At 57.7% G+C, this 230,686-nt stretch carries 177 protein-coding genes, 2 tRNA genes, 1 other RNA gene and 1 pseudogene (2 of these 181 cut by a window edge); 86 read left to right on the top strand and 95 right to left on the bottom strand.

Annotated elements, in window-relative coordinates; all coding sequences use genetic code 11:
* Positions 1 to 669 carry the 3' end of an endo-beta-N-acetylglucosaminidase gene (locus NG895_RS10985; protein ID WP_252852532.1) on the top strand. The gene continues 1,635 nt to the left of window position 1, outside the view, so 669 of the gene's 2,304 nt are visible here — the last part of the coding sequence; its start codon lies off the left edge, out of view; it ends in the stop codon at positions 667 to 669.
* Positions 670 to 723: 54 nt separating this feature from the next.
* Here the strand turns inward: NG895_RS10985 and NG895_RS10980 are convergent, their stop codons facing one another.
* The 10 genes from NG895_RS10980 to NG895_RS10935 all read right to left on the bottom strand — a co-directional run bounded on the left by NG895_RS10980 (position 724) and on the right by NG895_RS10935 (position 7,905).
* Entirely contained in the window at positions 724 to 918 is a 195-nt protein-coding gene (locus tag NG895_RS10980; RefSeq protein ID WP_252852531.1) for a hypothetical protein, read from the bottom strand.
* A 43-nt stretch (positions 919 to 961) separates the two neighbouring features.
* A complete protein-coding gene (locus tag NG895_RS10975; protein WP_252852530.1) occupies positions 962 to 1,210 on the bottom strand; it encodes a hypothetical protein in 249 nt (82 codons plus the stop codon).
* Positions 1,211 to 1,345: 135 nt separating this feature from the next.
* Positions 1,346 to 1,621, bottom strand: coding sequence for a hypothetical protein (locus tag NG895_RS10970; RefSeq protein ID WP_252852529.1), 276 nt, complete (start codon positions 1,619 to 1,621; stop codon positions 1,346 to 1,348).
* A 109-nt stretch (positions 1,622 to 1,730) separates the two neighbouring features.
* Positions 1,731 to 2,903, bottom strand: a complete 1,173-nt coding sequence (locus tag NG895_RS10965) for a WD40 repeat domain-containing protein (protein WP_252852528.1) — start codon at positions 2,901 to 2,903, stop codon at positions 1,731 to 1,733.
* Between the two features lie 171 nt (positions 2,904 to 3,074).
* Complete coding sequence (locus NG895_RS10960) at positions 3,075 to 3,527, bottom strand: YdeI/OmpD-associated family protein (RefSeq protein ID WP_252852527.1); 453 nt, start codon at positions 3,525 to 3,527, stop codon at positions 3,075 to 3,077.
* Between the two features lie 122 nt (positions 3,528 to 3,649).
* Positions 3,650 to 4,597, bottom strand: a complete 948-nt coding sequence (locus tag NG895_RS10955; RefSeq protein WP_252852526.1) for a hypothetical protein — start codon at positions 4,595 to 4,597, stop codon at positions 3,650 to 3,652.
* A gap of 151 nt (positions 4,598 to 4,748) precedes the next feature.
* Positions 4,749 to 5,576 carry a hypothetical protein gene (locus tag NG895_RS10950; RefSeq protein WP_252852525.1) on the bottom strand — a complete coding sequence of 276 codons (828 nt, stop codon included), beginning with the start codon at positions 5,574 to 5,576 and terminating at the stop codon, positions 4,749 to 4,751.
* Positions 5,577 to 5,696: 120 nt separating this feature from the next.
* Positions 5,697 to 6,071 carry a hypothetical protein gene (locus tag NG895_RS10945; RefSeq protein WP_252852524.1) on the bottom strand — a complete coding sequence of 125 codons (375 nt, stop codon included), beginning with the start codon at positions 6,069 to 6,071 and terminating at the stop codon, positions 5,697 to 5,699.
* Between the two features lie 352 nt (positions 6,072 to 6,423).
* Positions 6,424 to 7,233 carry an SMI1/KNR4 family protein gene (locus NG895_RS10940; RefSeq protein WP_252852523.1) on the bottom strand — a complete coding sequence of 270 codons (810 nt, stop codon included), beginning with the start codon at positions 7,231 to 7,233 and terminating at the stop codon, positions 6,424 to 6,426.
* Between the two features lie 111 nt (positions 7,234 to 7,344).
* Positions 7,345 to 7,905: a hypothetical protein gene (locus tag NG895_RS10935; RefSeq protein WP_252852522.1), complete on the bottom strand. Its 561-nt coding sequence runs from the start codon at positions 7,903 to 7,905 to the stop codon at positions 7,345 to 7,347.
* A 985-nt stretch (positions 7,906 to 8,890) separates the two neighbouring features.
* Between NG895_RS10935 and rnpB the strand changes: the two genes are divergently transcribed.
* An RNA gene (gene rnpB, locus NG895_RS10930) (RNase P RNA component class A) lies at positions 8,891 to 9,372 on the top strand.
* Between the two features lie 100 nt (positions 9,373 to 9,472).
* Here the strand turns inward: rnpB and NG895_RS10925 are convergent.
* Both NG895_RS10925 and NG895_RS10920 read right to left on the bottom strand, forming a co-directional pair.
* Positions 9,473 to 10,027 (bottom strand): hypothetical protein, encoded by a 555-nt coding sequence (locus tag NG895_RS10925; protein ID WP_252852521.1) that lies wholly within the window; start codon positions 10,025 to 10,027, stop codon positions 9,473 to 9,475.
* A gap of 443 nt (positions 10,028 to 10,470) precedes the next feature.
* The gene (locus tag NG895_RS10920) at positions 10,471 to 11,406 is read right to left on the bottom strand and encodes a sugar phosphate isomerase/epimerase family protein (RefSeq protein WP_252852520.1); all 936 of its coding nucleotides are present in this window, start codon (positions 11,404 to 11,406) and stop codon (positions 10,471 to 10,473) included.
* Positions 11,407 to 11,713: 307 nt separating this feature from the next.
* Between NG895_RS10920 and icd the strand changes: the two genes are divergently transcribed.
* Both icd and NG895_RS10910 read left to right on the top strand, forming a co-directional pair.
* Positions 11,714 to 12,949, top strand: coding sequence for an NADP-dependent isocitrate dehydrogenase (gene icd / locus NG895_RS10915; RefSeq protein WP_252852519.1), 1,236 nt, complete (start codon positions 11,714 to 11,716; stop codon positions 12,947 to 12,949).
* 111 nt (positions 12,950 to 13,060) lie between these two features.
* Complete coding sequence (locus NG895_RS10910) at positions 13,061 to 13,504, top strand: hypothetical protein (protein WP_252852518.1); 444 nt, start codon at positions 13,061 to 13,063, stop codon at positions 13,502 to 13,504.
* A 191-nt stretch (positions 13,505 to 13,695) separates the two neighbouring features.
* On the opposite strand, the gene NG895_RS10905 is transcribed toward NG895_RS10910, so the two are convergent.
* Entirely contained in the window at positions 13,696 to 15,450 is a 1,755-nt protein-coding gene (locus NG895_RS10905; protein ID WP_252852517.1) for a cation:proton antiporter domain-containing protein, read from the bottom strand.
* Positions 15,451 to 15,519: 69 nt separating this feature from the next.
* Positions 15,520 to 16,560, bottom strand: a complete 1,041-nt coding sequence (locus NG895_RS10900; RefSeq protein ID WP_252852516.1) for a Gfo/Idh/MocA family protein — start codon at positions 16,558 to 16,560, stop codon at positions 15,520 to 15,522.
* 105 nt (positions 16,561 to 16,665) lie between these two features.
* Between NG895_RS10900 and NG895_RS10895 the strand changes: the two genes are divergently transcribed.
* From NG895_RS10895 to NG895_RS10835, 13 genes are all read left to right on the top strand, one after another.
* Positions 16,666 to 18,810 (top strand): pre-peptidase C-terminal domain-containing protein, encoded by a 2,145-nt coding sequence (locus NG895_RS10895; protein ID WP_252852515.1) that lies wholly within the window; start codon positions 16,666 to 16,668, stop codon positions 18,808 to 18,810.
* Positions 18,811 to 19,089: 279 nt separating this feature from the next.
* Entirely contained in the window at positions 19,090 to 19,911 is an 822-nt protein-coding gene (locus tag NG895_RS10890; protein ID WP_252852514.1) for a DeoR/GlpR family DNA-binding transcription regulator, read from the top strand.
* Positions 19,912 to 19,924: 13 nt separating this feature from the next.
* Entirely contained in the window at positions 19,925 to 20,632 is a 708-nt protein-coding gene (gene pduL, locus NG895_RS10885) for a phosphate propanoyltransferase (RefSeq protein WP_252852513.1), read from the top strand.
* Between the two features lie 94 nt (positions 20,633 to 20,726).
* Positions 20,727 to 21,020 (top strand): BMC domain-containing protein, encoded by a 294-nt coding sequence (locus NG895_RS10880; protein ID WP_252852512.1) that lies wholly within the window; start codon positions 20,727 to 20,729, stop codon positions 21,018 to 21,020.
* A gap of 43 nt (positions 21,021 to 21,063) precedes the next feature.
* Positions 21,064 to 21,333 carry a BMC domain-containing protein gene (locus NG895_RS10875; protein ID WP_252852511.1) on the top strand — a complete coding sequence of 90 codons (270 nt, stop codon included), beginning with the start codon at positions 21,064 to 21,066 and terminating at the stop codon, positions 21,331 to 21,333.
* 39 nt (positions 21,334 to 21,372) lie between these two features.
* Complete coding sequence (locus tag NG895_RS10870) at positions 21,373 to 22,560, top strand: acetate/propionate family kinase (RefSeq protein ID WP_252852510.1); 1,188 nt, start codon at positions 21,373 to 21,375, stop codon at positions 22,558 to 22,560.
* A 27-nt stretch (positions 22,561 to 22,587) separates the two neighbouring features.
* A complete protein-coding gene (locus tag NG895_RS10865; protein WP_252852509.1) occupies positions 22,588 to 22,896 on the top strand; it encodes a EutN/CcmL family microcompartment protein in 309 nt (102 codons plus the stop codon).
* A gap of 97 nt (positions 22,897 to 22,993) precedes the next feature.
* Positions 22,994 to 24,430, top strand: a complete 1,437-nt coding sequence (locus NG895_RS10860; protein ID WP_252852508.1) for an aldehyde dehydrogenase family protein — start codon at positions 22,994 to 22,996, stop codon at positions 24,428 to 24,430.
* Positions 24,431 to 24,442: 12 nt separating this feature from the next.
* Entirely contained in the window at positions 24,443 to 24,706 is a 264-nt protein-coding gene (locus NG895_RS10855; RefSeq protein ID WP_252852507.1) for a EutN/CcmL family microcompartment protein, read from the top strand.
* Positions 24,694 to 24,957, top strand: a complete 264-nt coding sequence (locus NG895_RS10850) for a hypothetical protein (RefSeq protein ID WP_252852506.1) — start codon at positions 24,694 to 24,696, stop codon at positions 24,955 to 24,957. Before NG895_RS10855 ends, NG895_RS10850 begins: the two co-directional genes overlap by 13 nt.
* Positions 24,958 to 25,027: 70 nt before the next feature.
* Complete coding sequence (locus NG895_RS10845) at positions 25,028 to 25,306, top strand: EutN/CcmL family microcompartment protein (protein ID WP_252852505.1); 279 nt, start codon at positions 25,028 to 25,030, stop codon at positions 25,304 to 25,306.
* Positions 25,307 to 25,431: 125 nt separating this feature from the next.
* A complete protein-coding gene (locus tag NG895_RS10840) occupies positions 25,432 to 26,304 on the top strand; it encodes a class II aldolase/adducin family protein (protein ID WP_252852504.1) in 873 nt (290 codons plus the stop codon).
* Positions 26,305 to 26,390: 86 nt separating this feature from the next.
* Complete coding sequence (locus NG895_RS10835) at positions 26,391 to 27,332, top strand: lactate/malate dehydrogenase family protein (protein ID WP_252852503.1); 942 nt, start codon at positions 26,391 to 26,393, stop codon at positions 27,330 to 27,332.
* 11 nt (positions 27,333 to 27,343) lie between these two features.
* On the opposite strand, the gene NG895_RS10830 is transcribed toward NG895_RS10835, so the two are convergent.
* Positions 27,344 to 28,735: a sulfatase gene (locus NG895_RS10830; protein ID WP_252852502.1), complete on the bottom strand. Its 1,392-nt coding sequence runs from the start codon at positions 28,733 to 28,735 to the stop codon at positions 27,344 to 27,346.
* A 108-nt stretch (positions 28,736 to 28,843) separates the two neighbouring features.
* Positions 28,844 to 29,953, bottom strand: a complete 1,110-nt coding sequence (locus tag NG895_RS10825) for an HD domain-containing protein (RefSeq protein WP_252852501.1) — start codon at positions 29,951 to 29,953, stop codon at positions 28,844 to 28,846.
* 190 nt (positions 29,954 to 30,143) lie between these two features.
* On the opposite strand from NG895_RS10825, the gene NG895_RS10820 reads away from it, so the two are divergent.
* The 3 genes from NG895_RS10820 (at position 30,144) to NG895_RS10810 (ending at position 31,539) form a co-directional block, all read left to right on the top strand.
* Positions 30,144 to 30,428 (top strand): hypothetical protein, encoded by a 285-nt coding sequence (locus NG895_RS10820; RefSeq protein ID WP_252852500.1) that lies wholly within the window; start codon positions 30,144 to 30,146, stop codon positions 30,426 to 30,428.
* A 37-nt stretch (positions 30,429 to 30,465) separates the two neighbouring features.
* Positions 30,466 to 30,951 carry a hypothetical protein gene (locus NG895_RS10815; protein ID WP_252852499.1) on the top strand — a complete coding sequence of 162 codons (486 nt, stop codon included), beginning with the start codon at positions 30,466 to 30,468 and terminating at the stop codon, positions 30,949 to 30,951.
* 93 nt (positions 30,952 to 31,044) lie between these two features.
* Positions 31,045 to 31,539, top strand: coding sequence for a GNAT family N-acetyltransferase (locus tag NG895_RS10810; RefSeq protein ID WP_252852498.1), 495 nt, complete (start codon positions 31,045 to 31,047; stop codon positions 31,537 to 31,539).
* A 50-nt stretch (positions 31,540 to 31,589) separates the two neighbouring features.
* On the opposite strand, the gene NG895_RS10805 is transcribed toward NG895_RS10810, so the two are convergent.
* Both NG895_RS10805 and NG895_RS10800 read right to left on the bottom strand, forming a co-directional pair.
* The gene (locus NG895_RS10805) at positions 31,590 to 32,039 is read right to left on the bottom strand and encodes an SET domain-containing protein (protein ID WP_252852497.1); all 450 of its coding nucleotides are present in this window, start codon (positions 32,037 to 32,039) and stop codon (positions 31,590 to 31,592) included.
* Entirely contained in the window at positions 32,039 to 32,428 is a 390-nt protein-coding gene (locus NG895_RS10800) for an S-adenosylmethionine decarboxylase (RefSeq protein ID WP_252852496.1), read from the bottom strand. The genes NG895_RS10805 and NG895_RS10800 overlap by 1 nt, the downstream gene beginning before the upstream one ends.
* Positions 32,429 to 32,903: 475 nt before the next feature.
* Here NG895_RS10800 and NG895_RS10795 point away from each other — a divergent pair, with 475 nt between their 5' ends.
* Positions 32,904 to 33,470, top strand: a complete 567-nt coding sequence (locus NG895_RS10795) for a hypothetical protein (RefSeq protein ID WP_252852495.1) — start codon at positions 32,904 to 32,906, stop codon at positions 33,468 to 33,470.
* Between the two features lie 32 nt (positions 33,471 to 33,502).
* On the opposite strand, the gene NG895_RS10790 is transcribed toward NG895_RS10795, so the two are convergent.
* Complete coding sequence (locus NG895_RS10790; RefSeq protein WP_252852494.1) at positions 33,503 to 34,114, bottom strand: MarC family protein; 612 nt, start codon at positions 34,112 to 34,114, stop codon at positions 33,503 to 33,505.
* Between the two features lie 275 nt (positions 34,115 to 34,389).
* Between NG895_RS10790 and NG895_RS10785 the strand changes: the two genes are divergently transcribed.
* Together NG895_RS10785 and NG895_RS10780 are read left to right on the top strand one after the other, a co-directional pair.
* On the top strand, positions 34,390 to 35,046 hold the full coding sequence (locus NG895_RS10785; protein WP_252852493.1) for a helix-turn-helix domain-containing protein: 657 nt from the start codon (positions 34,390 to 34,392) through the stop codon (positions 35,044 to 35,046).
* Positions 34,980 to 36,050, top strand: coding sequence for a DUF1559 family PulG-like putative transporter (locus NG895_RS10780; protein WP_252852492.1), 1,071 nt, complete (start codon positions 34,980 to 34,982; stop codon positions 36,048 to 36,050). Before NG895_RS10785 ends, NG895_RS10780 begins: the two co-directional genes overlap by 67 nt.
* 844 nt (positions 36,051 to 36,894) lie before the next feature.
* Here the strand turns inward: NG895_RS10780 and rsgA are convergent.
* Together rsgA and NG895_RS10770 are read right to left on the bottom strand one after the other, a co-directional pair.
* Positions 36,895 to 38,022 carry a ribosome small subunit-dependent GTPase A gene (gene rsgA / locus NG895_RS10775; RefSeq protein WP_252852491.1) on the bottom strand — a complete coding sequence of 376 codons (1,128 nt, stop codon included), beginning with the start codon at positions 38,020 to 38,022 and terminating at the stop codon, positions 36,895 to 36,897.
* Positions 38,023 to 38,104: 82 nt separating this feature from the next.
* Positions 38,105 to 38,590, bottom strand: coding sequence for an FHA domain-containing protein (locus tag NG895_RS10770; RefSeq protein WP_252852490.1), 486 nt, complete (start codon positions 38,588 to 38,590; stop codon positions 38,105 to 38,107).
* A 193-nt stretch (positions 38,591 to 38,783) separates the two neighbouring features.
* On the opposite strand from NG895_RS10770, the gene mnmL reads away from it, so the two are divergent.
* From mnmL to NG895_RS10750, 4 genes are all read left to right on the top strand, one after another.
* The gene (mnmL, locus tag NG895_RS10765) at positions 38,784 to 39,800 is read left to right on the top strand and encodes a tRNA modification radical SAM protein MnmL/YtqA (protein WP_252852489.1); all 1,017 of its coding nucleotides are present in this window, start codon (positions 38,784 to 38,786) and stop codon (positions 39,798 to 39,800) included.
* Positions 39,797 to 40,312: a DUF1572 family protein gene (locus NG895_RS10760; RefSeq protein ID WP_252852488.1), complete on the top strand. Its 516-nt coding sequence runs from the start codon at positions 39,797 to 39,799 to the stop codon at positions 40,310 to 40,312. The genes mnmL and NG895_RS10760 overlap by 4 nt, the downstream gene beginning before the upstream one ends.
* A gap of 86 nt (positions 40,313 to 40,398) precedes the next feature.
* Positions 40,399 to 41,469: a DinB family protein gene (locus NG895_RS10755; protein WP_252852487.1), complete on the top strand. Its 1,071-nt coding sequence runs from the start codon at positions 40,399 to 40,401 to the stop codon at positions 41,467 to 41,469.
* A gap of 105 nt (positions 41,470 to 41,574) precedes the next feature.
* Positions 41,575 to 42,126 carry a hypothetical protein gene (locus NG895_RS10750; protein WP_252852486.1) on the top strand — a complete coding sequence of 184 codons (552 nt, stop codon included), beginning with the start codon at positions 41,575 to 41,577 and terminating at the stop codon, positions 42,124 to 42,126.
* 21 nt (positions 42,127 to 42,147) lie between these two features.
* Here NG895_RS10750 and NG895_RS10745 read toward each other — a convergent pair whose 3' ends face one another.
* Positions 42,148 to 43,977: an OPT family oligopeptide transporter gene (locus NG895_RS10745; protein WP_252852485.1), complete on the bottom strand. Its 1,830-nt coding sequence runs from the start codon at positions 43,975 to 43,977 to the stop codon at positions 42,148 to 42,150.
* Positions 43,978 to 44,225: 248 nt separating this feature from the next.
* On the opposite strand from NG895_RS10745, the gene NG895_RS10740 reads away from it, so the two are divergent.
* Positions 44,226 to 44,299, top strand: a tRNA-Arg gene (locus tag NG895_RS10740).
* 301 nt (positions 44,300 to 44,600) lie between these two features.
* Here NG895_RS10740 and NG895_RS10735 read toward each other — a convergent pair.
* The 15 genes from NG895_RS10735 to NG895_RS10665 all read right to left on the bottom strand — a co-directional run bounded on the left by NG895_RS10735 (position 44,601) and on the right by NG895_RS10665 (position 63,607).
* Positions 44,601 to 44,999 carry a site-specific integrase gene (locus NG895_RS10735; protein ID WP_252852484.1) on the bottom strand — a complete coding sequence of 133 codons (399 nt, stop codon included), beginning with the start codon at positions 44,997 to 44,999 and terminating at the stop codon, positions 44,601 to 44,603.
* 144 nt (positions 45,000 to 45,143) lie between these two features.
* A complete protein-coding gene (locus tag NG895_RS10730; RefSeq protein WP_252852483.1) occupies positions 45,144 to 49,763 on the bottom strand; it encodes a lamin tail domain-containing protein in 4,620 nt (1,539 codons plus the stop codon).
* 281 nt (positions 49,764 to 50,044) lie between these two features.
* Positions 50,045 to 50,650, bottom strand: coding sequence for an IS3 family transposase (locus tag NG895_RS10725; protein WP_341871447.1), 606 nt, complete (start codon positions 50,648 to 50,650; stop codon positions 50,045 to 50,047).
* A 24-nt stretch (positions 50,651 to 50,674) separates the two neighbouring features.
* Complete coding sequence (locus NG895_RS10720; RefSeq protein ID WP_252852481.1) at positions 50,675 to 50,902, bottom strand: hypothetical protein; 228 nt, start codon at positions 50,900 to 50,902, stop codon at positions 50,675 to 50,677.
* Positions 50,899 to 51,087, bottom strand: coding sequence for a hypothetical protein (locus NG895_RS10715; protein WP_252852480.1), 189 nt, complete (start codon positions 51,085 to 51,087; stop codon positions 50,899 to 50,901). Before NG895_RS10715 ends, NG895_RS10720 begins: the two co-directional genes overlap by 4 nt.
* 1,507 nt (positions 51,088 to 52,594) lie before the next feature.
* Positions 52,595 to 54,046: a glycoside hydrolase family 130 protein gene (locus tag NG895_RS10710; RefSeq protein WP_252852479.1), complete on the bottom strand. Its 1,452-nt coding sequence runs from the start codon at positions 54,044 to 54,046 to the stop codon at positions 52,595 to 52,597.
* A complete protein-coding gene (locus NG895_RS10705; protein WP_252852478.1) occupies positions 54,036 to 56,423 on the bottom strand; it encodes a glycosyltransferase family 4 protein in 2,388 nt (795 codons plus the stop codon). Before NG895_RS10705 ends, NG895_RS10710 begins: the two co-directional genes overlap by 11 nt.
* Positions 56,424 to 56,464: 41 nt before the next feature.
* The gene (locus NG895_RS10700; RefSeq protein WP_252852477.1) at positions 56,465 to 57,490 is read right to left on the bottom strand and encodes a glycoside hydrolase family 130 protein; all 1,026 of its coding nucleotides are present in this window, start codon (positions 57,488 to 57,490) and stop codon (positions 56,465 to 56,467) included.
* A 330-nt stretch (positions 57,491 to 57,820) separates the two neighbouring features.
* The gene (gene ptsP / locus NG895_RS10695; protein ID WP_252852476.1) at positions 57,821 to 59,605 is read right to left on the bottom strand and encodes a phosphoenolpyruvate--protein phosphotransferase; all 1,785 of its coding nucleotides are present in this window, start codon (positions 59,603 to 59,605) and stop codon (positions 57,821 to 57,823) included.
* 10 nt (positions 59,606 to 59,615) lie between these two features.
* On the bottom strand, positions 59,616 to 60,419 hold the full coding sequence (locus tag NG895_RS10690; protein ID WP_252852475.1) for a S1 family peptidase: 804 nt from the start codon (positions 60,417 to 60,419) through the stop codon (positions 59,616 to 59,618).
* A gap of 719 nt (positions 60,420 to 61,138) precedes the next feature.
* Positions 61,139 to 61,348: a carbon storage regulator gene (locus tag NG895_RS10685; RefSeq protein WP_252852474.1), complete on the bottom strand. Its 210-nt coding sequence runs from the start codon at positions 61,346 to 61,348 to the stop codon at positions 61,139 to 61,141.
* Positions 61,349 to 61,500: 152 nt separating this feature from the next.
* Complete coding sequence (locus tag NG895_RS10680) at positions 61,501 to 61,965, bottom strand: Na-translocating system protein MpsC family protein (RefSeq protein ID WP_252852473.1); 465 nt, start codon at positions 61,963 to 61,965, stop codon at positions 61,501 to 61,503.
* 398 nt (positions 61,966 to 62,363) lie between these two features.
* Positions 62,364 to 62,531: a hypothetical protein gene (locus NG895_RS10675; RefSeq protein ID WP_425267224.1), complete on the bottom strand. Its 168-nt coding sequence runs from the start codon at positions 62,529 to 62,531 to the stop codon at positions 62,364 to 62,366.
* Between the two features lie 53 nt (positions 62,532 to 62,584).
* Positions 62,585 to 62,917: a hypothetical protein gene (locus tag NG895_RS10670; protein WP_252852472.1), complete on the bottom strand. Its 333-nt coding sequence runs from the start codon at positions 62,915 to 62,917 to the stop codon at positions 62,585 to 62,587.
* A gap of 333 nt (positions 62,918 to 63,250) precedes the next feature.
* Positions 63,251 to 63,607, bottom strand: coding sequence for a hypothetical protein (locus tag NG895_RS10665; protein WP_252852471.1), 357 nt, complete (start codon positions 63,605 to 63,607; stop codon positions 63,251 to 63,253).
* A gap of 606 nt (positions 63,608 to 64,213) precedes the next feature.
* Here NG895_RS10665 and NG895_RS10660 point away from each other — a divergent pair.
* Both NG895_RS10660 and mobB read left to right on the top strand, forming a co-directional pair.
* Positions 64,214 to 64,594: a Na-translocating system protein MpsC family protein gene (locus NG895_RS10660; protein WP_252852470.1), complete on the top strand. Its 381-nt coding sequence runs from the start codon at positions 64,214 to 64,216 to the stop codon at positions 64,592 to 64,594.
* Positions 64,595 to 65,232: 638 nt separating this feature from the next.
* Positions 65,233 to 65,730 carry a molybdopterin-guanine dinucleotide biosynthesis protein B gene (gene mobB, locus NG895_RS10655; RefSeq protein WP_252852469.1) on the top strand — a complete coding sequence of 166 codons (498 nt, stop codon included), beginning with the start codon at positions 65,233 to 65,235 and terminating at the stop codon, positions 65,728 to 65,730.
* 31 nt (positions 65,731 to 65,761) lie between these two features.
* On the opposite strand, the gene NG895_RS10650 is transcribed toward mobB, so the two are convergent.
* Genes NG895_RS10650 through NG895_RS10630 form a run of 5 tightly spaced genes read right to left on the bottom strand, consistent with a single transcriptional unit; the run spans position 65,762 to position 69,398 of the window.
* Entirely contained in the window at positions 65,762 to 66,205 is a 444-nt protein-coding gene (locus tag NG895_RS10650; protein WP_261360753.1) for an RrF2 family transcriptional regulator, read from the bottom strand.
* On the bottom strand, positions 66,202 to 67,467 hold the full coding sequence (gene dsrP, locus NG895_RS10645; RefSeq protein ID WP_252852467.1) for a sulfate reduction electron transfer complex DsrMKJOP subunit DsrP: 1,266 nt from the start codon (positions 67,465 to 67,467) through the stop codon (positions 66,202 to 66,204). Before dsrP ends, NG895_RS10650 begins: the two co-directional genes overlap by 4 nt.
* The gene (locus NG895_RS10640) at positions 67,464 to 67,808 is read right to left on the bottom strand and encodes a cupin domain-containing protein (protein ID WP_252852466.1); all 345 of its coding nucleotides are present in this window, start codon (positions 67,806 to 67,808) and stop codon (positions 67,464 to 67,466) included. The genes dsrP and NG895_RS10640 overlap by 4 nt, the downstream gene beginning before the upstream one ends.
* Positions 67,809 to 67,821: 13 nt before the next feature.
* Positions 67,822 to 68,760 (bottom strand): 4Fe-4S dicluster domain-containing protein, encoded by a 939-nt coding sequence (locus NG895_RS10635; RefSeq protein WP_252852465.1) that lies wholly within the window; start codon positions 68,758 to 68,760, stop codon positions 67,822 to 67,824.
* Positions 68,757 to 69,398: a hypothetical protein gene (locus NG895_RS10630; RefSeq protein WP_252852464.1), complete on the bottom strand. Its 642-nt coding sequence runs from the start codon at positions 69,396 to 69,398 to the stop codon at positions 68,757 to 68,759. Before NG895_RS10630 ends, NG895_RS10635 begins: the two co-directional genes overlap by 4 nt.
* Positions 69,399 to 69,566: 168 nt before the next feature.
* Here NG895_RS10630 and NG895_RS10625 point away from each other — a divergent pair, with 168 nt between their 5' ends.
* From NG895_RS10625 to NG895_RS30870, 6 genes and pseudogenes are all read left to right on the top strand, one after another.
* A complete protein-coding gene (locus NG895_RS10625) occupies positions 69,567 to 69,884 on the top strand; it encodes a hypothetical protein (RefSeq protein ID WP_252852463.1) in 318 nt (105 codons plus the stop codon).
* Between the two features lie 3 nt (positions 69,885 to 69,887).
* The gene (locus tag NG895_RS10620) at positions 69,888 to 72,386 is read left to right on the top strand and encodes a molybdopterin-dependent oxidoreductase (RefSeq protein WP_252852462.1); all 2,499 of its coding nucleotides are present in this window, start codon (positions 69,888 to 69,890) and stop codon (positions 72,384 to 72,386) included.
* Entirely contained in the window at positions 72,383 to 73,216 is an 834-nt protein-coding gene (locus NG895_RS10615) for a nitrate reductase cytochrome c-type subunit (RefSeq protein ID WP_252852461.1), read from the top strand. Before NG895_RS10620 ends, NG895_RS10615 begins: the two co-directional genes overlap by 4 nt.
* Positions 73,213 to 73,542, top strand: coding sequence for a 4Fe-4S dicluster domain-containing protein (locus NG895_RS10610; protein WP_252852460.1), 330 nt, complete (start codon positions 73,213 to 73,215; stop codon positions 73,540 to 73,542). Before NG895_RS10615 ends, NG895_RS10610 begins: the two co-directional genes overlap by 4 nt.
* Positions 73,539 to 73,844: a hypothetical protein gene (locus tag NG895_RS10605; RefSeq protein ID WP_252852459.1), complete on the top strand. Its 306-nt coding sequence runs from the start codon at positions 73,539 to 73,541 to the stop codon at positions 73,842 to 73,844. The genes NG895_RS10610 and NG895_RS10605 overlap by 4 nt, the downstream gene beginning before the upstream one ends.
* Positions 73,837 to 73,956 (top strand): annotated as a pseudogene (locus NG895_RS30870) (hypothetical protein); the annotation flags it as partial. The gene NG895_RS10605 and the pseudogene NG895_RS30870, both read left to right, overlap by 8 nt.
* Positions 73,957 to 74,096: 140 nt before the next feature.
* Here NG895_RS30870 and NG895_RS10595 read toward each other — a convergent pair.
* The 5 genes from NG895_RS10595 to NG895_RS10575 all read right to left on the bottom strand — a co-directional run bounded on the left by NG895_RS10595 (position 74,097) and on the right by NG895_RS10575 (position 79,455).
* On the bottom strand, positions 74,097 to 74,528 hold the full coding sequence (locus NG895_RS10595; protein WP_252852457.1) for an RrF2 family transcriptional regulator: 432 nt from the start codon (positions 74,526 to 74,528) through the stop codon (positions 74,097 to 74,099).
* 150 nt (positions 74,529 to 74,678) lie between these two features.
* Positions 74,679 to 75,032 (bottom strand): putative zinc-binding protein, encoded by a 354-nt coding sequence (locus NG895_RS10590; RefSeq protein WP_252852456.1) that lies wholly within the window; start codon positions 75,030 to 75,032, stop codon positions 74,679 to 74,681.
* A gap of 58 nt (positions 75,033 to 75,090) precedes the next feature.
* Complete coding sequence (gene ric / locus NG895_RS10585; protein ID WP_252852455.1) at positions 75,091 to 75,804, bottom strand: iron-sulfur cluster repair di-iron protein; 714 nt, start codon at positions 75,802 to 75,804, stop codon at positions 75,091 to 75,093.
* Between the two features lie 35 nt (positions 75,805 to 75,839).
* On the bottom strand, positions 75,840 to 78,140 hold the full coding sequence (locus NG895_RS10580; RefSeq protein WP_252852454.1) for a nitric-oxide reductase large subunit: 2,301 nt from the start codon (positions 78,138 to 78,140) through the stop codon (positions 75,840 to 75,842).
* 616 nt (positions 78,141 to 78,756) lie between these two features.
* Positions 78,757 to 79,455: a helix-turn-helix domain-containing protein gene (locus NG895_RS10575; RefSeq protein ID WP_252852453.1), complete on the bottom strand. Its 699-nt coding sequence runs from the start codon at positions 79,453 to 79,455 to the stop codon at positions 78,757 to 78,759.
* Between the two features lie 799 nt (positions 79,456 to 80,254).
* On the opposite strand from NG895_RS10575, the gene NG895_RS10570 reads away from it, so the two are divergent.
* From NG895_RS10570 to NG895_RS10520, 11 genes are all read left to right on the top strand, one after another.
* Positions 80,255 to 81,592: a hypothetical protein gene (locus tag NG895_RS10570; protein WP_252852452.1), complete on the top strand. Its 1,338-nt coding sequence runs from the start codon at positions 80,255 to 80,257 to the stop codon at positions 81,590 to 81,592.
* Positions 81,593 to 81,774: 182 nt separating this feature from the next.
* The gene (locus tag NG895_RS10565; protein ID WP_252852451.1) at positions 81,775 to 83,025 is read left to right on the top strand and encodes a hypothetical protein; all 1,251 of its coding nucleotides are present in this window, start codon (positions 81,775 to 81,777) and stop codon (positions 83,023 to 83,025) included.
* A gap of 129 nt (positions 83,026 to 83,154) precedes the next feature.
* Positions 83,155 to 85,095: a hypothetical protein gene (locus NG895_RS10560; protein ID WP_252852450.1), complete on the top strand. Its 1,941-nt coding sequence runs from the start codon at positions 83,155 to 83,157 to the stop codon at positions 85,093 to 85,095.
* Positions 85,096 to 85,154: 59 nt separating this feature from the next.
* The gene (locus NG895_RS10555; protein ID WP_252852449.1) at positions 85,155 to 86,780 is read left to right on the top strand and encodes a PQQ-dependent sugar dehydrogenase; all 1,626 of its coding nucleotides are present in this window, start codon (positions 85,155 to 85,157) and stop codon (positions 86,778 to 86,780) included.
* A 90-nt stretch (positions 86,781 to 86,870) separates the two neighbouring features.
* Positions 86,871 to 88,175, top strand: a complete 1,305-nt coding sequence (locus tag NG895_RS10550; RefSeq protein ID WP_252852448.1) for a PEP-CTERM sorting domain-containing protein — start codon at positions 86,871 to 86,873, stop codon at positions 88,173 to 88,175.
* Between the two features lie 80 nt (positions 88,176 to 88,255).
* Entirely contained in the window at positions 88,256 to 89,293 is a 1,038-nt protein-coding gene (locus NG895_RS10545; protein ID WP_252852447.1) for a DUF1559 family PulG-like putative transporter, read from the top strand.
* 85 nt (positions 89,294 to 89,378) lie between these two features.
* Complete coding sequence (locus tag NG895_RS10540) at positions 89,379 to 89,765, top strand: hypothetical protein (RefSeq protein WP_252852446.1); 387 nt, start codon at positions 89,379 to 89,381, stop codon at positions 89,763 to 89,765.
* A 241-nt stretch (positions 89,766 to 90,006) separates the two neighbouring features.
* Positions 90,007 to 94,233 (top strand): HEAT repeat domain-containing protein, encoded by a 4,227-nt coding sequence (locus tag NG895_RS10535; RefSeq protein WP_252852445.1) that lies wholly within the window; start codon positions 90,007 to 90,009, stop codon positions 94,231 to 94,233.
* An 839-nt stretch (positions 94,234 to 95,072) separates the two neighbouring features.
* A complete protein-coding gene (locus tag NG895_RS10530) occupies positions 95,073 to 96,437 on the top strand; it encodes a Gfo/Idh/MocA family protein (protein WP_252852444.1) in 1,365 nt (454 codons plus the stop codon).
* A gap of 133 nt (positions 96,438 to 96,570) precedes the next feature.
* On the top strand, positions 96,571 to 98,607 hold the full coding sequence (locus NG895_RS10525; RefSeq protein WP_252852443.1) for a right-handed parallel beta-helix repeat-containing protein: 2,037 nt from the start codon (positions 96,571 to 96,573) through the stop codon (positions 98,605 to 98,607).
* 719 nt (positions 98,608 to 99,326) lie between these two features.
* Entirely contained in the window at positions 99,327 to 100,079 is a 753-nt protein-coding gene (locus NG895_RS10520) for a hypothetical protein (protein WP_252852442.1), read from the top strand.
* A gap of 137 nt (positions 100,080 to 100,216) precedes the next feature.
* Here NG895_RS10520 and NG895_RS10515 read toward each other — a convergent pair whose 3' ends face one another.
* The 4 genes from NG895_RS10515 to NG895_RS10495 form a co-directional block, all read right to left on the bottom strand.
* The gene (locus NG895_RS10515) at positions 100,217 to 102,088 is read right to left on the bottom strand and encodes a BCCT family transporter (protein ID WP_252852441.1); all 1,872 of its coding nucleotides are present in this window, start codon (positions 102,086 to 102,088) and stop codon (positions 100,217 to 100,219) included.
* Between the two features lie 43 nt (positions 102,089 to 102,131).
* Positions 102,132 to 102,965 (bottom strand): SAM-dependent methyltransferase, encoded by an 834-nt coding sequence (locus tag NG895_RS10510; protein ID WP_252852440.1) that lies wholly within the window; start codon positions 102,963 to 102,965, stop codon positions 102,132 to 102,134.
* Complete coding sequence (locus NG895_RS10505) at positions 102,962 to 103,816, bottom strand: glycine/sarcosine N-methyltransferase (RefSeq protein ID WP_482758165.1); 855 nt, start codon at positions 103,814 to 103,816, stop codon at positions 102,962 to 102,964. Before NG895_RS10505 ends, NG895_RS10510 begins: the two co-directional genes overlap by 4 nt.
* 857 nt (positions 103,817 to 104,673) lie before the next feature.
* Positions 104,674 to 106,071 (bottom strand): sulfatase-like hydrolase/transferase, encoded by a 1,398-nt coding sequence (locus tag NG895_RS10495; protein WP_252852438.1) that lies wholly within the window; start codon positions 106,069 to 106,071, stop codon positions 104,674 to 104,676.
* A gap of 665 nt (positions 106,072 to 106,736) precedes the next feature.
* Here NG895_RS10495 and NG895_RS10490 point away from each other — a divergent pair.
* A complete protein-coding gene (locus NG895_RS10490) occupies positions 106,737 to 107,483 on the top strand; it encodes a hypothetical protein (protein WP_252852437.1) in 747 nt (248 codons plus the stop codon).
* Between the two features lie 14 nt (positions 107,484 to 107,497).
* Here the strand turns inward: NG895_RS10490 and NG895_RS10485 are convergent, their stop codons facing one another.
* The 5 genes from NG895_RS10485 to NG895_RS10465 form a co-directional block, all read right to left on the bottom strand.
* Positions 107,498 to 110,665 carry a DNRLRE domain-containing protein gene (locus NG895_RS10485; RefSeq protein WP_252852436.1) on the bottom strand — a complete coding sequence of 1,056 codons (3,168 nt, stop codon included), beginning with the start codon at positions 110,663 to 110,665 and terminating at the stop codon, positions 107,498 to 107,500.
* Positions 110,666 to 110,832: 167 nt separating this feature from the next.
* Positions 110,833 to 111,855, bottom strand: coding sequence for a DUF1559 domain-containing protein (locus NG895_RS10480; RefSeq protein WP_252852435.1), 1,023 nt, complete (start codon positions 111,853 to 111,855; stop codon positions 110,833 to 110,835).
* A gap of 54 nt (positions 111,856 to 111,909) precedes the next feature.
* Positions 111,910 to 114,687 carry a PEP-CTERM sorting domain-containing protein gene (locus tag NG895_RS10475; RefSeq protein ID WP_252852434.1) on the bottom strand — a complete coding sequence of 926 codons (2,778 nt, stop codon included), beginning with the start codon at positions 114,685 to 114,687 and terminating at the stop codon, positions 111,910 to 111,912.
* Between the two features lie 101 nt (positions 114,688 to 114,788).
* Complete coding sequence (locus NG895_RS10470; RefSeq protein WP_252852433.1) at positions 114,789 to 115,673, bottom strand: PEP-CTERM sorting domain-containing protein; 885 nt, start codon at positions 115,671 to 115,673, stop codon at positions 114,789 to 114,791.
* 889 nt (positions 115,674 to 116,562) lie between these two features.
* The gene (locus tag NG895_RS10465) at positions 116,563 to 117,612 is read right to left on the bottom strand and encodes a glycoside hydrolase family protein (protein WP_252852432.1); all 1,050 of its coding nucleotides are present in this window, start codon (positions 117,610 to 117,612) and stop codon (positions 116,563 to 116,565) included.
* Positions 117,613 to 118,630: 1,018 nt separating this feature from the next.
* Between NG895_RS10465 and coxB the strand changes: the two genes are divergently transcribed.
* From coxB to NG895_RS10430, 7 genes are read left to right on the top strand one after another with little or no spacing between them, the layout of a single operon-like run.
* Complete coding sequence (gene coxB / locus NG895_RS10460; RefSeq protein ID WP_252852431.1) at positions 118,631 to 119,578, top strand: cytochrome c oxidase subunit II; 948 nt, start codon at positions 118,631 to 118,633, stop codon at positions 119,576 to 119,578.
* Positions 119,575 to 121,803, top strand: coding sequence for a cytochrome c oxidase subunit I (gene ctaD / locus NG895_RS10455; RefSeq protein ID WP_252852430.1), 2,229 nt, complete (start codon positions 119,575 to 119,577; stop codon positions 121,801 to 121,803). The genes coxB and ctaD overlap by 4 nt, the downstream gene beginning before the upstream one ends.
* Entirely contained in the window at positions 121,800 to 122,630 is an 831-nt protein-coding gene (locus NG895_RS10450) for a cytochrome c oxidase assembly protein (protein WP_252852429.1), read from the top strand. The genes ctaD and NG895_RS10450 overlap by 4 nt, the downstream gene beginning before the upstream one ends.
* Positions 122,631 to 122,640: 10 nt before the next feature.
* Positions 122,641 to 122,856 carry a hypothetical protein gene (locus tag NG895_RS10445; protein ID WP_252852428.1) on the top strand — a complete coding sequence of 72 codons (216 nt, stop codon included), beginning with the start codon at positions 122,641 to 122,643 and terminating at the stop codon, positions 122,854 to 122,856.
* Positions 122,846 to 123,379, top strand: coding sequence for a QcrA and Rieske domain-containing protein (locus NG895_RS10440; RefSeq protein ID WP_252852427.1), 534 nt, complete (start codon positions 122,846 to 122,848; stop codon positions 123,377 to 123,379). Before NG895_RS10445 ends, NG895_RS10440 begins: the two co-directional genes overlap by 11 nt.
* 54 nt (positions 123,380 to 123,433) lie before the next feature.
* A complete protein-coding gene (locus NG895_RS10435) occupies positions 123,434 to 124,873 on the top strand; it encodes a cytochrome b N-terminal domain-containing protein (RefSeq protein ID WP_252852426.1) in 1,440 nt (479 codons plus the stop codon).
* A 36-nt stretch (positions 124,874 to 124,909) separates the two neighbouring features.
* Positions 124,910 to 126,502: an FMN-binding glutamate synthase family protein gene (locus NG895_RS10430; RefSeq protein WP_252852425.1), complete on the top strand. Its 1,593-nt coding sequence runs from the start codon at positions 124,910 to 124,912 to the stop codon at positions 126,500 to 126,502.
* 281 nt (positions 126,503 to 126,783) lie between these two features.
* Here the strand turns inward: NG895_RS10430 and NG895_RS10425 are convergent, their stop codons facing one another.
* From NG895_RS10425 to NG895_RS10415, 3 genes are all read right to left on the bottom strand, one after another.
* Complete coding sequence (locus NG895_RS10425) at positions 126,784 to 127,395, bottom strand: EF-hand domain-containing protein (RefSeq protein WP_252852424.1); 612 nt, start codon at positions 127,393 to 127,395, stop codon at positions 126,784 to 126,786.
* A gap of 41 nt (positions 127,396 to 127,436) precedes the next feature.
* Positions 127,437 to 128,486 (bottom strand): DUF1559 domain-containing protein, encoded by a 1,050-nt coding sequence (locus NG895_RS10420; RefSeq protein WP_252852423.1) that lies wholly within the window; start codon positions 128,484 to 128,486, stop codon positions 127,437 to 127,439.
* Positions 128,487 to 128,692: 206 nt separating this feature from the next.
* Positions 128,693 to 132,883 (bottom strand): PEP-CTERM sorting domain-containing protein, encoded by a 4,191-nt coding sequence (locus NG895_RS10415; protein ID WP_252852422.1) that lies wholly within the window; start codon positions 132,881 to 132,883, stop codon positions 128,693 to 128,695.
* Positions 132,884 to 133,358: 475 nt separating this feature from the next.
* Here NG895_RS10415 and NG895_RS10410 point away from each other — a divergent pair, with 475 nt between their 5' ends.
* Positions 133,359 to 134,417 (top strand): AraC family transcriptional regulator, encoded by a 1,059-nt coding sequence (locus NG895_RS10410; protein WP_252852421.1) that lies wholly within the window; start codon positions 133,359 to 133,361, stop codon positions 134,415 to 134,417.
* A gap of 193 nt (positions 134,418 to 134,610) precedes the next feature.
* Here NG895_RS10410 and NG895_RS10405 read toward each other — a convergent pair whose 3' ends face one another.
* On the bottom strand, positions 134,611 to 136,473 hold the full coding sequence (locus NG895_RS10405; protein WP_252852420.1) for a leucine-rich repeat domain-containing protein: 1,863 nt from the start codon (positions 136,471 to 136,473) through the stop codon (positions 134,611 to 134,613).
* 169 nt (positions 136,474 to 136,642) lie between these two features.
* On the opposite strand from NG895_RS10405, the gene NG895_RS10400 reads away from it, so the two are divergent.
* Both NG895_RS10400 and NG895_RS10395 read left to right on the top strand, forming a co-directional pair.
* Entirely contained in the window at positions 136,643 to 137,881 is a 1,239-nt protein-coding gene (locus NG895_RS10400; RefSeq protein WP_252852419.1) for a phage tail tape measure protein, read from the top strand.
* Positions 137,878 to 138,192 (top strand): hypothetical protein, encoded by a 315-nt coding sequence (locus NG895_RS10395; protein ID WP_252852418.1) that lies wholly within the window; start codon positions 137,878 to 137,880, stop codon positions 138,190 to 138,192. The genes NG895_RS10400 and NG895_RS10395 overlap by 4 nt, the downstream gene beginning before the upstream one ends.
* A gap of 106 nt (positions 138,193 to 138,298) precedes the next feature.
* Here the strand turns inward: NG895_RS10395 and NG895_RS10390 are convergent, their stop codons facing one another.
* The gene (locus tag NG895_RS10390; protein WP_252852417.1) at positions 138,299 to 138,844 is read right to left on the bottom strand and encodes a hypothetical protein; all 546 of its coding nucleotides are present in this window, start codon (positions 138,842 to 138,844) and stop codon (positions 138,299 to 138,301) included.
* Between the two features lie 286 nt (positions 138,845 to 139,130).
* On the opposite strand from NG895_RS10390, the gene NG895_RS10385 reads away from it, so the two are divergent.
* The 3 genes from NG895_RS10385 to NG895_RS10375 all read left to right on the top strand — a co-directional run bounded on the left by NG895_RS10385 (position 139,131) and on the right by NG895_RS10375 (position 141,170).
* Positions 139,131 to 139,580, top strand: coding sequence for a hypothetical protein (locus NG895_RS10385; protein WP_252852416.1), 450 nt, complete (start codon positions 139,131 to 139,133; stop codon positions 139,578 to 139,580).
* 67 nt (positions 139,581 to 139,647) lie between these two features.
* A complete protein-coding gene (locus NG895_RS10380; RefSeq protein WP_252852415.1) occupies positions 139,648 to 139,875 on the top strand; it encodes a helix-turn-helix transcriptional regulator in 228 nt (75 codons plus the stop codon).
* 125 nt (positions 139,876 to 140,000) lie between these two features.
* Complete coding sequence (locus NG895_RS10375) at positions 140,001 to 141,170, top strand: tyrosine-type recombinase/integrase (protein WP_252852414.1); 1,170 nt, start codon at positions 140,001 to 140,003, stop codon at positions 141,168 to 141,170.
* Here NG895_RS10375 and NG895_RS10370 read toward each other — a convergent pair.
* From NG895_RS10370 to glgX, 3 genes are all read right to left on the bottom strand, one after another.
* Positions 141,168 to 141,253: transfer RNA gene (locus tag NG895_RS10370), tRNA-Leu, on the bottom strand. The two genes, NG895_RS10375 and NG895_RS10370, sit on opposite strands and share 3 nt — an antisense overlap.
* 66 nt (positions 141,254 to 141,319) lie before the next feature.
* A complete protein-coding gene (gene cbiE / locus NG895_RS10365; protein ID WP_252852413.1) occupies positions 141,320 to 142,555 on the bottom strand; it encodes a precorrin-6y C5,15-methyltransferase (decarboxylating) subunit CbiE in 1,236 nt (411 codons plus the stop codon).
* A 76-nt stretch (positions 142,556 to 142,631) separates the two neighbouring features.
* Positions 142,632 to 144,704: a glycogen debranching protein GlgX gene (gene glgX / locus NG895_RS10360; protein WP_252852754.1), complete on the bottom strand. Its 2,073-nt coding sequence runs from the start codon at positions 144,702 to 144,704 to the stop codon at positions 142,632 to 142,634.
* Positions 144,705 to 145,250: 546 nt separating this feature from the next.
* On the opposite strand from glgX, the gene purM reads away from it, so the two are divergent.
* The 6 genes from purM to NG895_RS10330 all read left to right on the top strand — a co-directional run bounded on the left by purM (position 145,251) and on the right by NG895_RS10330 (position 151,511).
* On the top strand, positions 145,251 to 146,291 hold the full coding sequence (purM, locus tag NG895_RS10355; protein WP_252852412.1) for a phosphoribosylformylglycinamidine cyclo-ligase: 1,041 nt from the start codon (positions 145,251 to 145,253) through the stop codon (positions 146,289 to 146,291).
* Between the two features lie 223 nt (positions 146,292 to 146,514).
* Complete coding sequence (locus NG895_RS10350) at positions 146,515 to 146,778, top strand: response regulator transcription factor (RefSeq protein WP_252852411.1); 264 nt, start codon at positions 146,515 to 146,517, stop codon at positions 146,776 to 146,778.
* Positions 146,779 to 147,597: 819 nt separating this feature from the next.
* Entirely contained in the window at positions 147,598 to 148,710 is a 1,113-nt protein-coding gene (locus NG895_RS10345; protein WP_252852410.1) for an ABC transporter substrate-binding protein, read from the top strand.
* 104 nt (positions 148,711 to 148,814) lie between these two features.
* On the top strand, positions 148,815 to 149,969 hold the full coding sequence (locus NG895_RS10340) for an aminotransferase class I/II-fold pyridoxal phosphate-dependent enzyme (RefSeq protein WP_252852409.1): 1,155 nt from the start codon (positions 148,815 to 148,817) through the stop codon (positions 149,967 to 149,969).
* Entirely contained in the window at positions 149,966 to 150,739 is a 774-nt protein-coding gene (locus NG895_RS10335; RefSeq protein WP_252852408.1) for an alpha/beta fold hydrolase, read from the top strand. The genes NG895_RS10340 and NG895_RS10335 overlap by 4 nt, the downstream gene beginning before the upstream one ends.
* Entirely contained in the window at positions 150,717 to 151,511 is a 795-nt protein-coding gene (locus tag NG895_RS10330; RefSeq protein WP_252852407.1) for a methyltransferase domain-containing protein, read from the top strand. The genes NG895_RS10335 and NG895_RS10330 overlap by 23 nt, the downstream gene beginning before the upstream one ends.
* Positions 151,512 to 151,530: 19 nt before the next feature.
* Here NG895_RS10330 and NG895_RS10325 read toward each other — a convergent pair whose 3' ends face one another.
* On the bottom strand, positions 151,531 to 152,382 hold the full coding sequence (locus tag NG895_RS10325; RefSeq protein ID WP_252852406.1) for a pyruvate, water dikinase regulatory protein: 852 nt from the start codon (positions 152,380 to 152,382) through the stop codon (positions 151,531 to 151,533).
* A gap of 395 nt (positions 152,383 to 152,777) precedes the next feature.
* Here NG895_RS10325 and NG895_RS10320 point away from each other — a divergent pair, with 395 nt between their 5' ends.
* Positions 152,778 to 153,446 carry a hypothetical protein gene (locus tag NG895_RS10320; protein ID WP_252852405.1) on the top strand — a complete coding sequence of 223 codons (669 nt, stop codon included), beginning with the start codon at positions 152,778 to 152,780 and terminating at the stop codon, positions 153,444 to 153,446.
* A gap of 164 nt (positions 153,447 to 153,610) precedes the next feature.
* Here NG895_RS10320 and NG895_RS10315 read toward each other — a convergent pair whose 3' ends face one another.
* From NG895_RS10315 to NG895_RS10300, 4 genes are all read right to left on the bottom strand, one after another.
* Positions 153,611 to 155,497: a DUF5060 domain-containing protein gene (locus tag NG895_RS10315; RefSeq protein WP_252852404.1), complete on the bottom strand. Its 1,887-nt coding sequence runs from the start codon at positions 155,495 to 155,497 to the stop codon at positions 153,611 to 153,613.
* A gap of 314 nt (positions 155,498 to 155,811) precedes the next feature.
* Positions 155,812 to 157,380, bottom strand: a complete 1,569-nt coding sequence (locus tag NG895_RS10310) for a hypothetical protein (protein ID WP_252852403.1) — start codon at positions 157,378 to 157,380, stop codon at positions 155,812 to 155,814.
* Between the two features lie 297 nt (positions 157,381 to 157,677).
* Positions 157,678 to 158,055 carry a carboxypeptidase-like regulatory domain-containing protein gene (locus NG895_RS10305; RefSeq protein ID WP_252852402.1) on the bottom strand — a complete coding sequence of 126 codons (378 nt, stop codon included), beginning with the start codon at positions 158,053 to 158,055 and terminating at the stop codon, positions 157,678 to 157,680.
* Between the two features lie 109 nt (positions 158,056 to 158,164).
* Positions 158,165 to 159,229, bottom strand: coding sequence for a DUF1559 family PulG-like putative transporter (locus NG895_RS10300; protein WP_425267221.1), 1,065 nt, complete (start codon positions 159,227 to 159,229; stop codon positions 158,165 to 158,167).
* Positions 159,230 to 159,819: 590 nt separating this feature from the next.
* Between NG895_RS10300 and NG895_RS10295 the strand changes: the two genes are divergently transcribed.
* The 3 genes from NG895_RS10295 (at position 159,820) to NG895_RS10285 (ending at position 166,170) form a co-directional block, all read left to right on the top strand.
* Positions 159,820 to 160,560: a DNRLRE domain-containing protein gene (locus NG895_RS10295; RefSeq protein WP_252852400.1), complete on the top strand. Its 741-nt coding sequence runs from the start codon at positions 159,820 to 159,822 to the stop codon at positions 160,558 to 160,560.
* 128 nt (positions 160,561 to 160,688) lie between these two features.
* Positions 160,689 to 162,251 carry a pectate lyase family protein gene (locus NG895_RS10290; RefSeq protein ID WP_252852399.1) on the top strand — a complete coding sequence of 521 codons (1,563 nt, stop codon included), beginning with the start codon at positions 160,689 to 160,691 and terminating at the stop codon, positions 162,249 to 162,251.
* A 10-nt stretch (positions 162,252 to 162,261) separates the two neighbouring features.
* On the top strand, positions 162,262 to 166,170 hold the full coding sequence (locus NG895_RS10285) for a right-handed parallel beta-helix repeat-containing protein (RefSeq protein WP_252852398.1): 3,909 nt from the start codon (positions 162,262 to 162,264) through the stop codon (positions 166,168 to 166,170).
* Between the two features lie 54 nt (positions 166,171 to 166,224).
* On the opposite strand, the gene NG895_RS10280 is transcribed toward NG895_RS10285, so the two are convergent.
* Entirely contained in the window at positions 166,225 to 167,811 is a 1,587-nt protein-coding gene (locus NG895_RS10280) for an efflux transporter outer membrane subunit (RefSeq protein WP_252852397.1), read from the bottom strand.
* Between the two features lie 375 nt (positions 167,812 to 168,186).
* On the opposite strand from NG895_RS10280, the gene NG895_RS10275 reads away from it, so the two are divergent.
* Positions 168,187 to 169,446, top strand: a complete 1,260-nt coding sequence (locus NG895_RS10275) for an efflux RND transporter periplasmic adaptor subunit (protein ID WP_252852396.1) — start codon at positions 168,187 to 168,189, stop codon at positions 169,444 to 169,446.
* Between the two features lie 8 nt (positions 169,447 to 169,454).
* Positions 169,455 to 172,634 carry an efflux RND transporter permease subunit gene (locus NG895_RS10270; RefSeq protein WP_252852395.1) on the top strand — a complete coding sequence of 1,060 codons (3,180 nt, stop codon included), beginning with the start codon at positions 169,455 to 169,457 and terminating at the stop codon, positions 172,632 to 172,634.
* 131 nt (positions 172,635 to 172,765) lie between these two features.
* Here the strand turns inward: NG895_RS10270 and NG895_RS10265 are convergent, their stop codons facing one another.
* Positions 172,766 to 174,310 carry a class I adenylate-forming enzyme family protein gene (locus NG895_RS10265; RefSeq protein WP_252852394.1) on the bottom strand — a complete coding sequence of 515 codons (1,545 nt, stop codon included), beginning with the start codon at positions 174,308 to 174,310 and terminating at the stop codon, positions 172,766 to 172,768.
* A 490-nt stretch (positions 174,311 to 174,800) separates the two neighbouring features.
* Between NG895_RS10265 and NG895_RS10260 the strand changes: the two genes are divergently transcribed.
* From NG895_RS10260 to NG895_RS10245, 4 genes are all read left to right on the top strand, one after another.
* Positions 174,801 to 176,048 (top strand): hypothetical protein, encoded by a 1,248-nt coding sequence (locus NG895_RS10260; protein WP_279676119.1) that lies wholly within the window; start codon positions 174,801 to 174,803, stop codon positions 176,046 to 176,048.
* A 106-nt stretch (positions 176,049 to 176,154) separates the two neighbouring features.
* Positions 176,155 to 176,325, top strand: a complete 171-nt coding sequence (locus NG895_RS10255; RefSeq protein ID WP_252852393.1) for a hypothetical protein — start codon at positions 176,155 to 176,157, stop codon at positions 176,323 to 176,325.
* Positions 176,326 to 176,491: 166 nt separating this feature from the next.
* Entirely contained in the window at positions 176,492 to 178,141 is a 1,650-nt protein-coding gene (locus tag NG895_RS10250) for an NAD-dependent malic enzyme (protein WP_252852392.1), read from the top strand.
* Positions 178,142 to 178,186: 45 nt separating this feature from the next.
* Positions 178,187 to 179,878: a thiamine pyrophosphate-binding protein gene (locus NG895_RS10245; RefSeq protein ID WP_252852391.1), complete on the top strand. Its 1,692-nt coding sequence runs from the start codon at positions 178,187 to 178,189 to the stop codon at positions 179,876 to 179,878.
* 6 nt (positions 179,879 to 179,884) lie between these two features.
* Here NG895_RS10245 and NG895_RS10240 read toward each other — a convergent pair whose 3' ends face one another.
* Positions 179,885 to 181,153 (bottom strand): NAD(P)/FAD-dependent oxidoreductase, encoded by a 1,269-nt coding sequence (locus tag NG895_RS10240; RefSeq protein ID WP_252852390.1) that lies wholly within the window; start codon positions 181,151 to 181,153, stop codon positions 179,885 to 179,887.
* A 352-nt stretch (positions 181,154 to 181,505) separates the two neighbouring features.
* On the opposite strand from NG895_RS10240, the gene NG895_RS10235 reads away from it, so the two are divergent.
* A complete protein-coding gene (locus NG895_RS10235) occupies positions 181,506 to 183,149 on the top strand; it encodes a sialidase family protein (RefSeq protein WP_252852389.1) in 1,644 nt (547 codons plus the stop codon).
* A gap of 83 nt (positions 183,150 to 183,232) precedes the next feature.
* Here the strand turns inward: NG895_RS10235 and NG895_RS10230 are convergent, their stop codons facing one another.
* The 3 genes from NG895_RS10230 to NG895_RS10220 form a co-directional block, all read right to left on the bottom strand.
* Positions 183,233 to 185,053: a sialidase family protein gene (locus tag NG895_RS10230; protein ID WP_252852388.1), complete on the bottom strand. Its 1,821-nt coding sequence runs from the start codon at positions 185,051 to 185,053 to the stop codon at positions 183,233 to 183,235.
* Between the two features lie 118 nt (positions 185,054 to 185,171).
* Positions 185,172 to 186,680: a sulfatase gene (locus tag NG895_RS10225; protein WP_252852387.1), complete on the bottom strand. Its 1,509-nt coding sequence runs from the start codon at positions 186,678 to 186,680 to the stop codon at positions 185,172 to 185,174.
* Positions 186,681 to 187,021: 341 nt separating this feature from the next.
* On the bottom strand, positions 187,022 to 188,068 hold the full coding sequence (locus NG895_RS10220) for a dihydrodipicolinate synthase family protein (protein ID WP_341871446.1): 1,047 nt from the start codon (positions 188,066 to 188,068) through the stop codon (positions 187,022 to 187,024).
* Between the two features lie 212 nt (positions 188,069 to 188,280).
* On the opposite strand from NG895_RS10220, the gene NG895_RS10215 reads away from it, so the two are divergent.
* From NG895_RS10215 to NG895_RS10195, 5 genes are all read left to right on the top strand, one after another.
* Positions 188,281 to 189,363: a GntR family transcriptional regulator gene (locus tag NG895_RS10215; protein WP_252852385.1), complete on the top strand. Its 1,083-nt coding sequence runs from the start codon at positions 188,281 to 188,283 to the stop codon at positions 189,361 to 189,363.
* A 252-nt stretch (positions 189,364 to 189,615) separates the two neighbouring features.
* Positions 189,616 to 190,983 carry a sulfatase gene (locus tag NG895_RS10210; protein WP_252852384.1) on the top strand — a complete coding sequence of 456 codons (1,368 nt, stop codon included), beginning with the start codon at positions 189,616 to 189,618 and terminating at the stop codon, positions 190,981 to 190,983.
* Between the two features lie 70 nt (positions 190,984 to 191,053).
* Complete coding sequence (locus NG895_RS10205; RefSeq protein ID WP_252852383.1) at positions 191,054 to 192,307, top strand: exo-alpha-sialidase; 1,254 nt, start codon at positions 191,054 to 191,056, stop codon at positions 192,305 to 192,307.
* Positions 192,308 to 192,472: 165 nt separating this feature from the next.
* Complete coding sequence (locus tag NG895_RS10200) at positions 192,473 to 193,816, top strand: BNR-4 repeat-containing protein (protein ID WP_252852382.1); 1,344 nt, start codon at positions 192,473 to 192,475, stop codon at positions 193,814 to 193,816.
* A gap of 52 nt (positions 193,817 to 193,868) precedes the next feature.
* Complete coding sequence (locus tag NG895_RS10195) at positions 193,869 to 194,660, top strand: 3-keto-disaccharide hydrolase (protein ID WP_252852381.1); 792 nt, start codon at positions 193,869 to 193,871, stop codon at positions 194,658 to 194,660.
* An 83-nt stretch (positions 194,661 to 194,743) separates the two neighbouring features.
* Here NG895_RS10195 and NG895_RS10190 read toward each other — a convergent pair whose 3' ends face one another.
* The 4 genes from NG895_RS10190 to NG895_RS10175 all read right to left on the bottom strand — a co-directional run bounded on the left by NG895_RS10190 (position 194,744) and on the right by NG895_RS10175 (position 201,226).
* Positions 194,744 to 195,955: a sialidase family protein gene (locus NG895_RS10190; RefSeq protein WP_252852380.1), complete on the bottom strand. Its 1,212-nt coding sequence runs from the start codon at positions 195,953 to 195,955 to the stop codon at positions 194,744 to 194,746.
* A gap of 48 nt (positions 195,956 to 196,003) precedes the next feature.
* Positions 196,004 to 197,488, bottom strand: coding sequence for a sulfatase (locus NG895_RS10185; protein WP_252852379.1), 1,485 nt, complete (start codon positions 197,486 to 197,488; stop codon positions 196,004 to 196,006).
* Entirely contained in the window at positions 197,488 to 200,124 is a 2,637-nt protein-coding gene (locus NG895_RS10180; protein WP_341871445.1) for a sodium:solute symporter family protein, read from the bottom strand. The genes NG895_RS10185 and NG895_RS10180 overlap by 1 nt, the downstream gene beginning before the upstream one ends.
* 85 nt (positions 200,125 to 200,209) lie before the next feature.
* A complete protein-coding gene (locus tag NG895_RS10175) occupies positions 200,210 to 201,226 on the bottom strand; it encodes a dihydrodipicolinate synthase family protein (RefSeq protein ID WP_252852378.1) in 1,017 nt (338 codons plus the stop codon).
* Between the two features lie 721 nt (positions 201,227 to 201,947).
* On the opposite strand from NG895_RS10175, the gene NG895_RS10170 reads away from it, so the two are divergent.
* The 3 genes from NG895_RS10170 to NG895_RS10160 all read left to right on the top strand — a co-directional run bounded on the left by NG895_RS10170 (position 201,948) and on the right by NG895_RS10160 (position 205,332).
* A complete protein-coding gene (locus NG895_RS10170) occupies positions 201,948 to 203,015 on the top strand; it encodes a GntR family transcriptional regulator (protein ID WP_252852377.1) in 1,068 nt (355 codons plus the stop codon).
* Positions 203,016 to 203,170: 155 nt separating this feature from the next.
* Positions 203,171 to 204,373 (top strand): mandelate racemase/muconate lactonizing enzyme family protein, encoded by a 1,203-nt coding sequence (locus tag NG895_RS10165; protein WP_252852376.1) that lies wholly within the window; start codon positions 203,171 to 203,173, stop codon positions 204,371 to 204,373.
* Entirely contained in the window at positions 204,370 to 205,332 is a 963-nt protein-coding gene (locus NG895_RS10160) for a dihydrodipicolinate synthase family protein (RefSeq protein ID WP_252852375.1), read from the top strand. Before NG895_RS10165 ends, NG895_RS10160 begins: the two co-directional genes overlap by 4 nt.
* A 73-nt stretch (positions 205,333 to 205,405) precedes the next feature.
* Here NG895_RS10160 and NG895_RS10155 read toward each other — a convergent pair whose 3' ends face one another.
* The 16 genes from NG895_RS10155 to NG895_RS10080 all read right to left on the bottom strand — a co-directional run.
* Positions 205,406 to 205,849, bottom strand: coding sequence for a hypothetical protein (locus NG895_RS10155; RefSeq protein ID WP_252852374.1), 444 nt, complete (start codon positions 205,847 to 205,849; stop codon positions 205,406 to 205,408).
* Positions 205,850 to 206,014: 165 nt separating this feature from the next.
* A complete protein-coding gene (locus tag NG895_RS10150; protein ID WP_252852373.1) occupies positions 206,015 to 207,067 on the bottom strand; it encodes a DUF1559 family PulG-like putative transporter in 1,053 nt (350 codons plus the stop codon).
* 36 nt (positions 207,068 to 207,103) lie between these two features.
* Complete coding sequence (locus NG895_RS10145) at positions 207,104 to 211,570, bottom strand: LamG-like jellyroll fold domain-containing protein (RefSeq protein WP_252852372.1); 4,467 nt, start codon at positions 211,568 to 211,570, stop codon at positions 207,104 to 207,106.
* Positions 211,571 to 211,653: 83 nt separating this feature from the next.
* Complete coding sequence (locus NG895_RS10140) at positions 211,654 to 213,153, bottom strand: exo-alpha-sialidase (protein WP_252852371.1); 1,500 nt, start codon at positions 213,151 to 213,153, stop codon at positions 211,654 to 211,656.
* 118 nt (positions 213,154 to 213,271) lie between these two features.
* Complete coding sequence (locus NG895_RS10135) at positions 213,272 to 214,807, bottom strand: LamG domain-containing protein (protein WP_252852370.1); 1,536 nt, start codon at positions 214,805 to 214,807, stop codon at positions 213,272 to 213,274.
* Between the two features lie 51 nt (positions 214,808 to 214,858).
* Complete coding sequence (locus NG895_RS10130; RefSeq protein WP_252852369.1) at positions 214,859 to 215,947, bottom strand: GntR family transcriptional regulator; 1,089 nt, start codon at positions 215,945 to 215,947, stop codon at positions 214,859 to 214,861.
* A gap of 408 nt (positions 215,948 to 216,355) precedes the next feature.
* The gene (locus NG895_RS10125) at positions 216,356 to 217,828 is read right to left on the bottom strand and encodes a sulfatase (RefSeq protein WP_252852368.1); all 1,473 of its coding nucleotides are present in this window, start codon (positions 217,826 to 217,828) and stop codon (positions 216,356 to 216,358) included.
* A 107-nt stretch (positions 217,829 to 217,935) separates the two neighbouring features.
* On the bottom strand, positions 217,936 to 219,099 hold the full coding sequence (locus tag NG895_RS10120) for a sialidase family protein (RefSeq protein ID WP_252852367.1): 1,164 nt from the start codon (positions 219,097 to 219,099) through the stop codon (positions 217,936 to 217,938).
* 133 nt (positions 219,100 to 219,232) lie between these two features.
* Positions 219,233 to 220,585 carry a family 10 glycosylhydrolase gene (locus tag NG895_RS10115; protein ID WP_252852366.1) on the bottom strand — a complete coding sequence of 451 codons (1,353 nt, stop codon included), beginning with the start codon at positions 220,583 to 220,585 and terminating at the stop codon, positions 219,233 to 219,235.
* Between the two features lie 436 nt (positions 220,586 to 221,021).
* On the bottom strand, positions 221,022 to 222,749 hold the full coding sequence (locus tag NG895_RS10110) for an IlvD/Edd family dehydratase (RefSeq protein WP_252852365.1): 1,728 nt from the start codon (positions 222,747 to 222,749) through the stop codon (positions 221,022 to 221,024).
* A gap of 128 nt (positions 222,750 to 222,877) precedes the next feature.
* Positions 222,878 to 223,828 carry a D-2-hydroxyacid dehydrogenase gene (locus NG895_RS10105; RefSeq protein ID WP_252852364.1) on the bottom strand — a complete coding sequence of 317 codons (951 nt, stop codon included), beginning with the start codon at positions 223,826 to 223,828 and terminating at the stop codon, positions 222,878 to 222,880.
* A 446-nt stretch (positions 223,829 to 224,274) separates the two neighbouring features.
* Positions 224,275 to 225,849: a BNR-4 repeat-containing protein gene (locus NG895_RS10100; protein ID WP_252852363.1), complete on the bottom strand. Its 1,575-nt coding sequence runs from the start codon at positions 225,847 to 225,849 to the stop codon at positions 224,275 to 224,277.
* Between the two features lie 16 nt (positions 225,850 to 225,865).
* Positions 225,866 to 228,331 (bottom strand): BNR-4 repeat-containing protein, encoded by a 2,466-nt coding sequence (locus NG895_RS10095; protein WP_252852362.1) that lies wholly within the window; start codon positions 228,329 to 228,331, stop codon positions 225,866 to 225,868.
* A 103-nt stretch (positions 228,332 to 228,434) separates the two neighbouring features.
* Positions 228,435 to 228,836 carry a hypothetical protein gene (locus tag NG895_RS10090; RefSeq protein WP_252852361.1) on the bottom strand — a complete coding sequence of 134 codons (402 nt, stop codon included), beginning with the start codon at positions 228,834 to 228,836 and terminating at the stop codon, positions 228,435 to 228,437.
* Between the two features lie 25 nt (positions 228,837 to 228,861).
* Positions 228,862 to 229,827 (bottom strand): DUF1559 domain-containing protein, encoded by a 966-nt coding sequence (locus tag NG895_RS10085; protein ID WP_252852360.1) that lies wholly within the window; start codon positions 229,825 to 229,827, stop codon positions 228,862 to 228,864.
* A 74-nt stretch (positions 229,828 to 229,901) separates the two neighbouring features.
* Positions 229,902 to 230,686, bottom strand: partial view of a PEP-CTERM sorting domain-containing protein gene (locus NG895_RS10080; RefSeq protein ID WP_252852359.1) — the final stretch only. Its footprint extends 979 nt past the window's final position; the window shows 785 of its 1,764 coding nt (coding positions 980-1,764); the start codon falls outside the window, past its right edge; it ends in the stop codon at positions 229,902 to 229,904.

Genomic DNA, 230,686 nt, shown 5'->3' with positions numbered 1-230,686 from the left:
CGTTTCGATGGCAGCGACTCCAACTACGACATCAACATCGGCCGCCTGGGCGTGATCGAGGGCCAGGCGGATGCCCCCGTGGCGCCTACGAACCTCGTGCTGCTGGACTACGCGCAGGTCGACAGCACGCGGTACACCATGCGTCTCGAGTGGGAGCACTCGGCCGACTACGCCGGGGACGGAACGAACGAGGTGTACTACTACAACTTGTACAAGGTCACGCCCGGCGGCGTCCGCACCTTCCTGGGCGGGACACTGAACAACTCGTTCTTCGTCCGCGACCTGCCACGCTCCGCGCGGGAAGCCTCCACCACCATCGAGGTAGAAGCGGTGAGCAACGAGTTCGGCGTGTCCGATGTCTCGTCCTTCACACTCAACTGGCGAAACCTGCCGACCGGTCTGGCAGGCGACTACAACAACGACGGCATCGTCGACCTGGCCGACTACACCGTGTGGCGCAACAACCTGGGCGGCCAGGCCAGCTCGCTATTCAACAACCCGTACGCCACGAACGTTGGCAGCCAGCAGTACACCATCTGGAAGGCCAACTACGGCGCGGTGGCCGCGTCGTCGAGCCAGAACGCCGTACCGGAGCCAAGCAACTTGGCGCTGGTGAGCTTGGCCATGCTGAGTACGATCGCATATCGTTGGCGCAAGCTTTCTGGTTGATGCCGGCAAGCGTGTCTGCCCGGCCACTGGGGTTCTTCCGCGTTGCGCTAGTATCTAAAGGGCGTAAAACATAGCATCAGCAGCATCCTCCAGTTTCGCTAAAGCGAGTACGCCCTGCGTGTCACCACGGTCGTAGGCCGACTGATAGGCGGCGATGAGTTCCGCTGGGGTTGTCGGGGCCGGCGGAGGATTGCTGCATCCACCCATGACCACGACAGACAGCAGCACGAGGATTCCTCGAAGCATCATCCAACCGAGTCCTGAAGACCCGTTCCTCGACCGATTGGTCATCTCAAACGGCAGCGCGGCTTCGGCGGCGATCCACCGAGGCGATGCAGGCGATGTACGCGAAGAAACTCAGCGGCCAGTAGGCCACCGCCACGGCCACAGCAAGGCACACAGCGCAGAGCCGGCTGCCGGTGCGCGGGCGGGCATCCACGTACACGTACAGGCACGTTGCCACCAGAAACGCCATCGCCAACGCAGCGAACGGCACGCGAAACATCACAGTGAGCCACTCGTAAAGGTCGGCCGGCGACATGGAAGTTCTTTCTGCGGTATTGGTGAATACAGGAGCAGTGCTCCACTGCTGCGATGAGTATACCAAATGGCGTGCCCTAGGGCCAAACAGCCCGCACCGCCCTGCCCTGGCGGCTACCGCCGTAGTATTGCTCCACTATCTCCTTCCCGAGCACTCGCTGATGCTCAGTGTCGGAATGCCGTCTTCGGTGTCGGAATAGATCAGATTCAAGCCGTCTTCCCACTTGGGGCCGAAGTGGAACTCGACATTGTCGTACTTGAGGATCTCTGGCCGCTGCGCTTTGCGAGAACACTTGGCCGTGTCGTTTGCGGCGCCGAATAGTCCCACAAGCTCGTCGCGCGACATACCGAGCCGCACCGGCCCGATCCAACCGGACTCTCTTAACTGCCGTAGCCAGTCGTTGAAGTTCATGGGGTGCTCAGTTCATGGGATGCACAGTTCACGGGGCGGGCGCGTTTTACTATCAACTCAAAACCGACGTCGCCGCCCGCTTGCGTGCAACCCTTGGTTCGGCCTCTGCTCAATTGGTGGTGGGCGTCACCCAGATCCGAACAGTTCCGTCCCTGCTGCCCGCCGCCAGGAATTTGCCGTCCGGGCTGAACGAGACCGCTTCGACCCGGTCGGGGCTCGTCAGCGCAGCGAGTTGCTTCCCTGTCTCCACGTCCCACAACCGCACGACCTTGTCGCCGCCGGCCGTTGCTAGTTGCATGCCGTGGGGACTGAACACAATTCCTTGGACTGCCATTTTGAGGCCCTTGACCGGCTCTGTATCCTTGCCGGTTTCCAACTCCCTGACTCGTACGGCCGCGCCGGTGTCCTCAATAACAATACCCGCCGGGGCTCCGCGACTGCCGGCCGTTACTGGAACTGCCACGTGCTTTCCGTCGGGACTGATCGCAACGTCGGCGGCCGACGCCCACTCGCCGTATTTCGTCTCGGGCTTGACCGAGAAGTGATGCAAGGGTTTGCGTGTTTCAGCATCCCATATCCATACTTCGCCCGCCTCTTGCAGCTCCCCGCCTGCCCCGCTGGTTCCTGCAACCAACAACTTGCCATCCCTGCTCCATGTCACAGAACTGGCGGCCGTCGAAAGCTGGTTTGACTGGTGGACGATTTCTCCGCTCTCGGTGTCCCAGACGATTACAATGCCGCCAGGCAACCCATGCCGTCCGCCCACCGCGGCGGTCGATCCTCCCGTGGCGAGCCGCTTCCCATCCGGGCTAAATGCCATTGCGAAGACGTCCGGCCGGAATGCGGACTTCTGCCCGCGATCGAGGATCGGGTCGATCCTGGCCAGTAGCCTGTTGTCGGGTAATGTGCGGATCGTGATCTCCCCCCAATAGTTGACGGCCACGAGCTTCAGATCGGTGGTAAAGACGACGACCGGACTGCCATAGCCTGCGCGGGTGATCTCCGGCACGTCCGCTAGTTGTTTACCGGTTGCCGAATCCCAGACCCGAATCGACCTGTCGTCACTTGCAGTTGCCAACGACTTCCCATCGTCGGCCCAAGCCACAGTTAATACCCGCGACGTGTGTCCTTTGAGTACCACCGGTTCCTGCGAATAGGCTGCTTTCGCGAGAACATTTGCCATCGCTAAAACAACAGCCAGCGTCACCGTAATTAACGTTTTCATTTTCAGTCCTTCCGCACAGGGGGTTTTCAGTCGACTTCCAGGCTGAACATGGAGCATGAGCTGCAAGCAAAAGTGGCGCAGCCTTTGTGCATGCAAAGGGTGTGACGCTTTTGATTGTCAGCTCCGTGCATTTGTTAGGCGGCGCCTCGTTGACTGCGATGAAACGAGGTTCAATCACCTGTCAGCACCTCGTAGCGAAGCTATCGGTTCCACTGACTTAGCGCCCCGCTAGTCAGTATTTCTGCCCGCCAGCGATTCGACAATTTTGGCGATGCGCCGCTCACGCGTTTCAGCTTTCTTCGCCCCAAGAACCGACTCGACAGACTCGCGCTGATTCGTGTAGCTGAGCTCACGCCAGCAGTTCCAGAGTCCCGGCGTTATCTTGATTGCCTTGGCCAAATCTGGCGGCACTTCGACCGTTCTCTCATCGGAATCGGCTGTGATCCGCACCTTTACGCGTTCGCCACCTGAAACAGCCGCAGCCTCCCGATGACTCTTTCTAAGCGGTATGAATGTCTGCCCATTCATGCGTGCGATCGTGCTGCGAAAAGTGTAGCCGTTTACAGTGACCTTTACCGGTGCACGTACTTTTCCGAATTCTTCTTTTGGGTCGAAGGGCACTGGAATGGCACACATGCCGCCATCGCTCAGTATTGAGACTTCTATGGTCTTCGATTTCACGAGTATTTCTCCTGGCCGCCTAACGTCGCCCGTAACCGGGCACGAACGGAAGATGTTGATTTCAGTTGCCGCGTGATTGAGTGCTCCGGTTCACGGCTTTGTTAGCATGTGTCGTATTGAGGTTACCCCCAAAAGACGATGGGCAATTTATGTTCGAGGCTCTTGGCCGAAAATTCCCTGAGCGTTTCGAATCCAGCTGTAATCAGTTCGCGTGTGGATTCCGAAATGCTGGAGTCTTTGTCTGACGGGATGTGCGGTTCAATTGTACGAAGCTGATCGGCGAGCGCGTATGACGATCCGAAGCTGTGGTAGAACGTGAATTTGCCAAACGATTGAAACGGTTCAACAAATACGACGCGATCAAAGCGGCACGGCACGTAGTAGCCGCTGTGGCAACTGTGGTCGATGATATGGGAGAACCGGAAGTTTCGGGGCTCGCCATCCCATACCGTGGCCGGATGCTTGTAAAAATTATCTTCGGGTGGGTCGTCAAACGTGGGGAGATGATCTTGCAGGTCAAGCCATTTTGCGTATGCGCGTAACGCTTCAAAGCCCCACGATGCCTGTTGCGAATGCACCACGTCACCTTCGTCTTGCCACTCGATGGTCGTTTTCAGCTCCTTTTCGGCCTCCGCGACGATCTGTCGGACTTGCTGCTTGGCCTTTCGGCGGGCGAAGAGGCTCTTAATACGCTGGGGGCTGAAAATGCCTTGCGGTGTAATTACCTTTGATTGGCCACCAAGCAACTGCTGCACGGCTGATTCAACATCGCCCGCTTTGAATTGCCACATCGGCATTACATAGACGTCGAGCGACATGATGTTCCGTATTCTCGCAAGCGAACGGGTTGGCGGATGAGCTGCCAAGCATGGATGCTTGTCCTCGATCCACGCGGTGTGCTTGGTCAGTTCCATCCGCCTTGTTCGGCGCGCATCCATGCGGGCCAAATCCAGACGTTCTCCGCGCGGGAAAACGTCCGCCGAGGTAAGTGCGACTTGGGCCTCCAAGACCCAAGGTCGTAGTTGCGCGGCGGTGCGCCGCACCAGCAAGGTCAGCGGCTCATCCGCCAACCCGTTCAATGAGCATGGATGCTCGGTGAACGTTTGAGGTAACGGGGCGGGCCGAAGCAAACCACCTTGAACAACGAATTACTGTAAACGAAGGCGTTGAGTCTGAACAACCGGAAACCTGCCCGCTCCCGTTCACCGATTTGTTATCCCTTCAATATGGGGCTTCGATTGCTTCAAAGTCCATTGGGTTGAAGTCAAACAGTTCAGTTTCATTGACCAAGCCACTTGATTCTACAACCCCTGCAAACAACTTGCCACGAGATGCCCAAACAAGACGTTCGCGGTCGAGTTCGGCCCATTCCCAATCAGCGCAATCGACTTCGGTGCGGGATTCCGTGTGTACCAGTTGATGTTCGTCCCAATAGCATCCTTTGCCATCGGGTGAATCGATTTCAGCGTGTGCAATCTTGCGAAGACGCCAGCCACGATCGAGATCTTTTTCAAATACGTCTTTATCTTTCCATTTTGAGACGTTAACGCGTTCCATCAGTTGCCAACCATCGCGGAGTAGACGCGGGTAGTAGACGCCAAGGCATTCGCCACCATAGTATTCCGATGGTTCGAATCGTTTGTCGCGGCGCACTTCCTTTGTGTCACGTAGGACGGAGTGGCCATAACCGTCGTTGACCCAATAGTCGTTTTTGTTCGTCCATAAGCCACCGCCGTGCCAGCAGTCGCCTTTGGGAAAGATTGCTAACGCCTTCAAGTACGGAGCTCGTGAAATCGCGGTCCAAGAGCCCTTGGCCTCGGAATCCCATTTGCCGTTCATTGCAAAGTAGATGAGGTGCTTGCCGTCGGGCGAGAGGTCACTGCGTCTTTCATAGATTCGGCCCTTGAGCCATTGGCCAAGTTGGAATTCGTCGCGGCGGCGATTCCACAGGATGGTGGCAACGTGCTTGGACGGGCCGCGGCGGATCACGAGACCGAGCGGTGCATGACTTGCGAGTAGTACATGAAGTCGGGCTGGAAACTCGGCCATGGTTCTGAAGGGATAACGGTCAGCCGTAACCGAGCGGCGACGAAAGGTATTCCATTTCAAGACCGCCCGACTTCGCCGCTTCGGTTCACGGCATTGTTCTGCGGAATTCTACGGTTGATTCTACCATTCGAGGAATTCATCACCAGCATCCGAAGTAATCAGCGCGTTGAAATGGTGTGCAATCTGGGCAACTTTCTGACGCACGAGATTTGAAACGTCTTCCATGTCAGGATGGTAGCGCATCGACAGTTCACCGCGAGACAATGCGAGGAATGGTATCCGCGTTCCGTCGTTCAGAGCCATTTCGGATTGTCCGGGTGGAACCGACATTCGGATTACGCCGCCATCGGGAGCAGTCGCTTCGAACGGTTCCGTACGTAATGCAAGCGCCGAGTCAGATTCAATGAACGCAATCCAATCAGCGTCGGAGATGGAGTCACCGGTTTCGTTGTAATCGCGATCAATGGATTTCGTGACGATCAGCGATACGCTCATTTACTTATCCGCAGAACGGGTTGGCGGATGAGCTGCCAAGCATGGATGCTTGTCCTCGATCCACGTGGTGCGCTTGGTCAGTTCCATCCGCCTTGTTCGGCGCGCATCCATGCGGGCCAAATCCAGACGTTCTCCGCGCGGGAAAACGTCCGCCGAGGTAAGTGCGACTTGGGCCTCCAAGACCCCAGGTCGTAGTTGCGCGGCGGTGCGCCGCACCAGCAAGGTCAGCGGCTCATCCACCAACCCGTTCAACGAGCATGGATGCTCGCTGAACGTCTAAAATCACCCGGTCGCGACGAGAGATTCTCAATTGTCAAAACGCCCGACTTCGCGACTCGGGTGCATTTTTTTGTTATGTCGCGTTTGCGGCAGTGTGAACGTCGACCAACGCCAGACCGGAGTCCTGAAGTCGCGTTCCGTATTGGTCAAGATACTCATCGGGAGCCTCAAAAATAACCGTATCTGCAGGAAGCTCTGGGAACAGGAGTGCGTCGCCTTCAAATTCCATTGTTTCGGGATCGTCACCGGAATATCCCGCAGCGACCCTGTTGGATGAAATCCAGAAACATTCATCCCACTTTTTGCCGGTTTGAAGCTTCAAGTACGGTACGCCTATGTTTGAGAGCTTCCGTTCGAATGCCAAACCAAACAGTGCTTCGAGGCGCCGTTGAGCATCATGAATGTTCTCAACATTCTGAAGCACGCGTTCATTTTCAACGTCAAGTTCCATGAGTTGCAAGAAATCGGAGAATGAATCGGCAATTCTGCCTTGGCTGTTGCATTCAACGTCGATATACGAAACCGCCGGCTCCGCTGAGCCCTCGCGATAGTCCAAACAGTGATACCAATGCCCATCGCCGTCAAATGGGATGAGGCCATCTAGTGGGTAGTCAACGTATTCTTGATGATCGCGAAATGTGTCATCAGTGATCGAGGGATACGAAGGTCCAATTCCAGCAATCTGGTCACCAACCGAATCTGGGATCGAAAACCGAATCGGCCCACCATTCTGCACGCGGAGAATATCTAAGAAGAGCTGCGGAAGAGTGTGGCCCAATTGGGACTCTGTCTGCCGGATCAGTGCCTCAGTCAATGGAGTTTGGACGTACGGCAAGTAGGCTGGTCGCGTCCAAATCGTTTCTGGTGTTGGTTTGATGTTCATTCAAGCGACATAACGACTAAAATCACCGGGTTGCCGCCAGTGACGTTGACTTCAAATTCGACCCGGCCGGCAACTCCGGTGCATTTTTTTGTTCTGCCACGATAGACGCTATCAGTGGAAGCCAGGAAGGTTACCGCGAAACCAATCGACGATCCGGGCGATTCGACGCTCGTTGATCTGTTCGGCGACGGTGTCATTGTATAGTTCATTTGCCAATGCACAAAGTTTTCCAGGAACCGAATCGGTGGGCGGGGACCAAGTCTTTCCACTCATGTAGTCAAATGAGAAGTGATACGTGACGCCATCGAGCCCGATACGCGATGTTTCGGAATGCCGGGTGCCCAACAACGCGAATCGAAAAACAACATGCAATGTCGTGCCAATCGCATCGGAAAGTCCAGCCTGGTGTTTCGTCGCGGTAATCGTTTTCGTTTCTTGGATCGGCCAAATCGGTTGGTCCGCAGTGTTGGCGTACGACGTGTAGTGCCCGCTCCGCGAGCATTCGAGGCAAAGCATCCATTCCGATTCAAATGAGGGTAGGCATGTTATCGTCGCAACAGCTTTCGCTTTGCGATCAGTTTTTGGTTTCAAGGATGCCGCGACAGCATGCATGTACGCAGTGATGACCGGAGGTGAATCGAACGGGGAATCATTTGGTTCAAGGTGGTCCATCGATGCGGCGTCAACAGCATGATTGTGTGGCAGAACTTGTTATTCGACACCAAAAATGTGGATAAGTCCGGGCAGGACTGCTTATCCACAAAAAGTGTGAATAAGCTGTCCCTCGATTGTAGCAAAACCGCACGCCTTTTGTGCCCCCGAAACTCCCCGCGGGGGTCATCACGTACCGCAATCTAGTGGGCGTCTACGCCGCTGAGGATGTCACAACCTCTATCAGTTTCGGAAATTCCGAACGCGCATCGGGCAGCTCACCTCAGCATGTTTAGAGACGTCAAGAACTACCTCGGCCACATCGTCCGACGCTGTTTCCGTTCGAAGCACCCTGGCGATACTATTCTTCTGTTCGCGACCGTTCGTGCGAAATCGCGGGGCGTTGGCCTCGGGATACAAGGGATAGTTCCCTGCCAGCCAGCGGCTAGTCGCTTCGACTCTGCCCTCTCAACGAACTCCCACTTTCTCTCGCGCCGCTGTAGTTTTCTTACACGGGGTGGGGTAGTGTGAATGGGTTTCGCGATGGTGTTGAGCGGTGGCCGCTGGCGGCTACTGGCCCGTGAACGCATGCCTGAGATAGGACGGAGGCCCGCTCGATGGCGGAGCGATTGGCCACGAGTGGTGTTTTGGGCCAACGAGTTTTGGGCCAACTGGCTGAGTATTGGGCCAACTCGCGGTACATGCGGAGAACAACGCACGGGGTTTTGGGCCCATGCCACGCGGTACGCCTCAGAAAAACAAGGAGCTTTTGAAAGCGAGGGGGACAAAACTCCTGGGGTTTTGGGCCCATGGATGAGTTAGTCCAGTGTTGGCCCAAAACTCGAGTTGGCCCAAAACTCGATGGGATAAAGAGTGACCGGCTGGCAGCTTGGTGACGCCGCCCCGACGGCGTGCCGGTTTGCGGAGATAGGCTCCCAACGGAATGAACTCCGTTCTACACGAACAACTGACAACCGAGGCCTGTCTACTTACAATGACAGCAGCCAGAGACGACCGGATGGTCGCCGGCTCGGGTCCACTGGACCTGGGCGGGAGGAAAGTCCGGGCGCCACAGAGCGGGGTGGTGGATAACGTCCACCGGTCGCAAGACTAGGGAAAGTGCCACAGAAAAGATACCGCCTGGGGGGCTGTCGGCCGTCGGCTCTCGGCCGTCGCGCGAGAATCGAGGGATCTAAACACCCTCGTTCTGGCCGATAGCTGACAGCCAATAGCCGATAGCCCTTCAGGTAAGGGTGAAATGGTGCGGTAAGAGCGCACCGCGGGCGAGGTGACTCGCCTGGCAGGGTAAACCCCACCCGGCGCAAGGCCAAACAGAGGGCAGAGCCGGCTCGGCTCGTTACGACTCTCGGGTAGGCCGCTAGAGGTGTGAGGCAACTCACTCCGTAGAGGAATGGCCATCCGTGGCCACGGTTCTCCAAGCGGGAATCGCAGCCACGACAGAACCCGGCTTACAGGTCGTCTCTGGCTACTTTTTAATTGTTCAGTGGAGGGGCTTTCAGCGATCAGCTCTCAGCAGACAGCTTTGCGGGCTGACTGCTGATCGCTGACCGCTGATCGCACGCGACCGTTACCAGTTGGTCTTCAGTGGCGAAATGCCATTGGAGCTCGAGGTGAACGGGCTGTTATTGCTAGCACTCGAGGGAGTGTGCGTCGACTGGGGGGGAGTCGAGCTGATCGAGGGCTGCTGCACGGGCTGGGGAGCCGGAGCCGTGCGGCGGCGAGCCGGGGCCGACTTCTCGGCCGGAATCATGTCCTGCTCGACCACCTGCAGCAACTTCGAGATGCAGAGCTTGTTCATGCTGGTCCGCAGGTCGTGAGCCTCGGTACGCAGGTACTCGTGCATGCTCTTGGGCAGGCGAACGGTGATGACTCGGGTCGGCTCGCTGTCGGAGTCGTTGGTACCCTTCTTCTCACGCAGCTTGACCAGGATGTGCTGAATGGCGTCGTATTCGTCCGACTTCTCGAATTCGGTCAAATCCTCAAAGGTGGGGAAGGCCTTGCGGACAACCCCTTCGATGCCCAGCACCTCGCGGAAGAAGGTAACCCAATCGAGGTCACGTTCGGCGAGTTGGCGGGCGGTGGCGAGGACTTGTTGGTAGCGTTCCTGTTTTTCAGTGGTCACGGCACTTGTCTCCTTACGGTGTGCTTGGGAGCGATAGCGGTCACGGGCCCACGCAGGCCCGCCAGTTGTGGACATCTTCGTATGCTGTCAAGCCAATGCATGCATCCCGTTGCAATGCTTGCACTTACGACCACAGGCCGGCGGTGCCTATTCCGGTGCACGGCGTGCCCAATCGCTGGGCACGCCTGCGTGCACAAAAAGCGTGCAGCGGTTCTCTGTCCCATCAGCCGAGTGTCCAGTCCGGCAGGGGGCGTCGTAAGTATCAAGAAAATGCTATCAAAACAAGGTCAATCTGCGACTTGAGACTTTTTTGGACAGTTTCTGGGGCTTTCGCTCAAGGCAAACAAAAAGCCGACCGAGCCCCGCAGGACTCGGTCGGCTTTGGTGGTGTACAGGTGAAGTACGCCGTCTGCCGATTTGGCAGATACTCAGCTCAGCTCGTTTCAGCTCAACTCGTCGCGGACTTTCAACAGCAGGTCGCGAGTCAGGCGGATCCCTTCCTTCTCGCCGGGCTCGCCACCTTCCCACTCGATGCCGACATAGCCGTGGTAGTTCGCGTCGAGCACGATCTTCATCATCCGGCGGTAGTCGATCTCCGCTTCGTCGCCCTGCTTATTGAACTTGTGACTCTTGGCACTCACGGCCTTGGCGTACGGCATCAACTCCTCGACGCCCTGGTAGCGGTCGTAATCATAGAAGTTGCCGAAGTCGGGCAGCGTGCCGACATTGGGCCGGCCCACCTGCTTCATGACGGCCGCCAGCCACGCCCCGTCGGAGGACAGGCCACCGTGGTTCTCGACCAGGACATTGATGCCGTACTGATCGGCAAAGTCGCCCAACTGCGACAGGCCATCGGCGGCCCGGTCACGCTGCTCCTCGCGGGTACCCGCGGAAGCCGCATTCACGCGAATCGAGTGACAGCCGAGGAATTTGGCCGCCTCGACCCAGCGGAAGTGGTTCTCCACGGCCTTTCGGCGGGCCTTCTCCTTGGGATCGCCCAGGTTGCCTTCGCCGTCGCACATGATGAGCAGGCTGCGGACCTGGAGGTCGTCGCAGCGATTCTTCAGCTCGGCCAGGTATTCCTTATCCTTGGCCTTGTCCTTGAAGAACTGGTTGACGTACTCCACACCGTCGATGTCGAATTCCTTCTTGGCGACACCGGGGAAGTCGAGATTCGTCATCTCTCCACTATTAAGCGTGCGGTGCAGCGACCATTCGGCCAGCGACAGCCGGTACAGAGGCTCCTTCTTGTCCTTTTTGTCTTTCTTGGTGTCCTCGGCCCAAGCCAGATGGCCAAGCCCAAGGCTGCCCGTCACAAGACCGGCGGAGGCCAGGGCCGCGGATTTCAGCATGTCGCGGCGGGATACGGAGGTAGGCATATCAATGCACTCCAATGAGGGTGAAAAAACGGAAGTGCGGCAGTGAGCCCTGATTGTGACTGGCCCCCAAGCGGGATGCAACAGGACCGGCCACGGCAGAAATCGGCCCACCAAGCCCCTGAGCCCATTGACCCGTCCGCTGGTGCTGCCGAGAATCGGCGGTTCGAGGTGGGGTTAGTAGGTGAGTCAGTGAGTAGGTGCCATGGATTCACCTACTCACTTACCTACCTATTCACCGGCCCCGAGCTGGCCCCCGCTATCATCAATCAACCAAGAAACACCCCCCTCCCCCAAAGGACCCCTTATCATGAGTGGCAGCGCCATCACCATGCAGGACGGCCAGCTGAACGTCCCTGCCGAACCGATCATTCCGTTCATCGAGGGCGATGGCACTGGGCCGGACATCTGGGCTGCCAGCGTGCGGGTGTTCGACGCGGCCGTGGAGAAGGCCTACGGCAGTGAGCGGAAAATCGCCTGGAAGGAAGTACTGGCTGGCGAGAAATCGTTCAACGCCAATGGCAACTGGCTGCCCGACGAGACGCTCGACGCATTCCGCACCTACCTGGTTGGTATCAAAGGTCCGCTCACCACGCCGGTTGGCGGCGGCATCCGTTCGCTGAACGTCGCGCTGCGGCAGATCCTCGACCTATATACCTGCTTGCGGCCCGTGCGGTGGTTCGAGGGTGTTCCCTCGCCCGTAAAGCGTCCCGACCTGACCGACATGGTCATCTTCCGCGAGAACAGCGAAGACATCTACGCTGGCATCGAATTCGAGAACGGTACCGAGGACTGCGAGAAGTTCAAGTCGATGTTCGCCGAGGCGTTCCCCGAACGCTTCAAGAAGATCCGCTTCCCGGACACCGCTGGCATTGGTATCAAGCCGGTGTCGAAGGAAGGCACCTGGCGCATCGCGAAGGCTGCCATCCAGTACGCCATCGATAACGGCCGCGACTCGGTTACGTTGGTGCACAAAGGTAACATCATGAAGTTCACCGAAGGTGGCTTCCGCGACTGGGGTTACCAGTGTGCCAAGGAAGAGTTCGGCGCCACCGAACTCGATGGCGGCCCGTGGTGCACGTTCAAGTCGCCCAAGGATGGCAGCACCATCACCGTGAAGGACGTGATCGCCGACGCCATGCTGCAGCAGATCCTCACCCGTCCCGCCGAGTACAGCGTGATCGCCACGCTGAACCTCAACGGCGACTACATCAGCGACGCCCTGGCCGCCTGCGTCGGCGGTATCGGCATCGCCCCGGGTGGCAACATCAACTACGACACCGGCCACGCCATCTTCGAAGCCACCCACGGCACCGCGCCGAAGTACGCCGGCAAGGACCAGGTGAACCCAGGCAGCGTAATCCTGTCGGGCGAGATGATGCTCCGCCACCTGGGCTGGACCGAAGCCGCTGACAACATCATCACCGGCGTGAACGGCGCCATCGGCGCGAAGACCGTCACGTACGACTTCGAACGCCAAATGGAAGGCGCCAAGCTGCTGAAGTGCAGCGAGTTCGGCTCGGCGATTATTGAGCACATGGGGTAACGAAGCAGGCAGAAGGCGGTGAGCAGTGAGCGGTACCGCAAGCTCTCACCGCCCATAGCCGACGAGCTACGCCTCGTCGGTTGTAATGGGGATTTATCGGCTGGCGAAACGATGAAGTACATTGAGCTTCTAAGTAAGCAACTGCAAAGCGATGCAATCATTGAGTTGTTGGAGTTCTGGGACGCGGACGTCGTGTACGACTTTGACAGGCTTCGCGAGGGCACAGCGGATAGCTACACGGTAAGCTGCCATGAGCATGGCATTGAGTTGCGATTTGACTCAGGCCAGTCGTTGCAAACTATTTTCCTTCACGTCACTCCACGTAACGGTTTTTCAGCTGCCGAACTTACGAATTCCGACGTTGAGGTTTTCGATAGCCGCTCAGATGTCGCAGCTCATGCCACGACAAAGGGATGGCAAACGCTTGCTGGAGAAGCGACGTTTCTTGGTATCGAAAACAAATGGATCAGAATGGAATGCGAAGTCTGTTCTGTACATTACCAGTTTCGTGATGGTCTGCTGGATATGATCACGATTATGGGAACGCCTCCATAGGCTCCAGTAGCTTAACAAGCTGTTGAAGTGCAGCGAGTTCGGCTCGGCGATCATCGAGCACACGGGGTAACGAAGTGGAACGCTAATCTACGCTAATAATCACTAATAGTATTAGCGTAGATTAGTGGTTATTAGTGTTCCGAAAAACTCCGTGACCTCTGTGTTCTCCGTGGTTGATCCTTGCCGCCCGTTCACGCGTGCCGCTCCATGGCATCTTCCAGGAAGTAATTAATATCCTCCGCTGCCTCGGCGTGGAGTACGTCGTAGGCGTGGGCCGCGCTGCGGGCGTGGTAGAGTTGTTCGCGGAGGTTGATGTCGCGGGTTATCGCGCGGGCGAAGGCGGCCAAGACTTCCAGGTGGCGGTTGCGGTCGGACTCGGGCGTGGCCAGCAGCAGCACGGCATGCACGGGGTGACCGTCCGGCGCACCGAGGTCGAGCCCCTCAGAGCTAATGCCCAGGATGCCGGTGATCTCCTGACCGCTATCCAGAATAGCGTGCGGCACCATCAATCCTTGCGACAGGCAGGTGGAGGCTAGCGCTTCGCGTTCGAACACCTTCTGCACAAACTCGTCCTGCGGAATCGTAGGTCGGTCCTGCGTGTTGTAAAGCTGTGCGGAGAGCGTGCGGATCACGTCGTCCTTGCTCTTACCGGAAACATCGACGGTAATGTGGTGCTCGTCCAGGAAATCCAACAGCCGTGGGTGATCCTTGCCGGCCTCTCCCGCCTTGAACAAGGCGAACCGCGCACCGCTGGGCCCAACCAACTGGTTGATCGCCAAAGCAGCCAGCCCCACGGTGGTGACTAATTGTGCTGAGTCGCTCAAGCGGGGATCGCTTTGCACGATCAGGATCAAACCAACCGCCACGCCACCGTGCGGCACCAGCGCGAGTCCCAGGTAGTTGCGCACTCTTGGCGGCACGTCCGCCAGCGACATCGCGGTGAACGCGCCCACGTACTTCCCCAGGAATCGAGCCAAGAAGTACAGCACTACTAGACCGGCTGCATTCATCACCAGCGAGAAGTCGAGGTTCATGCCCGCAAAGGTATAGAACGCCGCAAACAGCACCCCGCCGATGGAATGCAAATAGGCCTCGGCCGAGCGAACCACATCGTGTCGCAGGTTCGACACCACGATGCCGGCAAACGTGCAGGCCAAAATACCGGAAACATTCAGACCAGATGCACCGCCCCAGGAGCCAAGAATCACCGCCACCATGGTGGGACCGAGGAACGCAGGACTGACCAGCGTGCGACTGAGCACCAACGCAATGCCGGCGCTGAGCGCACCCACACAGAAGGCGAGCCCAAACTCACGGCCGACCGACACCACGGCCGTCGACCAGGTGCTGTGCCAGGCTTCGCCTCCGGCACCTCCTTCAGCCAGATACGACGAGACAAACGCGAATGCCCCGACGGCCACCATATCGATCAGCGCCACCGCAGCGACCAACGTTCGTGTGAGGATACCTCGCGCGCGGGCCTCCTGCACCACCAGGATGGTAGTCCCGGGAGCACCCGCGATGGCAATGGCGGCCAACAGAATGCCAGCTCTCATGGTCATTTCATCGGGCGCGATCATCCTACCGACGAAGATCATCAGAAACGTGACCACCGCAGGCGTGAACACGGCTTCACCAAGGAGCAGCATCCCGAGCCTACGACCCGAGTTGCGCAGGCTGGCAAAGTGCAGCGCCGCCCCCACCGTGAAGGCGATGTACCCAAGGACGAAACTCATGTAGGGCGCAAAGTCCTGCACCGAGTGAGAGGTCAACCCGGTGATCGCAGTATGGTGCCCGGTTGTGGCGCGAATCAGGATACCCGTCGCAATCCAACCAGTGACTTTGGGCAACCGCAGCTGGCCAAATATCTCGCCACCGATGATGCCCGCCACCAGCACGAGGGCTAGCTGGTAAAGGACGTGGTCGGGGGAAAAGTCGATAGCCATGAACAGTTTCGCCCGATCAGGCAGGTTTTTCGATTCGTGCAGGGCTCGATGGGGAAGGTGGCAGCCCCACTATAGTCTGACTGCACGCCCGCTGGCCAGACTCTTTGACTGTGCGTGGCACATTTCTACCGCATCCAGCGCAAGGTCGGCCCCCAGAATGTCGCTCGGCTCACCGGACGAAAAGCACCGCGTCACTTCTTTCAGCTCCGCAGCAAACGCGTCCATGGGGTCACCGCCACTGAGCTTGGCCTCTTTAGCCCGACCTGTGCTGGTAAGCAGCGTGGGAGGACATAGATAGCGCCCAGTATCGCCCAGCACGGCAAACTCAAACACCAAGGTTGCATCTTCCAAATGGATCTCGAAGCCATGATCGAAGGATCGGCCCTGCTGATCGATGGTGCCACTGGTCGCTTCTACCGTAACTCCCGATTCGAACTGAAACTGCGTGTGCCAGAATTCCGGCAGTCCTTCATGCATTCGACCAATCGACGATAGCGAACTTGGCTTGCCGAACACGAGTCGGATGAAGTGCGCATCGTGAACATGAAGATCCAACATCGGTCCGCCCACCTGATCCGCGGTCCAATAGTTCTTCAGCCAGGTGGGATCGGAAATGACTCGTCGGAACGAACCGCCAAGCACCTGGCCGTACTTGCCACTGCGGATGGCCTTCAGCGCCCAGGCATACTCCGGAAAGAACGGCAGCACATGGCCCACCAGCAGCGGGCAGCCAGCTTTAGTGGCCGCTTTCACGATCTTCTTGCCGTCGGAAGTGGTCATCGCGATCGGCTTCTCGCAGAAAACCTGCTTGCCCGCCTCCAGCGCCCGGATGGCCGCCGACATATGCAGCGAGGGGGGCAAAGTGATGTCGACCGCATCGATGTCGGCGTTGTCGATCATTTCGTCCACCGTGGCGAACGTTTCGACGCCCGAAAGGTCCATCCGCTCGCCTGGAGGGCCAAAATTGCCCTTAATTTTCCGCCAATCGCCCGCCCGCCGTTCGGGTTCTGGCGTGGCGATGGCCGCCACTTTGACGCCCCGGACGCGTTGGTAATTCAAATAGTGGACCATGCCCATGAATCCCAGGCCGGCGATCCCAATCCGTAGCATACTGCTCGCTCCTTAGTGGATGTTTTCCAGGTGCCCAATTCCAGTGAGGATTTGCAGCTTCTAGTTATACTAAAGACTTCCCTTCGTTGTTATCCGCCGCCCCGCATGAATCGCCCCGCCCTTCCATCGCCCCGTTGCCACCGCCTGCTTGCGACATGCCCTATCGTGGTATTCGCCATGCTGGGTGGGCACTGGTCATGCGCGGCGAACTTCCAGGATATTTATCGCTGGGCGGCCACAGCAGCCGATGGCTCGCCACTTTCGCAAGGCGACGCCACCACGCTGCGATGGAGCATTGTCGACGACGGCCTGCACGTTGACGACACGCAGAGCAACTTGGTCGCCTACCTGGACGGCCTCTACGGGGCAGCAGCCGGCAACGACTATACGCAACGACCTTGGTTCGGAATTCTCGAGACGCAATTCGACACCATCGCCGCGAAGACAGGCCTTGAATTCGACTATATCTCCGACAACGGCGGCGCGTGGGGCACGGATGCAGCCGGCGCCGGGGAGGCCGATATTCGCGTAGCTGGTTTCGATCTCCTGCAATCTGGTCAACTCGGCGAAGCGCAACGCCCCTCTCTTGGGGGCGACGTCCTGCTTGACACTAACAACACGACATTCGACAACCCAACACTACTGGGGAGCGTCTTTCAACACGAACTTGGACACTCGCTCGGACTGCTGCACGTGTCGGTGGCGGGCTCCACACCGCTGATGACCACTACCAGCTATCCGCTGCAGGGGCCACAGCTCGACGACCTGTACGCGCTCACACGTTTGTATGGCGATAAGTTCGAGAAGTTCGGCGGAAACGACCTGCCTGCAAACGCAACGACCCTGGGAACACTGCATTCCAGCGAGGCGATTATCGTTGGAGGCGATGCGGACGATTTGCACATCGCCACAGAACAATCCGACTTCGTTACCATCGATGGGGCAAGCGACGTTGACTATTACCGCTTTGAAATTCCACTGGCCAGCGAGGTGACCACTTCGCTTACGCCCCGCGGGCCGACCTATAATTACACGCCCGAAGGACTTTCGCAGCAGTCGCTCGAAGCCGCCGCGATGAGCGACCTTCGGTTTCGATTACTGGCAAGCGACGCACAGACCCCGCTGGCGACCGTCGACTCTGCCGGCATCGGAGCCGCGGAGCGGATTGGGGGCTTTAACCTGCCTTCGCCAGGGACCTACTACGTCGAAGTTCGTGGGGCACAGAACTTCAATCAGTTCTACGAACTCAACCTACAAGCCAATCAGATAACTCCCCCCTCAACACCAATGGTGTTCCGCGATTCGTTTAACAGCGATGGCAATTTGAACGCCGATGTCGACTCCCCTGAACGCCAGGGCGGCGGACAAGTCGACACACATTACCAGTACGACGCTGGCCTTACTCCGGCCGGCACTCCGACCGTAGAGATCGCCAACGGAACTCTAACGCTTCGTGGCGTGCAAGGAACCACCGACGCCGATTCGCCGAGCGCCCTCGCTCTGCGCAACTTCGGCCCCCAGGTCAGTGGTGAGCGATGGCTCCTATCGCTCAACGTGCATCTGGGCGCGAGCACCTCGAGCTTCGACGCCGCCTTTGCGCTAACGTTGAGCGATGCCTGGCCGACCGGCGAACCTCTCTCCGACGACGCCGACCTGACTCTGCTGGCTACCAGCAACAACTTCTATCGCATCGTCGAGGGGGGAGGAAACTCCAGTGGCGAAGTTGTCCGCCAGGGCATCGCCGCGGGCCCGGACTACTTCATTCAAGTGCTGGTGGACGAAACGCGGGCCGTGCCTGAGATGACCGTTGCCATCAACGGCGACACCCTGCTCTTGAACGAACGCGTCACGCTTTCGCAACTCGAGCGATACCTCGGTCTGCACGTGCTGACCGGCAGCGGCCTGGCTCCCATGGCCTCGGTTACGGCCGAAGTCGACAACCTGAGCATTGCCGTCGTCACCGATAGCGTGGCGGGCGACTTCAACTTGGATGGCGTCGTCGACCTGGCCGACTACACTCTGTGGAGGAATCAACTCGGCCGACAGGTACTGGCCGGCACTCAGGCCGACGGCAACGCCAATGGCCAGGTAGATGCGGCGGACTACGCCATCTGGAGATCGCACTTCGGCACCACTTCCGCCACGACCGCCGTCCCCGCCGCGGTGCCGGAGCCAACCGCCCTGCTACTCGCAGTGCTCGGAGTGACCATCCACGCCTTGCGGAACGCGGCATACCGCACCTTGGACTGAGCCGCCCAACTGGCCTTCCAGCATGTGGAAGATTTCTTTCACATTCTTCACAAACCGCGCACAGTCATCGGTCGATTCTGGACACAAAATCTGGCTGATCCACCGCTATATACCCCCTATACGCCGCTTTTCATCGCCTCCTGCTCTCAAATCCACCACTCAACGCCACATTACCCACACTACACTGACAATTTTCTTCCACCGAGACGCTTGATATCTTTCACAAATGGCGCATAATGGTGGCGTTTGATAGTCAGGTTGAGCCGCCCGGACGGATAGATGGTCAGCGAACGCAGGAAACGTCTACTCGAAATCGTTCGCCGGCAAGGGTTTGCGTCTCTGCCCGACCTCGCCGAGACGCTCAACGTCTCGGAGTCGACTGTCCGTCGCGACTTGGCCCACCTGGAGCGTTCCGGGATGGCCCGCCGCACCCATGGCGGAGCATTTTACGCGGGACCTTCACCGCACTTGTCCCACTTCAAGAACCGCCAAGAGGCGGAGTGGAGCAAGAAGCGGGCGATCGCTCGCGTAGCGGCCAACCTGGTAACGAACATCGATACTTTGCTGCTCGATGGCGGCAGCACCACTTATGAACTAGCCCGACTGATTGCTGGGCGTGCCATGCACGTAGTGACCAACTCGCTGCCGGTAGCCAACCTGTTCAGTTCACGTTCGGAGATCGACGTCATGCTGGTGGGCGGCAACCTTCAAAGCTCGGCAGGCGTGTTGGTCGGAACCTATGCCGAACAGATGCTGGGCTCACTGCGAGTTCGCACCGCGGTGATTAGCGCCGCAGGGGTGAACGAAACAGGGCTGTACAACAGCAACCACATGATCGCCAGCACCCAACAAGCCATGATCCGCGCTGCAGATCGGGTAGTCCTGGTTGCCGACAGCACAAAGTTTGGCCACCAGAGCATCGCGAAGGTTTGCGATTTGAACGATATCCACCACGTCGTGGTCGACAGTCAGCTCGACAAGACGTGGCAAGAGGTAGTAGTCAAGGCTGGCCTCGAATTGTCGCTGGCCGACGAATTGCCCGCCGACCAGCATGGCCAACCGGGCGATGTCGCCACGTCGCTTAGTGAATCTCCCCTTTGAAGATGAAACGTCGATGACCGCAGCAACTTTGAATCGTAGCGACGTCGAACGCATCGTTCGCGAGATTGTCCAACGACAATTCTCGTTCCCGAGCAACAATCGACAATCGGCACTGTCCGTCGAGCCAAAGCTCGTGGTGAGCGTATCGGCCCGGCACGTTCACCTGACGGACGAACATGTTGAAACGTTGTTTGGCCCCGGCCACACGCTGACCCCCGCCAAAGATCTGTATCAGGACGGATTCTATGCCGCGGAAGAGACCGTGATGGCGGTAGGTCCCCGGCGACGAATGCTGCCGAGCGTCCGAGTGCTGGGCCCCACTCGTTCGTTCAGCCAGGTGGAGTTGGCCTTTACCGACGGTATATCGCTAGGCATCGATCTGCCCGTTCGTCCCAGTGGCAAGATCGAAGGCACGCCAGGTTGCGTTCTAGTAGGCCCCGCCGGCGTGGTTGAACTGCCCGAGGGGGTCATTCGTGCCGAGCGGCACGTTCACATGAATAATCGCGACGCCGAGTTCTACGGCGTGAAGAATGGCGACCGCATGAATCTGCGGATCGAGTCGAGCTGCTCGATGGTGCTCGAAAACCTGCTGGTACGTGCCGACGACACCAGCAAGCTCGAGGTACACATCGACACCGACGAAGGCAACGCTGCCAACCTCGACAAGGCGGCCAGCGTTGTGCTGGAGAAACAAGAGCCGTGCCAGTGCAAGTCGCATTGATCGGCCCTGTGATGAATAGCGCCGACCAGTGTAGGGTCGGCGAATGGTGATGGAGCAAACGTAGTTTTCTGTTTTACAACGAGGACAACAAACGATGGCAAAGACAGTGGAAGCACTCGGCATGATCGAGACCAAAGGCTTCGTGCCGCTGGTCGAGGCAACCGATGCAATGCTCAAGGCAGCGAACGTAACGTTCCAATCGTGGGACAAGGTCGGCGCAGGCCTGGCCGCCGTTTTTGTGACGGGCGATGTGGCTGCCGTGAAGGCAGCAACCGATGCCGGCGCAACGGCCGCAGGTCGCGTGGGCGAAGTGGTCAGCGTGCAAGTGATTCCCCGCCCGCACGAAGACGTCGAGACGGTCATGAAAAAGGCCGCCCCCAAGAGCTAGAGCCAACTTTAGAATCCAACACAACTGATTGAAAGGTCTTACGATGCAACAAGCAATCGGACTTATTGAAACAAAGGGCCTGGTGCCGTTGGTGGAAGCAACCGACGCGATGGCCAAGGCGGCCAACGTCAAGGTGGAAAAACGCGTCGACCTGGGCGGTGGCCTGGTGACCACCGTGGTGAGCGGCGATGTCGGTAGCGTTCGCGCCGCCGTCGAAGCCGGTGCTGCTGCAGCCAGCCAGGTTGGCGAGCTGCTGTCCAGCCACATCATCGCGCGTCCGTCGGATGGTGTTATCTCTGCTTACTTCAAGTAAGAGGGAACCAGCCTACTCGTAACTGAAGGCGCGAGAACCATGAAGGTACTCATTGCGAACTTGGGCTCCACCAGCTTCAAGTACCGCTTGTTCGACATGGACGGCGAGCGCCAACTGGCTCGTGGCGGTGTGGAACGCATCGGCGCGGAGCAGAGTTCGGCCTTCGTAGAAATCGGCGACTCGCGACGCGAAATCACCATCGAGGCTCCCAATCATGCCGCGGCGGTCGAGCAGTGCCTCGCACAGCTCACCGACCCGAGTGAAGGGTGCCTGGCCTCGGCCGACGAAGTGAGTGCCATTGGCTTCAAGGCGGTACATGGCGGCCGTGCCCGAGGTGTCCGCCGTGTGGACTCGGACGTGCTGGCGGCCATGGAAGAAATGGCCACGGTGGCGCCGGCTCACAACCCGCCCTACACCGCGGCGATGCGGCAACTGCAAGAAGCACTGCCTCACATTCCGTTGGTGGCGGCGTTCGAGACGGGTTTCCACGAAACGATACCGCCGCGGCTGAAGCATTACGCGATACCGACCGAGTGGGCCGAAGAGTTCGGCATCAAGCGGTGGGGCTTTCACGGGGCGAGCCATCGCTACGTGGCAGGTCGCACGGCCGAGCTGACTGGCAACACGGAGCAGCGCGTTATCTCGTGCCACCTTGGTGGTTCGAGCAGCGTGTGTGCCATCCGCAATGGAGAAAGTGTGGCAACCTCGATGGGCATGAGCCCGCAGTCGGGGCCGCCGCAAAACAACCGGGCGGGCGACTTCGATCCGTTCGCGTTGCCACTATTGATGGAGCGAACCGGTACGACGCTCGAAGGAGCCTTGGGGTTGCTGGCCAGCCAGTGCGGTCTGAAAGGCCTCTCGGGCACCAGTGGCGACGTTCGCGACCTGGCGACAGCGGCCGACGCGGGCGACGAGCGAGCGAAACTCGCCCTGGACGTGTTCACTACCAGCGTGCGGCACTACCTCGGTGCGTACCTGGTGGAGCTGGGCGGTGTGGACGTGCTGGCCTTTGCCGGTGGCATTGGCGAGAACGGCACCCGGATTCGCAGTGCCATTTGCAGTGGACTGAGTGAACTAGGCATCGTGCTGGACGAAGAAAAGAACGCGGCGGCAACAGGCGAAGGAGCGATCCACGCCGCCGAGAGCAAGACGCAAATTTGGATTGTGCCGACCAACGAGGAACTAGTGGTGGCACGCCAGACCCGCGACCTGCTCGAGCAATCGTAAGTAACTAATCCACTAGAGGCGACGAAGATGTTTCTCGCAAAGGTCATTGGATCGCTAGTGTCGACGCAGAAAGTCGACACGTTGCGAGGCCACAAATTGCTGATGGTCGAGCCATACCGCGTCGACGCCAAGAAGCGAACCGAACTGGTAAGCGCCGGCCGCACGTTCGTGGCGGTCGACACCCTGGGCGTCGGCGAAGGCGACATGGTGCTCATCACGCAAGGCTCCAGCGCCCGGCTCACGCCCGAGACGAAGAACCTGCCAATCGACACGGTGGTGATTGGCATCGTCGACCGCGTGGTCGTCGAGCAGTCGACTGTCTTCGACCAGAGTTAGATGGTGACGAGTGGCGAGAGGCCGCAAGCCATGGTTTGCGTTTCAGCCGACACGCTCCCTGACCCCCGAATCCTGACTCCTGACCCTTCTAAATATCATGCAGCTTGACGAACAGACATTGCGAAACGTGGTCGCCCAAGTGCTGGCCGAGGTGGGCAACATTCCGGCTGCCACGAGCACGAACGGCTACTTTGGCCGCCACGGCGTGTTCACTTGCGTGGACGAAGCGGTGGCTGCGGCCAGCGAGGCGTTCGACCAACTGAGCCGGCGGACCATCGAAGACCGCAAACGCGTGATCGATCACATTCGCCGCATCTCGATCGACCAATGTGTCGAACTCGGCACGATGGAGATGAACGAGACGGGCGTGGGTCGACTCGATCACAAGATTGAAAAGCTCAAGACGCTGGGCGAGAAAACACCAGGCGTCGAGTTCCTGAAGTCAGACGTTTACAGCGGTGACTACGGCCTGGCGGTGATCGAACGTGCCCCGTTCGGTGTGATTGGCGCCATCACGCCGGTCACGCACTCGCTGCCGACCATTACGGGCAACGCCGTGAGCATGATTGCCGGTGGCAATACACTGGTGGTGAATCCGCATCCCAGCGGTAAGAAGGTCGCGGCCGAAGGCGTGCGTCGCTTCAACGAAGCGATCGCCGCCGACGTGGGTATCGACAACCTGATCTGCGTGATCGCCGAGCCAACGCTCGAGACGGCTGACGCCATTTTCCATCATCGCGACATCGCCTGCATTTGCGTCACTGGCGGTCCGATGGTCGCCAGGGCGGCGCTGAACAGTGGCAAGCGAGCCATCGTGGCCGGCCCAGGCAATCCGCCGGTAGTGGTGGACGAGACGGCCGACTACGACCGTGCGGCGAAGGCCATCATTCAAGGTGCTGCGTACGACAACAACCTGCTGTGTATCGCCGAAAAAGAGGTCTTCTGCACCGCCGCGGCCATGGATCCGATGATGGATGCCATGGAACGTGCCGGCGCCGTTCGACTAACACCCGCGGAGATCGATCGGCTGACCGCCGTGGCGATTACTTCGGTGGGCGAAGGCGAGCACAAGCACGATGTAGCGGCCAAGGAGTTCATCGGCAAAGACGCCGCCGTGCTGGCCAAGGCAGCCGGCCGCGACGTGCCCGCGGGCACTGAACTATTGTTCGGCGAGACCAGCGAGACGAACCCCTTCGTGCCGGTAGAGCAGATGATGCCTTTCGTGCCGTTCGTCCGCTGCCGCGACATCGAAGAGTGCATCGCCAAAGCGAAGTACTACGAGCATGGCTTCCGCCACACAGCAATCATCCATACCAACAATGTGCGGCACATGACCATGATGGGTCGGGCGCTCGACACCACGCTGTTCGTGAAGAACGGCCCCTGCATGGCGTCGCTCGGCCTGGGGGGCGAAGGGTACTTGTCGTTCTCCATCGCCACACCCACCGGCGAAGGCGTGACCACCCCGCTTACCTTTACCCGCGAGCGACGTTGCTCGCTGATCGACGACCTGCACATTTTGGGTCGCCGGTAGGAACAAACACCAATGCTCAAGGCCTCCGTTGTTGGAACTGCTACTTCCACCGTGAAGCATTCGTCGCTTGCTGGCGCACGAATGCTGGTGGTGCAGCCGTACGGTCCCGACGGCACCACTCCCGACGGCCATCCTCTGCTGGCCATCGACACGTGCTGCGGTGCTGGCACGGGTGACGAGATCATGATCACCAGCGACGGCCGCAATGCCCGCGAAGCTTTGAACTGCGATACGACACCGGTCCGTTGGACCGTGATTGGAATATGCGACAAGTGACACTCACCGACGAACAACTTGAATGGATCGTAAGCGAGGTCGTCCGTCGACTTCGCGCGTCAGGAGCAGTTCCAGCACCCACAGCCTCCACGGCGGGAACACTCACCCTGCCGGAACGTCTAGTAACGCTGGAGACGCTCAAAGGAAAACTCGGCGGCGTCGGACGGGTCGAAGTCGGCTGTCGGGCGATTGTGACTCCAGCGGTCGTTGACGAACTCAAAGAGAAGAAGATCGAACTGGTGAGAGGGTAACCAGGACTGGCAAGAAATTCTCTCATCACTTACTCACCCAATTACTTACTCACCTACTAACCTCAGCAACATGCGAATCGCGAAAGTCATAGGCAACGTGGTACTCAGTCGCAGCCATCCGAGCTTCACCGGTGGTTCGTTGCGGCTGGCGGTGCCGATGACGCTCGAGGAACTGACCACCGGTGCCGAGCCGGCTGGTGAAGAACTGGTGGTGTGGGACGAGCATGGAGCGGGACTCGGCTCGCTGATGGCCATCAGCGAAAGCGGTGAGGCGGCGCAGCCATTTCGCCCCGAAATGAAGCCCGTGGACGCCTATAATTCGGCCCTTTTGGATGAGCTAAAGTTTTGATGAGGTGAGTTGGTGAGTAAGTGAGTAAGCAGGACACCTACTCACGTACTAACCATCCCATCGCGGCTCCCTAAACCACACCAAGCAAGTCAGAAGAACCAGACACCCCCTACTAAGGCAAGACCATGATGAACATCCATCGGATGAAGCAGGAAATCTGCGAGATCGGAGATCGCATCTACAAGAAGGGCTTCGCCGCCGCGAACGATGGCAACATCACCTACCGCGTCAGCGAGAACGAGGTGCTGTGCACGCCCACCATGCATTCGAAGGGGTTCCTCAAGCCGGACGACATCTGCCTGATCGACATGCAGGGCAACCAGATCGCTGGCAGCAAGAAACGTTCGAGCGAGGCCCTGCTGCACATCGAAATCATGAAGGCCCGGCCCGACGTGAAGAGCGTGGTGCACTGCCACCCGCCCCACGCCACGGCGTTCGCCGTGGCCCGCGAACCGATTCCGCAATGCATTCTGCCCGAGGTCGAGGTGTTCTTAGGCGACGTGCCCATTACCAAGTACGAGACCCCCGGCGGCCAGGCATTCGCCGAGACGATCCTACCGTTCGTGCAGCAGACCAATGTCATCCTACTGGCCAACCATGGCACCGTGAGCTATGGCGAAAACGTGGAACGGGCTTACTGGTGGACTGAGATTCTCGACGCTTACTGCCGCATTTTGATCCTGGCCAAGCAGGTGGGTAACGTTTCGTATCTTACGCAGGAGAAGTCGCAGGAGTTGTTGGACCTGAAGCAGAAATGGGGCTTCGACGATCCAAGGCTGCACAAGGAGTTCGAAAATTGCGACATCTGCGCCAACGACATCTTCCGCGAAAGCTGGGAAGGTGCCGGCGTCGAGCGGCGTGGCTTTCCCGCGCCGCCAGCGATGGCTGCCGCTCCAGCCGCAGCGATCCCCCCTGCCCCACCGGCAGCCAGTGGCGATCAGGAAGCGCTGGTGCAACTGATTACCAATCGCGTGCTTGAAGCGTTGCAAAAGAGCTAAGGCTGCTAATTTGGCACAGAGGACCTTTCACCCCTTACACAACTAGCCAGGGGCCTGACGGCCCCCGCTCGCAGAAAAGTGGAACCATGAAAGTAAGCATCATTGGCGGCGGCGGACTGGTAGGATCGTGTGCCGGGTTTGCGCTGCAAACCGGTGGCATCGTCCGCGAGATCAGTCTGCTGGACGTGAACGCCGACCTGGCGGCGGGGCAGGCGCTCGATCTGCTACACGGCGGGCCGAGCACTGCCGATCAAGTGATCAACTCAGGCGGCTACGAACACATCCCCTCGAGCGACGTGATCTGCATCACCGCGGGGCTGCGTCGCAAGCCGGACGAAAGCCGTCTGGACCTGATCAACCGTAACGTCGACTTGTTCGTCACGATTCTCGACGCCGTGAAGCAGGCCGGCCCCAAGCCAGACGCGATTGTCGTGGTGGTCTCAAACCCTGTGGACGTGCTCACGTACCTGGCGGCCGATCGACTCGGGCTGCCGGCCACGCAGGTGATCGGTCTCGGCACGCAGCTCGACACGATTCGCTTCCGCAGCCTGATCGCTCAAGAGCTCAAGGCCCCCCCCACGCAAGTGAAGGCCCTGATACTTGGTGAGCATGGCGACAGCATGGTGCCGATCTGGTCGAGCGCTACGATCGCGGGCCTGTCGATCGACAAGTACCCCGGCTGGAATCCGAACCTGGCGAATCAACTCTTCACTCGTACCAAGGGTAGCGGTGCCGAGGTAATCCGCGGCAAGGGCGGCGCTGGCTTCGCCGTGGGCATCGCCATTCAGGACGTGATCGAGGCCATCGCGCTGGACAGTCGCCAGGTGCTGCCGGTCTCCAGCGTACAAAACGGTTGCTACAACATCCGCAACGTGGCTCTCTCGGTACCAACGGTGGTTGGCCGATGCGGCGTGGTTGACCGGTTCGAGGTCGAACTGTGGCCTAAGGAAATGCAGGGGCTGCGCAACAGCGGCAACGTGCTTCGTCAGACCGTCGAGACGGTACTGGCCCGCGTGGGTCGCGGTTAGAGTCAGTCTCCCTAACCACGAAAACGCTTCGGCGCGGGCAATGCATCGAGCAACGCCTTGAGTTCCGCCACCACGGCCGGGCGTTCGGCCGCCAGGTTCACGGTTTCGTCGGGATCCTCCTGGTAATCGTATAGTTCGTACTCGGCCGAACCGTTCGGAAGCTTCCACTCCACCAGTCGGTACCGCGCAGTGCGGACGGTTTGGCCGATTCGCTTACCGCGAGGATAAACCTGCACGGCCGACTCTCGCACCACGGTACTCGGATCCTCCAGCACCGACTTGAAGCTCTTGCCATCAAGCCCCTCGGGCGCCGGCAGCCCGGCCAGTTCGCAGATGGTGGGATAGATGTCCACTGTCTCCACCAACGAGTCGGCCGCCACGCCGTTCGCGACTCCTGGCCCCGCAACGATCAGCGGTATGCGGGTGGCCTGCTCGTAATTCGTATGCTTGCACCACATGCCATGGTCGCCCAGGTGCCAACCGTGGTCGCCCCACAGAATGATGATCGTGTCGTCGGCCAAATCGGTCTCTTGTAGCGTGTCGAGAATCCGACCAACCTGCGCATCCACGTAGCTCACCGCGGCGTAATAGCCGTGAATCAACTCTAGCTGCAGTTCATCGGACATCGGACCTTGCTTGGGAATGTTGCCGTATTTGCGAAGCTCGCCCCAAGTCGTCCGAGCGTATGGCGGCGCTCCATCGGGCGGAGTACGACGTGCGGGCAAGGAAAACTGCTCGCGATCGTACAGGTCCCAGTATTTTTGGGGACTGTTGAATGGCAAATGTGGCCGGCGGAACCCAACCGCCAGGAAAAAGGGTTGGTCTCGCTCGGTACTCAGTTTCTGCAACCTATCAACGGCCAGGTCGCCAAGCTGCCCGGCGGTGTAATCGGAGTCGGGCACGTCGGCTGATTCAAATGCCGGACCGCGTCGGCCGTCCGGCGACGTAGCTGAAGAGACCTTGTAGATCATCCCCGGCGTATTGGCAAATGGTTCGCTCCACGACCGCTTGTCGTTCTTGTTGCCATGGCCGAGATGGTAGATCTTGCCCATGCCCGCAGTCCGGTAACCGTGCTGCTTGAAGAACTGGGGAAACGTCACCGCATCGGGTGCGGACTTGCGAAAGAAGGTGCCCAAGTCGTAGATGCCAAGCGTCTGCGGCCTCAAGCCCGTGAGCAACGAGTTCCGCGACGGCGCACAGACCGCTTGGTTGCAGTACGCCCGCTTGAAGAGCACGCCGCCAGCCGCCAGCCGATCCATATTGGGTGTCTGCGCCAACTCGTCGTCATAGCAACCAAGGGTCGGCTTCAAATCGTCGACGCAAATCAACAAAACATTGGGAGCCGCGGCGGCACCGGAGCTGATAAGCACAAGCCCGAGGCAAAAGAGCAGTGGGTATCGCATAGCAGGTCTCAGCGAGGGGGATGGGGGTCGGGTCCATCGTACCACATCCGCCTGGTTGGGCTACAAAACCGAAGAGGTGGGACACGGATTTTACAGCTGCTCAATCCACTAATCCGGATCGAACATGCCCCCGAGGTCGCGAAGATAGTCGAGTGCCTCGTCCAGTTCGGGAGCCTCGACGCCTCGTTGGCGGCCGGCGCGATCGCACTCGCCCAGCAGAATCAGCTCCTCGTACCACTCGCACGCTCGCAGCCGCCGGTGCGCCCTGGCGCCGAGCGAACCATCGATGATCAGGTGGCAATGCATGTGATGCTCGATGAGCCAGGCAGTCCGCTCGGTAATGAATCCCTCAAGCGCCTCGATACCGGCATTCACGTGGTCTCGCGGGTCGATGCCTTTGCCGACGTCGTGCAACAGCGCGGCTGTGAGAAACTCCTCGTCGTAGGGCATCTCGTCTCGGGCGTGATCGAACACCTGCAGGCTGTGGTACAACACGTCGCCCTCGGGGTGATACCGCGCGTGTTGCTTCACGTCCTCCAGTGGCAGCAGCAGCGACTCGAACAGCCGGTAACAGTCAACGCCATCGTTAACCTCGGATAGCGCCGCCTCGATATCGAGGTCCGGGTACTCGACCGCGAGGAACTGCTCAAGCTGCGCGATGCTCGCCCTCTCGATTGCTTTGCCGGTAATCGAACTCTTGAACACGTAGCTGTGCTGCTCGGGAGCGTACATGGTAAGTTCGAACGAGAAGTCGCTCCGCACGTGGATATGCGTAAAGACCTGCTCCTCCCCAGCCTTGCGGACTTGCTTACGTTCGACCTGATAGCTCAGACCATCGCTGTCCAGCAGGTGGGTGATCGCCTCGGCCGAATCGCTGAACACGTGCAGGTCGATGTCCGATCCCTGGCGAATATGGCCCGTGAGTACGCTGCCGATGAGCCGCGGCCGGAAGGCCGAGAGCCGCCGCATCATTCGCAGGGCTGCCAGGCGCATCGCCTGTAGGTTCTCGGTGCGGGAGTCGCCCTCCAAGAGTCGCGCAAATGACTGGATGGCGTCGCGAATCTCGGCATTCGAGGGCAGGTCCGCCGGTTTCACCCAGCCTTTGCAGATGCGGCTGGCGGCCTTTTGCTTGGCTCGGTAGTACTCGGTTTCCTGCCGATCGTACATCAGCCGGGCGGCTTCGAAAGCGATTTGCCGCCGCAATTTCGAGTTTTTCACAGCTTGGTGCGTCGTAAGCCCAAGAACCGACGCGAGTGGGCGTATGCGAGAAAGAACTTTAGGTTGCTCTGGAGGACTATTATAGACTCAATCGCGATGGCGAAAAGCCCGATTTGTTGACGGTGGATGATCGGGAGGGTTACGATGCACTCACTATTTCACTTTCAGGTCGTAAACGGGGGCGTTTATCATGACCGACGAGAAAGTCCAACCGTCGAGCCAGGTCTACCTTCCGCCAGTCGATTGCCAATCGATTGCGACCGCGACCATTTCGGCCCGAATGCGTCTTGCGGTGCTGTCCGTGCCATCCGTGCACATGCTTAGTCACTTGCTGCGGTTCGAACAATCCACCGCACGTTCTAAACATCCGCTCTATCAGGTGCTCGGCATGTCGACCGTGTGTGGGTGGGCATCGACAGGAATTGGCTTGTTCTACGGAATACTTCAAGCGATAGCGCCGCGAGCTGAACTGTAAGGGAGATTACAGCAGAACCAAGCGAGAAAGTAGAGTTATGCCTACTTACCAAACCAATCAACATGGCCAGATTCCCTACCTGATATCGAGTCGTCGCCGCGAGTATAACGTGCGATGGTCGCTTCGGCTGCTATTGATCGTACTGCTGGCGGCCGGTCCCATCTGCGGGTGGCTGGCATGCATCGATTGGCAACACATCGTCTGGTTGGATTTGGCGCAGTTGGGTGTGATCGTTGGCTCGAGCGTGCTGCCTTGCGTGCTGGTAGCATCGATCCTGCAACAACTCGAAGGGCGGGCTCTGGTATCCACGGCTTTGGTTGTGGGAATTGTCGCAGTTATTTTCGCCATCTCCGCCGGTGCCACGCTTAGTGCAGTCCTCGAGCAGGATGAATTATATCGTAGTGGAAGAGTGAGTGGCGGGGTCCCCCCGCTCGAATTAGCGATGGCCGTTTCGTTTCTTTGCATGGGCCTTTCTGCGATACTTGGCACTCTGCTGGGGGCCTCAATGGGCGCTGCACGGTGAAGGAAGTGGTAGCAGGATACAGCAATCTGCTCCAGAAAAATGATGACGCGACCGGCAACCACCTGGCCGAAGCTACACCGACTTCCAATCACCATGGACCGTCTGACCATCCATACTGAAAGACTCCGGCTCACTCTCGAGTCGCTCGCAGCCACTCGGCAGCGAGTGCTGGCACTTCCTCCAGGTGTCCGCGAGCAAGTATCGGCCGACTATCTGAAGCTGTTGGACACCGCCAGCGATGGAGACTTCTGGGTACTCGGGTTCAATGTATCGGACCGCAAGACCGGTGCGACCGTCGGCCAGTGTGGGTTCAAAGGTCCACCATCCGCCGCTGGCATGGTCGAGATTGCCTACGCAATTGAGCCAGAGTTCCAGAACCAAGGTTTCGCTACCGAGGCAGCCGCGGCACTCACGCGGTTTGCACTCCAGCAGCCCGAGGTGCAAACTGTTCGGGCGCATTCGCTGCCCGAGGCCAACGCTTCAACGCGGGTGCTCACAAAATGTGGCTTTCGGCAGCTGGGCGAGGTACAGGACCCCGAAGACGGGCTGGTATGGCGTTGGGAGATCGGCGCAACAAAAAACGGCTAAGCCGCGAGCAGCCGCCCGCGGCTTAGCCGCCAGATTTCAATCAACGCTCGTTAGGCGACATTCGCCGCCACTTGGTCAACTTTACGACCCGCGATGTAGCCACGACAATTGTCGGCGCCACATGAGCATTCGAACGCGCGGTACAGCACGTCTTCGGTCACGTCGTAGTCCATGGTGAGCAAATCGCCCGGCTCGATATCCTTCACCGCGGTGTAGAGCCGCGTCTTCGGATCGAGTTCGGAGTTGGGGTCGCAGCAGTGCAACACCCGACCGGCAAAGTCGGGGTCGTCCAGGTGCCACCGCTCATCCATTTGCAGGCTGTACTGCGTCATTTCCGCGGTCAGGACGCCGTTCATCCGAAACAGCACGTCGCCGGCCTTGAATGCGCGCAGCACCAGCACACCCAAGCCGCGTTTATCGTCGACTTGGACCACCCGAAAATCCTCGGCCGATGGTTCGTCCGGGATGACGGGGAGGGATTCGGGATAGATTCTGGTCATTACTTTCTGTAGATCAGCTCCGTCTGAATGTTCGTGGGGGCAAGGAATTCGTCGAGCACACGACGCACCGTCGACTCCTCGAACGTCTTGCAGCTGAAGACATCGAGGTACATGTCGCGGTGAGCGTCGTTGGTATGGAACATGATCGCGCTCGTCTCGATCAGTTGCACACCCGACAGTCCAGTTTCGATCCCGCCACCAAAGCGGGCGACAATCGGTGGTCCGTAGCGAACCATGTCGATCTCGTCAGCCATGGTCTGCAAAAAGTGGTACATGCTCTCGATGGAGAGGATGTTTTCGTTGCAGCCCAGGGCCGTCACCAGCAGGTGCTGCCCGTAGTGGGCCTCGCCCTGATGTTGAATTCGGCGGTATTCAGTTAATACCTGCATCGTGCGTAACAGCTCCGAAACACGAGAAATGCAAAACCGGCGTCCCCTAACGCAACGTGCGCAGAACCTTCCGGCAACAGAGAGATAAAACCGTTGTTTGCCTATAATGGCCGCTTCTTCGGCCAGGCAGGTGGGGAAAAACATTGCAAAGAACGGTCCACGGACAGAGCCGTGTGATTGCGCAAATGTTATCGCCCACACCCCCCGTAGTCTATAGGGATAGCGGTAAGATTTCCCCAATTTCTCCCGGGGTGGGAGCTAGCAGTCGGGGGACGGGTGGCCAGGGGGATGAACGTGGCGCGGGCAGGATACCCTCAGGTTCCGTTCGAGGACAGCAAGAGCCATACTTTTGGCACCCCTACCAGTCACACCAAATGACCGAAACAGCATGGGCGTCGAGTATCAACACTATTTCATCGTTCGGGATCTAACCTGGATTGGCTCTGTGGAGATTGCCAGGAAAGTGGACCGACTGTTGGCCGAGTGGGAACTCAAGGCGGGAGCACCTCGGGTGTTCAACCTCGCTGACGGTTTGCCGACAGATTCGGCTTTGCTGGAGGAACTTCCAGGGAACGCAAACAACTTCCTCGTCCGCTATACAGGACTCGAGGGTGCGGTGGCTATCGAGCAGATTCTGGGGCCGTCGGTTTACCCCGAGATACCAGCCGGTGATCGCTATCTGCAGAGCATCGATCTGGTCATTGGAACTCAGTTACGGATTCATCCAAGCAATGAATATTTCTACATCGATGCTTCCGACTGTGAGACTCTAGCTGAGCCGTTTGGCGGATTGGCACCATTCTACGCCACAATGGCCAAAGCGGATGAACACAGTTACGCGAACTTGCGACTTGAACGTGAAGGAAAGCTCCCCTTCCCAGATGGTTTTGTGGGAGCCTGGCGTGCGGCGCTCGTCCTGGACTGCGGAAAGGACCTACCGAAGATTTTTGAGAAGTCCAACTCCGTTCCCGGTAAGCAATTCGTCTCCGGACTAGAGGCCACACTCGGAACATCCGTCGTGCAGATTGGACACATCTATTAGTCAGGCATCAATCGAACTAGTGTTCAATTACGCTACGACCCAAAGTACTCCTTGGCCCCCTCCAGCACGTTGGCGGCCGCCACCGAGGCGAGGATCAAGCCCATCACTCGACTGATGATGCTCGCCCCCCCAGTGCCGATAATGCGCGAAATAAATCCGGCACCCAGCATCAGACAGCACGCAATGGCCAGTACGACGAGCATCACGATCGAGGTCGTCACCTGGTCCGCGATGGTGCTCACGTCGTTCTTGGTGAGCAGTACCGCCGCCATCATGGCCCCGGGCGAAGCGATCGAAGGGGTGGCCAGCGGATAGATGGCCGTCTCGTGCACACTGGGGAGCAGTTTGGTTTCGCTTTCCGGCTTGCCTTCGCCAAAAATCATAGTCAGGGCAAACAGAAATAGCACGATACCGCCGGAAATCTGAAATGCCACCAGCGGCACTCCCATGGCCGCCAGCACAGCTTCGCCCGCTGCGATGAAAAACAGCAGTATCAGCGCGGCAGCTGCCGTGGCAATGAGGGCAATGTGCCGGCGTTCCTTCGGCGTCCGCTCTGCCGTGGCCGAGATGAAAACCGGTATAGTCCCGATGGGATCGATCACCGCCCACAGAAGCACAAACTTGCTGACGATATCTTCGGACATGTCCACTTGTTACCTACTCAAACGTGGAAGGATTGCCTTACGGAACAAAGTAGGGCGTATTGTAGCGAAATGTCGGCTCGCGGGGAGACATCACACGGACCACCGAAAGAGCCTCGACTTGCGAGTTCCCCTCACTTCGAGTGGTCCATCGGCCCTGGAAGTTTCGATGTAGCTACGCACCAGTGCCTTCGCAGTAGTAGGCAGCGGAAGACTACGCTATACTCGCGTACAATTGCAGACGGGCGCAGTATTTTCCAACAGCAGTCGGGGATGCCATGACTTGGAAAGATCCACCGCCGCGCACATCGCTCCCCGTTCTGGGGGACGACATTCGCAAACTGCGAAACGACAGAGGGTGGACGCAGCAACGCTTGGCCGAAGAGTCGGGATTCACCTCGCGGCTCATTCGCAAGGCGGAATCTGGCACTCCCCTCCACCCAGACACCATCGATATTCTAGCCGAGACGCTATCCACTCCCGAACAGCATCTGGCCCCCGAAGACCTGGTGTTCTCCGATGCCCTGGTGATCTCAACGTTCTACTTGGCACTAAGCGACTACGGTGCCGACGTTGGCTACAAGATGAGCCACCTGTTCGACGACGAACTGATGGTCTGGATCGCGGGCGAGGAAACGGGACTGCCGTTTGCGGGCGTATGGCGGGGGCTCGATGGCTTGCACGAGTACTTCAGTATCCTGCTGAAGTGTTTCACGTATCATGGAGGAGACAAAGAACCGGAGATTCTGCGAACCGGCGAAGATGTCTTTGTGATTGGTTCCACCTATTGGACGAGTGAGCACTCGAGCACGCCAGTCGGGGTGTGGCAGGTGAATCGATATAAGCTCAGGCGGGGGAGGATTCTTGAGTGGAAGAACTTTTACGATACAGCAGCTGCCGTTCGACTGGCCGACGGGCATCCCAAGTCCGAGTAAGCTCTGCTGACCAACCGCAACCCGGCGGCTTCACGCTCATCGAACTGCTGGTGGTAATTGCCATCATTGGTGTGCTGGTGGCACTGCTGTTGCCCGCGGTGCAAGCAGCACGCGAGTCGGCGCGGCGTACCAGTTGCGGCAACAACCTGCGGCAGTTCGGACTGGCCCTGTTGAACTACGAGGCGGCGCTAGAAATGCTGCCGCCAGGCGTAAAGGCCCAACCACCGTTCGGCCCTGCAGACATCACGGCCAACGCCAATGCATTGCTGTTGCCCTATTTCGAACAAGCGGGCCTCGCCAACCTCTACGATCTCAACCAGCCGTACTGGCTCCAGGGCAACGACGTGGTGCAGGCTCAGGTGTCCCTATTTCACTGCCCGTCCAATGGCGCCCAACTGTTTGTGAGTAGTGTTTTCGAGGATTTGGGACTGCCGATTGGCGACACCTTCGCCACGGTCGACTACGCCTACTCGCACGGCGTGACGGATGCCTGGTGCATCTCGGGCCAATACCCTGAGCAGTACCGTGGAGTCTTCGACATCGGCTACCCAAAGAAACTCCGCCAGATCTCGGACGGGCTGAGCCACACAATTGCCATGGGCGAGGCTGCCGGTGGCGAACGGTGGCCAGTGTGTGTGGGATTCGGCTGTTCGATGCCCGATGCCAGTGGCGCGTTGGCCGATTATCCCTGGGTAGTGGGCAACCTTCCGGCCGATTTCATGCTGCCCAACTTCGTGGGCAGTTCGATATTCGCCTCGACAACCGAATCGCTCAACAAGTGGCCCGTAACCCACACGATTCTCAACACGGCCGCAGCAACCGATTGCCGTGCGTCGTTTGAAGGCGGTTCGCATGCCACGAGCAACTTCCGCAGCGACCACCTAACCGGCGGCTGGTTTCTCCACTGCGATGGCTCGGCGCATTTTCTCGCTGGTGAAATAGAACCTGCTATTTATCGTGGCTTTTCCACTTATGCCGGCGGCGAACTCAACCCGAGTCCCTAAAAGGACTTGGCGACTGCGTTCCGGTGCGTTCCGCCTTTAATCGGTTGTCCCTACTCGGAGATGTGGTTAGCTTCATCAACAGAGCTGGTGGAACGCGCAGTCGCCATGTCGCCAATGAGATGGCCCGCATCCGCCTCTTCCCCTCCTTCCGTCCTTCCACTCGATGAGCCGGTCCCATTTGGCCATACTCCTCACCTCGCTATCTCCCGCCAGAATTGCTCAACTCGCGTTTCGTCGCGACACTCCTACATAACTTGCCTCAAGCCCCGGACCACCCATCTCTTTTAAGGGGGGCGGTGGGTGCGTTCCGGTGGCATGAGGCTAACACAAGTAGCAATGCCAAGGGTGGAAGATCTGCCAAATGCGTCGGTCGGAGCAGTCACTCCACACGCCATCTCACCACCTCAACGCTGCAACCTCGCGGAAGCCGACGATCGTCCGTCCGCTGAAGAATTCGGCGTAGGAGAACCGGGGGCACGAGCAATGGACGTCCAGCAGAGTGTGCGGTGGACGCACGCGGTGTGTCAAAAAATCGCGGTAGATTCCGCCCGACGAATGGTTCTAATAGTGGTTGCCGGGTGGTAGGGTCAGGAAGCCGGCACCAGCAGAATTGAGGAGCGGTGGAGACCAGGTTTATGCGATTCTTGGAGCCTTGCCGCGTCAGCCGGCAGGGTTTTGTCGCACCTGCGACAAAACGCGCGCAACAATTCGTGCGTTCGCGAGCCCCTCGATCGACATAACATTTGGAAGTACAAGGACTTGCGAGTATTGTCGCAGTGGGTGATCGAGCGAGTTTTGTCGCAGTGAATCGTTTTGCCGCGCTACTGCGACATTACCTGCGACATTAAGCCTCGTCGCCCGCGGCGATCTGCGTAAAGCTTTCGTACCGCCGGGTGTCGATGCGGCCGTCGGCCACGGCGTCCTTGACCGCGCAGAAATCCTCGTGCGTGTGGGTGCAGTCGGGGTAGCGGCACCTGGAGACGTACGGCCGCAGTTCGCGGAAGAAACCGGGCACTTCCTCGGGGATGACGTCCCACAATTGGAACTGGCGGATGCCAGGCGTGTCGATCACGTGGCCGCCAGATGCCAACGGAAACAACTCGGCGGTGGTGGTGGTATGGCGACCTTTTTGCGATTCGGTGCTCACGGTCTGTACGCGAAGGCCAAGCCCAGGTTCGATGACGTTCAGCAACGACGACTTTCCAACGCCCGATTGCCCGCTGAGCACCGTATCGCGACCGGCGAGCAACTCTCGCAGCTGGTCGATGTTCTGGCCCGTCGTGGCAGAGACCAGCAGCACCTGGTACCCGAGCTGGCTGTAAACGCCCACCAACGGCATCAGGTCGGCTGGCTCCACCAGGTCGACCTTGTTGATACAGACGACCGGTCGGATCTCGGTTTTCTCGGCCGTCAGCAGGAAGCGGTCAATCAGATTTGGCTTGATGCGGGGCTCGGCCGCGCTGGCCACTACGACAATTTGATCAACATTGGCTACCAACACGTGACGGCGGCCGCGACTGGTGCGGGAGAGCAACCCCCGTCGGGGCTCGACGCGTTCGATGATGCCTTCGCCATCGCCCTCGGGCCGGAACCAAACGTGGTCGCCGGCCGCAACGACATGCCGCTGATCGGTAGCCAGCGTCTTCAACAGCCGCCGTGTGGCACAGGAAAAGAGCTCGCCGTGGTCATCGCGAACGATGCTCACCAATCCTTGTACGCGAAGCACGCGTCCCGGTCGGCACACCGAGGTGTCGACATCAGGAAGGATGTACTCGCCGGCTTCGTCCTCGATAAGTTCGCCACCGACAACGGTCCGCTTGCGCGTGAGGTCCCCCTTGCCGCTGATGCGCTCGCCCTGCAGGTGATCCTCGGCCGCTTCGTCGCCATAGGAACGAGTGAGATCGTTCTCGCGCGTCCGCACCTCACGGTTCTTACGGAACGTCGCCCGTACCTTGTTTTTCTTACGGGCCATGGGCTAGATGCTGGGGCGCCAAGAAGCAAAGAGTCTGCGAAGTATCGAATGCAACATTTGACATTCCGACTTCGGCCTCTGCCTAGACTGGTTTATCCGGTAGGTCAATCTGGCCTGCACTGTGGTTCGTGGGGTCGTACCGCCTGCCGGCCTTTTCTGCCTCGGCCTTGGCTTTGGCCTCGAGTCCGGCGCGGGACAACAACGACTCGCCCAAGATCTCGCGAGTCAGATTGTCATCGGGCGGAGGACCGACGGCACCCAAATCGGCGGGCGAGTAGGTTACTTCGTAGCGGTGCTTGGCCACATGCAGGATGTCGCCTGGGTCGAGCCGCTTCTCCTGCACACGCACATTGTTGACTTTGATGCCGTTGCGGCTGCCCAGGTCGCGGGCGTACCAATACCCGCTATCGAGGGTCAACTGACAATGATGGGCCGACACATTGGCAAAGCGGAGGACGATGTCGCAGCTTTCGCGTCGGCCAACGAGCAACTGCTGCTTCTTGAGGGGAATGGTATCGCCTCCGCCCATGGGGATCAGTTCCCCAAATTCGGCGTCGAAGCCTTGCATGGTTGACCTCACTGGAAGAACACAAGAATATAACTGTTAATCACGCACGAAGGTCATAGAGGCCCTCAGGCCTGCATCGCTCGGCCGGTCTTGCCCCGTCCGGTCGCGCGATGATCGGGCCCCTCCTCATTTGGAGGAATAATGGCCCGCAACAAAGTCCTTCGCCAACCCCCTAATTTATTCGTCGCCCCAATTGCCGTCAACCAAACCACTTACGTCGACCGATAATTTTCCTGACTGGCGACAGTCAGGACTTCGCTACTACAGCTACCGATTCCGGCTGCGCGAACTTTTCGGCCATCGGGTGCAGAAAGTAAGCCTCGACGCAGGATTCACCTGCCCCAACGTCGATGGCACGGTTGCCAAGGGGGGATGCACGTTCTGCGACAACCGCAGCTTCAGTCCCAGCCGCCGGTTGCCACGGGCCGATATCCGGGGACAAATCGACCAGAGCCTGGCTCGCATGAAGGTTCGGTATGCCGATTGCGAGCATTTTCTCGCTTATTTTCAGCCGGCCACAAATACCTACGCCCCCGTCGACCGGCTTCGCGACTTGTACGAGCAGGCCCTCGAACACCCACAAGTCGTCGGTCTGGCGATCGGCACCCGCCCCGACTGCGTGCCAGAAGAGGTAATTGCACTACTGAACGAGTTTGGTGAGCGCAGCTACGTTTCGGTTGAATACGGCATGCAGACTATACACGACCGCTCGCTCGACTGGATGAACCGTGGTTGCCACCACGATGCGATGCTCGACGCGATGCGGCGCAGCCAGGATCGAAGGTTCGAAATTTCCGCCCACGCCATCCTGGGCCTACCGGGTGAATCGCACGACGACATGCTGGCCACGGCCCGCGAACTGGCCAGGCTCAACGTCGACGGGGTGAAGCTGCACAACCTGTACTGCGTGAAGAACACCAAGCTGGCCGACCAGTTGGCAACCGGCGAAGTAACCCTGATGGGCCAGGACGACTATGTGCGAACGGTGGTCGATTTCATGGAACTGTTGCCCCCCACGATGGTCATCGAACGCATCAGCGGCGACGCCCCACCCGACTATTTCATCGGCCCGGAGTGGTGCCTGAACAAAGGAGCGGTGAAGCGAGAGATCGATGCGGAGTTCGAGCGACGAGATACCTGGCAAGGGAAGTTTTGCAGCTCGACTCTGCGGGCGGAAGACAGTGCAAGTAGAGAACAAGAGACATCATGAGCGTAAGTGACCAACTAAGCCTGGGCATGCGGCAGGGAGCTTGTCGTTCGCTCGATGGTTCGATGCGGAAGATCGGGCATTGCCTTGATCAATTGACCGAAGACCAATTGTGGTGGCGGCCGGCCGAAGGATTGAACTCCGTCGGCAACCTGATGCTGCACCTCGCCGGCAACCTGCGGCAATGGGTCGTCGCCGGTGTGGGCGGAGCCGTCGACAACCGCGATCGCCCCAGCGAATTCTCGGCCGACCGCACACTGGAGAAAGAACAGCTCTGGACGATACTCCAAACGGCCGTCGAAGAAGCCAAACAGGCGATTCTCGCCACCAGCGACGCCGACCTGATCCGCCAAAGATTGGTCCAAAACTTTGAAGTCTCCGGCGTCGAGGCCATTTTCGACAGCGTCCCTCACTTCCAGGGCCATGCGCAGGAGATTATCTGCCTCACAAGGATGCAGTTGGGGGATGGTTACGAGTTCGCCTGGGTGCCGAGGACGCCGGAAGAAGGGCTGTAGCGATATCGCATACATCGCTGATGCTCCCGGACTCGGCCCCCATCGACCTCGTGCAATCGAGTGCTTTATTTGCATCAAGGACACCCATGCAATACACCACCATCCTTCAAGACATGTTCGCCCACAACGACTGGGCGAACGCCAAGCTGTACGACTTGTCGTCCGATCTCACCGACACGCAACTCGATGAGCCGCGAGAAATGGGGTTTGGGTCGCTGCGTAATACGCTGTTCCACATGCTCGAAGCGGAACGCGTGTGGCTCGGGCGGTGGCGTGGCGAGCCGGCTCCGCCGCTCGCGCGGGACGCCGAGGGCCTCTCGATCAGCGAGATTCGTGCGCGGGCCGCCAGTGTCGCCTCAGATCGAAACGAGTTAGTCGCCAGCGAGGCGACCGATAACTTCACGCGGCAAGTCACTTTCAAGGATGGCCAGCAGAACGAGTGGACCTTTACGTTGGGCGACCTGATGAACCACGTGGTCAACCATGGAATGCATCATCGGGCGCAAGCGCTCAGCTACTTGAAATCGTTCGGCCGCAAGGTGCCGGGTGGGTTGGATTACCTCTTCTATAAGATCGCCTATCCCTCGTGCGAGGTGCCCGAAGCAAGTTTGCAACCGCTGCGATCCTATGGACTGGAGGTCGCCACTGCCGAGGGTAGAATCCCACATTTCGACCGCTCGCGGATCGAGTTCTACTTTGCCTACAGCGAGTGGGCTATGGACCGGGTGTTTGCCGGCGCCGCGGAACTCGCCGAACCGCAGTTGGATCAGGCGTTCGACATGGGCACCGGCTCGCTCCGTAATAACCTGCAACACATGATCGACGCCGAGCGATGGTGGCTGGGCAACTGGGCCGCCGATCGTTCGGCATTCCCCCGCGGCGAGGAACCTCGGTCGCTGTCTTCCATGCGTGAACAGTACGCCATGGTGTGCGGCCAGAGAAACCAGTTTATCGAGAGCCTCGATGACAAATCTGCCGACCGCATCGTCTATGTTGCGATCGGCGGCCCCGAGAACTGCTACCGAGTAACCGAGTCGCTGGTGCAACTCTGTGGTCACGGCACGCACCATCGAGCCCAATGCGCCAACATGCTACGTCAATTGGGCATCGCTGTTGGCTGGCTCGACATTGTGCAATGGCTACGGGAAGAGAAGTGATTTGGCACCCAGCAGAATCGCTGGCAATGCTGAACTATGCTTTAAATGCGAGCGTCCCCAGCGAGCCATCCCGCAGCCAATGATCTGAGTCGGAGTCCAAGCCCCATGCTTCAGGGCATTGCCATCGTCGTACTATCGATCCTCGCCGCGGTCACCTACGGTGTGGTACACGACCAGTTCACCGCGCGGATTTGCATCGAATATTTCACCATTGGCCACCCGCCCATCTTCACGGTGCCAGTTACGTCCCCGACGATCGTGGGCCTGGCCTGGGGCGTGCTCGCCACATGGTGGGTCGGTGCCGGACTTGGCGTGCCCCTGGCCATCGTCGCTCGCGCCGGAAAGCGGCCAACGCGGGATGTTGGATCGCTCGTCAGGCCGATGGCCATCTTGATGCTCACCATCGGAGCACTGGCAGCGTTGGCTGGTGTCGCAGGCTACTTCGTCGCTCGCAGTGGCGCGGTGTTCCTGCCGGAACCAATGGCGTCACGCATACCGGCCGACAAACATGTCGCGTTCCTCACCGACTGGTTCATCCATATGGCCAGTTACCTGTTCGGCGCAATTGGCGGGCTGGTGCTCATCGTGATGACGTGGCGGTCGCGGGCAAAGCTTGCCGCAAGCGAAGAGAATTCGCCGAGTGACTTCGAACCTTAGTGACGAACGGCACCGCGGCCATCAAGCCCCGAAAAGCAACTCGCTTAATGTCGGAACACCGAGAATCGTAAGCACGGCGTTCACGATTCCCATTAACCCCTCGCCGGCGATCAGGCCCGAGGCGATCGCAAAGTCGAAGTTGCGGCACGACTGCGGCGACAGCCACTTCCAGATGAGCCAAATCACCAGGCCGTAGACCATCACCAGGGAATAGTAGGGCGGCACGATGAACGCAATGCCAAGCGCCAAGCCGCTGGGTACGTAGGGCCCGATCGATTGAAAACGCCGCAACACGGCGAGCACCACGCCCACCACCGCGGCGGCCATCACAATGTGCGGACTGTAAGGTGGCAATGCCCCAAAGCCCTCGGCAAGCAATTCGGCCATGGCCTTCCAAGCGAACGCTGCCGGGGCAGGCAACCCATCTTCACCGCCAATGGTGTAGGCCTTCGTAAACAGCATGTAGGCCGGCACTACAAACACGATACCCGCCAGAATGCCGATGATCTGGGCAATAAACTGCTTGCGAGGCGAAGCCCCTAGCAGGTGGCCGGTTTTCAGGTCCTGCATCATATCGGCCGCCTGCGATGCCCCGGCACCGGTGATCGCCGCACACATCAGATTGGTGGAGATCTGCCCCGGAGCGAAGCCACCAAACACCAACTGGGTGACTTTGCCCATCCCGCCAACCGGATTGATGTCGGTTTCGCCCGTTGATCTAACGGCCACAACCGACAGCACCGACGACAGTGCGATAGCGAGCAGCGAAAAATACCAGGCAATCCCGAACACCAGCTGCGCGATAACCATCGTAAGGAGCGAGCCAATCGCCAGCCCGATGATCCACCACATGTTCGGAATCGACTCGGCGCTATCATCCGAGCCACCTTCGGCAGCGGCCGCTACTCCCTGTAGGGCGCGAATAAACGTCCGCCAACTGAATGCCACACTGGCCAGCGCTTCGCTAACCATCAGCGCCACACCGGGCCAGAGAATCCAGCCCCGCGGGCCATCGCTATAGCTGTTCACCTCGCCAGGAGCCCAGCCTTGCGACTGGGCGAACGGTCCGAGGATGCCCCAACCGATAATCGCCCCGCCCAGCAGCGAGAGCACCACGCGTGGCCCGATCAGAAAGCCGGCCCCCAACAACGCGGGGCCAAGGTACACTTTGAAACCCCAGGCCGACATGGTCGCCAGCACCGCCACTCCCGTCCATTCCGCGATCGGGGGCTGTTCGAGTTCAGGGACGAAGTAGTAGGCCAGGGTAAACAGGCCGGCGAACAAACCCGCGAACAGCAGCACCCGCGCCTTGGCGATGGCAACCGACGCCTCGCTGTACATGGCGGTGATGGTTTCGGCCGTGGCGGTGCCGGTGGGGAACTTCAGTTGGTCTACCAGTACCATCTGTCGCCGCAGCGGCACCGCGAAGAACACTCCCAGGAAGGCCACGGCCAGCGACCACAGCATCAGTTCCCACCAGGTGATCTGGTAACCCATCAACTGCATCGCCGGTATTGCCGCAACCAGACCTGCTGCCGATGCCATCGAGCCGGCCGCCGATCCAGACGTCTGGGCGATATTGGTCTCCATCACGGAAAGCCGATCGTTGATCACGGCAAAGAAAGAGAAGCCCAGCACCGCCGAAATAATCGAAGCGCCAAAAGTCCAGCCAATCTTCAGGCCGATGTAGATGTTGGTGCAAGCAATGATGCTACCAACCAGGCATCCTGTGACAATCGCCCGGAACGTAAGCTGCGGGCCGTCCGCCCACTGCTGGCGTTCATCCTGAACGGGTTCTTCGGGAAGTTCCGGTTGGCTCTGCGGCGATGCAAAGGGCGACTGTTCGTCCATAGCGGATAGACACTCACGATGCGTGTGGCAATTGGGCGCGGCCAGACAATCGGCACCGCCGAAATTCGCGCCCGGCAACAAAATCTGCCCTAGAGAATAGCCAAATTGTAGCACCCGCCGCCCGACTCCACGACGCCCCGCCCCGCGCCCACGGCGAACCTTGACCGGGTGTCAGGCCTCTCTTGCAGAACCGAGGAGATTCGGGCATGATATGGGTTTCGCCCACAGGCTCCGGCCCCAAGCGGTATGCACCCCTAGCTCAACTGGATAGAGCATCGGACTACGAATCCGAAGGTTGCAGGTTCGAATCCTGCGGGGTGTGCTCAGAAGCCTCTAAGGAAACTACGGCTTTTTGGGTTCTGCGATTCCCGCTGCTCTGGCTCCTTGCGTAACTCCTTGTCCAATACCCTCCAGAGGTCGCTTGCAGCCGTTCGGGCGGACTGTTGCACGTAGTACGTCATTGTAGTTTGGATGTCGGCGTGTCGTATTAGCTGCTTTAACTGGGCGGGCATAACCCGCGTGGACCAGCGGGAGCCAAACGCCCGCCGCAAGTCGTGGGCGGTGGCAGTTTTGCCGTTCGCCGGATCCACAACCACGCCGGCTGCGGAGCCGATGCGGGCTATCTACTTGCCGACGAAGTTCGTCACGTAGTTGCGTTTGGCTGTTGCCCTGTTGATTACGGTGCAATCTGGGCGAATCGGAGTGAACACCCAGCCGGATGCCCGCTCGAGCGGTTCCAGCAGTTGCACAGCCTCGGGAGCCAGTGGAGTTTGCTCCACGCTTCCGGACTTCTGCGATTCCGCATCGAACGCCAGAACGCTGTGCTTGCCATCCAACACGACGTGGACCCCATCGGGTTGATAGTCCCAGCGGAGGGCGAGAGCTTCGCTTGGGCGGAGCCCTGTTGCCCACAAGCCGCGAAGTAGCAACTTCCACGAGTCCGCAGCCTCCGGGCGAACTGCTTTGTCCACAGCAGCCAACAGCCGTTCGAACTCCTCAGTCGTGATCGGGCGCCCCTTCACTCGCAACAGACTTAATTCGATTGGGGGTTGGCCTGGACGCAGGGGAAATAGAAGTAGAAAGTTGGGGAAGCCGCTGGCATCGGGTGTTGTAGCTCCTCGTTTAATCCAGCGTTGGGGTATTTGGCACTTTCGCGGATCCTGACTTCACGCAAGTTTTAGAGCCAGTATGTCGAACTCGAAGGCGAGGTTGGTCGCCACTTCGTCTTCATGATCTGGGTCGAATCTGTTTTCATCCGAGTCGTCGGGAGACCAGTCTTCCGTGGTGAGCGACCCTTTCGCGGGCCGCTCAGACTCGTCAAGTAACAACAAGGCCTGATCCGTGGTGCTTGGTGTCAGATCGGCGCTGACGGCGGCCGCGTAGTCTAGTGTGGTTCGAGTCGCGGGCGATACCCACGTGGCGAGGGCTACATCGACGAGGGCCGCTTGCGACATCGGGCTATCGGCCGTCTCGCCGGTGATATCCTCATCGAGCCGCAGCGCGATGCGGCCTAGCTCCGTGTCGCCGTACACCAGCGCGGCTACAGGACGCGTCGCCCCCAGATTGTTCCGCCAGACTACGTAGTCTGCCAGGTCGACCGAACCGTTGCCGTTGCCATCGGCTCCGCTGCCGGGTGACGTGGGCATCTGGCCGAATTGATCTTTCCACACTTGGTAGTCCAACTGATCGACGGTACCACTATCGTCGTAGTCGCCTGCGAGTTGTACCACGGATTCGCCACTCCAGCCGGGGGAACCTCCGTCCACGGCGCTGGCCCGCCAGTTTGTCGGATCATTCGGACTGCCTAGCGGGTCGATGATCTCCAGCGAAGGTCCGTCGCCGTCGGCCGCAGCGGGCCACGGGTCGGAGTCGCCGTAGGTGAACGAGAGAATCTCGGCCCCACTGGCTGCTAGGAGGGTCAGTGTCTCGCCGCCGTTGCTCAGGTTAGCATCGCCATATCCGATAGGAGCGAGATTGATACCGGTTCCGTAGATCGATTCGAACACCGAAGTATTACGGGCAATCACCAGGTACTCACCAGGTGCCAGAGACATGCCATCAGCAAACACATACGGATTCGAAGCAAAGTCTGCCAGCTTTATGCCCGCCAGGTTGACCGTTTGTGTGCCTGTGTTATAGATCTCGAAGAATTCCTGATCCGATTCGTCCACCAGACCGGGGTTGTTGGGATGGTAATGCAGTTCCGTGATGGCTAGCGTGGGGACGTCGATCGGCGGGGTAGTCACAAACTCCACGGGATCCGACCAGTGACTCCAGCGACCTTGGTCATCCTGCATCCGCACTCGCGCACGATAAGTATGACCTGCTTCGAGGCCACTGACGGTCAGGTCCAGAGTGTCGTCGAACGTCGTCAGCTCCTCACTTTCCCAAATCGAATCGATCTCGTAAATCCACGGCTCGGCGGGATCGAAGCCGGGGGTATCGGGATTCGATACCTCGGCGAGGCGCCACTCCATGGCGTTGAATCCCGCTTGTGTGCTGAAAAACGGGCTAGTGGTGAACTCAAGTCCGCCAATGGGATAGCCAGCGTCACCCGAATAAGTAAGGGTCGGAGTTTGGGGGACCAGCCAGTCGTCAGTCAGGATATTGCTGTCGATCCATGCGCCTCGCGTACTGGCGTAGTCGACGAGTAACTGCATCATTCCGGCGTAGCTACCAAAGCTGAGAATGCCGCCACCCCCGGCATAATAGCGCCCGACGTTCGCTTTGTTCAAATTCACGTACGACGACGTCATGATGGGGTTGTAGTCCCACATCGCCCGATCAGCATCTACCAGCGAAGGTTGTCCAGCGGTATAGACGAACGACGCCGTCTCTTCCACCAGCAAGCGCACTTGGTCGGCATTGAACAGCAGATCGCGAATCTCGCGCATACGATTGCGGTACTCGGCGTTGTACTCTGGAATTCGGAGCACCCGATTCCGGAACGGCTCATTGCCGTCGCCATACATGTTGTTGGCCCAGGTCAGGTCGAGATCCCAAGGAACGGTCTCCCACTTATCGGTGTCGGGATTGTGATAGAAGAAGTAGTTCTTGCCAGCCCCGATGTCATAGTGGTGAATGCCATCGACAATCGAACGATAGCTGTAGTACTGTTCGAGATCGAGATTATCGTCCCACCACTGGGCGGTTTGCGTACTGTTTTCGTAGGCGGTCTTGAACGCTATCAGATCGGACGAATCGTTCGGCTGAGGGTAGTCTCCCTGGTTGTTTAGTTCGCCACCGATGCCATTGACGCCGGTGCCATTTTCCATTTTGTACAGATTGCCATCGCCCAAGTCGTGATCGTCCAAGAAGTTGTCGTTCAGCTGTTCGATCGCCAGGTACAGGCCCTGGAAGTCGCTGCCAAACTGACTGCTGCCGTTTTCGTCGGCGTCTTCGATAATACGAAAGCTGACGTAGTTGGTATTCGACGCCGGCACTCCCGCCAGGTTGAACAACTTGTAGCCAACCGATTCGAACAGGCCTTGTTCGCCGCGGTGCCAGAAGTCGCCCTGCTGGACAATTGCACTCAGGTTCAGTTTGCTCCAAGGCACTTTGTACGTGTTGCCGTAATCGTCGCGGGCTTGGAAGTCGTGACCTCGGTTGAAGTCAAACTTCCACATGTTCTTGCCCATCGAGTAGCGCCACACGCCGCCGCGAGCACGAAACCGGATGTGGTCGTATACGATGCCGTCGTACACCAGGGCACCATGCCACAGGTACTCGCTGCCGCCGTACGCGGGGGTATTCGAATCGGGAATGTGCTGCGAATCTTCGTGGGCTTGGCGGGTGGTGATCAAATGATACGTGGCCACCGAGTCCAGCAAGTCGCCTGAATACGTTATGTCGGGCGTGACACCCGGCCGGGCGGCGGCGGTCCAATCGGGTGTATCACCGTAAACAAAGTAAGCAAAGTTCGGTTGTGAGTCGTCCTCGTACGGCACGGTGACACTCGCCCCCAGGGTGTCCTCGACGGTCACGCGGTACCGCACCAGCCGCCGATGCGTTTGCAGGCTACCGGGCAAGATGGCGGTGTAAATATCGTCGCCGGCGGTGACGTCGCCATTCGTCCCATCGTCCACCATGGCGAGGGTGGTCCAGCTGGTCAGGTAACGAGGATCGTCTATGGCAATGTAATCGCCCGGGTTCACCAACTGGTACTCTAACTGCACCGCGCCGATGCCATCCGGGTCGGTCGCCTTCACCGTTACGGTAATGTCTTCGCTCGGCTGCGGCTGAATCGGGTAGTGGTCGACCTTGCGAGTCTGCGGCGGCGCGTTGATGGCAAACCCGGCGTTCGATGCCCCCGGCGTCACGGGTGCCGATCGCCAGCTCCCGCCGAGATCGTTCTCGAGCGTCGGGTTGATGAGTTGGATCGACTCGCCTGGCACGTCGCCGACCGTGGGCCAGGGGTACCCCAATTGGTAATCGACTTCGTCCTGCAGATCACCATTGGCGTCTCGCAGCCGGAGCACTTCGCCCTCGTTGCTCAGGCGACCATCAAACGGCCCCACGGCAGGCACACCAAACTGGCTGGTGAATTGGCCCACATGCTGGGCGATCACCAGGTACTCGCCCGATTGCAGAACGGTGCCATGGGGCAGCGTGAACTGAACGCCACTGTCGAGCTGCCAGCCCGACAGGTCTACTGCCGAACTGCCGGCGTTGTACAGTTCGACGAACTCCAGCGGCTCGGAGTCGTCTCCCACGTCGTAGCCAATCTCGTTAATCAGCACCCCTTCGCCAACCAGCAGGGCAAAGCTGCCGCTGAAGGCGACCAGCGGTTCGCCCGAGTCGCTGCCTCGCATGGCTCCTTCGGCCAGGCTGACATGATGCACCCCGTTGCCAGCGATCGCTGGCAAAGTGAAGCGGACGGTATCGGCGTCGAGCAACTCGAACGCCGTGGCCGGCTGTCCATCGACCAGCAGGTCGCTGGCGTCTATCGTGGCCGGATTGACGGGTTCGCTGAAGTCGACGGTGTAGGTGGTGGGCAGCAAAGTCAGAAGTTGGCCATCGGCAGGGTCGGTCGCTTGCACGCGGAGTCCGCTGGCGTACTCGACCAGGCGAACCCCGGTCAGGGCGTAACCTTTCGAGCCAAATAACGCGCTGCCCGACCCGACACCCGGAGTCGAGCCACGATATTGCTCGGACACGATCTCAAACTCGCCATCCTGTCCCGGATCGATGGACTGCCACTGGGCGACGAAACCTTGACTGGACTGGTGGTTTTCGCCGGTCCAGATCGCCACCTGATTGGCAGGCAAGCCGGCGGTGACCACACCAAGGCCTGTGCTGTGAGCTGGTGTAAATGACTCGGCCCCCACCAGCGTCACCAGCGTCCAGCGATTGGTGTAACCGGTGTTACCGCGGATGGTGGTACCGGCAAAGTCGTAGTCGGCATCGGGGTCCAGGCCCGAAAAGTTGTGCCGATACCAATCGTTGCCGCTCAGCGCGAGGCTGCTCCCGAACGACGAGCTGAAATCGACGTAGCCATCAAATAAATTGCTCGCATCCGTCCCCGCGGCCGGCACGCCGGTGGTGGTTTCGTACGACACGCCTTGGGAAGTGGTCGTCAGCGTGATCGAGGTGGGAGCGCCCGTTTGGCTGTCGAGCAAGAAACCCGAATTGTCGCCATTGGTGGCGTAGCTTGTGACGTATTGCCCGGTAGCGGGACCAGCAACGTGATCGTTGTAGGCAATAACATCGCCCGCCAACATCATGCGTGCTTCGAGCATTTCGAATCGTCGCACCCGCCGCTGCATCCCTTTGAGTTGTGCAGGCACCCAACCGCCCCTCCGCCCCAGATACTTCATTCGATTGATCGCTCCCTATCAACTGCTCAATTCTAGCGGTGCACGCCACGCGACTCGAGGCAAGCTGCCCGGATGTCGGCAACTCTGCCCCAAGGGACAAGAGAATCTGGCGGGAAGACCACCAAAAGATCAACTTGTATAGTAAATCGTCGCGGCCCCCAAAGCAAGGAACTTGCCAGCGATGCAAGACCAATCCGGAGCCTAGATGCCACGGATCTGCCTCTGAACGGCGTTTGGCTAACCGCGCGGACTCAGGCGGGATTCACACGATGTCCACCCATCGAAACACTGGAGACGGGACTCTCCCCCATCCCTGTGCGAGCGCTGGTGCCTGACTCTGTGGGATGTGCACGTGTGTGTCGGCATTGACAGTGCTTCGTCCACACGTGCTTCAGACTCCAGAAGAACCGCTCGGCCACGGCGTTGTCGTAGCAGTTGCCCCGGCGGCTCATCGAACACTCGATGCCAAGCGTCTGCAAGGTCCGTTGATAGCTCTCACTCGTGTACTGACAACCGCGATCACTGTGATGCAGCAGTTCGCCACGCTGGGGGCGGCGCGACTCGATGGCTTGACGTAACGCATCGCTCACCAGCGGGGTGGCCAGCGAGCGACTCATCGACCAACCTACCACCTCGCGGCTGAACAGATCGACGACGACCGCCACGTACACCCAACCAGCCAGCGTCGGCAAGTACGTGATGTCGGTCACCCATTTCTGGTTCGGACGCTCCGCATCGAAGTCCCGATCCAAGACGTTCGGCGCTGGCCGTTTGGACGGATCCGCCTTGGTCGTCGTCGGCGTGAACCGCTTACGGACTCGGCTTTTCAGGCCCATTTCTTGCATCGCTCGGGCCACGGTGTTGCGACAGGCCGTTTCCAGTTACTCTCGCTGCGCGAGTTCCTGGGCGACCTTGGCTGGGCCGTACACCGTGTGTCGCTCGTCGAATACTTGCCGAATCGACTGGTGAATCTTGGCCGTTCGTTCGGCACGCCTGCTCGGCGGACGATCGACCGAGGCGTAGTAACCCGAGCGGCTGACCTGGAGGAGCTGGCACATCAGGGCCACCGGAAAGGAGTCGCGATGTTCGGTGATCCAGGCATACTTCATGTCGACTCCTTCGCGAAGTACGCCGTGGCTTTTTTTAGGATTTCAAGTTCCAGTTCGGTCCGTTTGAGTTGTTTGCGGAGCCGAGCAATCTCGGCTCGCATCTCCTCGACCGTGGCGTCGTCACCACACGGCTCGGGCGGCGGAGCCAGCTTGCGATGCCAATCACGCAGAGTCGCATCGCACACCCCCACCGCAGCACAGCTGACTTGAACGAATAACCTTCTTCAACCACCAGCCGCACCGCGTCTCGCTTGAACTCATCGCTATACATCGGCCGCTGCCGCTTCGCTTGCGCGTCCATGTTTCCGACCTCCTAAGGGAACCATTATTTCGGCTCCCGCCACTGTCCGAAAGTCTTGGGCTATCGCAGCCGGGAGTGCCTTCCTATCTCTTAATTCCTCCAATCATTGACTTGGCAGTCGAACTAACCTATACTTCAGGCGTTCAGAAAGCATGGGCGGCGCGTTTATCGTCGCTGGCAGGTCTTAATCGAGTCGATGCACGGGTCCCGTTGCTGATCCACTTCGAATCGAGCCTGAAGCTGGGCCTCGCAGTTGAATCTGCCTTCTACCCCCGCTTGATTCGAGCCTCGGATTTTATTCCTTGGAATTGCTCCTTCTGACTATCGCTGTTCCAATGGGAACGACGCGGAGAAGCCCGCTCCTGGAGCACAACGATGCGGCTCTTCGTTTTGAGTTTAATTGGATAGTGCTAGCAAACATCAGTAGTGTGACAAAACTGTTTCTTACGGGATTCGCCCTCGCCACGAATAAGAGCGAGCTGGAACGCTTAAGAAATCGCAAACGTTTATTCATAAAGAAAACATGGAGAAAATCATGAGACCAAATGAAGAATTGGAGTATTTCAACGCGCAGTTGAAGCGGGTTCGAAACGAGCACTCCGAGGCACCGACGATACTTCGCCTTTCGAATGACTGCCTGCGTAGATTGTCAAAATGGACATGGGAACAACACGGATGGCCGATTGACGAAGGGCAAGCCTGTGGAATCAGAAATGGGAACGAGGATGCGCGACGGACTGGCTTGATGTCCGTCCTGAAAGGGCACATCCAGGACATCGAGTTCGTACCTGGCTTGGGAACGCTAGAGGTGGTGCCGGGTGAGCCAGCTTCGGCTCAACCCTAGAGCGGAGTGCTTAGACAGACTCGGCCAGCCTCTGCAAACGAGAGATCTGTCGCCATCTCGCTGAGGTGTGCACCTGGCTAGGGAACTCCGGCTGCAAGTTATCTACATGTCACAGCTACAAATGCCGAACGCATTTTAAGCATGACCAGTGGTATCATCTTTCTGACACACTTCTGTTCGATGGTGTGAAGCGACGGACGACCTCAACGCTGCGAGTTGCCGGACAATCCAGAATGCAGCGCGCAATACAATCGACGCTCCAATGCCCCCCTTCAGCCTGCGCAGGGGGGCGATCGGTTTAGACTTCGATGAGAGAGGTGTCGGGCCAAGATGCCTGCAACTATACGCTTATCAAGGACTGCGTACAGAGTTGACGACCTGATGCCTCAGCGTCGCCGAGCGACTCTACTTGGCCCTCTTTTCCCTCTGCTTCTGTCGCTTTTCTTTCGGCGTGAGCTGGGCCTTCTTTTGTTGCTCCCGCTTACCCTTGTCTTTGCTTCCTTTATCACCCATTTTTGCTTCTCCTAGAACTGAAGAGAGAAAGTAATTATCCCCGTTCCATAGCGGAAATCAACTCATCGAGGGGGATAGTCCCAAATGTCGTGGCGTAGTCGGCCATGGCGTAGGGAATGATCAAATTGCCATCGTGAACAACGGCCCCACAACTATACACCACGTTGGGAACATATCCATCGCGTTCATCCTCATTCGGTGTCAGCAAGGGATGCTGCAAGCGGCCAATGACGCGGGACGGGTCTTCGTGATCGACAAGAAACGCTCCGATGGAGTATTTCCGCATGGGTCCGACGCCATGACTGAGGATCAGCCAACCGGCATCCGTCTCAATAGGTGAGCCGCAGTTACCGACCTGCACGAACTCCCAGGAGAAGGTAGGCCGCAAGAGTGCCTCTTTAGAGTACCAAAAATGGAGCATGTCGGAGTACATTATATATAGACTCTCGCCGTCTTGCCGCGACAGCATGGCATAGTGCCCATTGATTTTCCTGGGAAAGAGCGCCATGCCTTTGTCGGCGATTGCTGGGCCGTTGAGTGTGTGCATCTTGAACGTCAGAAAATCATCCGTCTCCAATAACTGCGGAAGCACAAATCGACCATCATAGGCACTATACGTGGCATAGTAGTGAACCGTTCCATCCTCTTCTCGAAACTCTACAAACCGCGCATCTTCAATGCCGTTGGATTCGGTGGGACCAAGCGGGAAGATTAATCGCTCAGACAGGTTGTGCTCTGGACGATACCTTATTTCGTAATTCGACTTGGCGAGTGTAACGATGGATTTGACCAGTGCGTCTAACGTCTCTGCCTGCTCGTCGTTTTCTTGCACCGCGAGTCGAAGCGCGTTTTCGAGTTCCTCCAACGAGAACTTGGCTCCCAATTGCGCGATAACGCCTTCGGCAAAAGGAGTGCCCAAGCACAACTCCACGAGTTTGCGACGAAACAGTGTCTTTTCGAACTTAGAGTCTGTAACGACGTCGGGAGTCGTCACAAATCGTGTTGGTTCATCGACCGAAATCTTGCCTTGGGCGTCCACCACACCTGAGCGAAAAGTTATGGACGAAATGTGTCCTTCCCCTGTCGCTCGAAGACTAAGCACAAACCGTCGTGATCCAGGCTCGAGTCCAGTTTGATCTGGATGCCAAACGATTGATGGGTTAAAAAGCGCCGCGGACTCCAGTGCATATTCCTGCGTAAAGTACGCGCCGATCAACAGCCGTCGATTTTCAGTTAGGACCGCGTCGGTCAATACATGGCGGCGCACCGCCTCAAAACGTTGCAGGAAGAACTCACGTGGTTTTTGGTGTCGCCCATGGAATTCATCCAAAACCTCTTGCAGAAGCTGGTCCACCTCTCCTTCCGATAGCGTTGACAGACGGGCGATGATGTTTAGCTTGCGCTGATCATTGGTAGGTTCAAAACCCCGCAGCACGACGTGCCGACTGTTCGGCTTAAGGACTATCCCTGTTCGCTTAAGTTGCATGTTCCATGCTCGACCGGTTGGCGGACGCTCCCAGTGGACTATGTGGCACGGCCGAGGAAGGCTCAAAGGTTGCCAACGAACTTTCTAGTAATTCTATCTCGGCCAAAGAAAGCAAGAACGCCAGCGTCGACTCGGCACCTTGGTTCTCATTCAGTCGGTTTTCCTGGAGTCCGTCGTGACAGCCTCCTGTGCCGGTGTCATATAAGGATTGCCCAAGATCATTGCGACCCAGGAACCAATCGAAGGCAAAGTGAGCCTGATCGCGCCAAAAGAGTTCGTTGTCGGCGTAACATGCCTCGATGGAAGCCGAGACCATGGCATGCGCTTCGATGGGCTGCTGGTCGTACTCTGCGGCTTGCTCCCCTCGGCGGTGGAAGCCATTGCATCCGATCGGTCGAAATCGTCCCCTTGGCGACAACTGCTTGGATGCCAGCCAACGCAACGACCGAAGTCCGATCTGCAGAGCGCGGTCATTCCCGGCCCATCGTCCGCTCAAAATCAGCGCCTGTGAAAGGCGTGCATTGTTGTAAGACGCTACGTCCTCAAACCAGGGCCACTCCTCCGTCGCCGAAGATTCGTACAATCCAACCAGTTTATTGGTCAGTGTCTCTCGGACTTGGTTCACGAGTCGGTCGCCGCTGAGTCGGCGGAAGTATTCGTGAATTCCAATTAGGGCCAGCGCCCAAGTGCGAGGTGAAGTGGTTTCCGCGCAGGCAGGCAGCGCCTGCTCGAACAATTGGGCGGCCCAGGATTGCAGGCTACGCCGCTGCGACCGGCCAATGCAGCTGCCAAGCGCCCATATTGCACGCCCCTGTGAGTCGTCGGACCCGTCCCGTTCCAGCCACTGCCGGTCGTAACTCATGAAATTGCGAAAGCGTCCAGACTCCCGATCAAACGCGTAGTTTAAGAAAGCGGCGTAGGTCGACGCTGCTTGATGCACTTCACGAGAATCCCTCCCCAGCTCTTCGAGGAGAACTGTTAGAATCAGCGCCCTCGCATTGTCGTCCGTACAGTATCCTTCCTGGAAATTGGGAAGTGAATAGGTCGCGTGCTGGAAGATGCCTGTCGAATCGGTCATTCGCATCAAGTGGTCAAGGTTCACACGAGGCATGACGAGTGGCTGCTCTTCCAGAGTTCGTACAGCCAATGGTTTAGGAGCACGACTGCGATTGCGGCGAGCCTCCTGGAATGAACTGAGGTACAAACCAGCGACGTGGCCCCAGACCATGGCGCGCCCGATCAGATACGCTCGCTTCCGCATCGCGTGCCGGCGTTGATCGTCGTTTAAGAGTTCAATTATCTCCCGCGCGAGCGCCGACGAATCAGCAAATGGGACGAGAACTCCGAGGTCATCGGCGAGCAATTCTTCAGCGTGCCAGTACGGTGTGGAGATTACGGCTTGCCCGCATCCAAAAGCGTAGGCGAGAGTTCCCGAGACGGCCTGGGCGGGTTGAAGGTAAGGTGTGATGTATAGGTCGGCGGCGCCGATGAACTCCGTCAATTCTCTCAATTCGACAAAGCGATTGTAGAAACTGACATGATTCTGAATACCCAGCTCTTTGGCCATCCTCTCCAGACTGATGCGATAGGTTTCCCCTTCGGATCGGACGAGGCTCGGGTGGGTAGCTCCCAGGATGATGTACACAAAATTTGGCACCTCCCGAATCACCTCAGGAATGGCTTGCAAGACGGTTTCGATACCTTTGTTAGGCGAGAGCAGCCCAAAGGTAAGTCCGACGCTCTTGCCCTCGACACCAAATTGGTCTTTATAGAAGTTTGGGTCGGCGAAGGGACAATCCGGAATGCCGTGCACTATAAGGTCGATCTTCTGCTGGGGAACCTTGTAGACCTGGTGAAGCATGGTGCGGCTGCGTTCGGTCATGACGACAAGCCGTGTCGACAGCTCCACCAATTGATCCATTACCCGCCGCTGAGCTACGCTCGGTTCTGGCAATACCGTATGCAATGTGGTCACGACCGGCCGCCGTAAGTCGCGCATGAAAGCCAGAATGTGACTTCCCGCGGGACCGCCGTAGATTCCAAACTCATGCTGCAGTGACACCACGTCGACGTCACTGAAATTGAGGAAGTCCGCGGCACGACGGTAAGAGTCCAGGTCTTGTTCGTCAATTTGGAAACGCACTTCGGGAGGGTATTCGTAACCACCCTGTATGTCATCTACCGGTACGACAATGCATTCTGATTGGGTATGCTGGGACACTGCGCTACGCAAGTCGTGAGTAAACGTCGCAATGCCACACTGCCGTGGCGGGTAGTCGCCAATAAAAGCGATCTTGTGTAGTTCGGGAAAGGCCATCTGGGACTCCTTATCTGGAAGTGTGAGCAGCGGCCACTCTTCGTCGGAACGCACTATCATGATTTGTATTTGGCACTGGATGGAATTGAACAAATGACCGATTACTGGAGGGCTTCCAGTAATTCATGCCGTGAGAACTGCACAACTCCGACGCATGTGTCTGCGGCCCCGTAGTAGAGGTGCAACAAATCACCAGCGTCGATCAGAGCCGTGGGAAACACCACACTTGGCACAAAGCCTTGCTTCTCGAAGTCCGCGGAAGGCTGCATGATCACCCCTCGAGATCGCCTGAGTAGGCAAGTTGGATCATTTCGATCGAGGAGCAGTGCACCTGCGGAATAGGCCCCCACTTCACCGGCTCGTGTCGCTTGGCGACTGCCGTGATAGATTTCTAGCCAGCCTTCGTCGATCGCAATGGGAGGCGCACCCGCACCAACTCGGTCACTTTCCCAGCCCTCACTGCCCGCATAGATCGGTTCGTGATTGCCCCAGTGCATCAAATCTGCCGAGTATGCTAGCCAGATCTGTGGGCGACTGAAGCGTGAGCTCGGACTCGGGCGATGGAGCGAAACATATTTCCCCTGAACCTTGTGCGGGAAGAGTACCACGTCTTTGTTATCGGGGTAGAAGATCAAGCCGTGACGCTCGAAAGTCACAAAATCTACTGTTGAAGCCAGTGCGGTGGCGGCTCCAAAACGCGAAACGGCGACGTAGGTGATCCAGTACTTGCCATCAAGCCGAGTAATTCGTGGGTCTTCGACGCCGTACTCTTCGTAGGACGACTGCGGTAAGAATTTCGGGCCAACAGTGAAATGCTCCGGCTTTCCATCGTGGCTACGAAACACCCTTAGATGTGAAATGGACGTTAGCCGTTGGAGACCATCATCCTTGCGCCGTACCACCCGAGAATCTGAACGGTCCAGATTGTCATTTGCTAGCCAATCAACGACAACCGCACCATCGCTCCCCAGGCGGGGCAAACCGGTGACATCTGGACGATGTTCGCTTGGCTGCTCTGACACTCTGGCGAGCAACACAATCTCATTGCCAAGCCTGACAGCACCTGGGTTAAAAACTCCAATCACCTTGAAGTTAGCGGTTGAGGGCTGCACATCCTCTGGCTTCAAGACCAGTCGTTCGCTTCTACGTGGGAGCATGTCCTACTTCGCACCCTTTAACACCGTGCGATTGGGCGACTTTATCAAGGCCAATGCAATCTTTGCCTTCCTTTCCGCTGCCAATCTCATGCGAAGTGGTTCATCTTCCCTTGCGACGGCACATTGGGGATGGATGCCCGTTGAAGAATAGGACGCATGTCCACAAACGGGGCAAACACTGGGCGTCGACGAGACGAAGAGCGGATCGGGTTTTTTGTTACCATGCATGTATCGGACCTGTTTTCGTGTTGTGAGTTTAGCGTCGATTCTTGGGAAGTAAGCGAGAGTCCATTGCCTCAATCATGGACCAAGGTCGTGATGCGTGTGCTTGGCTTCGGATGCTCCAGTCAAGTGTGGAGCGGATTCGGCTGTACTGGGATACAGATCTCTGAGTAGTGCCCGCACTTGTTGCGGGGTGTGACAACAAAGGGCTTGGCTCGCAGTTTCGACTGCATCTCGTTGCTTGATGCCCCTCAGTGCTTGGCGAACCATACCCGCCCGTCCTGGGCTGAGGCTCACTTCCCGTATACCCAACCCAATCAATAGACACGCAAACTCTGCATCTCCCGCCTCTTCGCCGCAGATACAGACGGGACATTGATGTTTCTCCGAGACGTCGACCACTTGCTTAATCGCTCGCAGAACGGCCGGATACAATGCGGTGCAATCGTCTTGTCCTTCAGCTAAGTCTCGATCCGTCGCGAGCATGTACTGCGTTAAGTCATTGGTGCCCAGTGCCAAGAAGTCTGCGAGATCAAGTATGTCAGCTAGGGAATACAGCGCCGCAGGAGTCTCGATCATTGCTCCAATGGGAGGGGTTCGCAGATAGCCACACTTCTTGGCAATTCGGTTGATCGTTGCAATGGCTTGCTCCAAGTCGTCACGGCCAATCACCATGGGAAGTAGGATGCGTACGTCCCATGTTTGCGCCACTCTTAAAATGGCGTGCAGCTGCTCGTCCAGAAGATCACGCTCAGCAAGTGAGAATCGTAATCCCCTCAGATGAAGACTGCCCTGTGCATCAGACTGTTCCTCCAGCAGAAACGGCGGCAGTTTGTCGCCGCCAAGATCGAACGTCCGAATTACCAATGGCCGACCGTTCAGGTCACTTGCCATCTTGTCATATACTTCAAATTGCTTTTGCGCACTGGGGCGTTCGTGTGATTCGAGAAAGAGGAACTCGGTACGAAATAGTCCTACTCCGTCCAGATTGTATTCTTCGACGGTTTCAATCTCGTCAGGAAGGCCGATATTCGCCAGCAAAGATACCGCGATGCCATCCTCGGTGGCGCAGGGCAGATGTCCACAAGCCTTCATTGTGAGGACGCGATTCTCGTATTCCTCTTTCAGCTTCGCAAAAGAGTTCTCTTCGGACTCTGTGGGAGCGACAACGATGTTGCCCCTTTGTCCATCGACAAGCAGTCGCATGCCCGGATGTATGTGCGAAGAAGCTCTATTTATCCCCGTGATCGCTGGAACACCTAACGAACGAGCGACTATCGCTGTGTGGCTATATTTTCCTCCGTGTTCGCACACTATCGCTACTACACCGCAGTTAATCAGTTCGATGGCTTCCGAAGGCATGAGCTCACGGGCTACGACAATCGACCCAGGTGGCAAGGGACCTTTACTCCAGGGAAGAGAGCCAGTGAGGTACCGGGTCACCCGACGCCCCACATCTCGTACGTCTTGCTCGCGCTGGCGTAGGTACTCACTGTCGAGCCGCTGCAGCCGCTCGACCCAATCACAGATAACTGAATCGAGAGCTTCTTCTACGTTAACTAGCTCTCGGCCAACATGTTGCTTTACTAGATCAGCAATTTCATGCGTCATCGCCGAATGGGCTGACAGAACCGCCAGGGATTTGCTCAGGTCCGGCCTGCCAATGGCCGATTGCTCGAGAAGTTGTAAGTCCTGGCGAGACCGGTGCAATGCGTCGTCAAGTCGCTTCCATTCGGATTCAACCTCCGCACTTGTCACATTGGAGGTTGTCACCTCAATCCTCCGCCCGACGTCAAAGTCATACACAACCGCCATCCCACTTGCGCAGCCAGGAGAAATGGGAGTTCCTTTCAAGTATTTCATCTGCACTCCTTTAGCGACTTGTGGCATTCCAATTAACACGTTCGTGCCCCACCTGAATATTGTCGGGGATCATCTCGGGCAAAAGTGATGCATACCATGTCGTGTTCAAGGCAAGTTTTTCATCTTGCTCGGGATCTCGATCCGAAACATCCAAAGCGGAGGAATGGATGCCGAGCAGACGCCATTTTGTCGTCTGCTGCAACTCATCGTCCTGCTTGCATGTCAACTGGGTGATTACGGGAGAGCCACTCATCCCTCGATGCAGGCGGGCATCCGTTAGAAAATACGGTTCACCTTTGAACGGATGAGAATAAGAACTAGCGACCGTGGCGTTGCGCACGATGGGCAAATTGTGCACCGTATCGTGAAACCCCAGCGGAAACCCGAGGATGTGCACTTGCTGCCCCAACGGGAGTACACTCTTGGTATCCACGATGTCTTGGCGAGAAAAGGTGGCCAGATCGTGATCTCTAGACACATTAGGATCGTTCACTGCGACAGCAACAACATCGGCGGAACTGGTGTGAACGGGATGTTGGTACCACTGCGGCAATCCATCTTTGTACAATGGGATCGACAACTCGGCCCTTTGTCGCAGGTCGTGCTGGTTAGAATGCAGCGACAACTGTAAACGATCAGGACGGTGCTCTTCGAGTTCGTTCAGAACAACATGCCGTGATGTCACCAGGTACAGAAACGCCTGGTGCATGTAAAAGAAGCCCGTGGCGTTAGTCAAAGGCAACTCGCCGTCGAAGGTCCGTATCTTTGCTACTCGAAAGTAGATGTCGTCAACTGTCTGAATTGCTGTGGTCATTCGATTTCGTTGGCGTTGCTCGGCGCAGTGTTCGATACGGTTCTTTAGTCTGTAGGCAAGTAGTACTTGCTACCTATCGATGCCAGAACTTTCCTTGCGATCGAACTGGAGCGCGTCGCAGACCGCTTAGCCTCTCAATCAGCTTCTCGACGATGCTATCCAAGGCTTGCGATATCTGACTATCAAGGAGCCTCCAGCCATTAACATTCTTAGTCCATTTCATCTACTTGATCCTTTGTGTGTGGCTGATCTCCCAACGGAGAATTCGTGTTCAAATGTGCCGTCATCTTCTCATGACTCTTGGGGCTCGGCTTCTTGCATTCTGTATGCTTTCGTTGACGGCTCGAGGACTAGCCGGTAGTTCGCGGGCACGTGCGTTGCCTTGCTTTCTTGTGCAGCTAATACGGCTTGCATCGTTGCCGCTTGCAAAAGCGGCTCACCAGGACCCGCTGCGTCAAGTACCACCAGCGCGATTTCATCGCCTGCTGACTCGAGTTGATTTCGTAAGTACCCTCGCACCAAAGGATATGGAGTCAAAGGCAGCGTGCTTGCCGAAATGAAGCGATCATAGCGAGCTTTATCTGAAAAGCCATGAATTGCCGAGCACGTGTGCCCCCCAGGCAATGGCACCAGGTGAGGGCCTATGCGGCCATCGCCGTCCATGAGTACGTACATGGGAGTGTTAAGACTCTCGGTACTCAATGTCATGACGCTCTCTCTTATGGCTTGATAAAGTCGATGGCACGAGCGATGGACGCCTGTAACGGTACAGCCAACGGACTCTTCTGCAATTCTGAGCGCAAGATTGGCATCTCTTTCGGAGCATCGATCCCAATGCGCACTTTGTTGCGCTGTATGCCGAGTACCGTCACCATGATACAGTCGCCAATACGTAGGCTCTGTTGTTGCTTTCGGCTCAGAATCAACATGCTTCCCTCCTTGGGAGTAATCTTTGTGCCGCGATAACTTCCATTCATCCCTCATACATATACAGCATCAGCCCGAACAGCCGGTTTCACCTTTCGCATTGTTCCAGAACACCGTGACAGTTGCGTTAGCACATCAGAGTTGCCTCTTTGTCCTACTCGGAAGACTGTCTTTCATCCGCCGGGTGACGTCCATCCTCATCCGCGCTCTCAAGCGAAACGCGGTCGGTGCCTGTGTACGCTGCGTTTGTTGGGGTTAGCAGGAACACTTGCACCATCGCACCGGTCGTGAATGCATGCACGACCGCACCCATCGTTGTTTCGATCTCCGCCGTAGTTTCGCGCACTTCTCTGCCAGTAATCCTCTTAATCGCCTTCCGCATTGACTCGGAGTCGCTAGAAAACAGCTGACGATGAAACTCCTGTACTTGGGCGGCGCCTTGCGGTGTGCGCACTAGAACCTGCTCAGCCGGAGTCAGGGCTTCGTGCAAAGTTAGGGTCAACGTGTCTTCGCAGAAGCTCACGGTGACTGCTTTGGGTGCGAGGCCTGTTCTTTGTCGTTGCGACGAACTAGCCATCTGGGCAAGCTCTTGCGTGATCTGCGAATGTGCATCGGTCATTGTCGCCGTTCCTTCTCAACCGCTCAGACGAGCCACATAGCTCTTTACCTAAAATGCGAACTGCGCACAAAAAAAACCGATGTGGCGGAACATCCAGTGTTCCGCCACATCGGTTTACTTATTAACCAGCCTCCTGGCGTTGCCAAGCTGCTATTTATTCAGTCATCCGAAGCGATGAACAAGCAGACCTTTGTGTCACTTGTCTCTACCTATGTCATTGTACGTTACGGGATTAGCAATACAAGGGTCCGATGTTGGAATTGCCGTTTGCGAAGGAAAACAGAAAGAGCTTAATCACGGTTCATCCTCTCGTGCGACGGCACATTGGGGATGGATGCCCGTTGAAGAATAGGACGCATGTCCACAAACGGGGCAAACACTGTGGCCTGCCCCTAAAGTTAGTACCACTCGTTATGAGAGTACGGGTTGGGGAACTTCGCCTCGCTGATCTCCAGCGACTGCAGCACCGATGCTACGTCCTTACCAGCATTCAGCATCGCATCCGCATCACGCAGCTTCCTCACGATCTGCTCCGGCGAATGACGCTTCTTTCGCTTCTCTGACATCCTGAGTCTCCTTCTGACCCTCTCGGGCGGTTGAGACTCTCATAACATATGGATCAGCTCTTGGGGAGCAGGCCACATCGCATCAGGGGTCCGGCTAAATCGATCCGCTCAGAGATGGTCGCGTCTCTAAACGGCTCCAAGTTCATGAAAGCATGTAGACGAGGTAGCAAAAGCGAGTAGATGTAATCAACGGCACCAGTGAACTTCAGAAGTCGGCGTTCGCGCTCTTTGAATACTTTGGCCGCCTCTTCACGGAGAGTGCGCACACGCTCATTGGCAGCTGCCACTTCCGTGGAAAGCCGTTGGATCAAACTGTCTGAAGGCAACGACTCCGATTCAAGCTGTCGACGTGAAAACTCGGGGAGGTCGATTGAGGTATTAGCCATTCGCGTTGTCACCATCCTTTCACGATTCAACCTTACTGGAAGTTCCAAGAGAGGGGGACACGCTACAAGTCAAGGATCTAGCCGCTCTGCGAAGTCATTGACCGCGCTTGCGGCGATTGCTTTGTCGTACCCATATCGATCTTGGAGCAACCGGACGAACTGATCCCGCTGTCCTGCAATCGTAGCAAGATCGTCCTCGGACAATTTTCCCCAAGTGAGCTTGATTTTGTCACTTACCGCGCTCCAGTTCAGCTTGATTTGGTCCCAAGTCACGACGGTGAGTCCTTCAACAGAGAATGTTTTGGCAGTCAGCGTTCAGACTACCTTGTTTAGTTACCCTTCTCCCCCAATGTCCAACTCGAATGAGCTTGTTGGATCAAGGTGATCTATCAAGTCCTCCATGTCGTGACCAGCCACACCATGCGCTCGTTTGGCTTCGTCGAACATCGTTTTCAATCCGTCTAGATTGAGCATTCGATTCGCCACCATAGCGCTTTGAACGAATCCAATCCAACGGTGCAATTTTGTAGCCGGGCCGCCCTCCGCGTGTTCTTCAATCTTATTGCACATCCACAACAGGTGTTTCGGCCGCAGTGCCAATGGCAGATCGGGTACAGATTTGTTCCAATTCTCAATCACACTTTTGCAATGTTTGGCCATCGCAACTATTAGAAGGCTGGCGTCATCCATCTTGTTACTCTTTCAGGCAGCGAATGCCTCACTTTTCAGTTTGCGGCGAATCGGCTATCGCGATCCGACACAACACCGATTGGTCCCGCTAGACTAGCGCATGAAAAAACCGATGAGGCGAAGCACTAGCTAGTGCTTCGCCTCATCGGTTTACTCGGTAACGAGCCCCTTGGTGTCGCCAAGTTGCTGTTTATCTAGTCATCCGAACTTTGGCGAGGAAGTATGAACTGGTCACTCTCTCGTGCATTCATTCTACGGCTTACGTCTGGAAAGGCAAGTGCATGCCGCCGTATCAGCGGCGTTGCATGCAACCTGGAGCGATGGTGAGCCTGACGAAGTTGCTTGCCCTTCCAGCGACTTCAACAACTATCAGTTTCTACACACATGGTGGTCAGGACAAGTTAGTCGTGGCCCGTAGTTACTTGTCGCCGAAACACCCATTGTCTGTTGCATTCGCCATTTATGGGAGTTTCACCCAGTAGCAGTACTCCAATGAAGCAACTTCGGCTATATCTCGTAGCCCGTCTTGAGTTAGAATTGCAAAGGTAGCTCAGGTGCCCTAAGTGCCTCTTTGTCGGCATTCTCTCCACAAATCTGGGGTGTTTTATGAAGACACAAGGCGAAATTGAAGATGCCATTTGCAAGGGGATGTCGAATTTTGAGCTGGAATTCATGGGGCGCGGCCCAAAGGATATCCGTGCACATTTAATTGGCGACTTGCTGATGATTCGCTTGCAGGGTGTCTTGACTGCCGCAGAGCAACACCTGGTGACGGTGCTTCCAGTAGAAAAAGGGCGCGACCTGCTTAAACAAGTTCGATCGCAGCTCATTGAAGTGGCACGGCCAAAGCTGGACGCTCTGGTTGCGGACATTACTGGCAGTAAACCCGTCAGCATGCACCACGACATTAGCACTCTCACCGGGGAAGAGATCGTAGTTTTCACGCTTGCGGAGGCCCCATGTTATCGTGGAGGCAAGAACAAGTAGCGGAGCTTTCACCCAAAGATGATCTTGGCTGCCCCCATCTGTAATGACAGCGCCATGCGGGGTCAACTTGTGAGTAATGGCCTGCCTAAGTCCAAAGCTAGCAAGACGGAAGATGCCTTGACCGCGCTAACTTGGCGAAGTACTGATCTTACCGAAGTTGGCCCCACCGACTGCTGGAGGAGATCACGGCTAACTGCGGAGATGTCTTTCTTACAGAGACACCGCTGTCAGATTCAGAGGTTGTACTCCGCTGAAGGGCTATGGCCCCGCAATTCCAGTCGGTGATCTTCTCCGTCGCGTGTTGCAACCGAGATCCGGAATGAACCGGTGATCGCCAGTGCGACTCGGCGTGTACCGTCCTTGCGCTTCAGGTTGCACACGTAGCCAATCGGTCGTTGGTGCGGCTCCAACAGCTCCACCGCTTCCGGTGCCAGTGCACCGTGTCGCCCAATTTAGTCTCAAGCTGGCATCGGAATTGGGCGCTGGACACGATCCACACCTTCAGAGCCGATCGTTGCCTGAGGTGTTCCTTGCTCACGGCATTGGGGGACGGAAGTATGTGAAGAGCTTTTTTGTTGGAATTGAGATATGATTGCATGAGCTTGGAAGGGGGCATCACAAAGCGTCCAGGAACCAAAATGAAGCGATTGCATATCATCGGACGAAAGAACAACGGTAAGACGACCCTTGTTGTTGATTTGCTTCGGGAGCTCGCGACGCGAGGGCTCCGCGTGGGCTCTATCAAACATACGCACCATGACCATCAATTGGATGTGCCCGGCAAGGACTCCCACAGGCATCAGCAGGCCGGCGCTGCGGTGGTGGGAGTGTTATCGCGGTCGATGAGTGCTCTATTTATACCCACGCATGACGAGATGGGTGCTAGCGACCGTTATGAGATCCTCGCGCCCGCCTATCGGGAGTGCGATTTGGTGCTGGTTGAAGGTGACGTTGAGACGCCTGCTCCCAAGATTGAAGTTTGGAGAGCCGCAATGGGATCACCGCCAATCGCCGGTCAAGTGGACGGCGTGTTGGCGCTAGTGACCGACGATCAAAGCTCGCTCGACTTGCCATCGCTACCGCGAAGCGATATTGCAGGTTTGGCCGACTGGATTCTGCGGTATCTCATTTCGTGAGGCGTCCGGCTATCCGAGGCCGAAGGCGATATCACTTGGCCTTCCTCTTCCGCGTCGGCCGCTCCTTACTGCTTGTTGTGAATACAGCGAGGGTGGTTGAACTTAACCAGTTATTGAACCTGTCAGTAAAGGCCACATAATCTTCGTGGAGCGGACAAGGTTCGTTCGAGCCGCACCAGTTGGGGCCGAAAGGGCAGACCATGTTGCCATCTTGACGTTCAAACACGTTCACAATGTCGAGCAGACTAATCTCCTGCGGAGGCCTTGCCAGCGAATAACCACCACCCGGCCCACGTGATCCAGCCACCAGTTCTGCCTGCGAAAGAGTCGTCAGCAGCTTTGCTACCAGTGTTTGGGCGATTTCGCGGTCGCGCGCGACGTCGTGAGACGAGAGCTGCTGGCCCGACTCGTAAGCTTCTGCCAGTCGGCTCATGGCGGCAATAGCCGTTTGAGTGGTTTTCCCGTAGCGTATCAAGCTCGGCGCCCTCGTGAGAGATAGAGAGATTCTTGGTCAGTCAGAATTGGAATGGAAACTCGAAGTGCCAGTGTAAACACCATCAGCCCCAAAGCCCAGATTCCGACTGTGATCTTCCATTCCGACAGGCTTGGTAGGTACTCGACGATCTCGTGCAACGTGGACGGTACGAACGCCGGAATGATGAGTCCCATTCCTTTCTCGATCCACACGCCGACGAACGCCAGGCAGCAGGCCGCGACCAGTAGCGGTTTGTTATCATAGACTCGAGGCTTTAGGAGGAGAATGGCAGCGAGGGTCATCATGCCGATAGAAGTCCACACCCACGGGACAAGGGCGTAGTGACCGTGCAATCCGAAGTAAAGATATTCGGCCGACGCGATGTGGCTCCCGCCCGTGTAGAACTCCGTAAACACCTCGGAGACTACCATCAGCAGGCTGATCAGGATGGTGACCCGCATGATGCCGGTGAGCGTGCGGATGGGCGCCTCGCCGATTGGAATGCCACCGACGCGCCGCACGATTAGCATGGCGACGACGATAAACGCGGGACCTGAGACGAACGCCGACGCCAGAAACCGCGGTGCCAGCAGCGCGGTATTCCAGAAAGGCCGGCCACCTAATCCGCAATACAGAAAAGCCGTAACTGTGTGAATGGAGATTGCCCAGGCGATCGAAAGGTAAACGAACGGAAGGTACCATTTCTTGTCGGGCTTCTCGCCACGGAATCGTTTGTAAAGCAGGTATCCCGTGATGTGCAGGTTCAGCAGCAGGTAGCCATTGAGCACAATAACGTCCCAGGTCAGCATCGAGATTGGCCAGTTGAACCTCCCGATGCCGGGGATCAGGTGCCAGAACCGATCGGGGCGGCCCAGATCGACCATCACAAAGCCCAGGCACATCACGATCGCCGCGATGGCCAGCAATTCTCCCAGTATGACCACTTCGTGCATTTCGTCGTCATGATACAGGTAGGCGGGGATCACCATCATCACGCCACCGGCGGCCAGGCCGACCATGAACGTGAAATTGGCAATGTACAGGCCCCACGACACGTGGTCGGTCATATTGGTCACGGCCATGCCGTCGCGCACTTGCACCGCCCAGGCATGTACGCCTACCAGGAAAAGCGCTGTTAGGAGCGTCATCCAGGCATAGAAAAACCACGGGCCATCGGTCGATAGCTTGACCGCCCTCCACAGGAATCGCGGATAGGTCACCGCGTGGCTTGAAGTAGTGCCTGCCGTATTCGCTTGGCTCATGCCGTGGGCTCCTTCACGAGTGTTAGCAGGAACCGAGAGGGCTTGGTGGCTTCGACCGCGTGAATGGCGCCCGGTTGCATTGCAACCCACCCTCCGGGACCGAGCGGATGCGCCTCACCTTCCAGGCTGAATACAATCTCTCCATCGAGCATTTGTACGAATGCCGGCTTCGAGGCGCTGTGGTCCGTGAGTTTCTGCCCTGCGTCCATGGCGAACAGCACCAACCTGAGGGCCGAGTTTTCGATCAGAGCCTTGGTCACGGTAGCGTCCGGCTCAACGCCGATGAGTGACAGCAGGTCACCGACCGAATTCTGAGAGGAGTCGAACAAAGTAGCAGACATAAGGTGTTCCAGGTCAAGTATCAAAGAAATAGAAGAACTGCGGCTGAGTCCCAAGTTCTTCTTTGAGGACAAATACGCGTTTCGTGCGCAATACGTACGAGATCTCGGAATTGGGGTCGAGCAAGTTGCCAAATACTCGGGCGCCGGTGGGGCACGCTTCGAGACAGGCCGGGAGACGCCCTTCTCGGGTTCGGTGTAGACAGTACGTGCACTTCTCGATCACGCCCTGTGGACGGATGCGATTGCTCAAGTACCCTTGGTTGGGGTTGATCTCCTCGGCGGGCACTTCGGGCTTGGTCCAATTGAAACGCCGGGCATGATAGGGGCATGCTGCCTCGCAGTAGCGGCAACCGATGCACCAGTTGTAATCAACGACTACAACGCCATCGTCTTCTTTCCAGGTTGCTTCGACGGGGCAGACGTTGACGCAAGGCGGGTGGTCGCACTGCTGACACTGCACCGGCATGTAGAACTTATCCGGCTGAGGTACCGGATGATCGTAGTCCGCGTTGCCACTTTCGAGATCGAGACTCCCTTTGTCCATCTCCAGTACGCGAATGTACGAGTTGCCTGAGGACCGATCGTGGTTGTTCTCTTTGTGGCAGGCCTCGGCGCACTTCCGGCAACCAATGCAAATCGAGAGATTCAGCGCGTACCCGAATTTCACCCCCTTCTGGGGGCGGGTATCCGAAATGCTCACCTCGGCGCCGTACTCCTCTTTGGTTTCCTCCTCCAGTCGATGCATCACCTGGGTGAGCTCATTATCCGACAGTTCCTTGAAGTGCTTCTGCAGAAACTCGGAAGCGGACGTATCCTGTGAGGCCCACTCGACAATGGGCGCTACTGCCTTGGCGAACGCTGCTGCGCCCAGTGTCGCGCCGGCAGCCTTCAGGGCTGTGCGACGGTCGACCTGACCGATAACCGGCAGTTGGATGGATCTCGATTCGCTCACGGGTGTTTCTCCCGATGGGGTACGTCGGGCAGGTCACGAGGGTGGAATACAGGCATGACTGGCTGGTACTTCGGAGCATGGGAGTCATGACACACCAGGCAGTGGTTGCGGGTCCGAGCTCCCTGCGAAAGATCCCAGTGCCCGGTCATGCCCCCATGCGCACCCTGCAGATAGTCGCGATATTGTGTCCCATGGCACTGCGCGCACAGCCGGATCGAGTCGGTAAATTCAATTGACTCTCCGCTAGCGAGGCGAAGTTGAGAGTAGTCGCCCGGATTGTGGCATGACACACACTGCAGGCTTCCGTGCTGGGTAGTGAGTCCCTGATGGAACTCCTTCAGCTGATTGCCGTCACTGGTCGCGAGGTTTGCTTCCCGGGTTGCGTGGCAGGTCGTGCAGTTTGCCAGCACAGGTTTGCCGAGGACATCGAGTTCGCCGGTGGGGAGGCCGGGGGCCTCGCTCGCCCCCACAATCGTGGTGGAAAACTTCGCCGGAGGATTGGTTAGGCCGTTCTCGACACTTCCCTGCGTGGGATCGCTCCGGGTGTTGGCCGATAAGACGACCGCGGCCGCCATGCCGGTCAGCACGGCCAGCACTAGACCTCCCCACGAGATCGCAGCGTGGCGGCTTTGTTTCATCTTAGAGGAGTCCTGCAGGAGGAAAGGAGTGATGCCACTTAAGTTATCGTGACTCGCCGCCGAAATCAAGAATAAAAGAACTTTGTTTCTTGATTTATCCTGGGTCTCCCGCTAAACTCACGATTAATTCACTTTTCAGCCGTATTTGCTGCGCAACAAAGTAACGCCATGCCAACCAGCGGCCTCGTCATTTCGACCAATCCTGACGCCGACCTGCAAAGCCTTCTGGCGGCCTTGGGCAGCCGTGACGGCGTTGCCCATGGGGAGCCTGTCCAGGGGCGAGTGCCCATTGTGACGGACACGGCAAGCAAGGCGGAAGATAAAACGCTGTGGGAGTGGCTTTGGACGTTGCCGGGCGTGGCGTCGGTGGACGTCGCCTTCATCTATCTGGGGGCCGATGTCGGTCCAGCGTCTACTGGCGATAGTAGGACGCAGCCAACACGTGGAACGTTGGCCCCGTCAATGGAAATAAGCCAAGGGAGCTAAGTCATGAGTTTGGATCGGCGCGAAGCAATGAAGGTCGCGGCGATGTCCGCCGCATGTGGGCTTGCCGGGTCGCTGGCGTCCCGCGGATCCGCCGCTCCACAGCCTCCGTTGCCCGAAAGGCCTGAAGTGCCGGGCGTCGAATGGGACAAAGCTCCTTGCCGCTTTTGCGGTACCGGCTGCCACGTGCAAGTAGGTGTGCAGGATGGCAAGGTCGTAGCGATTGCTGGGGACCAACAGGCGGAGGTTAACCGTGGTCTCCTGTGCGTTAAGGGCTATCACGTCGGTGGAATTCTCTACGGAGCCGACCGACTGACCAAGCCCATGTTACGCGTAGACGGTGAACTGCAGCCCATCGAGTGGGACGAAGCTATTGACATCGTCGCTCGTCGAATCATGGAGGCGGGGCCGAAGTTTGGCATGTACCTTTCGGGGCAGTCGACCATCCCCGAAGGCTATGCCGGCAACAAACTGATGCGTGCAGGCCTGTCGAACAACCACCTCGACGCCAATGCGCGGCTGTGCATGGCTTCGGCAGTGACGGGATTCCTTAGCACCTACGGCGTCGACGAGCCGGCCGCCTGTTACGATGACCTCGACAACTGCGATGCACTAATTCTGTGGGGAAACAACCCTGCAGAAATGCACCCCGTGCTCTTCAGCCGGGTGGTGGACCGCCGTATCCGGGGCGACGAGATCGAAATCTATGACATCGGCACCCGCTGGACCCGCACCACCGAGCGGGCTGACCATCATCTGCTGATGAAGCCGCACGGCGACCTGGCAATCGCCAATTGCGTCGCCCAGCAATTGATCGAGTGGGGCGCCGTCGATGAAGACTTTGTGGCCAAGCACTGTAACTTCCGCGCCGACCGCACTCCCGAAACGACCTGCAAGCATGACGACTACCTCGCGATGGTAGCCGAAAAAGGCTCTGCAGGGTTATTCGGCGAGCCGATCGACTACGCACAGTACAAGGAACTGGTATCGTTTTACACGCCGGAGAAAGCCTCCGAACTCTCAGGCGTACCTGCCGAACAGCTGGTGATGCTCGCCAAGCTGTTTGCCAACAAGAAGCGGCGAATCGTCTCTCTGTGGTGTATGGGTATGAACCAGCACACCGCAGGCACCGCGATTAACAATCTGGTGCACGGCATTCACCTGCTTTCTGGCCATTGGGGCAAGCCGGGGGACGGTCCTCAATCGCTCACCGGTCAGCCATCGGCCTGCGGCACCGTCCGCGAGGTCGGCACCCTAAGTCACGCGCTGCCGGGCGGAAGGTTGGTCGTTAATCCGGAGCATCGAGCAGAGCTTGAGCAGCGATGGAATCTGCCCGAGGGGCGGATGAATCCGGAGATCGGCTTTCACACGGTCAAGATGTTCGAGGAATTCTGCAAGCCAACTGCCGAAGGTGGTGCGATCAATACCATCTGGGTGCAAGTCACCAACCCCGGTCAGTCGCTGCCGAACACCAAGAAGCTGTTCAAGGCTAAAGAAGGGCAGCCCGACAAGTTTCTCATTGTTTCGGAAGTCTATCCCACGGCGACTACTGAACTGGCCGACCTGGTCCTGCCTTCGGCGATGTGGGTTGAAAAGAACGGTGTGTACGGCAATAGCGAGCGCCGCACCCAACAGTGGTTCAAAATGGTCGATCCTCCCGGAGAGGCTCGCGACGATTGTTGGCAGATCATCGCCGTCGCGCGTCGGCTATTGGAACTTGGCCACGAAGGTCTTAAAGACAAAGACGGCGAGTGGCTCTTCACGATCCGCGACGACAATGGCCAAGAGGTGCCCATCTGGGAATGGGAAAACTACTACGGCAGCGTAAACGTCGATAGGGCACTGTTCGATGAGTACCGGCAGTTTACCTTTCTTAAGCACAAGAACGTTGCCCCGTACGACCAACTGGTTACCCACCGAGGAATGCGGTGGCCAGTCATCGAGACCGCCAACGGTGGGTTCAAGGAGACACGCTGGCGATTTGTCGAAGGCTCGGATGTCTACGTCGAACCTGGTAAGGAGCTGCAATTCTACCATTCGGTTACCAAGGACGACCGAGCGTTGATTTGGTTTCGACCTCACCAGGATCCTGCAGAAACTTGCAGCGGGGCATATCCCTTTATGTTGACGACCGGCCGGGTGCTCGAGCACTGGCACACGGGCACCATGACCCGCCGTGTGAAGCAGCTTTCCAACGCCATGCCCAAGGCCTACCTGGAGATGAACGCCGACGACGCCCGAGAGATGGGAATCGCCAACGGCGAGGAGGTGGAAGTTCGGACTGCCCGGGGCAAGATGCGTCTGCCGGTATGGCTCAACGGCCGGGCCCGTCCGCCGCGTGGGACGCTGTTCGTCCCTTTCTTCGACGAGACCGCCTCAATTAACGATCTAACGCTCGACGCGATCGATCCTTTCTCCAAGCAACCCGACTACAAGAAGAGCGCCGCCCGGGTGACCAAGACTGCTGACCTCGACCCCCACAGTAGTGACGAGGTGCAGCCGTGAGCGATCGAAGTGAGAACAACTCGATGCTGGGAAAACGTCTTGGCCACATGGCGCTGGCAGTGACGATCGGCATCTCGGTTACTGGATTCTTGCTTGGCGTGCGCGACCGGCAGGATGACAAGCGTGCGTCCATCGATTCAACTGCCGCCGTTGAGCGCCCCGCCCATCTACCACCTGAAGTGCTCGACTACCTGAAGATGAACGGAGTGAGGCGTGGACCCAATGCGGCCTGGCAACAGTCGCTTCCGAGCCACCAGGACGACCCGACCCGGTTTTACGGCGACAAGTCGGCCACCGACCAGCAACGTGCCACCGCAGTGGCGGTCCGGAGCGAACGTAGGGCCTTCAGTGGCGCCCCGCCGGTCGTACCGCATGCGATCGACGAGAGAAATGCCCAGGCGTGCATGGCCTGCCATGGGGAAGGTTTCCAAGTCGGACAGGTAATCGCCCCCAAGATGAGCCACCACTACCTGGCGAACTGCATCCAGTGCCATGTGGAAGGCACCCAAAACGCTCCCTGGGCCCTGGCATCTGCCAAGACGCCTGAGTCGCATTTTGTCGGAATGACGGAACCCGGTCGAGGCGAACGTATTGGTCCCGGAGCCCCGCCGACGATTCCTCATGCGGTCTGGATGCGATCGGACTGCGCGACTTGCCATGGCTCGCTCGGCAAAGAAGGCCTTCGCACCAGTCATCCCTGGCGAGTCAACTGTACCCAGTGTCACGCTCCGAGTCGTGGTTTCGACTGGTCACCACTCGATGTGCCTCCCCCCCCTCCGAAAGAGGAGCACAAACCATTGGACACACTCGCCGGGAATCCGTCGACATGAATCAGGCTGCTCCCTACATCAGCCGGCGGCAGTTGCTTGCTGGCATTTGGCGACCCAACAAGGACCTAACTGCCGAAGGTGCGAGCCGCGATTCCACGCCCCGTGTGGCCGTGATCCAGGGGCGTCACTGTCTTGCCTATCGCAGCCTTTTTTGCTCGTCGTGCGTCGAAAGGTGCCCAATCGACGGAGCCATCGAGGTGCGTGATGGAGTTCCACAGGTTGTCGCCTCCATCTGCACGGGCTGCGGTGATTGTCAGGCAATCTGCCCCGCTCCGGTGAACGCCGTGATGCTGATTGACTCATCCCTGACTTCAGTTGGCAAATGACGAATCTTCCTGACCTACACATGGCGACGCTCGACGAAGGTACGCTCGAAGTCCTCTTTAGCGATATCGATGCACTTGGGCAAGACATTGAAGTCGTTCCGAAGCGGAGCTCGCGACAGAGGGTTGAGAATTGCTGCATGACACTTGCTGAGGCGGAAATGGCGATACGAGCCCATTCACTGCGAGCTGTTCAGGTCCGCTACACCTACGAGGGCGTACGCTGGTGCGACACACTGTTGCCGAATGGCGCAGGATGGTCGCTGACACGAATCAATCTAACCGAGGCAAGCACGGCTGAGTGAGCTGCTCGACTACCGCGCCCACCGCCTATGCACGCTGAAACTCGTTGTCAAAAAATTCCACTCTGGAAACGCACCCGAACAAGTCGGTGCGCATGTCCAACGGCTCGTTCGGGAGTGCGATGCGGGTGAGATCGCGCAGGTGAAGCAGGAGTTGATTGCCGAGGGACTCCACACCTTGCGTTCGCCGCCACACATCGTCCATGACGAGCTCGCCAGCGCCCAGGATTGGCACCGCGATGGCATGCGTTCCAGTCACTTCGATGCTTTGACTTCACACAGCGGTTTAATTGGGCTGGATGATTCAACCAACTGTTTGATAGTCACGCCAGCGAACGCTGCTTCGGTGGCGGCAAAGGCTTTGTCGAGCTCTGCGTGGAGGGGACAGAGTGCTTTGTGTGACTTCAGCCCCAGAGGACACTTCTTGATTCGCTCGATGGGATCGACCATGTTGACGACATCGAGGATCGTCAGCTTATCGGTGCGTGGTATCAGCTCGTAGCCACCCCCCGGACCGGGGCGGGACTGAACCAAGCCAGCTGCGCATAGATCCTGCAAGACTCTGGTTAAATACCGGCGTGGCACCTTGGTTTGCTTCGCCAGTACGTCGGCCGAAAAGGCGATACTGGTGTCGGACGCCAAATAGGCCACAGCCCGAAGTGCGTACTCAGCGGTCATCGAAAGCATCGTGTTTCACTCAGCAGAGACTCGAAAGCGGCGTGCGCGTGGGCATCCCGCTTGCCGTACTGCACCTTCATGTGTATTTCTACTGTAGTATTGCCGTCACCCGTGGCAATTGCGAAGCGCCTGAAGCAGTCGGATCAATGAGGCGCGGTCTCAGCCGCCGGATCGAGCTTGGTCCAACACGGCAATCATCAATTCGTCGAATTCTTCACCCTCGGGGTGGTCCGCATTCCTCTGAACGCCCAGCTTATCCAGACGGATGTGGAGGTCGGCCTGCTGGTGAACCTGCCGCAGTACGCCGAGGCTGCAATCGATGGGGCACCCGTCAATGATCCACACCTGTCGACCACGCAGTTTCTTCAAGAATAGGGGTTTGGCGGCCCCGATGCCCGCCAGGCATGACATCTCTGCGATGCCACGGCGATCCAGTTCCAGGGCGACTCGGTTGGCGAGTTGTCCCGCCCTGGAACAGCCCGAACAAGCAAGGACTATGGGGATTTGCTTCATCGTGCAATTCATCGCCACGGTGCGAACCGTACATCAATCGGGTGTGGCGACGAGCCCTCTACTTGGCCCGCTCCATTTCCAGGGTTTTCGGGAAGAGCACATTGTTCTCTTTGTGAATGTGCTGATGCATGTCTGCCTCCAGCACTTCGAGAGAAGCCAGCATGGCTCGGTAGGTGTTGCACGCCCAGTCTGGGGGAGTGTAGTCGTCCGTCGACTGACGCAAGATCGTGAGCGCATTACCGGCTTGGTCGTGTTCGTGCTCCATCTGGCGAATCGGATTCGCGATACTGCCGCAGTGAAAGTCCGGCAGCTCTTTCGACGACTCCAATTCGCGCACCAGAGGAAACAAAATCCGTTCCTCCTTCATCATGTGGGGTTCAAGTTCCGCCTTCAGGGCCAGAAATGCGTCACGCACGACACTGAGCCGCGAATCCTTCTCGCCGTGTACCCGCGCGACTTTCTCGGTCATCCAGTCCAATCGCGGCAGTTCCTTTCGAAGATAGGCGTGGTGCGTCGCCTCGATGTGGTCGGCCAATTCGGTAAGCGATAGCGCGTCCGGGTCTATCGACACCGTGTGCTCCGCAGCTGCGTCACACTGATTGATCTGCTCGAGCACTGCTTCCACGTCGATCCCGCCCTTTTCGCAGGCTTCTGCCAGCGGAACTTTGCCTCCACAGCAATAGTCAATCTTCAATTCCTCAAAAATGCGCGCATACAGGGGACGCTGGCGGACTAGTTCTCCCACTGTCTGGTTGGTATCAATCGTGATCATAATACTGTCTCCATAGGTTAGCGTAGAATCTGCTGCTAGGTGTCTTCGCCTGGATTCGGTTCCGGCAGAGTGTCGAATCCATCGTCGTCGCCGGCGAACGAGTGACCTGTCTTGAGGCCAAGGATGAACCACACCAACGCCACTGCACCGAGGAAAAAGATCGTGTCGCCGGGCACGCGCATCCAACGCAATGTCTGCATCAAGTCGGTCTGCATGAACTCGCTGCTGCGAGCATACCAGTAGCCATTCTGGACGGAGGCGTTGGTCTGCAGCAGGCCGACTGGCAATAGGCTCAGCACGCACATCGCCATCAATCCAATGTTCATGCCCCAGAATCCCAATCGCAGCATTCCATCCTTCCAAGGTCGCGCCGGAATGAGCACCCGCAAACACATCAGCATCAAGCCAATACCCAGCATGCCGTAGACACCGAACAACGCCGCGTGTCCGTGTAGTGGGGTAGTATTGAGTCCTTGCATGTAGTAGAGGGCGATCGGCGGATTGATCATAAAGCCAAACAAGCCGGCACCCACCATGTTCCAGAACGCCACGGCCACGAAGAAGTAGATGGGCCACTTGTAGCGTTGCACCCAAGGCGACGCCTTACTGCGCCGCAGGTCTTCGGTGGCGTCGAAGCCGATTAACGTAAGCGGGACGACTTCTAGAGCACTGAAGACCGACCCCCAAGCTAGAGCCACCGTCGGTGTGCCGGAAAAATAGAGGTGGTGACAGGTGCCAATGATACCGCCGGCGAGAAAAATGGTCGCCGACAGCAGGGCGGCGGCCGCCGCCAGACCAGGCCTCACCAGGTTTAGTCGCATGAACACGAATGCGATCACCGTGGTCGCAAAGACCTCGAAGAAGCCTTCTACCCAAAGGTGGACCACCCACCAACGCCAGTACTCCACCATCGTCAGGTGGGAATGCTGACCCCAGGTCAGGCCGGCGCCGTAGAACAGGGCAATCGCGCCCGTCGCGACCGCCAGCAGCGTGACCAACTGCCGCTGAGAATTGGCTTCCCCCAGACTCTGCTCTGGTTCATTCAAGCCCCGCAGGGCTGGCCAGAGCACGCGTAGCATCAGGACGAGCCAAAGCGCAAGTCCAACCATTAACAAAATCTGCCAAAACCGCCCTAGGTCGACGTATTCGTACCCCTGATGCCCGAAGAAAAAGGAGACTCGGTCCGTCATGAAGTTCTTGATGCTCAACCATTCGCCGGCCAGCGAACCAACCACGACCAGCAGCAATGCTGCGAACAATACATTGACACCGAGTCGCTGAAACTTGGGCTCGAAGTTGCTTACCAAGGGACCGATAAACAATCCTGCAGCCAGCCATGCTGTGGCAATCCAAAACAGCCCGATCTGCACGTGCCAGGTTCTTGATACGCTATAGGGCAGGTACTCCGCGAGCGGAAATCCATAGAATCCTTCGCCCTCCACACCGTAATGAGCGGTGATGATCCCCAGCCCCATCTGGGCAAAGATTAGCGCGGCGACCGTCCAAAAATATTTGATCGTGGCCTTCTGGGATGGTGTTGCTTGCCACCGTGCGAGGGGATCAGAAGCAGCTATTTCGGTTGGCTTTTCCTCGTCCTCACGACGCGAGGCGTACCACCAGGCCATTCCCGAGATGCCTGCCAGCAACATGATCACGCTTACCCCGGTCCAGACGACGTTGTCGCCAGTAGGGCGGTTGCCGACTAGAGGTTCATGCGGCCAATTGTTGGTGTAGCTGGCAATATCGCCAGGACGAGTTGTGCTCGCGGCCCAAGAGGTCCAAAAGACGAACGCGGAGAACTTACGAAGCCGCTCCTCGCTCGAGATGGCTCCCGCGGGGATGGCGTAGTCCGCGTTGCCATCGATGAAGACTGTTCCCAGGTGCTTCACATTGGCTTCGAATGCCTCTGCGCGGACCGGATCGATCGTCACTACGCCGCTACTGGCGTCAAAAGTGTTCTCTCGCATCAAGCCCTCGAGCCGGCCAGTGAGTTGAGCCTGGTACTCTTCATCGAGCGAGTCGAACGATTGGCCGAAGTCTTCCTCCGCCCATTTCTCCAGGATGAATCGTGCTTCACGGTGTAGCCAGTCTGCCGTCCAGTCAGGTGCAACATAGCTGCCGTGCCCCCAGATAGAGCCGACCTGCATGCCGCCGAGTGACTGCCAGACATTTTGTCCCTCGCCGACCTCACCACTGTCGATCAACGTGACGCCTTCGGTCGTGATGAACTTATCAGGAATGGGGGGCATTTCTTGATAGATCCGGGTGCCGATCCATCCCAGGATCAAGAACGACACGGTCAACACCGCCGCGAAACCGAGCCACAAGCGTCGCATGACTAAGAACCCTCCACGAAGTCGGAAACAAAAGGGCATACACGAGGTATCGGCTCGACACCGAATCAAACCTACACCAAATGGTGCAGATTTAAGCGGGGCTGTCAACCCGGCCTTTTCTCCCGGCACAGGAGAGCCTGCTACGCTGAGCGTTGGAGGGGGCTAATACTAGCTCGCCCCATTCCGAAGAAGTAACCTTCTCGACACCACGATGTTAGTGGAGGATCCTAATCTAATCGGCAACTGGCGCTCTGATTCTCAGCTGCCATTTACAGACTTTACGGCAGAGTTGCGTGCCCCTTCGTCTTTTTCAATTGGACAAGATAGCATCCAGATGAGCATGCTGAGGATGGCCCAGGGCCGGTCACTTGAGTTCCTCTCAACTCTATTGTCGCACCGGGACCGTTGGTGTACTAACGGCTGGGTGGGAGAGGACTGTTGGGAAAGCAAGGTTCCAGATACCGACGACATGGAACAGATGGATACGATTCTGGCTCAGCCATGAATAGTGCGTGCGAGTTCCCTACGCTAATAAGTTGTCGCTGAAAGCAGCCAGCTCCGACTTGCTTCCGTGTGTAGCTGAACGACTAGTGTCCCTACCGAAGACTCGCCGTACCTATCCGTTGGTTCGAAAGTCTCGGGGAGAGCTTCCAAACCGCTTCTTGAAGACCTTCGAAAAGTAAAACTGGTCTGCATACCCAACCACACCAGCGATTTCGGCGATCGACATCGACTGACTCAAAAGAAGCTCTGCAGCGTAGTTGAGTTTGTGCCGCGATAAACACTGAATTGGCGTTTCTTTTCCGAACCGCTTGAATACTCGACAAATGTAGTTTGCGTCCACGCCAACCTTGGCGCCGAGTTCGTCTAACGAAGTTATATCGCAAAAGCCAGTCTCGATACACAAGAGCGCTCGCTCGAAGACATCGCGACCTTTGCCTTCGCTGCGTCGAGGAATCCTGTCGTCCGGCAAGGCTTCGGCAGCCTTGAGCAGAATCAAATTCAGATAAGCCGCGGTAATGTGCTGGTGCAGATCGCCGTCCTGCTGCCCCTCTCGAATCAACTCGTCGAAGAGAACCCGCATGGTAGAAAGATCTCGCGTCCAACGTATGTCCTTTGAAATGTTGAAGTCTGCAATCGTATCCAGCGAGTTGTGTAATTCAAAAGCCGCGAAGTACTTGGTCATTGGATTCTCGACAGATGCCCACATCTCGTGTGGAGAATCCATGCCGTAGCAAAACACGACTCCAGGAAATATTTCGTGACTCTTGCCCTGGATACGGATGGTGCCTTGCCCCTCGACAACCAATTCCATCAGGTTGCATTGGAACTCCGTTCGCTCGACGTGATAGCCCGGCAGGCATTTCTCCCACCCGGCGCACAACAGCCGAACGCCTTTGGTATTGCTGCTCGTTTCTTTCGAAGAGGGGAAACAGTACCGCGACTCCCCAACAGCGCGAGCAATGGGAAAAGACTGCCCAGCGGAAATGGTGCGCCCATCTTTCATAAAGGTAAAATATTCCCGGCGCTATGAGAAATCAAGCACAACTCGGTCGACGGTGCTGGTGGTCCAAACTTGCGAGACACAGGGAATGATCGCGCCTGCGCAATAACCACCTGGATTATCTTGCCCCTCTCGTGCTGATAGATATTCCATATGCATTCCAAAATATTCCATGGACGATGGGGCAGTCATCGTCGTTAATGGGTTAAATGTAGTGTTAGACTTAATGATTCAACGAGGACTCACTCAGCTCCCCATTCCCTCGTTAGCCATTTGGCTTTTCTATATTGCTTCAATGATCAGGTGGTTGATTCAAAAGACTTTCGTGGCTGTTTGAGTAGTTTTTCCTGGCGTTGATCAACTTGTTATCAGATTTTCGCAGACCTATTTTCCTGCGCTGTGCCCTGTAAATCGCTTGAACCAAAGAGACGACGGGTAAGGCTGCGCCATTGCCTGCTACTTCTGATCTTTCGTATGAATTGAAGGTAAGCACATGTACTCACACCGCAAGTTGCGCTTCTTGCCCTCTGCCGTCCTGATTCTGCCCGTCCTTTTGGGAAATATCTCTAGCGCTGAACCTTTCAATATCGCACCGGACGGATTGGCCATCATGGGCCTCTCCGATTCACTTGATGGCACGGGCGACGTTTATAACGCGAACGCCAACTCTGGCCAGATTGTCGAGGTGAACAACGATATCTTCTATTATCCCGAAGAGTTTGCCTTCAACATCGGCACCGACGATGGTGTCGATGACTACAGAACACAAGTGCCCGACGAGCCGGACTTCGTCAACGACTACGTCGGTATCCTCTGGGATACTCCCCAAAGCAACATCAACTCGCTGCAGTTCCAACACTACATTGCCTTAGATGGTGGTTGGTTTGGCCCAGGAGAGAACGGGGCGGGCGTTGCACTGGAGGCGGCCGACCTGGCTGCTCCCGCAGTGCAAGTGACCACCAATGGATCTACCTGGACAACCATCACCACCAACGCGGATGACTACGTGTCTAGCCACACTGGGGTTGCTCGTGGTACCGGCTTCGCCACTGCCACGATTGGCCCCATGACAACTTTTTCCTTCCCCACCCAGAACAGCATTTTGGGTATCCGCGTGATCGGCGACGCAGGAGGAACCGCTGACGGCAACGGTTTTACGGCCTACACGGAGTTCCGGGTGTTTCAAGACTCCGGACAGGTTTTCCCAACCCTCGACATTACGACTGCCACTGGTGAGATGACGATTAAAACGGGCTCGGGAACGCCGCTGGAAATCGCTGGCTATAGCATCACCTCCGACAGCGCCGCCGGTGCTCTGGACGAATCGTCCTGGACTACAGTCGATGACAACTACGACGCTGGCAATGCCGGCCCCAGTCAGATCGACACGGTGAACGACTGGACTGAACTTCCAGGTACAGAATCGACAACTCTCCTGTGTGAGCAAATTCTTACCGGCAGTGGTTCTGGCGCCAGCCTAGGCGCCAATCTTGAACTCAGCCTCGGTAACATCTGGTTTCAAAATCCGCTTCAAGGCGACATTTTCGCCGAAGTGATTCTGGCCGACGGTCGCCGGCGAAGAATGGACGTGACCTACGACGGCATCGCAGACAATCCATTGCAGGCGGGTGACCTGAATGCCGACGGGGTCATCAACGAACTCGACTGGCCTATCGTCCGCGATGCGTTTAATAGCGATTTCTCCCTGCTTTCGCCCGCGGAGCGGTATGGGCTGGGGGATGTGACCACCGACGGGGTAGTGGATGAATTTGATTTTGCTGACTTCAAGCTTCTTTACGACGCAGCAGCTGGCCTGGGTGCCTTCGATTCGATGGTTGCCGGCCTCGGCGTACCCGAACCGTCCACTATCCCGACACTGGTATGTGGGCTGTTGATGGGTGCGGTTGCCTTTCGACGAAATTACCGGTCAAACCCAGCAATGCAATAGTGTCGACTGCTCCCCCGACTTCCAAAGCAACTTGAGAAACCGCCCCTTTGCTAATGATGGAGACCAACACCATGATTCCGCGAACAACTGTGCGACGTGCTGTTCTATCCGCATTGTTCCTGTTTTGCGCCAGCAGCCTCATTGACTCACATTGCCGAGCTGTGCTCCTGACTCCAAACAACTTGTTTTACAACCACATTAACTCCGCTAGCCTGGACGGAGCGCTTGTCGACAACACCCGCGCAAACGCGTTCACAATCCTTACTAACGAGGTGGTAGATCACTCTGGTCAGGATGACAACTACGACACCTGGAACAGCGACGAAGACGGTCTGTCGCTCGATTTTGTTGGCTTGCAGTATGAAGACGCTAATCGCTTTGACTCCATCACGGTTGAGCTGGGCCTGCAGTTTGGCGATGGTGGCGACTGGGAGTCAGAACCCAATATCTACATTCTCAAGAATCCATTACTGGTGGGCGAGAGCGTGGAACCCAATTTGTCCCCGGCTTGGGTGCAAGTGACTGGCGCCGTGGAGACGACTGGCCACGTGTTTGATCCTATTGTCGTTCCAGGGGATGGGGGAACGATTAACTTCGATCTGACCTCGATCCCTGAAGCAGATCGCATTGGTTGGGGTTGGGCCGTGGGAGGTGTCGATGGCAATCACCGGTCGAGTGACAACGCGTGGAACTTCATTTCCCTCACCGAAGTCTACGCCGACGGAGAAGCAGCACCCGCTCCGGAGGTAGTAACCCCCACGGTTCTCGATCCTGTCAACATTGTTTCCAACTCATACAGTTCACCAGGTACGGATGGCGTTGTGAATTGGCTCTACGATCGCGGCGGCGCATTCAAGGGCATCGACAACGATGTCATCTTGCACGACTCTTCGCAGGACGGCTTTGACACTTGCTGTGACGATGGTGATCCTGGCGAAGTAACAGATTTTGTCGGTTTCCAGTACAACACCCTAAATCGGTTCGACTCGGTGACCGTCGAAATGGCGACTCAGTTTGTCGATGGTGGTGACTGGGATTCCCAGCCTCGCGTTTTCGTCTTGAAGAACCCTGTCGACACGGGTTCCACGGCTCCCGAGGATGATCCCGAGAACTGGTTCGAATTGGTGGGCGTTACCGAGGGTACAGGTCACGTTTTCAGTTCCATGGTTTCTGAAGGCGAGGGTGGCACCATCTCCTTCGATTTGACTGGTTTTCCTGCAGACGCGCGAATGGGCTGGGGCATAGCGGTCGGTGGGGTAGACGGCAACTCTGGCCCTAACGGCACGCGTAATTTCATCAGCGTTACTGAATTCGACGTTACAGGTGCGGTGGTCCCCGAACCCAACACGACAACATTGCTTCTGTGTGGTCTCGCAGCGATAGGCACAGCCACCCTGAAGCGACATCGCTCCCAAGAGTCACCCGCAGGCTAACTGGGCGAACACTCGGCCACCGTGGCCTACACCAGTGACAACCAATACTGCTGCTAGTGGTGTGAAATGCTTTCCCTTCTGTAGCCGCAACTTGATAGATCGCCCCTCCCAATGACGGAGAAAAACACGATGATTTCGCAGATTGCTACGCGACATACATCTGTAGTGCTAGCTGCTTTGTTGTCGGTTTGTTTCGGCAAGCTTGTCGTTCCGAACTGCCAAGCCCAGATCCTCACACCAAGCAACCTGTTCTACAATAACATCAACTCCGCCAGTCTGAATGGAGGCGGTGTGGCTAATAGCCGCGCCAATGGTTTTAACATCCTCACAAATGGGGTGGTGGACCATGTTGGACAAGTGGATAACTACGACACCTGGAATAGTGACGAAGATGGCCTGTCGCTCGATTTTGTTGGGCTGCAGTACGACTCGACAAACCGCTTTGACTCCATCACAGTCGAGTTGGGCTTGCAGTTCGGTGATGGTGGCGATTGGGAGTCGGCGCCCAGCGTCTACATCCTGAAGAATCCATTGCTCGTGGGAGAAAACGTTGAACCCAACCTGTCACCTGCGTGGGTAGAAATTGCTGGCGCCACGGAAACGACAGGGCACTCATTCAATCCTATTGTCACCCCGGGCGCTGGTGGAACGATTCGTTTCGATCTCACCTCCGTGCCAGAAGCCGATCGAGTAGGTTGGGGCTGGGCCGTAGGAGGCGTCGACGGCAATCATCGGTCGAGTGACAACGCGTGGAACTTCATTTCCCTCACCGAAGTCTTCGCTGAAGGTGAAGCTGCTCCAATTCCAGTGAAGTTGACCCCCACTGTGCTCGATCCCGTAAACGTGGTCTCCAATGCTTATCATTCCCCTGGCGCAGAAGGTATCGTGGATTGGCTGGATAGCCGTGGGGGAACCTTCAAGAGTATCGACAACGATGTAATCTTGCACAACTCCTCACAAGACGGATACGACACCTTCCAGGCGGACGGTGCGGGTGCAATTACGGACTTCGTCGGATACCAGTACAACACGTTGAACCGTTTCGATTCGGTCACCGTTGAGCTTGCTACTCAGTTTGGCGATGGCGGTGATTGGGATTCTCAACCCCGAGTCTTCGTTCTTAAAAACCCAATCGACACCAACACCACTGCACCCGAAGACGATCCTGATAACTGGTTCGAGTTGGTTGGGGCAACTGAGGGCACCGGTCATGTTTTTGATTCTTTGGTAACGCCCGGCGATGGTGGCACCATCTCTTTTGATCTATCCAGTTTTCCAGAAGCGGCTCGAACTGGCTGGGGCATCGCCGTCGGTGGTGTCGATGGCAATGCTGCAGCGAGCGGCGCTCAGAACTTCATCAGTGTGACTGAATTCGATGTTACTGGAGATGTCATTCCCGGCCCCTACGAACTTTCGTTAGAGGTCAATTCCAGTACCGGCGAAGTCTTTATAAAGAATGATGCTCCGTTCGACGTTGATCTCGACTTCTATAAGGTCACCAGCGCTTCGGGATCGTTGGATCTCTCAGCTTCTGGATGGAATAGCTTGGAAGATCCCGACGGTAATCCGGGCAATTTCCCCTCAGGTTCAGGTAGCGGAGATGGTTGGGAGAAGTTCGGCGGGCTTGACAGTACCGTCGTTGCGGAGTCCTACCTCGACGGTGCTACCACCATGGGCACTGCCAGTTCGGTAAGCCTGGGATCCTTGTTCGCAGGCGGAACGGAAGACCTTTACTTCCGCTACCGCACCGCTGGAGGCGTTTTCATCGACGCGGCCGTTGTTTACGTATCCGGCGGCCTGCCGGGTGATTTCAACGGCGATGGCACCGTAGACATCGCCGACTATGTGGTATGGCGAAACAACCTCGGTGGCGATTCCACTGCGCTGAACGGCAACGGTGCGGGCGGGATGACAGTGACTTCCGCTGACTACGATTTGTGGAAGGATCATTTTGGTGATTCAAGTGCCGTGAGCAGCACGTCGCCACAGAGTGTTCCCGAACCATCGGCAGTCATCCTGATCGCCGGTCTAAGCTTGACGCTTGGGCTCCTACGCCAACGCCACCGCTAGTTTTTTCCTGCGTGCGACAACCTGGGCCAATGCAGTAATCTAAAGAATCGATTTTCCCCTTGAATATGCCATCACTGGAAATGGAAGCTGTTACCGCGCCGCTTGACCTCTTGGTCGTGCGGGCGCTACTGGTATGTATTTTCACATCGGGACTTGCTTCGACTTCAGGCGGACAACAACTTGCTGACAATTCGCTAACCACGTTCAACTTTCTTGGCATGGAGTCGATAGCAAACGAGGTTGGCCGCGTTGCTCAAATGACTTTCGGTCCGGACGGCAAGCTGTACGTCGCAACCTTTGGAGATGGAGTTGTCAGTTACGATTATGCTCCGTCTGGCGAGTTGTCCAATCGAACGACCGTGTGGTCACGCACCGAGGACATTCCCAACGGTGTCGTCAATGGATCGTTGGGGGTCGCATTCCACGAAGATCCCACGCTCGGCACCGTGATGTATATCTCCCCGGCAGTGACCTCTTTCTTCAATGTCGAGGATAACTTTACCCAGTCCATTGTCCGACTCACCGACAGCGATGGTGATGGAAACTGGGGAGAACTCGCCGATGGAGAGATTAACCAGGCCATCGCAGACAACTTGCGAGTAACCGACTTGCACCAGGTGAATCAGTTGCTGATCAAGGACGACACGCTGTATGCGGGCATCGGATCGAGGACGAGAACGGGAGGTGAAGTCAGCGAATATCCAGATGCGCCAAACCCCGATGACGGAGAGTTCGCCTATACCGGGGCGATAAACTGGATTCGCGATCTGACCCAACTCAGCGATGACACGACGACTAGTAACACAGCGGGCTTCGACAGTCTGGTTCATCACACCGATACTCGGCCTTTCACTTCGGCGGACACCGGCAAGCTGACGGTTTACTCCACGGGCTTTCGCAATGTGTACGGCTTGGCTTTCGACTCGGACGATCAACTCTGGGCGACGATGAACCAGAACGAGAATCCGCTAAAACCCGACGAACTTCATCAAAGCAACTTCCAGGACGATCACAAGTTCCCCAAAGGGAATGAAGTCAGTGGAGATTGGAAATCAAATGCTGACGCCATGTCGGCGGGTTTCTTCTCGACATTCAAGAATCCAGTCGCCCTATTGGGCAACCACGCTTCGGCCGACGGGTTGGCATTTACGAATGCCAACGACGAACTATCGAATTATGTATTCCTGGTGCGATTCGCCAGCGGTAAAGACCTGCTGGCCATCGACAAGATCACCGGAGACATTACGACTATCGCCCAAGGATTTGCCAATCCGCTGGACGTGATTAGCGACCCCATGGGTAACCTTCTGGTCGGCCAGTACGGAGAGGGTGGAGAGATCTTTCGCCTGAACGCGTTGTCCGGACCGTTCGCCGATTTAGATGAGAGCGGCTCACTTGACTTGGATGACTGGAACATCTTGAAACAAAATTTCAATAGCGACTTGTCTAACTTGACCAAGCCCGAGGCTTACCTGCTGGGTGACCTGAATGGAGACCTCGTCAATAACGAGTACGACTTCGCCTTGTTCAAGGAGGCGGTCGAAACGCAGGGTGGATTCGATTCACTTTCGCAGTTGGTCAATGCCGTACCCGAATCATCCACTTCGGTCTACTCAGTCAGCATCTTTATCTGTGCGGTATTGGCCGTCCAACTTAGGCCCCGGCACATGGGCATGGTCCGATGATCGAGTAATAACTGTCCGATACTTAATAGAAAACTTTAACGGCAAGAAACGCGTTCCAATTTACGAGATCGCCTTAAAGAGGGACTTCAAATGAGTTTGGTAATACGCATATCGCCTAGAGTGGCAGCCGCGGTTCTGGTGCTCACGTTGGGTTGTGGTTTGGCGAAGGGGGATGTGTTCGATCTGAGGGCCTACTTGTTTGGAGATCCGACTCCCGGCGAAGATGATTTTGAGAATGGCGCCGAAGGCAGCGTGCTCGGTTCGGGCAATACGGGCGGAGTGCCGACCGGCTTCACACTCGATGGTACAGGTCCCAGTGGATCCTACTTCGATTTGGAAGTTATTGGCTCTGGAACTGGCACCAATGACCCGCGTTACGTCGATGCGAGTGGTCGGCCAGGGACCAGCAGCAGTTTGGGCGCTAGCTTCGATGGAGTGGACGACTATCTGCTCACGTCGGCCAGCGTCAATATTCCAACGTTTAGTTGGCCAGCGCCATCGGCAGAAGTGCCGAGCAATGGTGATAGCGTCAATCAAACGGGCATTTTCGCCAACGGCATTCAACTCTGGGCGCGACCTAGCTCCAACAAGCAGGACATACTGCAGGATATCATTGTCGATACCCCCGAACATGGTATTTACGTCACGGCAGACAACGATTGGGGATATTTTTACGACGACGCTCGGCGCGACACGAATGTTGATGTCGAGTTCGACGAGTGGACGCACGTGATGACGCTCTCAGGATGGCGCGATCCAGTTTACGGTCGAGGCAACGGAGGCGGCGCAATGTACGTCGATGGCGTCGCGGTGGCAGCGTTTGAGGGAGAAGCAGAATACGACTACACCGCGTTAATGGTTGGTGCCTGGGATGTACCTGGTGACGATCCCGACCTGGGAGTCATCAATTACTACGAAGGCGATGTCGACGACATTCGCATTTTCATCTGGGGCGACAACACCGCGCCAGCCCCTTATGGCGCTGGCGCCAGTGGCCAGAACTTCGGCACGTTGTTCCTCGGCACCGATAATGAGTGGATTGCCAACGAGTTGGCGACCATGGGAGTGACCGATCCTGCGGATGTGAACATGGATACGGTGGTCGATGCCGATGACATCACGGCCATGGCGATGAACTGGGGAAGTGAAAAGGTAGTAAACGGTTTCCGAATCGGTGACTGGACCACCAGACAACAGGGCGACCTGAACTACGATGGCATCGTCGACCTGGAAGACGGCTTTATTCTCAATGAGGGACTGATAAACGCGGGGGTTGGTGCCCTCGATTTTGATTTGTTACTGGGCGGTAGCGAAGTGCCCGAGCCAACCACGGTCGTCTTGCTTGGAATCGCTTTAACTGGTGGATTTTTTCGATTGCGAGCTCGGAGCGCATGACGTAATCGCGTTGGGCTCGCTGTCTCCAGCGGGTCCAACCTCGGCATGTGTCCGGCGTAAAATCACCCCGGAGGATAAAGATGCTGTTCGAAACTAAGGACGATGGTGACCAACGCCACGGAGGGTTTACACTCGTCGAACTCCTGGTCGTCATCGCGATCATCGGAATTCTCGTGTCCCTGCTATTGCCCGCCGTGCAGTCGGCCCGCGAGTCCGCCCGAAGAATCAGTTGCTCCAATAATTTCAAGCAAATTGGAATCGCTCTCCACAACTGCAACGACACTTTCGGATACATGCCCCAAGCAGCTGGGTACTTCCCTGGGCGGGACGAAGCCAAAGCTTCTTATGGGCCTCCCGCCTCCCAGCTTAGCCAGGAGGCGCCGGCCAATCTCAGCACCATTCAGTACTTCTTGCTGCCTTACCTGGAGCAAGAGGCGCTATACATGCAGAGCTCGGGGCATACGATGACCAACTTTTATCTGCCGAGTTCTGCGCGTCCGAATGGCGTGGGAACTTTACCTCCTTCGGTATACATCTGCCCTTCCGACACCAGCACGACTCCCGATGGAGTGGTCCGTCTTCCCGACGGAAGCTCTTGGGGAGGTGGATCGGTGGTGGCCAATATCCAGGCACTCAATCATTGGTGGCATGCGGATGGGGCCAATGTCGCCCCGCGATTCCAGCAGCCTCGACCTTTTACCCATCCGAAGATCTCTCATATCACCGATGGGACAACCAAGACAGTCGCCTTCGCTGAGCGCTACGCCATGTGCCCACCGCCCGGCACCACTGGTCGTACGCACTGGCTTGGCACCATTCCCTCGCGTTATGATTCGGTGTTTGCATTCAACAACAACTACAACAGCACTTCGGTTCCCGACCACGGTGTTAGTTTCGATCCACCCCAAATTGCCCCCGATCCTGCCGACTGCGACGCGGAGATCACACAAACTCCACATCCCGGAGCAATGAATGTCGTGATGATGGATGGCAGTGTGCAGCAAATTGCTGGCGACATTGAAGTGGATGTTTGGAAATTGACCATTCTGCCGAGAGACGAGGGCGATGCCACTCCCTGGTTCTACGCGAGCCAGGGTTCAGGTGGTGGCCATCGTTAGAACAGGCCGCATAGTGTTCCTTCCTTCAGCAGGCTCCGTTAATCGCTTGCTGGTTCGTAGGTTTTTGATACTAGAGTTGCGACGAATGAAACATGTTGCCATTGCTGCTGTGCTTTCATTAACTGCTGCCGTTGGTTGCAGCGGACCGGAGCCTGGTCCTGCCAACCGGGCTGAGGTAAGCGGAAACGTGACCCTGAACGGCGAACCATTGCCAGGAGGGACCGTCACTTTCATGCTTGATGAGAATCCGAATGTTCGCGTCAAGGCGATGGTCGACGCTGGCAAGTATCAATCTAAACGCGTGCCGATTGGAAAGTGCAGCGTGGCCATTGAGACCGAATCACTACAACTGGGAAGTGGCCTTCCCTATGTCTCGATTCCCGAAAAGTACGGCAATTTTGACGAGTCTGGATTTTCGGCCGAGATCGTGGAAGGATCCAACGAGAATGTAGATTTCGCCCTAGAGCAGTGACCCACCCACCGAGTTTGAGCCAGCTTGGCAGCCGATAAGCTCAGTTACTCACCTGTCCCACCGCAATAAAATGCATAGCATCCCCTCACGCCGGCAGTTCCTTGCCGGCTCGCTCTCGTCATGTGTCTTCGTGTTCTGCTTTCTGTTTGCATTGACGATATCAACAGCCTTCGCTGCTGATTCGCCCCTGCCAATTGACGCAGTTGCGGAGATCGCGTCATCCGATGCACGGAAAGTGCGTTTGGAAGCCGATCAGACGGTGGAAATATCCGTTCACATCAATGCGCCCAGCGACTTACCGGATAACGCTCGCTTGCGGGTGGCTTGGAGACTAGTCACGGCGGACGATCCAGCCCAGGTTCCTCGCTATACTGCTGTCGACGTCCCTCCGCGGGATCCTCACGCATTCGGCATCTATATCGAGCCAACTTGCGACTGGAACAAGTTGCTTCACGCACTCGACTCCGATGTATATGTGGTGTACCGCGCGCCGGTGTCCGGTGTTTACGAACTCAATATCGAGCCCGAAACCAGTTCCGTTGACCTGTTTTCTGGCAATCGGTGGCGCGAATCTGGCACGGCCCCCCAGAGCACTCCGGTCCCACGGGTAGTCGAATGGCCGGAAGGAAAAACTGCCGAAGTCAAGATTGAAGTTCGAAGTCTCGATCTCGGATCGAAACACGATCCGATTCAACCCGGCGGTGTAGTGGTCGAGGCAGAGCCGAACGATACGCCCGAGCAGGCACAACCTCTGAACCTTTCGAGCGATTCTTCCCTAACATTCAACGTAATGGGGACCTCTGACGATATCGAGTATTTCGATAACGGTGAAGTCGGTGGAAGTGGCGACGATTGGTTCCGGATCGCCTACCCCGGTGCAAAGCCGCAATTGATGATGGCCAGCCTCTCCATTCCCGACCAACAGGTCGTCGCCCAGATCAGAGTGTACCGCTTGGCGGCTTCCAGCGAAGAATCACCGGCAGCAGACCAGCTCATTCCCATTGAAGTCTACGAGAAAGGAAAAAACCCCAACGAGCGGGTTCATCAGCAAGATGAGACGCACCGTACGGCCATCGGGCGTATTCTCGAGCCGGGTGGGGTTTACTTTCTGCGGGTCGAAGCCAATGCCCCGGCTTACGATCTGGAGGTTCGCCTCAGCCAACCAGCCCCGTTTAGTGACCCGCGACAGGCGATTCGGCACGCACTGTACGATCATATTGGCCAAGTCGACGCCTGGCTAACGAACCGCCCACGTGGCGCAAGTGTCGAACGGCGGATTCGCGATTCGGGCAACCTGCTGGGAACGAATTGTATGAGTTGCCACACGCAATCAGGTGTGTGGGGGCCCGCCACGGCGGCTGCGAATGGCTATCGCATTGAGAACTATCAGGCTTGGTGGCACTTACAAAACACGTGCTACCAGTCGATGCGGCCAACCAACGTGCTGAAGGATGCCGCGGTAAACACGAGCTTGAAGCCGTTGGATATCGGCGACGGCCCCGCCGGCACGCGTGTCACGGGACACGCGGTCGTGGCACTGGAACGAGTGATCGCTCCGCGCAAGCTACACAGCAAGCAGGCAATTCGCGCGGCAAACTATGTGTTGCAGACGGGCGACCCAGGAGGCATTAATGCGGCAGGTCCTGGAGCCAATGTCGGTCAGGCGGTTGTGTTGAACTATGCTGGCGAGATACTCGAGTCCGCTTGGCGAGCAACTGACGACCCGAAGTACTTCCGTGGTCTCGAGGAAAAGGCCCGCAAGATGCTCGAGATCAAGGTTAAGTATGTCGACGACCTCGGACATCGGATCGAGTTCTATCGAAGGTTTTTTCCCGAGAACTACCTGGAAGCGATCGTAGACGTGGCCAAATCGGAGCAAAAGTCTGCTTCCGAAATCGACTCGGAGTTGGCCGCGGCATGGAAGCTCCGTGAGAAGATCGACAACCAACTTGCTGAAGACATACATCGGCTACGCCAGACGCAGTTAACCGACGGCGCCTGGAGTTTCGATCCCGGCAGCTACGACGAGGAAAGCAAGCAATGGATAGTCTCTGACAACAAGCCGGATCCTTCTCCAACCGCACTCGCGTTGATCGGATTGCATGCCGCAGACTTCGATGTCGACGATGAAGTGGTTTCTCGCGGAATACAAGCACTTCTAAGTCAACAGCATCCGACCGGGTATTGGAATGGTGCCTCAAAAACGGGATTCGTTTCTACGGGGTACTCGCTGCAGGCTTTATCTCGATACTTCCCCGAAGTGCCGATGGAGCAATCCCAAGAATCTTCTGTTCGCACACCCCAGGGATTGCTTGACAAGATTCGCTCTAGCAAATCGTTGGCAACCAGAGCTTCATCCGAATCGTTCGAAGAACTCGCCGTTGCTGCGGAGAGCGCAAGCCCTCTGGTCCGCTATTGGGGAATGCTCGGGCTCGGCAACTTGCGCTGCAACGAGGCGATTCCGCACCTCGTGCGGGGGTTGGGCGACTCGACCAAGGTGGTCCGCGAAGCGGCCCATTGGGGACTTCGGCAGCACCTGGTTGACGATCGTGGCTGGTCGGAGGTATACGCCGCGTCCACCGCCGCCAATGACCATACGCGTGAGGCCGCACTGCGAGCGCTGGTGATGAAGACCGACGCCGTGCTTACCCAATCGGATCTCGACTGGAAGGAGCTGAACTCGCTGTTTGATCGAAGCCTGAATGACGACCCCCATCCCGGAGTACGAGCGTGGGCCACGCGCGCCGCCTGGCAATGGTGGGTTTGGAATCCACCGATTCGACTTGGGCTCAACGACTCCTGGTGCAGTTTGCTCTCGCGTCCCGAAAATAACGCACTGGTCGAGAACGCAATTCGTTATCAGAGTCATGCGCTTTTTGTCGTGAATGGCCACGTAGCCAATGCAAGCCAAAAGCACCAGTACGTCGAGATGCAGCACCTGTTTGAGAATCTCTATGGGATACTGCGTGATGCGCATAAGAACGACCCAACGCTCGAACATCGCCTGACCGATCGCCTGGTGGCAATAGCTTCGACCTATTACAAACAAGCTGGTGGTGATGGCGGACCAGGGCAACTCGGCTATTCAACAAAGGGTGCCGAGGTGTTGTTCGGCAAGGCCATCGATTGGCGGATGGATCATATCGAGGCAATGGAGCGGGGCCAGGATCGCCACCGTGAATCGAAGCTGGTCCTCGAAGCGGCCACGAACAACCCGTATGAGTGGATTCAGGACCGGCTCGTGGAGTACTCGGTGGACGGGCCTGAAGACTTGCGGCAACTCGCCGCGGCGAGCATTTCCGATCCTCGCCTGGTTCGGCTGGTGGCGGTGGCCGAGCAACTCGAGCCACTGCAGCGTCAATTAGTGCGTGGTGCGATGGAGCCGGGACGCCGCAAGGAACTGGCGGATCCCTTGCTGGAACTGATCACAAGTGTCAGCTGGGTAGTGCCCGAGAGCGACGAACAACGGACCGACGTGCTGAAGTACTTCTTGCCCGACTTTTCCCGATGGCAGCATTTGGATCAAATCGACGAATCGCTGGACGCTGCTGCACGCCAGGTGATCGCCAGGCAGGCGGACGCCACCTGGTATCTGGCCGATGGCCTGGGGCAAGCGATTCAAAACAACCCCGATCTGCATTTCAGGCAGCTAGCCGATGCTTTTCCGGATCAGTTCAGAAATGGCGCCGAGGCCCGCTTCTGGATTCGTAGCGTCCCTTGGATACTTACCTTCGAACAGAAGTTGCCTGCGATAAATCAGCAAGAACCTTCTCCCAACGCTGGTGACCCCTACGCCGAGCTTCGCCAACGCGCGCTCACTATGTATCTCGAACAGCTCGGCCCGGGCGCCATGTCCTTGAACCGTAAACTGGCGGTCGAGTTAGCCAACAAGCCAGTCCTTAGACGCAACGCGCAAGTGCTCGCAGCGCTGAGGGAGTTGACGGCGTTCGAAAGTGATGACAACCTTCTGCGCACGGCGCGTAGAGTTATCGAGTGCGATAAACAACGTTTTTCTCAGCTTTTGGTCGAAGCGATTGCCAAAGAGCAAAAAGTCGACGCGTCAGCGATAGAGCTTTCCGACTCGTTTGTGCAGGACGTCGTCTTCTTCCGCGACTACGTCACACCAGAAATGAGCAAGGAACTTCGCGGCGATGGTCGCAGTTGCATGACATGCCACGGAGAACCAGATCGAGTTCCTTCCTTTGAACTGTATCCGCCAAATGACCTCGGGTATCTCCGCACCGAACACCTGCTGACCAACTACCGGCGAATGCAGGCCAGGGTAAACAAGAAGTCCGTCAACACGAGCAAGATCCTTCGCAAACCGTTGAACGTACAGAGCGGCGAAGAAGATGGCCACCAGGGTGGCCGCCGATACCAAACCATGGATAAGGGCTATCAAATCTTACGCAGTTGGGTAGAAAACCAAGTAAAGTCTACGGAACCTGAGTTTACAACAGCTCCCTAGCTACGGGGGCAGCCTACGCGTTCCACGGTTCGTACAAGTATCAATTTCAGCCAGCAAGAAATTCCGATAGTTACAGCTGACGGGAGTCTTGAGTGGCAACTGCGAGTTGTGTCCGTCCGGTGCTCTGTCGGCCTGCATCACCGGATTGCAATTCGACGGCGTCGGCCTGCGCACCACGAACCAACTCGCCGGCGCCAAACCAGCGCATTAATTCAGAGAGTGCTCTAAAGGATGTCTCTGCAAAATGGCACGGAACTTCGCCCACCTCGGCGTGCGAATTCGATTGCCGCGGTTAAGCCCTTTCCGCCAACGCCGCCTCGCTTCGTGGTGCAAGCCCCCCGGCAATGCGAAGCCGAAGGCGCCCCGACTGTAGCGGCGTGGAACCCCGCCCCGCCGCTGTCCTAAAGTCTTGGGCTATCGCACGGCTGATCTTCAATCCAACCTCCGCTACAAATTCGAGCAGGGCACCCCCAAACAGCACACAAAACTCCAACAACTACCGATCCGCAGCTCCAAAGACCGATGAGCGAATTGAACTATTGAGCTCCACTAACGCTTACCGTTTCAGTATGGCAGTTGCTGGCTCCGGCGACTATTTACCCTGAAAAACTCGACACCACATCTGCGCACAAGTAGGATGATGGGGCAGAACGGGCACTGAATCGGGTGCGATCCTCAGACATGTTTAGCGTGCGTGGCGGTGCACTTGCTGAGGTTTTGAGCGAAACAACGCCACGCAAAGTCGGCGATCGTTATGGCAGCCCTTTCGCGATGAACTCATTGTCGAAAGTAGCGATGGCCCACTGCGATAGCCCAATTATTTAGAAAGGAATGGCGTGATGGTGGTGACTCAGGCGATTGCACGGCGGAACTTTGTCGCGGGTCTTGCAGCAGGGGCCACCGGACTGATGCTCGCCCCTGGCCGAGCTATGGCGAGCCTGTCGCCGAACGAGCGGCCCGTCTTTGCCACCATCGGTTTGCGAAACCAAGGCTGGGAGATCACCCAAAAGACCTGCCAATTTGCCGACTTCGCTGCCTTGGCTGATGTGGACAGCAATGTGCTCGAAGCCAACCTCGACAGAACGGCGGAGCGTCAAGGGAAAAAGCCGGACGGCTATAAAGACTATCGTCGCATTCTCGATCGTAAAGACATCGATGCGGTGATGATCGCCACGCCCGACCACTGGCATACCAAGATCGCAGTCGAAGCGATGCTAGCCGGCAAAGACGTGTACTGCGAAAAACCACTGACGCTCACCGCCGCGGAAGGAAAGCTCATTGAAAAGGTCGTGGAGCAAACTGGCTGCGTGTTCCAGGTTGGCACCATGCAACGCACCGAGTTCGACGCACGTTTCATCCAGGCGGTGGCCTTAGTCAAAGCGGGGCGCATTGGCGACGTGAAGAAGGTCACCTGTTCCATCGGTGGAGCAACCGCCTCGCCCAAGATTCCTGTCGCTCCGGTGCCTGAAGGGCTCGATTGGGACTTTTGGCTGGGGCCGGCGGCCGAGGTGCCGTACCGAGCCCTGCCCGAGATCCGCCAAGGCTACGGTGGCAATGTGCCACTGTTCAGCAATTGCCACTACGCGTTTCGCGATTGGTTCGAATACTCCGGCGGCCAGCTTGCGGACTGGGGTGCACACCACGTCGATATAGCCAACTGGGCGCTCGGTGCTGCGGATACCGGGCCGAGCAAGGTGACACCGATTTCGTACGAGATGCCCGTGGAGTATCGCGACGGGTATCCCGTGGCCAACGATCAATCGAACGTACCTACCAAGTTCGAGCTTCGCGTCGCCATGCCCGAGGGTGTCGAGCTGATCATCACCAGCGAAGGTGCCAACGGCATCATGTTCGAAGGCACTGAGGGCCGGTTTTTTGTGAATCGCGGCAAGATTGTTGGCAAGCCTGTGGAAGACCTGGCCGACAACCCCTTGCCGGACGGCGCGCTCGAAAAGGTATATGGAGGTCCGGTAAGCAGGAACCATTCCGCTAACCTGATCGAGTCGATGAGGTCTCGTGAACAACCGGTTTCCGATGTATGGTCGCACAACCGCGCGATGGAAATATTGCACATCGGTAACATCGCCATGCGACTGGGCCGCGAAATTGAATGGGACCCCACCAAACGCGAAATCGTTGGCGACGAACAGGCCAGCACCTTCCTCGCCCGCGAAAGCCGCGACAAATACGCGATTGATATGTAATCGAGCGAGTCGACTCGAACTCTTGCTCGAACACCATCGCTCCAAGAGAGAATCGACTTGCTGCCGGCAGCTGTGCCAACAGAGCGATCGCGTTACTAAGCCGCACTAGCTTGCTTCTTGAGGAAACTCCGCCATGCGAAGAGTCGCAACGCTGTTGATGGTCCTTGGCGCCTTGTGGCAATCACCGTTCGAGGCAGTTTCGAAAGAGTTATATGTCGCCATGGACGGGGACGACAACCAAGCCGGCACCCAAGACGCACCGCTGGCGACGCTCCAAAAGGCCGCACAGATCATGCGCGACCAGGGGCCGGGGACCATTTGGATTGGTCCCGGCGAGTACTATCTGCCAAACGGAGTCGTGCTGGAATCGCAGCACAGTGGTACCGCGGAGGAGCCGCTGGTGATCCGCGGCACAAAACCTCACACGAGTCGGCTGGTCGGCGGCCAGGCCGTGACCGACTTTCGGCCGATCACACCGGAAGCGGCCAAACCGCTCATCTCCGAGGAAGCAAAGCTGCAGGTCGTGGTGGCAGATCTGGCTGCCCAAGGCTTTCCGAAACTCGCGGACATGCCCCTGCAGCATCGGGCTCATCAGTGCGAGGAGTTGATTGTCGACGACCAACCGATGCAGTCGGCCCGCTGGCCGAACGAAGGCTTCACCGAGTTTACCGAGGTGATCGACTCCGGTGCGTCGATGCCAATTCACTGGGTGCGGCGCGAAGTCTATCGCCCCGGTTCGTTTCGCTTTCCGAACGATCGCGCCAAGCTGTGGGACTTCGAACGCGGAATCTGGCTGCATGGTTTCTGGACCTACGACTGGAGCGACGAGGCCATCAAGGCTGCCAGCTACGATGCCGAATCAGGCGAGCTGCGTCTGGCAGCCAAACATGCCTATGGCGTCGGCTCGCCTTATAACAAGAACGATCGGCGCCGGTTCTACGCATTGCACGTTTTCGAAGAACTCGACCAACCCGGCGAGTATTACCTCGACCGGCAGAGCCAGCGGCTTTACTTCTGGCCACCGGGCGACCTGTCGGCTTCGGAAGTTCGCCTGACACTCTGCACTTCGCCGATCATCCGTGCCACAGAGGTTTCGCATCTGGTGATCCGCGATCTGGTGATCGAGAACGGCCGGCAAAGCGGAGTCGAACTTCAAGACTGCCAGCACACGCGAATCGAACGTTGCCTGGTCCGCAACTTCGGCCGCAACGGGATATCCCTCAGTGGTCACTACGTGGTCGCCAACGACTGCGAAGTGACACAGACGGCATCCTGTGGCATTTCAGTCACCGGCGGCGATCGTAAGATGCTCACGCCCGGTGGTTGCGCCGTGGTCGACTGCCATGTTCATCACGTCGGCCGACTCGACTGGATGGGCGGCCGTGGTGTCAGCATCCATGGCTGCGGCAATCGGATGGCCAACAATCTGATTCACCACTGCCCAACGGGTGGAGTGTCGTACGGTGGCAATGAGCACCTGCTCGAGCTGAACGAAGTCCGCGACGTGTGTCTGCTCTATTCCGATGTCGGCGTGTTCTACACTGGCCGCGATTGGGCAAGCCGGGGCAATATCGTGCGTTGGAACTACATTCACGACGTGGCCAACAACGCCGGGCACGGTTCGTCGGGCATCTATCTCGACGATTGTGATAGCGGTGACACGGTGATCGGCAACATAGTTTGTGGCGGCGTCGGCCGCGGCGTGCTGCTGGGCGGCGGTCGCGACAACACGATTTGCGGCAACATCTTCGTCGACCTGCCGGTTGGCATTCATGTCGACGCGCGGGGAAAGAAGGCAATCACGCTCGACCAGCCGGGATCGTGGAATCTGCTGGCCAAGTGCGAACAAGTAGGATATCTGTCGCCGCTGTGGAAAGAGCGATACCCACGCCTGGCCGAGGTCATGCGGCATGAACCTCGGCTGCCCATGGGCAACACGATTCACAGCAACCTGCTGGTCGGTTGCCGGCAGCCTTTCGCCCTGTCAAGCGACGTGAAACCAGAGTGGCTCGATCGACAAGACAATGTCGAATGGCCCACAACCAAGCTGCCCGCGATTGCCAACAGCCCCGACGGTTCGCTCGACCTGACGCAACTGTCCGCCTCGTGGCACAAGGTGCGTGGATTCGAGCCAATACCAATCGAGAAAATTGGCCTGCTGAAGGACTAGTGCTTGGGTCGACAAATCCAATCCGTTGTTGCTGGCGCTTGCGGAGATTGCATCGCTTACGCCAAGAGACTTGGTGGATAGGATCCAATTTGAATCCTCTCCACAGAGCGTTGCGAGGGAGAACCCCGTACCAAGGTGCATGACAGCACCTGGAAGCGAGAGGCTTGGATAGAAGCACTTGCTCGTAAAACAGTGACAAGTACGGTCTGCCCGACAGTCTGACCACCTCATCCCCCGAATAAGGGGTACTGGTCTTCGAGCTGTGGAGAAGCGCGAATAGGTTGGTTACTGACTTGTTCACCTCGCCATGGATCAACCGACCCCTTATCGAGTTGCGCGACGCCGACTGCGTGAGCGTAACCGACGGAAGTAGTGACAATGGACGTTTGCAAGCAACAGGTGCGCCACCCAAGCGGTGAACGACACAATTGTCGACGCATCACGTCAATTCCTTGACAACTCCAGCTGGTCCGGTAGGCTGATGCTCAGTGGATCTATCCTCTTTGCACACGGATCACTATGACGCGCCTATCGACGTCATTTTATGCTCAGCGAAGCTGTTTTGCCTTCAATGATGGTGCACCTGCGAGTACCACGGCTGTCTCCTCGGCTTGACTCACATCTCCGCTCGTCCTGCAAATGCGTACTTTGTGTAATTCGCGTCTGATCGGCGGAAGCCGATCACGCGCTTCCTGTTTGCAACCAAGGAGAAGATCTTCATGTATCAGCTCACATTCACGATCTCCCGCCATGTGCTAGTCTGCTTTTCCAGGCTGGGCTCCGCATTACCATTGTCCAAACTGGCCTTCTCCCTGATGTGCCTTGTCGCCGTGCCAGCTAGTGGGGTTACCTTTATGGTCGATCCTATCCAAGGTGCCGGAGTTGTCGAGGTTGATGCAGGCCCCTTGCCCCAGATACTTGGCGCGCCGGTAGGCACCCCGTTGGAGCTGGATTACGTCTTCAACGATATGAAGCACGTTATGTTGTCAGACGGTGCAAGTACTAACATCGAGTTTGGTGTCGGCAACACCACCAACAATGTCGATCTCGACTATCGAATCGTCGTCGATCTTAGCGACATGAATGGCAATCTGATTACGAACGAGACAATTGTTGTCGAAGGCACTGCAAGCGCTGGCTTCATCAACCTGCACGACCTGCCTCTTCAACCGTTGCCATCGATCACGTTCCATGACTTCCACATTGCAGTCGACACCGTATTCGCCGAACCCGTCGGGGACGGCCTATTTGACTTCTATGTCGCTGGCGGAGGTGGCGACCCCGGCACTGGTGCCAGCGGGCCCGTGCGGTTCAATCGTGCCACCGTTGGCATCTGGGTCCCCGAACCATCCAGCGCAGTGTTAATCCTCCCTCTCGCCCTGATCGGCTGGTACTGGATGGCGACAACGCGACAGCCTCGAGACGGCGAAAGCCGGCACCATTCGACAAGGCATAGTTCCTGCGCCGAATGACATAGCCGCCCGCAAACAACAGAAAACCCAAGGCAGCAGCGGCCCGAACCGTTCGGCTTCGCCGGGCGTATCCGGGTGGGGGCGACGCAAGAGTCGTCTCCTCAAGCGGCCAGCAACATGACGCTGTGCTCCGGCGGCTAGCGACCAGCTGATGGCTCGGCTTGTAGCGACCTGTACAGCCCGAAGCACATCACGATGATCAGCACACAGAAAGGCAGTCCAATCACGATCGAACCGGTCTGCAGAGCCTTTAGTCCACCGGCAACTAGCAACACCGCAGCGAGCAGGCCTTCGAGTATGCCCCAGAACAAGCGAGTCCCGAGTGCCGGATCCTCGTTGCCGCCTGACGCGATGATGTCTGCTACCATCGATGCCGAGTCGGAGGAGGTTACGAAGAACAAGATTATGCTTAGTGTGCCGAGCATCGCGGTTACTGCCGAAAACGGATAGGCGTCGAGCATCACAAACAGGGCCGTCGCGGTCGTGTCGCGACGGCTGGTTGCGTCGTCCGATAGAACTGGCTCCGTCAGATAACCACCGAGCGTGAGTTGTTTGTTCTCTGCTGCATACGCCCCAGTGAATCGGTCCTCGTCGGTCGGCCGGATCGGAACGCCATCGTCCGAATTCACAAGTACACCGTGTCGGTACTCGACCGGGATGCCGCTCTTGGTTACGAGACCTTCGTCGGTCGATTGCATCAGCACGCCAACCGGGGTCGCCACACCGCGCGCGTGCGGGCCAACCAGCCATTGCTCATCGGCGGTGAGAGGTAGGTTGGTCTGCTGATCGAGGGTTTGTACGGCGTACTCGTTTGGTTCGTAGTTGAACCACCTGTCCGCCAGCGGGTTGTTGTCCACCCGGTCGTAAATCTCTTGATGCAAGGCGGCTCCACCAAACCCTGTCATCCACACGACAGCCACCGTCGACGGGACGAGCAGAACGCCGAGGATGAATTCGCGAATTGTGCGGCCCTTGGAAATCCGCGCGATAAACATCCCTACAAACGGTGACCACGAGATCCACCAGCCCCAATAGAAGACGGTCCACGCGCTCAGCCATTCGGTGTTCGACTGGTTGTCGTACCCGCCAGTTCGGAACGAGTTGTGGGGCAGTCGCTGGAAGTAGGCTCCCAGATTGGCAACCAAGCTATCGAGCAGGAAGACCGTGGGCCCCGCAACAAACAAGAACAGCAGCAGGCTGCCAGCTATGACCATGTTGATTTCGCTCAAGCGCCGGATGCCAACGTCGAGCCCCGACACGAGCGACGCGACCGCCATCGTTGTGATCACGGCGATCAGCACGATCTGCATGCCCGCGCCTTGAGGCATGCCAAATACGTAATTCAGCCCGGCATTCACCTGCTTCGCGCCCAGACCGAGCGACGTGGCCAAGCCGAACAATGTAGCAAGCACTGCGAGCACGTCGATGACGTTGCCGATCGAGCCGTGAATTCGATCGCCGACCAATGGGTAAAAGGCTGAGCGGAAGCTGAGCGGCAGGCCCTTGCGGTAGCCGAAGTAGGCCAGCGAGAGGGCTACCAGGGCGTACAATGCCCACGGGTGCAGGCACCAGTGGAATAGCGTGATACCCATGGCCTGACGAGCGGCCGCGAGGGTTTCCGCGTCGCCCGACGGAGGGGCAAGGTAATGCCACATCGGCTCGGCCACGCCGAAGAACAGCATGCCGATACCCATGCCGGCGCTGAAGAGCATGGCGAACCAGGTCGCACGGGAGAATTCGGGCCGGGAATCATCTGGCCCCAATCGTATGCGGCCATGGCGACTGAAACAAAGGTAGAGCGCAAAGATCAGGAAGCCGGTCATCGCGGCGATGTATAGCCACGCGAAGTTGGTCGCGATCCCGCTCTGCAATCGATCGAACAGCAGCAATGATCGACCGGGCAGGAGGGCCACCACCGCCACAAATGCAATCAGCAATGCGGCCGCGACGGGAAACACCACGGGGTGAGCCTCGAACTCGATGCCACCCAGACTGCGGCGAATCGCCACCGCTGGGGCGCCGGACGGTTCGGCAGAGTCGTCAGACGAAGCGTCAGCGACGGAAATGGAACACCCCCCAGGCAAGTCGCCCTTCGCGGCCCCCCTCAACCCAGTGACGTAAACCAGCCTTCATCCGTTCGAGGTACTCCGGACTAATCTGGCCAACTAGCTCGGCTTCTTTAGTCTCGGTTACCGTTAGAACGCTGGAGTAGTGGTTTACGAGCTGGTGCGTGAGGTCTTCGAAACCGATTTCAGTGAGTCCCTGTTCCTTGGCTACCGCGCGATAAAATGCCGGCGATGCAAGCGAGCTTAGATGCAGCCGATCAAGGATTGGTTGCAGCGTGCCCTCCGGGCAATCGTCGGCTTGCATGGGGTCGGTGAACACGAGCTGCCCGCCGGGCTTAAGCACCCGCGCGGCCTCGGCGATGACTTTCTCGCGACGGTCGCTGTGCAGGAACGCGTCTTGTGACCAGACAACGTCAAACGATGAATCCTCGAATGGCAGGTCCTCAAAGTTGCCGTCCACCACGTCGATCCGGTCGGCGAGGCCCTGCTCACGATTCAGACTGCGATTCCGTTCATTCTCCACCTCGCTGAGGTTTAGCGCGGTGGCATGGCAACCGTACTCGCGGGCCAGGAACCGAACTGCTCCGCCGTAACCGGCACCGATATCGAGGGCGCGCGTCTGTTGATTGAGCGGCCCCAGACGCTCGGCCAAGCTGCGCACGGTGCGGTGGCTCGCCTCGGAAATTGGGTCTTCGCTGGACTCGTACAGGCCGATGTGGATATCTTCGCCACCCCAGACCGACGCGTAAAAGGCGTCGGCGTCGTCGCTGTTGTAATAGTCACGAGCGATCGTTACGGCTTGATCTGGCGCACTACTCACTTCGTCAACTCCTTGGCTTCTTCCTCAATCTTATCGTCGTCCCGATAAACCTTTTCCGCAACGTGGATGAAGAAGTCGGGCTCGTCGTCTCGGTAGGTCTCCTGAAAATCGCCATAGGTGTCGATTTGCTGGAAGCCGACCTCGTGCATCAGGCGGCGCAAGTATTCCCGTCGCAGCGGATACATGTTGAGGTGATACACTGACTCGTCGGGGAAGCTGTAACGGAACCGGGCGAGTCCGTCGTCGACGTACTCTGGTTCGGCCGCCACGGCGTCGCCGCAGTAGTAGTAAGTATGCTTGCTGCTAAACCCATCGTCGAGGATGCCATCGTAGTTGCGCTGGTCGATGATCAGCACACCGTCATGCTCTAGCATCGCATAGTACTCAGCCAGCGCCTTACGGCGATCGCGCTCGTTGAAGAGATGGGTAAACGAGTTGCCAAGACAGATGATGGCGTCGTACGTGCCGTGCACGTCGCGGTTAAGCCACCGCCAATCGGCTTGTACGGTACGGAGAATGTGCCCGAACCGCTTGCCGTTGTCGAACGCCTTCGAGAGCATCTCGGGGCTGCCGTCGGCACTGACGACCTCGAACCCTGCTTCGAGCAACCGCACGGAATGAAATCCGGTCCCAGTCGCTACGTCAAGCACCTTCTTGGCGCCGCGCTCGCGAAGTTGCTCGATAAAGAAGTCGCCTTCCGTCTTGGCGCGACTTTCCCAATCGATGAGTTCGTCCCATTTCTCGACGAATCCTTTGACATACTCGTTTTTGTAATTCTCGGTCTCTCGCGTCTTGACCGGATTGTCCCCAAAATGTTGCTTATTGGGGGCTGATAGCGGTTTTTGACGAATGACGGCACTCCAATTCTGAAGGCCCGACTGCGCTTCGCCGGGGCTTCGATTTTTTCGTTGTGTGATGGTCCATTTAGCACGTCCAGTGTAACAGCATGGCCAATAACCGACAATGCACGCTCTCAGTAGCTGAACAAACGCTCTGGCTGTTCAATAGAATACTAAGCTGACTAACACGCAGTTCACAGGCGTTCACGGGTGATAGCAGGCCTGCAGGAATGCGTGACTTGCTCAATTCGGAGTGCCCCATTGATTCGACGCAGACATCCGCGATAGCTTCATCGGCAGCAAGGTGAAGATTCGATGCGGTAGCGAAGAGTAATCTCAGTTCTGCACACCACTTAATCGCTTGCAGATGATAAAGACGTGAAACGTTAGCGACGTAAGGCGACCAACAAATACCTTGCGCCAGTCACTTTGTCCTGCGCTAGCTCAAGGCGCTTTCAACAGAACATTTCTGCGGCATCCATATTTCCACGGCGCAGCAGCAGTGTTGGCGTCTTGGCTGCACAATCCTCGCTGAACCATTTGCAAGCGACCGCCGTTGCGGCGAGACAGCTGTCTTGAACTGCCACCGGCCAAAGAGTTGGGAGGCAACACCTGTCGCCATCCACTGGTGTTTTTACCAGGGGAAATGCCTCACCATCGATGCGGCCCGGTGCGGGCAAAGAAACCGCCTGTGGGACCATCGTCATCGATCAAGGCATACTTCACGACTGGCTCTGCCCCCTTTTCGACAGGCTGCGAGCCGGGAAGATCGACCGCGCGAACACTCCATCGCAACGCATTTGCCTTGGCGAATGCGGGGCGTGCCCGACGGCGTCATCAACAAGTGGCGCAGCGCTCCGTTGCCCCGCTTACCGGAACTTTTTTCCCGGTGGCAGCTCGGGTTCGCTTTGGGGACGCATCGGAACACGGGCTTGTTCGGCGAGCTTTTGCATCGTTTGCACCCGTTCGGGGTATTGGTCCGCCAGATTGATTCGCTCGCCCGGATCTTCTTGTGGTCGATAAAGTTCCCATGGCTGGTTGTCTCGATGTCGCACGATCTTCCACTCGTTCTGCCGCAGAGCCTGCATCCGCCCGTTGGTTGCTGGCTGGTTGGTCCCCCAATTCCACAGCTCCCATTCCCAGTAATGATAGTCGTGCAGCTGGTCTGGTGTATTGCCGGCCAGCAGCTCTGCGAACGACAATCCGGTCACCTCGTCGGGTACGAATTCGTCGGCACCGGCAATGGCCGCCAGGGTGGGCAACACATCTTGGTGGCTGACTACGAAGTCGGTTTCTGTGCCCGGTTTCGTGACGCCAGGCCAGCGCACCATAAACGGGGTGCGAATGCCCCCTTCGTACATCGAACGCTTGTGCCCGCGATGCGGCCCGCCGGGATTAAGATGCTTAATGGCGTCGGCCATTTCGCTGCCGCCGTTGTCGGACGAGAAGATCACCACGGTGTTGTCCGCCACGTTCAGCTCGTCCAGCAGGTCAAGTAGCTCTCCGAATTCGCGGTCGATCATCGTGACCATCGCCGCCAGGTTCTTGACCTTCTGACTCCAGGGTTTGTCCTGGTAGAACCGACAGGCGGGGTCCTCCTTGGGCAATAGATAGTCGCCGTGCGGCGGGCACCAGGGGGCGTAGCAGAAGAACGGTTTTCCGGCCGACACCGAGTCGCTTATGAACTGCTTGGTCCGCTGCACGGTTTGGTAGTGGGAATAGCCGACGGCGGTGCCCCGCTGCCGAGGCTCGTTCGCCACCTTTTGGCCATTGTGAATCAGGTACTCCGGCCAGTAGTTATGGGCATGGATTTGGTGGTAGTAGCCAAAGAACTCGTCGAAGCCTTGCTTTTCGGCAGCGCCTGAGGTGCCGATGTCGCCGATTCCCCATTTGCCAAAGCCACCCGTCGCATAACCGACCTGCCGAAGAATCTCGGGGATAGTCACGTCGCTGTCCGCTAGTGGCACACCTCCTGTGTTCAAGCGGACCGACGTACGCCCCATGTGGACACCGGTCATCAACACACTACGTGTCGGCGCGCAGACCGTGCATCCGGCGTAGGCCTGGTTGAACTTGAGCCCCTGGTTGGCAAATTCGTCCAACCGAGGCGTTTGAATGACCTCGGAGCCGTAACAACCCAAGTCCGCTGGTCCCAGGTCATCGACCATCACCAGTAGGATGTTGGGACGGGTGTCCTCAGCGAATCCCGAGCCGCTTGCAATCAGCAGCAGCAACAACGCAAGGCCGATCGAGTGAAGTCTGATCAAGGAACCTTCTCCCTCTTTATGTATTCCATCCTCCCAGGCAGTTGCCGACCAGTACTCTAGCTGGGATGAAACTCCGATGGTAGTCGACGACTCGAAATGATGCCTCGACGCCAGCGGTACTCCGCGTCAGACGATGGAGATCGACTTCCAATGACGAAACTTGCAAGCGTAAAAAGGTCGCTGTTGAATTCGCCTTCCCGTCTGATCTAATGGGTTTGCCGCAACGCCTACCCGCATCCGCGTAAGTAACGGTCGAGACGCTGCCGACGTGCGGAGACGCATGCGGCTGGCCGACAAAGGGCGTCTGCCACGCCAGCGCATCTGGGCGAGTTTTGCCGCACCTTTTTTGCCACAACTTATCGATACCGCGGAGAACAATTCATGGGGTTTTGTCCCCTCCCCCGATGGTTTTGGCCTGTAAAAACAGTGGTTTCGCCACCCGGGTGGTCCCAAAACCATGGGAGTTTTGGGACCATGAATGTCGCTGTGACAACATGGCCCAAAAAACGTTGGCCCAATACTCGGCGCCCCCGGTGCCGGAGAGACCCGATGCCGCCCGTGTCTTCGGCCGTTGGGCAAGATGTACGTGGTGGAACTTTTCCCGCTGCCAATTCGTCGAACGCCTGTTACACGATCCCCCCTACCCCGTACCTGTCGAGTCGAACATGCTGCTGAAAAACGTGCTACTCTGCCTGACTGTGTTGCATACCGCTGCGATGTCCAGCCTCGCCTCGGCCGCGGATGAAGATCCCATGCAATGGTATGGCAAGCTGCCCGATCGGACGTTGATGGATCTTGCGCCGGAGTCCGACTTCGTTGGCGACAACGAGGCATGGAAAGAGCTATGGAACAAATGGAACCCTGATGAGCCGGTTCCGGAGGTCGACTTCAAGAAGAGCCTGGTCGTGGTCGCAACGGTGACCGGCCCCAACCGAATGTTCGGCGGCGAACGGGTGGATGCCAATGGCAATCTAACGTTCGTGGCCGGCAGCACCCGCATGGCGGGTCCGGGCTTTGCGTACCTGATGCGGCGCGTCAGTCGCGAGGGCGTGAAGACGGTCAACGGTCACCCAGTACCCGCCGTGACCGAATCGCAGGGTGACGCGAAAGAGTCCACCGATGAGGACGAGCAACCCGCCGAGTCGATCACGGTGAAGATCGTCGGCACGCTGGAGACCGGACTGATGGCCATCGGTGGCGAGACCACCGGCACCACGATCACGGCCAACGGCATCACCATGGAACTCGATTTGACCAAGCAGAAGGAACCTGCGAAAACTGCCACCAGTCTGCAAGGCAAGCGAGCCATTGCCGTGGGGTCGCTCCGCAGCGTGCAGGGAGTGGAACGCGCCAACCGCTGGGTTGTGACCGTTACCGAACTGCGTGCAGCAGCCCAAAAGCAATCCAAGTGACGCGCGCAAGAGCGCTAGTTACGGCTCCGATACTTGACGGCCCCCAGCACGGCCACGGCCAGCAGCCCGGCTATCGACAGCGCCGGTGGTTCCGGCACCGCGGCCGGTTGGCCAAAGCTGGCGGGCTCACCCGTGTCGGTCGCACCAAACCGCTCTCGCCAGTACAAGTAGTCGGCGATGTCCACCACGTTGGGAGAGACCTCCTCATTCAGCAGCGAGGTTCCCCCTAGCAGGTTACGCCAAACCGTGTAGTCGGCGATGTCGACAATTCCATTGTTGTTGTAGTCGCCGCCCACGCTGGTAGTGGGAACAGGACCTAGTGTGAAATCGAGAAACGGTGCCAAGTCGCCGGGGGCGCCTGTGAGTACTCCGGTGGTGGTCGCCGTGGTCTCGCGGGACGCGATGCGCCATTGTCCGTTGTGCGGTACGTCGTAGGTGACAAGCAAGGTGAGCAGGTTGTTGTTGCCCATCGACTGTACAAACGAGGTAAGCCCCTCCGGATCGATGGAAGCCACGCTACCTTCGGCGGTTACACCCGATACTCCAAATGCGCCAAGATTCTGCACAAGATTGCCGTCGATCAGCCGGGTTTGCGAATCCGCATCGAAAGTAAAGCCGGGCATCGAACCATAAGTGGTGGTGGACTCGTTCCAGTCCTCGCCCGCGATTCCAGGAGCGAGTGCGTAGAGCCTGAGCGTCTGCGTGTTATTCGCATCGCCGCGGTACATGTAGGTGTTCAACGACACATCGGTGAACCTTGACTTGTCGGAGTACTCACTGAGATCGAACTTGAGCGCCAGCCACTCGTTACGATTCGCGTCGTTGAAGCGTGCGTTAATGGGACTGCCGGTGCCGCTGCCGGAGTCGTTTGCATCACCATCCCCGGTGTTGCCGTTCTCGCTCAGTTGCGAGTCGGCAATGACCGGCACTTGCAGAGCCAGCGCACCCGAAGCGGGAACCAGGACTGCCACCAGCGCCAGGGCGAAGACGGCCTGACGGCACTTTCGATTGGCGGCGTAACCCAGCACCCCCAGCAGCAGCAAAGCCAGAGAGTGCGGTTCGGGAATGGCCAACGTTGATGGCGAGGTACCAGCCACTAACCATAACGAATCGCCGATTTGCTCCACGGAGAACCCAGGAGTGATGACTTTCAACTGACCATCGAACGAACGCGCGGTGAGAATCTGCCAACTTTGGCCTGCCGTAGGTCGGAACCCGTTAAGCAGTTGGACCTCGATGTTGCCATCGAGCGACGCCACGCCGGACACGTTCACAAGGTCGGCAGCACTGGCACTCTCGAGGTCGATCACCAGTGTGCCCGACTCCATGTTCAGGTCCCCTGCAATGCCGGTCGAGCCGATGGCATCCACGCCGGGAAACAGTGTGCCACCCGCAACCGTCAGCGAGAAGTCGATGGCATCGGCATCAAGAGTACCGCCAGTAAACTCGAACGACCCCCGCGGCGCTTTGGTCAAGTGCGGCGTCGCCAGCAAGCCGCCACGGAGTTTGTACGCACCGTTGAGGATTTGGATGTCCCCCTCCAGCACTCGCAGCTCACCACCGTACTGCTCCACGCGGCCGATACCTCGGCTCCCTACGACGAGTTGATTCGTAATTTCGAGCCAGCCACTGGTAACATACAGCCGAGCGTCGCCACCCGCGTCGTAACCTAGTCGAAGTGTGCCAGCCTGTTGTCCCACGGCATCGACGAAAGCGACCCCGGTCCTGACCTGCAGAACGTCTAATCGTGATGGCTGCCAGCGGCGATCCCAACGCTGCCAGTCAGCGTAGCGGCCGATGCCGTGGAACTCGATCTGCCCGACCGCGGCGAACGCGCCCAGGTCATTCAAGTACTCCTCGAGGTCCGTGTAGCCATCGTGATCGAAGTCGCCATTGTTGTTCGGAACCTGCGGATTCGTACCATGCTTTTGCTCCCATTCGTCCGACATTCCATCGCCATCCGTGTCGAGCGGAGCGGCCACGCCGCCCAGGGCGCCGAAGCCGCCGTTACTCACGCCTTGCGAAACAAGCTTGTTCTCGTGCGAAATGATGCTGCCAGTTCGATTGACCACGTTCTCGTACAGCAGTTGATCGACCTCATCCCGCGCCCAAGGGGTAGCGCCGAACTCGCTAAGCGTCCGTAGATACGCGTCTTTTGGAGAGGCATTCTGCCAGATTTCATCCGCAACTGGATAACGGGTGTCGCTCCACGTCGTAGCAGCGCTGGAGATATCGGAGAAGTCGTCATCGCCGAGTGAGTAGTTCTGTCCGTCGTGCGCGGAGTCTTTGTCGCCGTCGAAGGCATTCACGCCCCACCAAGTGCCGTAGTCGTCTTGCGAACCTCCGCTAATTGGCTTGGTGCCACCGTCGTTCGGGCCGGCAATGAAATAGTTACCATCGATGTTGGACGTCCAGAAGTACCCACTACTGTCGGTTCCTTGCATGTAGAAGGCGCGGGTGTCCCAGTTGTAGATGACGTTGTCGATCCAATCGAGCGTTTCCTGGACTCGATGCTTGGGATTCCGGGTGTTGTTGTGGGCATAAAGATTGTGGTGCATGCTGAGCCGATGCGGATTCTCCAGCAGCGACCCTGCCGAGTGACTTTCGAGCCCGAACGAAACCGTGCTGTACTGCAGCGTCACGTCGGAGGCCTGTACCGAGAAATTCTCGTCGAAGCTGAACCCAGAGGAGATGTGATCGTAGATCACTCGCTCGGCATCGCTGTTGGTGCCTACCGAGTCGACCCTGCCGGCGTCTTTGCCGGGTCGAAATCGCATGTGCCGCACAATGATGTCGTCCGCCCCCACCGAGAACTGGTGACCACGCACGCCAATTCCCCCTGGCGCGGTTTGCCCGGCGATGGTGATGTTGCTCTTGCTGTCGACAATGCCCAGCTTGCGGTTCAGATCAATCCATCCACCGACATCGAACACAATGGTGCGGCCCGACGCGTTGGGAGCCGACTCGATGCCGTGCCGCAATGTTCCGACCGATCCATCGTCGGTCAGCTTGGTCACGTGATAGACGTCGCCCCCGCGGCCTCCCTTGGCGATGGCCCCAAACCCCTCGGCTTGCGGAAACGCCTTGATCGGCTCGGTGGCCCATGTGGCCGTAGAATAGAGAAGCAGAGCAACCAAAGACAGAGCGTTACATAACACCTGCCGCGAAACGAGGACGTTCATAAGGTGAGGAATATTATTAGCCAAAGTCGAATACGTTTCACGCCAAACTGCTTTTAATTCTACAAACGCTGGAGGCCTAAGGCGCGTGCTGGAAGTCGCAAGTTGCCTCGGCTTTAGCGCATTGAAGCCCTTCAGTAGCAGGTCGTCGGCTTGGGGGCTTGCTGGTTCTACAACTCGTCCATGGCGGTGACTTCGCCACTAGCACGAGTTACGAAGTCTTCCAGAATGACAAGATCGATGTCCTTGTTAACCGCCCGACTGCTGCCATCGCACATCGTGACGTTGATGACTCCAGTATGATCTCCACCGAACCAGAAAGGACAATTTTTAGTACCATCTACGCAGAGTTTGTCGTCGGTTTGCGACTTGGTGGGATCGCTCCCAACGGCTCCTCCTTCGGCCTGAGTGAAATTCACCCCTCGCCCGTCCCCCGGCAGAGCGGCCTTGATCCGCGCCTTATTGCCCATGCCCAGGATTGCACCGGGGTTATCGTTGCCATCGTAAATCGAGGCGCGAGCGGACATCCAATAGGAGTTCTCCCCAATCATGAAGGTGTTGGAGGTTCCATCGGTGATCTTGGCCAGGCTGGTACGGGCCTTGAACCGCCTTCCGCTCTTCAGCTTGGGCAGGATGATCGCACCATCGAAAGCGTGATCAAAGCCACCGGTTCCCGAACGAAAGGTGCTCGAGATACAAGCGTAATCGCCAAGGATGCCACGCGTTGTGCCACCGCCGTTGTGCGGTGAGCCGTTGGCTTTGGTCACGTTTGGTATGACCTCGCTGCGCAGGTAATTATAGGGCAAATCGTGACTACGAGATGGACAGAGGAACGTAGGAATCTGGGTTTCCTTCACCGCATCAGGCTGATCGGCAAAGTCTTTGGTGAAGTCCGCCAGATCACGCACGTTTGCTTGCTCGAGGTAGGGCAGGACCACTCCAGCCCACGTGAACCCGCCATCCCACATGCGGCTGGGTGGTAGTTCATTGGTAGTATCGTGATACATATGCACCGCGATACCAATCTGGCGACAGTTGTTCAGACACTGCGACCGTCGGGCGGCTTCGCGAGCGGCCTGAACCGCCGGCAGCAACAGAGCCACGAGAATACCGATGATCGCAATGACCACCAACAATTCAACCAGCGTGAACGCGCATCGCCCGTTGCTGCGATGCAGGGATAACGCACTCATCTTCCTGCCTTCTTCCCAAATTCCAAATTCGACGAAATCCTGTTCCGTCACGAACTATCTTGAACGTTGCCGGGCAACGACCAGGCCGAATGCGAGTCCGACCATCAGCCACGTAGCGGGCTCGGGAACCGACGTAGCAGCAAGCGATCCTGCTGAAGAAGCGATGGACTGACCGAAGTTCGTCTTCCACAACTGATAGTGATCTGCCCCAACCGTACCGAGGTCATTGTCATTCGGCAGACTGGCGCCTCCCAGGTTGTTTCTCCAGACGACGTAATCTGCGATGTCGACCGTGTTGTCGTTGTTAAAGTCGCCTAGCAGGCCCTCATAGGCGGAGTAAAGCACTGAGCCTGCCGTGCCTACGTCTTCCCCCATCAGAAGGAAGTTAAACTCCAGGTCTTGCGTTCCTCCCGCAAACAGTTGGCCGAGATTCAATGCGGCTCCTGGAGCCAATGTGGTGAAGCCTTCGGAATCGAATTCCACCAACTGATTGGCGCTGTTGTTTAAGGCCTCGATCCAGGCGTTCGTGGTAACGCTCTGATCGGCCAGGCTGGTCCAATTGGCCGTGACCAAGGAGCCGTCCGGCGACAGGATCTCGTAGCCGTCGATTTCGACGGTGGTGCTCGACGGGTTGCGGAGGTACGTATCGCCTGACGGGTCGACCTGAAGCAGCAGGTTATTCACCTTGCTTCCCGTGTATTGCACGATACCGGCGGTTTGTGTGCCATCGGATCGCCGATAGACGAACTCCAGGTCCTCGTTCGCACCTGCGAAGGTCCCTGCCACGGGGTTATAGATATTCCCCAGCGACATATCACTTCCAAATGTGGCATCGGCGCCGACTTTCAACTCGCCGATGTTGTTTGTGGTCTGAGAAGTTTCGACCCAATCTGCCCCAAGGCTTCCTGTTTCGACCAGGCTATCCCAGTCGGCGTCTAAGTTGCTCAGCAGCCCAAGATCCGAACCGACATAGTAACCATCTAGCGAGATGGTCGATCCGCCCGTGTGCTTTACGATTGCCTCACCAGTATTGCGATTCACTTCCAGCACCAGTACTTCTTCGATGGCAGCCCTCAGTCCCACGCGTCCGCCTCCCAAATCGGGCTTGGAGAACACGAACTTTTGGTTGGCTGCCAGCGACAGATTGGAGCTCACAGAGTCGAAGCTGCCGTTGATCGCGTCCGCCTCGAGGATCGTCCAGGTGTCCGTGCTCGCAGGACTGTAGGATCCGAAGTCAAAGTAGAGATTGCCACCAAGGTTGGCCGCCGAACCAGCAGAGATCGATCCGTTTACCCCGTTGCCCGTCACTTCGACCTGGTAGTTGCTGTTGCCGGAAAACTCCAGCGGACCGGTGGTTGAAAGGGTGCCGCCGGGGTGTACCATGGCCGTCGATCCATCGGCCACGGAGATGGTGCCAACCGCAGTCAGCGTTCCGCCAGGAAGCACCTCGAGGGTGCCAATTCCCGATTCGCCAACGGAGACACCACCATTCGTAGCGGCCCCAGCCTGCACGTTCATTACCCCACCGCTCCGAATCTCGACACCACCCGTCGTCCCCTCAGTTCTACCGATGTAGATGTGGCCGGGGTACTTGCCGCCGTCCATATCCACGTAGGCCGTGCCACCATTCTCAATGTAGGCAACCTCGCCGTCGCCGAAGGAATACTCAGGGATGAAATTATTGTCGAACGGGTCCCACCAGTTGTTGTCGATGTTCCAGTCACCATCCGGCCCTGCTGGCGAGGGCAATGGATTGACATTCGAATTGGCGTCGCGGAATCGCACTGCGGTCTGAGCATGGGCCGTGGCGGAGAACGTCACCATCAGCAAAACGACGCTGGCAACCATACCCGAAGTCTTGCGATTGCGGCGGCGAACCATCAGGGCCCCCCCCGCGGCCCCCAAGACCGCGAGCATCACTGAACTTGGCTCGGGGACGGCGGTCAAGAAGCCAAGGTTCACTCCCTCCAACGAACCAGTGTAGTTGGCTTTCCACAAGCCGAAGTCGTCAAAGTCGACAAATCCATTACCATCAAGGTCGCCATCCAGACGGGAATCAACCGCCTGGCGGAAATTGTCGGCGATAGTCTGCAGATCGCTGAGGTCGACGCCATTGAATCCATCCACGTCACCAGCTGGGAATTCGAAGTTGAGCGTCATGGGCCCGTGACCGTCGGACGTGTTGCCGGTACGGCTATCGATATAGAACTCCTTTCCACCGGCTTCCACTAAGTCCATTAAGATGAATGTCACTAGTCCATCAGTGTCGCTTGCGAGGAACGAGCTCAAATCCAGATCAGTGGTGTTCGATGCGAAGGGCAGGGGCTGGAGATCCATCGTGTCCACCGCAATGGTTCCGAGCTGAGTAGCGTCACTCGAGAACCCGAAAGTGCCCACGGCGGCTGCGTTGTCCATGCCGGCAGCGTTAGAGTAGCTGACGGTGAGTTCATCCCAATCGACCCCTGCGGTACCCGCAGCCGTGAGGGTGTCGTTCAGTCCCCATACCTGCCATGAACCCGGGCCGTCTTTGCCGCTGTCTCTAAAGGTTCCGCTAAGAGTGGCGGTGCTGAATAAGTCAGGATTGATTTGACTGATATCGTAGCGAATGTATGGAATTCGAATACGGGTCGTCGATCCATCGTCATACCATCGCAATTGCATGATGGATTCGCCGCCATGGGTGGCCGTGGGACCGCTGCCGGCCCCGTTGGAAAGCCAAGTGTCGGCGTCTGGGGCTAGTCCAAACAGATCCTGCCCCGACGCACTACCGAAACTGATCCCAAGGAGGGCCAGCGTAAAGGCTGCTAAGTTGATGTATGGCCTGCAAGTCATTGCTATCTTCTCCCGTCATCACGCAAGATTCTGCGAATTCACCTGTCGCGATGTGTTGATAAAGTAAGAGGTTGCTACTTCGCTGATCCAGCAAGTTGTAATTACGAACGATGTCGCTTCATCACGACGGCGACTCCCAACACGGCCACTCCCAGCATTGCCAGACTCGCCGGTTCAGGAACTGCGGAGTTGGACAGGAAATCCAAATTGATACCTTCCAGCGAACCACCCTCCTGCAGGAACGCGGTCTTCCACTGACGGAAATCAGCAAAATCAATGAAGTCGTTGTCCACCAGGTCGCCGCTAGTACGATCCGCTTGCACCGTGCGGTAGTTCTGCAGGATCGGAGTTAGATCATCGATATCAACGATGCCATTTCCCGTCGTGTCGCCGGGTATCGGCTGCGACGAGCCCAAGGCAGCCGTGATACTGAGGTTGTACCACCCTAGAGAACGCGTGTTGGAGTTCGACTTCGACACGTTGATGGAGAAAGTAGGATTCTCTCCAAAGTGGTCGCCAGAGATGTCATTGTCGAAGGTGATATCGGGATCGATGGTAACGTCGCCGATCAACTGGCGGGAATCTGTATAGGTTCCACCACCCCCAAGAGGGGCTGACAACTCGATATCCCAGTCCCACGTTCCACCCGAGCCCACGGTCGGGACGATGCGAGTGGTCGAAAGTGACAGGTCGGTGATCACCTCACCAGGATCCAGCCCTGTAATGGCGATGGACCAGGTTTCGTCAATGGCACTACTACTACTTTCGGTACGGAAGTAATACCTGTCCTCCCGCAAGTCCCTAATGGAATAGCCAGAAATAGTGACGGTGAAGTCTCCTACGTCCGGGTCGCTCACGAGGTAGCTGGTCTCCTCGTCCGCCTCGGTGGTAACACTATTGTTCGCCGCCATCGCACCATTGTGGGCAATCACGGCAACTAGCGAGTAGCTCGCGAAGACTGCTATGAGATACTTGTGCCTAATCATCATTATTCCATCACAAAGTTAAAAAGGTGGAAAGCACGGAGTGACGCATCAGTAGGCTGTTCAGATCAAATCGGAATTACCTTTCAGCGTATTACCAAGCCTATCTATTTGGGTGTTACGGCAACGAATCAGCGGGGTGACGGCTGTACTGCGAGACGCAAGAAACTCAGCTGGGTTCTTCCTCTCAGCGCAAGCGCACGATCTGTGGTAATTGAAGGCACAGCCAAGCAACAAACATCAAATCGCTTTGACGTATGGGAGCGATACATAGCGCGCAGAATTAGATGGCATAGATAGCTCGAACATCGCTACCGAAACCGCATTGCACATCGAAGCCGTTGACGACAATGCAATAGATGTGAACACGGGTTTACCCATCAACGCCGCCTCTACGCAAAGGGATCTATCCCCAAACGCCCGTTGCATTCACCATCAAGGCAAATACCAGACGGAGCGGTAACTCATCGAGCGCAGCCACACACGCGAAACCGTCAAAGCTGTCGAATTACCTCACCGGACACTGCAAATCTGGCGGTTCAGCTTAAAAACGCCCACCGCCGAGGGCTTAGTTCTGGGTCCATGAATATTGGCCCGAAAAGGGTTACTGCCTGTCTCGCCTAATAGACACATATTGTAACGATAGCTAAAGCCATGCCACTGCTATTTCTTGCAAAGAATTACTCCATTTACGCAATTCAGCGATCACTGCTAGCGACCGCTACCGGCCTTGCTTCGGCATACGTTTCTGCGGTTCGCGATCAAGACGCAAGGCGTATGGGATCTCGACTGCCACCCACGTCCAACCTGGTTGCCTGAGTCGCCAACGGTCACTTGCGGCGCAGTGGAACCTCAAACGTAAGCAGAGATTCGGATAATTCTTCCGTGGTGTTCATTCATCGGATAAAGAGAACACAAACCCGGAACTCGTGTTGAATTTGCCCCCCTGCGATGCACCAAACAGATGGGTCGGACGTCCCCCCTGAAAAAGAAGTTGAGGCCTTTCGAGTCGTCCATATCTCTTGAGGTGCTTTGGTTGTGGCGGCTGATCGACGTAGTAACTTAGTTCGCGAAAAGCAATCTGTGGCTTCGACCAATGCAAGCCGTCGCGAGATTCCATGTAGAGCCCGACCTCATGACTGAACACACCCATATCCCGCGCAATCATCTTGAACACGCCGTCCTGCAGCCAGACGTAAGCGTCCTCGCACTGACGGTTCTCTCCAAGCCCTGAGAAATCGACCAGTGGATTTTCGGCGGACTTGGCATAGGGGCCTGCGTAGTCCGGTGCAATCGCTACACCATATTTGCGGTTCCCACGAACTGGTGGTTGATCGTTCAAGTAGTCAGCTGTGTTCCACGATTTGTAGTACAACCAGCTCTCACCGTTTGGATGACGAATGTACGAGGGATTCGTGGTGCAGTGATCGTCCCATGCGCCCTCCGGGCCTGGCTCAAGCAGAGGTTTTTCCTGTCGACGCCAGGGCCCAGAGAGCGAATCGGCAGTCGCCAGGCCGACGCGCTTCGTGTTGGTCTTGCCGTTGGAGTTACCCATGTAGAACAGGCAGTACTCATCACCGATCTTTTGGACGTGAGGGTTGTGGCATGTGGTCGCATCCCAATAGCCTTCGCCGCGGGGAGCTATCGCGACGTCCATCGTCTCGTAAGGTCCTGCCGGCGTGTCGGCCGTGGCGTGAGCGATTTCGCAGCAAGTAATCCAACCTCCCATCCCCTTACCCTGCGGCCAACGCGAATAAAAGACATGCACCTTGCCATCATCTCCCATGATGGGAGTGTTGCACCACACGTAGTATCCCTCAACTTCGAGGATTCGACCGATGGGCTGCAGCCTGTAGCAGAAGTCCGACACGACCTCCTCTGAAAAGCCTGACTCCTTCTCTTGCGAGAATAAGCTGTGGACTGGGCTGACAAATGCAGCCATGGCTGCTATCGACTGTAGGAAGGTCCGTCGCTGCATCGCTAGATTCTCCCGATAAGTGCCATCGTTCTGGCTTGGGCCGACCGCCTTGCCGATCGCGCCACAGCCCGCGGTGAGTGAGAAGCGGGCGACAACGTCCCACCAAGTGGTTCACTTGCGCTGCTTGCAGCAAATCTCGGCTGCATACAGTAGTGGATCAGAACGCATCGTCCCCGTTCGTTGTAATCCAGACCTGGACGGACTACCACCCAGCACGTAGGCCAATACCGCGACTTCTATCGGATTAATCTCTGCTGAATCAGCCGTGGGGCGAAAGCCGCCGGAACTTCGAGCCGCCATCGGGTTAGTACCCAATCGCGGCGACGGCCGGCATTGCGTTGCTAAAGGCACTCGGACGTACAAAGCTCCACAGCGAGTCCTGCAACAAGCAGAGATGGCACGCAATTCGAACCTCAGCACCGGCTACGAAGTAGCAACTAGCCTTGCGGCACGAGCACCGACTTGGCAAGTATCCACCCCGCCCAAGCAAGCTGTTCGGCAAGATGATTCAATAGCCACGGGCAAGAGCGCCGCGATGTTGCAGAATCGACTCCCGGCCTGCGATGCTTGTCGGCTCACAGCACTCACCAGGGGAATCGGCGCTCAAAGACATACTTCATCCTGGAACTACGCTGGAGGATAGATCTACACCAAGTCTCAATCGCACCTACCAATCTGGGCGTTGCTGAGCCGACGTATCGAGAGCAAGTGAAACGAACAAGCAGCGCGGCTGGCTCTTTTCAAATTCACTTTTACCACCGGTCCCCCTTATGCCAGCGATACAGTTAGCCAAGAACACATAGCCTGCGTGTCAAGATCAATCTAACAAGGGAGAACCAACACGCAAAAAAGTGTCCATTTTCTTTGATATTTTGAGCGACGCGTTCTTGACGAGCCGCTAGCTTGACCGGTTTAATTCAGGGGCAACCAATCGCTTGGGTTCCTCCGCCAGCAGACACCCACTTGCCCGTAAAGGGAGGGCATGTCTGATCTTCCTGTACTACAGCCTGAATCGCCCCAAGCTCAGGCGATGTACGAAGTCTTTATGCAGGTGGTGTGGATCAGCGCCGCCATTTTCTTCATCGTTACCGGTCTGATCGTCATTGCGATCATTCGAGGGCGAAAGCGCACCGAGCTCCCCAAGCAGGATTTTGGCAACCACCGAAGAGAAATCTTCTGGATGGTTGGCCCTGTGCTGGTCGTTTTGTGGCTGCTCGCCATCAGCACCAAGCTCATTCTCACCATGAATGCGGTGCCCAAAGTGCATCCCCCCCGCGATGCGAAGGCGGACGAAGAGCTGACCGTTGTTGCCCACCAATGGTGGTGGGAGATTATCTACAACGGATCCGGCATAACCAGCGCAAACGAAATCCATATCCCAACCAATAAACAGATCCGAGTCAAACTTCGATCAGCCGATGTGGTCCACTGTTTTTGGGTCCCTCAGTTGGCTCGAAAAATGGACGTCATCCCAGGCCGCGACAACTATATTTGGCTCGAAGCCGCCAAACCGGGAGTCTATCAGGGGCTTTGCTCGGAATACTGCGGCACGCAACACGCGTGGATGAACTTTAAAGTCTACGCCCACAGTCCAGAAGAGTACGAAGCCTGGCTGACGGATCAATCAGCACAGCCTAGTGACTCCGCCAGTGCGGACGCAGCTGCGGGCAAGCAGCTTTTCTTTTCGTATACCTGCGTCAACTGCCACACGATTCGGGGCACCGAAGCAACGGCTTCCATTGGCCCCGACCTGACCAATATCGCCCTCCGCAAGGAACTCGGAGGCGGCGTACTGGAGAACTCTCCCGAAAACCTTGCCCGCTGGCTCAAGAACCCACAAGAATTCAAACCCGGCAGCAAGATGCCCGACTTCAACCTGACGGATAAACAGGTTAAACAACTCGTCGCCTATCTGGACTCTCTGAAGTGAGCACGGAAGTCGTTCAGCAATACGAAACGGCCAAAGCAGACTCCAACTGGGGCCTGCTGTCGTGGTTTGCGTCGGTCGACCACAAGCGCATCGGCCTTCTATACATGCTGCTGGCGGTGTTCTTTCTGGTGATTGGTGGCGTTGAAGCCCTGTTGATTCGGGTGCAGCTAGCGGTGCCCAACAACACGTTCCTGTCACCGCAATTCTTTAATCAGCTTTTCACCATGCACGGAACGACCATGGTGTTTCTCGTGGGAATGCCGGTGTTCACCGGGTTCGCCAACTACTTGATCCCGCTGATGATCGGCGCAAAGGATGTCGCGTTCCCCCGCTTGAACGCCATGAGCTTCTGGATGCTGCCATTCGGGGCAGTGCTGCTGTACTGGAGTTTTTTGACCGGCTCGGCACCCGATGCGGGTTGGTTCTCGTACGCCCCGCTATCCACCAAGCCCTACAGCTCGCTACCTGGTGTCGACTATTGGATCATCAGCCTTGCCGTGATGGGCATCGGCTCCGTGGCGGGTGCCATCAACATAGCCGCCACGGTGATCTGTTGCCGAGCGCCCGGCATGAGCCTGCAACGTGTGCCGCTGTTCGTCTGGATCATGTTGATGCAGGCAATTCTGATCCTGATCACGATCCCTCCTCTCAATTCGGCGTTGGCCATGCTGCTGATCGACCGCTGGTTGGGGGCCGCATTCTTCGAACCTGCTCGTGGAGGCTCGGCGCTGTTGTGGCAACATTTCTTCTGGATGTTTGGCCATCCAGAAGTCTACGTGTTCGCACTACCTGCCTTTGCGATGGTTTCCGAGGTGATTCCGGTCTTCTCTCGCAAGCCAATCTACGGTTACGCCTTTGTCGCCGGTTCTTCGTCGGTCATTGTGCTTCTCAGCTATGGGGTTTGGGCCCACCATATGTTTGCGGTTGGCCTAGGCATGGGAGCGAACATCTTCTTTGCGGCGGCCACTTTGCTGATCGCCATTCCCACGGGCATCAAGATATTCAACTGGACCGCAACGCTGTGGGGCGGCTCGATTCGCTGCACGACAGCCATGCTATTCGCTATCGCCTTCCTGGTTCAATTCGTGGTCGGTGGCTTAACGGGCATCATGTTCGCCACGGTGCCGATCGATTGGCAGTTGACGGATACCTATTTTGTCGTAGCTCACTTTCACTACGTGCTGATCGGCGGAATCGTCTTTGCATTGTTCGCAGCCACCTACTATTGGTTCCCCAAGATCACCGGCAAGATGCTCGATGAGCGATTGGGCAAGATTCAATTCTGGCTGTGGGTGATTGGGTTCAATGGCACGTTCGGCGTGCAGCACTTCCTCGGCTTCATGGGCATGCCGCGCCGCGTCTACACGTACGCCGACCATCCCGGCTGGGCAACATTGAACGCCATCTCGTCGGTTTCTGCATTCTTCATGGCAGCAGGCACCCTTGTGCTGGTGTGGAATGTAATCTCCAGCCTGCTCCGTGGATCAACGGCTGGAGCCAATCCTTGGGACGCGTTCACATTGGAATGGTTCACAACCTCTCCACCGCCGGTAGAGAACTTTGAATCGCTGCCGGAAATCAAGAGTCGCCGCCCCGTGTGGGACGCCAATCATCCGGAACAAGCGGACTGGAAAACCTCTACAACTCCCGCGGACAACGGACACCGCCCGGATAAAGCAAAGACCAGTGCCTGGGCGTTTGTCGTTTCCGAGGCAATCTTCTTTATTCTGTTGCTCGTGGCCTACGTGGTATTCAATGCCCGCGTCGAGGACGCTAGTGGTCCGACATCGGAAACGGCCTTGAATGTGCTGCGTACGGGCATATTCAGTGTGTTCCTGCTCTCCAGCAGTGTGTCGTTCTGGTTAGCAGAGCGGCACCTGAGTCGTGGAGACACGACCGGATTTCGCAAGTATCTGGCGATGACGATTTTGCTCGGTGTGGTTTTTCTTGTCGGACAGGCGATCGAATACAACGAGTTGATTCAGGATGGCGTTACGATCAACCGCAATCTATTCGCCTCTACTTTCTTCACCGTCACCGGGTTTCATGGCCTGCACGTTACAGGAGGCTTAGTCGCTCTAAGTATTATGCTGCTCATGGCTCGCAAGGGATACCTAACGCCCAAACGCTCCAAGGTATTTGGAGCCATTGGGGTCTACTGGCACTTTGTCGATGTGGTGTGGATAGCCGTGTTCACCATCATCTACCTGGGATTCTTGCAATGATTTGGGATCATGCACTCTGGCACTGGACGTCTCTCGCGTGGCTGGTTGCGCTGGTATGGGTCGCGTTGTACCTCATCGTGTTTCGCCGCGCAGCCGTCCACGGACTGAGGAGTCTTGTCCTCGGGGCGTCGCTGATGGTACTGGCGTTCGTCTCGCCCATTGGCGTGTTGGCCGATGGCTATCTGTTTAGCGCTCACATGGTGCAACACCTGCTATTGTTGCTCGTGATTCCCATGTGCTTACTATTGAGTTTACCTAAAGAGAAGATGGCGCAGTGGTTTGAGAACGCTCGCCTGGACCGCGCCGGCCGCATGCTGTCGCACCCCGTGCCGGGTTGGGTTTGTGGCGTGGGGGCGATGTGGCTTTGGCACGTTCCGGTGCTGTGTTCCGCCGCAACGCAGAACGCCGGAATCGGGTGCCTCCGCGATACTTCGTTTTTGTTAGCTGGCCTGGCATTTTGGTGGCCGATCTTCGCGCCGGTTCAGCGATACCGCTTGCCTCCACTCAGTGGTATCTCCTATCTGTTTTCTGCCTGCATTGGTTGCACCCTGCTGGGAATCTACATAACCTTCACCACCATTACGGTTTGCCCAGCCTTCGCCAATCCGGTCGATCGATTGCACGTACTCACGTCACTCTACGATGCCGGACTAACACCAGCCATCGACCAACAACTCGGTGGACTGCTGATGTGGGTGCCGCCGTGCAGTCTGTACGTGGGCGTGATCATCAGCCTGCTGTGCCGATGGTACTCGAACACCGAAACCGTCACGCCGCCCGAGTCCCCAGGCGGTTACGGTCGCCCCTTCAGCACCTCGGCAAAGTGAGCTTAACGTCATGACCAACGAGCCAAGTACTGCGACAGCCCTGGACGAAGTGGCCCCTGACCCAACCTACGTGCCCGTGGCCATGGCAATGGGCATTGCCCTGCTGGTATGGGGGATTCTTACCCATTGGGTCATGTCGTTGTCGGGTTTCGCACTGTTCGTGTGGGCCCTGTGCACTTGGATGAGCGAAATTTGCGAACAGTGGAGCCGACAAGATGAATCATGATTCGGCCGAAACCCCGGCAGAATGCCCCGACGAGGAAGTCTCCCGGCGTTCATTTTACGCCAAAGTATCCGTGGCTCTATCAGTCGCCATCGGTGCGATGATGGTGGTGCCTGGCCTGGGCTTTATCCTGGCCCCCGTCTTCCGCAAGCCTCCACGCAAATGGCGGACGGTCGGCAAGCTTGATCAGTTTAAGGTTGGCTCCACGTCTCTGGTCAATTTCGAAGATGCCACGACGGTTCCCTGGGCAGGCGTGACCGCCAAGACCGGGGCCTGGCTGCGGCGTGTAGACGACTCAACTTTCATCGCCTTTTCGATCAACTGTCGCCATCTCGGCTGTCCGGTTCGCTGGGTGAATGACGCCGAACTGTTCATGTGCCCCTGCCATGGAGGAGTCTACTACAAGGATGGAACCGTGGCAGGCGGTCCTCCTCCCAAACCTCTAAAGCGACTGGCCGTGCGGGTACGCAACCAAGACGTTCAGATCGAAACCGGCCCCGTCCCTCTGACGACCACGAAGGTATAAACGCCCGTGTTTCCCTGGAATCATCGCCAACCGCACGCCGAAGTTCTCTAATCTATGGCCAGACAACTGCTACGAAACATGGGAAAATGGCTCGACCAGCGGTCGGGCTTTTCGGACTATGTTGTACCACTGCTGACGCACATCGTTCCCCGCGATGCCCGTTGGTGGTACGTATTCGGCAGTGCGACTCTGACGGCGTTCTTTGTACAAGTGGTGACCGGAATCTGCCTGGCCATGACCTATGTTCCAGGTGGCGACGAAGCTTACGAAAGCTTGATGTACATCACCAACACGGCGCCGCTGGGCAGCATCGTGCGTGGTATGCACTACTACGGCGCCTCGGCAATGGTGATGCTGGCCGTGATTCACATGCTGCAGGTCTACCTGCATGCCACCTACAAGTACCCGCGCGAGCTAAACTGGATGAGTGGCGTGGTCGTCCTGTTCGTCGTACTGGGCATGGCTTTCACCGGCCAGTTACTCCGGTGGGACGCTAACGGAGTGTGGTCGGTGGCCGTCGCCGCAGAGATGGCCGGCCGTGCGCCGATTGTAGGCCCCTGGATTGCCGAGTTCATCATGGGAGGAACCACGGTAGGCGGTTCCACATTAACCCGATTCTTCGCGATCCATGTGTTCGTGCTTCCGGGCCTGATTTTCGCCGGGGTCGGGCTGCACTTGCTGCTGCTCTTCCGTCATGGCGTGTCCGAAATGCCCAATCCCGACCAACCGGTCGATCCAGAAACCTATAAGGAAGAGTACGAGAAACGACTGAAAAAGTCGGGTGTGCCCTTCTGGCCCAACGCAATGTGGCGGGACGTCGTCTTTTCCACGGTCATCGTTGGTGTGATTCTCGCATGCGCTGTCTTCATTGGCCCACCGGCACTGGATCATCCACCGAATCCCAGCAGCATCGAGGCGAACCCGATGCCGGATTGGTACTTCTGGTGGTACTTCGCCGTACTCTCGCTGCTACCAGCCAGTTTAGAGACCTGGGTCATCCTCGGCGCCCCTGTCGTCGGATTTCTGGTGCTCTTTCTGCTCCCTTTAATTTCAAACAGGGGACACCGAGCTCCAAGCAAACGTCCTTGGGCAATTGGGATCGTGATTGCGTCCTTCACAGGTATACTTGTGCTGACCATTTACGGATACCACGAACCGTGGTCGCCCGACTTTGGTGTCAAACCCCTAACCAAGGAAGTCGTTGGCACCGATAGTGGCCCTATCGCTCGCGGTGCCGCGTTGGTGCACTCCAAGGGTTGTTTGTATTGCCACGACATCGACGGCCACGGCGGTCACCGTGGCCCGGAACTTTCGGATATTGGCCAACAACTTACGCGCGAAGATATGATCATTCGCATCAATAACGGCGGATACAATATGCCTGCGTTTGCGGGCTCTGTAACAGCAAAAGAGTTGACCGACATAGTCGATTTCCTGCAAACTCGGCGCGATGACGACTCCATACCTCCGAAGCGAACAACACAATCTCCATGACCCGCCGGTTGACTTTGCGGACCAGGAAAACAATCCATGCGTTTCATTCCGTTCTATCTCAGTATTCTCCTGACCGCGCTGTTTGTTGCGTTAGGTAGCTTGGTTTCCCCATGGTGGTTTGTGGGTGCCGCGATTTGTGGTCCGGTGGCACTGCTTGGTGTGTACGACGTGCTTCAGGAGCGTCATAGCATCTTGCGCAACTACCCGGTGGCGGCCCATTTTCGGTTTCTCTTCGAGATGATCCGACCGGAAATCCATCAATACTTTATCGAAGACGACACGAGCGGGCGTCCCTTCAATCGTGATGAACGATCGTTGATCTACGAACGCTCGAAGAACATTGAAGGCCTGAAGCCATTCGGAACCGAGTTGGACGTCTATTCGGACGAGTACGAATGGAGCCCCCACTCCATCGCTCCAACGGTGAAGAGCAGCGAGAGCTTTCGCACCCTTGTTGGCGGCCCTGGGTGTACTAAACCCTATTCCTGCTCGCTGCTGAATGTCTCGTCAATGAGCTTTGGTGCCATCAGCCCAAATGCCATTCTCGCACTGAACACAGGTGCAAAAAAAGGTGGCTTTGCCCATTGGACCGGAGAGGGCGGCTTCAGTCCTTACCACAGAAAGCCGGGCGGAGATGTCGTTTGGCAAATCGGTACCGGCTACTTCGGCTGCCGTAACGACGATGGTACCTTTAACGCCGACCTGTTTGCAGAGCAGGCAAGTGATGATCAGGTTAAGATGATCGAGATCAAGATCTCTCAAGGAGCCAAGCCGGGGCACGGTGGTGTCTTGCCAGCCGCCAAGATCACCCAGGAGATCGCCCAGACGCGTAAAGTGCCCATGGGGCAAGACTGCGTGTCCCCTCCCGGCCATTCCGCGTTTCACACGCCACGCGAACTATGCGAGTGGGTGCAACAACTGCGCGAACTCTCCGGCGGAAAACCGGTCGGTTTCAAACTCTGCATCGGGATGCCCCATGAATTTCTTGCCATCTGCAAAGCGATGCTAGAAACGCGCCTGCTGCCCGACTTTATCAACGTCGACGGCGGAGAGGGCGGTACGGGCGCGGCTCCGCTGGAGTTTTCCGACAGCATGGGCACGCCCTTGGTCGAAGGCCTGGTGCTGGTGCACAACGCTCTGGTCGGTTGCGGTCTTCGTGATAAGATCAAGATCGCTTGCGCCGGCAAAGTCAGTTCCGCAGCGGACATGATTCGTAACATCGCCATTGGCGCGGATTGGTGCAACGTCGCCCGTGGGTTCATGATGTCGGTGGGATGCATTCAGGCCCAGGCTTGCCACACTAACGCCTGCCCAGTCGGTGTCGCCACCCAGGATCCACATCGCTTTCGGGCTTTGAATGTCGCCGACAAGTCCGAACGGGCCTTTCGGTTTCACAAAAACACCATGGAAACGTTGACTGAAATGGTAGCCGCGATGGGGCTGACAAGTCCCGACGAGCTAGAGCCAGCTCACGTTTACAAACGAACGGGCCCCACCCAGGTCATGTCGTACGAAGAAGCCTACGAATTTCTTTCCGTCGGCGATCTGCTCGATGGCAACAGCGGACATCCGCTACTCGACAGGAGCTGGCGACACGCATCGGCCGACACCTTCCGAGCTCAGGCTTAGGGCGCCTCCACCGGCGACTCAAGGCGTGGTTGGCCAGGTAGTTGCTCATTCAGAATCGCCAACCAATACCAGCGCTGGAAAAAAGTTGGGCGACTGATCGTTTATCCCGTACGGCCCAGAAACTGAACCGATCTGTGAACCACTAGAGTTCTGGGAGTTGCGAGCCCCGCCGAGACTAGAATTCGGTCAACATCAGCAGTCGAAGCGGATCAGTTGTGTGGTCCGCTTCGGCCTCCTACAGCCCCGGCGTCGCAAACTCGCCGCGATGGTGTGAACGGGTATTACTGTTTACGGGCCGAAGTCAGATCAAAGGTCGGGCTCACGCCTGTTCGCGAGTCCGGATCAACTTCATGGCCGAACTTGGTGGTGTTGCTTCCGGAGTCGATGGTTACTTCGTAGAGGCCGATGTGCATCACCGGCTTTCCTTTCAATTCATCGGGGAGCCGGTCGTCGGCCACAGCGATGAGGGCGACTCCTGACGAATCCGTCACTCCACTGGCTGGCTCCAAAACAGATTCCATGAAGGGTGCTGGTTCGAAAACGACGCGGGCGTTGCTCACTGGGGACCGCCCTTTCGTCACCGTGCAAGAGACGTTGGTAAGAATCACGCCGTCCTTGAACAGTTGCTCGATCCTCGCAAGGAGTTCGGCTTGGGAAATAGCACCATCGCCATCTGTGTCATAGGCGGAGAGTGAATCGCGGAGCGAGATACAGGACTCCAATTCCGCGGCATCTAGTTGGCCATCCCCATTGGTATCACTCTGCTGCATCGCCTGAGAAACTAGAGAGGAAGGAGATACCGAACGATTGAGGAAGTCTTGCTCCTCCGATCCACCACATCCGCATACAGCGGCGCAGGCCAAGATGACCATCCAAACAGTTTTGTATTTCAAGTAATGCATCTCCAAAATTTCGGGAAGGTGTCGGTCGGACGTTAGCGTCGACCACCTCCGTCTCGTTGAGGGTTGTAATACTGCTCAAAATCAACGGCGCCATCCTTGCGGTTGCAGGTGCCCCGGAATAGATAGGCGTCGATGTCGTAAGCAACGGAAGACACGCTGCCATCGCAGTAGGCCATCATCAACACACCCGAGTGGGCACTTCCAAATCGTGACACATCCGGCAATCCTTCCGTATCCTTGAGCGGAGGATAGTAGCCGTTTCGGTAATTGTCGTTGTTATAGCCTGTGCACCAGGTTTCGTTGTCACCGCCATCTCGACCGGTGATGTAATTCAAAGGGTTGAGGTACTTTTCACCACAATAGTAGGTTTTCGATGTGCCGTCGGTAATGTGACGTATGGCCACTTCGCTGCGGGCAAATGAGATTCCATTCAATTCAGAGACGCTGAGGCACGTACCTTTCTTCTTTCCAGTTTTGCCGTTACACCAATTAAAGTTCTCGGCCGCTCCCAGATTACTGGGGCCGGCGCCATACTCATTGTGCAATTGATCGCCGCAGTTTGCTGCGTAGTCACTTCGCCCGACAGTACCACCTCCAGAGAAGTTCGCCGCGTTGTAGGCGACAAAGTCGCCATCCACGGGTTTGGGGGCGACGGTGGTCTCTCGACGCGATGGACATCGGACCATATCTACCGGCTGCTGGACAACCTGCGTTGCTCCTACTTTTTGCTGCTGGGTTACGTTGTCTGGATCGCCATCGGAGGCTAGATCGTGCAGTTGGGTTTCTTCAATAAACGGCAACGTGGAATAAATCCATCCACCAGGCTGTCCCTCACCGGATCCGCGGTCGGCATCACCTACCCAGAAATACCCCCACCCTCCGGACGGAAAGAACCCAACCGTATCATGGTGGTTCTGCGCACCCAACGCCAATTGCTTCAGGTTATTTCTGCAGCTCTCACGGCGCGCCGCTTCGCGGGCCGCCTGAACCGCGGGTAGCAGCAGTGCAACCAAGATTCCTATGATGGCAATCACAACCAGCAACTCAACCAGCGTAAAGGCGGTCTTTCGTTTGACGAACATTGGTCGCTCCAGCAGGATTCTAGATTCGTTTACTTTTGGTGATCGCACCACAGATGCTACTGCTAATCTCAGTTATCTGCAGGCGGAAAATTCTCGAATACGCGCCGGATGTGTCTTGCTAGGCACTTCCAGCTTGTCCAACTCTTCCAACAGCCTCAATTGCTTACAATCGCAACTAGCTGTGCAGAGAGCCTACAACGCTCCTCTTACGCAATGCGTTTCTTCCAAATTGCGGCCACTACCGCCGCTAACGAAATCGTTACTAAAGTGCTTGGTTCCGGAACTGCCTGACCATTCAACAGTGCACCAAGATTCAGTGACCCCGCATTGGGGTGGTTCGCTTGCAGGATGGTCCAGTCGCTAAAGTCAACAACGCCGTCGAGGTTAAAGTCGCCTTTCTGCCACGTCTCGAAGTCACCAGCCGTAATGGTGTTATGGGCACCCTCGAATTCCTTGCGAGAACGCCAGTTGGAGATCAGGGCAGCAACGTCATCGCTGCTTGGATTCCCGAAGCCGGTACCGCTGACCACTCCGTCGAAGTTGGCGTCGCCTGGAATCAGCGCGGATCCACCCAGGCGGCTGGATACCTCCTCTGCGATCCAAGCATTGTCCTCCATCAGGTAAAAGGTGCCGTAGTCTTGTCCTGGAGGCGAAGTCGACACTCCAGAATTGTCGCCATACACGTACATTTCCAGATCGTCGATGGCACCATCAAAGTACTCGCCATACACGGGGGTTAAGCCGTCACCTTCAACTTCCGCGGCACCTACCGAAAGCACTCCAAATCGCGGCCCATCGACGAATCCTTCGGGGGGCAGTGTATCGGCATTGGCCGAAACGGCAATTCCGTTGACATAGACGACGGACATGAAGTCGCTGAAGTCGACGCCGGTCCCGAGTTCGGGCGCGTTGTCATCGCCCGACGTGTAGATGTGTTGCATAACGTGGTACCAGGTATCGCCTACAACATCGACCGTCGCTTCGATGTCAGTGTCATTGAGGTGACCCGAGTTGATCTGAGTCCACTTGCCATTGGCCGTGATGGCGACACCACCGGCCGTGACGGTGTCCATCGCGATCACCTGGCGTTCGGTGCCCAGCTTGGACCCGGCGTCTGGGTAAACCCACATCTGCATACCGCGAGCGCTGATATTGTCATAGTTGTAAGGATAGGGATTGCTTCCATTCGGATCGATTAGTGGCAAGTTGGGGGCATTCATCGTGTCGCCCAACTCCGTGGGACCAGCCAGAACATCAGGACGGTTCAGTGGCAACGGCGTGAACATGACATCGTCAACACCATCAAACTGAGCACCCAGAGTCGAACCGGCTCCAGGACGATCTAGCCCCGATGGCCCGACATTTACGTATTTGGGATCGCCAATCACTTCCAGATCAATCAAATCACCCGCACCAGGTGTACCCACACTGTCGTAGGTGAACATGTCAGAATTCTGTCCGACCGTTTGCCCAGCGGATGCGGTCTCTTCTTCACCAAACGTGTAGAGTCGGTCGATCGTGACGTTCGCCACTTGGGCGTTGGCCGAGTCGACACAAGTAAACCATACGCATGCCAATAGCGCTACACAGGAGATCGTTTTGCTATTCAAGTGAATCACGCGATTCGCTCCTTTGCTCCGATTCGTTGCAAGAAAGGCCATACCAAGTACGCTAAGGAATATCACAACGGACGTTGGTTCAGGCACGGCGCTGGAAGTGCTGAGGCTGCCACTTCCAGCGCTGGTGCCAAAGTTCTGCTTCCATAGTTGGTAGTCGCCGGCATCGACAACCCCACTACCATTGCCGTTTCCTGAGAGAACCAACTCGTCCGCACCGAGGTTGTTTCGCCAGACGGTATAGTCGGCAATATCTACTATGAGATCGTTATTGAAATCGCCTGGGAGGCCAACGTCAACGTAATCAACGATACCGCGGCGTGTACCGAGATTCACATCGTGGTAAGTGAATACCAAATCCTGGGTCCCACCTTTGAAAGCAGCGCCCAAGCCGAGCGTCGTACCACCGCCTGCCGTCAACGCCTCAGCGCCATTCAGTAGGAACTGTGACAGTCTCGAATCGTCGAGGTTTCCAAGTGTTTCCCAATCGCTGCCATCGTTAGTACCACTGCCGGCAGGGGACCAGCTGGTCTCGTCCAGCGACGAACTTTGGCTGGTGATTTCGAAGAAATCAATGCTGTAGTCTCTCGACGAATCGTTCAAAATCCTGGCGGTTCCGCCATTGGTGTTGATCTGCAGCGTTAGCAACTGCGGATTCAATTCCTCAACAATTTGGATGCCGTGCGTACCAACGTTGTTGGTGCCACGGGTAACGCCAATACCCAACGAGGGGCCACCGACATCCTCGAACAGGATGTAATTGGATGCCACCGCCTCTGCTTCGGTGGGTGCGGTGGCCTGAATGTAGTCCGCTGCGGAGTTGAAGGTGTCGACTCCCGTGTTGGTGCGGAACCACGTGTCTGTGGCACCGTCACCGTTCAGGGTCGCCTTGCCGGTGCGATCGTCGCCGTCTGATCCCACGTAGACGTAAACGTCGTAGAATTCGTAGGGTATGTTTTGGAAATCCACCGTTGCGGTAGGCTGAGCTGCCACCGCATCGAGATAGCCATCCATCAGGTTGCGATCCTGATCGGCGGCGCCAGTTGGACCGTTGGCCGTGGAGGAGTAAGTCTCGGCAGTCGACCAGGTAACGCTGGCCGAAGTTGGTGTTCCGCTATCGTTAAGAAGACTACCGACGGTCGCATTGTGGTCCGTCGCCGGAAAATTGCCGCCTAAGTTGTTCCAGTTGGACTGGGCAACAACGCCAGCCGAGCCGGTTACGTCGGGCCCCGTCGCCGCTGGGTCATTATCTGCCCGACCACCACGGAAGTTCACCCCAATCCCTACCGCGTCAGCATTCGAGGCAGCTACCAAAACCACCACCAGCATCGCTCCGGCTAATTGGCGACTTGCACGGCGGAGTCGGCGACCAGCGAGCAGGACGGTTGCTCCAGCAAACAACAACGCGAGAGCCGACGGCTCAGGAACGGCAGATCCGCCTATTAGGGCATCGAAAGCACCTGCGCCATTGGCGGCATCGTACAACGACTTGAACTGCAAGAGGTCCTGCAAATCGTTGTCACCGTCGCCATCGATGTCGCCTGACTGGTACGACTGAGCGATGCTCAATCCCGCCAAGTCTGCATAGTAGTTGTCGCGTTGAGTTGGCCAGTCGAGTGAGTCGATCTGCCCATCGAAATTGTAGTCGCCAATGTCGAAGCTAGCCTCCCCATTGCTTGAGTCCGAGTCGACGAACTCCAGAAGTCCGAATGTGGCGTCTGCTGCCCCCGTTACGAGATACTCGAAGATCGTGCCAGCTTCGCTCGGATACTGCGTCCACAGGCCATCGCCCAAGTTGATCGACTGACCATTGGCGATCACTCCGTTAGTCAATGTTGCTTCACTCAAATCGCTCGCCGTGCGTGCAATCTCTACCCAGCTATCGTCGCTGCTAATAGTGCCATCCTGGTCATAGTTTGAAGCGATTGACTTCCAGTTACCGCTCACCCAGCCACCTACGTCGGATAACAACCCCACGCCAGAGATGTTGACGTCATCTCCGGTGTTGTTGATCAGAGTCGTATCACCGGTGTCTCGGTCGATGGTTAGCTTCAAAGAGGGATCTGTGATCACTGCATCCAAGTCTCGAATGATCAATCCCGTGAGTGCGGCGCGGCCAGGATCGCCAACAGGCGATTGGGTAATGGTGACTGTGGAAGTGCCCGAAACGTCGTAGGTCCAATAGTTGCCAGTCTGAGTGCTGGTTAGCAGGCTCCAATTCTTACCTGTGGCTTCGAATGAATCGCCGATGCTGCCGTAAGCGTCAACGGATGTCGCCGCAGCTCCGCCAAATACCCAGGTACCGTTCACACTCATGTCCTGCGCGGTGACCACTTGTGCGCCTGCGGGATTTGCCTGATCAGATGCATAGAGGCCATAAACTCGATAGTTCGTGTAGGGAATCTGTGATAGCTCGACTGAGATGCCGTCACCGCCATCATCGAGATAACCAACAGAGAGTCTTGCTTCGTCACTGCCAGTTCCATCGCCGTTGTAATATGGATTGTTGGCCGACCAGGTAACGTCTGCAGTCGTAGTTGCACCACTACTGTCGATCAAGTCCAGAATGGTGCCGTTAGCTAAGTCGGGTTGGCCGTTGGTAGAATTCCAATAAGTACTATCAGTCAACAAAGGGCCAATCAGCTCGCCGCCCACAAACCCCTGGTTGGCTGAATTCTCGCTGAAATTCAGTGAGATGATCTGCGCCCTTGAAGGCACAGTCAATGACAGCAGCAAAACAATTCCGGCAGCAGCAAAAGTCAGTCGTTGCAAGTGAGTCATGGTTCGTCGAACTCCTAGGATTGATAGCCGAAACGACGCCGAGCAGATTCAGTCAAACAAGAGCAACAATACAGCGGCGCTGTCAAAGGCTGGCATCAGCATGCGATTGATAAGATGCTGTGGGGCAACACAACATAGCGAAGCTGCATGCGGCAAGGCGCATCTCATCTTCATTCTCATTGATAAGAGGGGAGCGAAAAGCTTAGTAACAAAAAGTCTCAATTACCTGATCATAATGGAAATGATAGTCGAGTGCACGGAGGGCCGATATGTATATTTGTAAAATACGACGGCAGTTGCGTGTTCTTTTTTCGACTAACCGCAGAGTAGATACTGGTTTCTGTGTACTGGAGGTGGAAAGGTGCAGCGCGGCCGAGACCCCCCCATTCGAGTAGCCTTTGTTGCTGAGCGAATGGATGACTTATCGTGCGGCTTTGCCGCGGGCGTCTGCAAAGGTGCTTCGCCGTCCCGAGGCATGATTGCGCGAGACTTTTTTCTAGATGGCTCCGAGTTATTCCGTACCCTCAGCGATTGGCAACCCAACGTCATTGTCTGTTTTATTGTGGATGACCTTGTCATAAATTTACGTGATCAGATTCCCCCAGAGGTACCCATAGTCAGCACTGCCCGAGTTCAGCAGCTCTCGAATACAGCAGTCGTCCTGGCCAGCGCAATCGAATTCTACTGCCAAGCACACCGCCTGTTTGACCAGCTTCAGGTAAATGAAGTGTGGCAGTTTGTCTTCGGCGGGGAACCAACGGGCCAGAGTTCTCAGCGGCAGTACCGCGAATATGCGGCAAGACACAATGTGGTTTATCACAGTCAGTGGGCACCCGAACCACAAACGCTCGTCGACTTGCACAAGTCAGTTGAAGTCGATCCCGATGTCGAGTTTTGGCTAAACCAACTCCCCAAGCCGGTGGGAATCTTTTCGCAGAACACACTTGCAGGGTGTTATCTGGCCCGGACTTGCGAGCTCATCGGACTGAAAGTCCCAGTAGATGTTGCCATCATCGGGTCAGACGGTTTTCAAGTCGCCACGTCAACGCATCCCCCCGTCACTAGCGTGCTCGTCCCGGCGCCAGAAATAGGCTTACGAGCCGTAGACATCGCCATCGAGATGCTCGAAACGGGGAGTGGCCCTTGTGAGCCCGTGATCATCGAAGGACTCACCATTCTTGAGCGAGCCTCTACAGGAGGTGGTTGCCGTGTTGATTGCGACATCGACGCCGCACTGCAGTTCATCGGCCAACATGCCTGCGAAGGAGTAAAGGTAAATGACGTTGTGGAACAGACCCAAGGCGTCTCTCGCATGACTTTCCATAAGAGATTCCTGGAGGTTGCTGGCATCACCCCTGGTGCAGCCATTCGAGAGCGTCGAATGCGTGAAGCTCGCTGGCTTCTGTCGCAAACCGACGTTGCTCCGGGCACCATATGTGGGCTTTGCGGTTACCGTGAGTACCCGCACTTCTACAAAGTGTTTCGGGCCTCCGAAGGCGTTAGTCCCACCCAATACCGCAATCTCGTAAAGTGAACGGGAAGCGCTTCGCAAGGCTTCACAAACCTACTGGGTGGCGATACCGACCGTACAGACTTTCTTGCGCAATGCAAAGTTCGAATGGAGCAATCGGCCGCTACCTGGTTCATTTTGGCCTGCTCCCCAAGAGCTGATCCATATGTTATGAGAGTCTCAACCGCCCGAGAGGGTCAGAAGGAGACTCAGGATGTCAGAGAAGCGAAAGAAGCGTCATTCGCCGGAGCAGATCGTGAGGAAGCTGCGTGATGCGGATGGTGATCAGGAAGACACGCAAGTGGTCACGCTGTTTCAACGAGGCTAGTCCTTCATCGGTAACTTGCGTGTTGAAGAGATACAACTTCTTTAGATTGGGCAAGCCGCTGAGCTTTTCCAGCCCTGCGTCGGTCACCTCGGTGTCACTAAGATCCAGCGACTCAAGTGCTTGCAGCTGGGAGAGTCCCAGCAATCCAGCATCGGTCACGGGCGTGGCTCTCAGTTCTAGCCACCTGATCCGAGACAGCCCTTGCAGTTGAATCAGTCCAGCGCCCGTGACCTGAGTGTCGTTAAGAGTCAGAAGTTCGAGTTGGCTCAACTTATCGAGCTGCGTGAGGCCGGCATCGGTGATGTGACAGCTGCTAAGATCCAGACGCACGAGATTCTCCAGACGACTCAGAGAGCCCAGCCCGGCGTCCGTGATCTGTGCATTGATCAGCGTTAGATCGCGGAGCTTGAGAAAACGACTGAGATGCTGCATGCCGGCGTCGGTGACCTGTGTATTCGAGAGATCCAATGACCTGAGATAACGCGAATCGATGTCTTTAAGCACCTCGAGCGCAGCGTCTGTCACACGGTCGCCTTCCAGGCGGATGGCAACGACAGTGCCGCGTGGTTCGGTCCTGGTAACGGAGGCCCCCAGTACATCCAGTCGCTGGACGGCAACCTCTGTCGCTTCGGCAGCCAAGGCTTCCTGCTCCCGCGTCGTGGCCCATCGAACTTGAGTGTCAGGCAGAGCGGCGCGCAAGTCGTCGACCGCCGCCGAGTCGATGCCGGTGTGCGACAGATCCAAGCTCCGCAGACCAGTGAGCCGCTTCAAGGGCTCCAACGCCTCGTCACCCAGATGACAAATGGTCAAGTCGACATCCCTCAACTGGTCTAGGTCTGCCAAGTACTCCAGTCCCGCACCCCGCACTTCGGTGCCATCGAGTGCGAGCCACTTCAGTGTCTTGATATCCCTTAGGTGCTGGAGACCGTGATCGGTAACTTGGGTACTGCTCAGAGCCAAGTAGCCTAGCTGACTTAGCTTCGCTAACTCCCGGAGCCCGTCATCGGTAATCTGAGTTCCACCAACCCACAGCGATGTCAGCCTATTGAGAGCAGCCAACGACGTCAGGCCCGCATTGGTGATCGGTGTCGAATCCAAGAAAAGGCTCTCGAGAGTCTCCAGACTCTGAAGGTATTTCAGTCCGCTGTCGTCCACTTGTGTGCCGGACAGACCAAGCGACCGCAGTCGGTGCAGCGTTTGCAGATACTGCATCCCGACGCTCGTGATAGGGGTATAGCTAAGTTCCAGCTCTTCAAGATGGGACAGTTTTCGCAAGTGTGCCAAACTTGCGTCGGTGATCTGGGTATGGGTGAGCGTTAACTTGCGAAGTTCTTTCAGTCCCGATAGGTGGGCGAGACCAGCATCCGTAACCCTGGTAAGGCTCAGGTCCAGGACACGGAGTTTGGTCATTCCCTTGAAGTTCACCAGGCCAGCGCCCCTGATCTGGTCGCCATAGAGTCGCAACTCCCTCAGTTCAGTAAGTCCCTTCAGATGGTCAAGTCCGGCATCGGTGATCTGTGCCCCACTGAGCGTTAACGATTCGAGCTTTCTCATCCCGCTTAGATGCACGAGTCCATCGTTTGTGACATCGATACCGCTGAGATTGAGACTCCGGAGCTCGGTTAGATCCTGCAAGTGAGCGAGGCCTGCGTCGGTGATGCCTGTGTCGCTAAGGTCCAGCTTCTGGAGGCGTGTAAGCCCTTTCAAGTGCATCAATGCCACATCGGTGACTTCCTCTTGTGCGAGATCCACTTCCTCAAGGCTCGTCAAACCTTCAAGGCGCTGCAGTGCTGCCTCTGCTCCCTTCCGGTAAATGCTGTGGAAATGAACCTTGGTGATCGGATTGCCAGGAATCGTCCGGTCGACAGTCACCCAGGCCCCAGACGCCTTGATCCGCGACGCAACGGGGTCCGTGATAATAATGGCAAGCTGCGCTGTGTGTTCTCGAGATTGGCTATACTTAGGGCAGCGGCTCGAGCGTGTTGGCTCGGCTGGCAAGCAGGCATTCGACGTGTCGCTACTGCAGAACTACGCTGCGGGCTTCTCTGGACCCGCCGCCGCCGCCGGGTTGTTCCTCAGCCTCCTGGGCCGCATCCGTAGCGAACAAAGTAAGATAGCCCAGGCGCAGATGACCGATGCCGAGAGCCGGGGGCAGTTGGTGCAGTTGGCGGGGGGAGACACCAACAAGCGTGACCGATTGTTTGCTATGTCGGACATCACGTACAACGAGGGTTTCGTCAGGGATCGGATTCAAGCTAATAGGCTGACGTTTGAGCTGGACTCTGCTGGTTTATCGAAAGACCGCGCATTCTTCAGCCAGTTGCAGTTGATTGACGATTCGGCAACGCTGGCCAAGTCCACCGGGTTGATTCAGAGTGGGTTCTCTGGTGGTGACTCCACTGGTGGCTCGAGGGCTATTGTCAGCAAGTCTATTGCTGGTGCTTTGCCTGCAACGGGTGTTTCGCCTGCACAGATTGCCGAGGGTGTGGCCATCGCGTCCGCATCGGCCAAGAAGTTTGGACTGACTGACGAGGAAACGTTCGCCGCCGTCAGCCGCATTGCACAGACCACCGGCAGCGGTAGTGAGGCTGGCACCAAGTTCAACGCTATGCTGTCTTCGCTATCTCGGCAGGGGCTGGCTGATGAACTTGGTGGGAGAGGCCTCGAAGCAATTGTCGGTAACGTGTCCGACCGCGGACTTACAAAGGAGGGGCTTACAAAGTTCCTCGGTTCATCGGAAGCCGCGCAAGGCTTCGACGTTCTCACCAACAGGGATGCATTGCGGGCACGCATCGGAGAGATTAAGAACGCCCAGGCGACTAACCTTGCAGGGCAGACCATTGGCAACGCCATCCAGGATCGAGCGCTCGCATCAACGGTGCTACGACGCCGTGGTGCTGCTGGCCGTGAGTTGATGCAGCAAGAGGATGCAATTGCCGAGAACCTGGCCGCAGCCGATCGTGACGCAGCCTACATGTACGAGCTTCGCCAAGGCAATCGCACCCGTGCTGCGATGAACGAGTGGACTGGCGAGAAGGTAGACTACTGGCTTGGCCCCAGCGGTGGCGAAGAGGCTTTGCAGCAACTAGTCGAAGAGACAAGACGGCAAACTGACGTCATGGAATCCAACAGTTCCCAAACAACCACACGGCAGGAATGATACGCGCGCACTTGGAAGACATTCTGACGAGGGAGTTCCACGGCGACATCCCGCCCGACTGCCTGCCGCTGATTGACGAAGTGGCTGGCGGTCTGTTGCTGGGTGTTCACGCCGGGCTGTTTTACAACGTGGATGTGCTGGAATGCCGGACATGGATAGATGTCGTGCTGCTGTACGTCGACGGAGCGGAACGGATCCACGACGCCTTGCCACTGAGCGACCAGGCGAAGATGGGACCACCACCGACACTGACACAGATGCTGGACCCGGAGACCCCACGCCCGCCGAAATCCACGCAGCATGCTTGCTGATTCAGCAGACGTGGGACGAAGCGACACGGGCCAAGCGGGCTGTCGTGACGCACGCCGCGTGGGAGCCGCCGACGTGGAATATCGAAGTGAGCGAGGCGGAGCGGGATTAGTGCCCGCAGTTCTTTGACAACTTGAACAAGAGCGGCGCGCCGAACAGCACTAGCCACACACCACTCGGCTCGGGCACATACCGTACATTCAGCAGCGCATGGGTAGCCCCACCTTGCGGCCTGTCCCAACTATACCGATGGGGTCCTGGCTCAATCTGAATCAGTTCGTCTTCCACCAGGGGAATCCCATCTAGGTAGAAATTGGTGCTTCCAATGGTGGCGGGGAACGAGTAACCGACCAATCTGGCCCAAGTGGTGTCGGACTCGAAATCCAGGTAGCCGCTGGTGGAGGTCACGCCTGGCAACTCGAGGTAAAGCGACAGATAGCCGTCGTAGTTGCCATACTTCGCATCACCATTGATGTTGCCAACGTCGGCCTCCCAATACTGCTGGTTGTTGTACCAGACGCCATCCGTCTCCCACTCCCCGGTAAAGGTGCCGTCGTTGGTGACGTATTCGTAGCCACCTCCGATGGGAGTAAAGAACTCGGCTTGTGCGGTGGAGCAGAGAAGCAGGGCCGCGGCTAGGAGTGTGTATCGCATGAGACTTCCCCCTGTTTTGGATGAGTGATGTTGCCAGCCCGCATTATTGAGCCGGGACGCAGCGAGTTGCAAGCTTTGCAGTTGACACCGCCGCAGAGCGTGGCAAAATGATGGAGTCTTAAAAATTGGGGACCCCTATGTCTAGAAACTTGGAAAACAGAGCGCGTTGCACCTTTGGTTGCTGGGTAGGTAACGATCCCAGGACGGACCAATCCGTTAGACCAGCCACTGGTGCAACGCGCTTTCTTTTGCCCTGGCACTCTGCGGGGCAGGAAAGGCCACTTCAATGGCTGTTGCTTCTACCTTTCTCACTGACCAACGCAAGCACGAACTAGCCGAACAACTGGGCGACCAGATGGTTGAGTTCAAGCTTCAGTACCACGCCCGCGAAACGATTATCGTGGACGCGATGCAGAGCGAGGCAGACCCGGACTCCGAGGGGCACGTCTACCAGCTAACCGCTCGCGGTGATTGTGACTTCCCCAGTTTTGGCTTTGCCGTATTCATCGACGGGCGAGACAACGATGGCGACTTGGCACAGAGCGTAGTCGATGAGATTCACAGCATCGGCCTGGGCTATCTCGCAGTGGCGAAGCGAATGGGCGAGAAGCTAGACCGAGAGCCCAAGCCGTCGAAGTTCCGTTGGGAAGAGTACCAAAAGGAAATCGACTTAGAAGAGGAAAAGGCGTTCGAGAAGTACATGGCCGCAAGGCATGGCCGCCGTGCTTGTAGATAGCCCCCACGCCCCGGCTGGCGCTGCTGGCCGGGGCTGTTTGTTCCCAGCATTCGCAAAGGCCCATCCAGTGTCCACGACGAATTTTGAAGAAGCGATGAACCACTTGGCGCAGTTCTTCGCCGCGCTGACGGCCAACAGCGCGACCAGCAGCGATGGAGGTTGGCCGCCAACGATGCAACGGAAGCGTGCTTGCGAATACCTCGATATTGGGCTCACCAAATTTAGTGAGTTGGTGAAAGCAGGTGAGATCCCCAAACCATTCCCAATTGGCGGCCGCGACCACTGGCTGCGCTAGGACCTAGACAAGTACATCCGCAGACAAGCGAGTTCGCGTGGCTGATTGCCAAACTGGCAGCCACCAGACGCCGCGTGTTGCGTTCAAACGACCAAACCCGACACCAAGTACCCTGGAGGAAACCCGTGTCTGAAATCAAAGTTCATGTTTTAAAGCGAGCCGGCCGCAACGTATGGTTGATGAGATACTTCGACCAGTACACCCAGAAGCACGTCACCAAGTCGAGTGGCTGCACGAAAAAGAAGGACGCCGAGAAGAAGGCCGGAGTTTGGGAGGATGAGCTGCGCCGCGGGGTGTACGTGCCCACCAACCGCAGCAGTTGGGAATCGTTCATCGAACACTACAAGGCCAACAAGCTGAATACCAAGGGCGAGGGTACTGCTACCACCTACTTGGCAACGGTGAACGTGTTCGAGAAGTACGCCAAGCCACAGCGGTTGGCGGACTTCACCACCGACAGAGTGACCAGATTCGTCGCCGACTGCCGCGATGCCGGCTTGTCCGAGGCAACCATCGCGCGGCACCTGCGAACGCTCAAGGTGCTGGCACGGTGGGCGAACAAGCAGGGGATGCTCGGCAGGGTCCCTGAATTCGATATGCCCACCACACCCAAGGGCACCAGCAAAGCGAAGGGCCGCCCCCTGACGGTGCAAGAGTTTAACGAGATGCTGTTGAAGGTGCCCGAGGTGCTGGAAGCCGACTCCAAAATCGAAGGGACCGCAGACGACTGGCGGTTCTATCTCAAGGCCCTCTGGTGCTCTGGTTTGCGTCTTAGTGAATCGCTGGCTCTAAGCTGGACGGACGGCCCGGGGGCGATTGTGGTGGACCACAGCGGCAAGCATCCGGTACTGAGAATCCCGGGCGAGGCCCAGAAGTCGGGAGCTGACCAAGTGATACCCATCGTCCCCGAGTTCGCTCGCTTGCTCGATACCGTGCCGCCAGAGGCCCGCAGCGGCCCCGTGTTCGCCGTTGGGACTTCCCGGTTCAAGGTGGGCCCTGTGGTAAAGGCGATGGGCAAGGCGGCCAACATCGTGGTTCACAGCAAATCTGGCAAGTTTGCCAGCGCCCACGACTTGCGGAGAAGCTTTGGCCGACGATGGAGCCGCAAGGTAATGCCCGCGGTGCTCAAAGAACTGATGCGCCATGCGAGCATCCAGACAACCATGGAATACTACGTGGGCGACGATGCCCAGCGGACAGCGGCCGAATTGTGGGAATCTGACTTAGGTGTACGATTAGGTGACCTCGGCGAATCGAGGGAACCCGAAACCACCGAAAACCCCTTGTTTCAGTAGCCGAGGCGGGACTCGAACCCGCACGTGGGTTACCCCACACTGGATTTTAAGTCCAGAGCGTCTGCCAATTCCGCCACTCGGCCGTGGTACATTGAGGAGGATTTAAGGGTCTGGGTTCGGGGGTGAGTAAGACTTGCGTAACTTCCGGTTTACTTCCTGGTGGCCACCAGGAACGAAGGCATGAGTGCGTCGAACGTCAGGCGGTCGAGTTGGTCGGTGCCGCGCGAGATATTCAACATCCACACCTGTACGTTGTCGTTGTGGGTCCGCAATGCCTGGCGCAGTTCGGTGAGGTTGTCGATGCTTACCAGGTTGATAACTAGCCGGCCGCCCGTTCGCAGACGAGCGTAGGCTGCTTCGGCGATGCGGCACACTTCGCGGCCCCCGCCGGCTACGAAGATGCAGTCCGGATCGGGCAGGGCTTCCCATGCTTCGGGCGCCTTCCCCTGAATCGGAACCACGTTTTCCACGTTGAACCGCCGGGCGTTGGCCGTGATCAGCTGATGGTCTTCAGGATCCATCTCAATGGCGTAGACGGTTCCATCGGTGGCCAACTGAGCCGCTTCGACACTCACCGAGCCGGTGCCTGCACCAACGTCCCAGACAATACTATCTCGCCAGATGTCCATCTGGGCCAAAGCCATCGAGCGCACCTCGGCCGAGGTGAGCAACCCGTACTTGGGGCGGGACTGAAAGAACACCTCGTCGGGATTGCCAAACAACCGGCGGCCGACCGCTTCGCGCGGTCGGTCAGGAAGCTGCCGCTGGCGAACCAGGATCATCACGTTGAGTGGTTCGAAAGTTTGTTCGGCGATCTCCACGAGCGAACCGCGAGTGACGCGTTCGTCACGTGCTCCCAAGTTTTCGCAAACGTAGGCATCGAAGTAGTCGATCTGCTTGTCGAGCAAAGCCTGGGCTACCTGATGGGGGCCGATCGTGTCGGTGGTAAACATGCCCACCCGCTCCGACGTGCGGATCTTCTCGACTACGGAACTGAGCGCATGGTTGGCCAGGTTAGTCAGGTAGGCCTCGTCCCAGCTTTCCATCACACGGGCGAATGCCAGTTGCATGGTGCTGACATGCGGAATGACTTCGAACCGATCCTTGCCGAATTCGTCGGTGATGTACCGAGCGAGCCCATAAAACATGGGATCGCCCTGTACCAATACAACGGCTTGCTTTTGGCCGACATTGCGAATCTGATCGGCCAATTCAGCCAATTCGGAGCCGATCTGGACACGTTTGCCGACAACCGAGTCAGGCACGAGAGCCAGCGCCCGCTCGGCGCCGAGGAGCACTTCCGCCTGCTCGATCCTCTGCCCCACTGCGGGTGGCACCGCCTGCAAACCATCGTCGCCGATGCCAATAATTGCGATCTTGGTCATTTGTTTGTCGCCAGTTGTCAATTATCTGTTAGCCGTTGCCCCAATCTACCACCGGCAACGGATCACTGACAACGGACTACTCGGCTACATAGCATCGCAGGGAGTGGTGCTCCAACAAAATAGGCTTGGTGGATACGGCAAATGGGCCGTTGTGCTTGGAATACACGTCTTTGGGGGCCGGGGCAGCGGTGTCGATCAGCAGCCGCCAACGCAACTTTCTGGCCGGCTCGGGAATGGAGAACGTCTGCGAATCCCCACCCGAGTGCATCATGATTAGCACCGGTCGGGCGGCAGGATCGGTCAGCCAGCAGGTGCCGAGCAGGCAAGTCAAGCTGTGGAAGGTGCCTTCCCAGTCGATCGATTCGCCTTCGACCCCGTACCAGCTTACATCGGGCAGTTCGCCTGGACGACTTGCCGTACCTGTGAGGAACTTCTGCCGCCGAAGAACTGGCTGCTGGCGACGGAAGGCGATCACCTCGCGAGCGAAACGCAGCATCTCGTCGTTACGCTCGACCAGTCTCCAGTCGAACCAACTCGTTGCGTTGTCCTGGCAGTAGGCGTTGTTGTTACCGCGTTGGGTCCGCAGCACTTCGTCGCCCGACAGAATCATCGGCACGCCTTGGCTCAGCAATAGCGAGGCGATCATATTTTTCGCCTGCCGCTGTCGCAGGGTGATAATGGCCGAACGCCGGGTCGGTCCCTCAATGCCGTAATTGGCCGAGAAGTTGTTGTTGTCACCGTCGCGATTGTCTTCGCCATTATCGAGGTTGTGCTTACGTTCGTAGCTCACCAGGTCATTGAGCGAATACCCATCGTGCGACGTGACAAAGTTGATGCTGTGGTACGGGCTACGGCCGCTCGGCTGATAGAGATCGCTTGATCCAGCCAATCGGGTGGCCATAGCGCCGGTCACGCCGAAGTCGCCTCGCCAGTAGCGGCGGACGTCGTCGCGATAGTGACCGTTCCACTCGGCCCACCGCAGGTTGGCGAACGTACCAACCTGAAATGCTCCGGCCGCATCCCATGCTTCGGCGATGATCTTCGTATCGGCCAGCATCGGGTCTTCGGCAATCAGCTCCACCATGGGCGGGTTGGGTACCAGTTCACCATTGCGATTGCGACTAAGAATACTCGCCAAATCGAAGCGGAACCCATCGATATGGTAGTTGTAAACCCAATGCCGCAGGCAGTGGAAAATCATCTCGCGGACAATCGGGTGATTACCGTTGACGGTGTTGCCGCAACCGGAATAGTTTTTATAACCACCATCTTTGGTGGTCATATAGTAGACATTGTTTTGCAGGCCCTTGAAGCTAAACGTGGGGCCATGCTCGTTTCCTTCCGAGGTGTGATTAAACACCACGTCAAGAATCACTTCGATGCCAGCGGCATGCAGTTCGCGGACCATGGTCTTGAACTGATCGACTTGTCCGCCAGGCTGATTCCCAGACTGGTATCCACGATGCGGCGCGAAGAACGCCATGGGGTCGTATCCCCAGTAGTTACTGCGCCGTGCTTTGGACCCATCGCTTTCGGCCAGCGGGAACTCGTGCACCGGCATCAACTCGACGGCCGTCACCCCGAGTGACTTGAGGTACGGAATCTTCTCAATCACCCCCAGGTAGGTGCCTGGGTGATCGACATTGCTGGTGCTGCTTCGGGTAATGCCGCGGACATGCATCTCGTAGATGATCGACTCGGCCAATGGTCGACGCAGATGCCGGTCGCCCTGCCAATCGAATTGATCGTCCACCACGACACACTTTGCCGGACGTACTATTCCGTCGGTGGATCGTTGGAACGATCCGGCCAGCGCACGAGCATAGGGATCAATCAGGCGGGCGTTGCCGTTGAAACGGAGCCCCTTACTGGGCTCGTAGGGTCCATCGGCCTGGAAATGATAAAGCGTGCCTGCCTTCAGCTCTGGCACGAATACGCTCCAGATGTCGCCCCACCGGTCGGTGGCTGGGTCGAGCTTGATGACTCTACTAGGTTCGCGGTCGCTTACCTTATTGTAGAGCAGCACGCGCATAGCGGTCGCCGACCGACTGTATACGGCAAACTGCACACCTTGATCGCGCAGTATGGCGCCGTACGGCAGCGGGTAGTTGAATTGCAGCGCAGGGGGGGCGGGGGGAGTCGAGGGCATTACCACGCTCGCGGCGTGAGCGAGCAGCGAGGGCGCCTGTAGTTGCATGGGTGGGTGCCTAAGTTGCGTTCGGGAGAGGATAAGCCGACGTGGACCTCTGTGGGACCAAGCCGGGCTTATGCTCTACTCGACTGCGACTACAGCACCTCTTTACTACCCTTCTTATCGTACCGCACAGCTTCCCTCGCCAGAATGGTTCCCGATGCCGGACTATCCAGATCGACCACCTTTTCCGTCCGCGTGGAGCTGAAGATCTAGACAATTGTAGCAGTCGTGTCGCCATAAGTCTGGCCCTGGCAATCTGGCGGGGCTTCCGGCTGCTGGGCATTGGCAGCAGCACGACCAGAACCGGCAGGGATTTCGCCCTCGTAAGCTTCGGCACAACTGCTACAGAAGCATCCATTGAACGGGCGACAGGCGGTTGGTCGCCCTTTCTGATCCAGCAAACAGACGCCTCAAGGCCAATCTGCCCTGCCACCGCGTTGACACCTTGTCGCTGCGAATTCTAAAATCAGCGATTCTCTGGCATTCTCCTGCGGAAAATACATGGCCAAGGCAACTTACAAGGATTCAGGCGTCGATCTGGAGGTCTATGCCCAGAGCATGGCCCGCTTGCCGCGTCTTTTGAAGCGTACCCATTCGCCTCGGGTCCTGCCGGCCGAGGGTGGTTTTGCCGGGCTCTTCTCACTCGACTTCCCGGGACACCTATTCCGTCGCAACTACCAGGATCCGGTTCTCGTGTCCTGCACCGATGGTGTCGGCACCAAGGTGAAGGTCGCTCAAATGGCAGGTCGCCACAACACGGTGGGCATCGATCTGGTCGGAATGTGCGTTAACGATGCTTTGTGCATGGGGGCCGAGCCACTGTTCTTTCTCGACTATATGGCCATGAGCCACGACGACCCGGAGTTGGTCGAAGCCCTGGTCGAGGGTATCAGCCAAGGCTGCCTAGATGGCGATATGGCCTTGGTGGGTGGTGAAACAGCCATCATGCCGGACGTCTACTCCCCCGGCGATTACGACCTGGCCGGATTTTGTGTGGGTGTGGTCGATCGCGCGAAGCTGCTCGATGGGCGTGCCATTGCCGAAGGCGACGTGCTGATTGGCATCGAATCCAGCGGCATTCACAGCAACGGTTATAGCCTGGTGCGGAAAATCGTATTTGAGCTGGCCGAACTTCAACTGGACGACTACGTTCCGGAATGCGAGGCTAGCGTCGCGGACGTATTGCTCACCCCTACGCGTATCTACACCTCGGCCGTTCGCAAAGTGCTCGGACACTATCGCGTGAAGCAGGTGGTGCATGGCATCGCCCACATCACCGGCGGTGGCTTGGTCGAAAATACCAGTCGTATCTTACCGCGTGGCTTGCAAGTTGCGATTGACAGCGACACCTGGAAGGTACCACCGGTGTTTACTTGGCTGCAACAATTGGGCGAGGTAGACGACGAGGAAATGGCTCGCGTTTTCAACATGGGCATCGGTCTGGTGATGATCACGAGCTCCTACTATGCCGAGAGCATCCAGTCGCAACTTACAGAAACTGGACTCAACAGCTGGCAAATTGGTCGGGTAGTTTCAGGTTGATATGCAATCGGTAACATCCACTGCATAGCCCGACACATGCGGCCCACCGCGCAACCATGAAGACTCGCTGCAACCAGTAATTACACCGGTGCGGGTCGCTCTCGCTTTCGTTCGGCAATTCGCTGCGCGTTTCCGCCAAAAGCATGAGAACCGCATGCGGTTCTATGCCAATGTGGTTAACAGTCGCTTGCAGTATTGCATTCAAGAAAGTACACCACCTTATATGGCTACTGACCTTACAAATCGTGAACGTGAAGTTGTCCGCCTCATCAGCCTTGGCTGTTCTACCGCGGAGGCTGCGAAGATTCTTGGTGTGTCGACTCCCACCGCAGATACGCACCGCACCAATGCGATGCGTAAGCTGGGAGTACGCAAGGTGGCACTGGTCACTCGACTAGCCATCAAGCACCGAATCAGCAGCATGAAAGACACCCTGACTACCGCTGAGAAGCGGAAGCGGGGTCGCAAGAAGGACGGCTGGAACTAGTTCCAGCGGCAGCCCTGCCTTGCAGTCATTCAGTCTCCGAAGGCACAGCTCCGCAGATGGGAGTGTTCCCTCTGATGGCGGGTCTTTGCACTGCTTGGTTTATGGCATAAGCCATGACCTACACAAGGATTTTCTGCGCGAAACGGCGTTCCGCGTGAGGCCCCCTTGCCGCATTCGTGAATGCGGTTCCAATCGTCTGCGTGCCCCTCAATTGCTCGCTCCCCCCAGCGCCGACCGCGGATATGGAGCGCGATAATTTTTGATCGGTTTGGTGCGCCAATTCGGCAAACGTTTGTAGGCTCCAAAACTCCGGCCGTTTTGCAGCCATCGATCTTTGCAAGCTGCCTGCTGCCAACAACTTGCGCCTTCGATCCGTTCCAAAACTCGACGAATTTTGCCCCTCCGCTCCACCCTCCCCTCCAAGCGATCAATCAACGTTCCACCACGCGCGCCACCGCCTCACGGTTCGCATGGTCAGTTCACATAGTCACCTCGATTCGTCCAAGCCCCTGGCGGGCTCGACTGGGGTGCATCTCGGCAAGTTTGCACGCAAACACGCAGTGTCATCAGATCCCCCAGGCCTGCTCTTCAGAGCCGGTTGTCTTAAAACTGGCGGCTTCCTCGCCGCTGCATTCAGCCGAAAACTGGGGCATCAGGGATCGCGCAAAGCCGCACGAGTATGCTACACTTTCGCGCCCTCCCGCATGCTGCAGTAAGTGCGGGGCGAACCCAATCAACAGCCAGTAGCTGAGGTGTCCGATGAGACCTGTGCGATCGACAGATTGGTTTCCGGCCGCGTTACTATCCGCTCTCGCATTCTTGGCTCTCCTCGCATCATCTACCACCTTTGCGGATGAGCCGATTGTGCTGGGCGCGCTCTACAACAGCACGGGTCAGCAGGCCGGACTCGACATTCCTTCGGCGCAAGGCGCCAGACTGGCCGTCGACCAGACGAACAAACATGGCGGCGTCTTAAATCGACAGATTGTACTGAAGATCGAGAACGGTCAAAGCAAGCCGGACGTCGTCAAAGCCAGGACAGCCGCGTTACTCGCGTCGTCGCCTGCGCCGGTTGCTCTATTTGGTCTCTCCGATACCGACTTGGTACTGGCATCCGCGCCGCTGGCTGCGAAGGCCAACCGCGTGTTCCTCACGTCCGGTGCCACCTCGCCGCTATTGCCAGCCGAAGTACCCGAGTATCTGTACCTGGCCTGCTTCGGCGATAATGTGCAAGCCGCAGCTGCCGCGGAATGGGCCCATGGTGATGGCCAGGCCCGGAAGGCGCTGGTGCTGTATGACTCGTCGCACGAGTACACGCGGCTCTTACAGAAGTACTTCCGTGAACGCTTTACCCAACTGGGCGGCGAGATTGCCGATGAGCGCAGTTTCACTTCGGACACACTCGAACAAACTCTCGAACAGTTCCCGAATGTCGATGTGGTGTTCCTCTCGGCCGAAGTGCCCGCCGACATTCAAAAGGCGGTTCGCATGATCCGTAGCAGTGGTCTCGATTGCCCGATTGTGGGTGGCGACTCGTTCGACTCGGCTGGGTTGTGGGAGGGTAGCGACGCGAAATGCATCTACTACACGACGCACGCTTACCTGGGCGAAAACAACCCTAACCCGCGAGTGGTGGCGTTCCGCAAAGCGTTCGCCGCCGCCTACCCCGACGCCACTCCCGACGCTTTTACCGCGCTCGGCTACGACGCCACCCGGCTTTTGGTCCGCGCCATCGAGCAGTCGCAAACGGCGGATCCCGAGGACATCCGTCGGGCACTCGCGGGCATTCACAGGTTCGAAGGGGTCACCGGCACCCTTAGCTATCCGAAGGGCAGCCGCATTCCCACCAAGAGCGTGAGCCTGATCGAGGTGACCGGTGGCAAGCTCCGTCTGGTGCGGGAAGTAATGCCGAAGGGCGTGCCGGCTCCGTGATCGAGCCATTTGCCGCCCAGTGGAGCGGTGACGTCCGCCCTTTAACCCCCCCCCATCACCGCGATAAAATCGAGGGTTTGATCTCACGCAAATCGGATCCTTAGATGCGGTCGGAAGATTGGATTACGGAACTGCTAGAAAAGCTGGCCAGTGAAGGGCTCGAGCGACGGCTGAGCGTCCATCCAGCAGACGGAGCAGTGTGCGACTTCACGTCGAACGACTACTTGGGTCTCTCGACACACCCCGATATTGTTGCTGCGATGCAGGCGAGCAACATGGTTGGCGCCGGCGCGAGTAGGTTGGTCTCGGGCACGCGCGACATCCACGAGTTCTTTGAACAACGCCTGGCCCAGTACTTCGAGAAGCCCGCTGCTCTGGTGTTCGGTGCCGGGTACCTGGCCAACCTCGGACTGCTCAGTGCCTGGCTGAGTCGCAACGACACGGTGTTCGCCGATCGGCTGGTGCACGCCAGTTTGATTGATGGCATTCAGCTGAGCGGAGCAAAGCATCAGCGGTTCCGCCACAACGAAGTAGCCCACCTCGCGGAACTGCTAGCCAAGGCCAGCACCGCCCGTAAACCAGGCGAGCGGTGGCTGGTGGCCGTCGAGTCGGTGTACAGCATGGACGGTGATGTCGCCCCGTTAGCCGAAATCTCGCAACTAGCGCGCGAGCACGACGCCAGCCTACTGGTCGACGAGGCCCACGCCCTGGGCGTGTTCGGCCCCGCCGGCCGCGGCGTGGCGGCGGAGCTTGGCATCGCCGATCAGGTTGCCCTGACCACCGGCACGCTGAGCAAGGCCTTCGGCAGTTACGGCGGGTTGTTCGTCGGCTCCACCATCGTGCGGCAGTTGCTGGTGAATCGCGCGCGACCCTTTATCTATAACACAGCTCTGCCGCCCGCGATGCTGCTTGCTGCATTGGAATCGCTGCGACTGGTTGAATCGCAAGCCGACTTGGGTCAAAGGCTGCTCGATCTCGCCGCGCATTTTCGTCGCGCGCTACAGCAGCAAGGTCTCCAGGTCGGTCCCTCCGCCAGCCAAATCGTTCCGGTGATGGTGGGAGAAAATCAGCTAGCGGTGCGGCTTGCCGACGAGTTGCTCACCCATGACATCGTCGTCAAGGCGATTCGCCCACCAACGGTACCGGCCGGCACGGCCCGCCTTCGCTTCTCGGTGACTTTGGCCCATAATGAGCTGCTGCTTTCGCAAACCGCACTTGCCGTGGGGCAAGCCGCTAGAAGCGTTGGACTGTTGGAATGAGTAAACCGCAGATGGTGCTAGTGTCCGGTTGGGGGCAAACGGCCAAAGTGCTGCTGCCGCTCGCCGAGCAACTCGAACCAATCACGGCGGTGAAGACGACCAGCGTATATGATTTAGGACAGGCGTGGAAAAACGCAGGCCGCGACGCCCTATCTTCGGCCGACGAGCCATCGCACTATGCCCAACAGTTGCGGGTGAGCGAATTAGAGACACAGGCGTCCATCGTGCTTGGCTGGTCGATGGGAGCGATGGTGGCACTGGAAGCCGCCCGGGCCTATCCCAAGTTGGTCCAGCGGTTAATACTGGTAGCAGGCTGCGGGTCGTTCTGCAGTCGCGAGGCGTATCCTCCGGGTGCTAACGAAGCCAGCGTCGAGGAGATGCGGCGCGGATTGGTTGATGCCCCCGAGGCGACGCTGCGACTGTTCCTGAGCAACGTTTATCGCCGCAGCGTGACGAGAGATGAACTCGCTCACAAGACCAGCCAGGCGTTGGATCTCGATTGCAATGAACTCGATCGGGGCCTTGAGTACTTGAAGACTCGCGACTTGCGACCTCTGCTGCCGGAAGTCGATCAGCCTGCACTCATCGTGCATGGCCAACTCGATCGCGTGATTCCGGTGGCCGCCGCCGGATATCTGCACGAGCATTTGCAGCGACCTGAATTACACTTGTTCTCAGAGGGCACGCATGCCCTGTGCGAGCAGTACCCACAAGAACTACTTGAATTGATTCGAGGCTTTCTGGCGGATGACGAACAACCGTTCCATTGAACGACATTTTTCTCGCGCCGCCGACGTGTACCACCAGCAAGCCCGGGTCCAACAGCAAGCGGCCGAGCAGTTGGCTGCCGAGGTCGCTAAACTTGGCCTTGCGCCACGTCGAGTGCTCGACATCGGGTGTGGTACCGGCTTCTTGACTCGCCAAATGCTCTCGCAATTTCCGACGGCCGAGGTGGTGGCACTCGACCTGTCGCCTGGCATGATCGAGGTCGCCAGGCAGCAGCTTCCCGCCAGCCCATTGATCGAGTTCGTCGTCAGCGATGCCCTACAATTTCAGAGCGAGCAGCCATTCGACTTGATTGTCAGCAGCTCAACAATGCAGTGGCTGCAACCTTTCGATCGGCTGTTCACCAAACTCCGCACTCTACTGGCGCCGGGCGGACACGTTTGCTCGTCGATTATGCTGCATGGGACCCTCGGCGAGTTGCACACCTTGCGCAGCGAACTGTTTCCCAGTCTGGCGCCACTACAAACACTGCCCCTCAGCGAGGCCATTCTCGATGGACTCGATGTTGGCGGATTTCGAATCCTCCATCGCGCGAGCTACCAGGAGTGCGAATGGTACGACACGCCTCGAGCGGCGTTACGTTCCATGCGCGAACAGGGTTTCACGGGCGGGCCTCTTTCTACCGGACCACGACCACTCACGCGGGGAGAGCTGACCCAAGTGCTGGTCCATTACGAACAGCGTTTCAAGAACGGAACGGGTTTGGTACCGGTTAGCTTTCATTACGGTTTGTATCTGGCGACACTCGTTGGCTGACCTGTCCGCCAGAGCGTGCTCACCTGGGTGACAGCTTCAATTTCTCGAGAATCTCGGCCGCCACTTGCTCAATGGTTCGGTTCGTCACGTCGATAATCGGATAGCCGCGCCTACGATACTCAGCCTCAGTCTCCATGACCTCGCGAATCACCTTCTGCAGGTTGTCATAGTCGCTACTGGCGACTCCATTGTACTCCAGTCGCTCGGCACGAATCTCCTGTAGACGCTTGGGCTGGGTAGTGAAGGCGACAATCGTCCGTTTCTTGATCTTCGATAGCTCCGGAGGAAAACCGGTCTGGGGCGAGATCGATACGTTGGCCACCTTGAAGCCTCGCGAGCTCAAGTAGAGGGTTGTCGGACTCTTGCTCACTCGACTGACTCCCACAATGACAATATCTGCCTCCCGCAGGGTCGGCAGCCCCAAGCCATCGTCATGCGCCAGGGCGAACTCCATCGCCTCGATGCGATTCTGATAGGCAGCATCCACCTGATGCAGACGAGACAAGTCGTTGTCGGGTAGCGAACCAACACAATCGCCCAGAAAATCAAGTAGCGGCCCCGTTATGTCATAGTGTGGAATCCGACGAGTAACGCATTCGTTGCGCACCAGGGTCTTGGCCGATGAGTGCGGCAAGGCGTGCACCACGATCGGACGATCTCCCTCCAAGTCGTCGAGTGTCTCCTGCAACTTATCGAGATCGTCGACCATCGGATGGTCGATCAATTTGATTTTGATGCCCGTGAACTGCGTGGCCGCGACCGAGGCCAGGCGATGCAGCAGATCGCCCGTGGCGCCCGCGATTAAGTGCAGGGTATATGTGTCGACCGCTGGCCGCGTGGCCTCCGCCTTGCTCGTTTTCTTCTTACCCATGGATTCCAATTGGGAGGAGTGCGTAAACACCGTCCGATAGGAGGTGGCATGCAATCCGATTGGTCAAAGCTGGCTTACACAAGGATCCTCCACCGGGAGGCACTCCCCATAGCCTACCTAAATGGCTCGGGAAAGGCTAAGCCCAGATAGTCGAGTCGCCCACCAGAAAATCGGCGAGTGTCAATACCGACCACTTTGTCCCGATTCCGCGGGGTGGTGGTCACCACTGGGGCTCCTGCCCGGGGCCAGTCGTGCGGGCAGTGCGGTTTGTGCGGGCAAAGCGGCTCATCGCCCGGCGCCGGCCGATGGCTTCTTGCCGGAACTATCGACCGGCATAAATACTGCACCTACAATCTTATAGTGATCCACCCCGCCTTCATCGAGGACCCCTTACCATGCGCTCATTCAAAACCGTACTGACGAAGCCCCTGCTCTACGTTTCGATCGCCATCGCGATATTGGCTGTGGTCAAGAGCTCGGCGGACAGGGCTCACGCTCAGGCTACCGGTTCCTCCAGCAATACCAACGCCGAACGCGAAGCGGCTTGGAACTCGCCCGAAATGCTTCGCGCCCGCGCGTGGGTCACCGATCAATGCAAGAACAATGACGCCATGTCCGAGGCCGAGGCCGCACAACATATGCAGGCCATGATGAGCATGACGCCTCAGCAGATGAAATTGTTCGCCATGATGCACGATTCGACGACCAAGAGCCACCCAGCAGTACAGGTTCAGCAGGCGCATACGCAGGCACTGCAGAGTTCAAAGCAAGCGGCCGCGGCACAACAGTGGTGGATGAACAATGTTCATAAGGCTGAGATGCAGCGTGCCTTGAAAGCCGATGGGGCAACTCAGCAAGCCTATAACAACATCTCCAGTGAAGAGACGGCAGCCGCCAATCAAGAACAGTCGCAACTGAGAGCCGAGCAACAGAATGCCACCGAGAATCAAGATGCCAAGATGGATGAGCTGAACAGTCCAGCGCTCGACTCGTTGAACTATCCCTATGGCTGGGGTGGCTATCCGGGAACGCACTATCACTACCACTTCTACCCTGGGCAGTAAGACTTGCGGAAATGCCGCCACCAATTCCTGGATGCCAGTTGCTGGTGGCGGCCATGGTCGAGTTCGACAACTGGACGGCCAGGTCGCACTCGACAGGCTAAAGCTATCGGTGGGCATCGGAGGCCCAACCGAGCTTGTCGCCGGTTGCCGCAAGGATGCTGCGACTATCTCGACCTGATCACGGCCAACCAGTCGTGGTCCTTGTTAGGCGGAACGATTTCTATGGCTGCCCCACCCTGGACGCTAGTCTTGGTTTCGGCAATCGGTCCTCCCTCGATTGGGTCGAACCATCCCAGCGTGAATTCCCCCTCGGCGTCCTCGAGATCAAGTTGGCAAGGTTCACCCTGCGGTAGATATACCAAGTAGACTTGGCCCTTGCGGGCAAAGCAGTAGTGCGAGTTGTCGTGGCGCAGGTTACCAACCAATGGATCGGCGCCCGACATCTCGTCGAACGGGATATCGTTCTCGGTGAAGAACTCCTTGGCAACACGGCAGTAGTTCCAAGTCTGATCGCGACTGCGAAAGTCTTCGCACCTCAGGTCGTTTTCCGGCAACTGATAGCCAAAGTAATACTCCACGCCGGCCCCACCCGCCATCAGGTTGCCCCACAGCGTGAACTTGCGGATGTCGTGCATGTCGTAGCCCTGCTGGCCCTCGGTTGCCTGGCCGTCGTTGCCGCGATAGCCAATGTCGACCGGAACCCCCATGCCGGCGGGGTTTTGCTCGTCGTTGGCAACCACCCAAGGATGGCCCGCATCGAGTGAGGCGTCAATCCATTTGGTTGTCAGTCGGTGTACCTGCCGCCAGGAGTTCTGGAGCGACACTCCGGTTAACACTTGGTCGTTGCCAAGCAGGGGTTTGTACACTTTGTCTTGCTGATTGGGATAAGTGTGCAGAACAATTGGGCTGCCATACGGATCGACCGCTCGAATATAGCGGGCCATCGCGATCACTTCCTCGCTACTTTGCGTATTCTCCTCGCCCAAGTTCCAATTGAGGGCGAGCGCGTGACCGAAGCGGGCGATGAGTTCACGGAGGTAAAGCTTTCGTTCGGGCCCTAGTTGTCCCTGGTCCAAGGCGGTGGGGACGTCGGCCGCCGCGTCCTTGGGATGACGGTTGTCGTCGTTTTCTGTCTCCTGCAACTTGAAATGCAAGTGCAGCCCCCGCCGCGTGGCATGATCGAAAACCACGGCCCATTGATCGAGCTTCGAGCAATCGTAATGCAGTTTGGCGTCCCGCTCGACAAACGGCCACACATTGTCGCCATCGCCCCCGGCGTTGTAGGTCAAGAACGAAACGGTGTTGAGGCCTTTGCTCGAAAGATAGTTAATAGCCCCGATCAACCCTCTGCCCTTCTCTGCTTGCCAGGTTGGATCGCCATCGCTCCAGTCGGATACGTGCGGCTGCCAAGTCTTTAGCGGGCAATCGCGACGGTTCGCTACGGTGCCATCGAAATCTTCGTAGGCCAACAGAGTCTCGGGCGCATCAGGCCCCACCTTCAAGAAGTACTCCCCCGAGCCTGCAAACCTGAGGTAGCGTTTACCAACGTATTCCAGCCGCCCCCGTGCGGCCAAGTCGGGAAGCTGGGCAGTGGACGGTTCAATGTGAAAGCTGGCCTTGTACCGCCCAATGACTGCGGACTCGCGTTCCGCAGCCGTGTCGATCGCCGCATGACGACCCTGCCGCATAATCGCCGAGCAGATCCAATGACCCACCTTGTGAGGGGTGAAGTGGGCTCGCCACCTGTCGCCCGCTGTGGCCGACGTCTCACCTGCATTGCCATCGGCCGCGAAATAGCCCGGCACGGTGATGCGATCTCCAGACTCGTGCTGGAAGGTCATCTGAAGATTGTAGTCGGTAAATGGGTTGGGATCTTCGTCCGCCTCATCGGCAAAGGGACCTTCCAACGTACACGTGACGGTCCCCCATTGCTCGAGACAACCAGCAATTTGGATCGGTCGGGTATCCGTCGAAGTTTCCGGAGTCGCACACCACGCCAGAGAGGGGAAGAGAACCGCCAGCCAGACGAAGCCTACACGCACAGTGTCCATGAGCACAGCACTCCACAGCAGGTTGTTGCATGAGAAACTGCACTTATAGGCGGCACACCGCGATATCTCAACCCAGTGAGCCCCAAGTCAGAGATACCCCAAGTCGGTGGGGAGTGCGATAAATTGGCTAGCCTGCCCCCCATCGTGGTTGTTTCTGGAGCTGCTTTATTCGCCGCGGGACAGAGGCAGCACGCGACTACGAGGGCATAGCAACGGAACGAATCGCCCGTACTATCGTCCGCATTGAATGAGAGGCAGCGGCGACCGACGAGCTTACTGCCCGAGACTCGCCAGTCGCCGCTACGATTTGGACCTCAACGCCGAGGTGCGTATCCAACTACCGCGATTCCCAACAGGCCAAGCAGTATCCACGAAGCGGGTTCGGGCACCGCAGCGGCCTGCACTGCGGCCGGCGAACCGTTGCCGAAGTTCTGCTTCCAGGTGGCATAGTCGCCAGCGTCTACCACGCCCGACCCATCGTTGGTGCTACCAGAAGGCAGTACCGAATCGGCGTTCCCCAGGTTGTTGCGCCAGACGGTGTAGTCGGCGAGGTCTACCAATCCGTCGTTGTTGAAGTCGCCAAGCAGACCTGGGAGTGCTTCCGAGCCCAATCCAATCAATACTACATCGTCACCGGTACCTGTACCGGTGATGGAATCGACCACACTATCGGCGGCATTCGCCCAATTAATCAGGCCGGTGTAGCTAATGGTCCAATCGTACCGCGTGTTACCAAACACGGCCGACACCGTGTCGCCCTCTGCATAGTGTGTCGATCCGTCGGCACTGGCAAAGGCATCCGAAATGTCGCCATTGCCATTGATGATGCCGCCGTTGTTGCCGAAACCATAGTCGAAGTTCACGTCAAAGAGCCCTAGGTTCTGCGGAACGCCCAAACCATCAACCGCGGGAGCCTCGTCCAACACCAGGTCGAGTCGCGACGACAGCGTAGCTCCGGTCGAGCTTTCCAGACCGTTGTTGATGGTCAGGTTGCGGGCGACCTGCATCGGACGGGTCCCACCATTGTCGAAATGAAACTCGACAATCGCCACACCACGATCGATGCCGTTGGGATCTTCGCCTTCGGTAAAGACTCCGTCCGCGCTGCCACGGTACGAGATCATATTGAAATCCCACGTCAGCACGTGACCGCCCGAATCAGGATTGCGAAGGATAAACTTGTTGATCCCCGATGGGCCGCTATCTCGGCCATGTGCCAAGCGAATGCCATTGCCACCGTCGAGTGAGATCTCCATGGTACCGCCCTGGTAGTCGTAGACGCCGTTGCCCCAGCCAGAGTCCTCCGAGTTACCAATATCCATCGTGGAAAGCGGCATCATCAGAGCACCGCCGGTCTGCACGACGCGACCTTCGTTCTGAGCTTCAGCGGTACTTCCCGAGCGGCCAATGATGGTGGTGCTGTCGATCCACAACTCGCCACTCTTGATGGTCATCAAGTTATGATTGGTCGTATTGCGCGAGATGTAGAGGCGATAGATACTCTCTGGTCCGTACTCCATGTTGTACGTGGAGCCGGCATACGCCGAGCCGGTTGGGTAGTTTAAGTTGGCGGCCGCCGCGAAGAACGGGTCGCTATCCGGGTCGAACACGACGCCCTCACCGGTGGTGTCCCAGTCGCCCGTGCCAATGTTGATCTGAGCATCAGTTCTCACCACCGCCGCTTCATTGTCCTGCCCGGGAGGCAGGCAGGGGCAGGGCTCCGGCGACTCTTGGCCCCAGTTGCTGGGGTCGAACCACCAGTTACTCATTCCACCGCCGTCCCAGCCATTTGCCGACCAAGCCAAGGGGGAAGCAGCAACCGCAACGACTGCGGTCACTATGCCCAACGCGCCGCGATAAACGTTTCTGTGCAAAGAAGCCATCTCGAGTATCCTCCTAGACATTGATGTAGGTAGTGCAAGAAGTAGAGTTCAGTGATGAGAATCGAGACTGGAGACCCGGCAACAAAAGTCGCGAACCGATTGAATCGAAACGGATGAGTGCGCGCACTTTCTTGAAATCGGCCGATACGTAACCACCAGCGGTCTCGCAACAACGGGGTGCTACGCGAAGGACGCCTATGTCGAGCCACGGAAGGCAAAGGAAACGAAAAGAATAGTGATAAGTACAAACAAGCTAACGGCTGCCCATCGGCAACAGTTAGTTTTAATCGGGAAAACTTACCGAGGATCGAGTTTGAGGTCTAAGTTCTTGTCCTCCCCAGCGTCTAGTTGAAAGGATAGGCCCGATGTCGTCGGGGTGTTGTATTTAGCGGCAATGGTGGGCGGTGCGGCGTGATCCCAGTCCCCTTCGTCCTCGACCACAGAGACTTGATACTCGCCAGCAGGAATCTGTGCGCTACTCTCGCTGGTCATCAGCTCGAACTGCCCCTGGTCGTCGGTAACGGCGCTAGCCCAGCTACCGGTTTCGCTCTCGCGTGCCGTGACCCGGGCGTTGACGACAGGTGCCCCATCCGTGCGCGTGATCTGACCTTCCACGCTCCCCGTCGAACCATCGCCGCATCCAGGAATGGCTACGCCGAGAACAACAACCGTCAAGTAGAACCGCCAGTTATTCACGTTATATCGCAGTGGGCAATGGGTGCAGAGTTGGAGTCGGACTCAGAACAGGGTGGATCCGGCAATCGCGGAGTAGCCATCAGGTACACTAGGGATGCAGGCTTTCGGCCACACCATCGATGTCATAAATCTCGCCACCAGCACGTGACGCCATGCGATCCATGACGGCCAAATCGGTGCCGGTGGGAATAGACTGAACGCTGGCGTCGCACATCAAGAAATTGGCAATCCCGGGGTGCGCACCCCCAAAGCCACTATCGCCGCCTTCGTCTTCCGACTCAGTGCAACGCTGACAGAAGGGACGGGTTTCGCCGATCGGGAACCCGGGCAGATGGTCGCCATTGAAGGCGTGGCCCGACTCACCCAACTTGCGACTGACTTCACCCCCCAACAGGGTCTGGCTGGTTCCGTCAGTAATGCTTCGAAACGACGTAATGCCGTTAAAGGACTTCAGTTTGCGTCGATCACTATCGAAATATTCCACCTTGCTGCGATTGGCCTGCGGCATGGCTCCATTTACGGCACTGCCCAGGCAGCCGTCGTAGGTGCCGTTGGTGATCGTAACGATATTTCCATTGCAATCTCGTCCCTGCTGTGGATAGGTAGAACCGGAAACTGCACGGTAGTCGGAAATAGCACCTGCCCAACCGTTACTCCTGCCACCAAACTCGTCGTCTCGCCGGGGATGACTGTGCACGCTGTCCGGCATCTTCAGCACAATGTGGCTGTTGACACCCGTAGCAGAACCATCGTGCGACATCGATGGACAGTAGTAGTGAGCCACTTCGATGGTTCGCGTCTGCAGGCTTTGATCGTAGAAGCATCCCAGCTCGTTCTTCCACAGGTCCTTCACCTGTTGCTGCTCCGCGTAGTCGAGCACCAGCATCAACCAGGTGGGTTGGTGGTCGTCGACGCGCATTGGGGGCAGATGCTTTCGCGTGTCGTGGTAGCCGTGCGTTGACAGCCCAAGCTGCTTGAGATGATTGATGCACTGGGTGCGCCGGGCGGCTTCGCGTGCAGCCTGCACCGCGGGTAGTAGCAGGGCCACGAGAATGCCGATGATGGCGATCACGACCAGCAACTCTACTAAGGTGAAACCCGGCTTTCTCGGCCAAGAGCAACCACGTAAGGAAGCCCGTCTAGCGACTGAAATTCGGTAACTGTCCATAGAAACGTTCAGTTGTAGAGTAGAGATGAGTTTGCACTCCACGTTCTCTTGCGCAACGTAGACGGAGCGAGAAAATGCAAATCGAAGGAATAGGTAATACACAAGCGATTGGCGACAACGCTAAAGGTAAACGCCTAGCTATTAGGAAAAGCGATCCGCCGTCCTCGTCGCCAACAGGTCGGCCAATTGACTCTCGTTCTTCTGTAATCGTAGGAACGCGATGCGGCTTTCGCTAGCCACAGGTCTTGCAAAACATCTGCCGTTTGTCGCATGCAATCGCGCTGCACATGGAACGCCTTGGCCCGCTCCAGATGCAGGTGCGAAGATGAATGAAGCCCGCATGGCAGCCTCAACGGTGCTTCCCCCTTGGCGACTCTGCGCAATCGGGCACCGCAATTGCAACCATTGTTAGTTGAAGGAATGCTAACAGCCGCCTATCGTGGATAGTGACGTTGCGCGGGATTTGGCATCTTCGGCGGACTTCTGCTACGTCGTGTTTCGCGCACCCTTTTCTACCGAGGGCCCTATTCGGCTCTTAAGTCAGACACCTTGTCCGAACAGCTTGGGAGAATCTAATGAGACGAACTTCTTGGGCGATTGCTGCATGTATGAGCCTCGCCAGCATCACTCTCCTTCAACCCTGCTTCGCCGCATCCATCGGCGTGACTCACGACACCTGGGTACGTGAAGACAACGCGGATAGTAACCGCAATGGCAACTCCGAAATGAACGCCCGTACCGATCTGGACGGTGACGACAACGATGTCATTCTCCTTCGGTTTCCCACCACCGCGCTTCCCTCGGGCGTAAGCGGTGTTTCGCTGAATCTCTTCTGGCAGCGGGACGATTCCAGTTCCAGCAACTCACTGTCACTGTACGGCCTCAACGAATCGGATGCCGATGAAACTTCGTGGGATGAGACAACCGTCACTTACAACAACGCGCCCGGCTTACTGCCCGACGGAGTGGATCCCACGACCGAGTTGGCCAACAGCAATTCCTTTGACGACATACGGGACCTCGACGTCGCCAATTTAACGCTGCTGGTAGCCGACCAGCCCTACGGACCGCAAGTAACCAACGAGCAATATTCGTTCTCCGGAACCGCCCTGGATGACTTCCTGAATGCCGACACCAACGGCCAGGTCACCTTCTTGATTCTGCGCGGAAACGAAAGCACCAGCGGCAATCAAGCCCGATTCTGGGCCAAGGAGGCGGGTCCCGGTGCCACGCTGAGCTACGTCCCCGAGCCCAGCACCATGGCGCTTATGGGGCTGATGTCACTGGCGGTCGGCATGATCGCGCGGCGACGTTGATGCCGCCGGAGTTCAACACCGACGACTTGATTTCTACGCGGCGTCCCGGTACCGGGACGCCGCTTTCTTCATTTCCGAATGAGCGGACCATGGCGGCAATGAGAACTCGATGGATGGGATGCCTGACAATGGGACTCGCGCTTTGCGCAGGCCCGTCGCTCGGCGCTCTTCCTGCCTTTCCCGGAGCGGTTGGTCAAGCCGCAAGCACGACAGGCGGCCGTGGAGGTGATGTCTACCATGTAACGACTCTGCAGGACTACAATTCCGACGCGGATGAGCAGAAACTTCCAGGCAGTCTGCGACACGCGATCCGTTCCGCGGAAGGTCCTCGCACCGTCGTGTTCGACGTGAGTGGTCCCATCGAGCTTAAGTGTCCGCTAGAGATTCTGAAGAGTAATCTGACCATCGCAGGCCAATCGTCTCCTGGCGGTATAACCTTGTGGGGTTACCCGCTGGAAATCAGCAAGTGCTCGGATGTCGTGGTGCGTCACTTGCGCATTCGGCTGGGTGACTTTAACGCTGAACACGACGCGGATGGACATCGGGGCGGCTTTGTAGGAGGCAACAACGACCTGAAGGCGAGCACCGCCAACGCCGTGTCGATCCACGGCGGTGCCGAGCGGGTACTGCTCGATCACTTGTCCGTCTGCTGGGGTATGGACGAAACTCTGTCGGTCACCAAGTGCCGCGACGTAACCGTCCAACATTGCTTGATCGCCGAAAGCCTGCGACGATCGTTCCACGCCAAAGGTTCCCACGGCTATGGCTCGCTCGTGCGAGGCGAGTTAACACCGGCCGATCAAGCGGCCGGTGTGGGGGGCTTCACCTTTTACCAGAACATGTGGGCCCATCACGACGCACGCAATCCTTCGATTGCAGGACAGCAACGCCTCGACCCGAGCCAACAAGAGGCCGATCGCCGACGCGCGGACGTGAATGTGGTGAATTGCCTGGTTTACGACTGGGGTAGCCAAGCCACGCATCGAAGCAACTATGGAGAGGTACGAATCAACCTGCTGGCGAACTACTACGCCAACGGCCCGGCGAAGGACGCCAAGTACTTCTTCCGCGGCACTCCCACCGCCCGCACCTTCCTGCGGCACTCGGGCAACGTTCACGACCGCTCCGTGGACGGGGTCTGCAACGGAGAATTAATCGACACCACGAGGGACATCGCTGCCGGCTTTCGTGATATGCGAGACGACGACGAAATCGTTCTGGCCGATCCTCCATTTCCATTCCTTGGCAACCTGGAAGGCCACGTGCAATCGGCACGCGAGGCGGTAGAGAGCATTCAGCACGGTGTGGGCTCCTCGCTATGGCGTGATGCGGTCGATACGCGAGTGATCGATTCGTTCGCGACCGGCACAGGTGGCCTCATCGATTCACAAGAGCAGCTGCGGCACGGCGGACAACTGCCAGGCATCGACGACCTGAAAGTTGAAGAGCGTCCTGCGGACTTCGATGTCGACCGCGACGGCATGGCCGACGCGTTCGAACGGCAGCATGGTCTGTCGCCAGACGACGCGGGTGATGCAAATGCTCTGGGACTTTCGAACGCGGGCTACACGAACCTGGAAGTCTACCTCAACAGCCTCGTGGAAAACGCGAGCGGCACGCCATCGCCGCCTGGTGGCAATTCCGACAACGCTCGTCGCAGCGGCACGTCGCTTCGGCAACCTACTCGATAGAGATACTTCAATGAAGAGTCGCGGGCAAGTTCTTGCATCCCTGGTCATCGGCCTCCTCTGTTGGCCGCTTCAAGCCCCGTCGGCAGAGTACTACATCGCACCGGGAGGGTCGGACGCCAACGGCGGATCGATCGACAGTCCGTGGGGAACGTTCAACCACGCCATCGATCAGATCGGCGCAGGGGACACACTACTGGTTCGCGGCGGCACTTACGACCTGTCGTCCCGAATTCGCATCCAGAAAGGCGGCGTCTCTCGAAATCCCATTAACATGTGGGCCTACCCGGGCGAAACTCCCATTCTCGACTTCGACTCCAACCCCTCGACATCCGACCGGGGGATCCAGCTCGAGCGAGATTGGTGGAACATTCGCGGCCTAACCATCCAAAACGCTCCCGACAATGGCGTGTGGGTCTCCGGCTCCAACAATACGTTCGAGCAACTGGTGCTCCGCTGGAACGGCGACTCAGGGCTTCAGCTTTCTGGCGACAGTTCGCGTCAGCCGTCAAACAACCTGATTCTCAACACCGATTCGTACGAGAACTACGACCCGCAGAATCACGGTGAAAATGCCGATGGGTTTGCCGCGAAGTTTCGTGACCTGGGTCCCGGCAATGTGTTCAGCGGCAACCGCGCCTGGGGCAACTCGGACGATGGTTGGGATTTCTGGGCTGCAGCCAACGGAGTGGTCGTCGAAAATAGTTGGGCCTTCGACAACGGGTTCAACATCTGGAACGACTCGAACTTCGCCGGCGATGGCAATGGCATCAAGCTGGGACAGGACAGCGGGCGGCACGAACTCTCCAACATGCTGGTGTGGGGAAATGCTTCCAACGGTGTCGACGTGAATGGCAATGCCACGCCGAATTCATCCATCAGCCCACCACACGTCGACCATGGCGTCGCCGTTTACAACGTCACATCGTACGACAATGGCAATCGCAACTTTCGCTTCGACGAAGACTATCCCCATGTGCTTCGCAATAACATAAGTTTCACTGGGAGCAACACGATCTATGGCCCGGCGGACGACCAATTCAACACCTGGAACGGCCTTCCGGTACGGTCCGCCGATTTTCTCTCACTCGACGATAGCGCTGCCCGTGGTCCCCGGCTTCCCGATGGCAGCCTGCCTGTCATCGACTTTCTGCGACTCGCTCCCAATAGCAGTCTGATCGATGCGGGAACTGACGTTGGCTTGCCGTTCTACGGGTCGGCGCCCGACCTGGGGGCATTTGAAACTCAACCGCAAGTATTGGCCGGCGACTTCAATGGCGATGGATTCACAGATCTGGCCGACTATACGCTATGGCGAAACAATCTTGGCTCGGCCGACGACGCGATAATTAACTATGCAGGCGACGATACCGTCGGTGTTGGCCTAGGTGACTATCAGGTTTGGCGGGCGAGTTATGGCTCCATGGCGGCCGCGAGCCATACCACTACCGTGCCAGAGCCCAGCGCCATTGCTTGTTGCGTTCTGCTGGCTATACCAGCAGTCAAGCTCCGCTTCCGCATTCGCTGGGTATTTGCGGCGGCAACGCTGCTCAGTTGTGCGATCGGCATCCGGACCAATGCCCAAGCACCGGTGTTCTCCGGCGCCGAGGGCTATGGAGGCACTTTCTCCGGTTCGGCACCTGCGGCAGGCTGGTTTTCTGATGCCACGGTCTACCATGTGACCAACCTGAACGACTCAGGCCCCGGCTCATTCCGCGACGCCTTCGACGAAAACAGCGCCAACAAAGTGGTGGTCTTCGACGTCGCAGGCACGATTCAGCTAACTAGCGGCAAACTCGACATCAAGAATCTCGCCAACTACTACATCGCCGGCCAGACGGCCCCAGGACCGGTGACGGTGTACGGCAACCTGACGCAACTCACGCATAGCAGCGGCAAAGAGAATCGCAACGTGGTAATGCGATACTTGAGCTTTCGCAAAGGCGATGGCGACGGTAGCGATGCGGTGACATTTGCCGGGAGCGGCCTGGGGACCAATTTGATCTTGGACCACGTATCGGCTTCGTGGGCCGAAGACGAGATCCTGTCGGTTGCCAACAACAACACCAACGTGACCGTCCAGTACTCGATGATCCACGATGCCCTGGTCAACAACCACGCGTATGGCTCGCTGATCAGGCCGCGCATCGACTCGCAGGTCACATTTCACCACAATCTCTATGCCAATAACGCCAGCCGGCAGGCCCGCTTTGGAACTTACAACGGCGAAACACTCACGGCCGACTTTCGCAACAACGTGGTATACAACTTTCGCGATCGAGCCAGCTACACCGGCGGGAGTAGCGAATCGGAGCAAGAGCATACCGACGTCAACTACGTTGGCAACTACATCATTGCCGGCCCCGGCACCGAAGGCACTCCCACCATCGCCTACAGTGTCGACAAGAATGTCGATACGCGAGTGTACCAGTCGGGCAACTTCATCGACCCCGACGAGGCGCCCGGCGGTGCGGCTGCCGACGGGGTGTTAGACGGCAACGATACCGGGTGGGACATGTTCCGCGTGAACAATCAGACCGATCAAACGCTGACGAAGATGGCCGCGCCGTTCGCCACGCCAGCAGTCACGACTCAGTCGGCCACGGATGCCTATCACCAGGTGGTCGACTACGTTGGCAACTGGTGGTGGAAGCGCGACGCGATCGATTCGCGAGTCATCAGCAACGTGGAAAACTTCACCGGCGTGCCTATCGGAGCTGCTGCCCCAATCTCCAGCGAGCTGAACGGTCTGTTGGCAGCCCCACAACAGACGCACCCGGCGGGCTACGATGCCGATGGAGATGGCATGGAGGACACCTGGGAGTCGATGCATGGTGGCGATCTGACCTGGAACGACGACTTTGACAACGATGGCTACATCAATCTCATCGAGTTCATCAACGAAAAGGGGCAGTTTCCTGCTCCAGCACCTATCGTATTCGAAGGCGCAACCAGCAATCGCTACGCGGCCATCACGAACTGGCGCACCGACGACGGAAGCACCACTATCGGAACTCACTGGCAGCCGGCCCGCTTCGACGATGCCGTGATTCACTCCGGCACCGTGGTCGTCGATGCGGTGGGCCAACATGCGGGACGGCTATGGATTGCCCCCGAATCAGCTGACAACGCCACGCTGCAAGTGGCGTCCGGATGGCTAAACGTCGAAGACCGTGTGGAAGTCGGCTCCCACAACTCGACCGGCACCCTCATTGTAGACTCCGGTGCAGCATTGATCGCCCCACAAGTGTACGTCGGCCCCATGGGCACCCTGACTGGCGCCGGCCAGGTGATCGGTGAAATCGTGAACGAAGGCACCGTTTCGCCAGGCGCTTCGCCAGGGACATGGACGATCGATGGCGACTTCACGCAAACCACCACTGGACTGCTGCATCTGGAACTGGCCAGCGACTCGGAGTTCGATCGGCTCGAAGTACTCGGCAACCTCACATTGGAAGGGACGCTCGAGGTTAGCCTATTGGAAGGCTACCGCCCCAAGGCCGGCGATACGTTTGAATTGCTCGCTTGGTCGGGCGGATCCGATATCGCCTTCGAATCCGCCCTCTTTCCCGAACTCGATAGCGGGGTCGCGTGGGACCAATCGCAACTGGCCACCTCCGGCACATTGAGCGTCGTGGCCGTGCAACCTGAACTGCCTGGCGACTACAACGACGATGGGTTTGTGGATCTGGCCGACTACACTATGTGGCGCAACCATCTGGGCTCGCCAGAAGGCACACTGCCAAACGACAGCGATGGCGGTACGATTGGATCCGCTCAGTACCAGACTTGGAAGAACAATTTCGGCAACAGTACCGAGCAGTCCGCTTCTAGGGGCAACGCCAGTGTCCCGGAACCCTCCGCGGTCCTGCTGTTCGCACTGGGACTCACTGTGCTGCTCACGATGAATGGACGATGCTAGCCGCATCGTCCATTTCGCCAACCAGTCGTTGGGGGTTCAAACGAAGCTTGCGTCTCAATCGCTCAAGTTACCCACTGGGTTCTCCAGGACTTGATCGATTGGCTCCTGCGGAATGGCCGGCGGAACATCAATCTCTTCGGCATCCGCCGCGTCTTCTGACTGCTGAACCACAGGGGCCGGTTGCCTCAAGTACGGAGAAGGCCAGCCACCTCCCAGCGAGCGATAGATCGACACAACACCTTGGGCCACTTCCCCCTTCGCCACCGCGGCGGACAGTTCCTGTTGCGTCTTAAAGTTCTGCACGTTGAACACGCGGTTGAAGTCGATGTCGGGTTCACCTTCCCTAAACTTCATGATGATGAGTTCATTGGTTCTGTCGGCAGCTTCGGCAGCCTCCAGCTGCAAATCGAATTGCTCCTGCGACTTCAAGAACTGTATGATCGCATTTTCCGCCTCCAGGTTGGCCAGCAACACGGTTTGACGATAGGCGGCCAGCAGTTCTTGGAACCTGGCATCCTCAAAGCGGATGTTGTTCAACAGTCGACCGTAGTTCAGAATATTCCAATCGAGTGACGGTCCTACCGAACCAAAGCCCGATCCACCGCGAAACAGATCTTTAAACTGGTTGGCACTACGTCCGACAGTTCCCGTTAGCGTAATATGAGGATAAAGCTCCGATTCGGCGACACCGATCAGAGCACTCTGTGCCGCGAGTTCTCGCTCGGAGCGACGGACGTCCGGCCGTTGCAGCAGAGTGGCTGCAGGAATGCCAAGAGCGATCTCCGGCTCGACACTCGGTATCTCACCTTCTCCGAGTATTTCCTCCAGGTCCTCGGGTGGAATACCCAGTAGGATGCAGAGCTGGTTTTCTGCTTGCCGGAGGAAGATCTCCAACTGAGGAACTAACGACTCGGTTTGTACGAGGCTCGACTTCGCCTGCTGGACGTCAATATCACTATACTCACCATTGCGCAGACCGATCTCCGTAATGTTGTAGGTCTCGCGTTGATTCTCGACGTTCTCTTTTACTAGCTCCAGTCGCGTCTGGACGGTGCGAATGTCGATATACGTTGCCGCAACGTCGGCAATCAGCGTGACCACCACATCGCCAAAGTCGTAGATCGAGGCATCCAGATCCGCGTCGGCCGCCTCGACAGCACGACGGTACCGGCCCCAGAAGTCGAGTTCCCAGGAGAGCCCAAACGACCCCTGCCAGTTACTGAAGTGGCGGTCGCCAACGCCGGTGGTCAGGTTGTGCGAGTACTGCGCCGAGAAATCTTGTTGCTGGGGAAACAGTTCCCCCACCGTGATCGCGCGGAGTGCGCGGGCCTGCATGATTCGGGCACCCGCTTGCCGCACCGTGAGGTTTTGAGCGTACGCCTCAGAAATCAACTGGTTCAGGACCGGATCGTTGAAGGTGGTCCACCAGGCGGCTGCTTCGACCGGATCGTTGATCACACGTTTGTCGTCGGCGTCGATCCAGTCCTGGGCAACGGGGGCGGCCGGCGTACAGTAGTTGGGGCCGACCTTGCACCCATTGGCAAAATAATCCCGCGGGCTCGTGCAACCGTGCAGGAATACCACGGAAAACGCCATTACGACCACTTTTATGGGCCATAAAACAGCGTGCAAGCGGTTCATAGGTGGGTCTGACTTCCTGCTCATCGAATATCCGTTACTAGCGGCACTGCCGATATACCCCATTTTTTCCATGTCATCGTTGATTCTGCTTCCAGTCCTATAATCTGTTTTGGTAGACTAGAAAGGCTTAACACCCAGAGCCCACCAAGCAGATCCAAGGCTTTCCTCACCGGAAAAAGCGGCAAAGTCTTCCATCCTGCATGCAATCGAATCGGTCCCCACCCGGCTCGATGGGGTTAAGATGTACAAGTCGCATCCCGGCTGCGACTTGGAACATGGCTTGTGCCCTCCTTCCGACTTCGCGGGAACCTGCAACTTTTCCGCAATGGGACAAGCTCCCGCCCCACCTCCGAGATTCCCACCTTTAGCTTGTTGATGCGATCCAGACGCATGGCGACGCCTCCCCGAAACTCAACGCACGTGCTCGGCCTGATAGTCAGGCTCGTGCTGCCGTGCGCCATTCTTGCCGGCGGTTGGTTCGGTTTTACGTATCTCTCCTCGGGCGTGGAAAAGGCGCCCACCCCCGAGAAGGAGCGACAAACGCTTCGCACCAAGGTGCAGAAACTGGAAGTTGCCGACTATCCGGTCATCGTCAAGACTCACGCGGTGGTGCAGGCACACAACGATGTCACGCTCGCGTCACAGGTGGCCGGCCGGGTGGTGCGGGTTAGCCCCTCCTTCGAGGTCGGGGCGTACTTCACCGAGGGCGAAGTACTGGTTGAAATCGACCCACGCGATTTCGAGAATCAACTGGCCATCGCCAAGTCGGAACTGGCCGTTGCCGAATCAACCCTCACCCTCGCAAAGCTGGTAGAAGATCGCAAACTGAGGCTCGTTAAGTCGAAGGCCGTCTCTCAGGGTGAGGTCGACTCGGCCACTGCCAGCCGCGAACAGGCCGAAGCCAACGTCAACCTCGCCGAAAGCCGGGTAGAACAAGCCAAGCTCGACTTGCAGCGTACGAAGGTGCTGGCTCCCTTCGACGGTCGGGTGAAATCAAAGCTCATTGGTATCGGCCAGATGGCTGGAACCAACAACCCGTTGGGCGAAGTGTTTGCCATCGACTATGTGGAAGTGCGATTGCCAATCGCTGGTGATCAGAGGCAGTTTTTGAACTTGCCCGAGTTCTCCGAGGACGCCTCACTGGAAGTGACACTGCAAGACGCCATACGCGACGCCAACGACACGGTGTGGCGAGGCAAGATTGTCCGTACCGAAGGTGTGCTGGATGCCGACTCTCGCGATTTGTTTGCTATCGCCCGCATCGATGACCCCTTCGGACGCAAGACCAACAAGCCGCCGCTGCGCGTCGGGCAACCCGTCATTGCCTCGATCGAGGGGACTACGCTCAAAAACGTCGTTGCGCTACCTCGGGCCGCGGTGCGTCAAATGGACCGTGTCGTGTTGGTCGACCCCACCGATCAAACGCTTCGGCCGATGACAGTGGAAGCACTCTGGTCGGACGCGGAGAACGTGGTGGTGCCTGCTTCGGCCATCCCCTCCAATATGTGGCTGGCGACCACCACCTTGGCCTACTATCCGGAAGGTGCCAAAGTGGAGATCATTCCTGAACCTGGTGCCGGCGAATCGATTGCCGAATCGACCTCAGCAGACGCTCCCACCAAGGCCACGAACTAACCCGCTCCATGATTCGCTGGTTTGCCACAAACGGAATCGCCGCCAATTTCTTGATGCTCGCCATCTTGATTGCAGGCGTCTACACGGCCTTGTTCCGCTTGCCGCTGGAGGTCTCCCCCGAGCGGAGTTTCGAGACGGTTGTCGTCGAGATGAACTACCGCGGTGGTACGGCAAAGGACATTGAGCAGGCCATCCTGATCCCGATCGAGGAAGCCCTCGAAGGGGTCGAGGGAATCGAGGACATCAACGCCTACGGCCATCAGGGCGAGGCAAGGATGTTCATCGATGCCGCGCCGGGCACCAATTTACGAGCGCTAATGGACGACATTTCAGCGCGAATCGACACGATCACCACCTTTCCCGATGAAACGGAGCGCCCGCAGATTTCCATTCCCGACTCGTCCAACTGGTGGGAAGTGCTCAGCATCGCGGTGACCGGCGACCTTAACTCTCGCGAACTGCGCGAGGTCGCCCGAAGGGTGCAGGAAGATGTGCTTTCGCTGCCTGGCATCAGCCGGGCGAAAGTACAGGGCGATCGGCGATACGAGATTAGCGTGGAAGTCGATACCACGAAATTGCTCTCCTACGGTCTGAGCTTCCAGGACATTTCCGACGCCATCCGCCAATTCTCCATCGACCTTCCCGCCGGGTCCATCGACAGTCCCAGCGGCACGTTCATCGTCCGCACCCGGGGCCAGGCTTACAACGAGCGAGAGTTCAACAAGGTTCCCATTCGCGCTACCAATGGCTCCGATGTGCTGCTTGGCGAAGTAGCCACGATCAACGATGGATTTGAAGAAGGAGAGAAGTCCGTCGAGTTCAACGGCAAACCGGCATTGTTTGTCGAGGTGATGAGAACCGGCAACGAGAACGCTATCGACATCTCGGATAGGGTGCACGAGTACGTCCGCGAAGCGCGCGGTCGATTCCCTGAAGGTATCGAGTTGTTTATCTGGGACGACGAGTCGGTAGAGATTCGGGGGCGCCTATCAACACTTATCTGGTCGTTGCTGCAGGGTAGCATTCTGGTGATGTTGCTTTTGGGCTTGTTCCTCCGCCCTGCCCTGGCGTTCTGGATCGTGGCCGGAATTCCCGTTGGCTTTGCCGGCGGGGTGATGCTAATGCCATGGTTTGGCGTGACCGCCAACCTGATGAGTCTTTTTGGATTTATTATTGTGGTCGGTATTGTCGTCGACGATGCGATCGTCACCGGCGAGAACGTTTATTTGAAGCTGAAGTCGGGCATGCCCCCACTCGAAGCGGCCGTGGTCGGCACGCACGAAGTGACAACTCCAGTCACCTTTGGCGCCATCACCACCATGGTGGCATTCATACCACTGCTGTTCTTCGATGGCAGTTGGGGCGATTTTGCGTCGCAGGTGCCCCCCGTCGTGGCGCCGGTGATACTCTTTTCCTTGGTCGAGTCCAAATTGATCCTGCCGGCTCACCTCAAGCACTTGCGAGCGGTGCCTCGCGATAATTTCTTCACGCGGTTCCAGACCGGGGTGGCGCAAAGCTTGGAGTACTTCATCGAGCGAGTGTACCAGCCCTGCCTCGAGGTCGCTGTGAAACATCGCGTGTCGGTCATGGCCGGCTTTGTTGCCATCGTGATGTTGATGGCCGGCTACTGCCTGAGCGGTCGCATGGAGTTTATCGCCTATCCCTCCGTCGACCAGCGGCGAATTTCAGCCGAACTAGACATGCCCGACGACACGCCTCTGGATGTGACGGCGCGGTACATGGACCGCATCGAAGCGGCATTGCTGCAACTTCAGCAAGAGTCCATCGACCCGGGTACAGGTGAGTCGATGGTTCAGGACATTTCCAAACTGGTGGGGGCCGCGAGAATTCACCGAGACTTCGACAAGTCGCGGGGCGCCATTTCCTTCGAAGTCTTGTCACCGACGCACCGGACCGTAGCAGGGCCACGCAATAGCGAGTTGGCAGCGCGTTGGACCGAGTTGGTTGGTCCCATTCCCGAAGCCACGGAGTTTCAGATTCGTGCCGATTCGAGCATCAATCGAGACCGAAACGTCGACAACGAGAATCTCAACATCGAGTTACGTGGTCCGATGTCGCCAGAGAAGGCCGAGGTGGCGCGAGAAATCCGCGAACTGCTCCGTACCTACGACGGCTTTAGCTCCACCTGGGCAAACATCAATTACGGACAGGATGAGCTGGAACTACGGCTCAAACCGCTGGCTGCCGAACTGGGGCTCACGCAACAGCTTCTCGCCCAACAGGTGCGACAAGCATTCTTCGGCGAAGAGGCACAACGGGTGCAACGTGGCATCGACGACATTCGCGTGATGGTCCGACTCCCCCGTCAGCAACGAGAATCACTGCACACCCTGGATAAGTTGCGAGTCCGCACCCCGCGAGGAGCGGATGTGCCGTTGTCGGCCGTGGCTGAACTCGCCTTCACGAAAGCCCCATCGTCGGTCGATCGCAAGAATGGCGCCGAAGTGCTGCGAATCGGTGCACGCCCAGCCGACGAAACAGTCGACGTCCTCGGCATCGCCAAGGAACTAAATCCCAAGCTCGAAGAGCTGTGCCGTGAAAACGGCCTGACCTACGAGTACGTTGGTTACGTTGCCGAAGCGGAAGACACGCGGCAAAAGACTATTCTCGGCTCGTGCCTCCTGGCATTCACGCTGTACGGACTGCTGGCCATTGCCTTGAAGTCGCTAACCCAGCCCTTCCTGGTACTGCTCGCGGTGCCGTTTGCCACCGTGGGGGCGCTATTGGGACACATCATCCTGGATATCACCCCTTCCTATCTATCAGTGTTTGGCATGCTCGCGTTGGCGGGCGTGGCAGTGAACGATACGCTGGTAATGGTGGACTATGTCAATCATCGTCGGTCCGAAGGAGCAACCTTGCGCGAGGCTGCTCTGCAGGCTGGCGCCCGTCGCTTCCGCCCCATCATGCTTACTTCTGTTACGACGTTTGTCGGCCTGGTACCGCTGCTGATGGACAACTCGCTGCAGGCTCAATTCCTCATTCCCATGGCCGCTTCGCTGGCCTACGGTGTGATGTTCGCCACGCTCGTTTCGCTATTCCTCATCCCCTGTGCGATCCTGGGCGCCCAAGACGTTCGCCGGGCGATGGCTGCCGCGAAGAACTGGTATTTGCGACCGTTTGCGTCGCCCTCGTCCGCCAGCGGAAGTTATTCGGCAGAAAATTGAAGCCTTTGTCCGATCCGCAGCTGAGGCGGGACTCGTTTTGAGGTTTCCGCGCGCATGCAATCGCCTGCAACGGCGGTCGATACGGCCGTAACCGGGCGCCAGACTGGCTTCCCCGTGCATCGCAGTGGTAACTAGTGCCCTTCTTCCGCCAACCTCTTCAGCGTAGTTCGATCGATCTTCCCCGTCGCGTTGAGTGGCATTTCTTCGAGGACCACAATCTCCTCTGGGGACTTATAGCCAATTCGCTCCCTGGAGAAATGGATCAACTCGGTCACCGTCGGTTTGGCAACGCTCGAGTCGAGTGTGATGTACGCGCGAACGTTCTCGCCGTGCACGATGTCGTGTACGCCGACCGCCCCCGCAGCGACAACCGCTGGGTGCTCCTCGAGCGACGCCTCGACTTCCTGGGGGCAGATGTTCGAGCCATCGTGGACGATAATCTGCTTTTTTCGTCCTTCAAACCACAGGTATCCATCTTCATCCACGTGAGCGACGTCGCCTGTATCGAGCCAGCCGTCGACGATAGTCTCGGCCGTGGCGTCCGGGCGATTCCAGTAGCCAATGGTGTTCGCGGCCGACTTGATCCACAGTCTACCCGGTGTGCCGACCGGCAACTCCTCGCCTTGTTCGTCGCGCACCGCCGCTTGGTAACCTGGCGCGAGTCGTCCCATCGAGCCGACCTTATTCAGTCCGGTTCGTGGATTTGTAGTGGCGAGCCCAATCTCCGACATGCCGTAGATCTCATCAATCTCGATTCCCGCCATCTCGACGAACTCACGCTCGAGTTCTGCCGAAACCTTGTCGCCGCCGGCGAAGCACACCCTGAGAGATTGGAAATGTTCGTGGCTCGCATCGTGATCTCGAACCAACGTGAACAATGCAGCCGGTAACATGCAAAGAATGGTAGGTTTGGCAGACTGCAGGATGGGTAGGATCTCGTGGCCGTCAAACGTCCGCGCCAGGTCTACCCGCACGCCGGCCGCCAAACCGCAAAGCGACATGAGCGACGCCCCAATATGCGACAGGGAGGAGCCTGGCAGAAACACATCGTCCCCTTGGATTTCAAGGCTCTCGATGGCACTGGCGAGCATCCAGCCAAAGGTCTGGTGGGTGTGAGTTACTCCCTTGGGTTTGCCTGTGCTGCCCGAAGTAAAGTAGATGAACGCGGGAGCGTCGGCAGCCACTTCGGGCAGGCTTGGCGACTCTGGTATCTTGGCGAGCAGTTGCTCGTAGCTGGGGCCTCGGCCAGATTCCGCATCGTAGGCAATGGTGCCCAACGGAAGTTGTGGTACCAACATGCTCTTCGCCAGGTCGGCATCGCGTTCGACATGCGCAAGCAGTACCGACGCTTCGCTCACGCTCAGCGCGTGATCGATCTCCGGTGCCTGGTATCGGTAGTTCAGCGGCGTCGCCACCAATCCGGCCTTGAGACAGGCCAAATAGAACACCACCAGGGCCGCCCGGTTGGGCATCAGACTGGCGACCCGGTCGCCCGGCGTCAGGCCCATCTCCAGCAGGTTCGCCGCCAAGCGAGTGCTCGACTCGTCGAGTTCTCGCCAGGTGAGGACCTCGCTGGACGATACCAATGCGGGGGCATCGGGGCTCGCACTTAAACCGCGTTTCAGAATCTCTGCCACGCATACGGGCTGATTCAGTGGTGGTCCCACGAGTGCCATTTGCCTTCCTCGATTCGTCAGGGGGGAAAGACCGTAGTCGTATCTTCTCATACCGTATCGCCGAGCTCAGACGGCCAAAATCCCTCCAAGGAAGGGTAAATCACCTGCCCTGACTGTCCACGAAACCATGCCATGCACGCTCCGCGCTTGCTCCCTCCGCTACAACTCGCTCACGGAATTTGAAACAGGCACAGTTGCTACAAGCCTCACGCTTGGCACCAGAGTGATGTTCCCCAATCCCCTCCGAAAGAACCCCCTAACTTCCAAACTCGAACTAAACTACCGCAGCAACCACCGTCGATGCCAAAGTTACCAGCACTACAAGGACCCCACTGCGCGCGGCAGGTGGGTCGACTCGGTAGCTGCAGGCGGTATCGACCGTCCATCCCCCAAACCAGCACACAATTGTTGACCCTGCCAGTCAAGACGTTTATCTTCTAGCACCGGTCACGTTCTCCCGACACCACTCTTCCTGTAGCGAGCAGAACTGATGGCGTTCGACCTATTGACCTACCAGCACGTCGGTGACAAGAAGAACTCCGACTTCTTCGAAGAGTATCGGGTCAAGATCTACGAGCGCAGGATCAGCAGCGGACTTGAGCAACTGCTGGGCAAGATGCGCGGTGTCGTGATTCAGGTGGAGACGGGCGATGCCAACGGGTACCTGGAAGAGTTGTACCTGATGTCACCCTATCGCTTCGTCGCTGGGTATCGCAGCACGACGCACAACATCTATGTCCTTGTTTCGGAAGATCGCTTTCCCCGCATCTTTGTTATCGAGCCGCTTGACGCCGACTTCGAAGACGATGTGCGGCGACTGAACATGATCTATCCCATGGCTCGCAGCAAACCCAATGCGCGGTACATCGGCGAGATCTATCAATCGAAGGACATCAAGGAAACCTGCAAGGTCCTGGAGTCGCACAACATCCGGTTCGAGTACCAGGGCGATACCGAGAATCCACTCTATACGCTCGATGCATTTCTGTTCACGGTGCCTTCGGACTTCACGTACAATCGCGTGGGCTACACCGAATCGGATTTCGAAGACTACGATTCGCTGCAACTCGGCACGCCGTTCGATCTCAGCGCCGAACAACTCGCTTCGCTAGAACGTCAGAAGGAAGCGGGCAAAGAGGCGGGCATTCAGCGACTGCTGACCGGCATCGACCATATGGCTACGCGCATTCTCGCTGGCGAACGCGAAGACGCCATCCTGGAGTTTCTCACCCTGTCGAACTACTATTTCTGGGGTGCCTACAACATCCATGAAATGAATTCGTCGACAAATGTCAACCGCAATCACAATGTGCAGGATGACAAAGAGTCGCCGGCCAAAGTGTTCACGGCCAACAACACTCCGTCGTTTGTGAACTCGTTCGACAACCTGCCGATGCCGACAGAGGATTTCGTGCGCAATTATGGGCGACGGATGCACCACATAGCGTACGAGGTCACCGACGGCGACCACCCCAGTGGCATGAAGAATGTCGACTATGTAGTAGGCCAACTGCGGACGCTGGGCGTTCCCTTCCTGGCACACGTTGTCGGCGAATGCAAAGACGACCCCGATTTGAAACAGATTTTCTCGAAACATTCGAAGTACTCCATTTTAATCACCGAGTACGTCGAGCGCTGCCACAAGTTCAAGGGGTTCTTCACCAGGCAAAACGTGGCTTCGCTGACCGCAGCCGCGGGCAGTGACGAGCGATATGTCCATGGCCACGTCTTCGATTAGGAAGGCTTCCCGCGCAGCTCCGTCGTTGGCGGCCTGGAGAAGCAACAGATACACTTGAAACGAGTTGTTGTCGCAAGACAGGTTTGCTGGACTTACGTAACATTCCATGTTGAAAGCGATCAGAACTTTGAACAACAGCATTTTCATTCAGTTGGCAGTCTTCGTGCTGTTGCTCGTTGCGTTGAATTTTTTCTTTCACTTGCACATCTCCATCATTGGTAGCCTGGTGCTGACGCTCGGGGTGTCGCTGGTCATGCGCATGATGCAATCGCGATAGCAACACCAGCGGTGAGAAGAACAACAGGGGCTCCAGCTTGCCGACGCTGTCGCACCACACAAATGGCGTAGGATTGCCGACATGATTGCCCTTGTGAGCTAATATTGAGGGCGACTTGGATGGCTACAGGAATCAACTCCGTCGGGTACAACGCAAGGGTGACCCCATGTCAGATGCTAGCGATAAGATGGGGATCGGACGAATCGAAGATCCCGTGCTCAACAAGGGAACGGCGTTTAGCGACGAAGAGCGCAAGCAATATCTGCTGACGGGGCTACTGCCACCGCATGTCGAGTCGCTCGTCGAACAGGTCGATCGCGTCTACGAGGCGTTCAGCGACGAGCCGACCGATCTGCACAAGCACGTTTTTCTCCGCAGCGTGCAGGACGAGAACGAAACGGTGTTCTACCGTCTGCTGCTCGACCACGTGGAGGAGATGATGCCACTGGTCTACACGCCAGTCGTGGGACAGGCCTGTGAGAAGTTCAGTCACATCTACCGTCGGGCGCGCGGCGTTTTTGTCGCCTATCCCAATCGCGATTCGATGGACGACGTGTTCGCTCATATCCAGCGCGATATCGACGTGATTGTCGTGACCGATGGAGAGAGAATTCTGGGCCTGGGCGATCAAGGTGCCGGCGGCATGGGGATACCCATCGGCAAACTTTCGCTCTACTCGCTGTGCGGTGGGGTGCACCCTGCCCGTACGCTGCCTGTGCTGCTCGATTTGGGCACCAACAACACCGAACGCATCGAAGACCCTCGCTACATTGGTTGGCGGAATGAACGCATCAAGGGTGAAGAGTACGACGAGTTCATCGAACTGTTCGTCGAAGCGGTGAAGAAGCGATTCCCAAATGTGCTACTGCAATGGGAAGACTTTGCGTCGGTGGATGCCGAGCGCATTCTCGAGAGGTACCGCGACCAACTCTGCACTTTCAACGACGACATCCAGGGCACTGCCGCCGTTACCTCCGGCACCGTCTGGGCCGCCGTCGAGGCGTCCGGAGGCAAGCTTGCCGACCAGCGCTTTGTGATGCTGGGCGCCGGTTCGGCGGGAGTTGGCATTACCGAGCAGTTAGTCCGCGCGATTGTGGCCACCGGCCTAAGCGAAGCGGACGCTCGCAAAAAGTTCTATGTCATCGACCGCGACGGGTTGCTACACCAGGGACGGAGCGACCTAGACGACGTCCATCGTCCGCTGGCGCAACAGACTGCCGATCTCACCGGCTGGGGCTGCGACCTTTCCAAGCCCATAACGCTGGAGGACGTCGTCCGCAACGCTAAGCCTACGGTGCTGATTGGCGTCACCGGCCAAGCGGGAGCTTTCACCGAAGAAGTCGTCCGCGAGATGGCCCGCCACGCCGAGCGGCCCGTCATCTTCCCGCTGTCCAATCCCACCTCGCGAGCCGAGGCCACGCCTGCGGATTTGCTCGCTTGGACGGACGGACGGGCGATTATCGCCACGGGAAGCCCTTTCGACCCGGTCGAGCACGCTGGTAAGACACACATCATCGCCCAATGCAATAATTCCTACATCTTTCCGGCAATGGGCCTGGGAATATTGGCATCCGGCGCCAAGCGGGTGACCGACAACATGTTCATGGTGGCCGCCAAAGCGCTCAAGGAGTGCTCCCCTGCCCTGTCGGATCCCACCACTTCGTTGCTGCCGCCGCTGCACACCATTCGAGAAACCGCCCGCCATATTGCGATGGCAGTGGCAAAGCAAGCGCAGCTGGACGGCGTAGCGCCCGAGTGCAGTGATGAGGAACTCGAAGTCCGCTGTACCCAGACCATGTGGACGCCGGCCTACTAAGCGTCGACTGGAATATCCTAACCCGGAATCTTGGATTCAACCGCTATGGCAGATTATGCTTGGACCGTCGGCACGTACTTGGCAACGCGGCTTGCTGAGTTGGATGTCGCCCACTACTTCACGGTCCCGGGCGACTACAATCTCATTCTGCTCGACGAATTCCTGAAGGTCGACCAACTGCAAATGGTCTCCTGCTGCAACGAGTTGAATGCCGGCTACGCCGCCGACGGTTATGCGCGGGCCACCGGCGGATTGGCCGCTGTCGTGGTGACCTACAGCGTGGGAGGCCTGAGTGCACTGAACGCCATCGCCGGGGCGTACGCCGAAGACCTACCCGTGGTGGCGATTTCCGGAGCACCAAACACCAACTCAACGGCCGAGTACGAGTACCTGCACCACACGCTGGGCAAGATCGACTACGACTACGTTCGTGAGATCTTCGCTCGCGTCACGGTCGACGCGGTTACCATCCAGCATCCCACCGAAGCGGCGGGACAGATCGATATCGCCATCGAAAAAGCGCTGCGTCACCGCAAGCCGGTTTACCTGGAAGTGGCATGCAACATCGCCGCGGCCCCCATCTCGGCGCCAAATCCGCGAGACTTCACCAAGATTGCCGCCAGCGACCCACACTCGCTAAAGGCCGCCGTGCAACACGCCGCGCGGCTGCTGAACGAGGCCCAGAAACCGGTCCTCCTGGCAGGACCAAGCGTTAGGGCAGCCAAGGCCGAAGCGGATCTGCTCAAACTGGTCGACGCCACGCAATACGCCACGGCCGTTACACCGGATGCCAAGAGCTTCTTCGACGAAACGCATCCCAACTACATGGGCATCTACTGGGGATCGGTCGGTACGCCCGGCTGTGGTTCAGTGGTCGAGTCGGCCGACCAATGCCTGCTCGTGGGGGCAAAGTTCACCGACTATACCACCACAGGGCACACCACCTTGGTCGATCGCCGGAAGTCCATCGATGTCCGCGCCAAGGAAGTGATCGTGGCCGGCGAAAGCTACAACAATGTCGCCATGGCCGAGTTCCTGCGCGAACTCACCGAGTCGCTTTCTCAAAATCCCACCGCGTTGCAAGCCTTCAAACGCATTAGAAAAGAACAGATGCCTGTGAAGCTGGGTGCATCGACCGAGCCCCTTACCACCCGGCAACTGTTCGCCCACGTGCAGAACATGCTGGTGGGCGAATCGGCCGTCATAGCCGAGACCGGTGACTCCTGGTTCAACGGCATCGAACTCTCCCTGCCCGAGGCCAGCCGCTTCGAGATTCAAATGCAATACGGCTCGATCGGATGGTCGGTCGGAGCCACGCTGGGCTACTGCCTGGGAGCGCCCGAACGGAAAGTCATCGCTTGCATCGGCGATGGGTCGTTCCAACTCACGGCGCAGGAAATCTCGACCATGCTCCGTTACGACGCCAAGCCCATCGTGTTTCTGATCAACAACGGCGGGTACACCATTGAAGTCGAGATCCACGATGGCCCTTACAACACGATCAACAACTGGCAATACGCCCGTTTGGTCGAGGTGTTCAACGGGGAGCACGGCAAAGGGTCGGGCTGTCGCGTAGCCACTGAAGCCGAGCTGGTGGACGCCATCGCCCAGGCTCAGCAGCATGACGGACTGTCGCTAATCGAAGTAATGATCGACCGCGACGATTGCAGTAGCAACCTGCTGGAATGGGGAGGGCACGTGGCCCGCAACAATGGCCGACCCCCACGCTTCCTATAGTTCCGCTCAAGCATCGTCCGAATCGTCGTCGCATAGCAGAATGCGCTTGCCGCGTTTGTGCGTCAGCAAGTTCCATCCCCAATCGACGAACACGCTTGTTTTCTCTTCGGCACCGCTCAGCAAGCTGAGGTGCACCCCCAGCCAAGCCAACCAGGCGATGGAACCGGTGAGCGTTCCGCCCGTGGGTAATTCTACCACGGCCGCACCACGGCCCACCTGTGCCATATTGCCCTTATCGAAATATTTGAATGGCGTCGTGGCTTCCCCCGCGACCAACTGCTCAATCGTCTTACCGACATGGTGTCCCGCCTGCAGCGCGACGGCCCCCAATCCGGGCAAAGGCTGTCCCGTCTTGCCATCCGTCATCGAAGCCATATCGCCGATGGCGAATACCTGGGGATGATCCTTCACCTGCAGGTCAGGCCCCACAGGCACACGCCCTCCTGGTGCTAACTCAACACCCAACGACTTGGTGAGCGGATTGGCTTGCAAACCGGCGGCCCAGATCAGCGTTTGTGTCTTGACCTTATCGCCCCCCGCCAAGGTGATCTCTTCGGCCGTCACTTCTACCACCCCCGTGCCAGTATGCACTTCAACACCTCGGTCTTCGAGCGCACGCCGGGCATACTCCTGCAGTTTTGGCTTGAAATGGGCCAGCACCGCCGGAGAATGCTCGTATAAGACGACTCGCGCTTCGTCGATCGGCAGGTTTGGGTAGTCGGCCTTCAATTCGGTGTGCAGCAACTCGGACATGGCTCCAGCCAACTCCGTGCCGGTGGGCCCCCCACCAATGATGCAGAAGGTGAGGGCCCCCTCGTCGACGAGTGCTGGATTCTTATCTACTTCCTCCAGTTTCTTAAGAATGTGATCGTGCAGACGAATCGCATCCTTCATGGTGTACAGCGGAAACGAATGCTCGGCAGCCCCTGGGGTCTGGTGAAAGTTAACGGTCGCCCCCAGTGCCAGGACCAAATAGTCGTATTCAACTGGCGACATCTCCTCAACCAGCACCTGTTTCTTGGCCAGGTCGATGCTCTTGACGGCGCACTTGTGGAACACCATGCTGTCGTGTCGATGGAGCAGATCGCGAATTGGTGAACCAACCGCGGTAGGCTCGAGCTCGTCGGTCGCCACTTGGTAGAGAAGCGGTTGAAAAGTGTGGTAGTCGTTCCGGTCGATAATCGTTAGATGTACCGGGGCGTCGCGCAGTTTTTGAGCCGCACCTATGCCGCCAAATCCAGCCCCCAGAACTACAACACGTGGCATATCTGGCATCCGAGTTACTCCTTCCAACATCGATATCCAAGGCTCATCGTCTCAACCGATCCGTCACACTCTACCGACGATCGTCTGGCCAACAATGTACTTCATAACCGCACAACTTGCGATAAGGGAATTCGCCGGGTCACCTCCCCAGGGAACGGCACCTGCGGATCGTTCCATCAGATGCCATCGCGCCCGCAAAGATGCTGCCCCGCTGCAAAAGTAGTTTGCCGCTGCAGTTGGCAAGCAGTAAACTGAAGCCTGGTTGGTCGCCTGGGGGAAACGCGGCATTGCCGACTGCGCAGCGACCTTCACCACCAACAGACGGTTTCACTCATTTCTCCAGGCTTGATCAGGCTCTCCCATGAACACATCTCGGGCGGTGGCGTTTATCTTCTGCTTCTACTTGCTGGGCACGCACGACGCGGTTGCTGCAACTGACGACACGACCTGGTTCGTTCGCGATGGCAAAGCGGTCGACGTGGTCGATGCCACGGGAGCGTGGCAGTCAACCAGGCATGGGCTCGCTGCTACAGGCAACTCCAGCAGGTTGGATGCCGGCCAGACCGTTGGCAAGGGCGATTTTGAAGTCTTCGCCGAACTCCGTCTGAAGGATGTGGGTAAAGATCACGCCTCGTTGATGTTGGACGCCGACGACAAAATGTCGACGGGAGAGTTCGTGTTTTCCCGCAACGACCACATCTACGTGCGAGGCTTCTTTTTCGGAGATCGCACGCAACGAGTCCGGCCCCTCAACGGGCTGATTCAGTCGGGCGAGTGGTTCCGGGTACGGGTACGGCGGGAGGGCAATCTGGTAACGTTTTACGTTAACGACCAGGACGTGTGGAAGATGGAATACGAGAGTGCTCGACCCTTTGGCAAGCTGTCTCTTAACGCTGGAAAGGCACGGCTCACGGTACGATCGTTTGGGGTGCGGGGTGAAACAAATCCGCTGGAGGAATGGACACCACGGCTCACCCGTGATTATTCACTGGCTGGCGAGCAACACACCGATGTCTATTTGCGTGGACAAGGCGGCTATCACACCTACCGCATCCCTGCCATCGTGAAATCGACCGAAGGCACCCTGCTCGCCTTTGCCGAGGGCCGCAAAAAGAACCAGTTCGATCACGGCGACATCGATATCGTCTTGCGGCGCAGCGTGGACGACGGTCGCACGTGGCTGCCAATGCAACTGGTTTGCGAAGAGGGCGGCGACGCCCGTGTTACGATCGGCAATCCGGTGCCGGTGATAGATCGAGATACGGGCAAAATTTGGCTCTTCTTCTGCCGGGACAACGTCGACGTGTTGGCCACCTGCAGCGAGGACGATGGGCAAAGCTGGAGCGAGCCGGTCGAGCTGACCGCCACGCTGAAACGCTCAGAGTGGACTGGCTGGTACGCCACCGGCCCATGCCATGGAGTTCAGCTCGCTAACGGCCGCTTGGTGGTGCCTGCTAACCATAATCCGCCAACTCGCAACAAGGGCACGCGGGTGCATATGATCGTGTCGGACGATCACGGAGCCACCTGGCGCATCGGGGGCGTGGTCGATGGGCCCACCAATGAGAATTCCGTGGCCGCATTGGGTGACGGACGCCTGTACGTAAACGCCCGCATCAGCACCCACCACAACCGCAAGCCCTACTGCCGGATGGTTGCCTACAGCAACGACGGTGGCGACTCGTTCGAGGAGCCGCTGCTCGACCGGCAGTTGACCTGCTCCATTTGCGAGGCCAGCGTTTTGAACGTTACCCGGCAGCAAGGGGGCGATGTGTTGCTTATAGCCAATCCATGCTCACAACGCCGCGAACGAATGACCGTACGCGCAAGCGAAGATGCCGGCCAGACTTGGAACGAAGGACTCCGCATCTACGAGGGTTCCTCCGCCTACTGCGATCTGGTGCAATTAAATGACGAGGAGATTGGCCTAATATTTGAGCGAGACCTCTACCAATCGCTTACCTTCGTACGAATCAAGTTGTCATCCGTACTCGAGAACGAGTAGTTGACCAAGTTGCCGAAACCGATATCCCGAATTCCACCAGCCACGACGCGCGAACTGTCGCTGAAGCCCCCGGCAAACTGGAGCTACTCGGGCGATGCCAGGTAGCTCTGGGCGTTGCCTATCGCCTCGCTGGTACGCAAGTAACGATTGTAGATCCGCAAGTCGCTGATTGTTCCATCGAGCGTGGGGGCGACGCGAAGCGTGGGGCCACCCGTAACGTCGCCAATGGGTTGGTCGAAGGACGGGTCAAGAAAGCGGCTCTGGCCAGAATAGCAGTTCGGGTCGTCCTCGCCATCGCATAACTGACCATCGACCACGCCCGTGATCATCTTCGGGCCACCATCGACAATGACCGACAGGTGGTGCCACTTTCCGGGCGTCAGTACTTGGGGATCGGTTCTCCACTGGACACGATTGCGCCCATCATTAATCGCCAGTTGCAGCCCGTTTTGCCCAATGGACTTGAGCAGAATCCCCTGCCCTTGAGCGGTTCGCGAATCGAGCAGTACCTGACCTGGCTCGTAAGACTGCAGCTTGAATCGCAGATCGAGAGTAAAACCGCCACCGCGAGAAAGGTCTGGCAGTGGCGGCATCTCCAATTCGCCAGCGACTTGTTCGCCCTGGCGATGGAGCACCAGGCCACGCTGGGCGACTGCCGCCAGTTGCCGTTGGTCCCACATGCTCTCGACCAGTTCTCGGTCGACTGCGATGATCCGAGCATCTCGCTTATTGGTCGCCGAGAAGTAATATTGGCGGTCCGACTCTATCATGTCGGGGTAACTGATGCCGCGGCCGTCAGTCGTGTAGCTAATCAGTTCGGGCTGCGACCACACGATGGAGCCATCCTGTTCCACGCCCGCACTCAGCCACACCAGGTCGCGTCCCGTGACAGGCAACGCCTTGTCCTTTCGCCAGCGTCCCTTGCTGCGAAGTTGCAGTGTCGTGTTGTGATACCACAACAGGTAACGACCGTCGCTGGTCTTCCAAACCATGGGACAGGCGCGTGGTGACTGAATCTTGCGGCCACCGGGCTGGTAAACGGCAAATTCTGGTTGCGACCAGGTTTCGCCCCGATCTCGGCTGTAGGCAGCAGCAGGATACCCCTTGGTAGTGCGATAAATGCAGAACAGCGATTCGCCGGAAAGAGCGACGATGTTGTGCTCTTCTTGTATGGACCCCAAGGCGTCGTTACGAATCCCTCGGCCATTCCGAGGGAGCAGTTCCCACTGGATTTCAGCAGGATCGGACTCGGTCAGCAGGTTGCTGGAGCGATAGAGCCAACCTTCTCCCTTGTCGTGCACGTACTCGCCCATCCGTGTGAAAGCAAAGAAGGCCGTGCCCTTGTCGATCATGGGTTTATCGATACCCCAGAAGAGTTGCACTTTGCCCTGCCACTCATTATTCCGATCAACTTCAGCCACTGGCATGGGCAGCCGGAATCGTTCGTCCGACCAGTTCCGCCCCCCGTCGTCCGAGTACTTGTAAACGTACCAGCCGAGCAAGGTGTTTACGGCCAACTTCTCGCCGTTGAGTTCATGGACTCGGTCGCCGTTGTAGTTGTAAAAGACATAGATGCGACCGCTGGGCGTAGTCAGCGGCACCGCCCAGGACGATTTGATATCGCTCGAAGGCTCCACGTCTATCAGCGGCGACCAGGATCGCCCCTGATCCTCGCTGATGGTGGCGGCGATGTGTTGCCCGTCGCCACTCTCGCCATGTGGTCCAGTGGTCATGGTACAGACCCAGTCGCCATCTGATGTGGTGACGATGTACGGCTGGTCGCAGTAGCTTTCGTCAGGTATTTGCCGGGCGTTAGCAAAGTTTCTGGGGTCGTCGTCTTGCCCCCATACCAACTGGCTGGACGTGAGCAACACGAACATACAACAGCAGCCGACGGATTTCATGGTAGCCCTCCTGTTAGATCCAAGCTGGCAAGCGGTTGAAAAGGCGAGCCGGCCGAGCAGGGCCGCTGGTGCCGGATTCTGATCAAAATTGGCCAGGCAACTTCCGCCTCGAGGAGTGTCACTCGGCCACTCCCGAACTAACGGTCCCCGTTTTCTTCTCGCGCCACGTGAATGTATCGGGATCGAAGTCAAATGCCTTCTTGGCTGGCGCGGCTTTGGCCCACTTGGTCGGAATCCAGTGGGACAGTTCTTGCTTTGCGTTCTGGTGCTCGGCGTTCGCGGCGAGATTGTTCCACTCGTGGGGATCGACCTGTTGATCGTATAGTTCTTCCGTTCCGTCTCGATAACGAATGTAGCGATAACGGTCCGATCGCACGGCCGCGTTGCCCCGCCCAAACTGCACCACGGCAGGACGCTCCCACTGCTGCCGCGGATTTTTCAGCAGAGGTGCGAGCGACTCGCCATCGAGCGACGACCCCGGATCGGTGCCAGTTAGATCTACCAACGTCGGGTAGATGTCCACTAGACTCACTGGACGACTGCAGACACCAGGTTGGCTGCCGGGCACGCATATTACCAACGGCACACGCGTGGCTTCTTCCCACAGGGTGCCTTTGTGCCAGTGTTGCTTCTCGCCCAGATGCCAGCCGTGATCGGACCAGAGCACAACGATGGTAGACTCGCGATGGGGACTCTGGTCCAAGGCCTCCAAAATTTTTCCCAGTTGGGCATCGGCGTAGGTAATGCTCGCCAGGTAGGCTTGCACCGCCTGCTTCCATTGATCCGCCCGCTTGATTCGCAAGTAGTCGTCGCGTCGTTGCTTGGCAAGCTTCTGCCCTATTTCGGGCACATCGCCCAGGTCATCCTTGGGGACCTCCGGCAGTACGATGTCCTCCAGAGAATACTGGTCGAAGTACTCCTGCGGCACGTACCACGGCAAATGCGGACGGAACAAACCGCATGCCAGGAAGAACGGCCCCTCATGCTGATCTTGCAGAAAGCGAACCGCATAGTCCGTGCTGACGGCATCGTCGTAGTCCTCGGCGGCGATGGGCAGGGACCCCCAATCGTTCTCGTGACTCAAACCCGCAACGCCACTAAACGGAAATTGCTTGGGCTCGGGAACGTATTTGCTCCAGGGATAATTGAGTTTGGCCCCTCGAAACCATCCATCGTTGCGGAACCGCAGCGGCAGGTAGTCGTCCCATTGATTGGGAGGATGGTTGCCCGCCGTGTGATGGAAGATCTTGCCCGCCCCACCCGCATAGTACCCATGCCGCCGAAAGTGAGCTGGCAACGTAACCACGCCGGGAAGGTTGGGATACCACCACTGACTATTCTCGTAGAGGCCCGTCGAGGACGGATACAGGCCCGTCATGATCGCGGCACGCGAGGGCGCGCACATGGGCGATGGACAATGGGCGTTGGTGAACAACATGCCGCGACTTGCCAACTTGTCGATGTTGGGCGTGTGGACCTCGCCCTCGTAGCCGCCCAGGCAGCCGACCCAGTCTCTCATGTCGTCCACGGCTAGAAATAGCACGTTGGGTGGCGGAGCTGCAATCGACCTGTCTGAACCACCGGCCAGCAGCCACGCGAGGCCCCACAGGCCAGCGAGGATTGCCATCTGTGCCAAACAACGACGTCGCACGCCTACGTTGACTGACGCAACCTTCGGGAACATCGAGGCCGATCCTCTCGCTTGGTCAGGGAACACTGATTGGGGGATCTGGTAGCCAACACACCGCTACTCCAACAATGCCACGTGTTTCGGTGAGGCCGCAAGCAGCGGAGCCACCGTACCTGCCATCCCGGCAGCCAGGCCGAAATTGCAGCGTATTGCGCAGCGGCATCTCCACCCATCACCAAGCAGGCGGAGGCAACTAGCACGGAAGCTACTACCGTCCACAATCCAATCCACCCAGAGGTGAGCGTTCCCCGATCGTCGCGGGAATCGCGCCGAAACACTCAATCCTGGGCTAGTAGCTGCTGCTTTCCTGCTAGCGCAACGGACTGCGCATCGCCGGGTTGCGATTTTTGTGGTGTATTGAAGAGCCAATTCGAAATGCGGGCGTCATCCAGCTCCGCATGAAGCCTGTTTTCTTGTTCGGACGTCAAATTCTCCAACGGCAGCCGACATGGTCCGCACTCCACCCCCTGTCTGGTTAAAACGGATTTCATGGCGGCATGAAACGGGTAGGAGAGGACGATCTCGATAAACTTGATCGCTTCAAGCTGCAGTTCCCTGGCAGCCTCGAGATCATTGCCGTCAAACGCCTTGATGATTTTGCGATCCAGTGGCGCCTTGCAGTTGTAGGTACTCCCAATTGCCCCCTTTGCCCCAACGGCAAGAGCACTCAAGAGCATCTCGTCGGTCCCCCACACCACATCGAATCGACCATCGCAACAGCTTTGCAGCGCATGAAATTCGTGGATCATCGGCGCCGTGTATTTCAGGCCAGCCAGATTCGGAATCTTCCCCCCAGCCATCTCCATGAAGGCAGTCATGCTGATGGTCGAGCCGGTGAGCGATGGAATATGGTAATAGTAGAAAGGCACGTCGGGCGCAGCAGCGGCGATATCGGTCATGGTGTCTACCAGAGTTTCGCAGCGCGAAATCTTGTAGTAACTGGGGGCTGTGGCCGACACCACATCGACCCCCGCCTTCGCTGCATGACGCGCAAGCTGCTTGGCTTCGGCAATGGAGTTGTGGCCCACATGGGCGATCAGGGACAGTTCCCCCTGGCACGCATCCACGAAGGCTTCCGTCAACTCCATCCGTTCGGCTGTCGACAGCGACATGCCTTCGCCGGTGCTGCCGCACAAATAGAGCCCCGTTACTCCTGCATCCTTCAAATGCCGGACCATTGCCGGAACCAGCGATAGGTTCAATGAGCCATCGGCTCGCATGGGAGTGAAGGTAGCCGCAATCAGCCCGGTGAGCTGTGTTCTGACAATAGCCAACGTATTGGTCCTGATACTTCTCTCGAAAATTGCAGAGGTAGCTGCCCCCACAATAACGGGGCGTGGCGGTGTGGCTCACCCCAATTTGGTCAATTAACCTCGATCGTACCCCTAAAATAACGCGTGGTCCAGCACTATTTCTAATATTTCAGCAATTTTAAAACTATTACCTTGACCCCACAGATATCGAGATCTAACTTGAGATCCACTCCATTGCGGGGAATGGATTTCTAACTCGCCGCTCACCCCAGCGCGGACTCAAAATGCCTGAAACCGAAGCTGGCAGGCCGAAGATTATTGATTTGGTCGACTTGCTGATTGCCGATATCCAGCAGCGAGAACTCAAGCCTGGTGACCGCTATCTCACCACGGTGGATGCCACTCGCATGCTTGGAGTGGGCAGTGCCACCGCCAACCGCGCCCTGCAAATACTCGAGCGTCGCCAGATCATTACTCGCCAGCAACGCCGGGGTGCGTACATCGCTCAAGTCCCGGTGGAGGGCTCACGCCTACTGCGACGCGTGCACTTCCTGGTGCACAAGAACTACCTTACTTCCGAAGGGGTAGGCAACGACTTTGTGCTCATGGGCATGCAAGCGGAGCTGCCCGGCGTGGACGTGCGGATCAGTCACTTTCCGCAGGACAACGTCGCTGATTTTGTGCAGCGCCTGATTGACACCTCGCTGACCGCCAAGTCCAAAGATGGCTTCGTGCTCGTACGGGCGCCATACGAAGCACATCAGTTGATTAACGACTGTGGTGTGCCCGCCCTGGTTTACGGTTGCCCCTACGCTGGCATCTCACGCATCAAGCAAGTGGAGCGGGACATGCGGAGCATCGGCGAGCAGTCAACTCGTTTCCTGCTCGACCGCGGCCACCGACGCATCGCCTGGATCCTGCGCCAACAGTTGATGCCAGGCGACCACGAGACGCTCGACGCAGCTACGTCTGTACTGGATAGCAGAGCCATGCCATGCAGTTCGGTGCTATTCCGCTCGGCGCCGGCCGACAGTGCGGTAGCCCTGAAGCTGGTGGAAGACCTGCTAGATATGCCTGATCCGCCGACCGGTTTTGTTTGTCGTTCGCAGCGATTTGCCAACGCCGTGGCCACGGCGCTGGAGCGTCGGAACCTGCGGCTCTACGACAGTCATGACCTGGTACTCTGCGACTACTATTTGTTGCCCGGTCATCGCCCTCAGTACGTGTTCCCTCGCCCCGTGGATGACTCCGAGACCCAAGGAAGATACATCGCCCGAAACCTGGTGGCACTTGCTCGGGGCGATGAGATAGATGACGTCATCATTCCCGTCGAACTCGATACGTCGGCCGCGCGTCCGCGGCGATGACCTGTTGAATCGCCGAACGCGACGTACGGCCAAATCGTGGATGCCACAGCCTGAAATCCCAAGGAACATCAACTACCACTAGAGGTTGAACTCACGCATATCTGACAGAGGTAAGACATGGACATTACCAGGCGGTATACTACTCGTCCCGTTTTGAATCTCGCTTGCTGGAGTGTTTTAATCGCTGCTTGGGGCGGCTTTTCAGTGGCTGCCCTGGGCAATGAAAGCGCGCCGACGCAACCTAAGAACGTCGTGCTCTTCCTGATCGACGATCTGGGGTGGACTGATCTGGGCTGCTATGGCAGCGACTACTACCAGACACCCCATATCGATTCGCTGGCCGCGAAGGGTATGCGATTCACCGACGCCTACTCGGCTTGCAGCGTCTGTTCGCCGACACGTGCTGCGATCATGACCGGCAAATATCCCGCCCGGCTGCTGCTGACCCAGTGGTTGCCATCTGGACGATGGAATCCCACCAACAACCGCATGCGCGAGGGACGCTATATATCGGACCTACCATTGGAAGAAGTGACCATCGCCGAAGCGCTCCGCAAAGCGGGGTATCGCACCGGGTTCTTTGGCAAGTGGCACCTGGGCTCCGATTCATACTACTCGCCGGAGCACAACGGTTTTGATGTGAATGTTGCCGGCAGCGACTACGGTGCACCAGGCAGCTACTTCTATCCCTACGAGGGCACCTGGAAAATTCCGACCACCGACCAGGTGTACTTCAAACGGAACATGCTGTCGGGTAAGCCCGGAGACTACCTGACCGATCGACTCACGGAGGAAGCGGAGAGGTTCATCCGCGACAATGCGGAGTCACCCTTCTTTGTGATGCTGTCGCACTACGCGGTGCATACACCGCTGCAGGGTAAGCCAGAGAAGATGCAACGCTACAAATCCATTGCCAAGCGGAAACGGCAGGGGCCACCTAGCTATGCGGCGATGATAGAGAGCGTTGACGATAGCATCGGGAGCGTAATGCAGGTGCTCCAAGATCTCGACCTCGAAGACAACACCCTCGTCATTTTCACCAGCGACAATGGCGGCTTCGCCAAAGCTACAAACAACGCACCACTCCGCGCCAACAAGGGCTCGAGCTACGAGGGAGGGATTCGTGTGCCACTTATTGTCTACTGGCCCGGTAAGACAGGTCCTGGTTCTACGACCAAGGAGCCGGCGACGAGCGCCGACCTCTACCCCACAATTTTGGAAGCATTAGGGCTGCCGGCTCGTCCCTATCAGCATATCGATGGGGTAAGCCTGGCGCCAGTACTATCGAGCGATGGCAAGCTGCAGCGGGAAGCCATCTACTGGCATTACCCCCACTACAACCAGCATCCGCAGAGCTTTCCATCAAGCGTGATCCGAGCAGGTGATTGGAAACTGATCGAGAACCTGGAGACGGGCCAGCGGCAACTTTTCAATCTGGCGGAGGACTTGGGCGAGCAAACCGATCTCAGTCAAAGTCAACCTGCCAAAGCGGCCGAACTGGCCGAGAAACTGGAAGCCTGGCGACAAGAGGTCGGCGCCGACCCGATGCGACCGAATCCGCAGTTCCGTGACGACACGACCGACAGGCAAGCCGCAGCCGCGTCAACGCACCTCGACTGACGCTTGAATGATCACCGTGACCATCAGCGGCTTGCCTTTCCTCCTGCGACCTTTCCCCAACGTAGCGATCATGAAATCTTCAGCATACCTTCGCCAGACAATTTTTACTGCCACCGCGACAGCGGCCCTCCTCTTCACTGCGTTGCAGTCCACTTTGGCCCAAGATCAGGCGATGGTCGACTATACCACCAGTATCAACCACTATTTCCCTTGCCCAGAAACTGGCTTCTGGTTTCAAGCTCGGGCGGTGTCGCTTCCTCAATCTGCAGCCGACAGACTGGAAGGCCCTGGCCCGCGAGTATTGCTCACCATGCAACTTCATGGCATGAAAGGCACGCACAACTACAAGGGCATCGCATCTGCGTGGACCGACGACTTGGGGAAATCCTGGCAAGGCCCAACTGCCCATGAAGAGTTGGACCTTCGCATGTCTGAAGGCAGCGACAATCGCTACTATGAGGTTCCCGTCGACGCGACGCCGATATACCATCCGTCCACCCAAAAAGTGCTGCTACTGGGCGCGACGTTTCAGGTCGACACCAAAACTCGCAAGGACGTGCCAGGCGGCGCCAGCGACGTATTCTACGCCGTGTACGACCCTCAGACCAACAAGTGGGATACATGGCAAAAGCTGAAGTTCCCCAAGTCGTTCAAGTGGCCCTACAAGCGAGCGGGTTGTGTACAGAGCATCGTCGAGCCCAGCGGCGACATTCTGATGCCATTCTACTTTGGCCAGCACAACAACAGCATCCACTACTCCTCCGTGGCTCGCTGCACATTCGATGGCCACGAACTGAAGTACGTTGAGCACGGCACGGAACTCGTGGTAGACAACGGCCGCGGAATGAGCGAGCCTTCGTTGGCGAAGTTCCAAGGGAAGTACTTTCTCACCATGCGCAACGATCACACCGCCTACATCAGTAGCAGTTCGGATGGCCTGCACTTCAGCCCGCCGCAGCAGTGGCGATTCGACGACGGCGCCGAACTTGGCAGCTACAATACCCAGCAACATTTCGTCACTCACTCCGATGCACTTTTTCTGGTGTATACGCGGCGTGGGGTCGACAACGACAATGTCATGCGACACCGGGCGCCGCTACTGATGGCCGAGATCGACCCGCAGTCGATGCGGGTGCGGCGCGGCACCGAACGAATCGTCGTTCCCAAAGAGGGCAAATCGCCCATGGGCAACTTCGGCGTCTGCAACATTTCGCCGAGTTCCACGTGGATCACGGTAGCCAGACGAACGAACACTCCCCGCGACAAGAACGTGATTGTCTGCCAGATCGACTGGAAACAACCCAATTCGCTGGCAGAGGAATGAACGCCTTGCGGTAGCTCCCTGGCGGCACTTAGTACCCGGGTGCAGTTCGCTGCAGGGGGACCACGATTCTATAAGGCAAGAGCCTAAAGTACGGAGTCAGACCACATTGGTGCAAAGCCAAACCGGTGGCAAACTCCAGCCTAGATATTCAACGGAAGATGGCGCATGACTAACTCAACAACCGATCGTCTAGCCTGTGTCTTGATACTGCTCACTTTGTGTTCAACGGCCCAAGCCGATTCCACTTTTGAACTCTCCCACAACGGCTCTGGACGTGCGACCGGCTATGCCGAGGCCAACAAGATCGTCACGCACAACGGCAAGACCCACGTGGCGTGGCTCGATTCGAATGAGCAAGGATTCGAAGTTAAGGTGCGGACGCTCGACCACGCTAGTGGTAAATGGTCGCCTGCCTACTCCGTCGGGCCAGCCCGCGATAATCACGGCGGGCCCGACTTGGTGGTCGACGGAGAGGGGTACCTGCACGTCGTCTACTATCCGCATTCCGATCCCATGCGATACCGCAAATCGGTTCGCCCCAACGATGCATCGGAGTGGACCACCGAAGTCGAATTTGGCGACCGATTGACGTATCCCACAATGGTTATAGGCCCGGACGACACGCTCTATCTCACGGCGCGCTACCGCGGATCCGCCCAACAGCCCTGGGAAACGCAACTGTTCACGAAAGCACCCAATGGCCCCTGGGTCAAACAAGCCACCATAATCCGTGCCGGAGAGCGAAGCTACTCGCATTTTCAGGATTCACTGGCCTGGGGCCCCGATCATCAGACGCTCCACCTCTCTGCTCGCTTGTATGGCGACACTCCACGGTGGGCTTACCTGCTTGGTTACATGAAGTCTACCGACTTTGGTAAGACCTGGCAGCGTTCAGACGGCAGTTCCATTCCCCTACCCGCCGTTACAAAGACGCTCGACCCAATTGAAGTGGTCGATCCACAACAGCGCCCCCAGCACGCCAATTCCTCGTCGCTGCGTGGCAGTGCCATCGCGGTTGATGACCACAATCAACCCTACGTTCTGTACAACACCCTGCAACCTGATGGCACCCTGCCACGGCAAGCGTGGATAGCCACACCCGATGACGAACACGCCTGGAAAAAGACCTCGCTGAACGACAAGATCGACGCTTTGCCCAAAGGATGGGGTCTAGGGATGCCAGGGGGAATGGTCTTTGGCGAAGAGGGTCAGATGTATTTGGTATTGACCGCCGCGGACGACGTGAAGCAGTCGTCGCTGTGGGGAACCAGGACGAGTGAAGTGATCTGGGCACAATCCAACGATGGCGGCCGCACGTTTACTTCGCGGATGGTATCGAACCGCGATGCAGCAACGCCTCACTGGCTGCCCAATATCGAAAAACCGACCGGCTTCAACCAGCAACCCGGATTTCCAAGCATCCTCTATCTATCCGGCGAGCGAGGCAGCAACAACAACGCCAAACTGCAGAATCGCGTGATGCTCTGGAATCGCGGCGGTCTGTGGTAAACCAAGCCGACAGATCATGTCGTAGTTATTTTCTATTTGGCTGGAGACAGCAGTGACACCTCTGCACATCAACTCGAGTACCTACTGCCGCGCAGCGATCTATGGAGCGATACTCGCACTTTCCACGGCGCCGCACCAATGCACCGCCGAGGTGCCTTTCGTCGAAACGCCGCCCGGCGCACCTCCTTCGGATGCCGTGGTTATTTTCGATGGCTCCGATTCCCGACATTTCGTCAAGGTCGATGGTTCTCCCTGCGACTGGCCGATTGAGGGGAACGAACTGGTGGTGCCGGGCCTGCAGAAGACAAACCGCGGCGTCTGGACAACCTATCACTTCCGCGACGCTCAAATACACCTCGAGTTTCAACAGCCACGCCAGGATCGCGCGCACGGCAACAGTGGACTCTATTTTCATGGCATCTGCGAGTTGCAGATTTACGCCGTAGATGAAAACGCCGACCGGCCAGAGCTTACGATTGGATCGCTCTATGGAATCAAACCGCCTCTGGTGAATGCCGGGCGTGCCGCTGGCGAATGGCAAACCTACGACATTTTATTCAAGGCCCCCCGTCGCAATCACACGGGCAAGGTGACCACACCTGGCAGCATCACCGCCCTGCTAAACGGAGTGTTGGTACAGGATAGAACCGAGTTCAGCGAGCCGACGTCGCGATACGCACCGATGAAGTTCGACGTGACCGACTACACGAAGAAAGTTAACAAGCAGATTCGGGAGCACGAAGTTGGACCACTGTACCTGCAGGACCATGATTCTCAAGTCCGCTTCCGCAATGTCTGGATCCGCCCCCTGGATGACAAAGCGGGCTGGTTTGAATCCGAATGACAACGCGATCGACTGCTGCAATCGCCATTTAGCAGCGTAGCGCGTCGAAACTCCGCTTACCGCACCGCGAGGCGGTCAACCGTCTATTCAGGGGAGCTGCCGTCTTCAATCCACGCCAGGTTGAACCTGGCGAGCGTGATATTGCCGGGGATAAACGCCCCGTGCTCGTTCACCTTTCCCGACTCATAGAGGACGTAGATCATTCCGTCGGGCCCCACGGCCACGTCGCTGTAGCCGCTGTCTTGCGGTTCGATGCTGCGGGAGAGCGGCCAAGTGGTGCCCTGGTCGTCGCTGACGCGGATGGTCACATTCTGGCGTTTTCTTGCTCCCCATTTGGCGCCGGAACTCGAAGTGCGAGGAGCTTCGCTGTTGGGATTGCAGAACAGCAGCAGGTTTGACTGTTTCTCGCGTCCCGGCACGTCCAAACGAGTCATGCTGCCCATGCAAATAGGCTCGACCAGTTGTGGGTGCGACTGCGGTTCGCTCCAGTTACTCACCCCGTCCGGGCTGAAGGCCAGGAAGCGGCGGTACTGAGGTGACTCGGTTCGCATGTTCGCCATCACACGTCCGTCAGCCAGTGCGACGAGCACATGCTCACTCGGATTGGGAGTATGATCGTTGTGCTCGGCAATGATCTCGCCAGCCTGCCAGGTGGCACCTTGGTCGTCGCTGTAAATCGTGGCAGCGATCGACGGGCGATGCTTATGACTGGTCGAAAGCCACACCGGCACTATAAACCGCCCACTGTGGGTGACAATTCCGTGCCCTGGCCCCATGGCGATGACTTCCCAGTCGTAGCCGTCGCGGTCGCGAAACTGCTCGAATACCGAAGTGATTTCGCGCGGAGCAGACCATCGCTCCCCCTCGTCGTCCGATACCTTTAAATAAGCACGGGCATAGTTGATCTGGTACATCAGGTAGACCTTGCCCGATTGGGGGTCGACGATAAAGGTCGCATTGTCCACGGTGTTCTTACCGTCGTCGGTCACAATGGCTTGCGGGGTCCAGGTTTTGCCCCCATCAACGCTTCGGCGGACCATCGTGTCGATGTCCGACCAGTCGCCATGCCCGTCGTACCGCGCCGCCACGGCGGCCAGCAAAGTTCCCTTGGGAGTCATGACTAGCGATGGGATACGATAAGTGCGATACCCCTGGTGACCGGCCTCAAATAACACCTGGGATTCGAAGGAGGGATCGTCCGACGGCATGGCCTGCTCAGCGCCGGCGATGCCGGAGAGCAGACCGACCACAACGATCGCCTTAAGTACACAGCGATACAAAGAACGTAGAGCCATCGTATAACCCCTGTAGTTACTGGAACGGGACTAGCAGCAACAATACACTCAAGATGTCGGAGAGATCGGAAACTGACTCCGCAATCGTTGCCGGAGTTCTTTCCGTCGAGCAGTGTAAGTTTCGTCGTCGATCCGGTTCTTGGATTCATGCGGGTCGAGCGTATGATCGTACAACTCGGCAGCAACGACCTCCCCGGTATCGCTGTCTCGCCACTCGACGAAACGAAGTTCATTGGTTCGGATAGCGTATCCCATATACGCGCCACGGCCCCGGTGCCGACTGCCATTCGCCGCCCGCGGGAACTGCGAATAGGCGACCCGGTCGGTATCGTTAGCAGGGTCGCTCAGTTGCTTGACCAGACTTCGCCCTTCCAGCGAGGAGGGCGATTCCAGTTCGCAAAGCTCGGCTAATGTTGGATAGATGTCCAACAGTTCCACGATTGTTTCGGCATCGTGGACTGGCTTCTCGATGCGGGGATCGTAGATAACAAGCGGCGATCTGGTTCCCAACTCGAAGTTATTGCCTTTGGTCCACAGCCCCAACTCTCCCACATGAAAACCATGGTCGCCCCACAGCACCACGATCGTGCGGTCCGCCAGACCACTGGCTGAGAGCTGATCGATCAGGCGGGCAACCAATGCATCAGTGTATGCCACGCAGGCATAGTATCCGTGTCGCAACCTGGCGATGTCTTGCGAAGACAAGTTGGTTGAAGGTGAATCGGGAATGTCCCGGTATCCCTCCAACTCGCCCCAACTGCGAGTGGCCAGCTCGGGCGCGCCTTGCGATAGATCAGGATGCCGTGGCACCGCATTTACTCTGCCGGATGTCATCTCCCAATAACGTTGCGGCGCACAGAATGGCAGATGAGGCTTGCGAAAACCAACCGCCAGAAAAAAAGGTCGCTGCGATTCCGCCAGTCGCTGGAGCGTCTTACAGGCTCGATCGCATGCAACACCATCCACATAGGCGTTGTCGGGCACATCGGCACTTTCGGTCGAGTCCCTTTTCAGTCCGCTGCCGCTTAGATTGTGGCGCGTCGCGTAGCGGCCCTGGGCCGATCGCTCGATATCTAGCACGGGCTTTGCGGTCCACGATGGGGGATCCTTGGCCGGCCGGCCACCACCGTGGTACACCTTGCCAATGCTCTGAGTGTAGTACCCGTGCTGCTTGAACAACTGAGGTAGCGTGACCACATCCGGTTGATGGTCACGAAAATGGGCTTGCAGGTCCCAAACTTGTATCGAATCAGGTCGCAGTCCCGTCATCACCGATGCACGCGAGGGGTTGCACAACGACTGCTGGCAGTAGGCGCGGCGAAACATGGTACCTCGGGCGGCCAGGGAGTCGATTGCCGGAGACTTTGCCTGAAGGTCGCCATAGCAGCCTAGCGCCGGTCGCAAATCATCCACCGCGATGAAAAGAACATTGGGACGATCCTTCCCAGCGGCGGTGCAGGCCCCCCAGCAAGTCACCGTGACGAAGGCCGCCATGACAATTGGTAGCAGCGATAAGACTCGCTTCGATTGCATCAGGAACTTGTGCCTGCGGGAACGGTGGATTGGACTGCGTTGCGCTGCGTGCTTCGCATGCCAGCCAAGGCGTATAGGGTAAGGCGTTTTGTGTCAGGATCGGGTGAGGGCGCCAGGAAGCTGGCAACCCAGCCGACCACCATGCAGGTGAGAATGCCAATCGTCGTATAGAGGTAGCCATTGATCGCGGTGTAACGCCACACGGCGAACATGGTGGCGGCGCCCACTAGAGCCCCGCACATAGCGCCGAATCCATTGGCTCGTTTGCTTACAAAGCCTAACGCAAACAAGCCACCCAACACCCCCATGAAGAGCCCAATCACCTGCAAGAAGGTGTCGAACAGCGACTTGATTTGCGGGTCTACGAACATCAAGGCCACCAAGGTTCCAATGACGCCCGTCGAAAATGTAATCCATCGGGCAGCGCCCAGATAGCTTCGCTCTTCGTCCACCTGCCCTCGCCCTTGGAGGAAGTCGGTCACGATGGTCGTGGCGATGGAGTTCATGCTGGTGCTGACGGTGGATTGGGCGGCCGCGAAGATGCCAGCAACCACCAACCCCGAAATGCCGATGGGCATCTCGCTGGCGATGAAGTAGGGAAAGACTTGGTCGGTGGAAATGGTGGGCGAAAGCCGCTCGGGATGGACCTTATAGAATGCGTACAAGGCCGTGCCGATACCAAAGAACAGCAACGTAGCCGGAATGGTCAGCACTGCATTGGTCCAAATCGACCGGGCGGCAAGCTGGTCGGTGGGGGTAGTAAGATATCGCTGCACAACGGCCTGATCAGCTGTGTAGGACGACACGTTCTGGCCGATGGCACCAACAATCACCACCCACAGAGCCAACTGGGTGCTGGTGGGGCTCCAATCGAAATTGGCTAGTTGCAGTTTTTCGTCTGCCACGGCGGTGGTCGTGAAGGTCTCGAGTCCGGTGTCGCCGACAAGCAAGGCCAGCGCCAGTAGCGCCCCGCCGAACAACACGCAGGTTTGAATCGTATCGGTCCAAATCACCGCCTCAATACCACCAATGGTGCAGTAAGCAATGCTCAGCACCCCCATCAGCAGTACACATTGCGTGGGTGTTAGTGGCGTGGCGATCGCAAGGGCCAACCCTGTGAGCGACATGACCACGGCCATGCGGAACAAGTGAAACAGCGTGAAACTCAGGCTACCGAATTTGCGAACCGAACGATTGAAACGCAACTCCAGGTATTCATACGCACTGGTAACATCCAGCATCCGATAGAAGGGCAAGGCGAGATACACGGCCAGAATGGCAACCACCGGGATCATGAAGTTGCCGACTGCGTACACCCAATCCTGAGCGAAAGCCTTCGAGGGGATGCCTGTGAAGGTCAGCGAGCTGAGCATGGTCGCAAAAATACTACACCCAGCTGCCCACCACGGAAGTTGTTTGCCGCCACGAAAGTAGTCGTCGGTGTTCTTGTTGTTTCGATTGCAGTACAGGCCCACGCCTACCATCGCGAGCAGATAAGAGATCAGCACAAAGTAATTCAGTGGCCCGAAGTTGGCCGAACGTTGAATGGGGGTTACTGCCCAGACGGCCGGCGTGCGAACACGGGGGCGGATCTCGCCACTGGCGACGATGAAGGCATCGCCCCACTTCACCGCCGGCGTGGTCACTTGATTCTGTGGAAGGTCGCCGAATTGCTCCCAAGAGTCGGTAATGGTGTGGTACGCGTAAGCGCGCTTGGGAAAGCCAGGATGGTTGTCGCGAAGATCATCCGCTTGGTCAAACAGGCTGCCGTCGGCCCCGCTCAGCACAAGGACGTGGCTCTGGCCACTCGAAACCGCTGTACCGGCAGCGGTAGGCTGAGGGGCCGCCTGTCGCTCGCGCCAAGTATTCGTGCGGGGATTGAACTCCCAGTTGTCCGACAAGAAGACCACCTTCCCATCTACCTCGCGCCGACCACCGATCACGTACAGGCATTGGTCGTAGCCGTTGTGCTGAGCGACCATCAAATGAAAGGCTCTCACGCCGCCAGGACAAGGCGGCAATTCGTTCCAGACCGGCACCTTGCCATCGGTTGCCTCGCCCAGATCGAGCGACCACAACTTATCCATGGCCGTCGACAACTCCTGGCCAGCCTGTCCGCCCGATAGATAGACCTTGTCGCCAACCACGGCCGCCTGACCGTAAACGCATGTCGAAGGCAGGCGGGGGAGCTCGGTGACCTGAAGTTTCGACTCCTTCTCGGCATACTCCAGCAGCATCGCCGTGTCGAACACCTGCTCGGCATCGTTGCCCCCCAACACCACTACCCGCTCCGACCAAGTCGCCACCGCGGTATAGGCCACAGGTACGGGCAGTTTGCCCCCTTCTTTCCAGGTGAACTGTTGCTCGCCGTCGCGAATCAGGATGTGGACCGAATCGTGCCACTGCTTGGCGTTGTCCCACACCGGACGGGGGAAGTTGGCACCACCGGCGACAATCAAGCAGTCGTGGCTCACTCCCACAATGGGGCCGGCGACCCCCAATGAGTCGGGCAGGTCGGGAAGAGCACGCCACTGCAGCCATGCGTTCGGATCTTGCTCCTCGGCAATGCCGTACGAACCTGCCATCAGGAGCAGGCCGGTGACAAATAGAGAGAGTTTCACAAGGAGTCGATGCATCTTGAATCGAAAGGGCAATATACGCGTCATGCGGAAAACGGCGAGTCAATAACAGTGCGAGTCTTGTCGGCCCGCCTAGCGAACCTTACTGTTGACCAGCCAACGACTCGGGATCGCTATTCGCCCCGCCATGGTTACTTGCCGAGGCGTGAGGAGTTCGAAGCGGCGCGTCGTGTCGTTTCGGTGGCATCTCGGGCTGTGGCAAGCGTTGGATTTCCTCTCCCAGCCACTCCTGCTTGGACTCAGCAAGTGCCGCCAAGGGGAGCCGCAACCGGGGACTGCAAATCCCGCGTTGCGACAACAGCCACTTTCCAGCAGGCGCAACGCCCACCTGCTTACAGAGGTCGATATACCGGTTGGCGTAGATGGCCCACTGATTAGCGCCATCCAGGTCCTGCTGCGAGAGACGCTGACCAATCGCCAGAAACGCCTCTGGAATAATGTTGTAGAAGCTACCCACAGCCGACTGGGCCCCAACGGCCAGGGCGGGCAACAATAGCTCGTCGCGGCCGAACATCATCTCCAAACGATTGCCCCACTTCTGTTTGCACTCGGCGAATTCGGCCAGATCCTCATGCGTGAACTTCATCCCCGCAAAGCTGGGAATCCGGTCGATAGCAAGCTCCAGGAACGCGTCCACCATCAAGGGAACGTGCGTGAGCGAAGGAATGTGATAGTAGTAGAACGGTGTTTGAGGTGCCGCCGCGGCGACGCAGGCCAAGAACTCTAGCAGGTCTCCCATGGTATCCGGCCGCAGGAAGCTTGGAGGCATGGCCGAAATGGCCACCGCGCCCACAGCTTTTGCGTGCGCGGCCAGCTCCACCGCTTCCGGCAGGCTGTTATGCCCCGTATGGATGATGAGGCCGAGTTCATCAGAATGCTGCGCCCACGCTTCCGCCAGTTGCTTGCGTTCGTCGGTCGTCAGCGACAGGCTCTCGCCGGTGGTGCCATTGATAAACACGTCGCGGATGCCGTGCTCCAGCAAGTAACTGGCGTACTTCGGAATCGCCGCCAGGTCGATGGATCCGTCCGCGTTGAAGGGCGTATAGGTGGCGGCAATCAGACGCAATTGCTCGGAGCCAGCGGGTTGAGATTCACTCATCGGGCGCTCACTTGGTTCGTCGGGGCCTAAACTCGCTCCAGCACCATGCCATTCGTCGTCGGCAGCAACTTCTGAGGCTGGCATACGCAGTTCCAGTTCCTGCCAAGCTCTTTAAAACAAGTAATCCTGGACTGCGGAAAGAACAGAGGGACAAGTGCATGAGAAGCATCCTACACCCCCAACACAAAAGTTCGTGAGAACAATTGCTTGGGACAATAGCCAAGACTCGAGGTCGTTCAGCGCGCACACACACGGCGTCAGAGCCCGAGCCTGAAACGGCTGGAGCCATTCAAAAGAGTCGCTCGATTACTCGCTACGTCCCTGGCCGATGCCACCGTACGGAGTCCGCCATATGACCATCGTTTCGCTGGAAAAGGCCGCCTGGTTCGTGCGAGGCGACCCCTTACACATGGCCACAGCTACGCAACGATACGTATGTTACCACCAATAATATTTGGCTGCAAACAGTATTTCTTCGTTTTCAAAAACTTTTTAGCTTCGAAAATGGGCGGTGATTAGGCAGTGCCACTCCCCCGCCAGCCGATTTGTCGCCACCCCACTTAAAATAGTACAATGAGTTTGGTAATATTTCACAATCTTTTGCATTTTATCCGCGGCGCTCACCGCTGGACATTTGCATGGTAGGCGAAGAAGCTGATCGGCTAGAATCTCCCGAGGACAACAAGGACCTCAATTAGATCTCGCGTGGGAGACACTCACTATGGCTCGTTCTGGCACTGATACCCCCCGTCTAGTGGAGCTCGCGGAGAAGTTGGCCGCTGACATCGAAGACCGCAACCTCAAACCAGGCGATCGATATCTCACCACGGTCGATGCGTCGAAACTGCTGGGCGTCAGCAACGGGCTCGCCAATCGAGCCCTGCAACTGCTCGAGCGCCGGCAGATCATCACCCGCCAGCAACGCAGCGGGGCCTTTATCGCCAATTTGCCGGGCGAGCTTTCCCTTCCGCCTCTACGGCGAGTGCACTTTCTGGTCCATCAAAACTACCTGGCGTCCGAGGGAATCGGCAACGACATGGTGCTGCTGGGCATGCAGGAAGAACTGCCCGGCGTGCACGTGCAAATCAGTTTTCTCCCGCAGGAGAACGCGGACGGATTTGTGGCCGACCTGATCGACCACTCCCTGACCGCCAAAGCGCGGGATGGCTTTATCCTGGTGCGAGCTCCCTTCGAGGTACATCAACTGGTGAGCAACAGTGGAGTTCCCGCGCTCGTTTACGGTGGAATCTACCCGGGGATTACGCGACTCACTCGACTGGACCGCGATATGGCCAGTATCGGCTACCTCGCAACCGACTACCTACTTGCTCAGGGTCACAAGAAAATCGCCTTGCTCACCAGGCAGGAAACACTTCCCGGGGATCACGATACCCTGGATGCGATTCGCCGCCGCTTGACAGAATCGAAGCTTGATCCCGATGCCTTGTACGAACGGTTCCTGCCGCCTGCGACAATTGTCTGCGAGGCCGCGGTTCAGCGACTACTGAATCAAACGAATCCGCCCACCGGTTTCGTGTGCAGAACCATTCGCATGGCAAATGCCGTGAAGGAAGTGGCCACGAAGCGAAAGATGCTGCCAAAGACAGATACCGTCTTGTGCGATAGCTACCTGCCAGCGAACCAAGCGCCCCAGCATGTGTATTTGCGGCCCCTCTATTCCTCCGAAGAACAGGGGAAGCACATGGCGCGAATGCTGGCGGCGATGGCGCGTGGCGAGGTGGTTCCCGATGAGATCATTCCAGTCAAGCTGGATACAACGGCCAAGTAGTTGGCGCTACGCCCATGATGGAAGCCAGGCCAACCGCTGCGAACTGGAATGCCGGCGCCCGTCCCCATGCGCTGCAACGAGAGATAGAGGAGCGTGTCTTAGTCCGATTCTGGTGATGTCGACTAGTCGAACTAGTCAAGGTGAAGGTGGGTCGCTTGAAAATCACAGATGTTCGCTGCGTGCTCTTGAGTGCACCCTATGCTACGCCCGACGACGCAGAGCGGGTTTTCCATCTCCAGACCGGCTATCGGCCTGCCGGACTCATTCGGGTGGAAGCGTCCGATGGATCGTTCGGCCTGGGGGAGGTGTACTCCGGAGTCTATGCTCCCGAAACGGTCGCCGCACTAACCCAGCAACTGGGTGAGGCGATCGAGGGCCAGGACCCTCGCCGCCCTGCTGCCCTGTGGGATCGCATGCGTTTGGCCAGCTATTACTGGGGCCGCCTGGGCATCTCGCAAAGTGTGTTGGGTGGAATCGAAATGGCTCTGTGGGATCTGTATGGCAAGTCGCTCGGGGTGCCGGTTTGCGACCTTCTGGGAGGTTGCCAACACGACTCCCTGCTGGCCTACGCCAGCGGGGGCAACAACAAGCCCGAAGCGGAACTGCGGGCAGAAATGCACGGTTATGTGCAAGACGGCTTTCGCGCAGTGAAGATCCGCATCAACAATCTCGCAAGCATGGACCAGATCGTCGAGAAGGTCGCTATCTGCCGCGAAGCGTTGGGGAGCGGCGTTGGACTGGCCGTCGATGCGGCGCAGGGACTGGCGCAGCGCCCCTGGACGGTGAAGCAAGCGATCTCCGTCGCCCATGCAATCGAGCAGTTCGACCTGATGTGGATCGAAGAACCCGCGGAAGTGTCCAACTACGAAGGCTTCGCCCAGATACGCAGGAACATTTCCATTCCGGTCGCCGGGGGCGAAACGGTCACGAGCCTTACCGAAGCGAAGTGTTACCTAAACGCGGACGCCTTGGATCTGTTCCAACCGGACGCGTCACTCATTGGCGGGCTGACCGTATTCCGCAGACTTGCCGACTTATGCGACACCCGTCACCTGCCAGTGGCCGTTCACACCTGGTGCGCGGGCGTGGGCATCATGGGCAACTATCACGCCGCTTTTGCATCGCGAAACTGTTCGATTGTCGAACTGCCCACCGTTCCTAACCCGCTTCGAGAGGTCGTTCTGCAGCATCCGCTAAAGATGCATGAAGGAAGAATTGCCGCCCCCCAAGGCGCCGGACTGGGAGTCGTCGCCCCTGACGACCTCGAATCGAGTTTTCCCTATCGGCCGGGATCGTATTACAAGATCCTCGGTGCGATCGATCAGCCCCAGACGAGTCAACGCGAGCCGCAGCCATGAATGACATCCAGGAAGCAGCGGACATCTATGGCCTGTGGGCGGCCATTCCGATGCCGTGGACAGCCGACCAGCAACTCAACGAGCCGATGTTGCAGCGCAACCTGAAGCGGCTGGCTGAGGTGGGCTGCGACGGCATCTACAGTACCGATAGCGATGGCGAGTTTTATGCGTTGGAGCTCGATGAATTCCAGAAGTTCGTGGCCGCGTTCGCACGCTTCATGACACCATTGGATTGCCGCGCTCAGATGGGGGTCACCTGGACTAATACTCGCGGAATCATCGATCGCATCAAAGTCTGCCTGGATCACGGCATCACTACCGTGCATGTGTGTTATCCGTACTGGATGCCCCTGGCGCCCGACGACATCTGGCACTTCTGGAACGATCTTGCCGAAGCGGCCCCGGCGGCCCGGTGGGTGCACTACAACACTCCTCGGGGGCACGTGGTGATGAACGGAAGCCAGTACAAGAGGCTGGCCAGCGAGTTCCCCGACCAGTTCGTGGGAACGAAGCTGGCGACCCAGAATGTGGTCGAGCTGTGCGACGTGCTGGGCACCACTCCTCACCTGGCTCACATGGTGACCGACTTTGTCACCGTGCCCGCCATGTTGCTCGGCGCGCGGGGAACCTACAGCTTCTGGGTGAACACCCTGCCGGAATGGCAACGGCGTCTTGTCGACCTCTGCCAGATTGGATCTTGGGAGCAAGCGATGCCCATGCAAGCCAAGATGAATCGCTGGGAACTGGAGTGCATTGATCCCCTGGTGCGGCGTGGCTACCTGCACGGCATCGTTGGCAAAGCCCGGGGGGCTGCTTCGGGCTTCTTGGAAGACGACGGTTACACTCGATCGCCCTACCACCCTGTGCCAGAGTCGGACACACGAACTCTCACCGATCAATTTCAGCAATGGTGGCGAGACGAGCTGGCGCAGGAAACCTGGAAGCAGGCCTCACTCTAACGCGGCAGCATCAGGCGGGCGGCACCAACCAGGGTCGCCATACAGTATGCAACACACCGCCAGAAGCGATACGTTACTTCTTCTTTTTCGAGCTCAGATCGAAGTCCAGCGACTTGGTACTCGCTTCGACGCTACGCGTCAATTCGCTGTCGGTATTGAACCTGGCCGGGAGGTACTGCTCCGTGGGCCCACCTTCGCGGGCGATCTCCTCTGGCACCGACCCTTTTTGGGACCGGTAGGCCATGATCTCGACCCGATGCTTACCGACCGGCACTCCATCGCGGTACTTGGCCTCGTACGTTCCGTTAACAATCGGACTACCAGACACCGGGCCCTGCGTGCCTTCGATGGGAAAGAAGCGTATCTCGCCATTGGAAATCGGCTGGCCATCGTACTTGACGGACCCTGAGACAATGACCTTCTGCAGTCCAGTCGACTCGCGGCAACCAGCCAGCGGCAAGGCTGCCAGGCAGGCCAAGAGGCACATAAACTTCGTTGGCGTCGAGTATCGTCGCATTACACCGTTCAACTTACACACCTGTCAATTTCAGTACTGATGAGTCAGAGAACCTGACTACTAATAAGCTGGGGGGCACCGCTAGCCGTATGGAAATACCGTGTGAGGTGGCGTGACTACTGGGTTGTTTCAACTCAATCACGCCACACTCACATTCCAGCCACCCTAGCGAATCGGGCCGCCGTTGCCACCAGGCTTTCTCGGCGGATAGTGATTCACACCGGTAGCAGTTCCCTGTTCGACATTGATGACTTCACCATCGGCTCTGGTGGCCCAAGCAAATAGGACGTCTTGATTGATGTCCTCGTTGATGAACTGAGTGCTGCCATCGGTAAACAGCAGGTGGGCCCCGCCTGGGTGATAGCTGGATAGACCGTTCTCGCGTGAGAATTCCTCATGCCGGTTCTCGCCACCACCACCGAAAGGATCCAAACCGTCGTCGCGTCCACCGGGAAGCGTACCGGGACCATTAATGCCCTCGTACACATCAGAGATGGCGCGAGTCACCCAAGTGGCGCCAACCCACACCGGCTCACCGTTGGCATCGAAGCCGCGCCCCGACGTGATCTCGCCGACAGCAACCGTGTGCGACGTGCCGTCGGTCACCTTGCCGACAGAGACCTTGCTGTAGTTGAACATCACGCCACGGCCGATGTAGTGAGGCTGGTACTGCCAACAGTGTGCCTCCACGCTGTCGCCGATGGCTACCATGTTGGAGAGTCGCCAATCGAAACCTGGAGCACCATAGTGGTCCCGACCCGAGCAGCAGTCGACCCACTTGTCTTCGTTCATCTCGCTCGGACAAACGAAGCCCGGCACCAATTGCTCGGAAGCAACCCAATTGGCCCCGTTGTAGACGTTCTCCGACCCGTCCAGCACCAACATGTCGTATATAGCTTGTTGCTCCAGGAAGGGCAGGATAAAGGCCCCCCAGCCGAAGCCCGCATTACCCGGCACCAGGCCCGGGCAAGCGTTTTCGTCGTTCTGGGCGGTGAACTTCGTGCCTGCTGGAAACGCTTTGTGCGTGCTATGGAAGTTGTGCAGTGCGATACCAATCTGCTTGAAATTGTTTTGGCACGCCGTGCGCCTGGCCGCTTCGCGGGCCGACTGCACGGCCGGTAACAACAGTGCTACCAGGATGCCGATAATCGCGATCACCACTAACAGTTCCACCAGCGTGAATCCGTTACCGCTCTTCCCTACATCTACCTTCCGCATAACTTTTCTCCACATAGGTCGCGCAGATCGCCTGGTTCACGCATCGCGCGAACGAGAACCTCTGTTTGAACGATTAAGAGTTACTAGTCCTAATACTGTTCCGAGTAGCAACACCAAGACGCTGCTCGGTTCGGGTACGGTTGTTCCGCCAACAATTGCATCCAGGCTTATGTTGCCAAACCCTGCCAGGAGTAGCTCATCGCGGAGAATAATGGCGTCATACACATCGGTCAGGCCATCCAGGTTGAGGTCGCCCTGCTGCCGCGTGCCCCAGTCGCCCGTAGGCTCGTTGTCAACAAGATTGGTGCTGCCCCAATAGGACTGGAACGCCGCGATATCGTCGGCATCCACGGTGCCATCCAAGTCGACGTCGCCGTCGCTCAAGGTGCCAATGCCCAGGTTGGTGATCGCGCTGGCAATGTAATCGTTATCTTCCAACAACGAGAACGAACCCCAGTCCTGGCCGTCGGCGTTCAGGCCACTCATGCCGTTGCTGCCTCCGGCCACGCCGTCTTCACCAAGGTGGTAGCTGTTGTCACCCCACAGGAAGATCTCGATATTGTCCAACACGCCGGTGTAGAAGCCATCGTCACCAGCCAGATTGCTGCCGACCGACAAGGAATCGCTGTTGATCTCGGGGAGTTGGTATTGATCTGTCGATTTTACGGCGATGCCGTTGACGTACAGGATTCCCTTCTGGGCCGAGTGACCACCCTCGAAATCGACGGCGCCCCCTACCTGCATGACATGTACCCAACCGTTAGCATCCACGGTGTCTGCCACGGCCACATCAGAGGCTCCACCACCGTCGAATTGCAGTCCCCAAGTCCCTTCACTTGAAATGAAGATCCCCTGTTCGGAGGTATCAATCACGACATCCTGGCGGACTCCGGCCGACAAGGCGGTTGGATCCGGCTGGGCCCATAGTTGGATACCGTGTGCGTTGATGCCGCTGTAGTTCAAGGGAAAGAACTGGCCCGATTGCGGATCGAAGAAATCCGTATTTTTCCAGAAGTTGTTGGGAAGGTTCAGGCTGGTCGGGGTGTGAAGATAGCTGGCTCCATCGAAATTGGCACCAAAATCATTCGCACCGGCACCGGGCCGAGTCGAAACGCTCGTATAGGTGGCTCCATTCACGATGAGATCTTGCCCCGATCCGGTTCCATCGTAGGCGTCGTCTCCCGTGACGGTATTCGCCCCAAAGACGAATCCCATGGCGGCCCCTTCGGAGATGGAAGCCCCAAACGAGACGTCCGTCGATCCGGGATCGCCGAAGAGGTACTGTCGATCGTTCTTCGTCGCGTGTGCGACGTTACAGGTCAGCACGAACAGGACCACCAACGCGGCGCCTTTGCCTAACCCCTTGCGCCAGCGTGGCGACTTCACCACGAGCAGGCCCATCGCGGAGATGGCGATGATGGCAATCGATGCCGGTTCCGGAACGGCCGCCCCATTGGCTGCCGCCAGCGGCGAGATCGAGTCTCCGAAGTGCTCCTTCCATACCTGGTAGTCACCAGCATCCACGCCATTCAGGCCGTCGCCGGCGCCATTGATTGCCGATTCGTCCGCGGCGCCAAGGTTGTTGCGCCACACGGTATAGTCGGCGATGTCTACCTTGTTATCGCCATTGAAATCGCCGGCTAGTCCGCCGGGTCCATCGAAGAAAACGACACGGGCTTTCTGGAAGGTGCCTTCGGAGTCGCCGTAAAGATGCAACGATAGCTCCAGGTCCTCCACGCCCACCGAAGTGTTGAACAGAGTTCCCAAGGGAATGCTGGCACCGTCGGGGATTGTCGAACCGGTGAGCGAGAACGCTCCCTCAGAGACGAGCGTTGGATCCGCATCCAACTGAGTCCAGGCACCACCGTCATAATTCTGGCCATCGAGCGAAGTGTAAGACCCGGAATTGATGGAGCCCATTTCGCTGGAGATGGTGTACGCGTCAAGAACGTAGTCGACACCGGTGTCGTTAGTCAGCGTGGCAGTGCCGTTGTTACGGTTGATGGATATCTCGAGGGCCTTCAGATAATCGTCCGCCAGACCATCAGCCACATCGCTGTGATCGTCGGTGTCGTTGTAGAGCAGAAGGTCGCCCATCTGGCCATAGATCCGACCTCCACTGCCACTAGAATCGGCAATCACTCGCCAGCGGTCGGGAGCCAAGGCTGCCGTTTCGGCGGCGGCTGTATTGCTGAGTGTTGCGCCCGTCACGGTCTCCACGTTCAGAGTGGCCGTTGCAGCGGCACCATTCCACGTGTACGAAGCAATAAACCATTCGTCCAGTCCAACAGGAACCGCAGCGTTGGTCGATTGCTTGGCAATTCCCTCGAGCATGCCATTCGAATAGTTGTATCGCAGGGCGAAGCCATCGACCGCGTTGCTGCCACCGCCGGTGGGGGCGTCGTCGCGGAAGTCGAAAAAGTAACCAGTGCCGCTGCCGGCCGAGCTGATTTGCCCCGCGACGATAGCCGTGATGGTGTTTGTATCGAAGTTGGTGCCGATACCATCGGTGTTGGCCGAAGCGCCGGTCCGCCCCAACATCGATCCATTGGCCGTAGGAGCCCAGACGGTGCCTAGAGTGGGGTGAGCGACAATGGGTGGACGCACGGCGAGATTGCTTGCGCTTCCTTCCAAATCCACAAACCCGTCGCCCGCACCAGCGGCACCGTAGTTCTCAGCACGTACGTCGCTGATGAATCCTACGGTGTCGCCAATTTGGGCTGGTACCGTACCGCCGCTGGTACTGCCATCGGAGAATTGGCTCTCCAACACGTTGGGATCGAGGTACACGACGAGTTCCGCACGCGCAGAATTCGCTGCAACACCTAAGCAAACCACAAACAACAGAGCCGATATCGCAAAACTGTTCCGAGTTTTGACCTGAAGAAGCCTCGATTTACCGAACAACAAGACCCCCGCGAACAGCGTCAACATGACACAAGTTGAAGGTTCGGGAACTTGCGAACCAGCAAACTGTAAAGCACCCGCACCGGGATTCGCCGCGGCGTAAGCATTGTTGAGAAGGATAAAGTCTTGGAGATTGACGGTGCCGTCCACATTCAAATCCCCCAAACCATACCGTTGTGGGTCCGAACTCATCACGGATGTATCGGCGCCATAGTTTGGCAAGAACTCGTTCGTGAAGTCGTCCTGATCAACGTCGCCATCGAAGTCGAGGTCACCAAAGGTAAGTGGCTCGCCGCCGTTGCCGGTAAATACAACATTCAGCGGCATCACACTACCATTGTCGAATACGATGCTCGCCTCAATGTCTTCTTCAAAGTATTGAATCCACGCATTACCCAGGCTGGTACTGGTGCCAGGCAAGAAGTCCGCACCATTGGAGGAACCACCGTTCTGCTCAAACTCCATCTCCGTCAAGTCAGTTCGCAAAGCGGAGTCGGACAGTTTGGTCCAGTTGTTGTCGGGATCGACCTGGTTCGCGCCCGGGTGATCAGCGTCGTAGTTGTCGGCTATGGATGTCCAAAAGGTAGGATCGAGCGTCTGTGCTTCAGACGTAATTGAATAGCCGACGACATTGGTCACAGCACTGCCACCGCCGGGAACACTGATGGAGATCTCACCCGTGTTTCGGTTTACGATGAGCTCTGGAACGGTAATAAGATACTGTGCACCCAAAGCGGTAAAATCAGCGGAGTGGTCGTCCACATCGTTGTAGACCATGTAATCGCCCATGAACCCGACGTAGCCATTGCTGTTGTTGCTGTCAGCTCCCCAACGACTACGGTCGACATCGAGCGCGACATCCGATGCCGTGCCCGAATCGGAAGTGACGCCGGCCAACGTTTCAACCGATAGAGTGGCCGTGGTGTTAGGTCCATCCCATACGAGCGATGCCGTGAACCACTTGCCGGTATCGACTGGCACAGAAGCCACGACCTCTTGCTTAACCATGCCTTCAAGCACGCCTGTGCTGTGGTCGTATCGCAGAGCAAGTCCATCCGACTCATTCGACCCACCACCGATCGCGGCATCGTCACGGAAATCGAAAAGGTAGTCGGCGCCGGCGCCGAAGTTGGCGGTATTGGCCGCCACCAAGACCGTAGCCGTATTTGTATCCATATTTTCGCCCCATCCGTCAGCCAAGGCATTGGGACCAGGGTCGAAGGTCAGCAAGTTTCCATTACCCTCCAGAAACTCGATCACGTTACCAGCCGTAGGATGACTGGCAAGCACAGGCCGCGCCACGCCTTGCTGCCCATCGATGTAAGTGTCAGGCCCATTGTCGGGATCAGGCGTGGGGCTGCTGGGCACTCTCGTATCCATAATCCAACCGACCGGATCGCCTGGATTGACCGCCGGCGCCGTGCCGTATCGATTGTCCTCGTAGCCATTCTGAAAGGTGGTACGCGTGTCGTTGGGATCAAAATGCAACAGCAATACGGCCGATGCCATCGGGGCACAGCACAGGGCGAACACCCCGTACGCGACGCTCATCAGCAGCGGGCGAAGGGATTCCGGTCGACGAGAGAGGGCAGACATGGATGGATCCTCAATAAAACGAAGACTAGCAAGTAACAAGCTGACCGAGTGCCGTGGATTGCACAGCACGAAAAAATCAAACTCTAGGGATCACTCAATGAAGCACGTGTTGAAACTTTACTGCCGAGCAGGTAGCAACTACTCAGGGCGCCCAGCAGCAATGTGGATGGCTCGGGAACCGGTCGCATCAACGCTTCCAGTCCACTGGTCGACACACCGGCTTGAAGCAAGTGTCGTCGCAACAAGGCGGCATCCGAAACGTCTTGTCGATTGTCAAAATTCAAATCGCCATTCAGGTAGTTGTCCGCGCCGCCCAGAAACTCTTTGTCGGAGACGGGCGACCATACACTGATGAAGTGATTCAAGTCGTCGATATTCACCACACCGTCTTGGTTTACATCGCCATCGATTCCGTTGAACCCGATCGGGTCCAAATCGTCGAAGGCCATATAGCCGAATAGAATCTGTTCGTACAGCGAGTCGCCCGCTTCCCAAAGGACGCCAAAGTGATCGCTGTCGATGGCTACCAGATCCGAGTAAGCCGATGGCCCAGCATGGATGAGCGTGTGCTTCACCCAGGTGGCACTCTCGTCGAAGCTGACACGGATGGTCATGTCGTTGCGACTACCGGCCTGTCCAGGTCCTGAATACAGCAACACATTTTCGGAATCGCCCATGTCGGTCGCACGCAACCGCATGACTGAGTTTTGGACTACGGGCGTGACAAACTCTGGAGCGGGGGTAAAGGGCTCGTCGTAGCTCGCACCACCATCGCTGCTGTACGCGACAGCGCGGTTGCCTGGTGCCGAGCCGTTTTGATCGCGAGCGTTAAAGTACACCCGGCCATCGACCAGTTCGACAGCCGTGTTCTCGTTCGGTCGAACCGAGTCGGTCGAATCGCGGGTATCGATGGCTCCCAACTCCCACGTGGCTCCGTGGTCGTCGCTGTAGACGACGTGTGCGCCCCAGCCCCCGGCGCGATGATCGGAGGGGACAATCAGCCGCCCCCGGCTCTCGCCGCGTGTTAGCTGGATGCCGTGAACCGGTCCGGTCGCGTACCACCCCCACGAATCGAGTTTCACGTCGGGGGTTATCTCGCGCGCCCGACCAGCGTTGTCCAATCGCCATGTCGCTCCATGGTCGTCGCTGTAAGTTACAAACACCCGGTCGTTTTCCAAGGTGAATGGCATCCAGATACGCCCTGGATGGAGCGGATCGAGATGATCGACCACAGGCGACTGGTTTCCCGCAGTCACGTCCGTCGTGGGTAGGCCATCCCAACCACGGTAGCGATCGTTTTCGATCACCACTTGCAGCTGCCCCCAGCTATCGCCATTGTCGGACGACCGCTTCATCACGATGTCGATCTCGCTGGCATCGCCACCCGAGCGGGCCTCGGCGAAGGCTAACAGATCTCCATTGGCCGCTTTCACAATCGTGGGTATGCGGTAAATGTTGTAGCCTTCCTGGCCACTCTCGAAGACGAGACGTTTGACAATTTCCGCGCGAATGTTAGTAGCGCCTACCAACAGCGCTGCGGCCACCGCCAGCAGACTCAAGAGTTGTGTATTGACAAATCGCATTCCAGCCTGACTCCGCCACTATGTTATTCTCTGATCCGTTGTTCACTGTCCGAATGAACCCCGCCGGGTCAGCCCTGCTCGCGAGCAGGGCCAACCTGACGAGTGCTGCCCTCGATGCCTAATACTCTACTTCTGACTTCCTCCCTCGCTTTGTCACCACACCGGCAGCCGCCAAAGCGAAGACTGCCAACAGTGCGGAAGAGGGTTCTGGCACCACTCGCAGAAACTCACCTGGCATGAGAGCTCCGCGGGTAATACGAACTTCATCAATGTCGCCAATGAACCTTCGCGTATTGCTGTCAGCAAAGTCGCCGATCACCAACGGGTTGGTATCACCATTGAGCGGAGCGGCGAACTGGGCAGGAGCTGTGTCCATATCCACGAGTACGCCATTGATATACAACCGAATTTCCTCCGCTGCCGGCTCGTATACGCCCGCCACGTGTGTCCACTCGCCAGTGTTAGCAACTTCGCCTTCCGCATCATCGGACTGCACGTCGACGCTGCCGACTCCACCGCTGTCGTTTAGGAACCAGCGTACTTCGCCGTCCTGCAAACGCATCCAGGTCTCCCCAGCGTTCCCGTTCATGGATACCAGCGTAAGTATGCCAGGGGCGTCCGTGCGGAAGATGGCCTCGACCGTAAATCCCTCTCCGGGAAGGACGTACAGATCTTCGTCCTTGGCAATCTCGATGCGATGATCGGCGTAGTCGTCGTCTGCGAAGTGCAGTGCGGAGCCATCGAGTCCCGCGACGTAGCTCAGCGGCGACATGACGGTGCCATCGTGGTTGCCCGTCTCGTCGATGATGGTGTCATTCGCGTTGGCGGGACTTCCGGGGGCCTGATCATTGAATTTGTATTGGGCGATGGTTCCGTTGGGACGAATGACGGGGCCCAAATCATCAGGCGACTCCGAGACGCCATTCTGCATCACGTCGCGGACCTGGCCGTAGGACAACACATTGTCATAGATAGCGAAGTTCGACATGCGACCATCGAGCCCCCACTGAACGCCACCACTGTCGCTATTCGACCCAATGGCCATGTTATTGAGCGCCGTGGCGGCATTGGTAATATTCCCCCACATCGGCGCATAGTTTTGTCCTACCAGAAGTCCGTCGACGTACAGTTTCGAGACTTCATTGTCGCCATCGATTGTCACGGCAAAGTGGTGCCAATTGGCATCGGCGATTCCTTCCTGGCTGAGGATTTTTTGGCCTTCACCGACAGGGTTGCCACCTTCGTCGCGGATGGCGTAAAAGATACGGTTTCCTTCCGACATGACGCGGGCTTCGGTGGAACCTACCGTGTTGTCGGAAAGCGTGAACAAGGCGTCGGCCGAAGCCACATTGTTCAGAAACCACCCCGTCACCGTACCGGAGGTCATGCTGCTGAATACGCCAACATGGTCCGAAAGATCGATGCTGGCGGCGGCGCCGCCGTCCAACTCCACCACCGTGGTACCGAGGGAACCGTCGACCACTCCCTGTGTGACACCAGAATCCGGCGTTCCATCATAAGCGTTTACATTTTCGGCTACACTTCCACTGCCGACGGCATCATCGAGTGGCCAATGGGCCACCAAGACAGCCGATGCTGGATTGCCAGCCAGGAAAATCAACGCACCGTACAACACAACCGCAATTCTGGACATCATGAAGCTCTCCGCCAAAAGACCCACATACACAACAAAGTACTTACGCGCTCATTTGCTATTCTTTATTGGCTGTTTTAACTGCACCGGAACAATGACATTGCGGGCATTGCTGCTCCAACCTTCGACCTGCGCCGACAGCAGCCGCGCGAGGTGTTGCCCTTGTTGCTCGTCATTCTCAACGGGCTGAGGATATGCAAAACGGCAAGCGCTGTTGCCGCCCGAGAAGAAGTCGCATACGGCGATATCGTACTTACTGGTGTCTCCACCAACTCGTCCGAGGGCCGCCTCGACGTTTTCGGCAATGCGAAGCGAACGACAAATCAAAGCAGTAGGTGCATTGGGCCGCTTCAACAACGAATGCAAATCGGCGACACAAGATTGCGAATCCGAAGGCAATCCTCGGATCAAGAGCGAATCTACTGCTTTGCCACTTTCGGCCAGCACACCCGCAATTGCCTCCATGGTGATATTGTCGCCCGGTAGCACCAGCTGACGATTCAAGTAGGCAAATCGTTGGTGCCCTCGCTTGAGCATCCATTTTGCCAACACTCCACCTACGGCATGCTGGTCGCGATCAAGACTCGCCAAACCATCGATGCCGGGATAGATGGCCCCGAACACGACTGCCGGCAAACCTGAACCCGCGACCAATCTTTGAGTTTCGCAACTGGCCCGCACCAGGACAAAGCCATCCGTAGAATCGGCGGCCAGGGCTTGAGCTATCAGTTGCTGCACCAGGCCGGTCTCGTCCCCTTGTGGGAGAAAGCTGATTTGTACGTGCACGCCGGGCAGTTCGCTCTGCATGCCCAGCAGGATCTGGTCGTTGCCCATTCCCTCGGTCCGCATATACAGCGGATGGACTAAGAAGTGCACCCGATGTAGCGGCCGCGCCTGGTTGTCGTCGGGAAGACCCAAGATGAACGCCCCGCGTCGCTGCTGACGTGAAATGATCCGACGTCGTTCGAGCAACTGCAGTGCGCGATTCGCCGCGGCAGTACTGACCCCCAAGTACTTCGAAGCTTCGGCCGTAGACAGGTACCGATCACCCGGCGCTAAGTCTCGCGACGTGATGTCCTCGATCAGTTGATTGGCCAAGTCCGCAATTTGCGGAGTGACAGATCCAGCCTTCTCAGGCATTGTTCTTACCTAAGATAAGAAGTGATTGAAAAGTCATGTCGACCGCCTCGACAATCGCATACTACCAAATAAATATCCCGGGTCAAGCAATAATTTCGAGCATTTCAGAAATTAGTTCAGAGGCGTAAATCTTGCTATTTCGGGATGAATTTGGACCATCCTGCGCCAGGCGCAGTGGACCGGCCTCGTTAGTTCCCCCCGTGCAGGGGGAACAAACTTAAAGGTTTTCGGGGATGGAAATGGTGATGTGAGGTACTCCTACTTCCCCCGCCCCAAGTTCCTTTTTCGCCGTTGGTAAATTCACCTTAGGTGCCTTCCACAACGGCCATTTAGCCTCCTCAGTAAATCAACTGGCTATGCATGGTCCGAGCAACACACCACGATGTTTCGCCACGTAGTAACCAAGGGCTATTTACGGTGGAGGTCGGGTCCTTGTGCCACGTTTTCCGCTGGCAACCACCTCCGATGCTCGTCCATGACACCCTGCCACTGCGGATCGCCGGCAAGGTTATTCCATTCGTGGGGATCGGCATGGTGATCGTACAGCTCTTCGGTTCCGTCCGCATAGCGAATGTATCGCCACCGCGAACTACGAACAGCGTGGTTGCCTGGCAAATAGGTCATCAGTGCGACCCGCTCGCCCGCCGAACTCTCCGGGTCTTTCAACAATCTGGAAATACTCTGGCCATCGGCTTGTTCGTCCTCCGGCAGACCACACTGCTCGAGCAACGTGGGATACAGGCACATCAGATCGATGGGCGTCGCGCATACCGAACCGGGCCTGGTGACTCCTGGTTGAACCACGATGAAGGGGATGTGTGTCGACTTCTCCCAAAGGGCAAATTTTTCGATATGCTCTTTCTCCCCAAGGTGAAAACCATGGTCCGACCACAGGACGATCACGGTGTTGTCGCGTCGCGGGCTTTGATCCAAGGCATCCAGAACTCGTCCAATCTGATCGTCGGCAAAGCGGGCGCAAGCCGCGTAGCTCTCGACGAAGCTGCGGTACGACCCGGGCAATCGATGGTCGAGCTCCGACATTCCCTGCCAGAACCACCGTTTCGATTTCATCAGCTTCTGAGCACCTTTGGGTAGATCGCTGACGTCGTCGTCTCCCAGCAGGGGCATCGTGACGTCCGCGTCCTGACCGTGGTATTGCTCAGGAGCAAAAAACGGAGAGTGTGGCTTGTAGATACCGCAGGCCAGGAAAAGCGGTTGGTCCCCCGGTGGATGCTTCAGCACATCCACACAGTAGCTAACTGTCTGATGGTCGATGGAATCTTCGACTTTTGGTGGCCAGACTCCCCAGTCGGTATTCTTCGATCCATACTCCGGCGCGTGATTCAGTTTCTCCGGAGGATAGAGTTGCGGCCTCATCGGTTGAAAGGCATCGAAAGAGGCCGTGTCGTGGAATGCCCCGTCGAGGTGGTGATGAAAGATCTTGCCGGCACCCTCGACATGATAACCGGCATCCATAAAGCGTTGCATAATCGTTTTGCGATCGCCCACGGCTCGTCGCCAATCGGTCTTGTTGCCATACACGCCTGTGGACGAGGGCCGCAAACCGGTCAATGCCGACACCCGTGAGGGATTGCACGCCGGCGACGCACAGTAAGCATGGGTGAACAGCGTCCCTCGCTCGGCCAGTCGGCGAAGATTCGGAAGCTCGATTGGCGACTCGGCATCGAGCAACGCGTTCCAATCGTTGAGATCGTCGACAACGATCATTAGGACATCGGGCCGAGCACGCGACGACTGGGCCACGCAAGGCGAAGTCAACAAGGCGCTGATACCGCAGACAAGCGTCCAGAGAGCGACCGTCGAACACACGCCGCTCTTTGTTCGACGGATCAGTTCGCCAAGTCGATAAAGCACGGGCACGTTGTCAAACTCCTCACAAAAGACTGTTCGCTGAAAGTGGTTCTTAGTCGCCCGTAAATTGGGGGCTATGCGACTCGGCGGGGTGGCGCCCTGGTACGATGTGGCTTCTAGCGGTTGTCTTTGTCGCCCAACAGCCGCTCAGGGTCGCATATGGCCAGGCAAATGCGACCGTAGCCGTCGGCTTCGTACAGGCACCCAATTCGCCCGTCGTCTAGCACGGCCAAACTGCTGTAGGCGCTCGAGCCACCGTAGAGCTCTTGGGCGACGGGCCAGGTTTCGCCGTCGTCAAAGCTGGCTCGCAACGTCATGTTCTCGCGTTTCGTCGGGTGAGCTGGATTGGCAAACAAAATAACGCCCGGCTGGCCGCCCTCCGGCCAACAATAGCGGCGGATGCTGGCCTGGCAGCGAGGTTCCACCAGCGACTTGTCGTGGCGCTGGCCGTACCAGGTGTCGCCGCCATCGTCGCTGAAAGCAATCTGCCGGGCTTTGATCGAACGATCGTAGTTGCGCATGTTTAACATCAGTCGATCTTCCGTGAGTTCGACCACCTCGCATTCGTTGACACCGGGTTCCGGGGCCGCCCCGCCCAACTGCCAAGTCGCGCCGTGATCGTCGGAGTAGATAACATGCGAGCGAAACTCCTCCGACTCGTCGGTGGGCAGCTTGTGGTCGCAGGCAATCACCATGCGACCCTTGTGCGGACCATGTTCGATCTGAATACCCGAGCCAGGACCGGTCGCGTACCAGGTCCACTCTTCCTCCTTTACGTCGGTCGTGATCTCACGAGGTGCGTCCCACGTCACGCCGTCGTCCTGCGACGAGGTGACAAACACACGCCGCGAGTCGGTCCCATACCCCGGCTCGATACCTCTCTCGCTCTGCTTGCCGGAGTTCCAGGTCATCAGCAGCCAGATGGTTCCCGTATCACGATCAACTACAGGACAGGGGTTGCCACAGGTGTTGTTCTCGTCGTCCCAGATCACGGCTTGCTGCGACCAGGTCTTTCCTTGGTCCGTCGACCGGCGAACCATCAGATCGATGTCGCCCGTATCCGAACCGCTGTTCTTGCGTCCTTCACAGATTGCCAGCAAGGTGCCGTCTTTGGTCGTCAAGAGCGAGGGAATGCGGTACGAACGGTACCCCTCCTGCCCACTGACAAATAGATCGGTCTCCACCGGTTGCGGCGGCTTCGCCTCCGCCTGGCACACGCCTCTAGACACACCGATCGTCAGCAGCACACACAAGCCAAGGGTTCGGGAAATTCGATTCATCACGGAAATCCTGTCGGACAGATGGTTGGTACTTAGAAATGACAGCCCATATCGAGGCATGTTGGATTGGTCGTTGCGAAGGCCCCGGCGGCTTCTGGGACGCACACACGTTAGCCGCGATCGCTGCAACGCTTTAAGGGCTTTCGGTGTTGGTACCGTCAGCTTCTGTTGGTTGTTTCAGGTACTGCAAACCATTGGGGACAAAGTCCTGTGGTTTAAAGCTGTTTTTGGGTCGGTAGTACGATGTCTGATCGACGCGCGGCAGTGTTTCCAAGAGCTGAGGGTCACCCAATTCTCGCATCAAGGGATCACGAGGATTGAAACGGTTCATCAGATAGATGCCATCCACGCCCGCCTGCCAGGCATTGTACGCCTCGCCGCGCCACAACTTGGCGTCGGTCTGCTTCGTATTCGCTTTGCCCTGCACCCGGCGCATTTCGAAGCATGCGTAAACAGGCACGTTGTATCGCTCGCCGGTGGCGGCCAGGTTCTCCCAGGGCTCCAGCTTGAAGTAGTCGGCCCCGGTGACAATGTCGACCAGGTCTTCTTCCAGCCAACGCTCCACGTCCAGTCCCATTGCCCGACAGTAGCCCATCGAATCGGGAATGCGGATTGCGATCAACAAGGGGCGGCCGCGTTGCCTCCCCACCCGCTCCGTCATTTGTCGTACCTTCCGCCACAGCTGAGTCATCTCGTCCATCTTCGCCTGTGGTACGGGCTTGCCCTGCAGCGGCTCGACGAAGTACAGCGGGTGTCGCCAGAAGTCCAATTCGATGCCATCCACGTCGTAGTTCGTACAGACTTCTTCAATCAAGTCGAACACTACCTGTCGCACTTCCGGCTTGTCGTATCGCATCGCCGACCAACTGCCTTTGCCCCGCTGGAAACTCGCGGGCAGGCCATCTTTCTGCGAGCCCATCAACAGCTGCGGGTGATTACGTTTCCAGTCGGTGATCAGCCAGGGCCAGTTCTTACTCGAATCGTGCCGATCGTTCATTCGCATCGACCAGAACACCTCTCGATCGTTTTGCCGACACCAGTTGACGATCATCTCCAGCGAGTCGGTGTCCATCTCATTGAACGCGGCAACCCACTGCTTTCCCGGAACATCTTGATGAATGCCCACGCCCGATTGCTCGGCAATCTTACTGCGATGGGTGTACAGCATCGGAACGCCGCTGCAGTAGAAGATCGTATCCACCTGCGAATCGGCTAAGTCGGATGTCCTCGAAGCGAGGAATCTCTCGACCGTAAAGGGAGCTTTGACTTTGTCGTTGCCGTCGTTGTTGAGAATGATTCGACGTTTGCGATGCTTGGCAATGTCGCGCGCCTCGCGCAACTGCGCGAGGGTAAGTTGGGGGGACTTGTTTACCAGGTCCTGCGACCAGGCGTCATTCCCCACGGAGCAGAGTAGCCCCACACAAACCAACAGTTTTGAGACGAGATGCGTGAGCACGGGCGCGAAAGTCACTCGTTGGTGTTCCATACCCGCAACCTCCCGGTCTCATCTCACCCGCTGGATGAAATCCCTGCGGCGAATTGCCGCGACCGCGTGACGCCTCCGCTGGCACGAGGCCAGGGGGATGCTGAGTGCTGGGCCGCGTGGTTTGGTCTTTCTGGACCGCAGGTCCCCGGAAAGCCTCACCGCCCGGCGGCCATTCTCCGGCGTGTCGGTTGGAAATTCGCCCGTTGATACAAGCTGGCTGTGGTGTTGCAAGCAACACGCAAACGCACTTCACGTCAGCATAGATAAATAAACTCCCATCAGCAATGTAATACTTCTCAATTTTCGGCATTATTCCAGCCGGCGAGAATCGCTGCCCTACGGATGTCGATGCGAGACCGATCCCCTGCGCCCAACGTGCCATTGCCGGCGGGACGATGGGTGCGCCTAACCTGTTGTGGCAATTAGAGTTAGCAACCTAGCTCATGGTGGCGTATTTGGCCGATAGGTCGCAGCGCTCAGGGCTCGAGCCGCGGAGAAAATCGAAGTCGCACCCTTTATCGGCCTGTAGGACATGCTGCAAGTAGAGCCGCAAATAGCCCCGCGGGGCGTCGATCGAGGGGGCCACCCAAGCCTCGCGGCGCCGGGTCAACTCCTCGTCCGACACTTCGAGCGTGAGCCGCCGGTGCGCGGCGTCGAGGTGAATGATGTCGCCCGGTTGCACCAAGCCGAGCGGGCCCCCTACGGCCGCTTCGGGCGATAGATGCAGGACGTTGGTTCCAAAGGAAGTGCCGCTCATGCGCGCATCGCTGATCCTTACAATGTCATGAACACCCTGCTCCAACAGCTTTTGCGGTATCGGCATGTGCCCCCATTCTGGCATGCCAGGTCCGCCAACTGGCCCGACGTTGCGAAGCACCAGCACGCTATCGGCCTGCACTTCGAAGTCCGGTTGGTGAATGCGGTCGAGCATATCTTCACGGCTGTCGAACACAATGGCCGGCCCTCGATGGCAGAGCAGCTTCTGGCTCGCCGCCGACTGTTTCAGAATCGCACCGTTGGGACAGAGGTTGCCGCGGAGGACGATGGTGCCTCCCTCGGGGCACACTGGATTGTCAGTGGGGCGAATGACGTCGCGGTTGTACGTTTCGATTTCTTCGAGATTCTGCCCCACGGTCCTGCCATTGACCGTTCGTGCCTCCAGATGCAGCAAGTCGCGAATCTCATGCATCACCGCTGGCACTCCGCCGGCGTAGTAGAAGTCCTCCATCAGAAACTTTCCCGAGGGCATGATATTGGCAATCATCGGCGTCGTACGCGATAGGCGATCGATGTCATCGAGCCCGATCGGCAGCCCTAGTCGACCAGCGATGGCCAGCAAGTGGATGACCGCGTTGGTCGATCCACCGATGGCATGGTTGACGGTAATGGCATTCTCCAACGCCTGTTGGGTCAGGAGGCGGGAGGGCCGCAGGCCTTCTTTGGCCAGCTCCACGGCGCGTCGGCCCGTCTGTTGGGCGATGGCCATGCGGCGAGAGTCGACCGCGGGGATCGCAGCGCAGTGGGGCAGCGTGAGCCCCATGGCCTCGACCAGGCTGGTCATCGTGCTGGCCGTGCCCATGGTCATACAGTGCCCGTTGCTACGGGCCATGCAGCCTTCGATTTCGGAGAAAGCCGCTTTGGATAGCTGCCCTAACCGGCATTGATCCCAGTATTTCCAGACATCGGTACCCGACGCAACCTGGTTGCCTCGCCACTGCCCGCGAAGCATGGGACCACCAGTGAGCATGATGGCCGGCAGGTCGGCGCTGACGGCCCCCATCACTTGTGCCGGCGTGGTTTTGTCGCAACCGCACAGCAAGACGACGGAGTCGATTGGATGCGCAACAATCATTTCCTCCACGTCCATCGACATCAAATTGCGATAGAGCATTGTGGTCGGCTTGATAAATGGCTCACCCAGCGAGATGGTTGGAAACTCCGCCGGGATGCCCCCCGCCTCCCAAACGCCCCGTTTAACGGCTTCGGCCAACTCGCGAAAGTGGGAATTGCAGTTGTTCAGCTCGCTCCACGAATTACAGATTCCGACAATCGGCCGATCATGGTCGAAGGTATCTTCGGCGAATCCCTGCGACTTGAACCAGGCACGATGAGAAAACGGCGCCTGTCCATCACCACCAAACCACGCTGAGCTACGAAACTTCATCATGCACCTCCCAGAAGGTTACCGCGGCCGCCGGACGTTCGCCGCCGCGCGACAGTGTGGCCCAGCTGAATATGTGGAGTGAATACGGCCTGGCTGCCCGCCAACGCGGTTGACATCGCAGGCTTCTGCTAGAGTTCGATGGGGTTTAGCAATGGCCGCCCATCGCGAAACCGTTGCAGGTTGTCGACAAACAGGCCGCAAATGCGGTCGAATTCTCGCACCGATCGCCCTGCAGAATGCGGGGTGACCAGCACATTGTCCATCGCCCACAGGGGATGCTCGGGCGGCAAGGGTTCGTGCTGGAACACGTCGAGCCCTGCCCCGCCCAACTGTCCACTCCGCAAGGCTTCCACCAGGTCTGTTTCGTTCACAACGCTGCCGCGACCGACGTTGTACAGGATGGCTCCGCGCTTGAACGTATTGAACAGCGCGGCGTCGAACATGTTTGCATTGTCGCTAGTCGCCGGAAAGCTCAGCATCACGTGGTCGGACTGAGCAAACGCCTCGGCCATGTTGTCCCAGGCATAGGCGCCGTCGAGCAGGTTGGCCGGCATCCGCTCCGGATGACGTCCGACGCCAAGGACCCGCATGCCGACGCCTTTGCACCGGTGGGCGACCTCCGTGCCGATGCCCCCTACCCCCACGATGCAAATGGTGCTGTCCGTTACTTCTGGATAGCACGGAAGCCGCTGCCAGCGCCGCTCTGGCATGTCTCGAGCATGTTGCTGCAAGCCCCGGGCCAGGCAATAGATCATCGCCATGACGTGCTCGGCGATGGGGAGACAAAGCACCCGGCCCAAATTGCAGGCACGAAACTCTGCTTTGCTACCTAACCCCAGGTTTAGGTAGTCTTCGTACCCTACACTGGCGAGCTGCAGCAATTGAATCGACGAATCGGCCACCAAGTGCGGTTGGGGCCAGCCGATCAGGACTGTGGCTCCCTGCAAAGCTTGCCGATAGTGCTGCTCCGACAACCCCTGTTCGATACGAGCGAAGTACGCCCACCCGCGTGTTGCCTGCTGGATGAGTTCGATGTGCTGGTCCGAAAAGCTGTCTACCGCCACGACTACTTTGTGCATCGCCTACCTTCAGGTTCTGGATTCTGCTGCCATCCGATCCGCGCAACATCCATTCTCCGGCAGCATGTACCGAAACGGCAATGCCCCGCCGGGCGCAGAACGGACGCAAGCTGCAGCGGCCCCGCTTGCCATTCACCGTACAAGGCGGTGGCGGCTTCGCAAAGTCCGCCTATGACGAGGAATGATCCCTCAGGCTGTTTTCAGGAATTTGCGGGTCGGAAAACAAGATAAGGCGATCCAAGCACCGCCGCGCTCTGCGCCTGCCAGATTGAAGAATTCTGGAACGATTGGCAGGTCCACACTTCGCACGAGGCCCATGCAGTCGGGCCTACGTTCGTGTGCTGTCAGGTTGAGGGAGGCAATTTTACCGACATTAAATGTAGTACACCCGCGCAGCAATTTGCTCCGCGGGTGTACTCTGAAATATTTCTACCGTTCCCGACTGACTACGTTCCTTCGACGGTGCCTGCTGCGGGCATGCGGATGGGCTTTACCGGTCCTTCACCTTCCTCAATCTCCGGTGGAAGCATCCACACCGCCGACCCCTCTCGATCGGTGAAGTAAAGCCGACTTTCCGAGGGCTTGCGGGCATGGCCATCGGCCCAGAAGGCGAAGAAGTCGTCATCGGCGTTCACCGGTTTGCGGGGGTAGAGGTGGTTGTATTTGGAATCCTTGGTTAGCTGACGAACCATGTTCCAGTTCTGACCTTGATCGGTCGACTTCCACAATGCGATCTCCCCGCCGGTGTTGTACGCCTGCGGACCTGGTTGCGTATCCCCCAGCAGCAGCCAGTCGCCGTTGGGCAGGATGTCCAAAGATGCAAAGTCATAGTTGTTGTCGGCCGGCATGGCTTCCTGGAAATCCCACTCCTTGCCGGTCCAGCGGGCGGTGGTGAATGTCCGCGGATCGTTCTCGGGTCCCGATTCGTAGCCATCGCTAGTGAGATGAAGAATCACGGGGTGCCCTTCGGGCGTGAAGCGGAGGCACTTCATGTAGCAGAGTCGTCCCTCGGCCTGATAGTCCTTCACCAGCGCCGGATTGTCCCGGTCGGTAAGCGGCAGCGTGAGCTTCTCGCCCTGGACGTTGTGCCAGGTTTTGCCGCCGTCGTCGCTCTGGATGTAGTAGAGATTGGTCCGCCAGTTGAGCCCCTGGCCATCGGGGTGGAGATTGAACGCCGAGGCAATGGAGTTTTCGAATGGCTGGGTAACCTGGTAATGCCCTTGCTGGATATGGGCGAACTTGAGCGGCTCGCTCCATTGCTCGCCATCGGGACTGGTCATTACATGCAAGACGCGTTGCCCCTTGAGGTAACGGGTGTGCATGAACACGAAACCGTACTCGGGAAGGTACCACGGCTGCGTGTAGGAGAAGTTGGTCGTCAGTACGTGATCGAACTCGGAGATGTCGTACGGCCGCATAGAGCGATGAATGTACGACGGCCGCGAGGTGCCGTGCGCGGACGAAAAGATGAAAATGTACCCATCGTTGTCGATGCAGATGGTCGGATTGTCGTGAGCGTCCGAGGTCCGTTTGTCGAGCAGCACGCGCGGTCGAGCCACCATCTTGGTCTTGTGATCGAAGTAGCTGATCATATGCAGCAGCGTGTTCTGATCCTTGTAACGACCTCCCCACACGAAGAACGTCTTGTCCACTTCGGGACGATAGATGGCGATCGGGTGATGCTGGTGCGGATAGGTGGCTTTGCCGCCAGAGTACTTATACACGTACTCGTCGTTCGATTTCTGATTGGCGTACCAGATTCCGCGGAAGCCGTCGGTCGTGGGCAGCACACCATCGACGAACTCGGGATATTGCGGTTCCTCTCCGTGCTGCTTGTCGGCCTTCGTAGCGCCGGCGGCCTTGTTGCTGGCCGAGGTGGCCGTAGCTGGTTCGGCTCGCACGGTGCCGCCGGTGAAGCCCACTAGCAAACCGAGCGCCAATAGCGAATGCCACCGACGGGCACCCGTGAGGCGAAGGCCTCGAGCTGCGCGCATGTAATCGTAAGTCTTGTTGATAGCCATCAGATTTTTCCTCGTCTTATCGCCTGACTCGTAGATGAAGGATTCGGTCCAGGAGTCGGTGACGCCGGCGGTAGCAGCATCGACCGCATCGCGAGCAGCCAGCGGCCGCAACCGAAGCCGCCACCAGTAGCATAGCCGATTCCGGCTCGGCCACCTGGACTGAGTTGCTGTTGGAATTGAATGAAATGGTGCGACCAAAATTCCGCTTCCAGATATCGTAGTCGCGGGAATCGACAACCTGGTCGTGATTAGCGTCTGCTACTGCATTGGCCCCCGTCTCTCCCAGCCGATTGCGCCATACGGTGTAATCGGCAAGGTCGACAACTCCATCGCCGTTGAAATCGCCCACGGTCTTCGGTCCGCTGAGTAACGTTGGCGTGTAGGCCAGTTCGGGCGTTGCGAAATCGGCGTCCTCTTCCATGGTCCAAGGCAACTGCCAAACGCCGGTGCCGTCGCGATCGGTATAGTAGAATCGCGACTCCGACAGTTCCAGCGGGTTGCCATCGGCCCAAAAGGCGTAGAACTCGGGGTTGGCATTCACCGGTGCCCGAGCGTAGGTATGGTTGTACTGGCCATCGTGCGTCAACTGCCACGTGGCCGTCCAGGAGTCGCCCTGATCGTGGCTGACCCAATTCACCATGTCGCCACCGGTGCCCCAGGGCTGAGGACCGGGCGAGGTGGGCGCGATGATTCGCCAGGCGCCGTCGTCTTCCACGTACAGCGATCCGTGATCGTAGTTGTGGTCGGACGTGAAGATCTCCTTGATCTGCCACTCGCCACCCACATGGTGCGCGATGGTCCACGTCCGCGGATCGCCGGTAGGGCCGGGACGCCAGTTCTCGGAAGTCAAGTACAGCAGAATGGGATTGCCGGTCGAGTCGTAGTCGATGTCCTTCAAGTACACACGTTTGCCCTCGGCAGCGTAGTCGTGCACCAGGGCGTCGTTCGTCACCGTGGTCACCGGCACGGTTAGATTCTGGCCATCGATGTTTTGCCAGGTTTGGCCAAAATCGGCCGTTTGCATGTAGTACAGATTGGTACGGTCGTTCACGTCGCCACCCGGGTGCCGATTGAACGCGGTGCCGACGGTCTGGCCATGCACCTCGCTCACCTGGTACTGACCTCCTTGAATCTGCGCCAGCGTTGGGCGAGTGCTCCAGTCGTGGTCCCAGTTGATTCCATCCGCACTGGTGTTGTACTTCAGGGTCCGCCCGAAGCTGGTGTACTCGGTATGCAGGAACAGAAAGCCCTGCCCTTCCACGTAATGCGGCTGACTGTAGGAGAAGTTGTCGCTCGGCGGCAGCGCCAGCACCTGCTCGAACGAGTCGACGGAATACGGCTCGGTACTGCGATGGATGTAAGCCGGCCGGGCGGTGCCGTGCGAAGCGGAGAAGACGTAGATGTAGCCCTGACCGTCGAGCATGATGGTCGGATTGTCGTGGGCATCGGTGGTTCCCTTGGCCAGCACCTGCGTGGGCCGGACGACTTGCCCCGTCTGGTGATCGTAGTACGACACCATGTGGTACAGATCGCTATTCGTCTCGTTGGTTCCTCCAAAGGTAAAGAACGTCTTGTCGACGTCCTCGGCATAGTACGCTTGGGGCCTCATCTGTTGTGGATAGGTACCGAACCCGCCCGAGTACTTGTAAGCGTACTCTTCGTACTCACCTGACTGCGGTTGATTGGAATACCAAATGCCCCGAAAGCCCGGCACGGGCGGCAGGTCCACATCGTTCGAGCCGCCCGTGATGGCGACCGAGTCGAGCGAGTAGCTCAAGGCATCGCTGCTGCCGTTGGAGACCTTGCCGCCAAAATGCAGGTACGTGCTGGACAAGCTGGGGCTGCGAAAATTCAGGTCTTCGGCCGTGAACTGATGGACGCCGTCGGAGATCGAAGCATCATAGGTCCCCGCCACGGGGTTCAGATCGACCGAAAACGAGTAAGTCACACCGGGCGTCAGCGCCATGCCGGTGTTCACGGCGTTTTGCGGCCCAAAACTGTTATCCAACTGGCGGTCATAGAAGTACCAACTGTCGTGCCCCATCAGCGTGGGGGCCACTCCAATGGTCCAGCTATTGGTCGAAGTGGTCGACGACGACGAGGGCGAGGCGTTTGCGAAGAAGTTGATGCGGTCGAACTGGCTGTTGGCTTCGAAGGGTTCATCCAACCGCCATTGCCAGGAGATCGAGTGGTTGGAAGCCACGTTGAAATCGGGCGTGTTGCCATACTGGCGGATGACGTTGCGATCCGAGCCTGTAAGATCGACCTGGAGGTAGTTGCCACCGCTGGCCGTAAGAGGATTGGTGTTGACTACCGTCGGCGCCCCCGAGGCACCAGGCGACACAGTCCAGGGCGTGGTCCAGCCGCCGCCCGACATGCCGGTGAACGCATCTACCAGGCCGGTGTCGTTGCCGCCATCGAAGTTCAAAGCGTCGGTGCCTGTCGCCGGATTGCCCATGAACATGACAACAAAGCACAGCATGGTCAGGCAGCTACCGGACCAGTGAGTTAAACGTTGATTGGCAAAACAAGCGCGCATGAGTGGGACGTGCCGGTACGGGGAGCAAGATACGGAAGGTGTCAGGTCAATCGGTCAACTGGATCTCATACGGCGGGTTTTCACCTGACTTGACTTCCACGGTCAGTCCGCTGGTTGTAAAGCGCGAATACCGCTCGGGGATAAGCGATTTGCCCAGCGATCCTTCTCCGGCAGTGTCCGCCGTAGCACCCGGCTTCTGATTGGCAAAGCACGTTACTCGCACACTGTTCTCACCAATCGGCGCTCCGCGCCGGCCATCGGTCATCAGTTCGAACGTTCCGTCCGGCTGTATCTGGGCCCGGGCCAGGGAGCCTCCCGCCTTGGGTTGAAACGTGACACTACCAAACTCCAGCGGCTGGCCCTTGTAAGTAACGGTGCCGCTGAACGGGGCGGTCGGTTCGGACTCGCTACACCCCCCACTCAACACCATCGCAGCCATCAGCGCCAAAGTGGTCGCTCTTCTAATCCTTAGGCTATCGCTCACTTACAATCTCACTTCCATCAATGGTTCCACGCGATTGATAGACAACCGGTTCGATATCGTCGGTGACGAAACTAACACTTCCATCCCCATAGAGAGCGTTAATGCCGCCCGAATGGAAGCTTCCCATGGGCAGGTACATGAACTTCACGCCATCGGCCGTTCGATCGACTTCCGAGTTGGGTGTCCAGTCAAGAACTTTCATGCAGTAGGCCGATTGCGAGGAATTGGCGCCAAAGATCCAGGGGCGGACATTTCCGGGAGGATCGGAGTACGAGCCGCTGACCGTGTCGATGTGAACGAACTCCAGAATGGCGTAGGTGTTGGACAACCCATCGACGACCTCGCGGATCTTGCGACCGTCGCCCCATTCGAACATGCCGTTGTAGGGCAGGTGGCCGTGCTGGTCGCCCTTGTGATAGTGCACGTAGGCCCGCCAGGTGCGATCAGGCTTGAACACACCCGCGGCCTGGTCGAGGGTACCGAAGACGCCACCGTTGCCCTGGTAGGTGGTAATGGCCCCATTTTTGTGCTGGATGTTCTGGTCGTCGTACACTTTGGGAAACGACCACTCGGGGCACACGAAGGCCGGCACCTCGACGAATCGGGCTGGCTGCCGGGTATCCCACGGCACCTCCAATTCCATGGAATCGAACAGGTTGTTTCCTTCCAGGAACTGCAGAATATAGCCGAACATGCCCGGCTGCAGGGCATCGTTGTAACCAGGTGCGTCCCCGTCGCTACAGCCTGCCGGAAAATAGCCGTAGGTCGATTCGTAGTTGTGCAGGGCCAATCCTAGCTGCTTCATATTGTTTACACATGCCGTACGGCGGGCGGCCGCGCGGGCCGCTTGCACCGCGGGCAATAGCAGGGCAACGAGAATCCCTATAATCGCAATGACCACAAGCAATTCAACCAGGGTAAATGCGAACCGTGTTTTGTTGGGGCTCTTCTTCATTCTCTCGCAAGCCTTTGCAGAGGTCTTCAGGAAATCTCGCCGCTTACTAGCACGCCACCCGCGGCCTGCGGGCTTCAACGCCGATGTACTCGCCGCCAAATCAACCCCACCAACGGCAACATGCCGAGCAGCATTACGGTGGCCGGCTCGGGCACCGATTGCACTGCACTGAGACTGCCGGCTCCGACGAAGGTCTTGCCGAAGTTGGCTTTCCAGATTGCGTAATCCGCGCTGGTCACGCTGCTGGGGCTAACGTCATTCGGCAGGCCAGAGCCTCCGAGGTTGTTTCTCCAAACCACGTAGTCGGCCAGATCGACAACATCGTCATCGTTGTAGTCGCCCGGCAGGCTGGGGGTGGCGGTGGGGATGTCGCCGTAAACCACGGTGCCCACACGGGGGGTCTCTTCACCCGCCACGGTGTACAGGAACTGCAGGTCTTCGGTTCCCGCCGGCGTAAAGACCTGCCCCAGGGAGGCCATGCGGCCGTACCCAAAGGTGAACGACGATTCGAGGTTGGTTTCCGCCAAGGCGGAGGCGAGAGCCGGCGAAGCATCCCAACCGCTGCCCGCTTCGCCAGAGCTCTCGAGAGTACCCCACCCCCCCGCCGTTAGTTGTTCGCTTTCCGACAGAATGGCGTAGCCCGTCAATTCGGGATCGTTCACAAAGGGCGAGAGATTTCCCATGGCCGCCGAACCATCGGACGGATCGACGAACAACACAAAGTCGTTCACCGGGCCGGTGTATTCGACGATTCCGCGATACACCTGGCCGCCAGTGGTCGTGAAATCGAGCACCAGGTCTTCAGCGGCCGGTGCGGTGCCGACGGAGAACGCCTGCCCCAGCCCGACCGATTCGCTGG

The organism is Aeoliella straminimaris (assembly GCF_024054565.1).
GTDB classification, from domain to species: Bacteria; Planctomycetota; Planctomycetia; order Pirellulales; family Lacipirellulaceae; genus Aeoliella; species Aeoliella straminimaris.
The sequence above is the reverse complement of the archived record's forward strand: the minus strand, read 5'-3'. Positions and strand labels throughout refer to the sequence as shown.

Bases quoted from the DNA above. Each gene is read 5' to 3' on its own strand.
- NG895_RS10245 (WP_252852391.1), top strand. From the start codon at position 178,187: ATGGCAGATTATGCTTGGACCGTCGGCACGTACTTGGCAACGCGGCTT.
- NG895_RS10265 (WP_252852394.1), bottom strand. From the start codon at position 174,310: ATGGCACTCGTGGGACCACCACTGAATCAGCCCGTATGCGTGGCAGAG.
- ptsP (WP_252852476.1), bottom strand. From the start codon at position 59,605: ATGAAATACTTGAAAGGAACTCCCATTTCTCCTGGCTGCGCAAGTGGG.
- NG895_RS10255 (WP_252852393.1), top strand. From the start codon at position 176,155: ATGTTGAAAGCGATCAGAACTTTGAACAACAGCATTTTCATTCAGTTG.
- dsrP (WP_252852467.1), bottom strand. From the start codon at position 67,467: ATGAGCCAAGCGAATACGGCAGGCACTACTTCAAGCCACGCGGTGACC.
- NG895_RS10235 (WP_252852389.1), top strand. From the start codon at position 181,506: ATGAACACATCTCGGGCGGTGGCGTTTATCTTCTGCTTCTACTTGCTG.
- NG895_RS10660 (WP_252852470.1), top strand. From the start codon at position 64,214: ATGAAGACACAAGGCGAAATTGAAGATGCCATTTGCAAGGGGATGTCG.
- NG895_RS10935 (WP_252852522.1), bottom strand. From the start codon at position 7,905: ATGGACCACCTTGAACCAAATGATTCCCCGTTCGATTCACCTCCGGTC.
- NG895_RS10275 (WP_252852396.1), top strand. From the start codon at position 168,187: ATGCGATCCAGACGCATGGCGACGCCTCCCCGAAACTCAACGCACGTG.
- NG895_RS10570 (WP_252852452.1), top strand. From the start codon at position 80,255: ATGGGCCTCTCCGATTCACTTGATGGCACGGGCGACGTTTATAACGCG.
- NG895_RS10475 (WP_252852434.1), bottom strand. From the start codon at position 114,687: ATGACTTGCAGGCCATACATCAACTTAGCAGCCTTTACGCTGGCCCTC.
- NG895_RS10470 (WP_252852433.1), bottom strand. From the start codon at position 115,673: ATGATTAGGCACAAGTATCTCATAGCAGTCTTCGCGAGCTACTCGCTA.
- NG895_RS10120 (WP_252852367.1), bottom strand. From the start codon at position 219,099: ATGAATCGAATTTCCCGAACCCTTGGCTTGTGTGTGCTGCTGACGATC.
- NG895_RS10320 (WP_252852405.1), top strand. From the start codon at position 152,778: ATGCGCTCATTCAAAACCGTACTGACGAAGCCCCTGCTCTACGTTTCG.
- NG895_RS10110 (WP_252852365.1), bottom strand. From the start codon at position 222,749: ATGAAGTTTCGTAGCTCAGCGTGGTTTGGTGGTGATGGACAGGCGCCG.
- NG895_RS10640 (WP_252852466.1), bottom strand. From the start codon at position 67,808: ATGTCTGCTACTTTGTTCGACTCCTCTCAGAATTCGGTCGGTGACCTG.
- NG895_RS10800 (WP_252852496.1), bottom strand. From the start codon at position 32,428: ATGCAGGTATTAACTGAATACCGCCGAATTCAACATCAGGGCGAGGCC.
- NG895_RS10525 (WP_252852443.1), top strand. From the start codon at position 96,571: ATGCGAAGAGTCGCAACGCTGTTGATGGTCCTTGGCGCCTTGTGGCAA.
- NG895_RS10590 (WP_252852456.1), bottom strand. From the start codon at position 75,032: ATGAAGCAAATCCCCATAGTCCTTGCTTGTTCGGGCTGTTCCAGGGCG.
- NG895_RS10810 (WP_252852498.1), top strand. From the start codon at position 31,045: ATGGACCGTCTGACCATCCATACTGAAAGACTCCGGCTCACTCTCGAG.
- NG895_RS10835 (WP_252852503.1), top strand. From the start codon at position 26,391: ATGAAAGTAAGCATCATTGGCGGCGGCGGACTGGTAGGATCGTGTGCC.
- NG895_RS10785 (WP_252852493.1), top strand. From the start codon at position 34,390: ATGACTTGGAAAGATCCACCGCCGCGCACATCGCTCCCCGTTCTGGGG.
- NG895_RS10295 (WP_252852400.1), top strand. From the start codon at position 159,820: ATGAGACGAACTTCTTGGGCGATTGCTGCATGTATGAGCCTCGCCAGC.
- NG895_RS10920 (WP_252852520.1), bottom strand. From the start codon at position 11,406: ATGCCTACCTCCGTATCCCGCCGCGACATGCTGAAATCCGCGGCCCTG.
- NG895_RS10760 (WP_252852488.1), top strand. From the start codon at position 39,797: ATGAGCGTAAGTGACCAACTAAGCCTGGGCATGCGGCAGGGAGCTTGT.
- NG895_RS10445 (WP_252852428.1), top strand. From the start codon at position 122,641: ATGACCAACGAGCCAAGTACTGCGACAGCCCTGGACGAAGTGGCCCCT.
- NG895_RS10115 (WP_252852366.1), bottom strand. From the start codon at position 220,585: ATGGAACACCAACGAGTGACTTTCGCGCCCGTGCTCACGCATCTCGTC.
- NG895_RS10890 (WP_252852514.1), top strand. From the start codon at position 19,090: ATGGTCAGCGAACGCAGGAAACGTCTACTCGAAATCGTTCGCCGGCAA.
- NG895_RS10325 (WP_252852406.1), bottom strand. From the start codon at position 152,382: ATGGGTAAGAAGAAAACGAGCAAGGCGGAGGCCACGCGGCCAGCGGTC.
- NG895_RS10545 (WP_252852447.1), top strand. From the start codon at position 88,256: ATGCTGTTCGAAACTAAGGACGATGGTGACCAACGCCACGGAGGGTTT.
- NG895_RS10705 (WP_252852478.1), bottom strand. From the start codon at position 56,423: ATGATAGTGCGTTCCGACGAAGAGTGGCCGCTGCTCACACTTCCAGAT.
- NG895_RS10430 (WP_252852425.1), top strand. From the start codon at position 124,910: ATGCGTTTCATTCCGTTCTATCTCAGTATTCTCCTGACCGCGCTGTTT.
- icd (WP_252852519.1), top strand. From the start codon at position 11,714: ATGAGTGGCAGCGCCATCACCATGCAGGACGGCCAGCTGAACGTCCCT.
- NG895_RS10100 (WP_252852363.1), bottom strand. From the start codon at position 225,849: ATGGCTATCAACAAGACTTACGATTACATGCGCGCAGCTCGAGGCCTT.
- rsgA (WP_252852491.1), bottom strand. From the start codon at position 38,022: ATGGCCCGTAAGAAAAACAAGGTACGGGCGACGTTCCGTAAGAACCGT.
- NG895_RS10755 (WP_252852487.1), top strand. From the start codon at position 40,399: ATGCAATACACCACCATCCTTCAAGACATGTTCGCCCACAACGACTGG.
- NG895_RS10330 (WP_252852407.1), top strand. From the start codon at position 150,717: ATGACGAACAACCGTTCCATTGAACGACATTTTTCTCGCGCCGCCGAC.
- cbiE (WP_252852413.1), bottom strand. From the start codon at position 142,555: ATGACCAAGATCGCAATTATTGGCATCGGCGACGATGGTTTGCAGGCG.
- NG895_RS10230 (WP_252852388.1), bottom strand. From the start codon at position 185,053: ATGAAATCCGTCGGCTGCTGTTGTATGTTCGTGTTGCTCACGTCCAGC.
- NG895_RS10335 (WP_252852408.1), top strand. From the start codon at position 149,966: ATGAGTAAACCGCAGATGGTGCTAGTGTCCGGTTGGGGGCAAACGGCC.
- mobB (WP_252852469.1), top strand. From the start codon at position 65,233: ATGAAGCGATTGCATATCATCGGACGAAAGAACAACGGTAAGACGACC.
- NG895_RS10945 (WP_252852524.1), bottom strand. From the start codon at position 6,071: ATGAGCGTATCGCTGATCGTCACGAAATCCATTGATCGCGATTACAAC.
- NG895_RS10905 (WP_252852517.1), bottom strand. From the start codon at position 15,450: ATGGCTATCGACTTTTCCCCCGACCACGTCCTTTACCAGCTAGCCCTC.
- NG895_RS10855 (WP_252852507.1), top strand. From the start codon at position 24,443: ATGCTCAAGGCCTCCGTTGTTGGAACTGCTACTTCCACCGTGAAGCAT.
- NG895_RS10840 (WP_252852504.1), top strand. From the start codon at position 25,432: ATGATGAACATCCATCGGATGAAGCAGGAAATCTGCGAGATCGGAGAT.
- NG895_RS10170 (WP_252852377.1), top strand. From the start codon at position 201,948: ATGGCTCGTTCTGGCACTGATACCCCCCGTCTAGTGGAGCTCGCGGAG.
- NG895_RS10390 (WP_252852417.1), bottom strand. From the start codon at position 138,844: ATGCGATACACACTCCTAGCCGCGGCCCTGCTTCTCTGCTCCACCGCA.
- NG895_RS10085 (WP_252852360.1), bottom strand. From the start codon at position 229,827: ATGAAGAAGAGCCCCAACAAAACACGGTTCGCATTTACCCTGGTTGAA.
- NG895_RS10130 (WP_252852369.1), bottom strand. From the start codon at position 215,947: ATGCCTGAGAAGGCTGGATCTGTCACTCCGCAAATTGCGGACTTGGCC.
- NG895_RS10830 (WP_252852502.1), bottom strand. From the start codon at position 28,735: ATGCGATACCCACTGCTCTTTTGCCTCGGGCTTGTGCTTATCAGCTCC.
- NG895_RS10140 (WP_252852371.1), bottom strand. From the start codon at position 213,153: ATGCGATTTGTCAATACACAACTCTTGAGTCTGCTGGCGGTGGCCGCA.
- NG895_RS10630 (WP_252852464.1), bottom strand. From the start codon at position 69,398: ATGAAACAAAGCCGCCACGCTGCGATCTCGTGGGGAGGTCTAGTGCTG.
- NG895_RS10160 (WP_252852375.1), top strand. From the start codon at position 204,370: ATGAATGACATCCAGGAAGCAGCGGACATCTATGGCCTGTGGGCGGCC.
- coxB (WP_252852431.1), top strand. From the start codon at position 118,631: ATGTCTGATCTTCCTGTACTACAGCCTGAATCGCCCCAAGCTCAGGCG.
- NG895_RS10550 (WP_252852448.1), top strand. From the start codon at position 86,871: ATGAGTTTGGTAATACGCATATCGCCTAGAGTGGCAGCCGCGGTTCTG.
- NG895_RS10200 (WP_252852382.1), top strand. From the start codon at position 192,473: ATGACTAACTCAACAACCGATCGTCTAGCCTGTGTCTTGATACTGCTC.
- NG895_RS10205 (WP_252852383.1), top strand. From the start codon at position 191,054: ATGAAATCTTCAGCATACCTTCGCCAGACAATTTTTACTGCCACCGCG.
- NG895_RS10095 (WP_252852362.1), bottom strand. From the start codon at position 228,331: ATGCTGTGCTTTGTTGTCATGTTCATGGGCAATCCGGCGACAGGCACC.
- NG895_RS10895 (WP_252852515.1), top strand. From the start codon at position 16,666: ATGAATCGCCCCGCCCTTCCATCGCCCCGTTGCCACCGCCTGCTTGCG.
- NG895_RS10250 (WP_252852392.1), top strand. From the start codon at position 176,492: ATGTCAGATGCTAGCGATAAGATGGGGATCGGACGAATCGAAGATCCC.
- NG895_RS10605 (WP_252852459.1), top strand. From the start codon at position 73,539: ATGACGAATCTTCCTGACCTACACATGGCGACGCTCGACGAAGGTACG.
- NG895_RS10485 (WP_252852436.1), bottom strand. From the start codon at position 110,665: ATGAACGTCCTCGTTTCGCGGCAGGTGTTATGTAACGCTCTGTCTTTG.
- NG895_RS10910 (WP_252852518.1), top strand. From the start codon at position 13,061: ATGAAGTACATTGAGCTTCTAAGTAAGCAACTGCAAAGCGATGCAATC.
- NG895_RS10395 (WP_252852418.1), top strand. From the start codon at position 137,878: ATGATACGCGCGCACTTGGAAGACATTCTGACGAGGGAGTTCCACGGC.
- NG895_RS10240 (WP_252852390.1), bottom strand. From the start codon at position 181,153: ATGCCAGATATGCCACGTGTTGTAGTTCTGGGGGCTGGATTTGGCGGC.
- NG895_RS10770 (WP_252852490.1), bottom strand. From the start codon at position 38,590: ATGCAAGGCTTCGACGCCGAATTTGGGGAACTGATCCCCATGGGCGGA.
- NG895_RS10950 (WP_252852525.1), bottom strand. From the start codon at position 5,576: ATGGCCGAGTTTCCAGCCCGACTTCATGTACTACTCGCAAGTCATGCA.
- NG895_RS10665 (WP_252852471.1), bottom strand. From the start codon at position 63,607: ATGGATGACGCCAGCCTTCTAATAGTTGCGATGGCCAAACATTGCAAA.
- NG895_RS10135 (WP_252852370.1), bottom strand. From the start codon at position 214,807: ATGTCCAGAATTGCGGTTGTGTTGTACGGTGCGTTGATTTTCCTGGCT.
- NG895_RS10670 (WP_252852472.1), bottom strand. From the start codon at position 62,917: ATGGCTAATACCTCAATCGACCTCCCCGAGTTTTCACGTCGACAGCTT.
- NG895_RS10175 (WP_252852378.1), bottom strand. From the start codon at position 201,226: ATGAGTGAATCTCAACCCGCTGGCTCCGAGCAATTGCGTCTGATTGCC.
- NG895_RS10270 (WP_252852395.1), top strand. From the start codon at position 169,455: ATGATTCGCTGGTTTGCCACAAACGGAATCGCCGCCAATTTCTTGATG.
- NG895_RS10745 (WP_252852485.1), bottom strand. From the start codon at position 43,977: ATGGACGAACAGTCGCCCTTTGCATCGCCGCAGAGCCAACCGGAACTT.
- NG895_RS10680 (WP_252852473.1), bottom strand. From the start codon at position 61,965: ATGACCGATGCACATTCGCAGATCACGCAAGAGCTTGCCCAGATGGCT.
- NG895_RS10215 (WP_252852385.1), top strand. From the start codon at position 188,281: ATGCCTGAAACCGAAGCTGGCAGGCCGAAGATTATTGATTTGGTCGAC.
- NG895_RS10260 (WP_279676119.1), top strand. From the start codon at position 174,801: ATGGCGTTCGACCTATTGACCTACCAGCACGTCGGTGACAAGAAGAAC.
- NG895_RS10815 (WP_252852499.1), top strand. From the start codon at position 30,466: ATGCCTACTTACCAAACCAATCAACATGGCCAGATTCCCTACCTGATA.
- NG895_RS10850 (WP_252852506.1), top strand. From the start codon at position 24,694: ATGCGACAAGTGACACTCACCGACGAACAACTTGAATGGATCGTAAGC.
- NG895_RS10900 (WP_252852516.1), bottom strand. From the start codon at position 16,560: ATGCTACGGATTGGGATCGCCGGCCTGGGATTCATGGGCATGGTCCAC.
- NG895_RS10440 (WP_252852427.1), top strand. From the start codon at position 122,846: ATGAATCATGATTCGGCCGAAACCCCGGCAGAATGCCCCGACGAGGAA.
- ric (WP_252852455.1), bottom strand. From the start codon at position 75,804: ATGATCACGATTGATACCAACCAGACAGTGGGAGAACTAGTCCGCCAG.
- NG895_RS10435 (WP_252852426.1), top strand. From the start codon at position 123,434: ATGGCCAGACAACTGCTACGAAACATGGGAAAATGGCTCGACCAGCGG.
- NG895_RS10285 (WP_252852398.1), top strand. From the start codon at position 162,262: ATGAAGAGTCGCGGGCAAGTTCTTGCATCCCTGGTCATCGGCCTCCTC.
- NG895_RS10940 (WP_252852523.1), bottom strand. From the start codon at position 7,233: ATGAACATCAAACCAACACCAGAAACGATTTGGACGCGACCAGCCTAC.
- NG895_RS10860 (WP_252852508.1), top strand. From the start codon at position 22,994: ATGCAGCTTGACGAACAGACATTGCGAAACGTGGTCGCCCAAGTGCTG.
- NG895_RS10560 (WP_252852450.1), top strand. From the start codon at position 83,155: ATGATTTCGCAGATTGCTACGCGACATACATCTGTAGTGCTAGCTGCT.
- NG895_RS10450 (WP_252852429.1), top strand. From the start codon at position 121,800: ATGATTTGGGATCATGCACTCTGGCACTGGACGTCTCTCGCGTGGCTG.
- NG895_RS10190 (WP_252852380.1), bottom strand. From the start codon at position 195,955: ATGGCTCTACGTTCTTTGTATCGCTGTGTACTTAAGGCGATCGTTGTG.
- NG895_RS10520 (WP_252852442.1), top strand. From the start codon at position 99,327: ATGTATCAGCTCACATTCACGATCTCCCGCCATGTGCTAGTCTGCTTT.
- NG895_RS10845 (WP_252852505.1), top strand. From the start codon at position 25,028: ATGCGAATCGCGAAAGTCATAGGCAACGTGGTACTCAGTCGCAGCCAT.
- NG895_RS10690 (WP_252852475.1), bottom strand. From the start codon at position 60,419: ATGACCACAGCAATTCAGACAGTTGACGACATCTACTTTCGAGTAGCA.
- NG895_RS10540 (WP_252852446.1), top strand. From the start codon at position 89,379: ATGAAACATGTTGCCATTGCTGCTGTGCTTTCATTAACTGCTGCCGTT.
- NG895_RS10280 (WP_252852397.1), bottom strand. From the start codon at position 167,811: ATGAACCGCTTGCACGCTGTTTTATGGCCCATAAAAGTGGTCGTAATG.
- NG895_RS10865 (WP_252852509.1), top strand. From the start codon at position 22,588: ATGTTTCTCGCAAAGGTCATTGGATCGCTAGTGTCGACGCAGAAAGTC.
- NG895_RS10805 (WP_252852497.1), bottom strand. From the start codon at position 32,039: ATGACCAGAATCTATCCCGAATCCCTCCCCGTCATCCCGGACGAACCA.
- NG895_RS10820 (WP_252852500.1), top strand. From the start codon at position 30,144: ATGACCGACGAGAAAGTCCAACCGTCGAGCCAGGTCTACCTTCCGCCA.
- NG895_RS10150 (WP_252852373.1), bottom strand. From the start codon at position 207,067: ATGCGGAAGGTAGATGTAGGGAAGAGCGGTAACGGATTCACGCTGGTG.
- NG895_RS10480 (WP_252852435.1), bottom strand. From the start codon at position 111,855: ATGAGTGCGTTATCCCTGCATCGCAGCAACGGGCGATGCGCGTTCACG.
- NG895_RS10400 (WP_252852419.1), top strand. From the start codon at position 136,643: ATGGCAAGCTGCGCTGTGTGTTCTCGAGATTGGCTATACTTAGGGCAG.
- NG895_RS10490 (WP_252852437.1), top strand. From the start codon at position 106,737: ATGCTGCTGAAAAACGTGCTACTCTGCCTGACTGTGTTGCATACCGCT.
- NG895_RS10180 (WP_341871445.1), bottom strand. From the start codon at position 200,124: ATGCATCGACTCCTTGTGAAACTCTCTCTATTTGTCACCGGCCTGCTC.
- NG895_RS10970 (WP_252852529.1), bottom strand. From the start codon at position 1,621: ATGAACTTCAACGACTGGCTACGGCAGTTAAGAGAGTCCGGTTGGATC.
- NG895_RS10710 (WP_252852479.1), bottom strand. From the start codon at position 54,046: ATGCAACTTAAGCGAACAGGGATAGTCCTTAAGCCGAACAGTCGGCAC.
- NG895_RS10595 (WP_252852457.1), bottom strand. From the start codon at position 74,528: ATGCTTTCGATGACCGCTGAGTACGCACTTCGGGCTGTGGCCTATTTG.
- NG895_RS10720 (WP_252852481.1), bottom strand. From the start codon at position 50,902: ATGAAGTATGCCTGGATCACCGAACATCGCGACTCCTTTCCGGTGGCC.
- NG895_RS10870 (WP_252852510.1), top strand. From the start codon at position 21,373: ATGAAGGTACTCATTGCGAACTTGGGCTCCACCAGCTTCAAGTACCGC.
- NG895_RS10965 (WP_252852528.1), bottom strand. From the start codon at position 2,903: ATGCTCCATGTTCAGCCTGGAAGTCGACTGAAAACCCCCTGTGCGGAA.
- NG895_RS10980 (WP_252852531.1), bottom strand. From the start codon at position 918: ATGATGCTTCGAGGAATCCTCGTGCTGCTGTCTGTCGTGGTCATGGGT.
- NG895_RS10155 (WP_252852374.1), bottom strand. From the start codon at position 205,849: ATGCGACGATACTCGACGCCAACGAAGTTTATGTGCCTCTTGGCCTGC.
- NG895_RS10880 (WP_252852512.1), top strand. From the start codon at position 20,727: ATGGCAAAGACAGTGGAAGCACTCGGCATGATCGAGACCAAAGGCTTC.
- NG895_RS10185 (WP_252852379.1), bottom strand. From the start codon at position 197,488: ATGCAATCGAAGCGAGTCTTATCGCTGCTACCAATTGTCATGGCGGCC.
- NG895_RS10315 (WP_252852404.1), bottom strand. From the start codon at position 155,497: ATGGACACTGTGCGTGTAGGCTTCGTCTGGCTGGCGGTTCTCTTCCCC.
- NG895_RS10415 (WP_252852422.1), bottom strand. From the start codon at position 132,883: ATGACTCACTTGCAACGACTGACTTTTGCTGCTGCCGGAATTGTTTTG.
- NG895_RS10975 (WP_252852530.1), bottom strand. From the start codon at position 1,210: ATGTCGCCGGCCGACCTTTACGAGTGGCTCACTGTGATGTTTCGCGTG.
- purM (WP_252852412.1), top strand. From the start codon at position 145,251: ATGGCCAAGGCAACTTACAAGGATTCAGGCGTCGATCTGGAGGTCTAT.
- NG895_RS10410 (WP_252852421.1), top strand. From the start codon at position 133,359: ATGATTGCGCGAGACTTTTTTCTAGATGGCTCCGAGTTATTCCGTACC.
- NG895_RS10310 (WP_252852403.1), bottom strand. From the start codon at position 157,380: ATGGCTTCTTTGCACAGAAACGTTTATCGCGGCGCGTTGGGCATAGTG.
- NG895_RS10685 (WP_252852474.1), bottom strand. From the start codon at position 61,348: ATGTTGATTCTGAGCCGAAAGCAACAACAGAGCCTACGTATTGGCGAC.
- NG895_RS10340 (WP_252852409.1), top strand. From the start codon at position 148,815: ATGCGGTCGGAAGATTGGATTACGGAACTGCTAGAAAAGCTGGCCAGT.
- NG895_RS10575 (WP_252852453.1), bottom strand. From the start codon at position 79,455: ATGGAATTGGTTGTCGAGGGGCAAGGCACCATCCGTATCCAGGGCAAG.
- NG895_RS10145 (WP_252852372.1), bottom strand. From the start codon at position 211,570: ATGTCTGCCCTCTCTCGTCGACCGGAATCCCTTCGCCCGCTGCTGATG.
- NG895_RS10385 (WP_252852416.1), top strand. From the start codon at position 139,131: ATGGCTGTTGCTTCTACCTTTCTCACTGACCAACGCAAGCACGAACTA.
- glgX (WP_252852754.1), bottom strand. From the start codon at position 144,704: ATGCCCTCGACTCCCCCCGCCCCCCCTGCGCTGCAATTCAACTACCCG.
- NG895_RS10530 (WP_252852444.1), top strand. From the start codon at position 95,073: ATGGTGGTGACTCAGGCGATTGCACGGCGGAACTTTGTCGCGGGTCTT.
- NG895_RS10105 (WP_252852364.1), bottom strand. From the start codon at position 223,828: ATGCACAAAGTAGTCGTGGCGGTAGACAGCTTTTCGGACCAGCACATC.
- NG895_RS10620 (WP_252852462.1), top strand. From the start codon at position 69,888: ATGAGTTTGGATCGGCGCGAAGCAATGAAGGTCGCGGCGATGTCCGCC.
- NG895_RS10625 (WP_252852463.1), top strand. From the start codon at position 69,567: ATGCCAACCAGCGGCCTCGTCATTTCGACCAATCCTGACGCCGACCTG.
- NG895_RS10420 (WP_252852423.1), bottom strand. From the start codon at position 128,486: ATGTTCGTCAAACGAAAGACCGCCTTTACGCTGGTTGAGTTGCTGGTT.
- NG895_RS10675 (WP_425267224.1), bottom strand. From the start codon at position 62,531: ATGTCAGAGAAGCGAAAGAAGCGTCATTCGCCGGAGCAGATCGTGAGG.
- NG895_RS10875 (WP_252852511.1), top strand. From the start codon at position 21,064: ATGCAACAAGCAATCGGACTTATTGAAACAAAGGGCCTGGTGCCGTTG.
- NG895_RS10290 (WP_252852399.1), top strand. From the start codon at position 160,689: ATGGGACTCGCGCTTTGCGCAGGCCCGTCGCTCGGCGCTCTTCCTGCC.
- NG895_RS10465 (WP_252852432.1), bottom strand. From the start codon at position 117,612: ATGGCTGCATTTGTCAGCCCAGTCCACAGCTTATTCTCGCAAGAGAAG.
- NG895_RS10350 (WP_252852411.1), top strand. From the start codon at position 146,515: ATGGCTACTGACCTTACAAATCGTGAACGTGAAGTTGTCCGCCTCATC.
- pduL (WP_252852513.1), top strand. From the start codon at position 19,925: ATGACCGCAGCAACTTTGAATCGTAGCGACGTCGAACGCATCGTTCGC.
- NG895_RS10225 (WP_252852387.1), bottom strand. From the start codon at position 186,680: ATGGCAATCCTCGCTGGCCTGTGGGGCCTCGCGTGGCTGCTGGCCGGT.
- NG895_RS10610 (WP_252852460.1), top strand. From the start codon at position 73,213: ATGAATCAGGCTGCTCCCTACATCAGCCGGCGGCAGTTGCTTGCTGGC.
- NG895_RS10790 (WP_252852494.1), bottom strand. From the start codon at position 34,114: ATGTCCGAAGATATCGTCAGCAAGTTTGTGCTTCTGTGGGCGGTGATC.
- NG895_RS10580 (WP_252852454.1), bottom strand. From the start codon at position 78,140: ATGCGACGCTTGTGGCTCGGTTTCGCGGCGGTGTTGACCGTGTCGTTC.
- NG895_RS10750 (WP_252852486.1), top strand. From the start codon at position 41,575: ATGCTTCAGGGCATTGCCATCGTCGTACTATCGATCCTCGCCGCGGTC.